This is a genomic window from Streptacidiphilus sp. MAP12-16 (assembly GCF_041262165.1).
Classification (GTDB): Bacteria; Actinomycetota; Actinomycetes; order Streptomycetales; family Streptomycetaceae; genus Streptacidiphilus.
Map to the genome: position 1 here is coordinate 54620 of NZ_JBGCBY010000009.1, position 223590 is coordinate 278209.

The following is a 223590-nucleotide window of genomic DNA, read 5'->3' on the forward strand; positions in this document are numbered from 1 at the left end:
TTGTTCGCCGCCGGTTACGCCGCATGCTTCCACAACGGGCTGCGGCTGATCGCGGGTCAGCAGAAGGTGCGGCTGGGCGAGTCGACGGTCAGGTCCATGGTGAGCCTGATCGCCCTCGACAACGGAGGATTCACGCTGGCGGTCGCGCTGTCGGCGCACCTGCCCGGCCTTGACCAGGCCACGGCCGATCAGCTCGTGGAGACCACGCACCAGGTCTGCCCCTACTCCAATGCCACCCGCGGCAACATCGAAGTGACCCTCGAAGCAACAGTCTGAGTCGGCGTAGCGGTCGCCGGGTCGTAGTCCCGGACCTTCCAGTACGCGAGCTCCCGGACGCCCTTCGCTGCGGCGAGGGTCTCCGGGGGCTCGCGTTCGACGCATATCCGATTGACGGTGCCCGGGCAGCGTGTTGGGATCTCGTGCTATGCCCAACGACATCGAGCAGACCACGGCAGTCCGTACCGAAACCGCTGCGCCGAGCCTGTGGCGGAACCGCCCGTTCTTGCTGCTGTGGAGTGGACAGACGGTCAGTCAGATCGGCACCTCCGTCTCCACGCTGGCGCTGCCTCTGTTGGCGGTCACTACCCTGCGGGCCTCGACGTTCGAGGTGGCGCTGCTGGAGATGCTGGGCTCTCTGCCGTTCGTGCTGCTGTCACTGCCGGCCGGAGTCCTGGTCGACCGGGTGCGCAAGCGCCCGCTAATGCTGTGGTGCGATGTGGCCCGGATGGTGCTGCTCGGCTCCGTTCCCCTGGTCGCCCTGCTCGGACTGGTACCGCTGTGGCAGCTGTTCGCCGTGGCCCTGGGGGTGGGGGCGCTCAGCGTGCTGTTCGACGTCTCCTACCAGAGCTACCTGCCAACACTACTGTCGACACGTCAGCTCGTTGACGGCAACGGCAAGTTGGGGACCACCGACGCTTTCGCCCAGTTCGTCGGGCCCTCGCTCGGCGGGGCCCTGGTCGGCCTGCTCGGCGCCGCCCGGGCGGTGGCTGTCGACGCGGCCTCGTACGCGCTCAGCACCGTGTCGCTCGCCCTGATCCGGGTTCCGGAGCCGGGCGCCGAGCACGCGCCGGGGAAGCCGCGCATCGGCTTCCGTGAGGCGATGGCGGAGGGGCTGCGCTTTGTCGTGCGCCATCCCATCCTGAGCCGCATCGTCGCCTGCACCGCCACGGCGAACCTGTTCTCCGCGGCACTGAGCGCCGTCGAGGTCGTCTTCCTGGTGCGCACGCTGCACGCCACGCCCACGGTGGTGGGCCTGGTCCTCAGCCTCGCCGCCCTCGGCGGCCTGGTCGGCGGGCTGCTGTCGGGGCGGCTGGCCCGCCGGATCGGATCGGCGCGCATCATCTGGGTCTCGATGCTGGCGCCCGCACCGCTGTTCTTTCTGATGCCGCTGGCCAGTCCGGGCTGGGGCGTACTGCTCTACTCGGTCGGCTGGGCGTCCTTCTCGGCGTCCGGAACCGTCTACAACACCGCGCAGGTGTCCTACCGCCAGTCCATCTGTCCACCGGAGCTGCTCGGCCGGATGAACGCGTCGGTGCGCTGGATCGTCTGGGGCACACTGCCGTTGGGCTCACTGCTCGGTGGCGTGCTGGGGACCTGGATCGGGGTGCGCGCCACGCTGTGGCTGTGTGTTCCCGGGGCGTGCGCGGCGGGACTGTGGCTGCTGTCCTCGCCGCTGCGGACGATGCGGGACGTGCCGGCCCCGCAGGAGTAGCACACCGGGGCGCGGAGAAACCGCGCTGCCGGCCGTCAATCGGGGATGAGCGCGATCTTTCCGCGGGTATGGCGCTGCTCGAGTTCCGCGAACGCGTCGCGGACACGCTCAAGCGGGTACGTGGCGGCGATCGGGATCTCGATCCGGCCGGATGCGACAAGCGCAGCCATCTCGGTAAGGACCTCGCGGCTGGAACCCTCCGCACTACCCGCGCTCTTGGTTCCCAACTCCTGTGCCTTCTGGAAGGAGATGATCGTCTCGATCCGGTCCCGCGGGATACCGAGCTCGACGGCGAGTTGAACGTATTCGGGGCCGAAGAGGTCGATGAAGGCATCGATCCCGTCGGGTGCCGCTGCGGCGAGGTTCTCGGCGAGCCGGTCGCCATAGGGAACCGGGGCCGCGCCATGGGCGGCCAGCCAGGGCGCATTGGCGGCCGAGGCGATTCCGAGGACGTGTGCGCCTCGCACCGCGAGGAGTTGGACGACAATGGTGCCTACTCCGCCCGCGGCGGCCGAGACGGCGATGGTCTCGCCGGGCTTTGGGTCAACTGCCTCGACGGCGGCCCAGGCCGTGCAGGCGGCGACGTAGAGCGAACCGGCGACCGGCCAGCTGAGTCCGTCCGGCTTGTGGATCAACTGCGTTGCCGGTACGGCGACGTGGCTGGCATGGCTCGAGCGCCGCCAGGAGTAACCGAGCACCTCGTCACCCACCCGGAAGTCGGTGACGCCTTCGCCCACGGCATTGACGACGCCGGCCAGGTCACTGCCCTGACCGGAGGGGAAGGTCGCGGGAAAGCGCTCGTGCAGCGCGCCGGTCCTGATGGCGCTCTCGCCGGGATTGATGCCCGCCGCCCGGACTTCGACCAGGACCTCTCCCGCGGCCGGGTGAGGAATCGGCACCTCGGCGACGTAGAGGACCTGCTGGTCGCCGTAACGGTCGAAGCGTACTGCTCGCGCCTGCGCGGGGTACATGAGCTCTCCTTCGGGTGGTGCGTCCTGGTCAGGCCTGCTCGTCGGGGCCGGAGGGATGTGGTGTGGCAGCGCGCAGCGCGGCGAGTGCCGCGCCGAGATGGCCGAGGGCCGTGTCCGAGAGCGGCCCGCCCAACCGCGTCTCGAGCTCCTGATCGAAGATCGGACCGGCCGTCTGCACGAGGTCGCGGCCGGCAGCGGTGAGCTCCACGATCGAGGAGCGGCGGTCGGTCGGATGGGGCCGGCGCGCACAGTGCCCACGCTTCTCAAGGCGGTCGACTGCCTGGCTCGCGCCGCCGACCGTGATCGAGAGCGCGGCGACGATGTCGTAGACGCGACACGACGGCGTGGATTCGATGACGAGCAGCGTGTTGAAGCTGCCGAGGGACTCTCCGCAGTCCCGTTGCAGGCGCGCGTCGATCCCGTTCCACAACTCCGTCTCGAAGCGCACCAGATCGTCGTACACCTTCCGCAACTCCATCGTGGCTGCTCCCTCTTCTCGTTCCTTCCACCACACTACATTAGCAACAAGTAGGTTGATGCTAATTAGATTGCTGCTAATGTACATCCAAGCCGGATCCCACGAAGTGCTACTGGACGACGCGACCCGTCTCGCCGTGCGAGCGGCCGCGCACGATGTCGCGGTCACCCTGGACATCACACCGGGCGTGCCCCATGTCGTCCAAGCCTTCTCCGGCCTCCTCGAAGAGGGCGACGCCGCCCTCACCCGCGTCGGCACCTTCCTCCGCGCGCACGTCCGAGCCGGGACCCCTCACTGGCCGGGCAGGCGGTAGCCGTCGAAGTACCACAGGGCGCCTGTGTACCAGAGGGCTCCCACCGAAACGAGAAGGAGCCCTCCGGCGACCGGCAGCGCCCAGCCGGGCAGACGACGGCTGCGCACCAGCAGCACCTTCGCGGCGAAGGCGCCGTAGAAGAAGCAACCAGCGACGGCATGGATGGCCACCCGAGGGGAGCCCAACTGCACGCCATAGGCCAGGATGCAGTGGACCGCGACGGGCACGGTCGCAGCGAACAGGACCAGCCCGACCACGCGGTGCACTCTGCGCACCGGGCGTGGCACCCGGTCCACCCCCGGCAGGCGCCGGTACATCCACAGGGCCAGCGCCAACTGGACTACGGCCAAGGCGAGGACGCCGGTCGCGAGCTGCGACTTGAGGGCGACCGCATCCGTACCGGAGTTGCCGAACAGCGTTCGGGTGTAGTCCGGTGTGTGGTTGCGCCCGAACGCGAACAGGGCCGTGAACACGGCCAGGGCCAGCAGCGCCGCCAGGACGAGCCGGAACCTCACCGGGGTCGCGGGCTGCTTCCCGGCCTGTGCGGGAACCGGGTCTGGAACGCGGTGCGCCATGTTCGCCTTCCTGGAGCGGACGGGAGTCGGTCAGCTGTTGTCGACCTTGTTCCCGTTCGGGGCGACGACGTACCAACCTGCGCCGAACGCCTTCGACCCCTGTCCGTTGGTGTCACCCGGCTTCTGGTCGCCCGTGAAGGTGTAGAGGGGATGGCCGTGGTAGGTGACCTCGGTGGTGTTGTCGGTGCGTGCGGTAGTGCCCAGCAGCGCTGCGGTGACACCGCTGCCCGGCTGCGGGGCGCCGCTGGTGGTGTACGGCGGCCAGGCCGAAGCGCAGGCGCCGTTGCAGGTGGAGGACATGGAGGTGTCCTTCTCGAAGAGGTACAGGGTGCGCCCCTGCCCGTCCACCAGGATCTTGCCCAGCGGCGTGGTCCGCACGGCGACGCTCGCACCCGTGGCGGTGCCGGAGGCGGTGGAGGAACCGGAGGCGTTCGAGGAACCGGGGGCGGACGAGGCCGGCTGCGTTGCAGGCGCCGACGCGGAGGCTCCCCCGTTCGAGGGAGTCGAACTGCTGCAGGCGGTCGCGGTCAAGGCGACGGCAGCCAGTACAACAGCTGCCGAACTCACTATTTTCATGGCGGTTGGTCCTTCCGACAGGCCACCGTCCGGTGGCTAGTGGGTGCGGGCCCGCGTCTTGATGTACGCACCGCTCCACTCGCCGGTTCACGCCGGATCGGGGGTCATCAGACGAGCGACACCGATCTCAGATCGCACAGGTCATCGGAAACGTGACCGACCGAATCCACAACAGAAGGAGTTCCCGTGTCCCGTGGGCGGCTCGCTCGTTGCCGACGGTATGACAACCCGATTCCCCGGCCGCCATGCGGCAGGCACAGTCATCACCGCCCTCGTCGCAGCCGTCCGCGCCGACGACGACGAGCACATCCGCGAGTTGTTGCGCTGCCTGGCGACCTGCGCCGACGTCGAGGCCCTGTACGCCCTGCGCGAGGCGCTGATCCGCGATCTCGGCGACGCCGACGAACGAAGAGTAGGGCCGCAACCAGGCAGGGCCCGCTCTGGAGGCGGGGCGGCCGGGCACGGGGACCCCTCGATGTAACGGGTTCTGGCAGGTCCGAACGGCCCACCGATGAACAGGCGTGGTGGCCGTCAGGGTGCGGAGTCCGGGATCTGCGGGTTGACCGCGTAGGCGCGGACCGGTGACCCGAACGGGGTGGTGTCCAGGGTGCCCACCGCCAGGCAGCCGGGGTCCGCTGCCGCATTGCGCTCACTCACGGTTGTCGCCGGCACCGCCGGCTGGGCCGCGCCGGAGGCGTCGCCGACCCTGGTGAAGTCCGAGGCCTGCGCGGCGTCGGCGGTGATCCCGGCGCCGCCGCCTGCGGCGCTACCGGCTTTGGCAGAGGGTGCTGTGCCCTGCTGCGGAGTGACCGGGGAGGTGGCGCCGTCGGTCACAGCCCGGTCGTCCGCGATGGCCTGGAACACGGCCTTGGCGCCGGGCGCAGGACTGAGCCAGTTGGGGTTGGCCGGATACGGGACGTTGGGCATGGTGACGAAATTGATGCGCTCGGTCGGCACGTCGCTGAGCTGGCGGGCCAAGGACGCCAGCTTCGTGATCCCGGCCAGGCCGTCGTCCACGGTCAGCGCCTTGGTGGCGGCGTCGGCGAGGCCGTACATGGCCACCGGATCGGTCAGCGTTCCCGCACGCCGCAGCTTCTGGGTGAGGGCCGTCAGGAACACCTGCTGGGCCGCCTCCCGGCCCAGGTCGCCGCCGTCGCCGAACCCGTGCCGGGTGCGCAGGAGTTCAAGAGCCGCAAGGCCCTTCAGCGTGTGCACTCCCTTGGCCAGCTTCAGGTGCGAATAGGGGTCGTACACATTGTTGTCGACGCAGACGGGGACCCCTCCGATGGCGTCCGACATGCTGACGACGCCCGCGAAATCGGCCATCACGAAGTGGTCGATGGGAATGGCGGTGAGGGCGTGCACGGCCGCCACCGTGCAGCCGGGGCCGCCGTCCTGCAGGCTGCTGGTGATCTGCGTCTGGCTCAGCGGGGGGTAGACATGCCGCGTCTTGGGGTCGGTGCACTGCGGGATGTCGACGACAGTGTCACGCGGGATGCTCATGACCGTGGCGCTGGTACGGCCTGCCGACAGGTGGACCAGGATCTCGACATCCGCGTTGGCCCCCGGCCCGCAGTCGCCGCCGATCGCGCAGTCGGCCGCAGTCTGCCGGCTGTCCGAGCCGATCACCAGCACGTTCATCGGGCTCTGGCCCGCGCTGTTCCTGCGCTCCGTCCCCGGCGAGGCGTTGCCGAGATAGAGGGCCGAGTGGTGGATGTTGCCGTTGAGGTGGATGAAGACCCACGTACCTGCGGCGACCATCACGGCCAGGAGGAGAGCCACAGAGAGTGCGAGCCACCTGAGCACACGACGACTCCGCCTCCGGGAAGCGGGCACCCCGTCGCGGCCCCGCCGGGACCACGGGGGCCACTTTCCAATCATTCCAACCACCCCTCCATCTCAGTCGGGGATCGGTTCGATGTCAGAACCCGGCGCACACCTCGCGAAGGAACCTCACATGTATCCGGTCAGGCGCATCTGCGCATATGGGCGTTGGTGTGTTGGTGTGTTGGCGCACGGACAGTTGCATATCGACGCAACTGTAAGGCGTTTGCTGACACTGTGCCTGTCCACGTGGCCCGTCACGCCCCGTGCGAGCGTGTCGTTCCCGCCCGGTGACGTCCACGGCACCCCGGCGCGGACGGTGAACCTCCGTCAGCCGGGGTGCCGTGGTTGCCAAGAACCCGAAGTCAGAGACCGCCGACGATCATGAGCAGCACGCCGAAGAGCGTCAGCAGGACGAGCAGGGCCAGGTTGAGTGCGCCGATGACCACCGAGGCGCACATATAGGCCGCCGTGATGGCCCTGCTCCGGGGACGGGAGTCACTACGGGTGATCGCCAGCACGGTGGCGACGTACGGCAGGAACAGTCCGATCAGCGCCGCCGCGGCATGGAAGACCAGCTGGATACCGTGCGCCGTCTCGAAGCCGTAGAAGGCGAGCACCGTGGCGAGGCAGGCGACCGCGATGGCGGCGAGCGGCAGACGCTGTTCGCGCACCGCGGATCGAGCGACGGCCCGGCCGTCGGGCAGCTCAGGTCCCGGAGGTAGGAGGATCTGCTGCACACCCTCGAAGGCGTGGGCCGAGGGAGGTGCACCGTCGGGGGCGGCGATCAGACTGCCGACCTCGGATCGCTCGAGGATCCGTGCCCTGGTGGCCAAGGAGCGAACGCGTCCGCTGATCGACCTGCGGTGGACCGCGACTTGGGTCTGTGCCACGAATGAACTCCTTGATCGCCTGAACCGGTGATGCCGCCTGCGAGCTCTCGGTTTCGGCGGAGTAGGCAGGCGTCGAGGCGCGAGCTGGCAGCACCATCACAAGGGTTCGGCCACGCCCCGGCAATCCGCGAGGCCCGAACGGGGGACCCACCCCCACAGCCGCCGTCTCCCTTTGGAGTGCCGCCGAGCCCGGCCCAGGTCGACCTTGCCGACCACTTTTCGCGAAACTCCGCCTATTTTTGGCGCATGGAGAGCATGCCGAACGAGCGTCCCGCGTCCGCCGAAGCCAACCCGCTGCGCCGGCTCTCACTCGACCAGCTGCGGCTGCGTACGAGCATGAAGTGGCGCACCTACCCGGAGGACGTGCTGCCCCTGTGGGTGGCCGAGATGGACGTTCCTCTGGCCGAGCCGGTCGCGCGGGCGGTCCTGGACGCGATCGCGATCGGAGACACCGGCTATCCCACCGGGACGGCGTATGCCGAGGCGCTGGCCGAGTTCGCCGGCAAGCGGTGGAACTGGGACGGCCTGGCCGTGGAGCGTACGGCGATCGTGCCGGATGTGATGCTGGGCATCGTCGAGATGGTGAAGCTGGTCTCCGGCCCTGGGGACGCCGTGGTCGTGAACTGCCCCGTCTACCCGCCCTTCTACCAGTTCATCAGGAACATGGACCGGCACGTCGTCGAGGCGCCGCTCGGGCAGGAGGGGCGGATCGACTTCGCCGCGCTGGATGTCGCGTTCGAGCGCGTCATGGGGCGTGGGGGTCGGGGCGTGTACCTGCTCTGCAGCCCGCACAACCCGACTGGCACCCTGCATACGGCCGCCGAACTCGCCGACGTGGCCGCGTTGGCGCGTACCTACGGCGTGCGGGTGGTCGCCGACGAGATCCACGCCCCGATCGTGGCCTCCGGCGCGGCCTTCGTGCCGTACCTGAGCGTGCCCGGCGCGCAGGACGGCCTGTCGCTGATGTCGGCATCCAAGGCGTGGAATCTGGCGGGGCTCAAGGCCGCGCTCGCCGTCGCCGGACCCGAGGCCGCCGAGGACCTCGCCCGCCTGCCCGAAGAGGTCAGCCACGGCCCCAGCCATGTGGGCGTCATCGCCCACACCGCTGCGCTCCGGGACGGCGGAGACTGGCTCGACGCGCTGCTGGCCGGCCTGGACGACAATCGTCGCCTGCTGGCGGAACTGCTGGCCGAGCATCTGCCCGCGGTGTCCTACCAGCCGGCGCAAGCCACCTATCTGGCCTGGCTCGACTGCCGAGAGCTCGGTCTCGGCGACGACCCGGCTGCGGTCCTCCTGGAACGCGGCAGGGTCGCCGTGAGCTCCGGAATGCACTTCGGTACCGGCGGCGCCGGGTTCATCCGCGTGAACCTGGCGACCTCACCGGAACTGATCATCGAGGCTGTTCGGCGGATGGCCGATGTGCTGCCCTGACTGAGCCGGCACCCTCGCGTGCGAGCCGCCGCGCGGCGGCTCGCCCAGCCGGGGGCCGTTCGCTGCGGTTCACTCGGCCAGGTGCAGCGCGAACAGGCGGGCGGGGAAGCCCGATCCGCCCAGCGGCTTGGGCCAGCTGGCGACGAGCAGGGCTCCGGCCTCGGGGAGTCGGTCGAGGTTCGCCATGAGTTCGATCTGCCACCTGTCCTGCTCCAGGACGTAGAGCTCCAGGCTGAAGTCGCCTTTGGAGGTCGCACTCCCGGGGTCGGTGTCCGTCTGCTCGTGCCCGATGGCGGTCACCCCGGCGTCCTCGACGAGGTAGCGCAGAACTTCGGCCGACCAGCCAGGTGTGTGGCTGACGCCGCCCGCGTCCCGGTTCGCCATGGCGGCGGCGTCGGGCCAGCGGTGGTGCCAGCCGGTGCGCAGCGCCACGAACGAGCCCGCAGGGATTGCCCCGTTGCGGGACTCCCAGTCCGCCACGTCGTCCAGGGTCGGCGTCGCGTCGGGGTCCTTCTCGACGCGCTGGGTGATGTCGAGTACGACCAGCGGCAGGATCATCTGCTCGACGGGGATCAGGTCGAGGCTCCGCGCCCCGGCGACGAAGTGCACGGGCGGGTCCACGTGCGTGCCCCACTGGCCGACGATCGTGTAGCGGTGGACGTTGAACCCGTCGCCGCGCGACATGTCGAACGGTGTCTCGCGTTGCTCGTCGGGGAACGCCGGGAAGTGCGGCTGGCCCGGGTGGAACGCGTGCGTGAGGTCGGTGTACGTCGCCTGCTCGCGCAGCTCGCGTTGCACCGTCCAGAGGCGGGGCTCGGCTATGCGGGGCTCGGTGCTGCGGGGCTCGGTGCTGCGAGGCTCGGTGCTGCCGTCCATTCCCGGTTCCTTTCCCTTCGGTGGGTTCAACAGGGCTCTGCCCGGATTGCGGCGACCGACATCACGGCGCCCGACTCCGAAGGGGCACCGTATCCCCACAGGCACGTGGGCTGCTCGATCTGCCGCCACGACAGCCGACGCTCCACCCGCATAGGAGTGGTCGACCCCGCCGGATCCTCCAACCTGCCGTCCACGATGATGGAGATCCGTACGACCTTGAGAGGGCCCCCATGAGCGCACTGCCTGCCCCCCTTCGTGTCGCCCTGCTGCAGAGTTCTGGGCACCTTCGTGAGACCGGACGGAACCTGGACGCGATCGAGGCCGCGGCCCGGCGAGCGGCCGAGGCGGGCGCCGGCCTGCTCATCTGTTCGGAGATGTTCCTGACCGGCTACGCGATCGGGGATGACGTCCATCGTCTGGCGGAACCCGCCGACGGGCCCAGCGCTCGGCGGGTCGCGTCGATCGCCGCCGAGTCGGGGGTCGCCATCGCCTACGGGTATCCCGAGCGGGACGCCGGCGGCGCCGTGTTCAACTCGGTGCAGTTGCTCGGCCCCGGCGGGGAACCGCTGGCGAACTACCGCAAGTCCCACCTCTTCGGCGCGTTCGAGCGAAAATACTTCACGCCGGGCGACGAGCCGGTGGTTCAGGCCGATCTTCTCGGCTTCCGGGTCGGTCTGATGATCTGTTACGACGTTGAGTTCCCGGAGAACGTACGGGCCCACGCCCTCGCCGGTACGGACCTGCTCGCGGTTCCCACCGCCCAGATGCACCCGTACGAGTTCGTCGCCGAGGCCGTGGTGCCGACCCGGGCATTCGAGAGCCAGCTCTACCTCGCCTACGTCAATCGCTGCGGCGCGGAGGGCGCATTCGACTTCGTCGGCCTCAGCTGCCTGGTGGGCCCTGACGGCGTGTCCCGCGCCCGCGCGGGGCGGGGCGAGGAACTCATCCTGGCCGACGTGGACTCGGCCCTCCTGCGCGCATCCCGCAAAGCCAACCCCTACCTCCACGACCGGCGACCCGAGCTCTACAGGTCCCTGAGCCCCGCCGAAGACGAGTACCCGCCCAGCTGACGGGTCTTCCGGACAGGGACGCCCATCGCCGGACGGGTGCCGCCGGGTGAACCGCGCTGAGGCACGGCGCCCGGCGACGCCCGGTTCAGGCGGGCTGCGGGGTCAGGCGGTGCAGGCCCTTGCGGTCGTAGTAGCGGGTCATCCCGAATCCGAAGACCAGGGCAGCGGCGAAGCCGATCGCGATCATGGTCCAGGCACGGGCCAGGCCGGCGTCGGCGCGGGCGTCGAAGTAGAGGATGGCGCGCACCCCGCCGCTGAGCTGGCGCATGGGCTCGAAGATGCTCAGGAAGCGGTAGAAGCCGGGGACGGCCTGCAGCGGGATGGTGGCCCCGGAGGAGGGCAGGCCCAGGACGATGAACACGAACATGGACACGAGTTGACCGATACCGCCGAAGGCGGCGTTGATGGCCTGGACGCCCAGGCTGACGGCGAGGCTGGCGCAGTAGGAGTAGACCCACAGCAGCGGCAGGTGGGAGGCGTCCATGCCGAGGACGGCGATGGTGGCGACCATGACCAGCGTGGTGGTGAGGATGGTGATGGCGGCGGTCATGGCCATCTTCAGCAGCAGCGTCTGGGTGCGGTCGATCGGCACGGTCGGGCGACGGGTGTGCCAGGGGCCGATCTCGTTGTCGGCGTAGCCCAGGGCGGTGTCGACGCCGCTGTTGATGATGTTGGCGCCGAGGAAGCCGGCCAGCACGAGCAGCAGCGTGTAGTAGAAGGCGCTCAGGCCCAGGCCGCTGTGCTGGCCGAGGGGGTGACCGACCTGGGTGGTGACGGTGATCGGGTCGGCGAGCAGGAGGCGTGTGGTGGCGGTGGCGCCCGCAGTGGCGGGGGACGCCGCCAACTGCTGGCCGACAGCCAGGGATGCCTGGTGGGCGGCCTTCTGGGTGATCTGGCTGGCCAGCGAGGAGCCCAGGCTGCCCACGCCAGGGTTGGTCAGCACCGTGATCGTCGGCCGGGCTGAGGCGTTCGCGGTGGTGAGCGCGGCGACGGAGGCGGTGAAGTCGGCGGGGATCTCCAGGGCGCCGTAGATCTTGCCGGAGGCCAGCTGGTCGCTCACCTGACTGGGGGTCAGTTGACGCCAGTCGACGGGATTGCCCGGGGCGGCGGCGGTGGTGATGGCCTGGGTGACCTGCGCGCCCAGGTTCTGCTGCTGCCCGGGGAGCGGTTGGCCCCGGTCCGCGTCGACGATGGCGATGGGCAGCCGGTGCAGGTCCTGGTTCGGGTTGAGGATGCCGCCCATGTAGAGCAGGGAAAGCAGCAGCGCGAGCAGCCCGCTCAGGACGGTGGGAATGAGCCACAGCTTGGGGCGGCGCAGCAGCGCGGCGGCGCGTGCCTGCGGGAGGGATTGGCGCTGAGAGCTCGAGGAGGCCATGGTTCTCCGGTGGTTCAAGGGCGGCGCGAAGCTGTGGCGGTTGCTCGCATCTTCTCGTACAGGGCCGGATTGTGGGCGCAGATGACCGCCGGGTCGGGCTCGGCGTTCTGCGAGTGGGTACCGGTGTTTCCTGCGTGATCGGCAGCAGCTTGCCGCAGGCACGGTGGCTCGACCGGGTGGACGGGGCTGTCCAGGGCAGCTCGGCCACGGGGATCACACCGTTGGCTCAGACCGACCGGCACATGGTGGCTGGATGAAGGAGCGGGGCGAGGGTCGAGTCTGGGCGGTGCCGAGGAGGGAGTCGATGCGGAGCATCGGTCGACTGACGAGAAGCCGTCCAGGCGAAGGCCATCGCCCCGCGACGCCAGCCACCACGTGCCGGTCGGTCTCAGTCGGCGCGGGCGGCGGGTGGCCGGGGGCCGAGCCGGAGGCCGTCGTCACCGTCAACTCCTTACGGCCTCCGGCTCCGGGGCGGCCGGTTCCAGCGACGAGGGGTTCGGCCTCGGCGTGCTCATGTGCCGCCCGGGCCGCCCGTTGGCGGTCCCGCGCCGGTGGCGTAGCAGGAGGAACACCGCCACGGCCACCGCGGCCGCCACGGCGGCTCCGGCGATTCCCGCAGCACGCACGAGTCGTTCGGCGGAGGAGCCGAGGAAGTAGCCGGCGAGGACGTTGCCCACTCCCCAGACGAGTGCAGCGGAGGCGCTGTAGGGCAGGAACCGGCGATAGCGCATGCCGACTGCTCCAGCAGTGAAGGGAACGAAGGAGCGTACGAAGCCGATGAACCGCCCGATGAAGACGGCCGCCCCGCCCCGGCGCCGCAGCAGGTCGCGGGCGCGCCCGACCCCGCGACCTGCTCGGGGCCGCGGGCGCGGGCGGTCGGCGCCGGACCGCTGCTCGAACCAGTGGCCGAGGGCGAAGCCGATGGTGTCCCCGGCGATCGCTGCGCCGACCACGGTGCCGGCCAGCAGGACCGGGTCGAGGACGCCCCGGCCGGCCAGGGCAGCGGCGAGGAGGACGAGGGTCTCGCCGGGGAAGATCACTCCGATGAAGGCGCTGGTCTCGCCCGCTATCAGCGCGAAGACCACCAGGTAGGACCAGGGACCGGCGGCCGCGACCAGGCCGGTGGGGATCATGACGGCCGGTCCCGTTCGCGCAGCGGAACGGTCTCACGACCGCGCGTCGTCGGTGCGGGGCGGGGGCGCCTGTCCTGGATGCGCGCCAGAAGGTACCAGCTCAGCGTTGCCAGGCTTGCGCCGAGGACGGCGTCGAGCACCTGGTGGTTGGCTGAGAGGGCGACTGCCGTGATGTCCAGGAACACGGTGATCCCCACGGCCAGGATCCGGACCCATCTGCGGCGCGTCGCGGCGCGGCTGGCGTGCGCCTTTCCGCCCCAGGTGAAGGAATCGCCGATCGTCGCGGGGAACGGTGGATCGATCACGGCTGCTCCTCGTCGTATGCGGGGCATCGGTGAGCGCCGGGGACACTCGTTGCCCGTGTTGATCTAGATCAACTGGATTGAGTGCTCCGCTTATTCCCGGCCTGAGGCACTTCTTCTCGCCGCAGTGGTGGATTGCTCCCCTAACGTGACGGGCATAGGCCCCAGCTAGATGGAGGTCAACTTCCGCTTACCCGGTACGACACGGACGGGTCGCCTCATGCCTGTGGCCTTTGTGCTGCACGGCGGTGCCAGCCTCGCGGCGGTGCAGGTCGGGATGCTGCGCGCGCCGACTCTGATCCGCAGGAGCGAGGTGATTCGGGCAAGAGCGAGGTGATTCGGTGAGTCGGCGCCGGCCGACCGACCGTACCGGAGCGAGCGCGGCCTGAAGCAGGACGTACTCAGTCCCTGGTCCGACCCGCGCAGATTCCCTTGGCGGTGGCGTTGCCGATCATCGCCCGGCGAGCCTGGGCAGCTGTCGGCGCTGCGGGCAGCGGTCCGGTCCGATCGGCCGCGAATGCCTCCAGCAGATAGGCGACCAAACGGCGCCATGCGTGCGGCGCAGCGTCCCGGGTCGCGTGGACCACGCCGGCATTGGCCATCAGGACCAGGAGCAGGTCTTCCGGAACGAAGTCCGCACGCAGCCGTCCGACCTCCTGGGCCCGGCGGATGAGCTCCGTGACAGCCTGATGGGCCTGCTCGCGCAGCCGTTCTGCCTGCTCCGAGGTCGACAGTGCCATGGTGACGACGTCGGTGAAGCCCCGGTCTGCCGCCTGCATGGCGCAGATACGCTCGACGTAGCCGGAGAAGCCCGCCCATGGGTCCGCCGCTTGCAGTGCCTCCTCGGCGACGGCCACGTATTCGGCGAGCTTGGCCTCGAAGGCCGCCATCACCAGTTCCTCGCGGGTGGGGAAGCGGCGGTACAACGTGGCGATGCCCACCCCGGCACGGTCGGCGATCTCCTCCAGCGGCACGTCCAGGCCCTGCTCCGCGAAGACCGCGCGAGCCGCCTCGGCGACCCGCTGGCGGTTCCTCATAGCGTCCGCCCGCAGTGCCCGGCCGGGTGCATGGGTTTCCTGAGCTGCTTCCATGGCCCCAGCCTAACAAATTGGAGGCGGATCTCCGCTTAGATCACCGGCTCGATCTCCGGCCGGATCCGGCTCCCCATTCCCAGAAGGATGAGGTGATCGCACGAACACAGTTGTCGATTCTCAACTATATGTGCGCGCTCACACAGGGCCGTGTCGGCAACCTTGACGACACTTCGGGCCGGAGCCATAGTGATGGCCATTGCGCCGCTCAAGTGCCGCAACCACCCGTATGCCTTCACGGCCACTTGTTCGCCGCAATTGTTAGCGCTCACATTCATTCGCCATCGGACAACGACGCAGCTCGTTGACGCCTCATTGGGACGAAAGAGGTTCACGGTGATCGTTCGGTCAGAACTTCGGCTCTTGAGAAAGGCATTCCTGTCCTTGGGCGCGGTAGTCGCGCTCATCGCAGGCTTGATGGTCGGCATGGGTACGTCTGCGGCCGCAGGGTCGCTCCCGTGCGACATCTACGGCGCAGCCGGCACGCCCTGCGTCGCCGCGCACAGCACCACGCGAGCGCTCTTCGCGGCCTACAACGGCCCGCTCTACCAGGTCAAGCGCGCGTCGGACTCCACCACGACCGACATCGGAGTGCTCGCCGCGGGCGGCTACGCCAACGCCGCCGCCCAGGACGCCTTCTGCGCGGGCACGACCTGCATCATCACCGAGATCTACGACCAGTCCGCGCAGCACAACAACCTCACCATCGAGGGGCCCGGCGGGAACGGCGGACAGGATGTCGGCGCGAACGCGAACGCGCTGCCGGTGACGGTCGGCGGACACTCGGTCTACGGGGTCTACGTGTCGGCCGGGGTCGGTTACCGGAACGACCACACCACCGGCGTCGCCACCGGCGGCCAGCCACAGGGTGAGTACATGGTGGCCAGCGGTACGCATGTGAACAACCAGTGCTGCTTTGACTACGGGAATGTCGAGACGTCCAACAATGACACCGGCAACGGACATATGGACGCGATCAACTTTGGCACGGAGTGCTGGTTCTCCCCCTGTTCGGGATCCGGTCCATGGGTTCAGGCGGACCTCGAGAACGGGCTCTTCGCCGGAGCGAACGGCTCCGACACAAACAACAAGGGCAACTCCAGCGCCTACGTCACGGCCCTGCTCAAGAACAACGGGCAGACGACATATGCGATCAAGGGCGGCAATGCGCAATCGGGCGGCCTGACCACCTCGTACAACGGAGCGCTTCCCAACCTCGGCGGCTATGCCCCCATGCACCAGGAAGGGGCCATCGTCCTGGGAACCGGGGGCGACAACAGCAACGGATCCGTCGGATCCTTCTTCGAAGGGGTCATGACCTCCGGTTATCCGACGGATGCGGCCGACGATGCGGTCCAGGCCAATATCGTCGCGGCCGGCTACGCGAACGGGGCCAGCGGCGGCGGGACCGGCGAGGTGCACGCAGTCGGCGCCGGCAAGTGCCTGGACGTGCCGAACTCGACCACCACCCCGGGAACGCAGCTGCAGATCTACACCTGCAACGGCGGGACCAACCAGATCTGGACGCACACCTCGTCGAACCAGCTGACCGTCTACAGCGGCAGTACTCAGATGTGCCTGGACGCCTACAACAACCAGACCACCGCCGGCGCCAAGGTTGTCGTCTGGACCTGCAACGGCCAGACGAACCAGCAGTGGCTGCTCAACTCCAACGGCACCATCACCGGCGCGCAGTCAGGGCTCTGCCTGGACGTGACCGGAGCCCGCACCGCCAACGGCTCCCTGGTCGAACTCTGGACCTGCAACGGCGGCAGCAACCAGCAATGGACACTCGGATAGCCGGGCCGGCCGCATAAGACCTACCGGTCTGAGGGCCCCGGCACCGACTCGGGCAACCGCCCGTATCGGTGCCGGGGCCCCTGTTTGGCACGCCCCGGTGGTCGGATACTGGCGCAGGCTCAGCCGGTGACAGGCGCCAGGTCGATGCGGTCGATGTTGGGCGCGTAGGCGGAGGAGTTGGCGAAACCGACCGTGTTGGCGCCCGCGTTGAGCGTCACCGGGACGGGCAGTCCCCAGTAGTCCGACCAGCTGTAGGTGTTGCGGAACATGACGGTCTGCCCGGTACCGCCGTTGAGGGAGATCTGGGCCGCCCGGGAGACCACGTTGGTGTTGTAGTTGCCGGTGCCGGAGACCTGGTCGTTGGAGTAGTGGACGACCATGACGTAGCGGCCAGCGCTGGGCGCGGTCACGTGGAAGGTGAGGGTGTTGGCGGCTCCGTTGCCGATGTAGCCGACGTACTTGCCACCGGAGGCGTTGGTGTCGGCGGTGACGACGGCGGTGCCGGCCAGGGTGGCGTTCTCCGCCTCGTAGGCGGTCACGCCGGTGGTGTCGCCCGAGCCGTCGACGCGCAGGTCGCGCAGGGAGGTGACGGCGTTGCCGGTGGGGGCGAGGGTGATCCGGTTGTTGCCGGCGCCGAGGTAGAGCCGGGTGGCGGTGTCGGTGAGCACGCCGCCGGTGGAGCCGAGCGTTGCCGCGGTGACACCGTCCAGGCTGACGGCGGTACTGCCGCCGGCCGAGGAGTAGTCGGTGTGGACGGTGTAGTAGCCGTCCTTGGGGGCGTAGACGTCGAAGGTCGTGGTGCCGCCCGGGGAGAGGACCACGGCTCCCGTGCCGGTGGTGCCGGAGGCGGTGTAGTTGTAGCCGGCGCTGCCGGTGGTGTCCGCGTAGGCGGCCTCGTAGACGGTCTCCGGGGCGGCGCCGGCGGCGGTCAGGTCGATCTTGTCGAGGGTGATCTCGTTGGTGGCCTTGGCCAGGGTCAGGGTGTGCGTGCCGGCGCTCAGGCTGAGGGTGACCGGGACCTTGCTGCGGTAGGTCCAGTTGAGCGTGGACGGGAAGGGGACCGTCTGCGCGGAGCCGCCGTCGACCGTGAGCGACTGGGTGGCCGGGCCACCGGACTGGTTGCCGTAGAAGACGTCGAGGTTGTAGCTGCCGGTGGTCGGGACAGTGACCGTGAAGGCGACCTTGCTGGTGGACTTGTTGAGCGAGCCGACGTCTTTGCCACCGGAGCTGGTGTAGCCGTTGGCGTTGGACTGGGTGGCCTGGGTGTAGACGGTGCCGTCGGTGATGGCGGCGTTCTCCGCCTCGTAGGAGGCGGACCAGGGCACCACGGGCGCGGTCGGGCTGCCGGCGCCCGCCGGGTTGACCGTGATCCGGTAGGCGGCAAGGGAGTTGAGACCGGTCAGCGGGACGGTCACGCTGCCGTCGGCAGCGACGGTGTAGGTGCTGCGGGCCAGGGTGAGGGGCGCGGCGGAGGCGCCCTCGTAACCGCTCCAGGCGGTCTGCTGCACGCTCACGTCGACCTGGCTGCCGAAGGTCGCGGTGGGGATGTGGGCAATGACGGCGTTGACCGATCCGGAGGCGCCGCCGAGCAGGACCTGGGCCTGCTTCTTGGAGGTGTCCAGGGAGGCGGTGCCCTGCAGGGCGTCGACGGTGTCGAGCTGAGGGGGCGTCACCGCGACGTTCTGCCCGCTCAGCCCGGCGTACCAGCGCATCAGCCACCAGTCGCCGTTGGGGATGTTCGTCTGCCCGGCATTGTCGTCCAGGTTTCCGGCGATGTCCCAGTACGCCTGGTCGGCGTAGACCTTGTTCCGTTCGAACATGGAGATCCACTGGATCATCTGGCCGGGCACCGACAGATCGCGCCGGTTGCCGTACTCGTCGATGTCGATGGGCAGCGCCGCGATGCCGTTGGCCCGCTCCAGGGTGCGGTATGCGGCGTAGTGGGCGTCGAAGCCGCTGAGCGATCCGGGGTTGAGCTCGTGCCAGGTGGTCATGTTCGGCAGTACGTTGTTGGCCTTGGCCCAGGGGTAGAAGTCACCCATGAAGCGGGCGTCCCAGTTGGCCTCGTTGGGGCCGGCGATCCGGGCGGTGGGGATGATCGAGCGGATCCTGTTGTAGACCGCGGTCCAGTCGGCGTAGAACGACGCCCGGTTGGTCGCGTAGGTCGTGGCGTCGGCGACGCCCAGGTCGTACCAGATCCAGTCGGGCTCGTTGAAGGGCACGAACACGAACTTCGCCGCGTCCGGGCTGGCTGCGATCTTGCGGACCATGGTGTCGACCTTGGCCAGATAGTCGCTGATGCCCGGCTGCTCGTAGGGCCACTGGGCGTAGATGTCCTGCATGTAGATCAGGACGTCGCCGCCGCCGTCGGTCTTGAAGGCGGGTTCGACGGCGAGGGCGTCGCCGTTGGGGTGCTGCAGGCCGTCGGGGGCCTTCTGCGCCACGGTCGTGATGTGCAGCGGCGCGACCAGGTTGTCGCCGGGCACCCCGGTGTCGCTGAGCCCGTACAGGGAGCCGTTGGCGCCGTGCAGGACCGTGCCGGTGGCGCTGCCGAGGTCGACGGTGAGCTGCGGGGTGGCCGCGCGCGCGGCAGGCCCGGAGAGGGTGGTGGACGCGAGGGCGGCGGTGAGCAGGGTGGTGCCGAGCAGCCTACGAGAGGTTCTGCGCATGGGTGTCCTCCTCCTCCCGCGCCGTCGCGGGAGGTCACGGGTACCACTGGGTGGGTGGGGAGAGCAGTGCTACTTGACTGCGCCGCTGGTGATGCCGGAGACGATGCGGCGCTGGGCGACCAGGAACACGGCGACCATGGGCAGGCTCATCACCACGACGTAGGCGAAGATCAGGTGCCAGTTGTCGAGGTACAGCTGCGCGCTGGCGACCTGGTAGAGGTTCAGCGGCAGGGTGGCCTTGTCGCCGCCTCCGAGCACGAAGAAGGCGTAGAAGATGTCGCTCCAGGCGAAGAGCATCACCATGATGGTGGCGGTGGCGATGACCGGCCGGAGCAGCGGCAGGATGATCTGGAGGAAGATCCTCAGCGGGCCCGCACCGTCGACCCGTGCGGCCTCCTCCAGTTCCTCCGGCAGGGTGCGGATGAAGCCGGTCATGAAGAAGATCGAGGTGGACAGGTACATCCCGGTATAGACCGCGATCATGCCGGGTCGGGTTCCGGCGAGGCCGAGCTGGCGCAGTTCCATCACGATCGTGATCACAGCCGGTGGCAGCAGCAGCCCGCTGATGCAGAGCGCGTACATCGCGTTCACCAGGCGGCCCTTGCGCCGGGCGAAGACCCATGCGGCCGCTGCCCCCAGGACCAGCACCAGGACCACCGAGGGGGTGACGACCAGCAGGCTGTTGAAGAAGCCCTGGAAGACCTTGCCCTCGTCGATGGTCTGCCGGTAGTTCGCCGCCGCCTGGAAGTGGTGCGGCAGAGCGAGGTTGGGCTTGACCGCCTCGGCCTGCGGTTTGGCGGAGGTGACGGCGACCAGCCAGAGCGGGATGCCGATGGTGACGGTGGCCAGCAGCAGGACCACAGCGGGACGGAGCGCGCCCCAGGGGCTGCGGTGCGGGGCGTGGGCCATGGTTGCCGTGCTCACAGTGTCTGCTCCCTTCGGCGCAGCCCGATGATGACCGGGACAGCGAGCACCACGACGATCCCGAAGAGCACCAGACTCATCGCGGACGCCTGCGCGTACAGGCCCTCGCCGAAGATGCGGAACATGTAGATGTTGAAGACCTCCGTCTCGCTTCCTGGTCCGCCGCCGGTGGTGGCCTGCACGATGTCGAAGGTGTTCATCGAGCCGATCAGGGCGGTGGTGACGTTGAAGGTGACGGCGGGGGCCAGCAGCGGGAAGCGGATGGACCAGAAGCTGCGCCAGGCTCCGGCTCCGTCGATGCGGGCTGCCTCCAGGACGTCGCCGGGGACGCTCTTGAGGCCGGCCAGGTAGATCAGCATGGCCAGGCCCATCCACTTCCAGCCGTGGATGAGCGTGGTGACGACCAGGGTCCAGGTGGTGGAACCGAGCCACGGCGTGTTGACGTGGTGTCCGGCCAGGCTGGAGAGGACGTTGTTGAGTGCGCCGTCCTGGGCGAGCAGCGCGCGGAAGACGTAGCCGACCGCGAGCGCCGAGATCAGGACGGGCAGGAAGAACGCGGCCCGGAAGAAGCGGTTGAAGCGGGTGTCGCGCTCCAGCAGCAGGGCGAGTGCCAGGCCGAAACCGTTCTGGAACAGGGCGACCAGGACGGCGTATTCCAGCGTGATCCTGATGTCGCGGAGCATCGAGCCGTCGTGCAGGATGCTCTGGAAGTTGGAGAGTCCGGCGAAGCTGATTCCGGTGTGGAAGGCCGACCAGTTGGTGAACGGGTAGACGAAGTTGAGCAGGTTCGGCAGCAGGAAGAAGGCGCCGAACACCGCGATCGCCGGAACAGCGAACCACCAGGGCTGGTTGGCGCGCCGGGCCGGGTGACGCTGTCGGCTGGGAGCGCGGGACGGCTTCGATCCGTCCGGTGCGGCCGCGGCGTCGGGGACGCCGTCGGCGGTGGCTGTGTGCGCCACGACTGGTACCTCCGCGAGTGGGCTCCCGGGGCCGGGCGGTGCCGAACGGCCCCGGGGGCGGTGGTGCAGATCCGGTCGGTCCTAGAAGCCGGCGACGGCACGGGCCTTGAGGACCTGGGTGAACTGGTCCTCGACCGCCTGGGCGACCTGCAGCGGGGTCTTCTTGCCGAAGATCATGTCGGCGAGTGCCAGGTGCATGTCCGGGGCGGTCAGCGCCTTGACCTGGAACACCCCGACCGCGGTGTCCAGGGCCTTCGCCTGGTCGACGGCGGTCTGCGGCAGGCCGGCCGGGTTGGGCACGGCAGGCTCGACCGAGACGACCTTGTTCGCGGCGATGTAGTCCGCGTAGTCGGGGCCGAGCCAGTACGCCATGAACTGGCGGGCGGCGTTCTCGCGAGCGCTGTCACCGGACTTGAAGGCGACCACTCCGTTGGTCTGGTCCGGGGAGTACTCGGCGGTCGCGGAGCTGTTGGCGAGGGGGAACCAGCCGAGCTTGGCGTCCATCTCGGCGGTGCTGGAGGTGGCCTGGATCTCGGCCTGGAGCGAGGTCACGTTCACGGCCATCCCGGCGGTGCCGTCCAGAATCGCCTTGCCCTGGTCGACGAAGGTGCCGGTCCTGTAGTCGGACTGGGCCAGGCCCGCGTCCAGCACCTTGGTCTTGTACTTGGTGATCGCGCCCACGATCGCCGGGTTGGTCCACTTGTCCTGGTTCTTGTTGAGGCTGTCCCAGAAGGACTGCTGAAGGTCCGTCATCTGCAGCTGGACCTGCCACTGCAGTGGCCACTTGTCGCCGCCGACCTCGAAGAACGGGGCGACTCCCGGCGCCTTGGCCTTGATCTGAGCGGCGTCGGCGAGCAGCTCGTCGTAGCTCTTCGGCATCGTGGTGATGCCGGCCTTGGCGAAGACGGCCTTGTTGTAGTAGACGCCGAGGACGGCGGGGCTGGTGACGATGGCGGCGTAGCGGTGGCCGTCGACCTGGCCCAGGGTCTGCTCGGTCTTGCCGAGCTTGGAGACCCAGGCCTCGTTGTCCAGTGCCAGCAGGTTGGTCTGCGGCTGAATGAACGGCAGTGTGCTGACGGTGGGCTGCCAGAACATCAGGTCGGGCTTGACGCCCGAGGCGAGCTTGGTCGGGACGTTGGACTCGTACGGGTCGGGTATGACCTCGGTGGTGATGACCGCGCCGGTGGCCCTGTCGAAGGCGTCGATGGCCTGCTTGGGTTCGTTGACGCTGTTCTGCGCCACCCACATGGTCAGGTGCACGCCCTTGAGGCTCGCGCTGGGGTTCACCGAGGTGGTCGGCGCGGTGGAGGAACCGGCCGAAGTGCCGTCGCTGCAGGCAGCAGTGGTGAGTGCGAGGGCACAGCCGATGGCCAGGGCGGGGAGAACTCTCTTCATGATGGCTTCCTTGCCGTTGTCTTCGGAGGAGTCGGAGGAGCGGGTGCGGTGGCGCGAACCGTGTGAGCGCTAACATGAACTGCGATCAGATGGTTGGTCAGATGCCGTGCAGCAGTGGCTGGGTGATCGAAAGTCAGTTGCCCGACGGTCGGTCGCCCGGAGGTCCGGAGCTCTCGCGGAGGACAAGTTCCGGTCGGGCGACCGGAGGTGGGGTCTCCCCCGAGCCGGGGTCGACGAGTTGCCGCAGCAGGGCGAAGGCGGCCCGGCCGAGGCCGGTGAAGTCCATACGCACGCTGCTGAGCGAGGGGGTGAGGTAGGCGGAGGGCGGTGCGTCGTCGAAGCCGATGACGCTGACGTCGCCGGGGACGGAGCGGCCTGCCTCGTGCAGGGCCCGCAGCACGCCGAGCGCCAGGTCGTCGTTGCCGCACAGGACGGCGGTCACCGCAGGATCCTTGGCCAGCTTCACTCCGGCCTCGTAGCCCGCCCGCGAGTCCCACCCCTTCCCGCAGGGCTTCGGCCTGGGGACGCCTGCGTCGCGCAGTGCCTCCTGCCACCCCGCCGCTCGCGGGGTCGGCCGGCGCGAGCCGGGCGACGAGGAGGGGATCGCCACGTAGTGGACGGTGGCATGCCCCAGACCGAGCAGATGGGCGGTGGCCTCTCTGGCGGCGATATGATCGTCCGTCCACACCGCGGGGCGGCGCGGCGGGCGGCTGCCGAAGGGGTTCTCGGCCGCCACCGCGCACGGCACGTCCAGGGGGATCCGGTCCAGCGCCGCCGCGCCGATCCGGTCGTAGCCGATCACCAGCAGGCCGCCGCCGCCGTCGACGGCGGCGGCCACGGCGCGGTCGATGCCGCTGTCGGTGTCGTTGTCGAGCACGCCGACCCGCACCGAGAAGCCCGCCGCCCGAGCCTCCTCCTCCACGCCCTGCAGGGTCGCCGCGTAGCCGTAGAGAGTGGTGTTGGAGGTCAGCACGGTCACCGCACGGACCTGGCCGCTGGCCAGCGCCACCGCGGTGGCGCTGCGCCGGAAGCCGAGTTCGGCGATGGCCGCGTGGACGCGGTCCCGGGTCTCCGGACGGACGCTCGGATGATCGTTGATCACCCGAGAGACCGTCTGGTAGGAGACTCCGGCAACGCGCGCCACGTCGCGGATACTGGCGGCCCTGCGCTGCCCTGTGTCGGGTGGGGCGGAGGCGCCGGCTCTTGTGTGACCGGTCACATGCATGCCAGGATTGTGAACGGTCACATGGATCGGCGTCAAGAGACGGTAACCAGAGATTTACCTCCCCGTCGCACGGCCGGGCCCCCAGGGGCAGCCCGCGGCACCGGGATCGCACAGCTCAGGACCAGTCGGTTGATCACGAACCGCCGTACACACGCAAGGGGAACACGCGTTGACAACTGTTGCTCGCACGGGTGAGACGTCCGTGCTCTGGGCGCACCGGGAGCTCGGCATCCAGGTACTACTGGGCCAGGACGGCAGCATCCGGCTCGGCTCGCCGGACCAGCCCTGGGCCTCCCTCGTCCCTCTGGTCGAGGTCACCGCCACCGGGCACGGGCGCGACTGGTCGGGTGAACGGTTCATCGACACCGCCATCGGCGCCCGGATGTGCCACGAGGGCCATCTGACGGACCACCAGGACGGCTGGGACCGCCTCCGGGTGCAGCTTCGCGACCCGCGCAGCGGCCTGTCCGCCGTCGTCGAACTACGCACCCGCGACAAGCTGCCCGTGCTCCGCGCCCAGGTGTGCCTGCGCAACGACGGCCGGTCCCCGCTGCGGGTGGAGTCGGTCAGCACGCTCACCCTCGGCGGGCTGGCCGACGCGGCCGGACAGCTGGACGGACTGGACCTGCACTGGGCCGACAACGACTGGCTCGCCGAGCTCCGCTGGCAGCAGGCCCCGCTACGGCAGCAGGTCGTCGACCTCTCCCGATCCGCGCACGGCCACGAAGGTCGCGGGTGCTTCGAGCGCTCCTCCCAGGGCAGTTGGTCCACCGGGCGCAGCCTGCCGATCGGAGTCCTGGCGGACCGCCGCAGCGGTCGCGCCTGGGCCTGGCAGGTCGAGTCCAGCGCGGGCTGGCGCTACGAGGTCGGCGAGCGCGAACATGCCGCCTACCTCGCGCTGTTCGGTCCCGACGAGGCCCACCACCAGTGGAACCAGACCCTCGCGCCCGGCGAGGAGTTCAGCACCGTCCCGGTCGCCGTCGCTGCCGTGCCCACCGGCGGCCCGGACGCCGCCTTCGGCGCCATGACCGCCTACCGCCGCCTGATCCGCCGCCCGCACCCCGACCAGCGCCGGCTGCCGGTGGTCTACAACGACTACATGAACACCGTGATGGGCGACCCCAGCACCGACAAGCTGCTGCCGCTCATCGAGGCGGCGGCCCGCGTCGGCTCCGAGTACTTCGTCATCGACGCCGGCTGGTACGACGACGACGCGCAGGGCTGGTGGGACTCGGTCGGAGCGTGGGAGGCCGCCACCACCCGCTTCCCCAACGGTCTGCAGCACGTCCTCGACGCGATCCGCGACCACGGCATGGTGCCGGGACTGTGGTTGGAGCCCGAGGTCGTCGGGGTGCGCAGCCCCATCGCCCAAACCCTGCCCGACGAGGCGTTCTTCCAGCGCGGCGGCATCCGCGTCACCGAGCACGGCCGACACCACCTCGACCTGCGCCACCCCGCCGCCCGCGCCCATCTTGACGCCGTGGTCGACCGCATCGTGGGCAAGTGGGGCGTCGGCTACCTCAAACTCGACTACAACATCAACGCCGGCCCCGGCACCGACCTGGGCGGCACCGCCGCCGGCGCAGGACTCCTCGGGCACCACCGCGCCCACCTCGCCTGGCTCGACTCCCTGCTCGAACGCCACCCCGACCTGGTACTGGAGAACTGCGGTTCCGGCGGCCTGCGTATGGACTACGCCCAACTCGCCCACACCCAGATCCAGTCCACCAGCGACCAGCAGGACTTTCTGCGCTACCCGCCGATCGCCGCCGCCGCCCCCACCGCCGTCGCCCCGGAGCAGGGCGCCGTCTGGGCCTACCCCCAGCCCGAGTTCAGCGACGGCGAGGTCGCCTTCGCGCTGGCCGGCGCGATGCTCGGCCGCATTCACCTCTCCGGTTTCCTGGACCGCATGAGCGCCGCACAGTTGGCCCTGGTCGCGGAGGGCATCAACGCATACAAGGGCATCCGGGACGAGCTGCCCGGCCTGCTCCCGTTCTGGCCCCTGGGCCTGCCCGGCTGGGAGGACCCCTGGATCGCCCTCGGGTTGCGCGGCGACACCACGAGCTGCCTGACGGTGTGGCACCGGCCCGCACCGGACAGCGAGCCGATCGTCCCCACGCGGTCCCGTCGGACGATGTCCCTCCCCCACCTGCGTGGACGAGGCGTCCACGCCGAAGTGCTCTACCCCGCCTCCGCGGCAACTGCCGTCCGGTGGCACGACGACCTCGGCGAGCTGACGGTCGAGCTGCCGAGCCTGCCCGGAGCGGTGGTGGTCCGCCTCACCGTGAGCCCGAACTCCTGACATGCAGCCGATCGGTTGCAGCGGCGCGCTGACGGCGACCCGGCAGGCCTCGACCGCTGGAAAACCCAGCTGCCGCTACGCGTCCTGACGGATAGCGCGCAGTGCCCCCGCCCCATAGCCTCGGGTGTATGTCCACTCATGACGTGCAACAGATTGAGAACGCCAACGCGACAGGCAGGACCCCGGTGGTTTTCGTCCACGGTCTCTGGCTGCTGCCGAGCAGCTGGGACCGCTGGGCCGCCCACTTCGAGAAGGCCGGCTACGCACCGGTCTCGCTCTCGTGGCCGGATGACCCCGACACGGTCGAACAGGCCAACACCCACCCCGAGACGTTCGCCGGCAAGACGGTCGGGCAGGTCGCCGACCATCTGGAGGGCCTGATCGGCAAGCTCGACAAGAAGCCCGCCGTGATCGGACACTCCTTCGGCGGACTGCTCGCCCAGATCCTCGCCGGGCGCGGCCTCGCCTCGGCGTCGGTAGCCATCGACCCGGCTCCATTCCGGGGCGTGCTCCCGCTGCCGATCTCCGCGCTGCGCTCCGCGCAGCCGGTGCTGAGCAACCCGGCCAACCGGCACCGTGCCGTACCGCTGACCTACGAGCAGTTCCGGTACGCCTTCGCCAACGCCGTCAGCGAGGACGAGGCGAAGGAGCTGTACGAGACGTTCGCCGTCCCGGCACCGGGCGCACCGATCTTCCAGGCGGCCGCTGCCAACCTCAACCCCTGGACCGAGGCCAAGGTCGACAGCGAGAACCCGGACCGGGGTCCGCTGCTGATCATCTCCGGCGAGAAGGACCACACCGTGCCGTGGGCCATCGCCAACGCCTCCTTCAAAAAGCAGCATCGCAACCCAGGAGTCACCGAGATCACCGAGATCCCGAACCGGGGACACGCCCTCACCATCGACAACGGCTGGCAGGAAGTGGCCGACACCGCCTTGGCCTTCGTCCGCCGCTTCGTCTGACCGACAGCGAATCTGACCGACAGCGAAGCCGCAGCGCCCGCCGGATTCGCTGTCGTCGATCACCTAGCCCGTACCATCCCCGCTGGACTACGATCGGCGAACTGATCTTGGGGGTGCGATGGGGCTTGTGGGCAGCGTACTGAGCGGGCAGTACGTGGCGCTGACCTATCCGCTCACGTCCGTCGCTATCGGCCTCGTCGCGACACGGGCGGCACCGCCGGGCGCGAGCCTGCGAAGCAAGGCCGTCGCCGCGGCGGTGGTCAGTGGAACGCTGATCCTTGTGCCGATTATGGCCTTCGGCCCGGCGTTCCTGCAGTGAGCGCCGGGGCGGCCTGGCAGCGATGCGGTGCGCGGACCTCAGGACTCGCCGGGATGCCTGAGGCGCTCCGTCTCCCCGCCGAAGGGCAGGTGCGTGGACCGGGCAGCGAGGAGCCAGGTGCCCTCGACCTTGCGGAACGTGTCCTCGTAGTGGCCCACGTTCGCAGGGAGTCGCGGTTGCACCATGCCGCCGGTGTAGCCGTCGACCCGGTACGTCGCAAGATAGGAGGTCGCGGTGGCAGCGGAGGCAGAGCTCACGGTGACCAGGATGTTCGTAGAGATGCGGCGTGACAGTCGGTCCTTGGGCCGCGAGCCGAAGTAGCCGCGAAGTGCGTCACGCCCTTCCACTCGGCGGTCGCCATGGGGCCACAGCCACACCCCGTCCGGGGTGAAGAGGTCCGCGACGCTGCTCGGATCTCCCAGGTCAAGTCGGTGGACGAACTCGACGATCAGACGCTCGCACGCTCGCTCGGCCAGGAGGCGTTCCATCGGGTCAAGGTCTTGTGTCGACATCGCCAATTCCTATCAGCAGCGGGCGACGCATCGCGAGCGCTTTTCGACCGCCGCCTGGGCGATCGCCGACTGGGGCCGGCACTGTAGCCCTCAGCGATCAACCGCTCTGCGGTTGCGTGGTCCTGAGCGATGCAGCTGTCCGGGCAGGCGCGGACGACGTCGACGTTCGACATGGCTGTGACTCCCTGACTATGGAACGGGGCACAGGCGCTAGCCGACCTGTGGCAGCAGGCGGTCCAACCAGCGCGGGAGCCACCAGTTCACGCTGCCGAGCAGTTCCATGATCGCGGGGACCAGGACCATACGGACCACGGTGGCGTCGAGGAAGACCGCGACCGCCAGGCCCAGACCGAACTCCTTGACCGCGATGTCGGGCGTGGCGAGCACGGAGAGGAAGACGGTCACCATGATCGCCGCGGCGGCGGTGATGACCCGAGCGGTCCGGCCGAGGCCCTGCGCGACCGCCTCTGGGGTGTCGGCGCCCGCGTCGTACTCCTCGCGGATCCGCGAGACCAGGAAGACCTCGTAGTCGGTCGAAAGCCCGAACAGGATCGGGAAGATGAACAGCGGCACCCAGGCGGTGACCGGCGCGGTGGTCGGGAAGCCGAGCGCGGAGCCGCCCCAACCCCACTGGACGATCGCCGTCAGCACCCCGAACGCTGCGCCGACCGACAGCAGCGTCATCAGGGCCGCTTTCAGCGCGATGGCCACCGACCGCACCAGGACAAGCAGCAGCACCAGCGCCAGCCCGATGACGGTCCCGATCAGCCACGGCAGGCGCGCGGTGACCTCAGCGGCGAAGTCGGCGTCCCCCGCGGTCGGACCGCCGACGTGCACCCGCGCACCGGTGCCCTGGACGGCGACCGGGATCACCTCGTCCCGCAGCCGGCTCAGCAGCCGTGGCGTGGCGGCGTCCTGGTGGGCAGTGGTCGGATAGGCGACGAAGAGGGCGGCCCGGCCGTCCCGGCTGGTCTGCGCGGGTGTGACCCCGGCGACGCCGGGGGTGTGCCCCACCGCGGCGATGAGCGGAGCCAGTTGCGCGCCCGAGCCGCCCGGCGGCAGTTCGGCGACCACGACGAACGGCGCGTCGAAGCCGGGGCCGAAACCCTGGCTGAGGATCTGGTGCGCGGCGTAGCCGCTGGTGTCGCGCGGCTCGGTGCTGTTGTCCTCGAAGCTCAGCCGCATCGAGAAGGCCGGGATGGCGAGCACGATCATGACAGTGGCCCCGGCGACCAGCCCGGTGACCGGGCGCCGCTGGATCACGCGGGCCCACCGCTCGGCCATCGGGCTGCGCGAGCCCGTGCGGCCCAGGTAGGGGAGCTTGAAGCGGTCGATCCCCCGCCCCGCGTAGCCGAGCAGCGCGGGCAGCAGGGTGATGGCGGCGATCATCGTCATCAGCACCGTCACCGAGGCCGCCACGGCGGTGGCGTTGAGCAGCCGCTGCTGCACGACGAACAGGCCGAGCATCGCGATCACCACCGTCGCCCCGGCGAACAGCACCGACCGCCCGGCCCGCGCGATCGAGATCACCACGGCGTTCTCGGGCTCCTCCCCGTCGGCGAGGGCCTCGCGGTAGCGGGTGACGATGAACAGGGCGTAGTCGATGCCGACCCCCAGGCCGAGCAGGGTGGCAACGATCGGGCTGAAGGAGGGCGCCGGAAAGACGTACCCGAGCAGGAAGGTCAGGGCCAGTCCGCTGCCGATGCCGACCAGCGCCGCGAGCATCGTCAGGCCCATCGCCAGCAGCGAGCCGAAGGCGATCAGGATGACGAGCATCGCCGCCAGCGCGCCGATGCCGTCCGAGATGCCCCCGTACGGGGTCTCCGCGCCCACGACATCGGCGCCGCCCAGAGCGAAGGTGACACCTCCCCCGCTGGCGCTGCGGGTCTGCTGGATCAGGTGCTTGACCTCGGACGCGGGGAGCGGGTTCGTGTCGGACTGGATGGCCGCGAACGCGGCTGTGCCGTCCCGGGAGATCTGTCCGGGCACCGTGTACGGCGATCGGACCGCGGTGACGTGCCGGGCAGTGGCCAACTGCGCCATCAGCGCATCCGCCCGATCGTGCACGGCCGGGTCGCCGATCCCGGCGCCCGCCTGGATCGCCAGGATCAGCGAGCTGCCCTTGCGCTCCGGGAAGTGAAGCTTGATCAGGTTCTGGGCCTGCGCTGACTCGGAGCGACCGCCGGTGAAGTCGTTGTCGGCGGGCGCCGCGAACGCGAACCCGACGACCAGCACCGCGACGGTGCCGACCATCCACAGCAGGAGCACCAGCCGGCGCCGGCGGTAGCAGAACCGGCCCAGCCGGCCGAGAGACCCCTGGTATGCCACAGCCGATGTCACCACGCAACGGTAGTCCCGGGCTGCCACTGATTCCAGCGAACGCGCGCGCCAAGCCACCCGATCGGCCGCAGGCCACGTGCACTACGTGGTTGGTCACTCCGTGGCGAGCAGCTGGGTGCGCAATCGGGCGAGGGTTCGGCCGAGCAGTCGGGAGACGTGCATCTGGGACAGTCCCAGACGGGCGCCGATCTGGGACTGGGTGAGCTCCTCACCGAAGCGCAGGGACAGGATCCGCCGCTCGCGCTCCGGCAGCGCCGCGACCAGGGGCTTGAGGGCGTGCAGGTTCTCGACGCCTTCGAAGCCCTTGTCGATGAAGCCGTTCTGAGCGGCGATCGCCCCCTCGCCGTCGTCCGGGTCGCTCTGGGCGTCCGTCGAGGACCACGTGTATCCGTTGGCAGCGATCAGGCCGTCGGTGATCTGCTCCACGGTCAAGTCCAGGTAGGCAGCCAGTTCCCTTGGGCTGGGCGCCCGGCCGAACTCGGCGGACAGCGCGTCAGTTGCCTTGGCGAGATCCAAACGGAGGTCCTTGAGCCTGCGGGGGACGTGCACGGCCCAGCTGGTGTCGCGGAAGAAGCGCTTGATCTCTCCGGTGATGGTGGGCATGGCGAACGTAGTGAATTCCACGCCGTAGGCCAGGTCGAAGCGGTCGATCGCCTTGATCAGCCCGATCGTACCGACCTGGGTGATGTCCTCCATCGGTTCGGAGCGGGCACGAAAGCGGCCGGCTGCGAATTTCACCAGAGTCATGTTCAGCTCGACGAGCGTGTTCCGCACATAGGCGTACTCACGCGTGCCTTCTTCGAGCTCCGCCAATCGACGGAAAAGCGCCTTCGACATCGAGCGGGCGTCCGCCGTGCTGAGTTCCTCCGCATTCAGATCATCCGGCATGCCCGCGTTCGGTGTTTCGCGGCGGAACGACGTCCCGGCCGCCGTGTCGGCGCCGAGAGTCTCGGTGGTGGTCAGCACTGGCATGAAAGGTCCTCTTCATATGTCAGTTGCGGGCGGAGTGACCCCGTGGCCTCAGCACGTCTGCCCCGGTTTCGCCGATCTACACATTGCTAATATTCGCACGTGTCATCGCGGTGAGGCCGGGTAGACGGCGACCGGTTGGCAGCTTGATCGGTGAGCCGTCGACGCGTCGATGTGCGGGAGGTGGTAGCGCGGTGGACGGGGTCGTCACGGCGTCGCCGGACCTTCCTTCCCGGCCCTGCCACCCTGCGGTGTTCTACCGGGGCGAGACGGAGTACGTCGCACAGGTAGGTGGGTTCGTCAGCGGTGCCCTGGAGGCGTCGGCACCCGTGCTGGTCGCCGTGCCGGGCGCCCGGTTGGAGCTGCTCAGGGGCATGATCGGTGACGCGTTCAAGGCCGTGACCGCGGAGGACATGACCGAGATCGGACGCAACCCGGGGCGCATCCTGGCCCGTTTGCGCGCATTCGCCGCCGAGCACGGCGGGCGCGGGGCGCGGATCGTCGGCGAACCGATCTGGCCCGGGCGCAGTCCCGGCGAAGTGGTGGAGGCCACCCGCCACGAGGCGCTGATCAACCTGGCCTTCCGCGATCAGTCGGTGACCGTGCTGTGCCCCTATGACGTGGACGGCCTGCCGGCTCCGGTGGTAGCCGACGCGCGGCGTACCCATCCCGTCGTTGTGGAGGGCGGCCGGACCCGCGCCAGCCAGGACTACCTCGACCCCGTCACCATGTCGGCGCGCTGCGACCTGCCGCTGAGCGAACCGGTCCGCGCCTGGTCGATGGACTACCGGCGAGGAGAGCTCGGCGAGGTCCGCGAGCAGGCGCACCGCTGGGCCACAACGTCGCTGCTGCCACCGTCGCGCATCGCCGACCTGGTGCTGGCGATCGGCGAGGCGGTGGCGAACTCCGTCGCGCACGGGGGTGGCAGGGGCACGCTGCGCCTGTGGCGCGCGGGCGGCGCGGTCGTGGCCGAGATCCACGACGCAGGAAGGCTGGCCGACCCCCTGGCCGGCCGTGGCCGACCGAGCACCGCCTCCGCCAACGGCGGCCGCGGCTTGTGGATCATTCATCAGCTGTGCGACCTGGTCGAAGTCCGCGCCCGGGACTCGGGGCTGACCCTGCGCCTGCACATGGCCGAAGGCCACTGAGGCGGATCCGTCCCTACGGCGTCGGCGGTGGAGGTGGACTGACGCATGGTCGGCTGTGGCCGGGGCCCCGGGCAAGTGCGAACGGCCGCCCGGCGGTCGCCGCGACCTGACGCAAGGTCAGGCCGGAGCCGCCAGGTCGTCGTCGAACTCGACCACTACCTGGCCCCCTACGCGGGGTCTGGCCTCACTGCAGGAGTGAGCGGAAGGTGGATGCCGATCAGGCAGGTGTCGTCATCGGTGTCGGACGTGCTGTGCGTCAGGATGTGGTCGAGCTGGTGAGTGAGTGCCGTCTGCTCACGGAAGGCCCTGGTCCGCAAGGTGGCGTGCAGGTCGTCTTCACCGTCGTGGTCCTTGCGTTCGATCAGCCCGTCGGTGAACAGCAGCAGGGTGTCGCCGTCTTGGAGGCGCAGTTCCTCTTCCTGGTAGCCGGCGTCGGGAATCGCGCCCAAGAGAATGCCATGGGCTCCGTCAAGGGAGCGGGTGCCTCCCCCGCTCACAAGGATGGGCGGCAGGTGTCCGGCCCGGGCCCAGCGCAGTACGCGCTCGCGGGGATCATAGATACCGCAGACTGCGGTCGCGGTCACGTGGTCCGTCAGATGGAAAGCGACGGCGTTGAGCCAGACCAGGAGTTGGGCGGGCCCCGCCCCGGTCGTGGCCAGGCCGCGTAGAGCGTTGCGGAGCACGACCATGCCGGTCGCGGCGTTGATGCCGTGTCCGGCGACGTCTCCGACCGCGAGCAGGACCGTGCCCCCGGGCAGGGGAACGGCGTCGTACCAGTCGCCGCCCACCGCGTGGTCCTGGTGGGCGGGGCGGTAGCGGACGGCGATGCGCAGGCCCCCGGCTTCGATGGCCTGGGGGGTGGGCGGCATGATGGCGTGCTGAAGTCGGCGGGTCAGCTGGGCGTTTTCGGCGGCTTGGGCCTCGGTATGCGCGAGTTGGTCGCGGGTGGCGGTCAGGGCGATTTCGGTCCAGTGGTGGGCGGAGACGTCCTGGCACGCGCCGCGGATGGCGATGAGGGTGCCGATGTGGTCGGTCACCGGTTCCGCGACGATACGTAGGTGGCGAATGACGTGGTCGCTGTGCTGAAGCCGCACCGCGACGCTGGCCGGGCGCTGGTAGCGCACGAGGGTCGCCAGAAAGGAGTCGAAGGAATCCTGGTCGTCGGGGTGCACGGTGTGGCGCAGTTCGCTCAGCGGGCGCGGTGCAGTCGTTGGGGGGAGGCCGTAGAGGTGGAAGAGTTGGGGGTTCCAGGTCGACTGCAGGGTGATGAGGTCGTCCTCGAAACCGCCGATGCGGCCCAGCCGTTGCGCATGCTGCAGCAGGGTGGCGAGCCGCGAGTCCCGGTCCTGCAGTCGCCAGGTGAGCAGGACCGCGTCGTGGACGCGGCTCATGCCGACCGCTGCCATGGCGGTCACCGGGACCTGGTCCACCAAGGTGGTGAGGGCCATGTGCTCGGCGCGGAAGGGTTCGCCGGTGGCATAGGTGTGCTCCACCTTGTCGAACAGGCCGCCAGGCTGGGCTGCCAGTGGGTAGGCCTGCAGCAGGGGTAGTCCTGCGACCACGGTGGTGGGGCGTCCGGCGGGGTCGACGAAATGGTCGTTGGTGTGGGCGATGCGGAAGTCGAGGAGGCCCCCTCGCTGGTCCACCATGGGACTGAGGATGATCGCCGGATCGTGGAGGCTGTCCGCGAGATATGCCAGGGCGAGTTCCGGAGCTGAGCCGTTGGTCGCGCGGGCACCCGGGGCGGGCTCGCCGGGCTCGCTCAGGGTGTAGGCGCTGAGGTCGGCGAGCGCGGACAGCTGCTGTTCGGTACGGGCGGTGCGCGCCGGTCCTTGGCCGGGCCAGCACACCTCCAGGGTGCCAAGGACTTGCCCGGCCTTGACCGCCGCCACAGCCGCCCGGACGTGACCGGCATGGGGACCGCCAGGGAACGGTGTCGCCGTGACGCCGGACTCGTGCCAGACCGGCGTGCGGGTGCGAATCGACCGGCGGGCGAGGGTGGGTACCCCAGGTGGTACGTGATGCCAGCCGTGGGTGTCCGCGGGATGGAAGCCGGCGTGGCCGGAGAGCACCAGGGATCCGTCGCCGACGAGGGTCCACAGGGCTACCGCGTGGGCGCCGAGCGGCGTCAGTGCGTGCTCGAGCAGGGCCTCGGCCGCGCGCTGCGGGTCGCTGCTGTCCCGAACCCCTGCTTCGGTGGTACGCAGTGCTGCGGCGCTGGGCTGGGAGACGGCGCCGGACTGGGAGAGGGTGCCGGTCTGGGAGGCGGTGCCGGCCGAGGGTTGGGCACGGGCGCGTGTCATCTGGGCGATCGGGTCATCGGCGACCTGGGTGACCACGTCTGCAGCGATCTCCAGCAAGTCCTGCCCGCTGGCCGCCGCCATGTGGTCGAGCTGGCGGCGGGCCTGCAGGGAGTCGCAGTGCATGCGCTCCATGAGGATGCCCGTGGCGCACTCCACCACGGCCCGCACGTCGGCTGACCCGCCGGCTGCGGCCAGCGCTTCGCGCAGCCGGTCGACGGTGGCGGCCAGGCGGCCGACCCCGGTGGGCGCGCTCGCGCTGCGGGCCGGTGGTGGACCGGGGCTGGCGGCGGGAGGCTGACGATGGTTCACAGGCCGAGAACGTTCTGCACGCAGGTGAACAGTTCGGCCGCGTCGACCGGTTTGGTGACGTAGGCGTTGGCGCCGGCGGCGATGCTCTTCTCCCGGTCCCCAGGCATCGCCTTCGCGGTCACGGCGATGACCGGCAGGTCGGTGTACTGCGGCATGCCACGGATCACGGCGGTGGCCGCGTATCCGTCCATCTCCGGCATCATCACGTCCATCAGGACCAGGCGGATGTCGGGGTTGGCGGTCAGTGTCTCGATCCCTCGGCGCCCGTTGTCGGCGTGCAGCACCCGCATGCCCTGCAGTTCCAGGATCTGGGTGATGGCGAAGACGTTGCGGACGTCGTCGTCGACCACCAGGGCCACGGTGCCGGACAGGCGGTCGTCGATGTGGATCTGCGCTGCGGGCTTGCGGGCGGAGGGGAGCAGCGGGACCGGTGCCTGGGCGCTGAGGTGGGTCGTGATGCGTTCGCGTAGTTCGTCCAGGCTCGAGGTGACCTCCATCGGCCGGCGCCCGATCTGCTCGCGCAGGACCTGCTGCTCGGCCGACCCCAGGGCCCGGGTGTGCACGAGCAACGGGATCTCACGCAGTGCGTGGTCCTCGTCGAGGGCCTGCAGAAAGCGGCGCATCTCTCCGTCGACCCAGTCCAGTTCCAGGACGACGCAGTGCTGCTGATCCAGCGCCAGGACAGCCGCAGCCTCGGTGACCCCCGAGACACTGCTGAGGCGAACCGCGGCCTGTCCGGCCGGCACGGCGGCGGCCAGTGCCGCTACCGCGCTCTCGGCGACCAGGGTGAGCAGACCACGCTGCTGCTTCTCGAACACGAGCAGGCGCCGCTCCCCCGGCACGACCGGTGCGGCACCGCCAGCCTGCGTCTGGGTCGGGGCGGCGTCCTGATTCTGAAGGAGTTCCGCGCTGTCCGGGTGCTCACCGGGAAGGAACAGGGTGAAGCTGCTGCCCTGTGCCAGCCTGCTGCGCGCGGTGATGGCCCCGCCCAGCAACTGGGCCATCTCCCGGCTGATGGACAGTCCCAGGCCGGTGCCGCCGTACCTGCGACTGGTCGTGCCGTCCGCCTGCTGGAACGCTTCGAAGATGGTCTCCAGTTGCTCGTCGGAGATGCCTATTCCGGTGTCGACCACCTCGAACGCCACCACGGTGCCGCCGTCGCGCAGTACGGGCGGCACGCTCGCCGCAGCCGGGCAGAAGATGCGCAGCTCGACCCGGCCGGTCTCGGTGAACTTCACCGCGTTCGACAGCAGGTTGCGCAACACCTGGCGCAGCCTGGACTCGTCGGTCACCAGGGTCGCGGGAACGCCGGGCGCGACGGTCACCCGGAACTCCAGTGACCTCTGGCCGGTGAGGGGCCTGAACGTGGCATCGACGTAGTCGAGGAGGCCGCGCAGGGCGATGGCCTCCAGACTGAGGTCCATCTTTCCGGCCTCCACCTTGGACAGGTCGAGGATGTCGTTGATGAGCTGGAGCAGGTCGGAGCCGGCCGAGTGGATCACTCCGGCGTATTCGACCTGCTTGGACGTCAGGTTGCGACCCGGATTCTGGGCCAGGAGCTGGGCCAGGATCAGCAGGCTGTTCAGCGGGGTGCGCAGTTCATGGCTCATGTTCGCCAGGAACTCCGACTTGTACTTGGATGCCAGCGACAGCTGTTGGGCACGGATCTCCAGCTCCTGCCGGGCCTTCTCGATCTCCAGGTTCTTCGTCTCGATGTCCCGGTTCTGGGCGGCGAGCAGCGCCGCTTTCTCCTCCAGCTCGGCGTTGGAGCTCTGCAGTTCCTCCTGCTGACTCTGCAGCTCACCCGAGCGCGTCTGCAGCTCGGCGGCCAGCCGCTGCGACTCGCCCAGGAGTTCGTCGGTGCGGGCGTTGGCGACGATCGTGTTGACGTTGACGCCGATCGTCTCCATGAGCTGGTTGAGGAAGTCCCGGTGGACCGCGGTGAACGGCTGGACCGAGCCGAGTTCGATGACTCCCAGAACCTGGTCCTCCACGACGATCGGCAGCACGATCAATGCCACCGGTGCGGTGCTGCCCATCCCGGAGGCGATCGTGGCGTAGCCCTTGGGCAGCCTGTCCACGGCGATGGTGCGCCTGCTGCGCGCGGCCTGGCCGACCAGGGAGTCACCGAGGCCAAAGACCCGGTTGGACTCGCTGGACGTGCGTCCGTAGGAGCCGATCAGCACGAGCCGGGTTCCGGCCTCGGCCTCTTCGGCGAGGTAGAACGCACCGAACTGCGCTGAGACCAGCGGCGTCAACTCGTCCATGATCAGGTCGGCGACCACCGCGAGGTCGCGACGGCCCTGCATCAGCCCGGAGATGCGAGCGAGGTTGGTCTTGAGCCAGTCCTGGTCGTGGTTGGCCCGAGTGGTCTCGCGCAGCGAGTGGACCATGGCGTTGATGTTGTTCTTCAGATCGGCGACCTCGCCCGAGGCGTCGACGGAGATGGAGCGGGTCAGGTCACCCTCGGCCACTGCGCTGGTGACCTCCGCGATCGCACGCACCTGGCGGGTGAGGTTCCCGGCGAGCTCGTTGACGTTCTCGGTGAGCCGCTTCCAGGTGCCGGAGACGCCCTCGACCTCGGCCTGCCCACCCAGTCGGCCCTCGCTGCCGACCTCGCGCGCGACGCGGGTGACCTCGGCTGCGAACGAGGACAGCTGATCGACCATGGTGTTGATGGTGGTCTTCAACTCCAGGATCTCGCCCCGCGCGTCCACGTCGATCTTGCGGGTCAGATCGCCCTGCGCCACGGCCGTGGTGACCTGGGCGATGTTGCGGACCTGGTTGGTCAGGTTGTTCGCCATCGAGTTGACGTTGTCGGTCAGGTCCTTCCAGGTCCCGGCCACGTTCGGGACCCGCGCCTGGCCGCCGAGGATCCCCTCGGTACCCACCTCGCGGGCCACGCGCGTCACTTCGTCGGCGAACGCGGACAGCGTGTCGACCATCAGGTTGATGACGCCGGCGAGCGCGGCGACCTCGCCCTTGGCCTCCACCGTGATCTTCTGCGACAGGTCGCCCTTGGCAACCCCGTTGGCAACCTGGGCGATCGAGCGCACCTGGCCGGTGAGATTGGAGGCCATGACGTTGACGTTGTCGGTCAGGTCCTTCCAGGTCCCCGAGACGCCGCGGACGGTCGCCTGGCCGCCGAGGTTGCCCTCGGTGCCGACCTCACGGGCCACGCGGGTGACCTCGTCGGCGAAGGCGGAGAGCTGGTCGACCATCGTGTTGATGGTCTCCTTCAGCTCCATGATCTCCCCACGGGCGTCGACCCGGATCTTCTGCGACAGGTCGCCACGCGCCACAGCGGTGGTGACCTGCGCGATCGACCGGACCTGGGCGGTGAGATTGTCCGCCATGACGTTGACGGACTCGGTCAGGTCCTTCCACGTCCCGGAGACCCCGACGACGTCGGCCTGGCCCCCGAGCCGCCCCTCGGTACCCACCTCGAGCGCGACCCGGGTGACCTCCGCGGCGAAGGAGGACAGCTGGTCGACCATCGTGTTGATCGTGGTCTTGAGCTCGAGGATCTCGCCGCGCGCATCGACGTCGATCTTGCGAGTGAGGTCGCCCCTGGCGACCGCGGTCGCCACGCCGGCGATGGAGCGAACCTGGTCGGTGAGGTTGCCGGCCATGGAGTTCACAGAGTCGGTCAGGTCACGCCAGGTACCGGCCACACCGGATACCTGGGCCTGACCGCCGAGCCGTCCCTCGGTGCCCACTTCCCGGGCCATGCGGGTGACTTCGTCGGCGAAGGAGGAGAGCTGGTCGACCATCGTGTTGATGGTGTTCTTCAGCTCAAGGATCTCGCCGCGCGCGTCGACCTGGATCTTCTGGGACAGGTCGCCCTTGGCAACCGCGGTGGTGACCTGCGCGATGTTGCGGACCTGGTCGGTCAGGTTGCCGGCCATGAAGTTCACCGAGTCGGTCAGTTCGCGCCACACGCCCGCGACCCCGGTCACCTCCGCCTGGCCACCCAGCCGTCCCTCGGTGCCCACCTCCAGCGCGACCCGGGTGACCTCGTCGGCGAATGACGACAGTTGGTCGACCATCGTGTTGACGGTGTTCTTCAGCTGCAGGATCTCGCCCCTGGCGGCAACGTCGATCTTCTGCGACAGATCGCCCCTGGCCACGGCGGTGGCCACCTGAGCGATGTCGCGCACCTGGGTGGTGAGGTTCCCGGCCATGGCGTTGACCGAGTCGGTGAGGTCCTTCCACGTCCCGGAGACGCCCGGCACCTCGGCCTGGCCGCCGAGTTGACCCTCGGTTCCCACCTCCCGCGCCACCCGGGTGACCTCGGAGGTGAACAGCGACAACTGGTCCACCATCCCGTTGAAGACCGCGGCGATATCGCCGAGCAGCCCCTCCGCACCCTCCGGCAGCCGGGTGCTGAAGTCCCCGTCCCGCACGGCGGTCAACCCAGCCAGCAACCGACCCAGTCCCGGCTCACTCGACGAGCCGTCCCCATCTCTGACCGTCCGTGCTTGCCCGCCCGCAACCGCAGCCATCGACTCTCCTCAGAAACCCGCACCGTGCGTGCCGCCAGGCACCCGGACGAGGCAGACCCCCGCCGCGACACGACGCCGCAATTCTAGAGGTGTAGGCCGGATGGGCGCCGTAGACGGTGATCGGCAGGCGCTACCGGACCTCGCCTTCAGCCGAGCTCTCGCATCGCGGCGCACGTCGAGACGCTAGATGGCGCCGCTGGGGCCGTTACCGCGCGGGTCATTCTCCTCGTACCAACGCTCCTCTTCTTCTCGACCTTCCTCGCTCACGGAGTGCTTGAACATGCCCCCGATCATGGCCAGCGCGAAGGCGCCGATGCCGAGCAGGAGGAGCAGGGAGAGGATCGCGCTGACGATCTCCGTGATAGCGCCCCAGAAGGCATAGGCGAAGGCAGCGACCGTGGCCAGTTTGGCGATGAAGTGCCAGGGCTGCGGAATGCGCCGGTACGGCTTGGGAAGCCGGTTCACGAACGCCATGTGAGCCTTCAGCACCCTCATTTCGGTGCTGCCCAGGTACGGCGGCGGTTGCGGCTGGGTGCGGCCCTGCGTCCGGGCCGCCCTGGGGCCGGACTGTGAGTTACGCGGGCGCGAGGTCATGAATTGCCTTTCCCGGACATCGCCGGAGACGTCGGCAGTGCCGTAGACCTCCGCAGGGTCGGAGACCACGTCACGGGCCGTAATTCACGAGGCGCACCATCCGGCCCTGTACTCATCCCAGCTCCTGTAACCAAGCAGTGACGCGGCACCGCGACCGTAGCGAAGGTACGGCGACAGTGCCTCAGAAAGACCGGGACATCGCACTACTTGCCCGAGAAGGACTGATACGCAGCCGCCGATGCCTTGGACCGACTGAGACTGTCCGGGGTCCGCTGAGGAGTGTGCGGGCTTCGCCCGGATGCGCCATGCGGGTGGCGGTAGCGCATGGAGCCATCACGCTGGGAGGTGGAGCCCGACAATAGCGGCCTCCCGGAGAAGCATTCTGCTTGTTCGAAGTGCCGGGTCCCTGGCAGCCCGTCGCTTGATGTGTGGTCGCCAGCACCAGGAGGCATCCGATGGCTCGCGCCATGTCCACAAGCGACACAATCACTCCGAGGGACCAGGAGACCAAGGCAGGGCCTGTGGACGGGCGTCACCCCGACTGCACCGGGCCCCTGCTGCACGCCGTGGCCGGCAAGCGGCCGACGTCCGAACTGCTCCAGCTGGTGACGATCCTCAACGGAAGAGACCAGTCCTCCTATGCGCAGCAGATCCTGAACACGGCAGCGACCGTGCGACCGGTCGAAGACGTCGCCGCGATGGTCCCCCTGCTTTCGGACGACCAGGCCGCGGATGCCCTCCACGCCGCAGCGACCCAGCGCGGCGTCGAAGAACTCGCCCGGTTGGTGACGATCCTGAACGACCATGACCAGCTCTTCTACGCTCAGGAAGTCCTCAACACGGCAGCGACCATGCGCCCGGTCGAGGACGTCGCCGCAATGGTCCCCCTGCTCGGCGACTCCCCACCCGCGCACGCCCTGCACGCCGCGGCCGCCCAGCGCCCCATCGACGAACTGGTCCAGCTAGTCGAACGATTGAGCGGCTCGCCAGACGCGACGCCCGCCGCGCAACAAGCCCGTCGGCGGCTACGCCTCTGATAACCCGCCCAGTCGTCGCGTGCGACCGGTGTCACTCGCCTGCCGCCTCGGCGCGCGACTGCGGGAGCGGGCGCTTAGCGTCGTCAGGGACGGAGCGTCGTCGGAACGTCCACCGCGGGGCGTCCGCATGACCATTGGTGGGAGATCCGCTGTGTATGAGCTGCTCGCTGAACATGACCCGGCCGCCGACATCCCGGTGCTGCTGTGGCACGTGAAGGCCAAGGACGCGGCCGCCACTCTGTGCGGGCGCGTGTCCCCGCCCCCGTCGCCCGGCGGAAGCGGCGCGGCCAGGGACCGCTACTGCCCACCCTGCATGGCCGCTGTCGGCCAGGCCGTGGCGGCCACACGCGGGGAGCCGTGGGTCGAGCCCACCGGGACCGCGCACGACTGGCAGTGATGACGTAGGCCGGCGGCGGCCCGCGACCACGTGGGCGGTCGATCGGTCGGCTGAGCGCTTCCCCTGCCCCGAGGGCACGTCCTACCCGGGGCCGGGCGCATGCTGGGCATCGGAGCCGAGGGTGGAGCCGCTGGTGGCAGCGGGTCCGAGGTGCGGACTGCAACCTCACGCGCCGGCCAGGTTGCGCTCCAATGCGTCCCTCAGCGCATACAGTGCGGCCATGTCCGCGCAGTCGGCCATGGCCCGCAGCAGGACACCGGCCCTTGCGTCGTCCCCAGCATGGACCGCTTCGACCAGCGCGGCGATGATGTCAGCGGTCCGGGCCTCTGCGGGATCGCCGGCGGTCGAGGCCGCCTCGGCCCGGGCACCCGTCGCTGACGAGGGCACTGGCGCCGGGTTCCTGGCGTCGCTGATCGACATGGGGGCAATTGTGCGACGTCGTCTGACCACGCCCGCGCCTTGCGTCACTCGAACGGGTGATATCTGGGCGTTGCGGCCCCGAACGGGCTTGGACGGCTAGTCGGGCCCTCCGCCACCCGCGACCCCACCCGGCGCGCGCATCCGCAGACCGGGCAGGCGGATGCGGTGGGGGTCCGCCGCATACGCCTGGGCCCAAGGCACCCGTTGGTCAGCGGCGGAACCGCTGGACGAGGTGGTGTGTAACCGCCGTGTGGAGTGTCGGCCCCGTCGTCCGAGCTGCCGAACCGCGCAGGGTGGTGGGCTGGAAGGTGCCGGTGAAGACGTCGGTGGAGTTCAGGGGGTCGGCATTGTTGGTCTCCACCAGAACCGGGCGCACCGCGTGGCCGTCAGTGATCAGGGCCTCGTAGTCGCCGAGGAAATGCCCTCCCGCATCCGGGGCTTGGAGCCAGTCGAAGACCGGGGTGATCTGGCGCTCGACGGGGCTGTCCTGGCCGCCGCGCGGGAAGCTGAGCAGCCAGGCGGCGGTGGGCAGGGTGGTGGTGTTGTCTGCGGTGAGGTAGCGCAGGTCGTAGTAGCTGACGGCGACGGTGCCGTGGGCGTCGACGGTGATCGAGGGTGTGAAGGCGGGGGCTGCGGGTGCCTGGTTGATGCGGGTGGGTCCGCTCCAGGTCCGCCCGCCGTCGGTGGAGTGCACCAGCTGGATGGCGTCGTACCCGCCCGCGGTGAAGTCGGAGCCCTCGTAGGCGAGGTAGAGCTCGCCGGTCTGCGGGTCGACGGCGACGTTGGGCAGGCCGCCGCCGGCTCGCAGGGCCTTGGTCGGGTCGGTGGGAGCATTGGGGTCGACCTCGGCCACGGAGGTGTCGGTGACCACACGGACGGGCTTGCTCCAGGTCCGGCCCTGGTCGGTGGAGCGGACCATGGCGTAGTGCACGTCGCTGACTGTGCTGGTGGTCGCGTCGGTATAGGTAATCGAGTTGAAGAAGTCGTACAGGGTGCCGGTGTGGCGGTCGACGACGATGACGTTGCCGATGGTCTGCGAGTTCGGCACGGTGGTGGTGTCGACGAAGGGGCGGGCAGCGGACCAGGTGCGGCCGCCGTCCCGGGTGACGGAGATGTAGGCGGGGCCGGTGAACGAGGTGCTGGTCTGGTCGAGGCGGTCCCACACCTGGTACGCGACCCCGGCGTGCAGCGGGTCGGCGGTGACGGAGTTCTTGTCGTCCCCGATCGCCGGATCGTTGTCGCTGATCAGCGGGGTGACATGCTGCCAGGTGCGCCCGCCGTCGGTGGAGGTCGCGGCAGCGACCCCGTTGCGCGCGGTGGTGGCGTCGAAGACCAGCGCGCTCACATACGCCTTGCCGTCGGGCCCGAAGCTGACCCAGCCGTCGGAGGCGCGCTGGTAGGCGAGGCCGCCCGGGGCGCAGTGGGTGAACGGCAGCGGGATCTGGGTGAAGTGCTTGCCGTCGGTGCTGTAGCTGGCGCTCAGGCCACGGGCGCCGCCGTTGGACCAGCGGTCCTGCTGGTAGATCCCGATCACGTTCCTCGGGTCGCGCGGATTGGCGGCGGCATACGGCTCGGCCTCGGCTGCGGGGGCATTGGTGCCGGGTCCGTCGGAGCTGAGGTCGCATGCGGCGTAGGGGTCGCCGGGTGAGATCAGCCTCAGCCCGCTGCCGGCTGCGGGGTTGGCGGCGTGTGCGGCGCCCGCCGCGGCGGAGAGAGCGAGCAGGGCAGCCGCGGTGGCGACGGATGCTCTGGTTCGGAGCTGCATGGGAGTCCCCCGTGATCGTCGGCGGTGGTGGTGCCGGTGGTCGTCCTGGGCCGTGCTGTCCGTGGGCCATAACAGAGTTGATGTTCCGACAGCCCGGCGTAGAGCTTATCTGCGCATGACAGATTTGGGGGGTGGATCGTCCTCCCTCACCGTCGCGGGATGCACCGGGTCAGGCGCGGGGTCGAGGGCTTCGGCTGCTGCCGTGGCGATGGACTGGACCAGTGCGATTCCTTGGGACTGGGTGCGGTTGCCTTCGGAGAGCACCACGATCAAGAGGGTGCGTCCGCCGCGCCAGACCTGGCCTTCGCTGTTGATCACCCATTGCTGGTTGCCGGGGCGCGGGAGCCAGCCGTTCTTGAGCGCGAACCGGTTGCGGTCGGCTGCGGAGCTGACTCCCCAGCTCTGGTCGCCTTCCACACGGCTCATGAGCGACTGAAGGTAGTCGCGCGACGCTCTGGAGAGCTCCGACCGGCCGGTGAACACCTGGCGCAGCAACCGCAGTTGGTCGGTGGCGGTGGTCGTGGTGAGCCCCCAGTGCGAATCGTGGGCAGTGGTGCCGGAGAGACCCAGGCGGCGGTTCTCGGCGTTCACGCCGACGGATCCTCCCGCCGCGCGGTAGAGCGCGTCGGCGGCAGCGTTGTCGCTGCTCTCGATCATCTCCGCGGCGAGGGCGCGCTCCGCCGGGCCAGGGCGGGTGCGTCGGTCCTGGTGCTCCAGCAGCAGCGCGGTCAGGATGTCCACCTTCGCCAGGCTGGCAGTGACGAACTTCTGCCGGATACCGCCCCTGACCACGGTCGCGCCGGAGGTCAGGTCCACGGCCGCCAGAGCAACCCTGCCGTGGGCCCGCGCGAGTACCCGGTTCAGATCCCTGACCGCCAGGTCCTGGGAGACGGCCGGCCGGCGGGGCACGGTACCGCGCGGCGGCGGGGCCGCTGCGGAGTCTCCCCCGACGAGGTGCCCGGGCGGGCGAGACGAGGGACGTGCCGTGCCGCCGACGGGGGGCCGCTTGGGGGATCCGCCGTGGGCCCAGAGCGCGACGCACAAGCAGAGCACCGCAAGCGTCGCGGAGGCAGTCAACGCGCTGGCTCTGAGGCCTCTGCTCGGCATGACTCGGGACGCTACGGCTGTGCCCGCGTCACTGTGGGGAGCCCAGGGGCCAACTCTCCGAGTTTCCCTCGATCGGGCGCACCGGGCGGAAGGCGGCCGACCGGTTCCCCTCGGTCTGCGTCGCCGACATCCGCCCCGAATCGCAGGGTCATCCGATCGTGTGAACCGACACCGGCACGCGACGTCCTGGCCTCGGGATGGGAACAACTGACGGCAGCTCACCTGGGGTGCCGTGCTCTTCGCCGCCCCGTCAACGATGGAGGAATACATGAAGTTGCTGCGCAAGGCCCTGGTCGCGGCTGTAGCCGCTACGGCCCTGGCGGGCGTCGTCGCCCCGGCCACCGCCCAGGCGGCCGCCCCGGGCGCCATCGCCATGGTCCACACGGACTACGGCCACCACGGCCACCACGGCTGGTGCGACCGCGACCGCGACCGCGATCGGGACCGCGACCACCGCGACCGCGACCACCGGGACCGCGACCACCGGTGGTGCCACCACCACGGCGTCGACGCGGGCGGTGGCGGCATGGCCGCCGCCGTCGCCGGCTTCACCCGGCACATCGGTGGCTGACAAGCACCTTCGTGGTGGTGGCCGCCTCACCGCGGCCACCACCGCAACCTGCTTCGCGGCCGCCGTGTTGGGCCTCGGCCTGAGCGCCTGCGGGACGAACGCCCCGCACGCCCCCACGACGCAGTCGACTCCCGCTCCGCAAAGCACCACGACCCACCCGGCCCCCACTCCGCTCGGGACGCCGGCACCGATGCCCCCGTCCGCGCCCGTGCGCATCGCCATCGCACGACTGGGCCTGGACGCCCCGTTGATCCCGGTGGGGCGTGCGCAGGACGGAACCGTAGCCACCCCGCCGTTCGCTCTGCCGCACACCGCCGGCTGGTACACCGGTGCGGTCACTCCCGGTCAGAGCGGCACGGCCGTCATCGTCGGCCACGTCGACACCCGCACCGGACCGGCCGTGTTCTACCCGCTCAGCCTCGCCCGGCCCGGCGACCAGGTCGCTGTCCGACGCGCCGACCACAGCACCGCCGACTTCACCATCGACACCGTCCGGGTCATCCCACGTGACGACTTCGACGACACCACCATCTACGCCGCTACCGGACGACCCGAACTGCGCCTGATCACCTGCGGTGGCACCTTCGACCGCACCACCCAGGAGTACTCCAGCAACGTCGTCGTCTTCGCCCATCTCACCGCCCGGCCGACCGCGACGACGACCACGCCGTCGCCGGACCACCACAAGAAGTCAGCCACCGCGTGAGGCATCGGCGCCGTCGCCGTTCGGACTCTCCGCGGTGCGGGCGGGCACGAGGAGTGCGCGGCGGATCCGAGCGAGCAGGTCCTCGGCGTCCACGGGCTTGGTGACATAGTCGTTCGCGCCTGCCGCGAGGCTCTTGGCCTCGTCACCCGGCATGGCCTTGGCAGTGACCGCGATGACCGGAATCCGGGCGAACTGCGGCATCTCACGGATCGCCGCAGTGGCAGCGTAACCGTCCATCTCGGGCATCATCACGTCCATCAGCACGACGTCGACGTCCTCACGGGACTTGAGCAGGTCGATGCCGGACCTGCCGTTGTCCGCGTGCAGCACCAGCATCCCCTGCAGCTCCAGCGCCCCGGTGAGCGCGAAGACGTTGCGAGCGTCGTCGTCGACGACCAGAACGACGCGCCCGGCAAGGGAGTCGTCAACCTGTGTGAAGGACTGCGCGGCGATGGGAGCGCCCTGCCGTGGCAGTGGATCGTGGGCAGGGACTGCGCCGTGCGGCAGATACAGCGTGAAGCAGCTGCCCTCCCCCAGCGTGCTGCGCACCACGATCACGCCGCCGAGCAACTCTGCCAGTTCCCGGCTGATGGGCAGTCCGAGTCCGGTTCCTCCGTAGCGGCGGCTGGTGGTGCCGTCCGCCTGCTGGAAGGCGCCGAAGATGCTCTCCAGATGCTCGGCGGCGATGCCGATGCCGGTGTCCTGGATCCGGAACGCGACGGCTGGCGGACCAAACCGCAAGGAGTCGGGCAGTTCCTCAGTTGCGGCCGGCTCGACCACCAGGTCCACCCGGCCCGATTCGGTGAACTTCACCGCGTTCGAGATCAGGTTGCGCAGCACCTGCCGAAGCCGCGGTTCGTCGGTGACCAGTTCGGTGGGCACTCCGGGACCGGTGCTGACGCGGAACTGCAGTGCCTTCTGCCCGGTCAGCGGGCGGAAGGTGGCCTCGACGTAGTCGAGGAGCTGGCTCATCGGGAAGCGCTCCACGCTGACGTCCATCTTCCCGGCCTCGACCTTAGAGAGGTCGAGAATGTTGTCGATCAACTGCAGCAGGTCGGAGCCGGCCGAGTGGATCACACCGGCGTACTCGACCTGTTTGGCCGTCAGATTGCGTCCCGGGTTCTGCGCCAGCAACTGGGCCAGGATCAGCAGGCTGTTGAGCGGCGTGCGCAGCTCGTGGCTCATGTTGGCGAGGAACTCGGACTTGTACAGCGAGGCCAGGGACAGCTGCTGCGCGCGGGCCTCCAGCTCCTGGCGGGCCTGCTCGATCTCCAGGTTCGCCGCCTCGATGTCCTGGTTACGGTCCGCCAGCAGCGCCGCCTTCTCCTCCAGTTCGGCGTTGGAGTTCTGCAGCTCCTCCTGCCGGACCTGGAGCTCCTGGGAGCGGGCGCGCAGCTCGGCGGTCAGCCGCTGCGACTCCTCCAGCAGCTCGCGGGTGCGGGCGTTGGCGACCAGCGAGCTGACGTTGACGCCGACGGTCTCGACGAACTGGTCGAGGAAGTCTCGATGGACACCGCTGAACGGCCGTAGCGCGGCGAGTTCTATCACGCCGAGAACCTGGTCCTCGACCACGATCGGCAGCACGATCAGTACGGCCGGATCGCTGGAGCCGACCCCGGAGGAGATGGTGGCGTACCCGGGCGGCAGGTCCTCGACCAGGATGGTGCGGCGGCTGCGGGCGGCCTGGCCGACCAGGGACTGGCCGAGCCGGTAGCGCCGGGGTGCCCCGTTCGGCGCGTCCGGGCTGCCGTACGAGCCGATCATGACGAGTTCGGCACCGTCCACGGTTTCCTCGGCCAGGTAGAAGGCGCCGTACTGGGCGGAGACCAGCGGAGTCAGTTCATCCATGATCAGCTCGGCGACAGCGGTGAGGCCGCGCCGGCCCTGCATCAGGCCGGAGATCCGGGCGAGGCTGGTCTTGAGCCAGTCCTGCTCCTGGTTGGCGCGGGTGGTCTCGCGCAGCGACCCGACCATGGAGTTGATGTTGTCCTTGAGGTCGCCGACCTCGCCGGGAGCCTCGACGGTGATCGAGCGGGTCAGGTCCCCCTCCGCGACCGCGCTGGTGACCTCCGCGATGGCGCGCACCTGGCGGGTGAGGTTCCCGGCCAGCTCGTTCACGTTCTCGGTGAGCCGCTTCCAGGTGCCCGACACGCCCTCGACCTCGGCCTGGCCGCCCAGCCGCCCCTCGCTTCCGACCTCGCGGGCGACGCGGGTGACCTCGGCGGCGAACGAGGACAGCTGGTCGACCATGGTGTTGATGGTGGTCTTCAGCTCCAGGATCTCGCCCCGCGCATCCACGTCGATCTTGCGGGTCAGGTCGCCCTTGGCCACGGCCGTGGTGACCTGGGCGATGTTGCGGACCTGGTTGGTCAGGTTGTTCGCCATCGAGTTGACGTTGTCGGTCAGGTCCTTCCAGGTCCCGGCCACGTTCGGGACCCGCGCCTGGCCGCCGAGGGTGCCTTCGGTGCCCACCTCCCGCGCCACCCGGGTCACCTCACCGGCGAACGCGGAGAGCGTGTCGACCATCGTGTTGATCACCCCCGCGAGGGCGGCGACTTCGCCCTTGGCCTCGACGGTGATCTTCTGGGAGAGGTCGCCCTTGGCCACCGCGGTCGCCACCTGGGCGATGGAGCGCACCTGACCGGTGAGGTTGGACGCCATCACATTAACGTTGTCGGTCAGGTCCTTCCAGGTGCCCGACACGCCGCTCACGGTGGCCTGACCACCGAGATTGCCCTCCGTACCCACCTCGCGCGCCACCCGGGTCACCTCACCGGCGAACGCCGACAGCTGGTCGACCATCGTGTTGATGGTCTCCTTCAGCTCCAGGATCTCCCCGCGCGCGTCGACCCGGATCTTCTGCGACAGGTCGCCCTTGGCCACCGCGGTGGTCACCTCGGCGATCGACCTGACCTGGGCGGTGAGATTGTCCGCCATGACATTGACGGACTCGGTCAGGTCCTTCCAGGTGCCCGAGACTCCGCTCACGGTGGCCTGGCCACCGAGATTGCCCTCCGTACCCACCTCGCGCGCCACCCGCGTCACCTCACCGGCGAACGCCGACAGCTGATCGACCATCGTGTTGATCACCTCGGCCAGGGCGGCGACTTCGCCCTTGGCCTCGACGGTGATCTTCTGGGAGAGGTCGCCCTTGGCCACCGCGGTCGCCACCTGGGCGATGGAGCGCACCTGACCGGTGAGGTTGGACGCCATCACATTGACGTTGTCGGTCAGGTCCTTCCAGGTGCCCGACACGCCGCTCACGGTGGCCTGACCACCGAGATTGCCCTCCGTACCCACCTCGCGCGCCACCCGGGTCACCTCACCGGCGAACGCCGACAGCTGGTCGACCATGGTGTTGATGGTCTCCTTCAGCTCCAGGATCTCCCCGCGCGCGTCGACGGTGATCTTCTGCGACAGATCTCCCCCCGCGACTGCCGTGGTGACCTGGGCGATGTTGCGGACCTGGTCGGTCAGATTGCCCGCCATGGTGTCGACACTGGTGGTGAGCTCCTGCCAGACTCCGCCCACCCCGGGTACCCGGGCCTGGCCGCCCAACCGCCCCTGGCCGCCGACCTCCCGGGCCACCCGTGTCACCTCGGCGGTGACCAGCGACAGCTGGTCGACCATGCCGTTGAAGACACCGGCGATCTCGCCGAGCAGACCGTCTGCCTCGGCGGGCACGCGGGTGGAGAGGTCCCCGTCACGCACCGCGGTGAGCCCGGCGAGCAACCGGCGAAGCCCTTCCTCTCCCAACTCGGCGGACTGGCCTTCGGGCGGAAGTGACCGGCGCGTGTCTTCGGACGTCTGAGCCATCGCGGACCTCGCAGGTGGGTGGACACCATGGACGGGACGGTCGGGCGCCCTGCCCAGGACCGTCCAGCGCCCACTGTTGCACGCGGGTCGCGGGCCCGGCGAACGACGTCGCACGATCCGGGCCATGCATAACGATCCGGTAACGAGATCCAGGTATCGGCCCGCCGGACCAGGGAACCGAGTCCGGAGACCGTCGAGGCGCACCAGCCGGATATACCTGTGCCCCTATGGTCTGGATGGCCCAGGACCCCGGGTGTGGCTCTCTCCCGCTCGACGGCGTCATCGACGGCAAGGGCCACCCGTACAACCGCCTTGACCTTGCGGGCCGTCGCATCGACAGGCTGCGAAGATCTCGCCGACGACGTCACCGATGTCGGTCACTGTTCATCTGCCTTGTCCGTCAAGCCGAGTAGGGGCAGACAGGCTGCCAGACCGTCGATGGAGACGTTCGCTTGCCGGCGCTTCTCCCACCGCGCCCGGGAGAGCCGCAGTCGGCGCATGACGGTGACCTGGCCGCGTACGGTGATGCGCTCGATGCCGTCCGGCTCGTAGCCGAGCTTTCTGGACACCCGAAACGACGACGGGTTGTCCACGAAGGCGCCGGAGGTCGCCTCGGCTGCCTCCAACCCTGCGAATGCCAGATGGAGGACGGCCGCGCGCATCTCGGTACCGATTCCCTGTCCCTGGTGCCGAAGGCCGATCCAGGAGCCGGTGTTGACCTCACGCACGGACGCGTAGTCGCGGGCAGCGATCGTCTGCTGACCGACGATTTGGCCGTGCTCGAAGACGGCGAGGTTCAGCGCCCAGTTGTCCGGGGTCCAGTTGCCGAGTCGGAGCCAGTGGTGCTGAACCACCGAGCGTGCCCGTTCCCGGGGAGGCAGATCTGTCCAGGGGACGGAGAAGGGCATGCGGTCCGGCTCATGGACGCCTTCTGCCGCAAGGTCGGCCAGTTCCGAGAGTTCTTCGCCCGATGGCAGGCGGAGCTCCAGACGCGGCGTGATCAGCCGCAGTCCGAGCAGAGGCCAGTGGTCGATGAGCATGAGTCATTGTGCGAGTCCGTTGCGACTCCGATCACCTGGTTTTCGGTGCCGGGGATGAGCGCGGGTGCTCTCCGCTCTGCCCGCACCAGCGGCGAGCAGCGCCGGCGCTACCTCCGCACGCGTCACTGGCTGTCGTACTCGTCGTGGCGGCGCCACCAGAAACCGCTCTCGTTGCGACCGAGTGGCGCGCGGTCGAGCCACGGGTACATGCCCCAGATGCCGTCCACCCCGCGCTCGTACGCCGAGTAGGTGTGGTAGACGACGCCGTCCTCGAGCGCGAACGCGCTCACACCGGGCCCTTCTCGTCGGTACGTCGGCCAGTCCGTTCCCACGCTGGACGCGATTTCGGCGAGCATGGGATTCTCCTCGCCGGCTTCCGGCGGCCGCACGTCCATCGCGCGGAAGTTGTACTCGACGACTCCCGACTGCCACTCCTCCTTGGTGTGCGCCACCCCGAAGTCGTAGTTGAAGTCGCTGTCGAACGAAGACGCCCAGGGGAAGCTCCAGCCCATCCGCCCCTTGTACGCCTGCAGTTTCGCGAGCGGAGCCCGCGACACCGCGCAGAGCGTGACGTCGTGATTCGCGAGGTGGACGACGGAGCCGTTGAAGCCGTCCGCGATCGCCGAGCAGGACGGACATCCTGCCGCGTAGTCGGGACCGAACATGAAGTGGTAAATGAGGAGCTGCGAGCGTCCTCGGAAGAGATCGGCGAGGGACGCTGCGCCGTCATCGGTCTCGAAGCGGTACTCCTTGTCGATGGGAACCCAGGGCAACTCCTGCCGCCTCCGCGTCAGTTCGTCGCCACGCCGGGTCAGCTCCTTCTCGGCGTCGAGCAGTTCCAGCCGGGCCGCAAGCCAATCCTCACGCGTTCCGGTCTTGTGAGCGGTCATTGTCTTCTCCTTTGTGTCGTTGCAACAGTTGGGCGTGGCCGCCCCCACCACTGATGACGTCTCACATCGGTGGCGTGAGTCCAGGAACCGCCGAGGGTGCGATGACGATCAGGAATCCAAGTCCGACGATGGCCAGCGCCAGCGGCATATCGACGGCGGCTTTCGCGGGCAGTAGCTTCTGGGCGAGGACGAGGACGGTGATCACCGACATCCAGGTGACGCTCATGACGCTCAGCGCCACCAGGATCAGCATCAGTCCGATGCTCGAGCCGACGCAGTAGAGCCCGAACTCGAATCCGGAGCGGAGGCTCTCGCGGCAGCGCCGGCGGAAGTGCCGCTTGATCGGCGTCAACTCGTAGACACCAGCCGCGATCGCGACCACGCCGGCGGCGAAGGAGCCGTGCGGCCGGTACAACGCGTACACGGCGACGCCCACGAGGGTCCAGACGGCGAGGTACGACCCCACGAACAGCGGCACGGCGCGCACCCGACCGCTTGCGTGAGCGCGGTTCACGACTGCCGGAGCCGCGCCAGGCAGCATCATCGCGGCCATCATCGACACCCACAGGGCGACGAAGAAGGTGAACGAACCGAGCCGGGTCCCGACGCCCATGTCCATCCCGTTCATCTGCCAGACCGCGACGACCCAGGATGCGGCGCCGAGCCCGAGCGTCGCCGTCAGCGCGGCGTACCGAAGCCGAAGTTGCATCGCGTCCTCCTTCTCCTTACGCGGCGATGGGCTCTGCTTCCAGCTAGGAGGGTGCTGAAGATCTAGGCCGGGCTCGCGACGCCCTGCGACTCCGCTTGCCGCGTTGTCGTCGGTCGCCAACCAACCACGGTTGGCTTCCTCCTCCGCCTTGCAATCAAAGCCGCATGACGCCGCTCCCTGATCCGGCCTAGATCTTCAGCACCCTCCTAGTGCTGGTCCCGCTCCGCCGCCTCGGCGACGCGCTTGATGTTCGCCAGCCGCCGATCCCAGTCGGCCGCGAGCCCTGCCATCCAGCGCGCCGTCGCGTCCAGCGCCGCGGGCCGCACCGCGTACCGCACCTCGCGTCCGACCCGGCTGCCGGAAACCAGCCCGGCGGCGTCCAGCACGGCGAGGTGTTTGACCACCGCCTGCCGCGAAACGGGAAGTCGTTCGGCCAGCGTCGTCGCGGTGGCCCCGTCCTGTGCGGCGAGTAGTTCCAGCAGTTGACGTCGCGTCGGGTCCGCCAGCGCGACCAGGACGCTGTCGACCGCCTCGACGGCGCCGCGGCGTTCGTCCGTCACGCGGATGACTGTTCGGCGCGCGTCTTGAGCGCGTCGAGCTCCTGGGGCCAGCCGCCGGTATTGTCCTTCACCGCCTTGCGGCGCAGCTCTTCGGACCCTGCCAGTGCCGCGAACCCGCTCTCGACGACGCGCAGCCGCGTCTTGTCGCCCTCCGGGGTCAAGGTGAACTCCACCAGGGTGCTGTTGTCCGCGCGCAGCTCTTCTCCGGGGAACGCGCTGGCCCAGCGGTACGCCAGGTACGTGGGCGGCTCGACCTTCTCCACGCGCACCGGGAAGTCGCCGTACTCGGGGTTCTTCGCGAGCAGCAACGCGCCTTCTGTGGCCACCGTGCCGGGCAGGCTCGACTTGTCGGCCACCCAGAAACCGGGTTCGGCCACCAGCGACCAGACCCGCTCCAGGGGTGCCTCGATCAGTGTTTCGCGTTCGATCCGGTCCTCGCTCATGAGGGGACTCCTTCACCGCCGCCATTGGATGCAACTCCAGGGTTGCACGTCGGGCGTTTACGCGCAACCCGAGAGTTGCACCACGATCGGGCGCCGCTCCAACCTGCCGACCGGCGCGTCCTCGTGCCCGCGCCAGCGGGGCTGCTGCGCAGCCCGCTTCCGTCACCGACGAGGAATACAACGCCGGCTGATGGGTGACCGTAGCCGGATCACGGCAACGTGATCCGGCTACCCGACCACACGTCGACGGCGGGGTCGGTGAGTAGAGGACACCGGCTCAGCTCGCGTCCCGGCGGAAGTTCGCGGTCACCGTGATGCGGTTGTCCATGGTGGCCACCTTCAGCGGGCTCCACATCATGCCGAAGCGGGACCGGTCCACGTGCACTTCCCCCTCGATGGTCACCTCGTCGGCGGTCGCCTCGGTGACGGTGGCCGTGAGGGGCAGCGCCTCGCTGTGGCCGCGCGCGGTGAGGGTGCCGAGGACGGTGACCTGGTTCCCGTCGAGCGGGGAGATGCCCTCGACGGTGTAGGTGATCGTGGGGAAGTTCGCGACGTCGAAGAAGTCCTTCGAGCGCAGGTGCTCGTCGCGCTTCTTGTTCTTGGTGTCCACGGACGAGGCGTCGATGGTGACCTCGCCGGCGACGGAACCGTCGGGCGCGACCTGGCCGGAGCCGCGGACGGAGGAGAACTCGCCGTTGACCTTGACCATCCCCCACATGCTCTTCGAGTGCAGGCCGATGCGAGTCCGAGCGGGGTCGAGCACCCAGCCACCGGCGGCGGCGGCGCTGGCAGCGAATGAGGCGGCGGAGAAGGCGTTGCCCGTGCTGGTCATGGTTCTTTCCTCTCCAGGTCGGAGTCGGTGACGGCGCCGGCCATGCCCCGGATCCCGGTCTGTGAGTCAGGGAGCATGATTTCCGCGATGGCCGGCAGGACCTTCAGCTTCCAGTGTGGCGTGTCGCGCGGGATGAAGCCGGTGACGATGGAGTGCTGGCCTCTCCCCTTGGCGTCACCGTCATCGGCGCCCTGCTCCACCTTCGAGTGGATGTGTCCAGTTGTATCACCTGCGTCATCGCGCGGTAGCAGATTGTAGTGACACGCGAGGGCGCAGGTGAACGCCCGTGCGGAGGAATCCAGTTGGCGCACGCAGATCCCGGCTCGCGCACGCCTCGTGCCTACTGGGCTCCGCGGGCCGCCTGATTCCCCACTCCGGGCTGCCGCTCGCACTCGTCGAAGATCACCCAGTGCAGGCACTCCACGCGACCGCGCTCCGATCCGGCCAGGAATACGGTCCAGGAGGGGAGCGACTGGGCCAGAAAAGTGATATCACTATGCTAGAACATGAGATGGGGCCGCGAAGAGGTGCCCAGCTCGTTGCGGGAGGCACCGGGTTCTGGTGTCGCTACTCTGCAGTCGAAGGATGAGCCGGATGAGAAGACCAGGCACGGGTCGGCGGTCGACCGCACAACGGACGAACAACACTGACCAGTCGACGGCGCCGGGTGCAACGCCCGCGCCGCCGTTCAGCGGTAGTGGGGCGGCGCAGCCGGGGCCGGTCGGAGTGGCGGCGATAGAGGTCAGTCACGTGACCAAGCACTTCGGCGGCCGGATCGCCGTTGACGATGTCTCGTTCAGCGTCGCCCGCGGCGAGGTATTCGGGTTCCTGGGCCCCAATGGGGCGGGTAAGACGACGATGGTGCGGATCCTGGGCACGTTGATCGCGCCGACCTCCGGGTCGGCGGTGGTCGCCGGTATCCCGCTGACCGCGGACAACGAGGCGGAGATCCGCCGACGCATCTCGATCATGCCGGAGGCCCCCGGTCTGTACCGGAGGTTGACGGTGAGGGAGAACCTGGAGTTCTTCGCCCGTCTCTACGGTCTTGCAGGCCGTGAGGCCCGGATCGAGGAGGCACTGGAGGCCGTCAACCTCGTCGACCGCGCTCAGGACGCGTGCGGGAGTCTGTCGAAGGGCCTGCGCCAGCGGGTCGCCCTGGCCCGCACGCTGCTGAACGATCCGGAGGTCATGTTCCTGGACGAGCCGACCTCGGGCCTGGACCCGGTGGCGGCGCACGAGGTGCACGGTTTGATTGACTCGCTGCGGCAGCGCGGCGTCACCGTCTTCCTCACCACCCACCGGCTCAACGAGGCAGAGCGCCTGTGTGACCGGATCGCGATCATGAACACCAGCCTGCAGACAATCGGCCGACCCGAGGAACTGCGCCACACGCTGTTCAACAGGTCACTGGACATCACGACGGCCGCACCGCTCACCGACCCGGGCCACGTCTTCACGGACCTGCCCGCCGTCGAGGGCTGGCGGGCCGACGCCCGGCCGGCCGACGGCACGGCCGGCTACGTGCTTGAGGTGTCCGATCCCGCGCAGGCGGCGCCCGAGGTGGTCCGCGCCCTGGTGGCCGCCGGGACCGACGTGCTGTCGATCGGCGAATCGCAGCACTCGCTGGAGGACGTCTATCTCGAACTGGTCGAGGACCAGGAAGGCGGATCGCGATGAGTACCACGACGAATCACATCGCTGCGGTCGTCCGCAAGGAGCTCACCGAGTTCCGGCGCAACCGCTTCATCCTTGCCACGATGGCGGTCCTGCCGGTCTTCTTCCTCGTCTCGCCAACCACCACCATCTTGGCGAGCAAGGCGGCCGCGGACAGCCAGAAGCTTGACCTTCAGGTCGGCCTGGGGCTGATGTTCCTGATGCTGATCCCGGTCCTCATCCCTGCCACCATCGCGGCGAACTCGGTGGTCGGCGAACGAGAGCAGGGAACTCTGGAGCCGGTGCTGACCACGCCGATCCGCCGCGAGGAACTGCTGATCGGCAAGGCGGTGGCGAACCTCATCCCCGCGGTCGGATTGTCCTACCTCATGTTCGGCGTCTTCCTGGCGATCGTGGGCATCGGCGCGAATCCGGTGATCGCCACGGCCGTCTTTCACGCGCCGCAGCTGCTCGCCGAGGTCTTCTACATCCCGCTGCTGGCCGGATGGGCGGTCTGGGTCGGCCTCGCCATCTCCACCAAGGCCAACGACACGCGCGTGGCCCAGCAGCTGAGCACTCTGGCGAGCCTGCCCCCGATTGCCGTGATCGCACTGATGTCGTTCAACGTGATCAAGCCGACGCTCACGACCGCTCTCGCCTTCGCGGGCGTCCTCCTGGTCATCGACTTCGCCGCCTACCGCGTCGTCGCGAAGCTCTTCGACCGTGAACGCCTGATCACCGGCACCAAACCCAGCACCGCCCACTGACCCACAGCTGGCGCGCCATCAGTACGGTCCCGAGCCCGGACCGACACGTCGGATCGTCCTGCCAGAGCATGAAGCAATATCCAGAGCATGAAGCAATACAAAGAGGAGGCAGCCAGATGGTTGCAGAAGAGCCCAGCGGGATCCAGGCCCGGATGCCGGAGTCGCCGGTGAGCGAGCGCCCCGCGCGCGCCTGGTCCGGCGGGCTGGGGCTGGCCGGCGGCCTGGCCCTGGTCGTCGCGGGCGCGGTGCTGGCCACGAACTCCACCGGCGGCGCCGGGAAGTTCGCGGCGGCGTTGATCGTGCTCGGGGTCCTGGTGCTGGCCGGGCTGACCGCCGTCTCCCCGGGCCAGGCCCGAGTGGTCTCCCTGTTCGGCCGATACACCGGCACCGTGCGCGACACGGGGCTGCGCTGGGTCAACCCCTTCACCAAGCGCAGGCGCGTCTCGACCCGGATCCGCAACCACGAGACCGCGGTACTCAAGGTCAACGACGCCGACGGCAACCCGATCGAGATGGCCGCGGTGGTGGTCTGGCAGGTCGCCGACACCGCCCAGGCCGTGTACGCGGTTGACGACTTCGTCCAGTTCGTGGCGATCCAGACCGAGACCGCGGTCCGGCACATCGCCGGCAACTACCCCTACGACGCCCGCCACGACGAACACCTGTCGCTGCGTCAGAACGCCGAGGAGATCACGTCACAGCTCTCCGAGGAGATCACCGCCCGAGTGGCCTCCGCCGGCGTCCACGTGATCGAGTCACGTATCACCCGACTGTCCTACGCAGCCGAGATCGCCCAGGCGATGCTGCGCCGCCAGCAAGCCGACGCGGTGGTCGCCGCCCGCACCCGCCTGGTGGAAGGAGCCGTGGGCATGGTGCGCATGGCCCTGGACAACCTCGCCGACCAAGGGATCGTCGACCTCGACGAGGAACGCAAGGCCGCCATGGTCAGCAACCTGCTGGTAGTGCTGTGCAGCGACCACGCCACCCAGCCGGTAGTGAACACCGGCACCCTCTACCAGTAAGCGCCACAGGTGACCGAACGCAAGAAGATCCTGCTACGCCTGGACCCGGCGGTCCACGACGCACTGGCCCGCTGGGCCGGCGACGAACTGCGCAGCACCACCGCGCAGATCGAGTACGTGCTGCGCCAGGCGCTTGCCCAGGCCGGACGCCTGCCCGGGAATGTGGGCGCCATGCCCAGACGCGGCCGACCACCCAGGGAGACCGCCGCCCCGACAGCCGCCGAAGGCCGGCTCCCGACCGACGCAACCGACGTTCAGGACGCCCAGGAGAAGACGCCCTGAACACCGCCCGCGGGCCCCCCGACAGCGAGACCGGCACACACCGCGCGAACGCACAGTTCGAGGCTCAGCAACCAGCTACTGCGGTCCCATCGGATCAAGCCGTCTCAACCACTCGAAGCGGGTTGCCGGCGAGGAAGGCGGCGATGTCCTCCACCACGTCCGCGTAGTACGTGCGGTAGTTCTGCTCGGTGACGTAGCCGAGGTGCGGCGTGGCGAGCACGTTCGGCAGCGAGCGCAGGGGGTCGTCGGCGGGCAGCGGCTCGGTCTCGAAGACGTCGAGGCCGGCCCCGGCGATCCAGCCCTCCCGCAGGGCGCGGAGCAGCGCCGCCTGGTCGACGATCCCGGCACGCGAGGTGTTGACCAGATAGGCGTGGGGCTTCATGGCGCGCAGCTCCGCCTCCCCGAGCAGACCACGCGTACGCTCGGAGAGCACGAGGTGGATCGACACGAAGTCACTGCGTTGCAGCAAGTCGTGCTTGCTGTCCGCCAGTTGTGCTCCTTCGGCGGCTGCGCGCTCGGCGCTGAGGTGCTGGCTCCAGGCGAGTACCTCCATGCCGAAGGCGGTGGCGATGCGTGCCGTCTGGCTGCCGATCTTGCCGAGCCCGAGCAGCCCCAACGTCCGGCCGTGCAGATCCTGGCCCACCGTGGACTGCCACGGGCCGCCCTCACACAGTGCCCGGTTCTCGACCGTCAGCTGCCGGGCCAGGCCCAGGATCAGTGCCCAGGTCAGCTCCACCGGCGGAGTGGAGCTGCTGGCTGTGCCGCTGACGGTAACCCCCGCAGCGGCCGCTGCCGCCAGATCGATGGAGGCGTTGCGCATGCCCGTCGTCACCAGCAGCCGCAGCCGTGGCAGGCGGCGCAGTAGTTCCGCGTCGAAGGGCGTCCGCTCCCGCATGGCCACGACGATGTCGCAGTCCGCGAGTGCGGCGACCAGCTTCTCCCGGTCCGTCAGGTGTTCGCGCAGCACGTGCACTTCCACTCTCCCTGCGAGCGGTGTCCAGTCCGCGAGAGTCAGGGCGGCGCCCTGGTAGTCGTCGAGAACAGCGCAGTGCAGGGTCACGTCGGCTCACTAACGTCGTTCGAGGAGGCGTGTGCGGCAACAAGTCCGAAAGGTGCATCCCATGTCCGTGGAACGCGCAAACCTCGACGTGCACCCCATCACTGCCCTGGTCACCGGGGCCACGCCCGGCATCGGCCGGGCAGTCGCCAAGCGGCTTGCGGCCGACGGACCAGCGTGATGAAGCGCGCGGCCGAACCCGCCGAGATCGCCGAGGTCGTCGCGTTCCTCGTCTCGTCGAAGGCCGGCTACGGTGCGACCGTCGCCGTCGACGGCGGCCGCACCGCCATCTGAGCCTGCCTGCCCTCAAGGAACTGGACGACGTTCGCCGACGCTGAAGGCAACGACTCTGATCTCATCGCCGACTGAGGCAAGGAGTACTGCCAAACGCAGTACTCAACACGCCCGAGCGAGCGACGCCGGGGACGCATTCGGCCCTCACCGACGGGCGCGGACCACGTCCGCGCCCTAGGGTCGAGCTCGTCGAGGGGCGCTCTCCCGTGTGCTCCGCGCAGCGGCATGCTCCAAAGCCGCCGCTCGACGCCGGGACACAGCTCCGGCACGTGCCTACCTACAAAACGAACGATCCGTCTCGCCCGTGCAGGGCCCGGATCTCACAGAACGGAGACCCCCATGCTCGCGGAATTGCTCGGAGTTGTTTTGCGCCTGCTCACCGCCATCCTCTGATACCAGGGTCGAAGGCTCCCGGCGGGCCGGGAGCCTTCGACCGCTGTGTGCAACGCGCGTCGAGGGTCCGCTGTGCCGCCGACGACCCGCCGCAGAACGCGCCGACCGCCTGCATCCCGTCGGTCGCCCTGATGCACAGCACCTAGTACCCGTCCGAGCCGGTCGTTCAGTGCAATCCCTGGACAGGACCAAAGCGCTGCGCCATGTGGCCACCGATGACTTCGGCGACGAGTTGGAGCGCAGCAAGCGGACGGAAGAAGACTGTCAATTCGCCGACGAGTCCGTCGGGTCGGTACGCGACAACGTTCAGCCCGTGCGCCGGCACTCCGCGCAACGAGGTCTCGAACAGAATGACACTCTTGTCCCCTTCTATGATCTCCTCGACCAGCTCGAAGGGGGCCAACTCCTCGGTCAGGACTCCGAACAGGAAGTCTGCGGTGTCCTTGCCGCTGAGCGGCTCGTCGTGAACGGCGACCCGGATCGTCACGTCGTCGCTGAGCGACGCGAGAATCGCCGCCTGATCGAATGTGGAAAGCGCCTGGCTGTACGCGCTGCGTCCGCGGGCCATGCACGTACGGTACTCCGCCGAGCTCCGGTCATGGTCACCTTTGCATCCCCGCGCTTCGGGCTTGCTGCAACCGACATGTTCGTGCCCAGTTCACGAGACGTCCACCGTAGGGAACGGTTGAAGTTTCACCTGTCACTCCACGGTTCTAACCGTCGTTAGAATCACAACGTGCTGGAGCGAACATGTCTCTTCGAACAGTAGTAACCGCGCAGCGGAAGCGCGCCGCCCTGGCTGCGGTCGTCGCGGCTCTGGTGGGCGGGGCTGCCACCGGCTGCGGCGGGTCGAGCCAAGCGGCGACCCCCTCAGCGAGCTCGGCTCCGGTGCCGTTGGTCGTGTACTCGGCCCAGGGCTATGACAAGACCGTGACCGATGCCTTCCAGAAGGCTACGGGCATCCCGACCAAGCTGGTGGACGACAGCACCGGCCCGCTGCTCGCGCGGGTCCAGGCCGAGCAGGGCAACCCGAGCTGGGGTGTGCTCTGGGTGGACGGGGACGAGGCGTTCGCGGCTCTCGACAAGGCCGGGATGCTGCTCAAGGGCTATCAGCCGAGCGCAACCCTGACCGCCGCCGGACAGGCTGTCGTCCCCGCCGACAAGAGCTATGTGCCCACCGGGCTGACGGTGACCGCCGCCCTGGTCTACGACGTGAGCAGGACGCCCAACCCGCCCACCAGTTGGCAGGAACTGCTGACCCCGGCCTGGAAGGGCGCGATCGGCATGAACGACCCGTCCGTGTCCGGCCCGACCTACCCCTTCGTCGCCGGGATGTTCAACCAACTCGGCGGCGACAGCCAGGGTCAGGCGTTCTACACCGGCTTGAAGAGCAACGGCCTGCACGTCTTCCAGACCAACGACGACACCCTGCACGCCCTGCAGAACGGTCAGATCAAGGCGGCCCTGGTCCAGAGCTCGGCCGGAATCGCCACCGGCATCAAGAACCCCCACCTCAAGACGGTCTATCTGCCCAAGGTGACCTCGCTTCCCAGCGTGCTCGGCATCGACGCCAAGGCACCGGCTCAGGTCCGTGCCGAGGCCGAGCAGTTCGCGACCTTCGTGCTCAGCACTCAGGGCCAGCAGGCCATGCTGACCGGCGACCGCCACGGCGACTCGCTGTTCTGGCCGATCGTTCAGGGCGTCCAGCCGGACCCGGAACTCCCCGCCCTGTCCACGGTGCCCACCCAGGCGATCGACCCGTACACCTGGGGCCCCAAGGAGGGCGGCATCAACTCCTGGTTCACCAACACGATCGTGCGCTGAGTCATGGTCGACACCACCATCGCTCCCCGGCCGCGCGCACTGGGCGCGGCCGGGGCGGCGCTCCGTCGCTCCGCAGGGCACGGGCCGGCAGCGCTCGCCCGCTCACTGCCGTGGTTGCTGTTCGGCGCCGTGCTGCTGCTGCCGGTGGCCGGGTTTCTGCTGGTCGCCGTGACGCCTCGGACGTTCGCGCAGGGCGACTCCTGGTTCAGCCTGGACGCGTTCCGCCAGGTGTTGACCGGGTGGACCGCCCACGCGCTGCTGGACACGTGCCTGGTCGGCGTGGGCGCCGCCGCACTGGCCACTGCCATCGCCACCGCGCTGGCCTGGCTCACCGAGCGCACCACCGTCGCCGGGCGAGGCTTGTGGAGGCTGCTGCTGTGGGCGCTGCTGCTGGCGCCCTCCTACTTGGAATCCTTGGGATGGACCTGGCTGGTCGAGCCCCAGGGCGTGCTCGCCAGGATGCTCGGCCATGATCCGACGGCACTCCAGGGAGTGGTCTTCGGCCCGTTCGGCGTGGTCTGGGTGCTCGCCTCGCGCGGCGTGCCCTTCGCGTATCTCGCCGTGTCCGCGCTGGTGCGCGGCATGGGGCGGGAGTTCGAGGACGCCGCCCGCACCCACGGCGCGAGCCGCGCGGCCACCCTCCGGCTGCTGCTGCCCATCCTTGCTCCCGGACTGTGGGCCGGATTCGCGATCGTCTTCGCCGAGTCGATCAGCGACTACGGAGTGGCCGCCACCCTCGCCGCACAGGCGAACTTCCCACTGGCCACCGGTGCCATGGAACAGTCCATCTCCACCTTCCCGGCGCAGTTCCCGATGGCCTCGGCGATGGGCTGGCTGCTGCTCGGACTGGTCGCCCTCGCCCTGCTCGCCCAGCGCCGCTCGCTTCGCGGACGCAGCTTCGCGGTCCTGTCCGGGCGGACCCGCCCGGCGGTGCGGATCCGCCTGTCACCAGCAGGCCACCTGCTGGCTCTGACCGGTATCGCCGGGTTCTTCGCCATCGCGCTGGGCGTGCCGGCCTTCGGGGCAGGGGCCGCTTCCATGCTGCCCTCCGCGGGCAGGGTGAGTGCAGCCGGGCTCGGCCTGGACAACTTCCGGCACGTGCTGCACTCGAGCGAGATGGTCACAGCACTGGGCTACTCCGCGCGGCTCGCCGCGATCACCGCCTGCGCGGCGGTGGTCTTCGGCGCGGTCGCCGGCCGGGCGCTGGCCCGGCGCGGTTCGGGAGGCGCCGGCCGCGTGCTGGATCTGCTGCTGCTGGCAGCGGTCGCGCTGCCGTCCGTACTGCTGGCCAGCGGCTACATCTTCACCTACAACCTGCCGATCGCCTCCCGGTTGGGCCTGAACCTGTACGGCACGACCACGCTGCTGGTTCTCGGCTACCTCGCCGGGGCCCTGCCTTCCGCCGCCCGCCTGCTGTCCGGATCCCTCGGCCAGGTCAGCGACTCCCTGCTGTGGGCGGCCCGCACCCACGGACGCTCCGCGGTACCGGCATGGACCGGAGCAGTACTCCCGCTGGTTGCCGGTTCCCTGGTGTGGACCTGGCTGATCGCCTTCTGCGGAACCCTGCTGGAACTGCCCGTCTCGCAGTTGCTGGCCCCGCCCGGGAACGAACCGCTGTCCGTTGCGATCACCCGCCAACTTCAGGGCTACGACCTGGGAGCGGGCGCCGCGATGACGGTCCTGGTCGTCGCCGGCGTGCTGGCACTGATCGCCACCGCCCTGGGCGCGCTACGCCTGCTGCTGCCCGCCGCCCACCGCCTGGAGGCCGTGGCATGACATCCCACCTTCGCGTCGAAGGGCTGAGCAAGTCCTTCGGCGGTTCCCGCGTCCTGCGCGAGGTCTCGTTCTGCGTGCAACCGGGACGTTTCCTGGTCCTGCTCGGACCCTCCGGCTCCGGCAAGACCACGCTGCTGCGCTGCCTGGCCGGGATCGAACGGGCCGACACCGGAGGCATCCACCTGGGCGACCGCCTCCTGGCCCACGGACGGACGCATCTCCCTCCGGATCGCCGTGACCTGGCGATGGTCTTTCAGGACTACGCCTTGTGGCCGCACATGAGTGCCGCGGCGAACGTCGGCTACGCGCTGCGCCGGCGTCGGCTGGCCGACCAGGAGGCCCGCAGGCGCGTGGACGCCGCGCTGGACCGGGTCGGACTGCGCGAGCACGCAGCGCAGTACCCGCACCAGCTCTCGGGCGGACAGCAGCAGCGCGTCGCCCTCGCCCGCGCTCTGGTCGCCGAACCCGGACTGCTGCTCTTCGACGAGCCGCTGTCCAACCTCGACGCGGACCTCCGCGAGCGGCTGCGCGTGGAGATCTCCACGCTCACCCGCGAGAGCGGTGCCACAGTTGTCTACATCACCCACGACCAGGCCGAGGCATTCGCCCTGGCCGACGAGATCGGCGTCCTCGAAGGCGGCCGGCTGGTCCAGCTCGGCTCGCCGGAGGACGTCTACCACCGCCCCGCATCACCCTTCGTGGCCCGGTTCACCGGACTGGCGGGTGAGCTCACCGGACAGGCGACAGCTGCCTCGAACGAACGGAGCGTATCCGTGCGCACCGGCGCCGGAGTGGTCCTGGCCGGCTCCCGGGACTCGGTTCCGGCGGGCGCGGCGCTCCGGCTCCTCATCCGCCCGGCCGCGGTCACCCTCGTCGGTACCACCGGGGCCGCCACCGAGGCCGCGACCGGGAACCTGACCGGGACGGTCGTGGACACCGCCTACCGCGGCCGTGGTTACGACCACGTACTGGAACTCCCCGGAGGCACCCGGCTGACCGGCGTCTTCGACCGCCTGGCCCACCCTCGGGGTACGCAGGTCCACCTGCGACTCGACCCCGAAGGCTGCTTTGCGTTCCCCGATCCGCAGCCTTCGCCCACCCCGGCTCCCGTGCACTCGCCGGAGCCCGTATCCACCCGCACATCGCTGGAGGTCTCATGACACCCCGTCACCCCGCAATCACTCCAGGGGGCACCGCATGACCTCCTACGTTCTCTTCCTCACAGTCTTCCTGGCCTGCGCCGTCGAGGCCGTCGAAGCGGTGACCATCGTCCTGGCCGCCGGCACCAGCCGGCACTGGGGCTCAGCCGTCCAGGGCACCGTGTCCGCCCTGCTCGTCCTGGCCGTCACCGTCTCCGCACTCGGACCGGCCATTGGCCTGCTCCCGCTCGGCGCCCTGCGCCTGGTCGTCGGCGCCCTGCTGCTCGTCTTCGGCCTGCAGTGGCTTCGCAAGGCCGTGCTGCGCGGATCCGGCTTCAAGGCCCTGCACGACGAGACCGAGGCCTACGCCAAGGAGGTCGCCGCCGCCCAGGCCGCCGGTGCCGGAGGCCGCGGCATCGTCCGCGACTGGTACGCGTTCACCCTCTCCTTCAAGGGCGTCTTCCTCGAAGGGCTCGAAGTCGCCTTCATCGTCGTCACCTTCGGCAACAACCAGCACGACATCCCGACCGCCGTCCTTGGCGCGGCAGCGGCAGTCGTGCTGGTCACCGCCGCCGGCATCGCGGTCCGCGCGCCTCTGGCCCGCGTCCCGGAGAACACCATGAAGTTCGCGGTCGGCACCATGCTCACCGCCTTCGGCATCTTCTGGTCCGCCGAAGGCGCGGGCGTCACCTGGCCGGGCACCGACGCGGCGCTGCTGGTCCTCATCCCGTCGGTGGCGCTACTCGCGATCGGCTACACCGCACTGCTGCGCCGGACCGGCGCAGCCGCCGGCACCGCCGTCCCGACCGCAGCCGTAAGCGCACCCGTGGAAGGTACCCTGCGATGAACTGGATCCGCTCCTTCGTCATGTTCTGGTACGACTTCATCGTCGGCGACGACTGGAGAGTGGCACTCGGCGTGGTCGTCGGCCTCGGCGCCACGGCCGGCCTGGTCCACGCCGGTGTGAACGCCTGGTGGCTGCTCCCGATCGTGGTCGCCGTGCTGCTCGGGCTCTCCGTGCGCCGGGTCATGCTGGCCGCCCGTCAGAGCTGACCGACAGGAGGGGGAGGAAGCCGCCTCAGCGGCCCTCCCCCTCCTCGGCGTAGACGCGGGTTGCGTACTCGTCGAGGACCTGCTCACACTTCTCCAGCGCCGCGGTGGCCGCTGCCACGCCCGAGGCGCCCAGCACATCGCGGTCCCGCACCTTCGCGAACCAGTTGCGCAGCTTCACCAGGTCCTCGTCGTTCTCCTCCAACTCCGCGTAGGTGAAGTGCTCCGCCTGGTACTCCTTCTCGATCTGCCGGAGGAAATCCTCGCACCGGTCGACGATCTCCTCGTACTCGTCGTCACGGGCCGCCTTGAACGCCTGCTCGATCTCCGCGCCGCCCGCCAGCACCTGCGACACCAGCAGCGAGGCGCTGCCGCCCATCTCGGTGATCTCGTTGCGCAGCACCCGCAGCGAACGTTCGGCACTGGTGCTCTGTGGCAGGGCCGCCACCGAGTTCTGCAGGTAGATGGCCCCCATGCCCTTGATCTTCCGCCACACCCCCGCGCGCAGCCGGGTCGGCTCCGCAGGCACCTTGTACACCAGTACGAGCCACCCCACACCGAGCGGGTCGGGCTTGCCATCCTCACCTGCAGGACCCGTCTGACCCACAGCCCTTGACACGTGCACACCTTCCATAGGCCGGTTGCCACCAGGGCCCGTCCGGCACGGAAGCCCGGAACCCGACTTGTCCAAGCAGCCTACCGGTGACGGCCGACAGCAGTGTGACCAGCAGGGAAACGGCCGTTGCCCGGGAAGACCAGGCGACATACGACGGCTCGCCGTCGAAGCGCCAGGCCGGGCCTCACCGTGGGACGGGTCGCACCGCACACGTCCGATCCGGCCCGGCGCGTCGGCCGGGTCTGCGCGGGCTTGACGCGTCGACGCCCCTAGGGTGGAACAAACCGGCGTACAGGACATACAGAGGACACGGAGTCGATGATGACTGAGTTCCCGGAAGGCGCGCCCTGCTGGGCGGACGCCATGTTCAAGGACGTGGAGGGCGCCAAGGCGTTCTACGGCGAAGTGCTGGGCTGGACCTTCGGCGACGCCGTCAGCGAGTTCGGCAACTACACGCAGGCCTACTCCGGCGGCAAGGCGGTCGCGGCCGTCGTCCCGCCGATGCCGGGGGCCGACGAGCCGGCCTCGCAGTGGACGCTCTACTTCGCCTCCCCCGACGTAGCCGCCACCGCTGAGAAGATCAAGGCCGCGGGCGGCGCGGTGCTGATGGAGCCGATGCAGGTGGGCACCTTCGGCTCGATGGCGATCGCTACGGAGCCCACAGGCGCGGTCTTCGGCGTTTGGCAGCCGGGCGACCACAAGGGCTTCGAGAAGGTCGGCGAGGTGGGCTCGTACTGCTGGGCGGAGCTGGCCACCCGGGAGCCGAGCAAGGCCGACGCGTTCCTGACGAAGGTCTTCCCGTACAGCTCCCAGGAGATGGAGACGGGCGGCGACCCCGCGGCGGCCGAGATGGACTACAAGGCGTTCAGCCTGGCCGGCGCGGAGAATCCGGTCCTCGGCCGGATGAAGACGGGCGCCGACCTGGAGCCGCAGACCCCTTCCCACATCCGGGTCTACTTCAGCGTGGACGACTGCGACGAGGCGGTCGCCAAGGCGAAGAAGCTCGGCGGGGAGGTCCACGGCGGGCCGATGGACAGCCCCTTCGGCCGCTTCGCCGCACTCACCGACCAGCAGGGCGCGGCGTTCATGGTGATCGACACGGCCAGGGCGGTCGGCGAGATGCCGAAGATGAAATGAGTCCGCTCGGGGGCGGGGCACCCGCGAGGTGACCCCGCCCCCGTATGCGCCCGCTGTGGCGTGCACCGCTCGGTACGGGCAGACGCGCGTGCTACGCGGCAGCGTCAACTCCCGCTCAGGCAGTGCGCCCAGACGCGCTGGCGCCTGGGCGGGGCGGATTCGTCTCAGCCGGAATGCGGGTTCGTGGAGACCCATTGATTGAGACCCACAGGGCATCACTCCACGCGGAAGTCCACAGCCCCGGTGTCCAGGGAGTAGTACGCACCGACGATCCGGGCCCGGCCTTCGGCTTCGAGCGGCTCGAGGATGGCGTCGTGGCGTAGCTGCCGCACGGTGAGGCGGATCTGCGCTCGTACGGTGTTGTCCACCTGGTCGCCGGGGATCGGCTTGGCCGCCTCGTAGGCCGGCCGCAGGGCCTCGACGACGTCCTCCAGGTGCGCGGGCGCCTCCCGGCCCGCGTTGAGCGTTTCCACTACGAAGCTGACCGCACCGCAGCGCTGATGTCCCATCACGACAAGCAGGGGCGTCAATGCCTCCTCGATCCCGTACTCCACCGCGCCTTGCACCAGGCCGTCGTTGGTCTGGGCAGCGGTGCGCACCACGAAGAGATCCCCGACGCCCTGGTCAAAGACGATCTCCGGTGGTACCCGCGAATCGATACACGAGAAGACAGTCGCAAGGGGGTGCTGCTCCGCCGCCACGGCCTCGCGCCGCGCCACGGTCTGGTGCGGGTGGACGAGCCGCCCGCTGACCCAACGCCGATTCCCCGCGACCAGATACTTCAGGACGCGCTCGGGAGTGAGGGGACCGCACGCGTCGTCGATGGGCGGGGCAGCCCGGCGGGTGGCCGCGTAGCTGTCCGAAGCCGGCGCTGCGGCGAGAAGCGGCGCGGCAGCGAGAGCCGCAGCCCCGCCGGCCAGCAGGCGCCTGCGTGTCGGCAGACAGGGTGCGGCCTGGGAAACCTGGGGCGGCTCATGCATGTCGGTGGCTCCTCACAAGTGCGCGTACCAGGAAGCGAGATCCCTGAGTATTGACCCCTGAGCACTGCCACCCCGCGAAGAAACGTCTGATTTCGTCGTAGTTTCACTCGATTTGATGCTTCGGTGCCGCCGCCCGCGTGATCGAGTCCCGACCGAGGTGTCGTGGAATTTTTCTAGTGGGTCATAGAATTGCGTAATTATATCGAGGTATTGCACCTAAGTATCCGTCAGGTTACGTTTCCTCTCAGCACACGCCTGCCACCCCCGTGTGCACAGCCAGGGAGGACCCTCGATGAGACGCACACCGAACCTCGCCCCGCGCCGCTGGATGAGTGTGGCCGTCGCGGCGTTACTCACCGGCTACACGCTTGCCTCGTTCAGCGCGGCACCGGCCGCTGCGGCCACCGGCGTCGGGGCGACGGTGCCGTTCACCAGCTTCGAGGGCGAAGCGGGCACGCTCGCCGGCGGCGCCACCGTCGTGTCGTTGACCTCCGCGCCGACCAGCCAATACTCGAGTGCTGCGGTGGAAGCCTCCGGCCACGCGTACGTACAGCTCACCGGCACCGGACAGAGCGTTCAATGGACGAACACCACCGGCGCGCCGATCAGCGCGGTCAACGTCCGCGAGAGCATCCCGGACTCCGCAACGGGCGGTGGCAGCACCGCGACGCTCGACCTCTACGTCGACGGCACGTTCCGGCAGGCGCTGAACCTCAACTCGAAACAGAGCTGGTTCTACGAGAACAGCAGCAACTACAACGGCAGCAGCCAGAACCCGGCCGACGGCAACCCGCGACAGTACTTCGACGAGTCGCACACGTTCATCACCGGCGCGCCGATCGCCCCCGGCAGCACCCTGACGCTGAAGAAGGACGCCGCGAACACGGCCGCGTTCTACTACATCGACGTCGTCGACGTGGAGAACCCGCCCCCGCCGGTGGCCCAACCGGCCAACTCCATCTCCATCACCAGCTGCGGCGCGGTGGCCGACAACACTCCGACGAACGGTTCCGGTGACAGCGGCGCCGTCGACAGCACCGGGGCCATCCAGAACTGCATCAACCAGGCCCAGTCCCAGAACAAGGTTCTGTGGATCCCCGCAGGAACGTTCTACCTGAAGGGCACGACGGGCCTGAGTGCCCAGGGCATCACCATCGCCGGTGCCGGAGTCTGGTACAGCACGATCTACCGTGACGTCCCGCTGCCCAACAGCGTCGGCCTGGCCGCCCTGTTCGACCTGACCTCCTGCAACGTCCAGGACTTCCACCTCGACTCCAATGCCACCAGCCGCGCCACCGTCGACGGCGGCGGCGGCGCCATGGACACCTCCGGCACCAACTGGGTCGCCAACGACATCTGGAGCCAGCACGTCGAGTCCGGCTTCTGGGCGTCCGGCACCGGCGGCACGGTCGAGAACAGCCGCCTCACCGCGATCTGGGCCGACGGCATCAACCTCAACAACGTGTCGCTGAACAACTCCGTCGGCAACAACCTGACCGCGACCAACAACTTCGTGCGGAGCACCGGCGACGACGGAATGGCCATCAACTCGGTCAACTACAACACCGACTCCAGCGGCAACAAGACCTACTACACGCCCATGTCGCACATCACGATGACGCACAACACCGTAATCGCCCCGTGGGGCGGCAAGGGCATCGGCATCTACGGCGGCAGCAACCAGGACGTCGAGTTCAACTACATCGCCGACACCGCCCGCTACATCGGCCTGGGCGCCGGCCGCTTCGGCGTCAACGGCAACGACCTGCTCACCGCCACAGTCAACGGCAACGTCATCGTCCGGTCCGGCGGCAACGGCTACAGCCAGGGCCAGCCGGCCCTGCAAATCGGCAATGGCGGCGACGGCCAGAACGTCGGTGTGGTCGACCACGTCACCGCCACCAACAACACCGTCGTCAATGCCCTGTACGACGGCATCGGCTTCTCCACGTCCACGAACACGCTCCTGCAGAACAACACGGTCACCTCGCCATGGCGCAACGGCATCGTGATCGCACCGCCGTTCTATCCCGCGCCCACGGGATCGGCCACCATCACCGGTAACACCGTCACCGGCCTGGGCTCCGGGATGTCGCCGTTCCTCAACAACTCCAGCGGCTTCACCGCCACGGCGAGCAGCAACAGCTGGCAGGGTGGCAGCCCGGAAGGACCGTACGGCGGCAGCGCCGCCGCTGTCCCCGGCGTCGTCCAGGCGGAGAACTACGACACGGGCGGCCAGAGCATCGCCTACAACGTCACGTCCGTCAACGGCACCGGCAACAGCTACCGCGCCGACGGCGTCGATCTGGAGACGACCACGGATACCGGCGGCGGCTACGACGTCGGCTGGACCACCGGCGGCCAGTGGTTCCGCTACAGCATCAACGTCGCCACGGCCGGAACGTACACGGTCAGCATGAGAGTTGCCGCTCCCGGCGCTGTGACCGACGCCCTGCACCTGTCCAACGCGTCGGGAACCAACCTCAGCGGCAACGTCAACATCCCCGCCACCGGCGGGTGGCAGAACTGGGCCACCGTCACCACCCAGGTGACGCTGCCCGCGGGGCAACAGGTTCTGACCCTCGACGAGGACAACGGCGGCTGGAACGTGAACAGTCTGCAGTTCGCCGCCACCGGCACCGGGGGAACCGCCGCGTTGACGACGAGTCCGTCGTCGCTGACGTTCGCCAGCCAGGCCGTGTCCACGACCAGCGCCTCGCAAGCGGTGACGGTGACCAACACCGGGACCGCAGCGGCGTCGGTCTCCTCGGTCGCAGCGTCTGGTGACTTCAGCCAGACGAACAACTGCGGCAGCTCGATCGCCGTGAACGCCTCCTGCACGGTCAACGTCAGCTTCACGCCCACCGCGTCGGGCACCCGGAACGGGTCCTTGACGGTCACCGGCAATGCGTCGAACAGCCCGACCACGGTGGCGTTGTCCGGCACGGGAACCGGCACCGTCAGCACCAACCTCGCCGCCGGCAGGCCGACCGGCGAGTCGTCGCACACCGACGTATATCCGTCGTCGAACGTGACCGACGGCAATCAGAACTCGTACTGGGAGAGCGCGAACAACGTGTTCCCCCAGTGGGTCCAGGTGGATCTGGGATCGTCCCAGTCCGTGAGCAGGGTGGTGCTGCAGCTGCCCGCCACGTGGGGCGCGCGCGACGAGACGCTCTCCTTGCTCGGCTCGGCGGACGGGTCGACCTTCACCACCGTGAAGGCGTCGGCCGCCTACACGTTCACCCCGTCGGCCAACAACACCGTCACGATCACCTTCCCGGCGACCTCGCAGCGGTACTGGCGGGCCACCATCACTGCCAACACCGGCTGGCCCGCCGGCCAGATCTCCGAGTTCCAGGTCTGGAACCAATAGCCCGGTGGGGAACAGCGCGGCGCCGCCGAGCCTCAGGCCCGGCGGCGCCGTCGTCGTGCTCGCGGCAAGGTCACCCTCATCCACAGGTGGTGCCCTTGCTCAGGCGTCGGTGCGCACCAGGCGGTAGGCGGCGCCGGCCAGTACGAGCACGGTCCAGCCGGCGAAGACGGCGAGGCCGGCTCCGGGGGTGAGCGTGTTCGCGGCGTGGTGCAGGGCGAACATCGACTGGCCCGCGTTGCTGGGCAGGTACTGGCTGACATCGTTCTGCCAGGAACTCGGCAGCAGCGAGACCAGGCCGGGGACGAGCATGAGCGCGCCGACCAGGACGGCGATGCCGCCCGCGACCGAGCGCAGCAGCGCGCCCAGGGCGACGCCGATCACGCCGATGAGTCCGAGGTAGAGTCCCGCGCCGAGCAGGCTGCGCAGCACGCCCGAGCCGGACAGCGAGAGCGCGGCGGGGGTTCCGGAGACGAGGCCGCTGCCGAACAGGAAAACGGCGAACGCGCCGAGGGTCCCGACGATCAGGGCGACCACGCCGTAGACGCCGGCCTTGGACCACAGCACCGGCAGGCGGCGCGGGACGGCGGCGAGCGTCGAGCGGATCATCCCGGTGGAATACTCGCCGGCGGTGACAAGGACGCCCAGGACGCCCAACGCCAGCTGAGCGAAGTTGATCCCGAAGAGGGACAGGCCGACTGCGTTGGCCGTGGCAAGGTCCCCGCTCACCGGGCCGCCGGTGACCATCGACTTGTAGCGGGCCAACCGGATCAGGCCGAAGGCCAGCATGAAGACAAGCGCCAGGCCCAGGGTGATCCAGGTGGAGCGCAGCGACCAGAACTTGGCCCACTCGGCGCGCAGGACCCGGGGCCCGGTCACTTTGTAGGGGGGACGTGCCGCCTGTGCGGGCGTGGTCGTGGGCGCTTGGGTGGTCACGGTACTCATGCTGCGCTCCCGGCGGTCTCAAGGGTCTCCGGCGCCTGCACGGCCCCGGCGACGGTGGTGGCGCCGTGGTACTCCACGGCGTCGCGGGTCAGCTCCATGAACGCCTCCTCCAGCGAGACGGTCCGCGGGGTCAGCTCGAACAACGCGATCCCCGCCGCCGCCGCCTTCATCCCGATCGACCGAGCCGCCATCCCGGCCACCTCAAGCTCCTCCGAGCCCGCCCGGCCGGTGATCTCCACACCCGGACCCGCCAGCACCTCACGCAACCGCGCCGGATCCTCACTGGCCACCTTCACCGTGTCACCACCCGCCTGGTTGACCAGACCGTGCACGGTCGTATCAGCCAGCAGCCGACCGCGCCCCACCACGATCAGATGATCCGCCACCAGCGCCATCTCACTCATCAGATGCGAGGACACAAACACCGTACGGCCCTCGGCGGCCAACCCCGTCAGCAGGTTGCGGATCCACAGCACACCCTCCGGATCCAGACCGTTGACCGGCTCGTCCAACATCACCGTCGCCGGATCCCCCAGCAACGCCGCCGCGATCCCCAAACGCTGACCCATCCCCAGCGAGAAAGCCCCCGCCCGCTTCCGCGCCACCGACTGAAGGCCCGTCAACTCGATGACCTCCTCCACCCGACGACGCGCAATCCCATGCGTCAGCGCCAGGGTGTTGAGATGGTTGAACGCAGAGCGACCCGGATGGATCGACTTCGCCTCCAGCAGCGCACCCACCTCCTGCAACGGCGCACCATGCTCGGCATACCGACGCCCGTTGACCCGCACCGACCCACCCGACGGCGCATCCAACCCCACGATCATCCGCATCGTGGTCGACTTACCCGCACCGTTCGGCCCCAGGAAACCGGTCACCGTACCCGGCTTGACCGTGAAGTCCAGCCGATCCACCGCCGTCTTCTCCCCGTACCGCTTCGTCAGCTGATGCGCCTCGATCATCGAAATCATCCCTCGCGCTCGGGTGCCGGGGCTTCCCGGCCTGGCTCACTCTCAACGCTACGAGCGCCAGGCCCGGCTTCCCGTGGTACCCAGGGGCTGACCTGGGAAGCCGGAGTGGTACCGCGGTACTACCGCGACCCCCACGAAGCCCAGGGCTGAGTCCCGTCGCGCTAGCGCTTTGACCTGGAGGTTTCGCCGGGCTGCCTGGAACGCCACTCGGGTGCGAGCACCGACCAGATCTCCGTGTTCTGCCGTACGCCCCGGTAGGGGTGGTTCTCGCGCTGAACTCCGTCGAGGCTCATGCCGAGCCGCTTGGCCACGTTGATACTCGGCGTGTTCTCGGAGGACACCAGCCACTCCACCCGGTGCATTCCGCGTTCCTGAATCGCCCAGTCGATGATCACGCGTACCGCACGGGTGACCAGACCGCGTCCGACTGCGGCCGGTTCCAGCCAGCAACCGGCCTCGCAGTTGCCCGTACCTGCGTCGAAGACCCTGAAGAGGACGCCGCCGACGAGGAGCCCATCGAGCCAGATGCCGTACAACCGGCCGGTGTCGGCGGCGCTCTTGTCGGCGTACGACTGCAGCCAGCTCCGCGCGGAGTCGAGGTCGGCCGCGACGTCGGGGAGCCCGACGTGTCGGCCGATGTATGCGCGGCCCCGGTCCATGTGGGCGAGGAACTCCTCGGCCTGCCAGGGCTCCAGCGGCCGCAGCTCAGCTCCGTCACCCAGGGAAATCGCGAACACTCTCGTCCTCCTCAGCGGTCGTGCGCGGTCACAGGATCTTCGCACGGCCACCTGTTGGTGACCCCGGTGAACGACGGGCCGTCGAACGCCGGCGTCTGCCGCGCACCGGGCCCCTGTGAGTTCTCTTGGCGCTCCTGGCGAGTCAGGGGACGGTCCACTCCGCGGCGTCGGTGGAATAGCCGCTGTCCGGGATGTACAGGATCCTCGCGAGCTTGGTGCCGTCGGGTACCTCGAAGACCACATAGCCAACCGCGCTCTCGTGTTGGCCGAGGCGCAGTTCCCCGGCGCTGCCGAGCAACGCGCCCTCGGCAAGGTCCGAGATGACGGTGGGGGCGTACTGCTCTGCGGTGCTGCCGAAGACGGAGACACAGTTGACCGGGGCGTCGCTGTAGACAGCGCTGCCGGTGTCGGTGACGCGGAACTGGAGGGCGAGGTAGTGCTTGCCGGGTTGGGGAGCGACCTGGTACTGGCCCTGATGAGCCGGGTTGACGACCTTGATCAGGGTCACGCTCACTGTGGTGCCTTGCTGTGTGGCCCGGACTGTGACGGTGTCGCCGACGGTCGCCGGTGCGGGTGCGGTGGCAGTGGCCGGGGGCGCGGCGGCGCTCGTGGGCGCGGGAGCTGGGACGCTGGCCGAAACGACGGGCTTGGTGGCGATGTGGGCGCTTCCCCCGCATCCCGCGACAACGAGAACGCCCGCAGTAGCGGCAACGGCGATGCCCTTGCGCATGATGGGCTCCCTGAGCTGGAGTGACCCTCTCCCTTCAAGGTTCCGCCTCCGGCCCGGGCGCCGCAGTCGCAGGCGCCTCCTGCCGGGTGGCGGACACGGTCGAGTCGTCGACAATTTTCTCAAAGCTGTAAATAGATTGCTGGAAACTGTCGATCGCCAGTAGCTTCACGACTGTCCGCATGAGCCGCCGACAGCCGGGAGACGATCCATTGACAGGCCATCCGACGAAGCACCTGGTGGAGGCCCGGTCGCTGCGCAAGGTCTACCAGCCCTCCGGCTTCACCGCCGTGGACGGTATCGACTTCACCCTGACCCGGGGCGAGGCCTTCGGCTTCCTCGGACCCAACGGAGCCGGAAAGTCCTCCACGATGCGCATGATCAGCTGCGTCTCCCCGCTCAGCGGCGGCACGCTCCGGGTCCTCGGTCTGGACGCGGCCACCCGGGGCTCGGAGATTCGGGCCAGGATCGGCGTCGTCCCCCAGGACGACACCCTGGACGAGGAACTGACGGTCAGGGAGAACCTGCTGATCTACGGGCGCTACTTCGGGCTGCCCCGCGCCGTGGTCCGCGAGCGCGCCGAGCGGCTGCTGGAGTTCGCCCGGCTCTCCGACAAGGCCGACGACCAGGTCTCGGCACTGTCCGGGGGCATGAAGCGGCGGCTCACCATCGCCCGCGGCCTGGTCAACGAACCCGAGATCCTGCTGCTGGACGAGCCCACCACCGGCCTCGACCCACAGGCCCGCCATCTCCTCTGGGAGCGGCTGTACCAGCTCAAGGCGGAGGGCGTCAGCCTGATCCTGACCACCCACTACATGGACGAGGCCGAGCAGTTGTGCGACCGCCTGGTGGTCATGGACGGCGGGCGCATCGTCGCCGAGGGGACGCCGCGGCAGCTGATCGAGAGCCATGCCAGTCGTGAGGTACTTGAGTTGCGCCTCCCGCCGGGCGAGCAGGCCATGGCGGCGGAGAAGCTGGACGGCCTCGCCGACCGGGTGGAGTCGTTGCCGGACCGTCTGCTGCTCTACGCCGGCGACGGCGAAACCACCCTGGCCGCCGTGCACGCCCGCGGCATCGTCCCGACCACCGCACTGGTCCGCAGGGCGGGCCTCGAGGACGTCTTCCTCACCCTCACCGGCCGAACCCTCGTCGACTAGAAGGGACCCGCCCCCATGGCCTCGGCCGCCTCGCCGCCCTCCGCCGCTGTCCCCTCCCACACCCCGCCCCCGCTGCTGAGGGAGTTCAGTTACTGGCTGCACCGCTACCGCCGCACCTGGCGCGGCACCGTGGTGATCAGCGTGGCCAACCCGCTGCTGTTCCTGGCCGCCATCGGCGCCGGGCTCGGCAAGCTGGTGGACCGGGGTGGCAGCAGCTATCTGCACGGCAGCTCCTACGTCGCCTTCTTCGCTCCGGGACTGCTGGCTGCCATGGCGATGCAGACCGGCTTTATCGAGGCGGCCGGACCGGTGTTCCAGTCGGCCCGGGAGCGCGGCAACTACCGAGCCGCCGCCGCGACCTCGATGAGCCCCGCCGACATCCTCGGCGGCCATCTGCTGTTCATGGCCTTCCGGCTGGCCCTCAGCGCCACCGCGTTCACCGCTGTCGTCGCCGCCTTCGGCATCACCGGTCCGCTACGCGCCCTGCTACTGATCCCCGCAGCCACACTCACCGGCATGGCCTTCTCGGCACCGGTCGCCGCCTGGTCGGTGACGGTGACCCGGCAAGCCCGGATCAACGGCGTGTTCCGCTTCGTGCTGATGCCGCTCTACATGTTCTCCGGGACCTTCTTCTCCACCGACCAGCTCCCGCGCTGGCTGCACGGCATCATCGCCTGCACCCCGCTCTACCAGGGCATAGCTCTGTGCCGCTCGATCGTCGCCGGCACCGCCACGGCCCAGGGCACGGCTCTGCACACCGGCTACCTCGCCGCCCTGGTCCTGCTGGGTTACCTGGCCGCCCGCCGCACCTTCACCCGCCGACTGAACGGATAGGAGCAGCAATGGCCCTCGCAGTCAGCACCTCGGTCCTCGGCACGCCCGCCCGCGCCGGGCTGCTCATCGAACGCAATCTGCTGATCTACCGCCACACCTGGTACTTGCTGCTCGCCGAGGTGCTGGAGCCCATGCTCTACCTGCTGACCATCGGCGTCGGCATCGGCCAACTGGTCGGCCGTGTCCCGGGCCTCGGCCCCGACGGCGCCGACCTCGGCTACTCCGTCTACGTCGCCCCGGCGCTGCTGGCCACCGCGGCGATGAACGGCGCGATGAACGAGACCACCTTCAACATGTTCGCCAAGCTGAAGCTGCAGCGCGTCTACGATTCCATCCTGGCCACCCCGATGACGGTCTACGACGTCGCGGTCGGCGAGGTCTGCTGGGCGCTACTTCGCGGAGTGCTGATCACCCTGGGCTTCCTGGCCGTGGTCGGTGCCTTCGGCCTGATCCACTCCGTCTGGATCCTGCTGGTGATCCCGGGCGCAGCGCTGGTCGGCTTCGCCTTCGCCTCGGTGGGCCTGGCCGTGGTCACCTACCTGCGGAACTGGGCGGACTTCCAGTTCATCCAGCTGGCGATGCTGCCGATGTTCCTGTTCGCGACCACCTTCTACCCACTGGGCGTGTACCCGCGGCCGATCCAGATCGCGGTGGAGTGCCTGCCGCTCTACCAGAGCATCCAGTTGATTCGGTTGCCCGCTCTCGGCGAGGTCGGCCCGGCGCTGCTGGTCCCGGTGGTGTATCTCGTGCTGATGGGCGTGCTCGGGCTGCGGATCGCCCTGCCCCGGATGCAGCGGCTGCTGCTGCACTGATCCGCTCCGGCCCATCCGCCCCTTCGGCGGCGCGCCACGGAGCAGTCACAGTCACATCAAAGGCCGCCTATATGGACCTCTCAGGAACGGCTCGCACTCTGTGGGTACCTGCCTCACTAGGAGGAGCGGCATCATGAACGATTACGACCCCACAAGCCCCCACGAGACGAGCGCGCCGTCAGGGCCGTCGGTTGCGGCAAGTCCAAGCGGCGCCGGCGCTGCGCCGCCTCCCCCGCCGGCGTCTTCGCCGGACGGGTCCGCCTCGGTGGCCATGGCCCACCAGGCACGCCGGCCGAGGGTACGGCGATTGCTGCCGAAGACGAGAAGTGGACGGATCGTGGCCGCCGCGCTGACGAGTGCGGTGATCGGACTCGCCGCCGGTTGCGCAACGTCCCCCTCGGCGACAGCCACGTCCCCGTCAGCAACGGCCACGTCCCCGGCCCCTTCGGCATCAGCAGGGCAGTCCGTGCCCGGCAGCGGCTCCAGCGGAGGTCCCGCATCCGGCGGCGGGGGGTCCAACGCACGGTCTGGACCGGCCGCGGGGGGATCATCCGGCACCGTCGGCAGCGTGTCCACGTCGGGCTTCACCCTCACGACATCAGCGGGTCAGAAGGTGACCGTCAACGAGGCGTCCACCACGACCTATCAGAACGGGACCAGCTCGACCTCGGCGAGTGCGATCACCACAGGCAAGAGCGTCCTCGTACTGGGGACGACCAACGGTACGACCATCACGGCCACGCAGGTCACCGTGCAACCGAATGACGGCGGCGGATCTGCGGCTTCCTCGGCGGCAGGGGTGGTCCCGTTCCAGCGCGGTGCACCGAGCACGGCCAAGCGGGTCGGTCAGATCCCGGCGAACTACACGGAGGGGTCGGGGACGATCGTCAGCGGAACTACAGCGAACAAGGCGACGGAAGCTGCGCTGGCCGCCTACCCAGGGGGCGTCGTGGACCGGGTGGTGCAGCTGAGCAACGGCGAGTACGAGGTCCACTACATCGGCGTCAACTGGCCGCACCACATCTTCGTCAGCCAGGACTTCAAGGTCCTCGGCGCCTTCTAGGAGGGTGCTGCGGACTCCGCATCAGCGGCGCGTGGCGTGCGGTGAAAGTATTGGTGAACAGTGCTGCTGAATCGGGCGCGGCCCTTGTCGAGCCCGCACCGGGTCATCCAGGGTGGCGGCGGTCCCGGCGGTTGCCGGGGCTGCCCTCCACGAGCCCGCTGGAGTGACCCATGTCCCTGCGCACCCTGCGCACCGCCCTCGGCGTGGTCACGGCCGTTGTCGCCGCCACCGCCGTGGCCGCTCCCGCCGCGATCGCCCATCCCCTGGCGAAATCGACCGCTCCGTCCCTGAAGCTGCACGTGTTCGCCGCGGCCCCGGCCGGCTACAGCAACCCGGACGACCTGACACGCCTGGGCGACGTGCTCTACGTCGCCTTCCAGAACAACGCCGCCGCCGACGGCACCCCGGCAGGCAGCACGTCCGACATCGTCGGCTTCGACCTGCGCACCGGCAAGGTGGAGCGCCACTGGGTACTGCCCGGCCGGGTCGACGGTCTGACTGCCGACCCGCGCCACCACCGCCTGCTGGTGACGGTGAACGAGGACCTCAACTCCAGCTTCTACACCATCACACCGACCCAGAAGTCCGCGGTCGTCACACACTTCAGCTACAGCCCGAGCCCGGCGCAGACCGGCTCGGACGGCACCAACGGCGGGACCGACGCCCTGTCCGTGGCCGCCGACGGCACAGTCTTCGTGGCGCACTCCAACCCGGACCCCTCCCTACCGGGCGCCAACAACGCCGCCGCCACCTACACGGTGACGCTGCACGGCACCACCGCCGAACTGGCCCGCGTATACGGCGTCAACGACACCGCCCGCGTCATCAACCCGGCCAAGGGCGCGCCGAAGACGGCCACGCTCGGCCTGACCGACCCCGACTCCAACCGCTGGCTCCCGGGCCCCGACGGCGGCACCCTGATCCAGGACGCGCAGGCCGACAGCAAACTGGTCTTCGTCACCGATCTCAAGGACAAGCACCCCACCCTGAGCGTGTTGAACCTGACCAACGCCAAGCAGCCGAGCAAGGGCGCAGCCACTCCGCAGCTCGACGACATCGAGCGTGTCTCCGGCGACGGCGTGTTCTTCGTGGTCGACCAGAAGGCCGGCACGATCTACAAGGCCGACACCGAGGACGTTCGCCACGGCACCCTCTTCGCCAGCCAGCCCGCGCCCAAGGCCGGCGACCTCCCCAACGACCCCGCGCTCAGCGTCGTCGACCCGCACACCGGTGTGGTCACGCCCGTGAACACCGGCGCGGTCAAGCTGATCAGCCCCAAGGGGCTGCTCTTCGTCCCCCGCGACGCCGACTGACCGACGCACCGTCAGACCCCGTACCCGGCACACGATCAGGGCGGCCAGCCGCCCTGATCGTGTGCCGGACCAGGATGAAGCCCGCCGCCAGTAGCGGGCGGCCTTCAGCGGACCTCGCGGCGCCGGTTCTCGAGGAAATCGCGTTCGGCGGAGTTGGTGGCAAGGGCGAGCGCGGCGGTGTAGGCCTCGGCTGCTTCGCGGCCGCGGCCGAGCCGGTGGAGCAGGTCGGCGCGGGTGGCGTGGAACAGGTGGTACGCGCCCAGGTCCAGGTCGTCGACGAGGGCGAGTGCGGGCCCGGGCCCGTCGACCTCGGCGAGCGCGACCGCACGGTTGAGGGCCACGACTGGCGTCGGGGCGTAGACCATCAACTGGTCGTAGAGCCGCAGGATCTGCTCCCATTTGGTGTTCGAGGCGATGGCGTCGTCGCTGTGGACGGCGTTGATCGCGGCCTGGATCTGGTACGGGCCGGGCATGCCACGCCGCAGGCAAGCGCGGACCAGCGCCTGTCCCTCCCCGATGAGCGCTCGGTCCCACTGCGAGCGGTCCTGGTCGGACAGCAGCACGATCGACCCGTCAGCCGCGGTGCGGGCCGCGCGACGTGAGTGAGTGAGCAGGAGCAGCGCCAGCAGACCGACGGCTTCGGGCTCGTCGGGCATCAGCGCGACGAGGAGCCGGGCCAGTCGGATCGCCTCGGAGCACAGGTCTTCGCGTAGGAGGGCGTCGCCGCTGGACGCGGCGTACCCCTCGTTGAAGACGAGGTAGACCACGTCGAGCACAGCGCGAAGCCGCTCGGGCAGCTCGGCCTCGGTGGGGACCCGGTACGGGATGCCCGCTTCCTTGATCTTCCGCTTCGCCCGGACCAGACGCTGAGCCATCGTCGCTTCGGGGACGAGGAAGGCCCGGGCGATCTCCGGGGTCTGCAGCCCGCCCAGCAGCCGCAGCGTCAGGGCGACCTGGGCGCTGTCGCCCAGCGCCGGATGACAGCAGGTGAAGATCAGCCGGAGCCGGTCGTCGCTCACCGGACCTCCAGGCTCGGGCACCGGGTCGCCGCTGTCGAGCAACTGCAAGGCCTGGGTATGGCGGTCATGACGAGTTGCCTCCCGTCGCAGGCGGTCAATGGCGCGGTTGCGGGCCGTGGTGGTGATCCAGGCACCGGGGTTGGGCGGCAGGCCCGTGCGGGGCCACCGCTCGAGGGCCGCCGCGAAGGCGTCCTGCACCGCTTCCTCGGCGATGTCGATGTCGCCGAGGAAGCGGATCAAGGTCGCCACGCAGCGGCCGTACTCGTCGCGGAAGACGCGCTCGATCTGATCCGACGTCGTCACAGGCGCCCTACTGGGCCGGTTCTTCTTGGAACGGACGGACCTCCACCGGGGCCAGGCAGGCCTCGGTGGCCTTCGCCGCCCAGGCGAGCGCGGCGTCGAGGTCCTCGGCCTTGATCACCCAGAACCCACCCAGGTGCTCCTTGGTCTCAGCGAACGGACCGTCGGTCGTGCGAACCCGTCCGCCGTCCAGGCGCACCACCGTCGCGGAGGTCGGCGGGTACAGCCCGCCGGCGAAGACCCAGGCCCCCTCGGCCTGGATCCGGCTGTTCAGGGCCTCGACGTCGGTGTACATCTGCTTCATGGTCTCGGCCGCAGGCGGCTCCTGGCCCTCGACCATGTGCACCGACAGCAGGTACTGCTTCATGATGTTCTCCTCCTCAGCAGGGGCCGACACCGCGCCGACCCTCTACTGCCACTACGAATGCCCCACAGGCCGATCGACACCCGTCCCGAACTTTTTTCTGAACGCAGCCCAGATTGCCAGGACACCGAGGCCGGAACGCGCGCGACACCAGCACTGGGGGTCTCGTCGTGCCGGTCGTCGGCGTGCTGGCCGGAGTCGGCCTGGTGCTGGGGTCCGCCTGAGCCCCGCCCCGGGCGTCTCGCGCCGTCTCGCGCCGTCTCGCGGTCACGAGTCTCCATGGTTTTTCTCGGCGTCAACTGCTGGGCCGCTGCTCCTGCGGCGACGCCTCCGCAGGTGGCGTAGGAGGAGAAAGGCGATCGCGACGGCCGCTGCAGCGAGCAGATACAGCTGGTAGCGCTGGATGGCCGGGTAGAGGGTGTCCAGGTGCTTGCCGGCGAGGTCGCCCAGGGTGACCCAGGCGCCCACCCACAGCACGGCGCCCAGGGTGTTGAAGGCCACGAAGCGCGGCCAGGGCATCCGGCTGAGCCCGGCGATGATGCCGTTGGCCTGGCGTAGGCCCTCGATGAACCGGGCGACGACGACGATCTTGCCGCCGTGGCGGGCGAAGAACGCCTCGGCCTTGGCTACGCGTTCGGGGGTGAGCATCACGTAGCGGCCGTAGCCCTCGATCAGTCGGTGGCCGCCGAAGCGGCCGATGGCGTAGCCGAGGTTGTCGCCGAGCACCGCCGCCAGTACCGCGATGGCGGCGACGGCGAAGACGTTCAGGCGGCCCGCTCCGGCATAGACGGCGGCGGCGATGAGCACGGTCTCACCAGGTACGGGTACGCCGAAGTCCTCGACGAAGACGAAGCCGGCGACGGCGAGGTAGCCCCAGTGGTCGAGCAGCGGGGCCAGGTTGGCCAGGACGCCGGGCAGTTGGGGCGGCGGGGTCATTGGTCTCGCCTTCGGTCAGCGTGCTGCGTGGGCACCGGGTGCGGCAGTGAGCCCGTGCCCCAGGAAGCCGGTGCGCAAGCGGGCCACCACGCCGCACCGGCCAGGTCGAGATGCAGGTCACGCAGGTCACGCGGGTCACGGAGCAACTGCACCATGTCCTTGTCGCAGGTGGAGACCGGCTCGCCGGACCGCTCCATCGACGGTTGCGACACCTTCGCCTACCTCAACACGGTACCGATTTTGCAGCTCGCCTGGCCCACCCGCGGCCCCGGGGGTTCGAGCTGCGCGGGAGAGGTGGGTCAGGAGGGGGTCGCGGCGTAGGCGGCCTCCTGAAGCTGGTAGAGGTCGGCGTAGGTGCCGCCGAGGGCGAGGAGGGACTGGTGGGTGCCGGATTCGGTGAGTCGTCCGTCGCGGAGGACCAGGATCAGGTCGGCCATCCGGACAGTGGTGAAGCGGTGGGTCACCACCACGGTCACGGCGCCGGTGGCCGCACCGAGGGCGCGGGCGTGCTCGGCGTGGCGAGTGAACACCGCGTGCTCGGTGGGCGGGTCCAGCGAGGCGGTGGGTTCGTCCAGCACGAACAGCAGCGGTTCGCGCCGCATCGCAGCCCTGGCCAGCGCCACCCGCTGCCACTGGCCCTCGGAGAGGTCGGTGCCGGACGGGCCGAGCGGGGTCTCCAGTCCCTCGGGGAGGCCGGCGAGCATCGGCCCGGCCTCGGCCTCCGCAAGGGCGGCCAGCACACGTTCGTCGTCGCCCATGAAGGCGGGTTCGCCGATCCCGACGGCCTCGCCGAGGGTGACCGCGTAGCGACCGAAGTCCTGGAAGGCGCCGGAGCAGAGCGTGCGCCAGGCGGCCGCGTCCAGGCCGGACAGGGGTGCGCCGTCCACGGCGATGTGGCCCGAGGTCGGCTCGTAGAGTTTGCAGAGCAGCTTGACCAGCGTGGTCTTGCCAGAGCCGTGCTCGCCGACGACGGCCACCATCGCGCCGGCCGGGAGGGCGACCGTCACGCCGCGCAGGACCTCGCGATCGGTCCCCGGGTAGGCGAAGGAGACCTCCTCCAGAGCGATGCCCTGCTCGAGGCGGGTCGGCAGCGTGGTGGCGGCGACCGGCGCGCCGTCGAGTGGCGTGTCCGGAGCCGCGTACGCGTGCAGCCACAGGAAGGGCTCGACGGCGACCATGCCCGCCTGGAGCCGGGACAGGCTCCAGGCGACCCGCTCGAACTGGGCGCGGAGGGTGGTCGCCATGGCGACCACCAGCACGACGTCGCCGATGGAGCGGCTGCCGTCGGCGACCATACCGATCACGACTCCGAGGACTGCTGCAAGGCCCAGCACGAACGTTCCCCAACCTGCACCGCCGAGAAGGGCCGAGCGCCAGTAGGCCTCGATCATCCGGCGCGAGGAGCGCTGCCATGCCTCGTCGGCGAGGCGGTCGACACCGTCTCCCGAACCGAGCACGCGCAGTTCCTTGGCAGGCCCCGAACGGGTCGTCAGTTCGAACAGTTCGCGTTCGGCGCGGTCATCCCCTGAGGCCTGTTCCGCGGCCCGGGTGACCACCCGCTGTCCCACGCCGTTCAGCAGCAGGGCCGGCACCGCGAGCACCGCGAGCAGCAGCAGCGCGGGCTGGACGGTTGCCAGTAGCCCCAGGGTGACCAGCACACGGAGGCCGTTGGCCGCCGCATCCAGCACGGCCCACCCGCTCTCGCACATCAACTGGCCTTTGCCGCGTAGCCGGTTGATCCGGTCCAGGTACTCGGAGCGCTCCAGGTGCTCGATCGTGTCCAGTCCGCTGACGAGCCGTTGGATCTCGGCGTCGACCTGGTACATGCCGACCCGGTCGGCGAGGTCCAGGCGTATCTCCATCTGGACCCGGCCGATGAGCAACATCACGGAGTAGGCGGTACCGGTGGCGCAGGCGGACAGCAGAGTGCCCCTGCCGTCAGCGGACAGGGCGGAGTTGACCAGGCTGCGCAGGCCGTAGCCGCTGAGCACCAGGGCAGCGCTGTCCGCCAGCATGAACAGCAGGACGATCAGCGAGTTGCGGCGGTCGAGCCGCCAGGAGCGGAGCAGCAGGTCGGCCCAGACGTGGCGGCTGCGGCGGCCACTGCTGCCGAGCCCTGCGGCAGACGTGCGGATACCAGTGCGGGTGCGGGTACCGTTGCGGGTGCGGGTGCGGGTCATGCGCAGTCTCCTTCGAGCACGTCGGAGAAGCGCTCCGCCTGGATCTGGAACAGGTCGTGGTACCGGCCGCCGAGGGCCAGTAGTTCGTCGTGGGTGCCGTCCTCGGTGATCCGACCGCCCTCGAGCATCACGATGCGGTCGGCATGGCGCACCGTGGAGAGCCGGTGCGACACCAGCACGGTGGTGACGCCCGCGGTGACCGCCAGCAGTTGGTCGAACAGTTCGATCTCGGTCCGGACGTCGAGGTGGGCGGTGGGCTCGTCCAGCACCAGGACGGGGACGCCCGCATGCACCGCGCACAGGGCGCGGGCCAGCGCGACCCGCTGCATCTGGCCGCCGGAGAGGTCCACCCCGCCCGGCGCCGACGGTGACAGCGGGGTATCCCAGCCACTCGGCAGCCGGTCGGCGATCCCGCCCACGCCCACCTCGGTGACCGCCCGGGCGAAGGCGCGCTCGCGCTCCTCCTCGGTGACCGGGAGCGCGGCGGCGCCGATGGCGATGTTGTCGCGCAGTGACATCCGGTAGCGCACGAAGTCCTGGAAGACAACAGCAGCGTGTCGGTGCCGCGCCGGTGTGCCCAGGCCGGCCAGGTCCACACCATTGACGCTGACCCGGCCCGAGTCGGGCAGGTAGAGCCCGGCCAACAACTTGATCAAGGTACTTTTCCCCGCCCCGTTCAGACCCACCACAGCCAGGGTCTCGCCGGGACGAACGGTCAGGTCCAGCCCGCGCAGCACCGGGCGTCCGGTCTGAGCGTAGGAGAAGTGGACGTCCTCGAAGCGGATCTCGGCGGGGGCGGTGGTGATGGCGGGGGCGGCGGGACCAGCAGGGCTCGCGGCGGCCGGAGCGGGCGCGTGTGTCGGCAGGCGGCGCTGCGCCCGGCTCGGGATCTTGCCGCCCTCCAGGTCCAGGATCTCCGGGCCGCTGCCTCCGATGGTGAACAGCATCCAGGATGCTACGGCCGCACCACTGAGCTCGGCGGGCTTGAGCAGGCCGTGCCGCGTCCCGTCCACCAGCGTCGCCAGGGCCCAGGTCATCGTCACGGTGATCAGCACGAACGGGATCGCCTGGCCCTTGAGCAGCCTCGCCTTGGCCTTGCGGAAGGGGACGAGGTGCCCGGTCACGGACTCCTGGTAGCGGTGGAGCACCCAGTCCGTGAAGCCGTGCAGCCGAATCTCCTTGGCGGCGGCGGGGCCTGTCGTCACGTCGATCCAGTACGCCGCCCGCCTCAGGTGCCGGGCGCCGTTCACCCACACCATGACCATGGCGTACCACTGGCGGCGCAGCAGGTAGTTCTGCAGCGAGAGGGCCACCAGCAGTCCGGCGGCCACCGGCAGGCTGTAGTGGGCCACCACGGCGGCCGCGCCCAGCGCGCCGAGCCACTTCGACGTCCGCAGCAGCAGCGCGCCGGCAGCGGACCCGGGGCTGCGCTCGGTCCAGTTGGCCGGGTCGGCAGCCGCGATCAGCAGGTCGTCCTGCACCTCGGGCCGTTCGAGATCGGCCAGTTCGACGGACAGCGCGGTGCGGCTGACGAGCCGTCGGTGCCGGCCGTCGATCTCCCGCCGGATCTGGAACTGCAGTGGAACCACGAGGAGTTCGCTGAGCTGCGAAGTGAGCAGACAGAGCACCATGCCGACGAAAGGCAGCGAAAGACCACCGGCCGAGCCGGGGTGCGCCCCGGTCAACCGGTGCACCACGGAGACGGTGGCCAGGGTGGCGCCCACGGGCGCGAGGGCCCGCAGGAGCAGTACTGCGCTGAGCGCGACCACCCAAGAGCGGCGCACACCGACCAACGGAGTCAGCAGGTGCCAGTCTCTGAGGTGTTGGTCCGACACGTCGGTTTCCCCCCGGATGCGGTGTGTGTGCGACTGATGGGAGAGAGCGCTCTCCCGCGCTGGCATCCTCGCGAGGCGATTGAGGGACCGTCAAGTCAATTAGCGTCGCGCGCAGGGACTTCGGCCGGGCGGGGGTGGCTTCGCGGCGGCGATCGGCGGGGGCACCCGAGCGGGCGCGGGGGCGCCTAGTGTCCGGCCGGGTGCATCACTGCGAGGAGCTGAACTGAAGCCAAAAGCAAGATAGTCCTTGATCCCGCATTGGTCTGTACCTATCGTCTTCGCCAGAAGGCTGTTGGTCCATACCTGCTGGGGGAATCCACGTGCACCGCACAGCCGTCCGCGCCGCCGCCCTGGTCGCGCCTCTGCTGGCTCTCACCGGCTGCGGCAGCAGCCCCACCCCGGCCCACCGTGATCCGGTCACCATCGCCCTGACCAGCAGCGCCTTCACCGACTCCGGCGCCATCCCGGCCAGGTACACCTGCTCGGGCAGCGGCACCATCCCTCCGCTGAGCTGGACCAATGTCCCCAAGGACACAGCCTGGCTGGCCCTCTACATGGAGGACACCACTGCCGGCGACCTGACGCACTGGTACACCGTCGAGATACCGGCGAGCACCACCGGGGTCACCGAGGGGCAGAAGCCGCAGGGCCACGTGGTGACCGGCTATCTGCCGCCCTGCCCCCAGAGCGGCACCGAGGACGACTACGTCTTCACCGTCTACGCCCTGCCGAAGGAGTACTCCCCCGCCAAAATCGGGGGCGTCGTCTCCTTCGACGCGCCGGGGCTGCACGCGCACGCGATTGGCGAGGGCACCCTGACCGGCACCTTCACCCGCAAACTATGACCACTCGCGTTGGACCTCTCCGTGCGCCGCCTCGCCGCCGGCACATCACCTTCCCCCGGGTGGTTCCGGTCCGGCTCTATGCCGGAACCACCCGACCGGCTGCTGCGTCGTGGGTCAGCCGCCGATCGGCCCCCGACGCGGGCACCTGTTCCGGCGCTGCCTGGAGCAGGTCTCCGTGCCCGGCAACAGCCTGTGGCTCACACGGCTGGTGACCAACCTGCTGGACAACGCCCAACGCCATGCGCGGCACGCGATCGGTGTCCGCGTCTACACCGACACCGAACGGAGCGAAGGCGTACTGGAGGTCCACAACGACGGAAACGCGATCGAACCGGCCGACCGGCACCGTATCTTCGAGCGCTTCGCGCGCCTTGACGACGCCCGAAGCCGGGAACACGGCGGCGCGGGACTGGGACTGCCCATCGCCCTGGACATCGCCCACCACCACGGCGGCACGCTCACGGTCGTCGACTCACCGCACGGCGCCACCTTTCAGGCACGCTTCCCCGCCAGATGAGCTGACCTCTGTCCGAGAGGCTGCAGCCGCGTTGCTTCGTCCAGTGCGAGGAAGTGGGCAGCAGGGCCCAACCACCGGGCGATGGTCGGCTCCGGCGGCGGACGGCTCGGTCGCGACCCATCCTGTTCTGCGAACGGCGTATGCAGTATCGTGGGTCACATGAACTGCGAACATGGATCGCAGTAAATGGAGGAGAGTCGACATGCCCCAGATGCAGCCGCAGCCTGAGTGGACGCCGACCCGGTACGCGCACAACGGCGACGTGCAGGTGGCCTTCGACCAACTGAAGGGCTCCGAGGGCGAACCGCTGCTGCTCATCATGGGATTGGCCACCGCCCGCTTCTGGTGGCCGGCCGGACTGTGCCAGGCATTCGCCGAGGCCGGGTTCGCCGTGGCCCGCTACGACCAGCGCGACGCCGGCCAGTCGACCCGGATGCCGGACACCGCCACCACCAACCCCTTCAAGGCCCTGTTCGCCAAGCGCGGGGATGCCTACACGTCCGAGGTCATGACCGACGACGCCATCGCTGTGCTGGACGAACTCGGCTGGGAGCGGGCCCATGTCTTCGGCCACTCCCTGGGCGGCGCGATCGCCCAGCGGATCGCGCTGCGGCACCCCGACCGGGTGCTCAGCGTCACCTCCTCGGCAGCCCTGCCCAGCGACGTCTCCGGACTGGGCGTCCTGCGCTACCTGCGTTTCGGCTTGCTCGCGAAGCTCGCCCGTGCCAAGTTCCCCGACGGCCGCGAAGGCGACATCGAGGCCGCCCTCACCGTCTGGCGCGGCATCGCCTCCCCCGGCTACCCGTTCGACGAGGCAGCAGCTCGTGCCTGGGTCGAGGCCGACGTCGACAGCGGCCCGCGCGACAACAAGGCGCAGAGCCGCCAGATCGGCGCCCAGTGGCGCGGACCCAGACTCAAGGAGCTGCGCCGACCCACCCTCGTCCTACACGGCGAACAGGACCCGATCCTGCGCGTCAGCGCGGGCCGCGCCACCGCCCAGGCAATCGACGGCGCCCGACTGGTGACCTACCCGGGCGTGGGCCACGACCTCCCCGCCGCCCTGTGGCCCGATATCGCCCGACAGGTCAGCGACCTGGCCACCGGGGCACCCACCCACGCGGCCCAGCAGCAGCACTCGGGCGCATAAGGTGCCGAGGCGATCAGTGTTCCGGCCGGTCCGACCGTCCGGGAGAGTTCGCGGACGGCCGCCTTCGGGTGTGATGACTCGCAGACCCCGACATGGGCGTCGTACCACTCGTCCTGATAGTTCGACTCTCCCGGACCGGCTTGACGACGCCATCCGGCGCGCGTGGCAACCATCGTCATGCCCTTGATCGTCACCAGTCCACGGCCCACCAGAACGCACACTGCGGCACGCAGTGATCGCCACGATCCGCCGCCAAGCCCAGGAGGCTCGCATCAGTTCGAGCCCCCGAATGCTCCTACGTATACGCATCATCGGCGGCCTCGTCCACAACTCCAGTACGCCGGCTGCACTGCAGCGATGACTTTCCGAGCCCCACACGATGCGTATGCTGCTGACCATGGGGCGATTCGATGACCTGAAGCGCGACAACCGATGGGCCTCGCGTTTCCCGGGCAGGTCTCGATCGTTTATCTCCCGTGGCAGCGGGGCACGAGCGACGACACCGATCAGCTGGACCAGTTGTTAGGGATGCTGCACCGCATGAATGTGACGAACCTCAACCAAGCGCGACAGCGACTGGCCTCTTCGTTGCAACGGCTGGGCGCGCGCGATCCAGGGCTGCTCGCCCTGCGTCGAGCGGCCCGGACCGCCATCGTCATGCCTGCCATGTTTGCTCTCGGCGACAAGGTCATCGGAAAGCCGGACCTGGCAACGTTCGCCGCGTTCGGCTCTTTTGCCATGCTGATGATCGTCGATTTCGGCGGGCCCATGCTCGATCGGTTGCAGGCACAGGCTTCGCTGGCGGTAGTGGGCGCAGTGTTCGTGGTCGTGGGAACACTGGCCTCGCGCAATCCTTGGCTGGCGGCTGGGGCTATGGGCTTGGTCGGCTTCGGAGTGCTGTTCGTGGGCGTGGTCAGCTCCACGATGGCCGGGGCCACCACAGCCCTGTTGCTGGCCTTCATTCTGCCGGTGTCGCTGGCCGGGGCACCCTCGTCAATCCCGGATCGGCTGGCGGGTTGGGCAATGGCCTCGGTTGCCGGGCTGGCGGCGGTGGCGCTGCTGTGGCCGGCACCCGCCACGGATCGGCTTCGGGTCAAGGCCACGGCCACCTGCAGGGCATTGGCCGCTCGCCTGCTTCTGGAGGTCGCGAGTCTGCTGAATGCTGAGGACGACCGAACAGCCGCGGAACACGAGCGGGTCATTGCCGAGGCTGATTCTGCGGTGGCTGAAATGCATCGACTTTTTCTCGCCACGCCGTATCGTCCGACCGGTCTGAGCACGACCGCCCGGGCGGTAGTCCGCTTGGTCGACGAGCTGAGCTGGATGAACGCCATTCTCACGCAGCCCCGGAAACCCACCAGCGGCGCAGCGAAACGCGCTCCGTGCGCGGTGAAAGCCGCTGCGGCCGCTGTGCTGGAGCGCGGTGCGGATCTGCTGGAAACGCCCCGCGCGAATCCTGACTCGTTGCGTTCTGCGCTGGCGGAGCTCCGTCAGACCCTGGTCGTCCTGGAGCACGACACGACGAATGAGCTTCCGAAGCGGCCGGCCTTGGCCAGAGAAAGCGCGCTGGCGGCCGACGAACGGCTCAGGGAGTTCATCGGCTCCGTGGACCCGAGCTTCCGCGCGCAGGAGTTGAGCTTCGTCGTGTCCTTGATCGGCAACAACATCGACCTCGCGGCCTCCGCGGAACGTCGTGGTTGGATCGACCGGATCCTGGGCCGCCAACCCACGGGACTGCCAGGAACGCTGTCCGCGGCCCAGGAACGCGCGGCTGCCCACGTCGAACGGCATTCGCTGTGGCTGCACAACAGCGTCCGCGGCGCCGTCGGCTTGGGGCTGGCCGTCTTCGTCGCCAACCTGACGGGCGTCCAGCACTCGTTCTGGGTCGTACTCGGCACCCTCTCGGTACTCCGCTCGAACGCCCTGAGCACTGGCCAGAACGCACTACGCGCGGTGGGCGGCACCGCCATCGGCTTCGCGGTCGGGGCGGCGCTACTGGTGCCGATCGGCACCGACGCCAGCCTTCTGTGGTTCCTGCTGCCACTGGCGATCCTGCTGGCCGGCGTGGCACCGTCCGCGGTCTCCTTCACCGAAGGGCAGGCCGCGTTCACCCTCGTCCTGGTGATCCTTTTCAACATCATTCAGCCGGCTGGGTGGCGCGTCGGACTGTTTCGGGTCGAGGACATCGCTCTCGGTTGTGCGGTAAGCCTTCTGGTGGGCGTGCTCTTCTGGCCGCGCGGTGCCGCAGCAGCGCTCAGCAACGCGCTCGCCGAGGCCTATACCGACAGCGCGAGCTATCTGGCCGCCGCGGTCGAATTCGGCATGCTCCGATGCGATTCCAGTGCGTCAAGCACTGGGGCGCCGACCCAAGAGGCGGTGCGCGCGGCCGCGGCTTCGCGCAGACTCGACGACACATTTCGCGGGTACCTGGCCGAGCGAGGCGCCAAGCCCGTTCAACTAGCCGAGGTCACCAGGCTTGTGACCGGTGTGGCCGGGCTGCGGCTGGCGGCCGACGCGGTGCTGGACCTATGGAGCCGGGACGGCGGCCAGGTCGCGGGCGACCGAACTGCGGCCCGCGTCGAGTTGCTCCGGAACACCGAACTGATCACGGGTTGGTACGACGATCTTGCGAACAGTCTGAATGGCTCGCGCCCTATCCCCGCGCCGCTGGCCCGGGACGGGGAGGCAGATGGCCGTCTTCTTCATGCGGTACGGCATGATCTCCGGGGCGAGGACGGACGGGCCACGGCTACCGCGGTGCGGATGCTCTGGACCGGCGACCACCTCGACGCCGTCCGCCGGTTGCAGGCCGGCCTCGTCGAGCCGCCTACGGTCACCGTGTGACCCCGGGCCCAGTCGCGGAGACCTCGCCGGCCAGCTCGAGACCGGGAATGTCCTCAGGGACGCCGGAGCCGGGCGACGGCGGGTAGAGGCCGAGCAGTCGCATCTGGTCGGCGCCGTTCGGCCCGGGGCATGGACGCGGACCAAGACCTGATCGGTACCCGGCTCGGGGTCGGGATGCTCAGCGACAACGATCTTCCCATCACGGATGGTGGCGGCGCGCATGGCGATCTCCTGCGCCGCTCATCGCGCAGCCAGCCAGGTGCTGTAGCGGCGCAGCGCGGACTTGCGCGTCAGGTTGTCGCGCAGGAAGGCGAGCAGCGGGCTGACTCCGGGGGCGGTGGGGCGGCCCTGGGCGAGCAGTCGGAGCTGGTGCTTGATGCGGGACATGCCCGCTGCCGAGGCCAGGGCCTTGTCCTTGATCCGGACCGGGGCCAGGCGCACTTCAGCGTCCGTTCCGGCCTGCCAGAGCTTGGGCAGGTCCGGGTTCACCGCCAGGGCCGAGCCCATGCCGACCAGGTCCACTCCGGCGGCGAGCACCTCCTCGGCGACCGGACGGCGGCCGATGCCGCCGGTGAGCATGATCGGCAGCGGGCTGCTCCGAACCAGTTCGGCGGCGAGGCTGAGGAAGTAGGCCTCGCGGGCCTGGGTGCGTTCGTCCGCAGGGCGTCCGGACATCGCCGGGCTCTCGTAGCTTCCGCCGGAGAGCTCCACCAGGTCCACCCCCAGCGGTGCCAGCATGGCGATCACCCGCTGCGCGTCGGCAGCCTCGAACCCGCCGCGCTGGAAGTCGGCGGAGTTGAGTTTGACTGCCACCGCGAACTGCGGTGCCACTGCGGCGCGCACGGCGCGGACCACGTCGAGCAGCAGCCGAGCGCGGTTGTCCAGGGAGCCGCCCCAGCGATCGGTGCGCTGGTTCGCCAGCGGGGAGAGGAACTGCGAGAGCAGGTAGCCGTGCGCGGCGTGGATCTCGACGCCGTCAAATCCGGCCTTCTCCGCCAGCCGCGCCGTGTCGGCGAAGCGGGCGACCGTGGCGGCGATCTGCTCCTCGGTCATCGCGACGGGCTGAGCCAGGCGCTTGCTCTGCTTGCCGATGTCGACCCTGATCGCGGAGGGCCCCCACGCCACGCCGGGCATCTCCGCGAAGACCTGACGGCCCGGGTGGTTGATCTGCATCCAGACCGCGGCGCCCCCGGACTTCGCGGCCTTCGCCCACCGGGTGAACGGCTCCAGTGGGGAGTCCGCGTCCAGCACCACACCGGCCGGGCCGGTCATCGCCTGCGCGTGCACCATCACGTTCCCGGTGAGCAGCAGCCCGGCGCCGCCCTCGCTCCAGCGGCGGTAGAGCCGCAATAGCCGCTCGTCGGGCAGTTGACCGTCCCCGGCGAGGTTCTCCTCCATGGCCGCCTTGGCGATGCGATTGGGTAGTACGGAGCCGTTGGCCAGTGCCAGCGGCGCGAACAGATCACTCGACATTGCAGCCATCCTCAGGGTGTGATCGCCTTCTCGATGTGTACGATGCTTACATCACCGTACGAGGAGGATGTAATCAGTGTCAACTTCGGTCAAGCCCGCGTACCACCACGGTGATCTGCGCGCGGCCCTGCTGACCGCTGCCATGGACCTGCTGGAGGAGGACGGCGGCAGCCTGTCGCTGCGCGCGGTAGCCCGCCGGGCCGGTGTCTCACCCGCCGCGCCTTACCGGCACTTCGCGGACAAGGAGGCGCTGGAGTCCGAACTCGCGGCGGCGGGCTTCGCCGACCTCAGGCAGCGACTGGCCGCCTCGGTGACGGCGCCGGCCGTGCCGGAGGACTTCGCGCGGCTCGGCGTCAGCTACGTCCGCTTCGCCCTGGACCGGCCGGCGCTGTTCCGGCTGATGTTCGGCAATCCCTGCGCCGACACCGAGGACGTACGGGCCATCGCCGCTGCGGAGGTCCTCGGCTTCGTGCTGGCCTGCGTGAGCCAGGCGTTCCCGCAGGCCGACACCGAGGCCCTGGCCACGGCCGGCTGGTCACTGGTCCACGGCCTCGCGTTCCTGCACCTGGACGGCAAACTCCCCGCCGCGGACCCGGCAGAGGTCGACGGCCGGGTGACGTCGGCGGTCGTCGCGATCCTCACCCTGCAGCCGACAACCCACTGATGAACCCCTCGCCGCCTCGCGGAGCGCCACGCTCGCTGCCGCCGGACCCGCCCCGGCCTCCGCGCTGACCGGCGGCTCCCACCTCGCCTTCGCCACCCATCCCGGCGCGAGTCGGGCGCTTCAGTCATTCCATGAAGAAGACGGAGGGGATCTCCGTCCACTGACTTCCGTCGGGGGTGCCCGGGAGCCGTTCCTGGCACGCGTCGGTCAGCTTCCACCACTCGCGAGTGATCGGATCCTCGGCAATGCGATCCATGTCCGCGGCGTAGTCGGTGCCCCGGTACTCGAAGTAGCTGAACAGCAGGTCGCCGTGCAGGAAGATCGAGTAGTTGCCGATATTGGATGCACGGAGCCGTTCCAGTACAGCGGGCCACGGCTGCGCGTGCAGGCGCTTGTACTCCTCCAACTTCTCCGGCCTGACGCGGATCACGGACGCGATCCGCTGGACACCCTTGGTAGCCTCGTTCACTGTTTCCTTTCTCGAGCCCGTACACCCGGGCCGCCGTGCCGGAGAATACCGCTGTCCGTTCGGTCAGGCCGGGCGGCGACTGTGCGGCTGGTTGCGCGACTTGGCCGGGTCGGCGCCGTGGATGAGGCCGATGACGGCGCGGCTCGCCGTCTCGTAGTCGTGGTCGTTGGCGAGGGTTCCCGTGATGCGGAAGTCCCGCATGACCGCGATGCGGTCGGCCAGGGTCACCATCTCGGGGAGGTCACTCGTGATCAGGAGGATGGCCAGGCCGTCCGCGGCGAGCTGCCAGATGAGCTGGTGGAAGGCCGCCTTGGTGCGAACGTCGATCCCGACCGTGGGTTCGTCGATGATGAGGATCTCGGTCCGGGCGGCGAGCCACTTGGCGAGACTGACCTTCTGCTGGTTCCCGCCGGAGAGGTTGCCTGCGAGCTGGTCGGGCCCGGAGCTGCGAATGCCGAGTCGCTGGGTGTATTCCACGGCGAGTTCGCGCTCGCGCCGACGAGGGACGTAGCCGAGGGCCCGGCGGATGCGCGTCCACACCGTGACAGCGATGTTCGTCGTCAGGGTCTGGTCGAGGAAGACGCCCTCTTCCTTGCGGTTCTCGGGCACGTAGCCGATGCGGTAGGTGTTCAGTGCCTGGCGCACATCCCTGATACGGGCCACGGAACCGTGCACCCGGATCTCACCGGAGAGCACACGGTCCAGGCCGAGGAGCGCTTTGGCCAGCTCGGTGCGCCCGGCGCCCACGAGGCCGTACAGCCCGACGATCTCGCCGCGGCGGACGCTGAGGGAGATGTCGCGGTGGCCGGACGCGGTGCAGACCCGGTCGAGTTCCAGGGCCGGCGGCCCGTCCGCCGGGATGGGTCGGGGTGCGAGGCGGGCCGCGTCGTGCGCGCGGCCGACCATGAGGGCGATGACGTCGTCCCTGGTGTGCTCGGCCAACGGCGCCGCCTCCAGGACCGACGCGCCGTCGCGCAGAACTGTGACGGTGTCGCAGACAGCGAACACCTCTTCCAGCTTGTGGCTGACGAGAAGGACCGCCGTGCCCTGGTCGCGCAGTCGGCGCACGATGTCGAAGAGCCGGTCGGCCTCGGCCAGGGTGAGCGCGGAGGTCGGTTCGTCCAGCAGCAGGACCCTGCTGTCGGTGGACAGCGCCTTGGCGATCTCCACCAGCTGCATCTGCGCGACCGACAGGGACTTCACCGGGGCGTCGAGGTCGAGATCCAAGCCGAGCAGATCCAGGCAGCGCTGTGCGCGGGTGCGCACGGCGTCACGGTCGACGAGCCCGCGGGTCGCGGGCACCTGGCGCAGCGTGATGTTCTCCGCAACGGAGAACTCTGGGATCAGGTTGCGTTCCTGATGGACCACCGCGATGCCGGCCCGGACCGCGTCGGTGGCGGAGTGCAGGGCGACGCCGGCGCCGTCGACGGCGAGGTTTCCGCTGTCCGGCCGATGAAACCCGGTGAGGATCTTGATCAGGGTCGACTTGCCCGCGCCGTTCTCTCCCAGGAGGGCGTGTACGGAGCCGGCTCTGAGGGTCAGGGTGGCGCCGTCGAGTGCCCTCACGCCGGGGAAGGTCTTGACGAGCCGCTCGGCCGAGAGCACTGGAGCGGCCGGGGACGGGCTGGTCTCGGCTGTCATGCCGTGCTCCTGACGGTTGGGGCGTCCGCCTCGGCGTCGGCGTCTGCATCGGCTTCGGTGTCGGTGTCGGCGCCGGGTCTGGGCGAGGCGTTCCGGGTTTGCCTTGTTTCGCGGACCCGGCCGATGACGACTGTTCCGAGGACGACCGCGCCCACGGTGAAGTCGACCCAGCTCGGGTCGAGCGAGTACTGGGCTCGGCCGACGTCGACCAGACGGACGATGAAAGCCGCGAGCACCGCGCCGAGCACCGAGACCGATCCCCCGGCCAGAGCGGCCCCGCCGATGATCGGTGCGGCGAAGCTCGGCAGCAGCCAGTCGCCGCCGATGCTCTTGTTGACCCCCGGCGCCGAGGCGACGGTGACGACCGCGGCGATGCCGATGATCAGCCCGGAGAGGGTGTGGGCCAGGATCAGGGCTCTGCTGTTGGAGATGCCCGAGAGCTGTGCGGCGAGCGGGTTCCCGCCGCTGGCCAGGAGTTGTCGGCCGGCGACGGCGCGGCGGAGGAAGAAGGCCAGCGCGGCGGCCACCGCGAGCGCGAGCATGAAGATGACCGGGATGTTCAGCACCGACAGGGAACCGAACCGTCGCAGGCCCGCCGAGCCGGCGTCGATCGTGCGGGTGCCCGCGACCCGGTACTGCAGGCCCAGCAGGATCGTCATCGTCGCCAGGGTCACGATGAAGCCGTTGATCTGCGTGGCCACCACCAGGGCGCCGTTGGCAGCGCCGATCAGGGTCCCGGCGAGCACCGCGACGAGGATCGCCACGGGCGCAGGGACACCGTGGTCGGCCATGAGGCCGGCGGTGAGGACGGAGAGGAATCCGCCGAGCGCGCCGACGGCCAGGTTCATCTGCCCGGCCGCGAGGACGACCAGCTGAGCCAGACCGATGAGGATCGGCACGGTCAGATAGGTCAGCACGTCGCGGATGGCGTTGCCGTGCAGCAGACTGCCGTGGGAGTCGACCGCCAGGACGGTGAATCCGACCACGCCGACGGCCAGCAGTGTCATCTCGGTGGAGCGGGCGAACCGCCGCGCCCCCGCCTGTGCTCGTGCCCTGCCGGGCGCTCCGAGCCGGACCGGTGTGCTCATCGGGGATTCGCCGCCCTTCGCTGGGAGATCACGGTCCTGATGCGGTCGGTGGACAGCGCCAGGAGCAGGATCGCCCCGAGGTAGATGTTGAGGCTTTCCAGGCCGATGCCGAGCAGGGTGAGGCCTTGGCGGATCACCTGGGTGAGTGTGGTGCCCAGCAGTGTGCCGACGATGGAGACCGCGCCGCCGGTCAGCAGGGTGCCGCCCAGTACCGGGCCGAGGAATGACGGGATCATGAACTCCGAGCCGATGGTGGCGGTGAACGAACCGGCGGTCACCGCGAGCAGGAAGCCGGCCAGCGCGGCGAGCGTCCCGGACAGCGCGTGCGCGCCGATGACCCGCCGGGTGGTCGGGATCCCGGACAGTTCCGCGGCCTTGATGTTCGAGCCGACCAGCAGCAGTTCCCGGCCGAGGCGGGTTCGGGAGTAGAGGTAGCCGACGATCAGCATCGCCAGCACGGCGAAGAGGAGGAGCTGTGGCACCGCGGGTGAGCCGCACAGCGGGCCCGCGCAGACGTCGGCCAGCGAATAGGTCCGCAGTGCGTCCATCCCGGCGGGCTTGGTCGTGAACGCCGCCGACGTGGTGGTCTGCGCATAGACCAGGGACACCAGGCCGAGGAGGACGAAGTCCATGGCGAGGGTGACCACGAAGGAGTTCACGCCGGTCGCGGCGATGATCCATCCGGTGAGAGCGCCGATCGCGGCGCCGGCCAGGAGACCGATCGCCAGACCGGGGTAGAGCGGGAGGTGCCAGTCCTGGTAGGCCAGTCCCATGAACATCGCTGAGAACGCGGCCATCCGGCCGACGGCGAGGTTCATGTGACCGATGGACAGGACGGCCATCTGGGACAAGCCGACCACGGTGAAGACGGCGATGTCACGCAGCAGCGGGAAGACGGTCAACTGCTGGTCGTAGAACGCGGAACGGGCCGAACCGAACGCGAGGACCAGTCCCGCGATGACCACGAGCAGGCCGAACCGCTGGGCGGTGCCCGCGTCCAGCCGACGGCGCCGCGACGGCTGTGGAACCTCGACCTCGCTCGCGGCGTGTTCTGCGGTCGGCGCGCTCATGCCACCCTCCGGTCGGCTATCTCGTCGGGATCCCAGTCGATGCCCAGTCCGACGGTGTCCGGGGCGAGTGCGTGTCCGTCCCGGACTGCCAGCTCGCCGCGGGTGATGGCGCGCAACTGGGGGATGTGCTCGACGTAGCGGCCGTTCGGGATCGCGGCGACCAGGGAGACGTGAAGCTCCATCAGGAAGTGCGGGCAGACGTGGACGTTGAAGGTCTCGGCCAGATGTGCGACCTTCAGCCACGGGGTGATCCCGCCGACCCGGGCGACGTCCACCTGGATGATCGAGGCCGCACCGCGGGTCAGATACTCACGGAACTGCGAGGCCGAGTACAGCGACTCGCCGACGGCGATCGGGATCGACGTCGAGCGGGCGAGCGCCACGTGCCCGTCGATGTCGTCGGCCGGCAGCGGCTCCTCGAACCAGCCCAGGCCGACCGGCTCGAAGGCCGCGGCGCGGCGGCGGGCCTCAGCGCCGGTCATCGACTGGTTGGCGTCGACCATGATGTCCAGCGTCGGGCCGACCGCCTCGCGGACCGCGCGCAGGCGCTCCACGTCCTCCTCGACGCGTGGCTTGCCGACCTTGAGTTTCACCCCCGGCCAGCCCGCGGCCTGCGAGCCGAGCGCCCCCTGGACAAGCTCGTCGGTGGACAGGTGCAGCCAGCCGCCCTCCGTGTCGTACAGCGGCACCTCGGGGCGGAAGCCGCCGGCCACCTGCCACAGCGGTTCGCCGGCCCGCTTGCATCGCAGGTCCCAGAGTGCGATGTCGACGGCGGCCAGCGCCAGCGAGGTGATCGCGCCGACGGTGGTGGCTCGGGTGGAGGCGAACTGGTCGTACCAGAGCTGCTCGATCATCCGCGCATCCTGGCCCAGCAGCCGGGGCAGCAGGTGCTCACGCAGCATCGCCAGCACCGACGTCCCGCCGGTGCCGATCGTATAGGAGTAGCCGGTACCGAGCGCGCCGTCGTCGGTGCGCAGTTCCACGAAGATGGTCTCCTGCTTCAGGAACGCCTGGACCGCGTCGGTGCGCTTGGTCTCGACCTCCAGGTCGACCAGGTAGGCAGTCGCCTCGGTGATCTTTGTCATCTGTCCGTCTCTCGTTGCAGGATGCCCGACCCCTCCGGTGCCCGCTCTCGCCCATCCAGCGGACACCGGAAGCCTTCAGCGCTCGGAACCGGACGCGTTCTAGGAGCAGGACAGGACGTTGGTCTTGAAGTCGGTCATCAGCTGCGTCGTCTTGGCCTGACGCTCGGAGTCGTAGGTGCCGACGTTGGCGGTGGTCACCACGAACGAGCCGGAGTCGACGGAGACGCCCGGTGTGCGCATGGTGCAGGCCTTGCTCTGCAGTTGGGCGAGGGCCCAGGTGCCGACGTAGGCCTGGCCGACCGGGTTCTGGGTCACCGTCGCGGCGACGGAGCCGTCCTTGATGCCGGCCAGGATCTTCGGGTCGTCGTCGATCGCGACGACCTTGATCGGAAGGTTGGCGGCTTTGACCGCCGCCGCCGCGGCCACCGCCGGGTTGTAGGCGGTGGCGACGATCCCGTTGATCTCGCTGCCGTGCGCGGTCAACAGGTCCGACACGGCCTTCTGCGCGGTCTGCAGGTCGGTGTCGATGTCGGTCACCGTGGTGAGCAGCTTGACCTGACCGTTGGTCTCGGCGACCGCCTTCTTCACCCCGGCGATCCGGCGCTGGGTGTTGGAGTCGGCGTTGAGCCCGGTGAGGTGGACCAGCGTGCCGTGGCCGCCCATCGCCGTGATCGTCGCCTTCGCCGCGCTGTATGCGGCCTGCTCGACGTCGGTCGACAGGCAGAAGGCTGCGGCGTCGGTGGCGCCGGCCGGGCAGGAGCCGAGGGAGGCCACCGTGAAGCCCTTGGACTCCAGGTCGGTGAACGTGCTGTTGATGTCGGTGGGCGAGACCCCGAACACCCCGAAGGCGGTGTAGCCCTGGGCGGCGAGCGACGTCAGGAGGTCGTTCTGCTTGGTCTGGTCCCACTCGGCGGTCTCGTTGAACGTGACCCCGGCGAGACCGAAGTCGGCCTGCGCCTTGGCGCCGGCCGTCTTCCACGGCTGGAAGTACGGGTGCGCACCGCCCGGGACGAGCGCGACCTTGATGCTCGACGGCGGCTTCGCTGCGCCCGTCGCCGCCGGACCCGCGGCCGTAGACCCCTTGGTGCTGCATCCGGCCGCCGCCAGGAGCAGGACGGACACACCGGCGACGAGCTTGAGATGCCACACATGGCTGCGCTTCATGCTGCCCACCTAGGCTTGCAGATCGTATATTCTTAAGGGGACTCTGAGGCACGCCGACCAACACGGTCAAGGTTCGTAACCAAGCCGAAACATGGCGCGGCAGCGGGCCGGCATACTCGAATCCGCCTCCCAGGTGCACGTTCAGTGGAATCAGGGCGACGCGGCAGCACTCAAGGCCGGCAAGTGCAGCCTCTTCGCGCCCGCCAGGGCCTCGGTCCGACGTGACACAAATCGTGTAGGATCTACGATCAGCAGGCGGCCTACATGGGACCGTGGAGCGCTCTAGCATGCGCAACGGGATGCCGGGCGCGACGGGATCACTGGGGATGGGGGCAGACATGGCGTCACCGAGGCAGATGCTGACCGACACGGTCTATGACGTGGTGCGGCAGCGACTGGTCGACCACGACATCGAACCCGGGGGCAAGGTCAACATCAACGCGCTTGCCCAGGAGCTCGAAGTCTCCCCGACACCGGTCAGAGAGGCCCTGGCCCGGCTGGAGGCCGACGGACTGCTCGTGCGCCGCTCGCTCGCCGGCTACGCCGCAGCCCCGTTGCTGGGCAGGAAGGAGTTCAGCGAACTGTTCGAGATGCGGATACTCCTGGAACCCGCCGCGGCCGCCAAGGCCGCCGGGCTGATCGAGGAACCCCATCTGGCCGTGCTCGCCGACCACCTCACCCAGATGCGCGACGCGCAGGACCACACCAGCCCACAGACCCGCCGCACCTTCCTGGACCACGACGCACTCTTCCACGACCAGATCGCCCAGGTCTGCGGCAACACCCTGATGCGCGAGATGCTCGACCGTCTGCATGCGCACGCGCACCTCTACCGGCTGCACTTCCGCGAAGGGCTCGCCGCCGAAACCTGCCGCGAACACGCCCGGATCCTGGAAGCGCTGAGCGAGAAGGACGCCGGCCTGGCCGAATCGGCGATGCGCAGCCACATCCAACGGTCCCGTGAGCGTCTGGCCACCGCTTTGGGCGAAGGCGACCTGACCGGCGGGGAACAAGGCTAGCCACCTGTCGGCCTCCCACCTGCGGCGACCCAGCGGGAGTGAGGGCCCGTCAGTCGGCGTTGCTGTCGCGGGCGGAGGCGGGCGCCGACTTCTGTCGAGCGTCTCAGCCGCTGCGGTCAGCCAGTCGGGGCCTGGTCCTCATCCTGCTGGTCGACCAGGAGTTCAAGGACGTCCAGAGCCGACTGCAGGATGCGGCGCTGCTCGCCGGTGAGTTTGGCGATACGGCTGGCAAGCATTTCGGAGCGTTCCTGCCGCAGTCGGGTCAGCAGGGCGCGTCCCCGGTCTGTGCTGGTGACCAGGTAGGAACGCCCGTCGCTGGGGTCGGGCTCCCGTTCGATCAGGCCGGCGAAGCTCAGGGCGGTGAGCGTGCGGGTCATCGAGGGCGCAGCGACGGATTCCTTGGTGGCGAGCTCGCCCAGCCGCAGTGGTCCGTGCTCCTCGATCCTGGCCAGGGCCGAGAGTTGGGCGAAGGTGAGGTCCTGGCTGTGGGATGCCTGGGCCATCTGCCGATACAGGCGGGCGATGGCAAGGCGGAGCCGGGTGACCTCGGCCTGCTGTTCCTGATCGGCGGCGGGAGAAGTCATGGGGTCGCGGTCTCCTCAGCGGGTCGCGGTTGCTCGGGGGGCGCGGTCCGGCTCCGGAGCAGGGAGGCGGCCGCTGCCACCAAGGACATCACGATGGCGAGAGTGAACACCACGACCAGACCGTCGTGGAAGGGGCCGGAGATCAGGTTCGGGAAGAACTGGCGTCCGGTCAGCGTGGCCTGGTTGGCGGCCGGGAGCTGTCCGAGGGTGTGCGGCCCGAGGAGTTGCCTGATGGGGTTGTAGCCGAGGAAGGCGGCGAACAGGGTGCCGACCGGGGGCAGGTTGGCGACCGTGTCGGCGTCGGCGGCGGGGACGCCCTGGGCGGCGAGCCCGCTGCTGAGGGTGTGCGGGAGCGAACCGGCCAGACCTGCGACCATCAGCGAGAAGAAGACGCCGATGGAGAGGACCATGCCGGCGTTCTGGAAGGTGGCGCGCATTCCGGAGGCGGCGCCGCGCGACTGTGCGGGGACGCTGGACATGATGATGGAGGTGTTGGGCGCGGCGAACAGGCCACCGCCGACGCCGTTGAGGAAGACCATGAAGGCGAAGACCCAGTAGCTGAAGTCGGTGGGCAGCAGGAGCAGTCCAGCGAAGGACGCGGCCATGACCACGAACCCGGCAGCGGCGAACAGTCGGGCGCCGAAGCGGTCGGAGAGGTGTCCGGCGATGGGGCCTGCGGCGAGGAATCCGACAGTGAGCGGGATCAGGTAGATGCCCGCCCACAGCGGCGTGTCGGCATAGTCGTAGCCGTGCAGCGGCAGCCAGATGCCCTGCAGCCAGATGATCAGCATGAACTGCAGCCCGCCTCGGGCGATGGAGCCGAGCAGCGCGGCGGCGTTGCCGCCCGCGAAAGCGGTGTTGCGAAAGAGCCGGAGCGGGAACATCGGTTCGGCGACTTTGGACTCGATCACGCAGAAGGCGACCAGCAGCGCGGCGCCGCCGATCAGGCCGGCCAGGACCCAGGGGTTGGTCCAGCCCATGGTGTGGCCGCCGTAGGGCTGGATGCCGTAGGTGATGCCTGCCAGGAGAACGGTCAGGCCGACGCCGAAGGTGAGGTTGCCCCACCAGTCGATCCGTGCGGGCCTGCGGATGCCGGTCTCGTGCAGGGAGCGGTAGGCCCACACCGTGCCCAACAGCCCGATGGGCACGTTGACCCAGAAGATGCTCCGCCAGTCCCACTGCGCCAACAGGCCGCCCAAGACCAGTCCGATGAAGGAGCCGGCGATGCCGGCGACCATGTTGACGCCCAGGGCCATGCCGCGCTGGCTGGTTGGGAAGGCGTCGGTGATGATCGCGGCGGAGTTGGCCATCAGCATGGAGCCGCCCACGGCCTGGATCACGCGCCAGCCGATCAGCCACAGGGCTCCGCCGGCGCCGTGCAGCGGGTCGAGGGAGAGGATCACCGAAGTGACGGTGAATATCAGGAATCCGGCGTTGTAGATGCGTACGCGGCCCCAGATGTCGCCGAGCCGGCCCAGTGCCACCACCAGCACGGCGGTGATGAGCATGTAGCCCATCAGCATCCAGAGCAGGTAACTGACGTTTCCTGGCTGGAGCGGGTCGAGGTGGATGCCGTTGAAGATCGAGGGAAGTGAGATCAGCACGATCGAGGCGTTGATCGTCGCGATCAGCGTGCCCAAGGTGGTGTTGGACAGGGCGATCCACTTGTAGTGGGGGTGGTCGGCTCCGATCCAGGGTGATCGCCTCTGCCTACGCTGACGTGCCCGGCCGGACGTGATTCCCGTCGCCATCAGCGACCGCCTCCCACTTACCCCATGTACTTAGCTGACGTAAACTAAGTATTGCCCGAGTTCCTCGCTGACGTCCAGGGACGGAGGCCGGGCCGGACGCGGGAGGGGTGTGCTGGTGTTCGAGCGCGGGACGGACGGTCCCAAGGTGATCGTCGTCGGGGTGGACGGCTCCGAGTCGTCATGGCGTGCCGCCGCCTACGCGACCGGACTGGCGCGCCGGCAGGGCGCGTTGCTCGCCCTGGTCTACGTGCAGCCGGTCTTCGCACTGGCGGCCGTGGCCGGACTGCCGCTGGTGACGGTCGAGACCGCTACGGCGACGGCCGACGAGATCTGCGGGCGGGTGCGCGCCGGCCTGGCGTCCATGGCGGAGATCCAGCCGCTGCGCTGGGAGTTCCACAGCGTTCCCGGCGGCGACACGGTGGCTGCGCTGTCCCTGGCGGCCGACGAACTGCGAGCGGACGCCGTCGTCATCGGCGCGTCGCGCGGCCTGGGCCACCGCATCCTCGGTTCGGCCGGCGTGCGCCTGGCCAAGTCCGGGCGCTGGCCGGTTACCGTCGTCCCCTGAGCACGCTTGAGGTGTGATCCCCAAGCCTGCTCGCTTGAACTGGCCACCAGGGCAGGGCCGCTACGACCTGCGCGAGATCGTGATGCGTGCTTCCTGTGCCGCGCCCGCAGGCTCTGTTCGAGTCTGCGGCGTCGGAGACGCGGCGCGTCCGCAGCGCAGGGGCGACAGCCGCCTGTGCTCCTCAACGGCTCCGCACCGACGAGCGAGGGAGCGACCGGCGCGCCGGCAACCCGCTGGGTCCGGGATATATGACGGAGCGACCGCACACCGTAGGATCTTGCTGGTCCAGGCCCTGCCGGGTGCGGTGGCGCTCGCGGCGGTGCTGATCGTCGGCTGACGCCGGCCCGACGAGACGGCCCGGCGGCGTTCCGTCGAGCCCACCCACCCGTCCCAACAGCACCCTAGGAACCGATCCCCCATGGACGCTGATGTCATCGTTGTCGGAGCCGGACTCGCTGGACTGGCCGCCGCGCACGAACTGACGAGCAAGGGCAAGCGGGTCGCCGTACTCGACCAGGAGAACGCCGCCAATCTCGGCGGCCAGGCGTTCTGGTCCTTCGGCGGGCTGTTTCTGGTCGACTCGCCCGAGCAGCGCCGCCTCGGCGTCAAGGACTCGTTCGAACTGGCCTGGAACGACTGGCAGGGCAGCGCCCGGTTCGACCGGCTCGACGACGAGGACTCCTGGGCCTCCCGCTGGGCGCGGGCCTACGTCGAGTTCGCCGCCGGGGAGAAGCGCTCCTGGCTGACCGGCCATAGCATCACCTTCCTGCCGACCGTCGGCTGGGCCGAACGCGGCGACCTGCGCGCGGACGGTCACGGCAACTCGGTCCCCCGCTTCCATGTCGCCTGGGGTACCGGCACAGGCGTGGTCGAACCGTTTGTCGCCTCGGCGCAGCGGGCCGCGGCAGACGGCCTGCTCACCTTCCACCACCGGCACAGGGTCGATGAACTCCTCGTCACTGACGGGCAGGCCCACGGCGTGCGCGGCGCGGTACTCGCGCCCGACTACTCCGCCCGCGGGGTCGCGTCCAACCGGGACACGGTCGGCGAGTTCGAGATGAACGCACAGGCGGTTGTCGTCACCACCGGCGGTATCGGCGCCAACCACGACATCGTCCGCCGCTACTGGCCGGCCCGGATGGGCACCCCGCCGACCAGCATGGTCACTGGTGTGCCCGCCCACGTCGACGGCCGCATGCTCGACATCAGCGCCGAGGCCGGCGTCCGGCTCGTCAACCGGGATCGCATGTGGCACTACACCGAAGGGGTGCAGAACTGGGACCCGATCTGGCCCGGCCACGGCATCCGCATCCTGCCGGGTCCGTCGTCGCTGTGGTTCGACGCCCTGGGCCGGCGCCTGCCCGACCCCTGCCTGCCCGGCTACGACACCCTCGGTACGCTGCGCCACCTGCGCACCACCGAGGACATCGCCCGCTTCGACCACTCCTGGTTCATCCTCACCCAGAAGATCATCGAGAAGGAGTTCGCGCTGTCGGGCTCGGAACAGAACCCCGACATCACCAGCAAGAACCGCGCCGCGTTCCTGCGCGCACGGCTGCTCGGCAAGGGCGCCCCCGCCCCGGTCGAGGCGTTCAAGCAGCGCGGCGCGGACTTCGTCGTCGCGGACACCCTTGACGAGCTGGTCGCCAGGATGAACGACCTCACCGACGAGCCGCTGCTGCGGACCGAGGTCATCCGCGCCCAGATCGAGGCGCGAGACCTGCAGATGGACAACCCCTACAGCAAGGACTCGCAGGTCCAGGGCATCCGTAACTCGCGCCGCTATATCGGCGACCGGATCGGGCGCACCGCTGCCCCGCACCGGATCCTCGACCCGTCCGCCGGGCCGCTGATCGGCGTCAAGCTGCACATCCTCACCCGCAAGACGCTCGGCGGCATCCAGACCGACCTGCAGTCCCGGGCCCTGGGCCTGGACGGCCTACCGATCAGCGGCCTGTACGCCGCCGGCGAGGTGGCCGGCTTCGGCGGCGGTGGCGTGCACGGCTACAACGCCCTGGAGGGCACCTTCCTCGGCGGCTGCCTGTTCTCCGGACGCGCTGCAGGACGCCACGCCGCCGACCAGGCCTGAATACAGCAACTCGGGGTGCGCTGGGCCATCCCGTGACGGGCGCATCGAGCGCGCAACGTCGCTGGTGCGTCGTCGCGACCTCGGCCTCGCCGAGCTCTGTTTCGCGGTCGGCTGCTCGCCGCTGGCACCTTCAGGACTCGCTTCACCGAGCTGGCCGACGTGCCGCCCAGCACCTACCGGCGCCAGGCGGCGCGAGCGACAGCGGGGATGCCGTCGTGCGTGCGGTCGTGCCTGCCGGCTGCGTGCCGAAACGGGTGGCCAGACCGATCAGGAATCGAGAAGCGCGGTCACCGAGCCGCACCTAGTGTGACCGCCATGGAAGGCGAACGGCCAACGCGAATTCGCCATCCGGGGCGATCGGGCTGTCGATTCCTGACTTCCCGATCGTCATTGAGCCAGAGAAATCCCGACCAGACCCACGACTTCAGGAGTGACCATGACCGGCTCTTCCACCCAGGGAATCAAGACCGTGCTGCATCCCGTCTCCGACCTGGCGGCGGCCAAGGAGGTGTACGCCGCCCTGCTCGGCGTAGCGCCGCAGGCCGACGAGTCCTACTACGTCGGCTTCGAGGCCGCGGGCCAGCACATCGGGCTGGTGCCGGGCGGTGCATCGCAGGGCATGACCTCACCGGTGGCCTACTGGCACGTGCCGGACATCGAGGCGAAGCTGGCCGAGGTGACCGCCGCAGGTGCCACCGTGAAGGACCCCGCGCACGACGTCGGTGGCGGCCGCCTGGTGGCCACCGTCACCGACCCTGATGGCAACGTCCTCGGGCTGCTTCAGGACCGATGACTGCCGACCCCCCGCTCCCGCGCTCGGCGTGGTCGCGGCACCGAGCATCGGCACGCGGCCACAGCAGCGGGTGACCGGTTCGCCGCGCGCACCGGCTTCGACCCGCGTGCGCCGGCCACCCCGTACCGCTCGTTTCGCATCTCCTCGCGCCGCATCCAGGCCTGGCGCGAGGTGAACGGGCTGCTCGACCGCGAGCTGATGCGCGACTGCCGCTCCGCCGCTCGCCGCGGCGGGAACGCCGTGTGGCCGGGGACCGGAGGCTCCCCGGGCCGAAGCGGAGAAGAGCCGGACGTACTGCTTGAAGCTGGTTAGATCGAGCCAGGCGACGCCGACGGAGACCGCGAGGGCGGCCCCGAGTAAAGATGGAGACACGATGAGCATGGCCACGAGCACGGACTCGCATTCGCCTGCGCTGCACGTTGCCGACAGCCACGATCTGATCCGCGTGCACGGCGCGCGCGAGAACAACCTCAAGGACGTCAGCATCGAGATCCCGAAGCGCCGGCTGACGGTGTTCACCGGCGTCTCCGGCTCGGGCAAGAGCTCGCTGGTGTTCGACACGATCGCCGCGGAGTCGCAGCGGCTGATCAACGAGACCTACAGCGCCTTCGTGCAGGGCTTCATGCCGACGCTGTCGCGACCCGAGGTCGACGTCCTCGAAGGCCTGACGACCGCGATCATCGTCGACCAGCAGCGGATGGGCTCCGACCCCCGCTCCACGGTCGGCACCGCCACCGATGCCAACGCGATGCTGCGCATCCTCTTCAGCCGGCTCGGCAAACCGCACATCGGCTCGCCGAAGGCGTTCTCGTTCAACGTCCCCTCGATCAGCGGAGCGGGCGCGGTCACCGTCGAGCGCGCCGGGAAGACAGTCAAGGAGCGGCGCAGCTTCAGCATCACCGGCGGCATGTGTCCGCGCTGCGAAGGCCGGGGCGCGGTCTCCGACATCGACCTCACCGAGCTCTTCGACGACTCCAAGTCACTCGCCGAGGGCGCGATCACCATCCCCGGCTACACCGCGGGCGGCTGGAACTACCGCCTCTACGCCGCATCGGGCTTCTACGACCCGGACAAGCCGATCCGCAAGTACACCAAGAAGGAGCTGCACGACTTCCTCTACCGCGAGCCGACCAGGATGAAGATCGCGGGCATCAACATGACCTACGAGGGGCTGATCCCGCGGGTCCAGAAGTCGTTCCTGTCCAAGGACACCGAGGCGCTGCAGCCGCACATCCGGGCTTTCGTGGACCGGGCGGTCACCTTCACCACGTGCCCCGAGTGCGGGGGCACCCGGCTCAGCGAGGCGGCCCGGTCGTCGCGCATCGGTAAGATCAACATCGCCGATGCGTGCGCGATGCAGATCAGCGACCTGGCCGAATGGGTCCGCGGCCGCAAGGAGCAGTCGGTGGCGCCGCTGCTCGAGACGCTGCAGCAGACCCTTGACTCGTTCGTCGAGATCGGTCTCGGTTACCTCTCGCTCGACCGTCCGTCGGGCACGCTGTCGGGCGGCGAGGCGCAGCGCGTCAAGATGATCCGCCACCTCGGCTCCTCGCTGACGGACACCACCTACGTCTTCGACGAGCCCACCATCGGCCTGCACCCGCATGACATCCACCGGATGAACGACCTGCTGCTGCAGCTGCGGGACAAGGGCAACACGGTCCTCGTCGTGGAGCACAAGCCGTTGACGATCGCGATCGCCGACCACGTTGTCGACCTCGGCCCCGGCGCGGGCACGGCGGGTGGCACCGTCTGCTTCGAAGGCACCGTCGAGGGGCTGCGGGCCAGCGGCACCATCACCGGCCGCCATCTCGACGACCGGGCCGCCGTCAAGGAGACGGTGCGAAAGCCCACCGGCACGCTGGAGATCCGGGGCGCGACGACGCACAACCTGCGCGACGTCGATGTCGACATCCCGCTCGGGGTGCTTGCCGTCGTCACCGGCGTCGCCGGCTCCGGCAAGAGCTCGCTCGTGCAGGGGTCGCTGGTCAATGGTTCAGGGGGCAGGGACGCGGGCGTGGTGTCGATCGACCAGGCCGCGATCCGCGGCTCGCGACGGAGCAACCCGGCGACGTACACCGGACTGCTCGACCCGATCCGGAAGGCGTTCGCGAAGGCGAACGGCGTGAAGCCGGCGCTGTTCAGCGCGAACTCCGAGGGTGCCTGCCCCACCTGCAACGGCGCCGGCGTCGTCTACACCGACCTGGCGATGATGGCCGGCGTCGCCACCGTCTGCGAGGAGTGCGAGGGGAAGCGGTTCGAGGCATCGGTGCTGGACTACCACCTCGGCGGCCGCGACATCAGCGAGGTGCTCGCGATGTCGGTGACCGAGGCCGCGGAGTTCTTCGGCGCCGGCGAGGCGCGCACCCCGGCCGCGCACGCCATCCTCGACCGGCTCGCCGATGTCGGGCTGGGCTACCTCACCCTCGGCCAGCCGCTCACCACCCTGTCCGGCGGCGAGCGGCAGCGGGTCAAGCTGGCCACCCACCTGGGCGAGAAGGGCGGCGTCTACATCCTCGACGAGCCGACCACCGGCCTCCACCTCGCCGACGTCGAGCAGCTGCTCGGCCTGCTCGACCGGCTCGTCGACTCCGGCAAGTCGGTCATCGTCATCGAGCACCACCAGGCGGTCATGGCGCATGCCGACTGGATCATCGACCTCGGCCCCGGCGCCGGCCACGACGGCGGCCGGATCGTCTTCGAGGGCACACCCGCCGACCTCGTCGCCGCCCGCTCCACCCTCACTGGCGAGCACCTCGCGGCCTACGTCGGCACCTGACTGATCATGAGGGCGGCTGACCTTGCGGTTCTCACTGAGCCTGACAGTGGCATCGCTGATGCGGGCGTCCCAGGCCGAAACTAGACTGGCGAGGGCATGGAAAGTCCTGAAATAGGGAGATGTGCACCATGGCTAAGCGAGGGAACAAGCGACGGGCCCGTAAGAAGAAGAAGGCCAATCACGGCAAGCGGCCCAACGCCTGAGCCAACCGAAGCTCACTGCCGTTCAAGTGGAACGGCAGGTGCGCGGCGCGGCCTGTCAGCGTGACCGCACGGCCAAGGGCCCTCACCGGCCGGGCAGTTGCAGGTAGCCGGTGAGGGCGGCTCGCGCGATGCCGGTTCGGTCCCACGGCGGTGCCCTGGGACCGAACCGGCAGACTGCCCCTCGGCCTACCGTTCCCGGGACTCGGTGCGGACGGGAGCGGTGAGGATGGCCAGACCCAGGGCGAGGACGGCCAGCCCGCACCAGGAGGCGGCCGGCAGGCGCTCGCCCAGGACGGTGACGCCCAGGACCGCGGCGACTGCGGGCTCGGCCAGAGTCAGCGTCGTGGCCACCGACGCGGGGGTGTGGCGCAGGCCGCGTCCAAAGAGGCGGTAGGCCAGGTAGACGGTGAACAGGGCGAGGTGCAGCGCGACCGCCGCTCCGCGGGTGGTGGCGAGCCAGTGCGTGCCGGTGGACAGCACGAGCGGCAGGACGAGCAGCCCTGCCGCGCCGAACAGCACGCCCATCACCGAGTCGGAGGCGTATCCGCGCGTGATGAGCTTGCCGCCGATCAGCGAGTAGCCGGCGTAGGACAGCCCGGCGCATCCGGCGAGCACGATGCCCGTCAGGTCCATGGGCCTGGCATCTCCGGTGAGCTCGGGGCCCAGAACCAGCAGGGTGCAGCCCAGCACGGCTGCTGCAGTGGCGCCGGTCCAGCGTGCGGTCGGCCGACCGTGTCCGGTGAGCCAGGCCAGCAGCCCGGTGAAGACCGGCGCGCTGCCCAGCGCGATCACCGTGGCCACGGCCACGCCGGTCCGGGCCACGGCCGGATAGAAGGTGACCGGATACCCGGCCACCGCCAGCGCGCCGAGGACGAGCAGCCACCGCTCGGGCCGCGTGCACGTCGCCGGCAGCGAGCGAGCACCGCGGGACGTGAGGAACAGCAGGATGCCGCCGAGGGCGAGACCGGCGCAGCCGACGGCCGCCGCCGGTGCGCCGGCGGGGGCCAGGGAGCTTGCGGTCCCGGTGGTGCCCCACAGCACGGCTGCGGTGAGGATGGGCACGGGGCCGCCCATGAGGCTGGTGCGGGAGGGCTGCGGGCCGGCGGCGGCCGGGCGCGCGGGAGCCAGGGGGGAAGTGCGTTTCGGCACAGTCGTGTTCTTCCGTCGTCGAATGCGTCAGGGACTGGATTCGAAACGGGCGCACGACATGAACCCTGGCCGCCCTGCGGGTCGGCCGGGACGGGGATCGAACCGTCAGTGTCTGCGCCCGGTCAGGCGCAGAGCGGCGGCAGAACGACGTGCCAGTAGGTGTTCACCCGGCGATCGTACCTGGCGGGACACGGCTGCCGGGCCTGCTACCCGCCGTACACCCGGACTCACCTGTTCGGACTACTCGGCGGGCCGGTGAGCGCCGGGCGGCCAACGCTGGAGGGGCTGCGAATCGAGGAGGCCTACATGCTGCAAGGGTTCAAAAAATTCATCCTGCGCGGAAACGTGATCGACCTAGCCGTCGCGTTCGTGATGGGCGCCGCGTTCGTCGCGGTGGTGAACGCCCTGGTCAACGACCTGCTCACGCCGCTGATCGCAGCGATCTTCGGCAAGCAGGACTTCTCCGCGCTCACCTTCACCGTGAACCACAGCGTCTTCCGATACGGAGCCTTCATCAACGCACTGATCTCCTTCGTGCTGATCGCGGCGGCCCTGTACTTCTTCGTTGTGTCGCCTCTCAACGCGATGGCCGACCGCAAGCGCCGCAAGGCCGGCCTCCCCCCGGTCGAGGAGCCGCCCACCGAGGTGGACCTGCTCACCGAGATGCGCGACCTGATGCGCAATTCGCCACGTCAATGACAACCACCGGCACCTTCTTCATGGAGGCCCACACCTGCGACCTGACGCCAGGGCAGGAACAGGTCCTCGGTGCCCACATGCGTGAGGTCTGCCCCAGGGTCGCCGTCCGGACGCCCACCGTCGAGATCCACCCGCTCGGCGCAGGCGGCAGGGCATCGGCAATGACGAACAGTTGCTTGCGGGCGTCTCGGCAGGCGGGGGGATGCGAGCGAGACGCCCACTGCACCAGGGGGGATGCCCAACTAGAGTGGCATGTCCACGACTTGGAAGCTATGGTTTTGGCCAATCCATGCCAGACAACTCACGCAAGCGGACCGGGTGCGCTCCACCGAAGCTGAGCCCAACCGCTGACAGACCGCCCGCCCCGACTTGGAACAGGGCCTGCGCCATGCAGCACCTGCTCGCGTGCTGCGGCCCGGTGTTGCGCTTCACAAGGGTCTCGGTGGGTCTCCCGCGGATCGTCAGTAGATCCGGCTAGGAGACCCCGACGGTCACCTGGTAGCCGCCGCCCGCGCAGCCGGTGATCCGCCAACCCCCGTCGACCTGGCGGAGATCGATCCCGCCGACGCCGCTCCCGCCGACCGTCGGCCGGGCCGCCCCCGGGAACCAGACGTCGAGCGCGCAGTCGGCGCCGGCCACCGCCTTCGGCGCGGTCCCACTGAGCGTGAGCCGACCCTTGGAGTCCACCGCGAGACGGGCCAACCTCCCTGGGGCGGCCCGCGGGTAGGGCCGTGCGAGGGCCTTGGCGAAGGAGGCGTGGATCGGCAGGTCCTTGCCGGTCGCGCAGTCGACCTCGACCAGGTTTCCGGCCGTGGCCGCCGACTGGTCGCTCTGCGGGTCCCCGCAGGCCTGCTTCCACACCCAGAAGGCGCCGCCCACCAGTTGCGCGTCCTCCTGGTCCACGAAGGCGGCGGTCCGGGCGTCGTCGACGCCGCTGGTCCCGAACCAGCCCCACTCGCCGATCCACAGCGGCATCCCGTAGGCAGCCGCCTGCTGCTGGGCCAGGACGAAGCCGCGCTGCAGCGACACCAGGGTGATGCCCATGCCCTGGTCCATGGTGATCGACTCGTTGTAGAGGTGCGGGGCGAAGACGAGGTAGGGGTCGTTCGAGAATCCTTGCGGTGGGGCCGCGTCGAAGCCGAGGCCTGACCACAGCACGCTCGGCTCGATGTAGACCAGGTGCGGGAAACCGCCGTTGACGCCTGCCTCCTGCGCGCGGATCACCTGCACGGCCCGGTGGTAGTACGCACCCAGCAGCACCGACGAGGTGACCGGGGTGTCCTCCCCGATCCCGGGCTCGTTGAGCAGCCCGTAGCCGGCGACCGCGGGGTCGCTGCCGAAGGTGCGGGCCAGCAGGGCCCAGGTCTTCACCAGTTCGCTCTGGATGCCGTCGGTGTCGTGGTAGAAGTTGGTGAACGCCCTGGCCACGGCGGGGGAGATGTCCCGCCCGGTGAACTGGCAGCGGGGCACTCCGTCGGTCAGCGTCGCCCACTGGGGCGCGCCGTCGTAGCCCAGCAGCGGATCGGTGCCGCTCGCGCAGGCCGTCCCGGCCGGAGCTGCGACATAGCGGCCCCAGGCGTCCTGATGCATATCGATGTCGGTGTACATCCCGTGCGCGGCGGCCATGGCCACGGCGTCCTGGATCCGCTTCAGGTAGGCCCTGTCCCACTGGCCCCGCTGCGGCTCCAGTAGTGACCAACTGATGTTCAGTCGGACCACGTTGAATCCCAACGCGGCCATCGCGGCGAAATCGGCGTCGCTCAGCGGGCGTACGGTCTGCCGACCGGGAGTCACCGGGTAGTAGTCGTTCAGCTGGTTCACATTGACACCGCGCAGGAGCACCTGGCGTCCGTCCACGTCCTCGATCCGGCCGTCCCGCACGGTCAGGGCCGGGAGGCTCAACCCCGCCGTCGCCCGGGCCGCCGTCGCCCGGGCCGCAGGGGCGCCGGATGCGGCTAGCGCGCTGCCCGGCGTAGCCGATGAGAGCAGCCAGGACGCGAGAGCCAGCACCAGTGCAGAGGCAGCCACCGTGGTGAAGCGCCGCCGGCCGCCGGCGATGGCGTCCAGGGCGCGACTGATCAGCAGCAGGGTCGGAACCACGGCCCAGCCGAAGGCGAGCCCCAGCGAGAGCCCTGCGGCGATCCGCAGTCCGGCGTCCGGCACCAGGAACAGATCCGAGCCGGCGAGGTCGCGTGGCAGCGCCAGCAGGGTCTGCGCCAGGCCGGCGGCCGCGCCGCCGCCGAGCGCGGCCAGCCATCCGGCCAGCAGGAGCCGCCCTGCTCGCCCGCAGTCATAACGCCGTGAGGAGCGCGTGAACAGCCAGGCGCCCACTACAGCGGTGACCGCCAGCTCCACGGCGAAGCGGCCCGGACCCAGGGGCAGCGACCGAACGCTCAGCGGCTCGCCGTAGAACGAGGCCGCCGGCGATCCCTCCCACAGCATCGGCCCCGCCAGCGGTCCGAGCAGGGCCAGCGACAGTCCCAGGGCAGCGAACGACCAGCGCCAGCCGAGTCCGGTCAATTTCTCGCCAACCGCCTTCCGGTACACCAGGATCGCGCCCAGGGCGGGCAGCCAGCCGACCAGTGCGGCCCGTTCCGCGGTGAGTCCGGAAGTCCACAACGCGGTCGAGACGGACATCTGGGCGATCCGGGTCCCGCCCTGGACGGACGCTCCGGCCAGTTCGGCGAGCACGTCGAGCAGCCGGGCGAGGCCCGCTGCGAGGACACTCACACCCCAGACGCGCAGCAGCATCCGCCAACGCCCCAGGCCGTTGGCGGCCGACCGGACCGAGGTGTACGTGCCGCAGAACACCACGACGACGGCCACCGGCAGGAAGACGGCGACTCCGCTGACCGACCACAGCCCGTGCACCGGGGCCGTCCTCAACGCGGCCCCAGGCAGCAGTGTGAACAGACCGGTGGGGTCGTAGAACGGACCGGCGACGCACACTCCCAGCATCAGCAGGGCGGCGACCCCCGCTGTCAGGGTCGAACGGAGAGTCGTGGTGGTACGCAGTTCACGCGGCATCGCATGATCGTAGGGATGACATCCCCCGCCCACCAGGGGCCACTTTTGCCCCAAGGATTCCCATAGCCCATCAGAACTGGACGCCTCTCCTCCGAATTCCCCTGTGGCGGGGAGGATTACAGCTCCGTGGATCGGACGCGCAGCGCCGGCTGACGGGCCACCGAGTTGCAACCGGAGCCGTGGGGCGGCAGCCTTCCGCGTATGGCTGACTCACGAGAGGGCGGACCTTTGGACACACTCGAGCTGGCCCCTGGGACGCCGTGATGGGCTCGCTGGCGGAACTCCGCGGCCACGTAGCCATCGTCACCGGCGCTGGAAGCGAATCAGGCATCGGCTTGGCGTGCGCAGCACGGTTGGGCGCGCTGGGTGCGCGCGTGGTGGTCACCTCTACGACCGGCCGCATCCACCAGCGCGTCAAGGACCTCGCGGCACTGGGCGTCGAGGCCCACGGGGCGGTCGCGGATCTGACGGTCGCCGACGAGGCGAACCGGCTGGTCGAGATCACCCTGGACCGGTTCGGCCGACTCGACATCCTGGTCAACAACGCCGGGATGACCTCGGTTGCCGACCCGCAGCCGACCCCGGCCCAGGAGACGTCGCCCCAGGAGACGCCGGCCCAGGACTGGCAAACGAGGCCGGACTCCGAACCGGACCTAGCCGCAGCGATCACCGCTCTCACCGATACCCAATGGCACGACTCCATCGCCCGCAACCTCGACACCGCCTTCTTCACCACCCGGGCCGCACTGCCCGCCATGCTCCGCACCGGTTACGGACGGATCGTCACCGTGGCCTCAGTGTCGGGGGTTGTGCAGGCCTACCGGGGCGACGCCGCCTACCACGCGGCGAAAGCGGCCTTGACCGGCCTCACCCGCTCCACCGCCCTCCTCGTCGCCGGCAGCGGCATCACCGCCAACGCCGTGGCCCCGGGCTGGATCGCCACCGGCTCCTCCACCCCACACGAGCTCGCCCAGGGCCGCAGCACACCCGTCGGCCGCCCCGGGCGCCCGGAGGAGGTCGCCGCGATGGTCGCCTACCTCGCTTCCCCACTGGCCGGCTTCACCACCGGCCAGGTCCTCGTCATCGACGGCGCGAACTCCCTGGCCGAGGAGCGGCTGATCTGAGCCGTCCCTCCAGGCCCGCGCCCAGTGGGTGTTGAGGCCATGGGAATGGACACAGGTGATTGATGGTTAAACTAGGCGTGCGGGTGTCGTGCCGGTGGGACAGTGTCCCGGGGCCTCACCTTCCGCCCGTGGGGACGATCAGTTCGGCTGAAGCCCCACGGAGCACCTCGCCAACAGGCGACCGCCACCGGGGCGGCATCCGCACCTTTGGACCGGTGCGGTCAGGCATTCCCCCATCCTGGCCGACGCCATCTTCCCCCGGGCCCCGGAGCACCTGCCCTGCTCCGGGGCCCGGGGCACGAGCGCCCGCAGGCTCACAGACCCGCGCTCCAGCTGCGCCTCCCGCCGGGACGTTCTCTCGCGGGCGGATCCTTTTGTCGATGGTGGTCACCAGCTCCTGCCCGGTTCGTCTCGCCCCGGCAACGTCAGACCAGGGCGTCAGAGGGCCTGTGCGCACGGGGACGGTGATGAGACCGTGACAGTTTCGCTACCGGGCTGGGGCCTCGTCAGTCGCCCCGTCGTCGTCGTTGCCGGTGAAGGATCCAGGTGGAGCCTCACTCAGCAGAAGGACAAGAGACGATGACATCATCCGCAGGTATGCCTGGCCGCAGAGGATTCGCCGCAGCATCGCTGATGTGCGTGGCGGCGCTCGCCACGGGATGCGCCGCCTCGAATCCGTCCCCGACGCCGAGGGCGACCGGCGCGGGCGCGTCGGTGAGCGCTGCTGCGTCGGCGCCGGTGTCGATGCCGCCATTGGCCTCGCCCTCGGCGTCGAGTCCTTCCTCCGCCGTGTCGATACCTGCGTCGGCCGCGCCTGCTGGTCCGGCGGCGTGTCCGACCCGCTCGCTCAACGCCAAGATCGGGGTGAGCCAGGGCACGGCCGGCAGTGTCTACACCGTGATCGACTTCACCAACATCTCGCACACCACCTGCACCCTCTACGGTTACCCCGGCGTAGCGCTCGCCGGCGGGACGCCCGTCACGCAGATCGGCCTTGCGGCCAAGCAGAGCGGCACCGCCGCGCGCACGCTCGTCACGCTCGCACCGGGCGAGAGCGGCAACGCGCTCCTCCGGATCGTCGACGCCGGGAACGTCCCCTCATCCAGCTGCGCCCAGGTCACTGCGGATTACCTGCAGATCTACCCGCCGAACCAGACGACTCCGATCTACCTGGCCTATACGTCGCAGACGTGCTCGAAGCCGGTCCAGATCCTGACCGTCGGCGTCGTCCAATCCGGATCAGGCAGCGCATCGTAGCCTGTGGTCTTCCCGGTGCCCGCCATGCGAAGGGCACCTGGCAACCAGGCCTTGAGCAGCGACGATGAGTGTTCGAGCGGCGGCCCGGTTGTGGGCACGGCCTGCCAACGGCTACCGGCAGCTGCACGAATCCGACGGAATAGACATCCCCACTCCTTGGTTGTCATGGGCACATAGTTGCGGGGCCCATGGCAGGCCTCGCACACAAGGAGAGGACGCGCCAATGAAGGTCCGCAAGTCGCTTCGCTCGTTGAAGGCCAAGCCCGGCGCGCAGGTCGTACGGAGGCGCGGCAGGGTGTTCGTCATCAACCGGCGCGACCCCCGCTACAAGGCCCGTCAGGGCTGAACCAGCACCAAGATCACGCGCTCAGACAGAACGGGCCTGCCTCGCCCCCGCCAAGGCGGCGGCAGAGCCCAGCACTCCCCCGCGGCCGTGGCGCGCCGATCCAGCAAAGGCGCCAGCATGGAGAAGCGCCCTGTGGAATGGGCGCGGGAATACCGTAGCTGCCACGGCTGCTGAAGAGGATGCCACCTTAAGGGGAATGAAAACCATTTCACTGAGTGAACCGACTGCTCCGTCAAGGAGGGACACCCATGGCCCGCAGCGAACTGCGCCCGATCGTCAAGCTCCGCTCGACCGCCGGGACCGGCTACACGTACGTCACCCGCAAGAACCGCCGCAACGATCCCGACCGGCTCAGCGCGCGCAAATATGACCCGGTCGCGCGGCAGCACGTGCTCTTCCGCGAAGAGCGCTAACCCCCCGCCACTCCCCCTCACGTCCACTCCCCCACACGTCCAAGGAGTCACCATGAAGCCCGGCATCCACCCCGAGTACCGCCCCGTCGTGTTCCGTGACAAGGTCGGCGGCCTCGCCTTCCTGACCCGCTCCACCGCCACCGACACCCGCACCACCGAGTGGGAGGACGGCAACACCTACCCGGTCATCGACGTCGAGACCTCCTCGGCCAGCCACCCCTTCTACACCGGCAACGCCCGCGTCCTGGACACCGCAGGCCGCGTCGACCGCTTCAACCGCCGCTACGGCCGCACCACGAACAAGGCAGGCGCGGCGAACTGAGATGAGTACACACTTTGACGTCGTGGTCCTGGGAGCGGGACCGGGTGGCTACACAGCCGCAGTCCGCTCGGCCCAGCTCGGACTGCGCACCGCGGTGATCGAAGGGAAGTACTGGGGGGGCGTGTGCCTGAACGTCGGCTGCGTCCCCTCCAAAGCGCTGCTGCGCAACGCCGAACTCGCCCACATCTTCACCCACGAGGCGAAGACCTTCGGGATGCGGGTCGAGGGCAAGGTCAGCTTCGACTACGCGGAGGCGTACCGGCGCAGTCGAAAGGTCGCAGACGGCCGAGTCGCCGGGGTCCACTACCTGATGAAGAAGAACGCCATCACCGAGTACGACGGCCGCGGCACCTTCACCGACGACCACACGCTCCAGGTTGCGCTCAACGCGGGCGGGACCGACACGGTGACTTTCGATCACTGCATCATCGCGGCCGGCGCCACCACCCGACTGCTGCCGGGAACCTCCCTGAGCAAGCGCGTCGTCACCTACGAGGAGCAGATCCTCGCCGACTCGCTGCCGGAGAGCGTCATCATCGCCGGTGCGGGTGCCATCGGTGTCGAGTTCGCCTATGTGCTGCACAACTACGGCGTGAAGGTGACCGTCGTCGAGTTCCTCGACCGGGTCGTCCCGTTGGAGGACGTCGAGATCTCCGCGGAGCTGGCCAAGCGCTATCGCCGACTGGGCATCGAGGTACTGACGTCCACTCGGGTCGAGTCGATCGACGACAGTGATCCTGCCGCCAAGGTCCGGGTCACCGTCACCCGCGACGGGCAGCAGCAGGTGCTGGAGGCCGACAAGGTCCTGCAGGCCATCGGCTTCGCGCCGCGCGTCACTGGCTACGGGCTGGAGAACGCCGGGGTCAAGCTGACGGACCGCGGCGCGATCGACGTCGACGGGCGCGGCCGCACCAACGTGCCCCACATCTTCGCCATCGGCGATGTCACGGCGAAGCTGATGCTGGCTCACGCGGCCGAGTCCATGGGGGTGATCGCGGCGGAGACCATCGCCGACGCGGAGACCATGGAACTCGACTTCGTCATGATCCCGCGAGCCACCTACTGTCAGCCGCAGATCGCCAGCTTCGGCTGGACCGAGGCGCAGGCGCGCGAGCAGGGTTACGACGTCAAGGTGGTCAAGTTCCCGTTCACCGCGAACGCCAAGGCCCACGGCCTGGGCGACCCGGTCGGCTTCGTCAAGGTGATCAGCGACGGCCGCTACGGCGAACTGCTCGGCGCCCACTTGATCGGGCCCGAGGTGACCGAGTTGCTGCCTGAACTGACGCTGGCGCAGCAGTGGGACCTGACGGTCCACGAGGTGGCACGCAACGTCCACGCGCATCCCACGCTCGGCGAGGCCGTCAAGGAGGCCATCCACGGCCTGGCCGGACACATGATCAACTTCTGACGCCTGTGCGTGGCGAGGACCTCATCCGTACGGGTCGACCCGCTCGAAATCGCCCTCGGCGCCAGCGACATGATGGTCGCTCACGCTGCTCCGTTTCGCGTATCGGCTGACCGCGACGGATCGCCAGGGCCCGGCGACCTGACGGTCGCTGGGCCCTGCCGCGCATCAGTCCTCGCCTTCTGGGCCTGCGTCCCGCGCGGACAGCAGATCGAGCTCATGGCCGAGCGCCTCGCGCAACGCGTCGTGCTCCGAGCTGAGCGCGAAGGCCGGATCGCGCCAGTTCTCCAACGGATACAGCCACACCGGGTGACCGACAAGTTCGGAATGCTCCCACTCGAAGCGTGGCCACACATGCGCGTGCAGAAAGCCGTCGGTGTTCCCGAGAATCTCAAGATTCACTCGCCGGAAATCTGGATCCAGCGCGCGACAGGCCCGCTCCACGGCCTCGCCCAGCCGGTCCATGTCAGCCAGAAAGGCCCGGCGCTTGGCTCGCGGAAGCTCCGACAGGCGCTGTACCTGAGGCTCATCCGTGAGAAGGACCGAGTATCCCGGCAGGAACTGAATGTCTCCGATCACTGCGAATCCGGCGTCCAACCTCCTCAGGACCGTTGGGTTCGCGCCCTTCAGAGCACTGCCGATCCTGTCCGCTCGCCAATCGTCGACCATGACTGGGCACCCTACAGGCAAGTGATCAAGCAGAGGTCAACAGACCGTCCCTGACGAACGCACGCTCTTCACCCCCACCTTCCCCGCCCTGTTCCCACCCGGACGATGTGAGGCAAGGAGCAGGGGATCCTGGCAGCTCAGGGCCCGATGCCACTGATCCTGACCACTCCTGTGCGGTCAGCACTGGTCATAGCCCTGAGCGGCGCGGGGACCGCCTTTCAGGCGGTTCTAGCTTCGGCTGCGGATCATCGACATCAGCAGCCCGTGGGTTTCGATGTCGGCGGCCACGACAAGTCCGCGGCCTGCCTGTCCGATCGGGGCGCCGTCGATCCCGGTGACTACGCAGCCGGCTGCCTGGCACAGAGCGATGCCGGCGGCGAAATGCACGCTCCCGGACAGGTCGCCGCCATCGGTGACGTACGCCGCGCGCTTGCCGGCGGCGACCCAGGCCAACGCCAGTGTCGTGGAGACGACTCGGGGCCGGAACCGCTCGACGAACCCGGGGTGGGCCAGCAGGTCCACGGCCCGGAAGCCGGGCGCGCTCGGAAACGGCGGATCCAGGTTGACGTCCACCAACTGACTGGCGGACGTGGGCGCCAGCTGTGCCTCGGCCCCGTCGCGCCGCACCCGGGCGGTCTCGCCGTCGGTGAAGAAGATCTCGGCACTGAACGGGTCGGCCACCGCCGCTGCCCCGTCGCGCAGCGCCACGTTGACTGCCACCAGCATGTTGCCGACGGCGTAGTTCAGCGTGCCGCACAAGGGATCCACCAACCACTGGCGCACAGCCTCGGCGGCTCCCTGCTGCCCGCCCTCCTCGCCGAGCACCGCATCGTCGGATCGCACGGAACGGATGACGCCGAGGATCGCCTTCTCGGCCTCGACATCGGCCGCAGTGGCGAAGTCCCCGGCGCCCTTGTCGATGTGGGTGAGCCGCTGGCCGTACATGGTGCGCACCACATCCGCGCCGGCACGTGCTGCGGCTATGGCAACCCCAGCATCGTCAAGGCTCGCATATGAGTTGATCATGTCGTGCAGAATACCGGCGGCAATCATCCGCACCAGTCAGACCAGCATCGACCCGCTTCTCCTCCTGTCGGTGATGGACTCGTCCCGGGTGTCTGCTTGTCCCATCTGCCCTGCCTGCGGCCCTGCCTGGTGGCTCGGTCACGGGACTGATCGCAGTGGCGGAACCGCGAGCAAGAGCGCGGGCGGCTGCAGTAGCGGCGAGGGTTCAGGGCCCGGGTCTGCGGTGACGACGACTCCGGCTGCCACGGGGTCGAATCCGGCCGGCCAGACAGTCCGCTCGCTGGCAAGTGCGCCGGTCATTCGTGCCTCTTGGAGCTCGACCGAGCTCAGGTCGGCGCCGCGCAGGTCAGCCAGTCGCAGATCGGCGCGGCGCAGGACCGCGCCCCGGGCGTCGGCCTTGCGCAGGTTCGCCTCCCGCATGTCCGCGTCGGTGAAGTCGGCGTCGCGCAGGTCGGTTTCGACCAACCGCGCTCCCCGCAGGTCGGCCAGCACGCAGCGGGCCTGGCGCAGGATCGCGGTCCTGAGCTCAGCGTGCCGGAGGTTGACGGAGACCAGCGACGCCCGGGTCAGGTTGGCGTGGTAAAGGCCTGCCGCCTCCATGCAGGCGCGGTCGAAATTGACCTCGTTCAGCCACAGCCCGTCGCAGTCTGCCCGGCGCAGGTCGGTGACGCTGAGGTTGACCCAGGACTGCTCCCGGTGCTGGCACAGGACGCCGAGCCCGGTCAAGGCCACCTGGGCATCCGCGGCGCGTGTCTCCAGCGGGGCCACGTCGTTGATGGGGGCCTCCGGTGGCGGCGATTGCGACCCGGCGGGCGGCCAGGGCAGGTGCGAACGCAGGAACGCGGCCTGGATCGAAATGATGGCTTCGCGGTCGCGCGCCGAGTGCTCCGCGATCCGCCACAGGGCGTGGAGCCCGCCGATGCGCACATCCTGCTTGTCGCTGCCGAGCTGGTCGACCGCCCGGCTGAAGCGGTCCGTCAGGTAGCCCTCCTGAGTGGCGCGCAGGCCGTCCTGACTGACCCGCAGTTGCCGCCAGGTGGCGTACGCGCCGAAGAGCACGGCCATACCGCCGACTGCCTGAAGGAGCGTTGTTCGGACGCTGTTGACCGCATTGAGCTGGTCCTGCGGGGCAACCCTCGCCCCGGCCAGGTCGTAGCCGACCACCCAGCCCGGCAGGACGACCAACACCGCGCCCAGAGCAGCCAGTCCTACCGCCCCCGTCAGCAGAGTCGCTGCTATACGGTGCCTGACCAGCCAGTCGCGCCACAGCCGCCGCCCGCGGCCCGGTTCCCCCATGCCCATGAACACCAGAGCCTAGGCGGGACTCCGGAAACGATCAACGTGGCAGCCGCTCGGGCTGGTCCTGTGCGTGCGCCGGTTACGTCGCGCCGGTGCCGCCTTTTGCCGCGCGCGGCGATGCGGTGGTGGTCGGTGATGCGTCGGAAATCAGCGAGGAGGCGCCGGTGTCGACCAGCGTCCCCACGCCGCAGATCGAGGTCGCTAGGCCGGGCCACGCCGCGGCCGCAGAGCTCCCAGTTGTGCCCAGCCTGCGGCCCGCAACGGGGCCGGGTGGCGATTGAGGTGCGGCGATCCGCTAGTCTGCGCTGCCACACATGATCGGGGGAGAACATGAGTACGCCACCGCCGGACGCAGCGGACGCACCGCACGCGCCCACCCCGCAGGGCGTGGCCTTGCCGAGGGAGACCTTCTGGGCCGTCCCGGCGCGGATGCCGCAGCCGCCGGCGCAGGGGACGAACGGGCAGGCCGTCACCTCGTTTGTGCTCGGGCTGCTGGCGATCGTCCCGGTGAGCGTGGTCTTCGGCATCGTCGCGTTGGTGCGCATCAGCCGTACCCGGCAGCGCGGCAAGGGGCTGGCGATAGCCGGGCTGGTGCTCTCGGCGCTGTGGGTGCTGGCGGGGGCCGGGGTGGTGATCGCCGACGTGGTGTACCTGTCCAGTCACGCGAAGCCGGGGACCCCGTTCGCGCCGGGCACGCGGCTGATGACGCAGTTGCAGCCGGGGACCTGCTTCATGCGCCCCGACGGGACGTCGCAGTGGGTGGGCGTGGTGGCGTGCGACCAGCCGCATGACGCCCAGTACCTCGCGACGACGAAGGCGCCCTTCACCTCGTACGGCGACGCGGGCGTGACCGAGGCGGAGAGCTACCGCACCTGTCTGGACACGGAGTACGCGACGTTCCCCGACCCGGTGGCACTGCCCGGAAACGTCGTGGTGGACTTCATGTACCCCACCCGGCAGAGCTGGGACGCGGGCTCCCGGCAGGTGCGGTGCTACCTCCGCTTCACGGATGGCCCGTACTCCATGAAGCTGCTGCAGTTCCGCAGGGATTACACCGCCGTGCAACTGGACTTCCTGAAACTCGAGCAGGACAGGGAGGTCCCCGCCCAGGTGTTCCAGAAGGCCGACCGGTGGCAGGTCAGCCAGGCCTACTCCCGTCAAGTCGCCGACGCGGAACGGGCCGAGGCCGCCTGGCTCGGCAGGCACCCCGGGCAGGCCGGCGCGACCGCCTACGAGAAGACGCTTGCCGCCGATGACCTCGGAGACGCCGCACGATGGGACGCCATCACCTCCGCGACGGACCAGGCCACGTGGCAGGCGGCTGTCGACGCGGAGGCGGGGCAGGACAACCACGGTGACGATGTGACCATGGTGCGCGGCGATCTGAAGTTGGTATTCGTCAACCTCAGTCGGCCGTAGGCGGCACCAGGTCCTGGGCAAGGTACTCCAGGGCCATCAAGTCCCCGACCTGGCCCGGCTGCAGGGCCGCGTCCTCCAGCCGCACGTGCTGCGTCTGCACCGGAGCAGCGGCCGTGAACCCGTTTCCCGAGACTGATATGTGCACGACATGAATCGGCAGCACCGAGGTAACAACCGGCGGGCATCGTCGGTGGTGCGAGGCGCTTCCGGGCCTGACCCGAGCATCGCCTCACCCCCACACGCAAGGGGTCGCCGCCGTCCCGACCCGCGCCCCTGACCAGGCGCGGGGTGCGGTTGCCCCTCGCGATCGCTTCGCCGTCCCGGGTGGGGGACGCCGCGAAGCCCCAGTAGGGCCGGCCCCACGCGGGGCCGGCCCCGCTGACGGTCACCAGGCGGTCGTCGAGACGCACGATCAGCCACTCCCGGAAGCCGGAGAGCAAGCCCCCGGAGCTTCCCGGCGCCGCAGCCCAGCACGAACACGTCGCCCGAACCGAGCCGAGCCGCCCCGAGCCGCCCCGAGCCGATGGTCATGACCGCGATGTCAGCCGAAGGGGTTCAGGGCGCGCGAGCGCTGCTGGACGCCCGGTATGCCGTACGGATAGTCGGACACGATCGGCGAGCTGGCCTCGGTGAGCTGCGCTGCCTCCTTCTCCGACAGGTGCAGGTCGGCGGCGGCGAGGTTGTCGTCGAGCTGTTCGACCGTGCGCGCGCCGAGGATCACCGAGGTGACTGCAGGCTGGTCCGCGACCCAGGCCAGCGCCACCTGTGACAGGGACACTCCGCGTCCCTCGGCGACCTGCCGTACCGCGTCGATGACCTGCCAGGTGCGTTCCTGCGCATTGCGCGGGGCATAGGCCTCCATACCTCGGCGCGGGTCCTCGCCGAGCCGGGTCGCGCCGGTCGGGCTCTGGTCGCGCAGGTACTTCCCGGTCAGCCAGCCACCGGCCAGCGGCGACCACGGCAGGATCCCGATGTTCTCGTTGCGGCAAACGTCCACCAGTTCGAACTCGATGTCGCGTATGAGCAGGTTGTACTGGGGCTGCAGCGTCACGATCGGCGCGAGCCCACGGAACTGCGCCAGCAGCGACGCCTTCTGCAACTGCCAGCCGAGGAAGTTGCTGACGCCCGCGTACCGGATCTTGCCGGCGCGCACCGCGTCGTCGAAGAAGCCGAGCGTTTCCTCGATCGGCGTCAGGGGATCCCAGGCGTGTGCCTGGTAGAGGTCGATGGTCTCGACCCCGAGCCGCCGCAGGCTCGCGTCCAGCGCCCGGGACAGGTGAGTGCGCGTCAAGCCGGCGTCGTTGGGCCCGTCGCCCATCGGGAAGCGTCCCTTCGTCGCGATGACGAGCCGGTCCCGCGTCCCCGGCCGAGCCGCCAGCCAGCGGCCGATGATCTCCTCCGACACGCCGCGGGAGTACACGTCGGCGGTGTCGATGAAGTTCCCGCCGCGCTCGACGAACCGGTCGAGCTGCGCGTGAGAGACCTCCTCGCTGCTCTCGTTGCCGAACGTCATCGTGCCCAGACACTGCGTGGACACCACCGTGCCGGTGCTGCCCAAGGTGCGGTACTCCATCGGTCTACCTCCAGAGTCGAGATCTGTTTCAGAGTCTGCTGGTCGGGGATTGAGCCGTCCAACAGCAGGATCTGATGTCTTTGAGCAGCGAGCGTGATGAATCCTCGAGTTCCGCCAGTCCAAGCCCGGCACCCCGGCACTGGCGATGGACCCGCTGAAGGCGATCGCGCGGGCGTGGCGCTGCTGTGCTGCGGCACTGGCCTTCCCGATCCGGGCGCTGTCGCGTCTGGCTCCGGCCGAACTGCTCACAGCGGACGGATAGTTGCGACCTGCCGGGGGCGGGGGCTCTGCTTGCTCAACTGCGTGCGAGAGAAGCCGCCTTGGGCGGTGGTATCCCGGGGCCGGGTCAGTGGGCGAGTGCGGCCGGGAGTTCGTCCAGTGAGCGGATCACGTGGATGCCGTGGCCGATCGCTACGCCCTCGCTGGCGCCTGTGCGGTCGAGCCAGTACGAGTGCAGGCCGGCATCGCGTGCGCCGACGGCGTCGATCGTGTACCTGTCGCCCACGTAGGCCACCTCGTGCGGTGCCAGGCTGAGCAAGGTGCATCCCGCGTGGAAGATGCTCGGTGTGGGCTTGGCCGCCTGGTGTGCGTCCGAGCAGACGATGACATCGCCGAAGTACTCGAGAAGCCCGATCATCTTGAGTTTGCGACGTTGGTGTTCCAGCGATGAGTTCGAGACCACGCCGAGTCGGTAGGCGGGGGCAAGGGTTTCGAGTAGGGGGGCGGCGTCCGGGAACGCCGACCATCTGGTGTTTTGGTGCTCTCCGTAGCCGGCGAACCAGGAGGATGCCTCCAGGTCGGACATCCCGCCGGCCGGCAGGTGTCCGAGATGCGAGAGGAACCGCCTGGTTCGCGCGCGCTGCTGGTCAGCGAACGTGAGTTCGCCCGCCGTGAAGCGGTTGTATTCCTCTTCCATGATGCGCCGCCAGAGGGCAAGTGCTTCCTCGGGTGTTGGGAACCGGTCCAGTAGCCCCTGCGCCGTCAGGTGCGCGAGCAGGCCGAACTTCTCCGAAGCGGAATAGTCGAAGAGGGTGTCGTCGACGTCGAAGAGGACACCGCGAACTGGCATCTGGTAGTTCCATCCTTGCGTGCCGGGGTAGTTGGCGTCGGACCCAGTCGGGATTGCGGAGGCTGTCGGATGCACCCCACCAGCCCTGTTGTCCGACCCGTCTACGGGGGGCTTCCGGACCGGCGCCGCGGCCGCCCGGCCCGCCGGTGCCGCGGTTCCCCCGATCATTGCGCGCAGGCGTCCGCCGAAGTAGAAAGGACCATCCGCGCAGTATGCCGACCGGGGGCGCTCACCGTCACCAGTGGCTCGGACAGCCGACCGGCTCAGCTGCAGGAGACTGACGCGATCTTCATGGTGGCCAGATCGAGGATGACCTTCGGGTGGCCGAGAGCGGACTGCCCGGCGGTGACCGGATGCGGCGAGGGTGCGGAGGTCAAAGCGACGGTGGCGGTGGTTCCGGTGACTTTGACACTGTCGGCGCCGATGCTGCCCGCGGCGGTCTGCGAGCATTCGAGCGGCTGGGGCCCGGTGCTGTCGGCAGCGGCCTTGTACGCGTCCGGCGAGACGAAGTACGTCCTGATGACGGACGCGTCGGCGCCGACTGGTTGCAGCGCACGGAGATAGGCGTAGGTGTTGAACAGGTCGCCGACGTAGCTCTGGATCTGATCGTCCGAATACGCAGCGGGGGCCCATTTCGGGATGAGCTCGCCCAGGCAGAAGACCCATGCCACGCGGTTCGCGGTCGGATTGACGGCCACCGACATGATGACCTGCTGGCCTGCGGGCCAGAAGTACCACTGCGCCCCACCGGTGGGGGCGGCTGTCGGCGCGTAGACCGCGTGCCAGTACGGCATCGTGTCCTCGGCGCAGGTCGCGGCATCGGTTCGCAGCCCGGGCCAGTCCCACTTCGCGAAGGCCGGGGTCAGGAACTGCTGCTTGAGTTGGTTGATCGCCGCTGTGGCCGAGGTGTCGGTGCCGGCCGCGACGGATCCGCCGTAGTAGCCGACGAGTGCCTGCACACCGGGCAGATCGGGGGCGGCGACCGGACCGCAGGAGAAGTCCTTCAGCCTCCCGCTGGCCGCGTCGGCCGTGACGGATACCTGAGCCGCCTGCTTGGTCCCGATGTACAGGCTCACCGGTATCGAGATCGCGTTCTGCGACGCCACCGGCGTGCCGATGACCGCGCCGTCGACGACGTGCTTGCCCGCGGCGACGCCGCAGCCCAGGGGCGCGCCGATCCCGCCGCTGCCCTGGAACCTTCTGGCAGCGTTCTGATCGGCGAAGTACTGGGCGACGCCGCCCGGATCGGCCTTCTTCGCGGTGCCGAGTTCGGCGGCGGAGCCGGCCCTCTCGTAGTCGTCAACGACCATCAGAGTCGCGTTCCTGGCGGCGGCGACCTGGGCCGGTGAAATCTGCGTGGTCCCGCCCGCACGGGGGCTCGACGCGGACGAGTCACATCCCGCCAATGCGGCGACCACCAGCGTTGCCGTCACCAGATATCCGGTCAGTCGTCTCATCGCCATGATCGAGTTCTCTCCCCCGTGCTTTCCGGTCGATGCGCTTGCCCTGAACTCAGGGAAGTCGCACCAAAACCGTCACTGTGGCATGAACGCGACGCCCTGTCACTACAAACGAGGACGGTGACTCAGGTACCGCCGACACACGCCACGCGCCTGAGGACCCAAGAGCCGGCCTGGCCGATTTCGTGCTCTGCCCGCGAGGCCGCGCGGCGGTCGGCGTGCTGGGATGCCTTCAGGGGAGGCGTCCCGCGTCCGCCGCGCGACTGTACCCGCGCACCGGGTGGTTCAACTACGGGTGAGGGTCCGGCTCGCCGCTGCAGCGATGGCGATGCCCAGGGTCCAGCCGAGCACGGTCAGCACGACCGTGACCACAGCGGCCAGGCCGTGGTACTGCCAGACCTCGGGCTGGCCGAAGCGGATGATCGGGACCAGGTGGTCGGCCGCGAAGAGCACCGGATTGAACAGGGAGTGGTCCTCCGTGCTCACATGCTGGGGCGTGACCTCGCTGAAGTACACACTGCCCGCCACCATCAGCCCCACCGCCCAGCCGATCGCCCGCAGCGGCCGGTAACCGTAACCGACGAGCAGGTCCAGGAGATGGCCCGGCAGCCGCTGCCAGAAAGGGAGTCGCGCGCGCTGCGCACGCTGCTTGGCCAGCAGTACCGTCCTGGCGTCGCCGTCATTGCCGAGGCTGCGGTAGTAGGCGGCGAGCTGCTCGTAGGGCTGGGCCCGGTACGCACCCACCGTGACCGCGTCGTCGCGCCTGACCATGCGGTCAAGCAGTTGGAGCCGTTCCCTGGGGCTGAAGTAGGCGTCGAAGGCGCCGTAGGTGAAGCCGTCCAGGTTCAACCTGCCGGGCCATGAGTCAAGGGAGTCGCGGATTCCGCCCAGGGCCGTCGCCGCATACAGCGTCAGCAGCGCTTTGGGGCTGGACATTTCGCGGATGTCGAGGTGCCCGGTGATCCGGGCGCCGGTCAGCCGGATCTCGCCCTCGGTGCTGAAGCCCTTGACGAGGTAGAGGCTGCCCTCGACCACCAGCCCGCTCGCGGCGATGACGGGCTGTTCCTCGGGTGCCTCACCCTCGTTGGCCGCCCCCGCCACCGGTTCGATGCGTTCCAGTTGTGCCCCGGTGAAGTGCAGACCACCGCCGATCCTGGCACCGACCAGACGCACCGTGCCGTGCGCCGAGAAGGGTACATCCCCCTTGGGCTCGTCCAGGCGGAAGTACGCACTGCTGGCCACGGTGAGGGCACCGCCGTTGAAGGCGTCGGCGCCCTCGCAGGTCAGCGTCGCACCGTCGAACAGCAGCGCACTGCCGATGTGCGCGCCCGGCAACCGCACCTCACCGGACGCCACCAGTCGTTTGGCCAGCAGACTGCGGCCGACCCGCATCCCGCCCGCGTTGAGCGCCTTTCCCTCCGGCCCCGCATTGGTGAGCTCCGCCTCGTTGAGGGTCACCTGACCGCCGATCACCGCATTGATCAGGCAGAGCGAACCGGTCACCTTGATCCTGTCGGCGATCAGACTGCCGTCCACGGTGATTCCGTCCGCGTGCACCGCACGTTCGGGGGTGCCGTTGACCACCAGGTCGTGCAGGTCCAAGGTCCCACGCACATGCGCGCCGTACGCGGAGAGGGTGGTCAGCTGCGAGCCGCTCAGGTCTATGGATTCGGTCACCGCCTCGTCCAGGTTGACCGGCCCCTCGAAGAGACACCCCTGCAGCAACAACGGTGCGGCCACCCGCCCGTGGTCCACCGACAGTTCGCCGGTGATCCTGGCCCCGGCGATCCGGACCGCCCCGACGCACCCGGCCGTGCTCGGCCCCGCGCCCAGCAACAGCGCTGCCACCACCTCGCCGCGCACCACCCGGTCCGCACCCCACTGGTCGGCGTTCGCCGGATTGTCGACCTCCGCGTCGCCGACCCGCAGGTCCACCTTCTCTCCGCGGGTAAAGGCCAACCACACCCGCCTCTCGGTCGCGGAGAGCCGTCCGAGTCGGGACGGTATGCCGGAGCCACCCTGATCGAGCGTACGAATCATGGTCCCATCGTGCCGTATTGGAGACAGCGCTCGCTGATCAACCCAGCCCTGAGGCGAGTTGGCGGGCATGCTCCTCCCAGCCGACGCCGAGTCGGTCAACGACGTCCGGCGGGATCTGCCGGGACCGGCCCTCGACCTGGCCCAGGCCGTGCTCCCCCGGCAGGACGACGGCGGCACGAGGCCGACCGGTCAGGACAGGTAGTCCTCCACCTGCGAGGCGGGCCGCACCGCGGCCTCGCCCGGATCCAGCCCTGCTTCGCTCTTGGCCCGGCGCTGACGCAGCAGGTCCCAGCACTGGTTCAGCTCGCGCTCCAGTGCAGCGAGCTGCTCGTGTTCAGAAGCCGCGTCGATCTGCTGTGCTGTGAGCTGCTCCCGCAGGGCCTGCTCGTCAGCGATCATGGCGCTGATGCGGTGCAGGATCCGCTGCTCCTCCTGGCCTCTCTGCGTCGATGCCATGACGGCCTTCTCTCGATCGGAACTCGCACTGCTCTTCCAGTCATCTTTCCGCGGAACGCGCGGCGGCGCGCGAGCACGACAGCTGCCGGGTACCGACCGGCCGGCGGCTGGGGACCGGGCAGACCGCCCCGCGCGTGGGGGGCTCCCGCGCTCTGGATCGACTGGTTCGAGCGGTGGCGCGCTGCGAAGGGGTCCCGATGGTTGAATTGAAGACCGGAGAGCTGGATATCGGGAATGCGGTGCCGCGCACGAAACCGGCGCTCGTCGGCGCGGAGACCGGGCTTGCGGCCACGACGCGAGCCGCGCGGAGGAACGGCAAGAAGGGTCGGACAAGCATGAGCGACGACATGACGGGCGACGGGGTCTACCAGCCCGACGGGTCCGAGGTGCAGGACGACGAGGGCATCCTGGATGCCGAGGACACGCTGGACGACCGCGCGGCCGGGGCGCTGGACGAGGGATACTCCCCACCGGAGAGGGCGTGGGCGGTCGAGGGCCCAGGCGTCACCGGGGCCGAGCAGTACCAGGGCGAGAGCCTCCAAACGCGATTGGATCATGAGCTCCCCGACGTTCGGGCCTTCGCGGGGGACGGCCTGGGCGACACCGTGGACACCGACGGAGAGCTGTGGGACTCAGAGGTGGGAGTGAGACGCACCGGCCGGCTCGCTGCTCACCGGCAGGAGGACTACCCCAGCAGCGAGCAGGACCTCACGGCCGAGGACGTCGGCATCGACGGCGGAGCGGCATCGGCCGAGGAGGCCGCGATGCACCTCATCCCGGAAGGGGAGGACGACGACGCCCTGTGACCTCGACCTGTGACCTCGACCTTTGACCTCGACGGATTCGCCAATCGTGGACCGGTTCTCCTTGCCCAGTGCCGTGCGCTCGGGTCGGCTCGGATGCAGCGCTGCAGAGTGTCGTAGCCGTTCACCCACGAGTCACCACTTCGCGCACACCCTCTCCGGCGCAGCCTCCCGCGCCACTGCGGAAAGCAAGCCGCCGATCACCGCGGGCAGGCCCATCGCGGGGTAGGACACGACATGGATGGTCGACATCAACCCCGACCGCGCCGACATCAGCGGCGCCGTCACCGTGCCACCTCCTCCCCGCGGGCGCCAGCCGCCAGGAGCCTGATGTCGTCCCGCAGCTCCCGCAGGGCATCGGCCGGGGCGCCCAGACCGTTGACGCGCAGGCGGGCGGCCTCGACGCGGCTGTTGTCCAGCTGGAAGCTGAAGGCGAGTCTGAGCGACTCGTGGATCATCCACATGTGGTAGGCCAGCAGCCGCGCGGCCCGCTCCCGCATCTGTGCCAGGTCAGCGTCGACGGTGAGTTCGCGCAGCCGTTGGGCCAGGTGGTTGAAGGTGCTCAGCTGCTGTGCGCCGTCCCTGGCGACCGAGTCGGTCACCGGTCCGGGCTCCCCGCACGCGGCGACCACCTGGTCGGCCAGGCGCTGGGCCGCCACCGCGTCGTCGAGGACCGCCAGGAGGGCCTGCAGTTGTGCGTCGCGGTTGGGACGCGGCGGCACCTGCCGGGCGGGCCACCAGTGCAGCAGAGTGTGTCCGGCACGGCCCAGAACACTGGTCGGGCGCGAGCCCGGGTGGGGCACCACTGGCGCGGGCATGGCTCCTCCTGCTCGCGTCGCTCGATCCGGACCGTCGGCGGCAGATGCCGCGGTCGCGATGAGCGCCACCGGACCGCTCGACGGATGATTCCAGTGTGCTCCGACGGGCACCGATCGTCAGCCACCTGGAACAGGACGGTGAGCGCGTCCGACCCGATCCGGGCCCAGCTCGGCCCGGCCCGGGATTGTCCCGACCGAGCCCGGTGGTCTGGTGCTGCACCTGGTAGCGCGCGCCGGGGTCGGTGTGGCCGCCATGGGGTGGTCCGGAAGGTCGGGGTGGAAGCCGTCGTCGCAACCGGCGGAGCCGAGGGAGGGGCGTGCTCGCTGGTCGACCAGGTGGGCCGCAGGACAGGTGCGCTTGGGAACAGCCGCCCAGCGAACCCGTGAGCGCCCGTCCCCCCTGGTTGACCAGGAGTGGCGTGGCGAAGCCCCGGCCACCATGGGGGTGCGGCCGGGGCTTCTTCACGTCGTGCCGGATCAGCCGGTGAAGGCGCCCAGGCCGTTGGGGGTGCCCAGGCCGGTGGGGCCGTCGTAGCCGATCTCGGCGGTGCACAGGTAGGCGGGGGTGCAGCTGGCGGTGGCGCCGGTGGTGACGTCGTTGAGCGCCGAGGTGTGTGCGTAGGCGTCGGCCGCTGGGTTGCCCGCGTGCGAGCCGGCGTCGGCGTAGACCGCGCCGATCAGGGGGGCGGCGACGCTGGTGCCGCCGTAGACGGTCCAGCCGGAGCCGCCGTAGGTCTGGTAGACCGCGACGCCGGTGGCCGGGTCGGCGACCGCGGAGACGTCAGCGACGGTGCGGTGGCTGCAGCCGCTGTCGGTCTGCCAGGTGGGCTTGGGCTCGTAGGCGGAGCAGCCGGAGCCGGCGCCTTCGGTGCTGCTGGTGTTCCAGACGCTTTCGGACCAGCCGCGGGTGTTGGATGCCTTGGTCAGTGAGGTGCCGCCAACCGCGGTGACGTTGGGGGAGGCGGCCGGGTACTGCACGCCGTAGCCGGAGTCGCCGGAGGAGACGGTGATGGCGATGCCCGGGTGGTTGAAGTAGGTGCTGTCGTAGCCGGTGTCCGCGGAGGACTCGGAGCCGCCGTAGCTGTTGGAGATCTCGGTGGCGCCCAGTGTGGCGGCCTCATTGACCGCGGTACCCAGGTTGGTCATGGACGCGGTGGACGCCTCGACCAGGATGATGTGGGCGTTGGGGGCGATGGCGGAGACCATGTCCAGGTCCAGGGAGATCTCGCCGGACCAGGAGGAGTTGTTGCGCGGAAGGCTGCTGGTGCTGCCCTTCTGGTTGACCTGCTTGAAGCAGCCGCTGGCGACGGTGCAGGCGGGCAGGCCGTACTGGGCGCGGTAGGTGGCCATGTCGGCGGCCGCGTTGGGGTCGTTGTAGGCGTCGACGATGGCGACGGTCTGGCCGGCGCCGCCGCCTGCCGGGAGGTTGTACGCGCTGAGCAGGTCGCTGGGGCCGAAGCCGGAGGGCGTCGCGTTGGGCGTGATGCCGGTGGCACGGATGTGCTCGGTGACGCTGGTGACGTGCAGGGCGTTGCAGTACGCCTGACCGGGGGTGGTCACCACGGCGCAGGCGCGGGCCCAGGTGACGCCGTGTCCGGCGGCGTCGGCGGGGGCCGCGACCGCGAAGAGCGCGCTGGTCGCGAGAGCGGCGGAGCCGATGAGGGGAACGGCGATCCGACGGGCGGACGCGGATATCGAAGTGGTGCGCAACGTACTGCCTCCTGAGGCTGGTTGACCGGGGGGCGTGCAGGTGCGACCGCATGTGGGGATGGCCCAACTGCGGTGGGAACGCAGGCGGAACTGGCTGCCTCCACGTTCCGGGGTGGCAACTGGGCGTGAACGTTAGCGAGGTGACCAGTCCCCGACAAGGGGGTAACGGAAGATGATCCTCAGGTTTAACAAAGCGACCTGCCTACCCAATTGATGCACCGCACACGCACCATGTATCGCCCGGAGCCGAGCCGGAGCGGTGACGAGATGTCAGACGACTGCCGTGGCACGCGCCGTCGGTTCGCTTCGCGCGGCGCCCGGAGGATGATCCGGATTGGTCTGCACCATTGACGTGGGCCTGACGGAGGCTCACGCTGTCGTCCACATCTGGAGGAACCGTTCGCCGGGAGGCGATGCATGCGCATGCACGTAGGCAGAATCAGATCACTCGCAAGCACATTGGTGCTGCTCGCTGCGGCGGCGAGCGGAACCGCCGCCGCCCCGTCCCAGGGCGCCGCGGCTGCCGCGGCCACCAGTCCGATCCAGGTCTACGGGGCCTGGCACTGCGGCAACGATGCCTGTACCTGGGCAACGGTGCGCAACATGACCGATTTCGACACCAACAACCACTGGCTGATCGACCGCGGCGACGGCCACCCTTCGGTCAACCTGGTGGTGCTGAGCTTCGTCAACCCGCTGAAGCTGCTCAACGGCACCACCGACAGCGGCGACACCAACGGAGCCCCCCTGGGCATGAACGCCGCCGTGGTCAACTACTTCACCAGCCACGGGATCCGGGTGATGCTCTCGATCGGCGGAATCACCTACACCGGCGACTGGGACACCGCGCTCAGCCAGAACCCCACCGGGTTGGGGCAGAAGGCGGCCGCCCTGGCGACGCAGCTGGGTGTCGGCGTCGAGATCGACTACGAGAACAGCTCCAGCCCCAACCTGACCGGACTGCAGTCCTTCATCACGGCCTACCGCGCCGCGCACCCTTACGACACCACCGGCGCAGACCCGACCGCACGGCTGACCATCGACGTCGCCGCCGGCGACCGCTATCTGATCGGCCTGGACCAGTACGCCACCGCCAACTGGCTCACCACCGCCAATCCCGTGCTGGACTACGCCAACGCCATGGTGCCCAGCAAGCAGCCCTCCACCAGCGGAGCAGAATCCAACTGGCAGGAGCACATCACCGGCAAGGCGAACTACAGCCCGGCGATCGGGCCGCTGGCCCCTGCCAAATTCACCGGCAGCCTCTACATCGCCCAAGGCTCCACGGTCCGCCCCGAGTGCAACAACTTCTCCGCCTCCTTGCAGAACTCCACCGGCAGCTGGCTGCAGAGCGCCGCCCCGGCCGGAGCCGGAACCACGCCCGGGATGCTCGGCTACATGTTCTGGGCCGCCGAAATGCCCTCCACCCGAGGCGTCACCACCGACCCGCCCAACACCTGCCAGGGCGGCGTCGGAGTGGGCGCGAGCACCTACACAATCCCGATCCCCATGCCCGCACTACGGCAGAACTGACGCCTCATCACTCCCGGCGGACGGGTCCGTGCCGGGGTACTCGGGGCAACTGCGTGATGGTCTGGTAGTAGGTGGGATCCGCCGGTTGACCGTATACCTCGTCCAGCCACGATTGGGCGAGGTCTACGGGACACCGCGTCGTCTTCGTCACCCAGGGCGGCAGCCGGCCGGGTCCGGCCGAGTTCCCTCAGCCAGCGGCCGTGACGGCCCCGACCAGTTCATTGCTCGCCAAGCGACGACCGCGGGCGGGTCATGGGCGCTCGAGGATGCTGGGGAATGTCGGCGACGGGGTGAGGCGTGCCGCATGATGTCCGCGTGCACATTGCGGAGAAGTTCGGCGGGGCCGACGGCGAGACGGGAGGCCCGGGAGTGCCGCGACAGCGGGGTCCGGGAGACATGTCCGACCAGGTCAGAGCGGCGCAACAGGGGGATGAGGCGGCGTTCAGGACCCTGTTCAGGGCAGTACAGCCCGGACTGCTGCGCTACCTGACCGTGCTGGTCGGAGAGGACGCCGAGGATGTGGCATCCGAGGCGTGGCTGCAGATCACCCGTGATCTGGGATCGTTCAGCGGGGACTTTGACGGGTTCCGTGGCTGGGCGGCGACGATCGGCCGCAACCGGGCGATGGACCTGCTGCGCAGCCGACGTCGGCAGCCGAGGAGCAGCGTGCCTGTGGAGTCCCTCCTGGACCGGCCGTCGGCCGAGGACACCGAGGGGGCGGCCCTTGCCACCGTCGGCACCGCTGAGGCGTTGGCGCTGATCGCCGGACTGTCGCGCGATCAGGCTGAGGCCGTGCTGCTGCGGGTGGTCATGGAACTGGACGCGGACGAAGCAGCGCGAGTACTCGGCAAACGGGCCGGGGCCGTGCGGATGGCGGCGCACCGGGGCCTGCGCAAGCTGGCCAGTCTCCTCGAGCAGCAGGAGGCGGGCCGAAGGGGGAACGCTCGCGGTGGGGGCCGGCCGAAGCCGCCGGAAAATAATTTCGCTCCGGGAGTGACACCGACGACGGTTTCGACGCTGAAGGACATGAGATGAGCACCAACCGATCACGTCGGATCGACCACGACACGGCCGAGCAGCTGCTTGGCGGGGCCGGGGTTGGCACGGCGGTCGGCCATGACGCTCTCGCGGGACTACTCGCCGCCGCCGCTGCTCCCGCAGCCGAGGGCGAGCTGTCTGGTGAGCAGTCGGCACTGGCCGCGTTTCGGGCGGCTCGCCTCGCCCCTGTCCCACCGTCCCGAAAGCGATCGATGCGCACGTCCGTGCTGGCGCGGCTCCTCCTGAGCGCGAAGGCGGTGGCCGCTCTCCTGGCCACCGCTGTCGGCGGCGTCGCCGTCGCGGCCGCCACCGGCAACCTTCCCGCCACCCTGGGTGGCAGCCCCGCGCGCAGCGGTCCGGTCCCGGCCGCAACGGCCAGTGCGGGAGCACCGGCCAGTGCGGGAGCACCGGCCAGTGCGGGAGCGCCAGGCAAGCTGCCCCAGGGAACGGTCACCAGCTCGCCCGCCGCGGTACCTACCGCCCTGGCTGAGCTCTGCCGCGCCTTCGACCAGGACCGTGGCCGAAGCTCCAGCGGTGTGCTGGCCGAGCACCGCTTCGCCGAACTGGTCGCAGCCGCCGGAGGCCAGGCCGGTGTGCCGGGCTACTGCGCTCCGGTCCTGGCCGGTCACGGCAAGGGCCAAGGCGGCTCGCCGACCGCGCAGTCAAAGGGGCGTCCCGGCACCGCGCCGACGCATCCGGACACACCTGGCGCGAGCCATCGGCCCGGCAGTCCGGGAGCGAGCCACGCCGCCGACCCGAGCACCCACCCGACCAGCCATCCGAGTGCTGACCCGTCCCCGCCCCGCAAGGGCACTCCGAGCGCGCACCCCACGCGGTAACCCCACAGCTCCGGGCGGGCCGCGGACTCCCCCCGCATCCATGTCCACGGCCCGCCCGGCCCCGCACAACAGCTCCCACGCAGTGCCCACTATCCCCGGATGGGCGGTCGGTCTCCCCCGGACCGCCGCCCATCCGGCCCTCCCCCGCCACCTGTAGAGGCTGCCCACCGATGCAACGACAACTGGGTTACGTGCACCAGGACGCGGTGCCGATTCCCCGCCTCTACCAGGACCCGCCGCGGGAGGCAGAAGGAGACCCTCAGCACGCCTCCGCGCTCAGCCCGGTCTTCGTCGACTCCTCGGGCCGACGCCAGCGCCGGGTACGCCGCCTGGGCCGACTGCTGATCGTCCCCGCCGCAGCCTACGTGGCCCTGCTGGTCAGCACCCTGTTGGGCGGGCCGACCATCCAAAGCCCACTGCTCCCACTGCCCGCGCCCCCCGCCGCCCAGAGCGCCGCCCCCGGAACGCCTGCGGTCGGCGTCGCGCAGCCGTCCGCAGGCGGATCACACAACAGCGTCCAGGGACATACCGCTGGTTCCCAGGCCGGCAACGGAGCGAGCGCGGCGAAGGGCACCGGTCCCACCGCAGGTGCCACGCCCCCGGCAAGCACCTCCAGCGCCTCGGCCAGTGCTCCCGCCTCTGCCCCTGCTTCGGCTTCTGCCACCACCGCGGCGCCGACGCACGGGAACAGCACGCACTCCGCGTCCCCGCCCGGTGCCAGCCATCGTGCGACCCCGAGCAAGAAGGCCTGACCCCCGACACCCCGTTCCTCGCGCGGAAGTGAACCACCCTCGATGAGCAAGTCCCGCAGCCACAGAGGCGGCCGGCGCCGCAGTGTCCGCGACATACCCGTGCGCACCCATTGGCTGCTGCTGGGCACGCTGGTGGTCACCCTCACCCTGGCCCTGCTGATCGAGGGCTACACCCAGCACATGTTCGGCTCGACCCCTGACGGAGCCGCCCTGTCCCAGGGCCCCAGCGACCAGGTCCCCGCCACCGTGGCCCAGGGCGGGCCGGTCATCGAAGCCGGGTCGGCGCAGCCGCGTACCGCCAAACCCGCCGCGAACACCATCGCGCTGACGTTCGACGACGGACCGGATCCGACCTGGACGCCGCAGATCCTGGCGGTGCTGCGGGCCAACCACGTCCATGCCACCTTCTTCGTTGTCGGCACCCAGGTGGCCGCCAATCCCGGCCTGGTGCGCCAGATCGTCGCGGACGGCAACGAGGTCGGCGTGCACACATTCACCCACGCCAACCTCGGCACGATCCCGCCCTGGCAGCGCACCCTGCAACTGCGCGAGGACCAACTCGCCGTCGCCGGAGCCACCGGCCAGACCACGACCCTGCTGCGGCCCCCCTACTCCTCGGCCAACGACGCCCTGGACAACACCGACTGGTCCGCGGTCCAGCAGGCCGGCCGCGAGGGCTACCTCACCGTGCTGACCACCCTGGACAGCGAGGACTGGCAGCGTCCGGGCGTGCCCGCGATCCTCACCAACGCCACCCCTCGCACCAACGCCGGACAGGTCCTGCTGATGCACGACGCCGGCGGCAACCGCTCCCAGACCGTCACCGCGCTCCGCGAGCTGATCCCGCGTCTGCAGGCGCGCGGCTTCCACTTCGCCACTGTCAGCCAGTCCGTGCAGATGGCCTCCCCGATGTCCAAGGCCATGGCGAGGGACCACTGGCTGGGCCTGGCGCTCATCGGTGCGCTCCGGGGCAGCCACGGCCTGCTCACCCTCATCGGCTGGCTGCTGTACGCGTCCGGTGCGATCAGCGTGCTGCGCGCGCTGGTCACGCTGGTTGCCGCACGCCGGCACAAGAAATGGGCGAGGCATCCGTGGGGTGATCCGGTAACCGAGCCGGTCTCGGTCATCGTGCCCGCCTACAACGAGAGCTCGGGCATCGAGGCGGCGGTGCGCTCACTGGTGGCCTCCGACCACCCGGTAGAGATCATCGTGGTCGACGACGGTTCCACCGACGGCACCGCCGACCTGGTCGAATCCCTGAACCTGCCCGGGGTTCGGGTGATCCGCCAGCCCAACGCGGGCAAGCCGACCGCACTCAACACCGGCATCGCCGCCGCCTCCTGCGACCTGCTGGTGATGGTCGACGGCGACACCGTCTTCGAGCCCGACGCGGTGCGCAAGCTGGTCCAGCCCTTCGCCGACGCCAGCATCGGCGCCGTCTCCGGCAACGCCAAGGTCGTCAACCGCGGCGGCCTGCTGGGACGCTGGCAGCACATCGAGTACGTGGTCGGCTTCAACCTGGACCGGCGCCTGTTCGACCTGGCCCAGTGCATGCCCACCGTGCCCGGCGCCGTCGGCGGCTTCCGCCGCCAAGCCCTGGAGCGCGTCGGCGGGGTCTCGGACGTCACCCTGGCCGAGGACACCGACCTGACCATGGCGCTGTGCCGCGACGGCTGGCGGGTGGTCTACGAGGAGAAGGCGATCGCCTGGACCGAGGCCCCCGCCTCACTGAGCGCCCTGTGGCGCCAGCGCTACCGCTGGTGCTACGGCACCCTGCAGGCCATGTGGAAGCACCGCGGCGCACTGCTCCAGCGCGGCCCGGCCGGGAAACTGGGCCGACGCGGCCTGGGCTACCTGCTGACGTTCCAGGTCCTCCTTCCGCTGCTCGCTCCCGTCGTCGACGTCTTCGCCCTGTACGGGCTGGTCTTCCTGAACCCGGTCCACATCATCGGCCTGTGGCTGGGCTTCCTCCTGCTGCAACTACTGATGGGCCTGTACGCCTTCCGGCTGGACGGCGAACGCCCCGGGCCGCTGTGGAGCCTGCCGCTGCAGCAGTTCGTCTACCGCCAGCTGATGTACCTGGTCGTCATCCAGTCCGTGGTCACCGCCGTCGCCGGCACCCGCCTGCGCTGGCAGCGCATGGAGCGCTACGGCTCCCTCCAGGTCCCCGTCAGCGCACCGACCGCATCCGTGGCCAGGCCCACCGTCACCACTCAACAAGTCCAGCAGATCCAGCAGGCCCAGGGTTGCGCGCCGTACCAGTACGTCCACGAGTCATACGCGCCGACACCAGGGCAGCGGCCGGCTCCTCGGACATCAGACCTCGCCCAGACCTGGCTGGACGAGGCCTACGGCCACCCGGCGGACACCCCGTACTACCAGCAGTCACCGCCCTACTTCCCTGCGGAGTACCCCGGCGAGTACGCCGGCCCGCAGTGACCCGCCGCCCCAGTCCTCTCTGGGGCGGCATGCCGGGCTGGTCATGCAAAGGCCGACCACGCACCAGCAGCCCTTGCCGAACTACGCGCGCCAGCTCCGGAGTTGACGAGCCCCAAGGTGGTGAAACCCCGTCAACTCTTCACTGTGCCCTGGCTGTTGGGCCGGGGACAGGGGCGATCTCGCCCGTGGCAGCGCGTCAGGCTGCTTCCGGCGACGCGGGGACGATGACGGCGGTCTGGCGCCAGATGAGGCCGTCGCGCAGCACCCAAGTTCCGACGATGCCGAGGACGTTGCCGGCGATCTCGATCGTCGAGTGGTAGAGGACGCAGTCGTCGGCCTGCAGGATCGCCATGACCTCGATGATCTTCGGGTTCAGCGCCACGTAGTCTTCGAGGAACGCGCGTATCTCGGTCGTGCCCGTGGCGACGGTGTCCGGCAGCCGCATGATCTGGGCGTCGGGGTGGTAGTTGCTCAGCATGCCTTCGATGTCGCCGGAGCGGAGCTGGGCGAGATCCTTTTCGAACATCGCTGGTACCTGGGTTGCGGACATGACTGTTCCCTTCAGGAGTTGGCCTGGAAGTCATAGGAGGCCGTGCCAGGCCCTGTTCGACTCTGGTGTCCGACAATCGGCGGACGGATTCGGACCGTTCAGCAGCGGTAGCAGTGCCTTGCCGTGGCCGGGAGGGCGATCCAGGCCAGGGCGGCGACGACGAGGCCGTAGCCGATCGCCGTGTCGTGCAGGCCGATTCGCGTGGTGAGAATGCCGGCGATCACACCGGGAACCGAGAACGAGAGGTAGGCGACCACATAGATCGCCGTGATGAGCTCGCTGCGCCGCTCCGGCTCGGCGAGGCCGGCGAGCGTGCGGAAGGTTCCGAGGAACCCGGCGCCGAAGCCGCAGCCGGACACCACCGTGCCGACGTACAGCAGTGCGGGCACGCTGAGGGCGACGGACGCCACAGTGATCAGGACCCCGGTGCCGAGGAGTGCGCAGCCGACCAGCATGGCCCGGCGCGGCGCCGAGCCGCGCATGACGATCCCGGTGACGGCGCCGCAACCGCAGAGCAGGAAGATGACGGCGCCGCCGAGCAGCGCGTTGTGGGAATGCTCCATCGTCAGGGCGAGCGAGGGGCCGAGTGACAGGTACAGCCCGCTCAGTGCCCAGACGGAGACGAGCACCGGCACCGTGGCGAGGAACGCGCGTCGCAGTGGGCGCTCGACGCCCACCCGTGAGCCCAGCCTGGCCCTGTGGCGTTGGGTGACCGTCTCCGGGACCATCGTCAGCAGAATCACGATCAGGGCGACGAAGCCGGCCAGCAGCAGCGCGTAGATCAGCCTGGTGGGCGCCGGGGCGTATCGGACCAGAGCGCCGGAGGACAGTGCGCCGACAGCCAGGCCGGCGGCCGGAACCGTCGCGTTGACGAGCGGGGCGAGTCCAGGGCGGTTGGCCGGCTGCAGGTCGACCAGCGCCGCCGAGACCGCTGCGGTGACCAGGCCGGTCGCGCACCCCTGGGTGAGCCGCGCCGCGTAGAGCCATCCCACGTTGTCGGCGAACAGGAACAGCACCATGGTGACGGCCTGCACGACGAGGGCTGCGGCGATGACGGGCCGACGGCCCAGTGCGTCGGAGAGCGAGCCTGCGAGCAGCATCGTGCCGAGCAGGGTCAGCGCGTACACCCCGAACACCGCGGTGAGTGTGGTCGGGGAGAAGTGCCACTGGGCGGCATAGATGCCGTACAGCGGTGACGGGGCGCTCACGGCGAAGAGGTAGAGGAACGAGATCGCCGCTACGATCCAGAACCCCCGACCCATGCGCCGGCTGTCGCGCGCGGCGTCGACCGCTCCGTGCTGTATGGCTGTGGTCACGAGTGCACTCCCCCTTGTCGGTAAGCCCTTCTTTCGGCGCCCTTCCTGACGCGCGGTCGGCGACGGTGTGTGCAGCGAACCGAGGGCCCGCTGCACACACCGGTCAGCACGTCATGCCGTGCCGCCGTTCACGCGGATGTTCTGGGCTGTCACCCAGCCGGCAGTGTCGCCGGCCAGGAATGCCACGACGGCGGCGATCTCGGCGGGCCGGCCGAGCCGGCCGAAGGCGCTCAGCGCCTCCAGGCCCGCCAGGAACTGATCGCTCTTGCCGGTCCGGTAGGTTTCGGTCTCCGTCGCGCCGGGGCTGACCGTGTTGACCGTGATTCTCCGCGGCCCGAACTCCTTGGCCAGGATGTGGGTGAACTGCTCGACCGCACCCTTGGTGGCGTCGTAGACCGCGTACCCCGGGAGCATGAGCGCCGTGGTGGAACTCGAGATCGTGATGATCCGACCGTCGTCGGCCAGGTGCTCCCAGGCGAGCTGCAAGCCGTGGAAGACACCCTTGACGTTCACCGCGAAGCTGAGATCGAACTCGTCCTCGGTGACCTCGGCGAACGGCTTGGTGATCGCGACCGCGGCGTTGTTCACCAGCACGTCCCACCGGCCGTAGTCGCTCAGCAGCCGCTTGACCATGGCCTGGAACTCGGTGCGATTGCTGATGTCGGCGGCGACGGCAATGGCTGTGCCACCGGCCGCCTCGATCTCAGCGACCACCGCTGCTGCCAACTCCGGTGTGTGCGGGTGGTTGATCACCACGCGGGCTCCTGCGGCCGCCAGGGCGCTCGCGATGGCCTTGCCGATCCCGGTGGCCGCTCCGGTCACCAACGCCGTCTTCCCGTCGAGGGATGCGGGCTGGTTCATTCGAACCAGTGGTCGAGGTGAACCTGGGCACCCTCACCCAGGTTCGCGCGGAACCCGCCCTCGCCGCGGAGCCCGGCCAGATCGCCGGTGCCGGACCCGGGCACCACGAACCACTCGCCGCTGACGATGTTGCCCTCCACGGTGCCGGAGTCCTGCAGCAGGAACGTGCCCGCCCGGCCCCCCACCTTCCCGGTGATTCGCTCGATCCCGACGAAGCTGGCCGACCCGTCAGGCCGGGCAGCCTGCAGGAACTCGACCACGCCCTCGCCCTCGATCTCGCCGCTGAAGCTCTCCTCGACGTGGATCCTGGTCAGGGCCGGCCCCTCGGTCGGCTCTTCGTAGGCCGCGGGCTCATACTTGTGAACGGTGATGACCGCGTTCACGCGCTTGGTGGAGACGCTCATTGTGTTCTGCCCTTCGCGTTTATGGTGCCGAAACTGCGCTGATGTGCCGATCCGCGGCTGCCACAGGGACAACGCGGGTCTTCTCTCCGCTCCCGGCGCCAGGTCATGAGGCCGTAATGGACATCGGGTGCTGGAAGAAGTTCGTGGGATCCCACTTCGCCTTGACCTGCTGGAGTCTGGGGAAGTTGGAACCGTAGTACAGGGTCTGCCAGGAGACACCCGACGTGTTGATCGTGGGGTCGGCCGTGTCCGGGTCGGGCAGGTTGATGGTGCAGCCCTGGTAGGCGTCGTTCGGCACCGGGACCCCGCCGGTACTCGCGAATATCTGCCCGTAGAGGTCCCGCAGCCAGCCGATGTTGGCGGCATCGCCCGAGGGGTCCGTCCAGTAGACGTTGAAGAACGCCAGCAGGGCGGAATTGCGATAGGCGATGGGGGTCGCCGACTGGGCCACCGAATTGATCATTCCACCAGCCATCGCGCCTAGCTGCAGCAGGGCCGGAAGGGGGTTCGAGTAGTCCGACCGGGTCATGTTCGTGTAGATGGAGGCGATCTGAGCGGGCGTGAAGCCCTTGATGAGATAAGCGCTCTTCACCGCGTTGCGAAATGTGGCGTTGGTTTCGATCAGGGGCGTAGCGGTGTTGATCGTCTCCTCCGCGGCCATCCACGGAATGGTCCGGTACGGCACGGCAGCCGATATGCCGGTGTTGGCGGTCAGCGCGCTGTGATACGTCGCGATGAGTTGCGCGGCATTCGGGACGGTCGCGTCGACCTGCGTGATCCACGACAGGGAGCCGGAGGACACATGCGGGATGGTGAGCACGCTGGACAGCGCCGCATAGGGTGAGCTGGGAGAGCTGTTGTTCTGGAAGAACGTGCCCAGATTGCCGACCAGGTTGGTGAACTGGGTCTGACTGAGGGAGGACCAGGGGACGACGACATTGGCGATGAACACGTTGCTGGGCGGGTTCGGCAGCAGCTGACCGGGATTCGCCCCCGTCGCCGACGGTGATCGGAACCAGTATTTTGTGATCACTCCGAAGTTGCCGCCACCGCCACCACTGATCGCCCACCAGAGATCGCTGTTGACCCCGTTTCTCTCGGCAATGACGACGCTTGCGTTCTTGTAAGCATCGACCACCACAATCTCAACGGCCGAGATGAAGTCGGTTATCATGCCGAACTTCCGGGACAGAAGGCCGTGGCCACCGCCCGTCACATGTCCGCCGACTCCGACGCTGGGGCAGTGACCGCCGGGCAGGGTGACGCCGTATCCGCGGAACAGGGCTTCGTAGACGTCACCGAGCCGGGCTCCGCCCTCGACGGCGAAGGCGTTCCGAGTGATGTCGAAGTAGACCTTGTTCATCAGCGAGAGATCGATGACGGTCTGCACGGAGCTGTTGTAGACGAAGTTCGCGTAGCAGTGACCGCCGCCGCGAACCGAGATGCGCTGGCCGGCCTGGGCCGCCGCCGCGACCGCAGCCAGGACCTGGCTGGTTGTGCCGACGAGCTGCACGGAGCCGGGACTGCCGACCCACCGCCGGTTGAACGCGGTGACCAGCTGGGGGAAGCGCGGGTCACTGGGACTCACCGTGACTGGCCCGAACGCGGGCGGGACGGAGTCCTGCAGGGTGGCTGTCTGCGCGGCGGCGAGTGGCGCGCCGCTGAGGAGTTGCGCGGCACCGGCGCCGCCCAGGAGCGCCGAGCCCGCGACAAAGCCACGTCTGGATATGGCCATTCCGTATCACCTATTCCCCGGATATGTGAGGCAGGAGCGCCGGATGGGCGCCTGCACGTTACCTGCCGTTCCCCCGAACCCTGCTGGCTTTCGCGGCAACGATTCCTGGCGCGTTTCACCCTGCTCTTGCTTCAGCTGCCCGAATGCCCGACGGCAGGCGAACCCAGGTCTTCGGTGAGGGCCTGGTCAAGACTGCGCGGCTTGGCACCGGTGACGTCGAAGACCGTTGTCTCCACCTGGGCGGCGTATCCGTCCTCACCCGACCGCCGGTAGTCCTGGTAAAGCTCGATCAGGGCCTCGGTGAACCACTTGTTGAGACCGGCCGTCAGCATCGCGGACCGGGCCGTGGGGTCGTCCACCGGTACGTACCGAACCGTACGGCCGAGGCGCTCGCCGAGTTTGTCGCAGGCCTCGGCATGGCTGAGCGATTCCGGCCCGGTCAGGTCGTACGTCATTCCAGCATGTCCGTTCCCGGTCAGTGCCTGGAAGGCGACTGCCGCGACATCGCGGGCATCGGTCATGCTGATCCTGCAATCCCCCGCCGGGGCGTAGTAGTTGCCCTGCGGGTCCACGGTGGGCGGCCAGCCCGTGGTCACGTTGTGCATATAGAAATTCGGCCGGACGATCGTGTGGGGAACGTCGGATTCCCGCAGATGTTCGTCGACCTGACCGTGATGGCGGATGAACCTGGCCCGCGAAGCCGGGTCCGCACCGAGGATCGAGCTCCGGACCAGATGGGAAACTCCGGCCCGGGCCGCGGCGTCGATCGCGTTCTGGTGCCAGGCCCGCTCGTCGTGCGCGGGAGAGGACAGCAGGAAGACCTTGTCCACGCCCGACATGGCGCGATCAAGGGTGGCCGGTTTGGCGATGTCACCGACAACGCTGTCCGGGCCGTCGGCCGTCTCCGACGAGCGGGTCAGCGTACGCATCGGAACCGCGGCTGCGCGCAGCAGCCGAACGAGCTCCTGCCCCGTCCTGCTACGGGCGCCAATGACCAGGATCACGTAAATCCCCCTGTCGTGTGGCTCGAATTGATGGCTGTGCGGATCATGAGCCTGGGGTCCTAAGCGGACAGCTGAAGCCTTGCCATTGGCCTCGGGCCGGTCAAGCGCGACACAGGGACTTCGCCAAGTGCCTGTGGGACTTCGTCAGGTCGCACCACGATTGTGGGTTCATCGGACATGAGTGTTATTACTCCGATGGGTCGGCAGATCGCGCCGAATATCAACGGACTTCACCCATGGCGGTCCACTCGTGGGGGCGACAGGAACCGGTCACCCCCAGCGCCGACCTGGCGGCCTGCTCGGCCACGACCGGGTTGCTCTCGCTCCTGGCGGGCCTGCTGAAAGGGACCACGCCGGCCCGGCCACGCACACCTGCTCAGCTGCTCAGCTGCTCACCCATCGGACCTCGACTCAGCTTGGAGCAACTGGGCTCTGATCTCGTGCTTGAGGACCTTGCCGACCTTCGACCGGGGGAGGTCCGACCACACCTCGACCTGCTTGGGGGCCTTGACGCTCCCGATCCGGGCCTTCACGAAGGCGCGCACGTCGGCGTCAGTCACGCTGTGCCCCGGGTGGAGTTGCACCACCGCGGTCACCCGCTCGCCCCACTTGTCGTCCGGCAGTCCGACGACTGCGCAGTCCTGCACTGCGGGGTGCTGGAGCACGGCCTGCTCGACCTCCGCGGAGTAGACGTTGAAGCCGCCGCTGATGATCATGTCCTTGGCGCGGTCGACGATGAACAGGTAGTCGTCGGCGTCGAGATAGCCGATGTCCCCGGTGTGGTGCCACCCGTACCGGGATGCCTCCTCGGTGGCAGAAGGATTCTTGTAGTAGCCCGCCATGACGAGGGAGCTGCGGACCACGATCTCGCCACGCTCGCCGGCCGGCAGCAGCCGTCCCTCGCTGTCCATGACGGCGACGTTCACCAGTGGGGCGGGCCGTCCGGCGGAGGTGAAGCGCTCGCGGGCGAGGGTGCCGTCGGAGTGGAAGTGCTCCGCAGGTGCCATCGTCGAGATCATCATCGGGGCCTCGGACTGGCCGAACAACTGCCCCAGCACCGGGCCGATCCTGTCGATCGCCTCCTCGAGGCGGGACGCCGACATGGGAGCGGCGCCGTACCACAGGCAGCGCAGGGACGTCAGGTCCGCGGTTGCCAGGGCGGCGTGGCCGAGAAGCATGTAGATCAAGGTCGGGGGCAGGAACGTGTGCGTGACTCGACGGCGTTCGATCAGCGCGAGGAACTCGGTGAGGTCCGGCGCCGGCATGATGACGATCTCGCCGCCGAGTGTGAGTACGGGGAAGCACAGCACACCTGCCGCGTGGGTCAGGGGAGCCAGCGCGAGATAGACGGGTCGGGTGCCGAACGGGTAGCTCATCAGCGTCAGCGCCGACATGGTCTCGATGTTCCGGTCGGTCAGCATCACGCCCTTGGGCCGGCCGGTGGTACCGCCCGTGCCGACGAGCATCACGATGTCGTCGGCAGGTTCGGCCTGCCACGGCTCGGCAGGAACGCCGTCCAGCCAGTTCGGGAGGGACGTGGCCAGGTCCGGGGACCCGTCGAGGCGGACCAGCGTGGTCAGCTTCGGCAGGTCCGGAAGGATCTTGGCCACCAGTGGCGCGAAGGCCTCCTGGAAGATCAGGCAGGTGCAGTCGAAGAGATCCAGCAGGTCGCGGTTTTCCACGGCTTCGTTGCGGGGGTTGACGGGACACCAGACCGCACCCGCCCGGGAGATGCCGAACACACAGGAGAATGCGGTCGGATCGTTCCCGGACAGGACCGCGACCTTGTCCCCGGGCCGCACTCCCGACCGGTGCAGAGCCTTCGCCACGCGCCAGGAGAGTTCCTGGACGTCGCGGTAGGCAAGCGTGCGGTCCCCCATCGTCAGGCAGGGCGAACCTGGGCCCAGGGACGCACCTTTGTCGAGGTAGTCGATCAGACGCACTGGCGCCATCCTCAATGTCGCGGTACGGGGCTCCGAGCGTCTGGGCGCCGGAGCCCCATACCGGTCGGCTCTGGACACTCGGCTCTGGACAGTCTGCTCTCAACCCTCAGCTGTGGAGCCTCAGTTGTCGACCGTCAGCTGTGAACGGTGAGCACCGGGTCGAGCACGAGTCCGAAGCTCTTCAGTACACCGAGCAACTCCCGGTGGCCGAAGGCCTGGCAGGCCGAAGCCAGACCGACGCGCCTCGGTGCCTGCTGCAGCAACGAGTACGCGGCGTACGCCTGCAGCAGTCCGGTCTGCTTGTAGTTGCTGTTGCCGTGGATCACGCAGTGCGCGCGCCCCAGCGGGCCCGAGGCGTGGACGGAGTCGAGCGAGGTGTTGATCCTGGGATTCTCCCGGGGCGGCATGCTGGCCTGCACCGAACTGGCCACTTCGGCCAGGGCGGCATCCTGCTGGTCAGCCGGAAGTGTCTTGATCTGCGACTCGACCAGCTTCACCGCATCGACCACGCCCTGCATGACCGCGCGGTCGAAGACACCGCCGGCGACCTTGCAGTTCGCCACCCGCGGGTCGTTCTTGAACCACACCGGATGGCTGGTACCGCCCCACGGCAGAGCCAAGCCGGTCTCGTGCTGCCCCGGGACCGTGACCTCGAAGGTCGTGAACGGGTCCCACCGCTGGTACTGGTTCTGCTCCAGGTAGTACCAGGAGGCCTTCAGGATGGTGAAGATCGTCTGCGTCGACGCGTAGGTCGGGAACCCCTTCCACAGCACCAGGATGTCGAGCGTATCGAGGCCAGGGGTCTCCAGGCAGATGTTGGCGGCGATCTCACCGGTCGTGTACATCTGCGCGACGCCCGGCGAGAGCAGGAGGCCCTTCTGCGCGAACTGCTCACCCCACCGCGCCTGTGCGTCCAGGAGCCAGTCCTGCTCCCCGGTGGTGTCGAGATAGTGACAGCCGGCCGCGAGGCTCGCCTGCACGACCTCCGGCCCGTGCTGGATGAACGGGCCGACCATGTTGCTCACCACCTTTGCGCCGCGGAAGAGTTCGGTCAGGGGTCCGACCGCGTGCTCGACCTCGACGATCTCGTGGTCCACGGTCTCGATGCCGGGCACCTTGTCGAGAACCTCCTGGATGCGCGCCTTGTCGCGTCCGGCGGCGATGAAGGGGACGTTGTACTCCCGGAGGTATTCGCACACGAGCCGGCCGGTGTAGCCGGATGCCCCGTACACGACGACGGGCTTGGGGTTGCTCATGGTCATGCGGCCTTTCGGAGACAGGGGAGGGAGGCGAGGCAGGGGAGGCGCGCTACGCGGGGCAGGCGGGGGAAGCCCGTCACATGCCCATGCCGCCGTCGACCGGCAGGCCGGCCCCGGTGATGAAGCGGGCGCCGTCCGAGGCGAGGAAGACCACCGCGTCGGCCATGTCGGAGACCTCGCCGAGTCGGCCGAGCGGGGTCAGGTCGATGACGTCGCCGACCGCAGCCTCGGCGCTCGGCCAGAGCCCGAGGGTCGCCATGTCCGCCGCGAGCTGCGCGCCCATCTCGGTCGGCACCAGCCCTGGGTAGATGCAGTTCACGCGCACCCCGTAGCCGAGCTTTCCGGACTCCATCGCGGCCACCCGGGTCAGCCGGTCCACCGCGGACTTCGTCGCGGAGTAGCCCGCGATGCCAGGGAAGGGGATCGTCGCCGCGACCGACGAGATGTTGACGACCGCACCGCCGGCTCCGGCGGCACCGCCAGGCCGCATGGCCCGGAACGCGTGCTTGATGCCGAGCGCCGTCCCGAGGACGTTCACCTCCAGCATCCGGCGGACCTCGGCCGGGTCCAAGTCGACTACGAGGCCGGAGATTTCGACCCCGGCGTTGTTGACGACGATGTCCAGGCCGCCGAGCTCCGCGACCGTCTGCGCGACGGCCGACTCCCAGCTTGCGTCCTCGGTCACGTCGAGGGAGACGAACCCGGCTGTGGCCCCGGACTCCCTGAGCGAATCCGCCGTCGCCTTGCCCGACTCCTCCTGGATGTCTCCGATGACGACTGCCGCGCCGGCCCGGGCGAGTGCCCCGGCCATTCCCGCGCCAAGTCCGCGGGCCCCACCCGTCACCAGCGCCTTGCGCCCGGTCAGGTCGTACACACTCATGGAACATCTCCTCGTTGAGATGACTCGCCGACAGCGTCGCTCCGCACTGCCGCAGGAATCCAGGGGGCGGGGCGTATCGCCAGCGTAGGCTTTTCTTGACAGTCGTCAAGACTTTCCTTGACGACTGTCAAGATTATTGCTGGGTGCTCGTGGATGGCCGCGATAGCCTGGTGGTGGAACCCGCGCGGTGCGGGCAGATGGAAGGGCTGACGGGGAGACGCGCGGTGACCCAGGTTTCGAGCAAGAGCCAGGAGAGGCTCTCCCGGCGGCAGGTCGACAAGTTCAGCGAACGGCGGGCACAGCTGGCCGCGTCCGCTCTGCAGACCCTGTCCGAACTCGGCTACGCCCGCACCAGCCTGCGCGAGATAGCGCAGAACTCCGAGTTCTCCCACGGCGTCCTGCACTACTACTTCCGCGACAAGGTGGAGCTGATCACCCACTGCGTGCGGCAGTACAAGGCGGAGTGCGTCACGCGCTACGACCGGATCGTCGTCGACGCCGGCTCGGCCGAGGAACTCAGGCAGGGTTTCGGCGCGGCGATGGCCGCCACGCTGCGCGAGGACGCGACACTGCACCGGCTCTGGTACGACCTGCGGAACCAGGGCCTGTTCGAGGAGTCCTTCCGAGCGGACGTCCTCGACATCGACCAGAGCCTGGAACGAATGATCTGGCGTGTCGTCAGCCGGTACGCGGAACTCGCAGGCTCGCCCCCTTCGGTCTCACCCGGGGTCGCCTACGCGATCTTCGACGGACTGTTCCAGCAAGCGCTGCTGGGGTACCTGACCGGTCGTGACAGCGCTGCGGCCGACCTGCAGACGAACGTGGAGCAAGTCCTGGACCAGCTCGTCGTCCGCACCTGACTCCCCGCCAGAGAGCAGTCGGCGCCGTAGTGGCGACTCGATCACCTCCGAACCGAAGGTGACGTCAGCGTTCGAAGACGCCGGTCAGTCGGCCGCGGCCGAGGACGGGTGGGGTGACAGCGGACAGGAGGGCGCGGGGTCGTGCCCGGTCCGGGGACGTTGCGTTGGGATCGCTGCCCAGGCGGCTTTCCAGGGCGAACAGTTGAAATATGTAGCGGTGTGGCCCGTGGCCTTTGATCGGTGCGGGACCGTGGTAGCCGCGTCCGATGGTGGACCGCAGCACCCGCACCCCGGGGCCAGGCTGCCGCGTGGCCAGGGCACCGGGCTCCAGATGTCCGGCTGCCGGGTCGATCAGGGCGACGCAGTGCACGGCGGGCTTGGCTATGGGGACGTCGATGTCCTCGACGACCAGGAGGAGCTGTGCGGTGCCGGGTGGGAGCGGGGTCCAGGCCAGGTGGGGGGACAGGTTGTCGCCGCCGATGTTCTTCGCGCCGTGCTCCAGCGGCATGGAGCCACCGTCGCTGAAGTGTCGGCTGGTGAGGGTCAGCAACTCGGGGCCGTGGAGGTTGGGCAGGTTCCACGCCGTGTGGGTCTCGCCTGCTCTGCGGTTGTTCAGGAGTCGGCCGAGCAGGGTCATCGTGTGGCCTCGACCCTGTCGATGACCTCGGCGGTGGTGGCGGTTTCGCCGATCTTGGGGAAGACGCGTTCGATGCTGTGGCGGTGGGAGTCGACGTCGGGGTCGCTCATGGCGTCGGTGGCCACGACGACGTGGTAGCCGTAGTCGGAGGCGGAGCGTGCGGTCGACTCGACGCCTGCACTGGTCGAGATCCCGGCGAGCACGACCTGGGTGACGCCCAGGTCCCGCAGGAGGGTGTCGAGTCCGGTGTCGTGGAAGGCGCTGCGCCGCCGCTTGGTGATCAGGTGGTCGGTCGGCTGCACATCAAGCTCGTCGACAAGGTCGGCCCAGCCGGCCGCCAGTGCGGTGCCGCCGCCGGACCATCCGGCCTCGGTGCGTCCCGGCGCGCGTCCGGTGACGTTGACCAGAACCACGGGCAGGCTGTGCCGACGGAACTCGGCAGCCAGGTGCGCCGCTTGCTTGACGACAACGGTGACCGCAGGGTCGCTGTGGGCGGAGACGATGCCCTTCTGTAGGTCGATCACGACGAGCGCGGACGCGGGGTCGATCGTTGTCAGTGCCATGGTTGCCTCTCCTGTGGGTGACGGACTGTTGCGGCGGCCGCGGGGAAGGGGTGGTCTGGGATGGCGGTGGGTTGAGCCGGTCGCCTGTTGCCGGAGCCAGCGCACCGTCGATGACTGCCGCTTCCGCAGGTAGGCGATGTTGCTTCGTCTCTGCCTTAGACCGACCGGCAAATGGAGGGCGCGTCGCGGGCAAGGGGGCACCTCCCGCCCGAAGGGTGGGGGAGGCTCTCGCCCAGACGGCTTCTCCTCAGTCGCCAGGGCTCCGCCATGGCTCCTTCGTCGGCACCGCCTGGACTCGGCCCTCGACCCTCCCCCAACCTTCGGCCGGGGGGACCCCCTTCTTCTTCCACCCTCCATTTGCCGGTCGGTCTTAGATGTTCTGGGCCAGCCGCTCCAACAGCGGTGCTGCCGCCGTGAGCTGCTCCAGCTCAGTCGGTGTGAACGCGCCGCTGGTCAAGGCCTGGGCGATGAGCTCGGTCCGGTCGTTGCGCTTGTTCTTCAGCGCCTGCAAGCCGGCCTCGGTCACCGTCAGCACCGCGCGCCTGCCGTCATCCGGGTCCGGGCGGCGTTCGATCAGGCCACTGGCCCGCAGTGCACTGAGCGTCGCCCCCATCGCCTGCGCCGTGATCTGCACCTCCCGGGCCAATTCCGAGGAGGTGGTGGGCCCCGAGCGGTCCAGGCACGACAGGGCGGTCCTTTCGGGCATGGTGAGCCCGCCTCCGGTGGGTACTTGGCGCACCCGACGCACCAGAACGCTGATGCTCGCCAGGAGAGCCGCAGCGACACCACTGGGGTCCAGATCGTCGTCCATATACTAAGCCTACCTTATTAATCTGCCTTATGGTCTATTTCAGGGCAACAGCTCTCCGGACCACGGCCACGGGCGGCTGTCAGCGGGAGAGGCACGGCGATGGGCCAGGGTCGGGCACATCCCCCGTTTACCGAGTGCGACTAATCAGTCACCATGGGCACAAGCGGGCGGGTTGAGATCTCAGCCCCCAGTGGCCCTATCTGGCGTGGCCCGGTCCGTCACAGCACCGGCACCGCCATCGCCACCCGCCCACGCCGCCACCCCCGGACGCCCCGCACACGCCGAGCAGCGCAGGCTGGTGCCTGCCGGGCCTGGGCCATGGGGAATCCGCCGCCCACGCCGACCGGGCCGGTCGCGCTCCCCAGCCGGGCGCCTGTGGCGGCTATCCGGCCGCGACTCGCGCCGCCCGCAGATAGACAGGGATGCGGTAGGACGAGGCAGCACACCCGAGAGGTCCCCAGTCGGCCTCTGGGCGCCGACCCCGGCCAGCGAGGCGAGCCGGGACGGCCCCGGCCCTCTACCCCATGAATCGACCTCCACAGAACCAGCAATTCGGACATAAGGCGCGAGCTTCTCGTGACGGTGCTCACAGGAGGAAAGGCACCAACGATCACCGATAGTTGATCGATCCGCCGGGTTTGCCGCACCGCACGGCCCTCTCGGCGACGGCCCTCGCGGCCAACCGGGCCGCAGGACCAACGTCCCCGTATTCCTGCAGCTCAGAGCCACTGTTCAGCGAACCGAAGTTTTCTCGCATCACCTGGTTTGAGAACCGGAGGCCAGGGAAACAAGCGCGATCGGGCGGTGCGCGAACCCAGCTCTCCTACGATCCCGCGTCGTATCAAGGGCTCTTGGAGGAGCGCCGGCAACCCGCTAACAATGGCGATGTCGAACCGACGCCGCGGCACTCCCGCCGCAGCCGACCCCCGGCACCAACCCCTCCGTGGTGGTGCCCGGTGCCCCCCGCCGTTCCGGCCCCTGTCCGGCCGCGCGGCCACCCATGGGGCAGGCACCAGCCAACCCAGCGAGGACCTACTCTCCCATGTCTTTCATCCCTGCCCGTCTCCGCAAGCCCACTGCCCTGCTCGTCGCCGCCGCCGGCATCGTCACCCTCGGCGCGGCCGTCGCCCCCGCCACCGCCTCCGCCGCGACCGGCTCCGCCCAGAGCATGGCCGCGCAGATCGTCCCGGCCAACCAGCTGGCTTCGTTCGACCAGATCATCAGCCACGAGAGCGGCTGGAACACCAGCGCCACCAACGCCTCCTCCGGCGCCTACGGCCTGGGCCAGGCCCTGCCCGGCTCCAAGATGGCCTCCGCCGGCGCCGACTGGCAGACCAACCCCGCCACCCAGATCAAGTGGGCACTGAGCTACATGGACAGCCGGTACGGCAGCCCCAACCAGGCCTGGTCCTTCTGGCAGGCCCACAACTGGTACTGATCCAACCTGCTACCGATCCGGAGACGACTGTCACCGACAGTCCAAACCGAACGCTTTGAAGTAAACGTATGGGCCCGGTGCATCGCACCGGGCCCATACCGCGTCCCGCCTACGCATCCTGGGCCCGAGCACCGCAGTCAGCCCCTGAGACCGGCAATCCTCGACTCATGGACAATCAGCACGATGTCACGCTGCCGAGTCCACGCCGAGACCTGGTCGATTCGACCTGCGATCCAGACCTCCATGACGGTGCTACGTCCTGGGTGCACGAGATCACTGCTTGATCTGCGAGCCGTCGCGCGCGGCAGGAGCATCAGCCCCAGGTCCGCGTCCATCGCGTCAGCCAGGCGGCCGAGCATGTCGACGGTCGGATTGAGGTGGCCCGCCTCAATGCGCGAGACCACAGCCTGACCGGTCCCGGCGGCCCGAGCCAATTGGGCTTGGGACCAGCCCAGCCCTTGGCGGCGCTCGCGGATCAACTCGCTCCATCGCCTGCTCGGGCACGACCACGATGTCGGGGATGCGGAGCTTACCCAGGTGCTCCTCGTCGGTATCGGTGCTCTCGAATGCGGCCAGGGGTGGGGTGAGCTGGGCGTCAAGCTGGCGCACGATGCGCTTCGCGGTGAGCCCGTGCAGGGGAACCGGGCTCATCACCATGACGATTTCGCCATCGATGATCTCAGCGGCGCGGCCCGTCTGGGCCATCAAGTGGTCGCGCAGATCGCGGAGGTGCCGGTAGATCTGCTCCTTCGTCTCCATTCCCCAAAGCTAAATGATCTATAGGTCATAGGCCATGTGGTGTGGAAGGCAGTGATCGTAGCCGCACGACCGCTGGGTGGCTGCGCGACGAAGACACGGGGCTTCCCTGCGGTGATCTGAACAGTCCTGGCCTGGACAACTGAGGGTTCGTCACCCGGTCCCCGCCCGCCGCCGGGCCCGCCGCGCCGGTGCGCGTCACGCGGGTGGGTCACCGGTGTTCCGCTGCCTGCCCTCGTAGGCCAGACTTCTGTTGATCCACAGTTGCGGGGCACCCTGGAGCCGCAGCGGACGGAAGCCGACCGGAACACCACTATCTGAGGAGCAACCGTGGCCGTCCCCGCCGGACCAGGTGCGCGATCGAAGCGGCTGGTCCTCGCAGCCATGATCTTCGCCGTTGCGATGACGTTCATCGACCAGACCATCGTTTCCATCGCCGTGCCGCAGATCCAGAGGGAGTTGGGGCTGAGCAGCACCGGCGTGCAGTGGGCGGTCAACGCCTACCTGTTGGCGCTGGCCGCGCTGTTCGCCTTCGGCGGCAGGCTGGCCGACACGGTCGGGCACCGGAAGATGGTGCTGATCGGCGTGATCGTCTTCGCGGGCGCGTCGGCGCTCTGCGGGCTCACCCCGAAGGGGGCCGCCGCGGAGGCGTGGATCGTCGCGTTCCGGGCACTGCAGGGAGCAGGCGGAGCGATCATGTTCCCGGCCGCGCTGGCGATCGTGGTGCAGACGTACCCGCTGCGCGAGCGCGGACGGGCGCTCGCCCTGTTCTTCGGCATCGCGGGAGGGCTCACCGCCGTGGGCCCGATCCTCGGCGGCTACCTGACCCAGTGGACCTGGAGGGCGATCTTCTGGGTGAACATCCCGATCGCCCTGATCGCCCTGGTGCTGATCGTCGTCTCCAAGCCGGTGACGGAGCACCGGCCCGCCCCGATGGACTACCGCGGTCTGGCCCTGATCGCGAGCGGGGTGGGGTTGAGCGTCTTCGGTTTCCAGCAGGCGCTGCTCTGGGGCTGGAGCAACCCTGGGATCGGGATGTGCATCGGGGCCGGGATACTGCTGCTGGTCGTCTTCTGCTTCGTCGAGCGTGGTACGCCGTCACCGCTGATCCAGGTGAGCATCTTCCGGGTCCGGCCGTTCCTGGTGGAGAACGTGGTCCTCTTTGTGACCATGCTGGTGTTCGTCCCGGTGTTCTTCTTCGCCAGCGAGTACGCGCAGATCGCGCTGGGCAAGACGGCCAGTCAGGCGGGCCTGTACCTCCTCTACTTCTTCCTCGGCTTCGTCGTCGCGGCGCAGATCGGCGGCCGGATGCTGGACCGTGGCGGTGCCAAGCGCCCGGTGGTACTCGGCTGTGTGCTGTCCGCAGTGGGTTTCTTCATGTGGGCCGGACAGGTCACCAAGCTGGAGTTCTCCTCCCAGCAGTGGTACGTCGTTCTGGCCGGGGCGGGGATGGGGTTCATGCTCGGGCCGGCCAGCACGGACGCGATCAACCGGGCGTCGAGGCTCTCCTACGGCGAGGCGACCGGGATCACCCAGACGGTGCGCAACTACGCCGCCAGCCTCGGGCTGGCGATCCTGGGCACCATCCAGGTCGCCCAGTTCCGCTCACGACTCACCACCTCGCTGGTCGCTCAGGGGATGCCGCACGCGCAGGCGGCGGCGCTGGCGGGGAACGCCTCCCAGTCGCAGAGCGGTGGCGGCGGGAGCCTGGCGTCCATCCCGGCATTCGTCAGGCTCGACTTCGCCTACGCCACCCGTACGGTGCTGTTCGCGATGGCTGGAATCATGGCGGTGGGGGCGATCGTGGCGATGCTCGGCCTGACGCGCGGACTGCAGGCCGAGCCGGCCGAGGCAGGCGCGGACGGAGCGGAGGCCCCGGTGGGCGGGGATGAGAGCGCGCAGCACTGAGGGCTGCTCATCGAATACGCGGCGCCCCGGCCACCGCCATGCGCGGGCGGGCAGGCGTGAAGGGGGCGGGGAACCGCGCTGCCGCGCGCTCGTCTACGCCAGGAACGGCGCGGACGCGGCCCTGCCGCAGTTGGAGGCGGAGGGCCGGCTCAGCCTGGACGACAGCGTGGCGACATGGCTGCCCGGAGTGGTCCAGGGCCACGGCAACGACGGATTCCGGATGACAGTGCGTCAACTGCTGAACCAGACCAGCGGGTTGTACGACCCGACCACCGAACCGGCCCTCTTCGGGACCTGCAGAACCTGGCCGCGGTGCCGCCGAGCAGCGCTCTGGGCCCGGCGCAGACGGCCGTCTTCTGCTCCTGACCACCGCGACCGAAGCGGGGCAAGCGAAGGTATTTAACTTGACAGTTAACTAACCACATGGTGAAGTAGCCGTATGGACTCGACCAGCACCCCGGTCGACGTCACGGCGGCGGACGAAGCGCGCCTGGACGTCACCTTCGCCGCCCTCGCGGATCCCACCCGCCGCTCGATCGTTGGCCGCCTGGCGCGAGGGGACGCGACGGTGAACGAGCTGGCGGTGCCCTTCGACATGTCCTTGCCGGCCATCTCCAAGCACCTCAAGGTGCTGGAGCGCGCCGGGCTCATATCGAGGACCCGGCAGGCCCAGTTCCGGCCCTGCCACCTCGAACGCGAGGCGCTCGACGTCGCGCTGCACTGGATCGAGGAGAGCCGACGGATGTGGACCGAGCGCTTCGACAAGCTCGACCAGCACCTGCGCGAGATCCAGGCAGTGACTCCCCCGAACGAGAACGGAGCCGACCGATGAACAACCAAGGACTCGAGGCGGGAGAACTCAGCGTCGCGCGCGTCTTCGACGCTCCCCGCGAACTCGTCTTCCGCTGCATGGTCGAACCCGAGCACCTGACCCACTTCTGGGGCCCGGCCGGCACCAGCGCACCCCGTGAGGACATCGTCGTCGACGCGCGTCCGGGCGGGGTCTTCGAGACCGTCATGGTCAACGACGCCAACGGTGGCCGCTACCCGACGCGGGCCGTCTACGTGGAGGTCAGCGAACCGGAACGGCTGGTGTGGACCGAGAACCACAGCGGGATGACGATGACCGCGACCTTCACCGACCTCGGCGACGGCCGCACCGAAGTGCACATCCACCAGACGAACGTCCCCGCGGCGTTCCGCAGCCCGGAGGCACAGGCGGGCTTCCTGTCCTCGCTCGACCGGTTCGCCGCGCACCTGAAGACCCTTGCGGGCGATTCCGGGCGATAGTCCGACCGAGAAGGCGATGAACCGATGAAGACCGAGACCACCGACATCACCGACATCACCGAGGCGATAGCCGCCCAACGGCGAGAACTGGCGGGCGTGTTGAGCGCCCTACCGGCCGCCTCCTGGGAGGCGCCGACGCTGTGCGCGGGGTGGCGGGTGCGCGAGGTCGTCGCGCACGTGACCATGCCGTTCCGCTACTCGACCACGCGGTTCCTGCGCGAACTCCTGAAATCCCGAGGCGACTTCGACCGGATGGCGGACCGCTGCGCCCGGCGGGACGGCCAGGCGTCGCCTGACGAACTCGTGGCGGGCCTCCGGGACAACGCGACGTTCCACTGGAAGCCGCCGGGTGGCGGTCTGCCGGCCGCACTCACCCACGACGTGATCCACGGCCTGGACATCACCACGCCGCTGGACATCCCCTTCCAGGTCCCCGAGGAGCGCCTGCGGATCGTCCTGGAGACGATCACAGGCCCGAAGAGTCTCAAGCACTTCGGCATCGACCTGACCCGCGTCGAGTTGCGCGCCGACGACATCGACTGGTCCTTCGGTACAGGGGCCCTGCTGTCCGGCCGCGCTCAGGACCTGGCGCTGGCCCTGTGCGGACGGGATCTGCCCAGCGGCAGGCTGCGCGGCGCGAGTCTGATCTCCCAGCCCGCACTCGGGGCCCGGAGGGCGCGCGACGGAGTGCCGCTCGACCACACAGAGGTGGGATGAGATCGCCGGACTCGCGCGAGGGGTTACCGGTGGGGGCTCGGTTCACCGCGCACTCAGGTACTACGGACGGGAGTTGGCCCGGATCCGGCAGCCGGCGGCGCCCGCGATGCTGCGGCGCCGAGGGGCGCGCCCGGGCCGGTGCACACGATTGAGTCCATCGCGGTTTGCTAGCTCGCGGTGGTGAACTGGGGCAGTCGGGCCATGATGGCCTGGAGATCGGCGTCATCGGAGATGCCCTGGAAGTCGTAGCGGGGGGTGTACGGCGCCTCCAGGGCGCGGATTTCCTCGTCGCTCAGCTCGATGTCGAGTGAGGCGACGGCGTCGTCGATCTGTTGGACGGTGCTCGCACCGACGAGCGGGGCAGTCACAACGGGCTTGCTGCGTAGCCAGGCCAGCGCGATCTGGGCGCGCTTGACGTTGCGGGCTTCCGCGACCCGGCCGACGGTGTCGATGATGGCGCGGTCCGACTGCTCGGTCAGCGGCGTGTAGAGCATGTCGGCGAAGCCGTCGTTGCTGCTGCGTGGCGTGCCCTTGGCGTCGTCCCAGGCGCGGGCGAGGCGGCCGCGGCCAAGCGGACTCCAGACGATCGTGCCGATGCCTTCGTCGAGGCAGAGCGGGATCATCTCGCGTTCCTCTTCCCGGGCGAGGAGGTTGTAGTGGTCCTGCATGGACGAGAAGCGCGCCCAACCACGCTCGCGCTGCAGGTGCAGTGCCTTGGCGAACTCCCAGGCGGGCATGGAGGAGGCGCCGAGGTAGCGCACCTTTCCGGCCTTGACGAGGTCGTGCAGCGCCTCGAGTGTCTCCTCCAGCGGGGTCGCGTGGTCGTTGCGGTGGATCTGGTACAGGTCGATGTAGTCGGTGCCGAGGCGGGTGAGCGAGTGGTCGACCTCGGCCATGATCGCCTTGCGGGAAAGGCCCTTGCCGTTGGGGCCGGAGCGCATGGGGTGGCGCAACTTGGTTGCGATCACGACCTCGTCGCGGTTTGCGAAGTCCTTCAGGGCGCGCCCGAGGATCTCCTCACTGGAGCCTTGCGAGTACATGTTGGCGGTGTCGAAGAAGTTGATGCCGACCTCCAGCGCGTGCTGGATGAGCGGGCGGGCGTCGTCCTCGCCGAGCGACCAGACCGGGTGGCCGCGGTCGGGCTCGCCGTAGGTCATCGAGCCGATCGCGACGGGCGAGACGTCCAAGCCCGTGGTGCCAAGCTTGATGTACATCATGAGGGTGCCTCCTGGTAGGGTTCAAAACTAGCGGAGAGTTCTCCGCGTCTTCCCTCGAAACTAGCGGAGAGCTCTCCGCATGACAACTCCTCCACCCTGACCGGAGCGAAGACCAGTCCATGACTGCCGACGAGACCCCTCGCACGTACGGAACCCAGCGCACGGCCGCTGCGCGCAACCGCGTCGCGATCCTTGAGGTCGCGCACGAGCTACTGGCAGAGTCCGCCTCCGCCTCCATGAACGAGATCGCCAAGCGCGCGGGCGTCGGCGCCGGCACCCTGTACCGGCACTTCCCGACCCGCGAGGACCTGATCCTGGCCGTCTACCGGCACGACGTGCAGAAGCTGGTCGACTCCGTCGACGAGACCCTGGCGACCCAGCCGCCACTGGCGGCGTTCACCACCTGGTTCGAGACGCTCGCCTCCTATGTCCGCGTCAAGCACGGCCTCGGGGAAGCCCTGCACAACGCGGCGGTCCAGAACGCCATCGACGAGACCTACGCCCCCGTCGTCGTCGCCGTGACGAAGCTGCTCGACGCCTGCGTGGCCGATGGCACTGTCCGCCCCGGCCTCGACCCCGCTGATGTACTCCTGCTCATGGGCTACCTCTGGCGCGTGGGCCCCGGCGAGGAAGGCGTCGACCAGGGCCGTCGCCTCACGCAGATCGTGCTTGACGGCATCCGCACCGGGCGAGGCGGCAAGGAGAGCACCTGACGGCAGGCGGAGTGCTTCCGCTTCCTGCGCATCACCGCCTTCGCCAAGCGGCCCGTTCCGGGCGTCCGCAGACAGCGGCTGTCCGGATACAACCGCTCGGGCCTCGTTCTCGCACAAACCCTGATTGAGCGGGCCTGTACATCGCAGGGGGACTGTGCTGGCATGTACTGGACAAAACGTGGGCCCTGGCGTACTGGCGTACTCACTCCCACGCGATCCCCCACTCAGGATGGTTCCCATGACGTCACGGTTCGTAGTCGCACGTCTACCCATGGCACTGGCCGCCGGCCTGGCGCTGGTCGGTCTGGCGGTCGGGCCCGCGTCCGCTGCCGACACCCCGGTCACCCTCGCCTGCCAAGCCACGCCACCCGTCGGGTCGGCGCAGACCTTCTCGCTCTCCGCGGGGGTCAACGCCACCGCCCCGGCCTCGGTCGTCACGGGCAGCGAGTTCTCCGTAGCGCTGGCACCGGACGCGCTCACCGTGCCCAGCGCGGTCAGCGGCTACACGGTCAACTCGATCAGCAACCTGCAGCTGACCGTCCCTGTGCCCGCCAACGCCACGCTGAACGGGGAGTCGCTCTCCGGCGGCTCCGGATACGGCTCAGGCACACCGAGCGTCGCGGTGAGCGGCGGGAACATCGTGGTCACGGTGCCCGGACCGATCGCGGGCGGCAGCACCTTCACCCTCCCGCAGCTCAACCTGGACCTGACGGCGGGCGCCTCCGGTACCACGGTGCAGACCCAGCTGACCGGCAGCAGCTACTCCAGCCCGGGCCTCACCTTCACCGCAAGCGTCCCGGTCTTCTTCTTCACGGTCAGCGTGCCGACCGCCTGCTACCCCTCGCCGAGCCCCGTGCTCAGCTCAACGTCCGTCAGCTGAGCAGCTAGGGCGCGGTGCGGTGATGAGTGCTGGCTACAGGACCTCGGCCCGCCGGGGCCGGGACTTCTCCACCTCGGGCAGCGCCTCGATCACACTGCGCAGATGCGCGCGCATCGCGGCCTCGGCGGCCTCGGCGTCGCCTGCGCACAGCGCTTCGACGACGGCGAGATGCTGCGGCAGCGACACGGCGGGTCGGCCTGGGTGCATGGCCAGACGGAACTGGTGGCGGACGTTCTGCCCGCGCAGGCGCTCGAGCACCGTGCAGGCGGTGCTCTGTCCGCTGACAGCCAGGATCCGGGCGTGAAGTTGCCGGTTGAGGTCGGAGTACCCGAGCACGTCACCGGTGGCCACCGCCTCCTGCATCCTCGCCCCGATGTCCCGCATGTCGCGGCGGTCGTCCTCGGTGACGCGTTTGGCCGCCTTGGCAGCGCACAGGCCTTCCAGCGCCATGCGGACCTCGGTGATCTCGATGGCCTCGTCGAGCGACACGGCACGCACCCGCGCGCCGCGGTTCTGGATTCGCTCGACCAGCCCCTCGGTGGCCAACTGCACGAGGGCGTTTCTGACGCCGGCCCGGCTGGCGCCGAACTGCTGGGACAGCTCAGCTTCCACAAGGCGCTGGTTAGGGGCGAACTCCCCACTGGTGATGGCCTCGCGGATGGTCTCGGCGACCGTCGGCAGGACGGGGTCCGTCGTGTCGGCCGCGGCGGCGACTACAGCCATAACGCACTCCCCCATATTGGCGACAATATTGTTCCCTCCATGCTATCGGGTGTCAGGTCTGCGTCGGCGGCTCCACGGGCGGGGTGCCGTGAGTGTGGAAGGACTCGATGGTCTTCAGGCCCCAGGCCTGGCCCTTGGCGCGTTCGGTCTCGGTCCAGGTGATGGTCTTCCAGTCCGGGGCCAGCACCAAGCGAGCGACGGGGTTGCACAGTTCGACGCGGTTGCCGCCGGGTTCGTAGACGTAGAGGAAGAAGGTCTGCTGGATGGCGTGCTTGTGCGGGCCGGTCTCGATGAACACCTCGTTCTCGAGGAAGATGTCCGCCGCGCGCAGGATGTCCTCGCGGGTGTCGGTGGCGAAGGCGATGTGGTGCAAACGCCCGCTGCTCCCGGTCCAGTCCCGGGTGTAGACCAGGTCGTAGGACTTGTTGGTGAAGGTCAGCCAGCGTCCGGCGATGACACCGCTGTCGAGAAGGATCTGCTCGGTGGGGTGGGCGCCCAGCACGTCCTGGACGAACGCGGAGGTCGATTCCACCTCGGCGGCGAGGAAGTTGACGTGGTCCAGACGCCGCACCGCCACGCCGTGCCCGGGGTAGGCCTGGGCCTGGTTCTTCAGCGAGGGTGCCAGTTGTTCGGGGGCCTGGTACCACTCGCTCTCCCAGTAGATCTCCATCTCGTGGCCGTCCGGGTCGCGGAAGACGTAGGTGGGGCCGAGGCCCGGGTCGCCGTCGCGCCAGCCGATGCCCAGGCCGGCCGCGTCGATGGCCTTCACCCGGCGATCGAGGGATTCCTGGCTGCCGGCTCGCAGGCCGGTGCGGCGGATCCCGGAGGTGTGGTGCGCGGTGAGCTTGACGGAATGGTGCTCATAGTCGTCCCAGGTGCGCAGATAGATCGACTCGCCGTCAGCGCCGTTCTCGGTCAGCCCCATGACCCGGGTGAAGAAGTCCAGGCTCTCCTCGGGCGTGGGGGTGAGCAGTTCGACGTGGGCGAGGTGGGCGATCTCGTGCGAGGGTGCCACGGTCGGCGGTCCTTAGGTCAGAGGGGGCGGGGGAAGACGGTGCCGTCGAACAGCTTGCGGGCGGTGCGCACGAGGCTGGACCGAATGACGCGCGGTGGAGTGGTGGTCACGTCGAGGTCGATGTCGACGTCGAGGCGGCCGCTGGGGTGCTCGATGGCCATGGCGGTCCCGGGCGCCGGCAGGTGGGCGAGGTCGTGGCCGACGGCGCCCTCCAGTAGTACCGCGGTCGCTACGGTGACGGCGCCGAGCACGCCGATCGAGGCGTGCGGGCGCAGCGGGATGAACGTGCGGGTGCTGATGGTTCCGCCGTTACGCGGCGGTGAGACCAGGGTTGTCTTGGGGACCGGAGCGTCCGTGACGTCGCCGAGGCCCATGAGCTTCCCGGCTCTGAGGCGCAACGACTGGATCCGGTCCTGTAGTTGAGTGTCGGCGGCGAGGTCGGCGGGCGTCTCGTAGCCGGTGACACCGAGGTCGCGGGCCTCGGCGAGGACCACGGGCATGCCGTTGTCGATGCAGGTCACGGCAATGCCGTCGATCATGTCGCGGACGTTCCCAGTGGGCAGCAGGCGCCCGCAGGCAGCGCCCTCGGTGTTGGCGAAGTCCAGCAGCACGGGCGCCGCCGTTCCGGGGACCCCGCTGATGGCGGCGTCCCCGTTGTAGTCAACGATGCCGCCAGGGGTGGGGAACCTGGCGGTGGCCAGGCTGCCGGAGTTGAGCATGCGGATGCGCACCGAGGTGTTGGGGTCGCCTGCGGCGACCAGGCCGCGTTCCACCGCGAAGGGCCCCACCCCGGCGAGGATGTTGCCGCAGTTCTGCTTGTCCGAGACGGTGGCCGTCTCCACGCCGACCTGGAGGAACAGGTAGTCGATGTCGGTGTTGGGCTCGGTGGAGCGCGAGATGACGGCGACCTTGCTGGTGAGCGGGTGGGCGCCGCCGATGCCGTCGATCTGCCGGGGGTCGGGGGCACCCATGACCCGCAGCAGCAGCTGGTCGCGCTCGTGCGGGTCGCCCGGCAGGTCCTCGGCCAGGAAGTAGGCGCCCTTCGAGGTGCCGCCGCGCATCAGCATGCAGAGCAGTCCCGTTGGGGTGGGAGGCATGTCGCCGCCTTCGCGATCAGGAGTCGCCGCGGCGGGCGTACTCGTCGGCACTGACGTATTCGATGCCCAGGCCGGTGAGCCTGCCGCGGAGCCCGTAGCGGTCCAGGCCGAGCTCACCGCGACGGAAGGCGGCGCGGGACGCCTCTTCCTTGTCGCTGCGGGCCTGCGCTGCTGCAACCGCCCGGACCACGTCTGCGCGCGGGACGCAGAGGACCCCGTCGTCGTCCGCGAGAACGGCGTCGCCCGGCCGGATGATCTGCCCGGCGATGGCGACCGGCACATTGACGGCACCTGGTGTGGCCTTGACCGTGCCCTGGGCGCTGACCGCCGCGGACCACACGGGGAAGTCCATGGCGTGCAGTTCGGCCACGTCCCGCACACCGGCGTTGATGACCAGTCCGCGCACTCCCCGGTACTGCAGAGCGGTGGCGAACAGCTCGCCGAACATCCCGTCACTCGAAGGGGACGTCGTGGTCACGACCAGGATGTCGCCCGGGCGGCACTGCTCGACCGCGACGTGGATCATGAGGTTGTCCCCGGGCCACGACAGCACCGTCACCGCCGTTCCGCCGATACGCGAACCCAGGTGCGCGGGGCGGATGCCGGGCCCGAGGTAGCCCGTGCGGCCCATCGCCTCGTGTACGGTCGCCACACCGTGTCCGGCCAGCGCCTCGACGTGCTCGGCTGCCGCGCGCGGGGGGTCGGTGACGACGATCGTCCTCATGCCAGTACCCCCGTGGTCTGCGGGTACAGCCGCACGAAGGCTTCGGCTCTGCAGGACTTCGGCAGACCGAGGTTGGGGCCGGCGTTGCGCTCGAGCTGCACGCCGCGCCGCTTGGCCAGGTCGGTGTAGTAGTCCCACATGTGCTGTTGGGCGGGCAGGCACTCCATAGCCTTGCGCTTGCGGTCGAAGACCGCGGTGATGTCCAGCAACGTATCCGGCTTGAAGTCGCACTGCTCCGGCTGGTGGGGCTCGAAGAAGAACACGGGCGGAGCGCCCAGCGGCTTCCCGGGCGCGTGGTAGCCGATCGCCTGCGCCAGGATCCGGGCCTGCAGCGCCATACGCGCGGCTGCGGGGTGGTCGCCGTTGTAGGGATCGGTAAGCGTGTGGGTCAGCACCACGGCGGGCTCGAACTCGCGGTAGACGTGCACGAGTCGGTCCACCAGTTCCCGGGTCTCCGACAGCGGGTAGTCGCCCGCGTCCAGGAACTCGATCTCGGCGCCGAGCGCGGACGCGGCCTGCTCGGCCTCCTCACGGCGCACCGCCTTGATCTCGTCCAGTGTCCTGCCCTCACGCCAGGCGCGAGCGGACTCCCCGCGCTCGCCGAAGCTCAGGCACACGACCTTCGCGCGCCGGCCGCCTGCGGCGGTCAGGGCGATGGCCCCACCGGCACGCCAGACGAAGTCGCCCGCGTGCGCGCTGATCACCAGCAGGGGCCCCTCCGCACCACGGGCGGCGGCGGTCGTGCTCGAATCGTTCATGGTGGCTCTCCAAGGCAGCCGCAGGGGGCTTGGGTCGGGGCGGGCGTGGTGGGGTGGCCGGCTGCACCCGCGGGGTCGGCGCGGTGCGCCCGCCCAGGGGGCGAGCGTGTCGATGAGGCTGACCAGGTGGTGACGCACCGCCAGTTCGGCGCGCTGCGGACCGCGGTCGCGGGTCGCCTCGACGGTCTCCGTGTGCGCGGCCGGGGATACCGGGGAGCGCAGCACGTTCGCCACGGGTGACATGTGCCTTCTCCTTTGCGACCGACGGCCACGCTAGGGTGTGGCAACAGGATTGTCAACAATCTTCGTTACAACTCTTGCGCCACTATCTGCGTGGGTCTACAGTCGCCGAACAGATCGCCGCTACGGAGCCGAAGTAGCGGAAAAGGCCAGGTCCCGGCGTCTTTGAGTCCAGCGCCGCCGCGCCGACCGCCAGGCCATCCACCCGCGCGGCCACCGGTGTCGACGGGCACTCACTGCACCACCCCACCTCAGAAAACAACGAAGTTCTCCATGAATGAGGGGCCGCTTTGTCTATCCCGCTGTCACCGCCGGGCAATCCGAGCACCGCACCCAGTCCACCGGCCGCCCGAACCAGTCTGAACAGGGCCACCATCGTCGCAGTCGGGTTCGCGGTCTGCCTGGCCCAGATAGGGCTGGCCGTGCCGGCCACCCTCAACGGGACCTTCCAGACCGTCCTGCACCCCACCGGAGCCTCCCAGCTCGACTGGATCTCCGACTGCACCCTGCTGCCGATCGCCGCCCTGGAGCTGACGTTCGGCGTCCTGGGTGATCTGTTCGGCCGCAAGAGACTGCTCGTCAGCGGTGCCCTGCTGCTGATGATCGGCGAGATCGTCTCCGGCACCTCGACCGGAGTCGGCCAGATGTACGTCGGGCAGTTCATCGCCGGCCTCGGTTCGGCGGCCCTGTTCCCCACCACGCTGGCCATCATCGCCTCGGGCAGCCACACCCACGCCTCCCGCGCACGCATGATCGCGCTGTGGGCCGCACTGCTGTCCACCGGGAACTTCATCGCCCCGATGCTCGGCGGCCTGACCGCGACCTACGGGAGCTGGCGCACGGCGTTCTGGATCATCGTGATCCTGGCCGCCGCCGACGCCGCGTTCAGCTACTTCTTCGCCGCCGACTCGCGCTCCCCCGAGGGACGCTCGCTGGACATACCCGGACAACTCACGGTCGGCCTGGCCCTGTTCGCCCTGCTCTACGCGGTGATCGAGGGACCGACCGCCGGCTGGGGCAGTCCGGTGATCATCGGCTCCTTCGTCGTCGCCGCGGTGCTGCTGGTCGCCTTCGTCGTGATCGAGAGTCGCGTCCCCGCCCCGCTGCTGCGCATGGACCTGTTCCGCAGCCGCGCCTTCGCGCTGGCCTCCGCGGTGACCGTGCTCGGCATGTTCTCCTTCCTCGGCACCGCCTACTCCATCAGCATCCGGATGGAGGTGATCCAGCATCAGAGCGCTGTGCGCACCGCTTTTGCGTTCATCCTGCTCAGCGGCCTCACGATCTTCCTGCTGCCGCTGACCTCATTCATGATGGCCCGTTACCAACCGCGCTGGATCCTCGGCGGAGGCTTCCTGCTCATGGCCGTCGGGCAGCTACTGGCCTCCGATCTGGCCATCACCCAGACCTCGCTCCCCTCGCTGATCCTGCCGATGGGACTGGTCGGCGTCGGCTTCTCCTTCGCGGTGTCCTCGGTCACCGCGACCGTGGTCAACACGGTGCCGAGCAGGCTGGCCGGCATGGCCGCTGCCACCACCAGCATGGTGCGCGACTTCGGCTTCGCGATGGGCCCCGCCCTGATCGGCGCCATCGCACTGAGCAAGGCGGCCACCAAGTTCCACGCCGCACTGGCGAACGACTCCTCGCTCTCGTCGATCAAGGCCGCGGCCGAGGGCGCGGGCCCGATCGTGACGAACTCCGTACCGCCGAGCGTCCCGTTCAGCAAGGCCGCCCCGCTCGCGGTCAAGGCCCTGGACCACGGCTATTCGCTCGGTTTCCTGATCTGCGGAATCGCTGCGCTGGTCTGCTGCGCAGTGACGGTCGCCCTGCTCGGCGGAAAAGAGGAGCAGGAAGCGGAAATCGCGATGATCGAAGCGGAATCCGCGATCGCCTGACTGCTACGGGCTTCATTCGTACAGCAGTGAGTGGCTGAGCTGCACAACCGAAGCTCAGCCACTTAGATCGACCGGCTCCGGGACCACCCCGTCGGCGATCAGGCCGGCGAAGACCGCCTCACCAAGGGCGTGTACGGCGGACTGTGGCCGGACCATCACCGTGAACTCCTTGATCCTGCCGGCGTCGTCGAAGTGCATCAGGTCGATGCCGTGGATCTGCCTGCCGTTTACGGTCGCCCGGAAGAGGAGGATCGCCGACGGGGCCCCGGTGCTGTCCGCGCTCGTCTGGGACCTGCCGTCATGGTCTCCGATGTAGTGGAAGTCCTCGAACGTGCGCAAGAGGACCCCGAAGAGGCCCAGCACCATCGGCTTGCCCTCGAAGGGCGTGAACTTCACGGGGCTGTAGAAGCGGATGTCCTCGGCGAACAGAGTGTCCAGGGCGGCAAGGTCGCGGCTGGCGACGGCGGCGCGGAAGCGGTCTGCGGTGGTCACGGCGTCTCCTCCATAGTCATGAATGTGACTAATCAGTTTCTTTAGTATCATGGGAAGGGCGTCCGTGGACAGTGGCAGGTGGAGGAGATCCGATGGCGTTGCGGCATGCCGTGCTGGCGGCGCTGCTCGACGATGAGTTGAGCGGCTATCAGCTGGCCAAGGCGTTCAATCTGGGCGTGGCGAACTTTTGGCACGCTCTGCCGCAGCAGCTGTACGCCGAGTTGGCCCGGCTGGAGAAGGACGGGTTGATCACGGGCAGAGATGTAGTGCAGGACACCCGGCCGAACAAGCGTCTGTTCACGGTCACCGGCGCTGGCCTGGCCGAGCTGGAGGGGTTCACGGCAAGCTCGGCCAAACCCTTCTTCATCCGCGACGATCTCCTCGTCATGGTCCAGGCAGCCGACCACGTCGATACCGACCACCTGATCGCGCAGCTCACTGAGCGCACTGTCTTCGCCCAGGCCAAGATCGACCTGTTCGGCCAACTGCTGCGAAGGATGCGAGGTGACCGCACCGAGGAGGAATTCCTGCGCGACGGCGAGCACGTCGGCCCCTATCTGACCTGTTTGCGCGGCCTCGCCTTCGAAGAGGGCAACCGCGACTGGTGCGAACGCACCGTCACGGTCCTACGCGACAGGCAGGCGGCCCGGGCCCGGTCCTGACACACCAACTCCGAGGGCACAAGGCGCCTGTAGCTCATCGGCGCACCGCCGGATCCGTGTCCCGCTAGGAATCAGGGCAGGGCTGTGCCGGGTCCGTCTGGCACGGTTCTGGCAGAGCCCGGCTATCGGCTCGTCACTCCGGCACGGGGTTCGGCGGTAGCGAGAGGATCAGGCCCGCCAGCTTGCGCGCGTTCCAGCCAAGCAGTCCGCTGAGGACCACGACGACTCCCGCAGCGACGATGGCGATCTTTGCAACACCATCTGGGGCGATGAACCAACAGCCGAGTGTCTCGGCCACGCCAACAAGCGGCAGTACGTAGGGCGGGAGCTTCCTCCACCACACGCGCCAGTGTTGCGTTCGAGCCCACTCGATCGCGGCGCCCGCAACGGCCGGGTCAGGGTGCCTGCGCTGCCGCCTCGCGAGATTCAGTACCTCAATGCGGGCGCTCCTCGGTAGTCGACGCCACGCTTCAAAGGCAGCCTTCCGCTCCGCGGCAGGCATCTCGATCAGTTCGACCACGCGCGCATCATGCCAACACCCCGGGGCCGCGCACCAGCCCGCCCCGCTCCGTGGGTTTGCTCTGGCAGGCGCATGCTCGTTTGACGCTGATGAGTCGTCATCCGCACGGTCGGCCGCAAGGCGGCATTCACCGTGCGGCCATCAGCGACCGCCAGGGTTCGGTAGTCCGCTGCGCGAATCTGGAGGAACACTATGGACTCAGAACTTGAGACACCCGAGCAGTCCGTGCCGTCCGACCAGCCCGAGCATGCGGAGGGGCTCTCCCGCCGATACGCCCTCGGGCTGCTGGGCACCGCAGGCGCGGGAGCCGTGGCGGTGCCGCTGCTCGGCGCCGGGACCGCGGCCGCGGCCACGCCGCTCGGCGCCCCCGCGTTCAATCCGACGCCCGACACGCTCGGCGCTCCGCCTGTCCAAGGCCTGCACCTGACCTTCGGCGCGGACCCGCGCAGCCAGATGGTCGTCTCCTGGCTGACCGACGGACCGGTCAAGCAGCCGCGGGTGCTCTACGGCACGCTGACGCACGGATTCGGCTCCAGCGCTGACGCGCAGACCCGCAGCTACGTCGACGGCAAGTCCGGACGCACCGTGTATGTGCACCACGCCGCGCTGAACCGACTCCGCCCGGGCACCGACTACCTCTACATGGTGTCGCACCAGGGCGCCACGCCCGACAGCGGCAACTTCCGTACTGCTCCCAGCGGTCGGGCGCCGCTCACCTTCACCAGTTTCGGCGATCAGTCGGCTCCCCAGGTGACCTGGGCCGCCAGCGGCGCCGTCGGTCTCGACGCGAACTCCACCCCCGCGACCAAGGACATCGTGAGCGGGATCGAGCAGGTCGCGCCGCTGTTCCACCTGCTCAACGGCGACCTCTGCTACGCCAACCTCGATGTCGACCGGGTGCGCACCTGGAACAACTTCTTCACCAACAACACCCGCTCTGCGCGCTTCCGCCCGTGGATGCCCGCAGCAGGCAACCATGAGATCGAGAGCGCCAACGGACCGATCGGGCTGGGCGCGTTTCAGACCTACTTCTCCCTGCCCTCGACCGAGTCCGACGCGGAGCTGGCTGGGCTGTGGTACGCCTTCACCGCGGGATCCGTGCGGGTGATCGTGCTGCAGAACGACGACAACTGCCTCCAGGACGGCGGCGACATCTACATCAGCGGCTACTCGGGCGGCCGTCAGCTGGCCTTCCTGGAGAAGGAGCTGCGTGCGGCCAGGTCATCGGGCGACATCGACTGGGTGGTCGTCGCGATGCACCAGGTGATGATCAGCTCATCCGACGCCAACGGGGCCGATCTGGGGCTGCGTCAGAAGTACGGCCCGCTGTTCGACAAGTACGGCGTGGACCTGGTGGTCTGCGGCCACGAGCACAACTACGAGCGGTCGCTGGCCGTCCGCGGCGTGGTCACCAGCAGCGAGACCCTCACTCCCAACCCCGTGTCGTCCGCCACCGACGACATCGACACCTCGCTCGGTACCGTCCACATGGTGCTCGGCGGCGGAGGCGTGTCAGGCACGACGAACCAGAAGTTCTTCAAGGACGGCACCGCGAAGGTGATCACGGCTGTCTCGTCCAGCGCGCCGGCCGGCACCAAGCGAACCTCCACCTACGTCACCGAGGAGGCGATCTGGACCGGGGTGCGCGACCTCGACCACCCCTACGGCTTCGCGTCGTTCACGGTCGATCCCGGCCGGCACGCCGGGGACACCACCCGACTGCACGTCACCTACTACAACGTCAACAAGCCGAACGGCGACCTGTCGGTCTTCGAGAAGTTCACCCTGCACCGCAAGCGTTCCGACGGACACCGCTGAGCCTGCGGCTGCGTCCACGTGCCAGCGGCGGCCGGCGTTCCGGGTGGGCTCCCGGCGATGAGTCAGCGCCGCTGCGCCGAGGGCCGCAACGCTACGACGGCGTCCATGGCTACGACTGATGGGTCCACGGGTGCCGCCAAAGCCCGTGGACCTCGGCGGACGGTGCCAGTAGTCCCGCCGACGATTCAGCGTCGATCGCTGTTGTGTACGTGACAGCCTTGCCATGTGCGGGCGGGATCTGGCTGCGACCCACCGCCCAGGCGTAGTGCCCCGCCCCCGCCAGGCCTGGGGGACGGCGGGGCGCTGCCACGTGCCGGCCATCGGCCTGGACGTCCACTCCGTCGCCGAACTGCGCCGTTCCAGACCACCGGCGGGCATGGCCTCCAGTGACTCGTCCGATACGGGCGAAGGTGCGCCCCGGGGCTCGGAGACATAGCGTGGAAGCAGGGAAACGGCCTTCGCCGAGGCTACGCGCGTCGGCGTCCGATATGGCTCCGCGCCTGCTATGGGCTCTGCGCCAGCTATGGCCCTGCGCCAGCCCCGGTCCGAGTGTGCCCACGGACACCGACACCGCACTCACTCCGCGTCCGCCGTCCGCCCTCCGCACAGCGACGAGTGCCGCGGGAGCACCGAATGCCAAATCTCAAGATCACAATCGCGGTCCTGGTCTGCGCCGGTTCGGCCCTCGCCACCGCTGCCTGCGGCCCCGCTTCCGTATCTGAGGCGCTGGTCGCCTCGGCGCGACCGACGGCCAGCCCGGCGGCAACGACCGTGCCGGTCATACTCGACTGTCTGAGCCACTCCCAGGTACGCCCGACCACGTACGTCCTCGCCTGTGGCGACGGCAACAACTACCTGGTCGCCCTGCACTGGTCGCAGTGGGGGACGAAGTCCGCCCGCGCCTTGGGGACCGACGAGGCGAACGACTGTGTGCCGTACTGTGCCGCAGGCCGCTTCCACGGCTACCCCGTGGACGTCCTGCTCGACCGTGCCCAGCCCTGGAAGGGACACCCCGGCGTCCTGCGCTTCACCCGGATCACGCTCGACTACCCGGCGAACCGGCCAGCGGGAATCCCGAAGCAAACGTCCTTCAACCTGCCGGCCGGACCTGCCTGATCCAGCGCTTCGCGCCGTCGCGCACCGACCACCCATGGGAGGCCCGGTTTCCGGGCCGGGCCTCTGGGCTGCCGTATGAGGATTGCTCAGCTGTGGGAGACGGTGAGCGCGTAGAAGGCGACGCGGGCGCCCTTGGTGGTGCTGTTGGAGGATGACTGGTTGTACGAGCCGGCCTTGAAGTACTGCTTGTAGCTGTTGAAGGACGAGGGGACGGCGTAGTGCGTAGTGCTTCCGTTGACCGTCAGGTCGATCGTGTGGCCGCCTGAGACGCCGATCGTGTAGCTCCACGTCTGCCCGACCGGTACGTGGCCCACCGTGTGCGTTGTCTGGCCGCCCGAGGGCGAGTTCTCGGTGCCGAGGACGATGTCGCCGCTTGCACGGTAGTACAGCTCCACCAGCGGCTTGGTGGATGAACCACCCGTGCCGAGGTGGATCTGCCCGACGCAGACATGGTCTGTCACCGACACCACGCGCAGCGTCGCGTTCAGACGGTGGGTGCCGCTGAGCGACCAGTCTGCGGGGCTGCCGTCGCGGTTCATCTCGCGCAGTTCGGAGCGGGCGTAGTTGGAGTTCGGCGTGGTAACGCCCTTCTCCGGTGCCCAGAAGGTCATCGCACCGTCGCGGCTGTCGGTGTAGAAGTACGAGTCCTGGAACCCGTTGGCCCCCTGGAGCCGGGACGACGGGATCGTGGTCGGTGAGCCCGGGGAACCCACCGGTTCCTGCAGTTCCCACACCGACAGGTCGAAGTTGCCGCCGGGCGCGACGGCCGGGCTCGCCAGGGGCCCGGCGTCGGCGTTGGAGCTGCCCTGGGCGCCCAGTGTGACAGCCCTCTCCGCGGCGGTGGCGGCGGTGACGCCGGGCATGGCCGACGCGGTGGGCACCGCGAGGGCCAGGCCGGCGGCGGTCGCGGTGGCGGTGGTCAGGGAGATGAGCAGCGTGCGCATGCGCATGGGGGTGCCTTCCCGTTCGCTGGGTGGTCTTGGTCGGTGAAAGCGCGGCTCTCCGCACATCGTGGTTCATATACATGAACTACGTGTGTGAATGTGAACGAGTGAACTCTAGGACCCTGCCGTGGGCACGTCAACGCCTCCCGGGCAGTGCGAGGGGCGGGGTGCTCGCGAGCAGTCCACGCTCCGTGTCGGCGCCCGGCCATTCCCTGCGACTCGGAGGCATCCAGCCCGCCTCCGACGACCTGATGGCGCGCGCAGATGAACGGGCGTTCCACTAACGAATTCGACGTCAACGCCCAGACCGAGCCGCGGGTACTGGGCGCGGCCCCTGCGGGGGTGGCCGACCCGGCGGTCACCCGGAAAACGTGGGTCATCCATGTTTGTCGACCCGTAGAAGACTGGTCGTATCAGACCGAGGCGCCACAGCACTGGGAGGTGCCATGTTCGTACGCACGATCTACGCGACCGGCGATCCAGCCAAGATCGACACGACCATCGAAGCACTCAGCACCGAAGGCCGCCGGCTGCTCGCAGAGCAGCCGGGCTACCGCGGCTTCGGGCTGTTCGCGGACCGCCAGCTCGGCAAGCTGACGATGGGCACGATGTGGGACAGCGAGAAGGCCCGCCAGGACAGCGACGACAACCTCGGCGCGCGGCGTGCCGCCATGCTCGAGCCGTTCGCCTCGACCGTCTCCGTCAACAATGCCGAGGTGGCCGTCTTCGACCGCCGCGAACAGCCAGGCCCCGGCGCCTGGCTCCGGCTCAGCAGGATGGATTTCAACCCTTCGGACGCCGACCTGCTCCGCGAGACCTTCACCGCGACGGTGCTGCCCAAGCTCGAGCTGCTCCCCGGCATGTGCAGCGCGACGCTCTTCATCGACCGCACCCACGGCCGCGGCTCGGTGGGCGTGATCTTCAAGGACCGCGCGTCCCTCGATGCGTCCCGCTCCACACAGGCGGCGGCCCGCAGCGAAGGCGCCGCCAAGGCACACGTCACCATCAACGCCCTTGAGGAGTTCGAAGTCGTCTTCGCCGACGCCGCCCCCACAAGCTGAAGAGGCAGCGCCGGCATCTGCATCCGAGCCGCCGCGAACACCGCGACCGGGCGCGGGAAGTCCGTCACGCCCCTCTCACGCTGCTGCCAGGCCAGCAGTCACTTGCGGGTGGCTGCCCGAGCGCCGCGGAGAGCGCACCGGCTGGCCTCGCTGCTGCCCCGAAACGGTGCAGCCAGAAGGTCGACGGGGCGCTGAGCGTCGGCCAGGGCAGCCCGGACGGGCTCGTCCTCGGACTGGACAGGGAGGTCGCGGCATTGGACGGGGACGATCTCTAGGGCTCGGCCGGCCGCTCCTGCTGCTCGCTGAGGTCACGTATCACGACGCGTCCGCTTTCGAGGTCGATCGGCCCGTGATGGGGGTCGCCCACTCCCTCCTCGTCACGGGTCCACTCAAGCCTGTTCCGCTCGTCTTCCGTGTGCCGCCGGCCCGGCGAGAACAGTTCCTGCAAGATGCTCATGCTGTGCCAACGGCAGTACGGCCCGGCGACGTTCCCTCGCCTGAACCCGGACTGCCCGGCGCTGCTGCAGCGGCGCCCGCCGAACGACGAGCCGGCAAGGCTTGCCAGGTCAGCGAGGGCGGCCCGCAGCACAGCGCACGCAGGTGCTCGCCGCCGGGCGCACCTCCAGACGCTCTGCAGGGATCGGCTCGCCGCAGCTCTCGCACCGCCCGTAGTCGCCTCGTTCCAGTCGTTCCAGCGCTCGATCCAGATCGGCCAGATGGTCCTGTGCCTGGACCAGCAAAGAGGCGACGTGGGCCCGCTCGAAGGCGGTGCTGGACCCCTCCGGGTCGTGCTCGTCGTCAATCGCCACCAGGGCATTCGCCTCGACGATCTCAGCGAAATCACGGCTCAACCCCGCGATCTGCGCGATCGTGCCAGTACGTTCGGCAGCAAGCCGCTCGTAGGCGGACTCACGCTCGTTCGGGGAGAAGACGGCGTCACTGGACGAATCGCTCATCGACACGACAACACCGGCACCAGATATCGCATTCCGCGCACCTCGCGCCCTGAGTGCCGAGCAGCCAGTCCATGACCTCTGGCGTGCTGGATACCGCGAGCGGCCACCACCCTCGAGAGCGCCCCGCCGTCACCATCGGCCGCGCCTGCCACGCCAAGCGGGTCAGCCTAGACTGAGACGTGGGGGTGTCACTCTTCGGAGGCCGCCATGAGCCGTCTGCGCCATTTCCACCTCGACCATGCCGGGCACTCGATCACGGTGGACGTCCGCAGGGGGCACGGGCGCGAGGTCGAGCTGCTGATCGACGGCAAGGAGGTCGGCTACCGGCGCGAGCGCGCGTCCGACATGGTCACCATGGGAGGCGAGTTGCCCGAGGACCCGCCGCAGCGCTTCGCGGTTCGGGTCGACCACCTGCGGCACCGCACCCACGCTCCGGCGTGCACGCTGCTGCTGGACGGGCGCGAGATACCGATGCCCGAGCGCGAGGTCAGCGCGCGGTGGCCAGGAGTGCGGCCATAGCCGCCCACCGGCCCGGGGCTCGACCGCGGAACCCGGCCCGGTCGAAGGCCGCGTCAACCCGCACCAAGGTGCCGCAGCGGCAGATGTTCGGCCGCGCGACGTGTCCACGTCGCGCGTGGGGCGTCGTCGAGATCCTTCGGACTGAAGACGTCCAGGCCGGCCGGCGCCGGCCGACCTGGACGCCATGATCAGACGAGGTCGAACCGGTCGAGGTTCATCACCTTGTTCCACGCCGCGACGAAGTCGTTCACGAACTTCTCCTTCGCGTCATCGCTCGCGTAGACCTCCGCGAGCGCGCGGAGCTCGGAGTTCGACCCGAAGACGAGGTCGGCACGGCTGCCGGTCCACTTGACCTCACCCGTGGCCGCGTCGCGACCCTCGAACGTGTTCGCGTCCTCGGACGTCGCCTTCCACGTCGTGCCCAGGTCGAGCAGGTTGACGAAGAAGTCGTTGGTCAGCGACCCGGGGGTCGTGGTGAAGACACCGAGCTGCGACTGCTGGTAGTTCGCGCCCAGGACGCGGAGGCCACCGACGAGGGCCGTCGTCTCGGGGGCGCTCAGGGTCAGCAGGTTCGCCCGGTCGATCAGCACGTACTCGGCCGGCAGCCGGCTGCCCTTCCCGAGGTAGTTGCGGAACCCGTCGGCGGTCGGCTCGAGCGCGGAGAACGACTCCACGTCGGTCTGCTCCTGCGACGCGTCCGCGCGGCCCGGCGTGAAGGGGACCTCGACCTGGAAGCCCGCGTCCTTGGCGGCCTGCTCGACGGCCGCACCACCAGCGAGCACGATCAGGTCGGCGAGCGAGACCCGCTTGCCACCGGTCTGGGCGGCGTTGAAAGCCTCCTGGATCCCCTCCAGGCTGCGCAGCACCGTCGCCAGTTGGTCGGGGTCGTTGGCCTCCCAACCGCTCTGCGGCTGGAGTCGGATGCGCGCACCGTTGGCACCGCCGCGCTTGTCGCTGCCGCGGAAGGACGCGGCCGACGCCCACGCGGTGGACACGAGCTGGGACACCGACAGGCCCGAGGCGAGGATCTGGCCCTTGAGGGAGGCGATGTCCTCGGCGCCGATGAGCTCATGCGTCACCGCGGGGAGGGGGTCCTGCCACAGCAGCGTCTCGGCCGGGACCTCCGGGCCGAGGTAGCGCACGATCGGGCCCATGTCGCGGTGGGTCAGCTTGAACCACGCCCGGGCGAAGGCGTCCGCGAACTCGGCCGGGTTCTCGAAGAAGCGCCGCGAGATCAGCTCGTAGGCCGGGTCGATCCGAAGGGAGAGATCGGTCGTCAGCATCGTCGGGGCGTGGCTCTTCGACGCGTCGTGGGCGTCGGGGACGGTACCCGCCCCGGCGCCGTCCTTCGGCCTCCACTGGTTCGCGCCGGCGGGGCTCTGGTACAGCTCCCACTCATAGCCGAACAGGATCTCGAAGAAGGTGTTGTCCCAGGTCACCGGGGTGTTCGTCCAGATACCCTCGAGGCCGCTGGTGATCGCGTCGCCACCCTTACCGGTGCCGAAGGAGTTCCTCCAGCCGAGCCCCTGCTCCTCGAGCGGGGCGGCCTCGGGGTCGGGGCCGACGCTCTCCCCCGGGCCCGCGCCGTGAGTCTTGCCGAAGGTGTGGCCGCCCGCGATCAGGGCGACCGTCTCCTCGTCGTTCATCGCCATCCGGCGGAACGTCTCACGGATGTCGCGGGCCGCTGCGAGCGGGTCCGGATTGCCGTTCGGGCCCTCCGGGTTGACGTAGATGAGGCCCATCTGGACCGCGCCGAGGGGGTTCTCCAGCTCACGGTCACCGGTGTAGCGCTCGTCGCCGAGCCAGGTGGTCTCGGGACCCCAGTACACGTCCTCGTCGGGCTCCCAGACGTCCGCACGACCGCCGCCGAAGCCGAAGGTCTCGAAGCCCATCGACTCCAGTGCGACGTTGCCGGCGAGGATCATGAGGTCGGCCCAGGAAAGGCTCTGGCCGTACTTCTTCTTGACCGGCCACAGCAGGCGGCGGGCCTTGTCGAGGTTCACGTTGTCCGGCCAGCTGTTGAGGGGTGCGAAGCGCTGCTGGCCGGCCCCGGCGCCGCCGCGGCCGTCGCTGATCCGGTAGGTGCCCGCGCTGTGCCACGCCATCCGGATCATGAACGGGCCGTAGCTGCCGAAGTCGGCCGGCCACCAGTCCTGCGAGGTCGTCAGCACCTCCGCGATGTCCCGCTTCACTGCCGGGAGATCGAGGGTCTTGAACGCCTCGGCGTAGTCGAACTCCTCACCGAGGGGGTTGGCCACGACGGGGTTCTTGGCGAGGATCTTCAGGTTGAGCCGATCCGGCCACCACTGGCGGTTTCCGCCGCCCTGAGTCGGGTGCGGGGCGCGCCCATGCGCGACGGGGCAGCCACCTCCGCCCTCCGTCTTCGCGTCTACGACGATTGCATCATGGTTCTCAGACATGGGAATCCTTCCGGACCAGGCGGATCACGGTGCTCAGGAACTGCGGGCGGTGGAACAGTCGGGGCACAGGCCCCAGGAGATGACCTCGGCCTCGTCGATCGGGAAGCTGTGGTCGTCGAACGCGGTCAGGCAGGGGCCCTCGCCGACCACGCGGTCGACGTCCGCGACGACACCGCACGACCGGCACACGACGTGGTGGTCCCTGACGCGTCTCTCGAACCGGGCCGGACTGCCGGTCGGTTCGATACTGCGTACGACCGCGCCGCGAACGCCGAGGTGGTCACCATCCCGGACGGTCTCGAGCAGCGCGACGCGGGTGGCCGTCATCGGTAGGCCGGCACCGAGAGGCTCCTCGGCGGTGGTCCCGTCACGTCTTCGTCTCCTGCCGTACTGGAGTCTTCCTGTCCCTTGGCTATCGCCTAAACCGATCCTACAATGGACAGAGTCTAAGTCAAGAAGCGCCTCAAACCCATATCTGATCGGAACCCGGACGTCCGCCGGTAAGCTTCGAATGTCCCGCCGAACCTGAATAGGTGAACCGATATGAGTGACCTGCTGGAGCGACTGCGAGGGCGTGGCTGGCGGCTGACCTCCCAGCGGCGTGTCGTTGCGGAGGTCCTCGACGGCGACCACGTGCATCTCACGGCCGACGAGGTGCACGCCCGCGCGGCACAGCGGCTGCCCGAGATCTCCCGGGCGACCGCCTACAACACCCTCCGCGAGCTGGTCTCCCTCGGTGAGGTCATAGAGGTCTCCACCGACGGCCGCGCCAAGCGCTACGACCCCAACGCCCACCACCCGCACCAGCACCTGGTGTGCTCCAACTGCGGCACCATCCGCGACGTCCACCCGACCGGCAATCCGCTGGCCGACCTCCCGGCGGAGGAACGGTTCGGCTTCACGGTCTCCGAAGTCGAGGTCACCTACCGCGGGCTCTGCTCCTCCTGCGCCTAGCCGACGCGTGCCGAGTCCGGGGAGGGTGCCACACCGTGTAGTTGCATTCGCGCAGGCGGGGTCCTGGTGGACGAGCGTTGCCGTGCCGATGAAGGGCGATCGTCGCGGTCTCCACGGCGCGGTTCAGGCCGGAGGTGAAGACCTGCGGCGTGAGCCACGCCCTCTCCAGCCACGCCCTCTCCGCCGATGCGACGGTGACGCGCCCCGACGGCGGCACTCTGACCGTGACCGCCACGCCCGCCCAGCACGGACCCGAAGGCTGCGAACCGATCTCCGGCGAGATCGTCGGCTTCGTCCTGACCGCGACCGACCTGCCCACCCTCTACGTCAGCGGCGACAACGCCTCACTGGCCCTGGTCGAGGAGATCACCGAGCGCTTCGGCCCGGTGGACACCGCCGTCCTGTTGTGCGCGGCAGATTGCTCCGACTCGGGAGCTTTGCCTCCCGCCGCGCTGTGGAGGTCCGTTCGCTCCGCGCGCGTGCCAATCCGGTCGGATATGTCGAGGCTGACGCCCCGACGTTCCAGTCGGCGGTGGAGCGTGCGGCGCTCCGACTCGGAGGTTCCGCCCCACACACCCGTACGCTGCCCGGTGCTCAGCGCCCATTCCAAACACGGCAGGGCCACAGGGCAGCCTCCGCACACCGCCTTGGCCCTGGCCAATTCGCGAGCGCCGGGACCCCGCTCCACTTCCGGGAAGAAGATCTCGGGATCCTCTCCCCGGCAAGCGGCCTGCGACCAGACGTCCAGCCACACGTCCATCTAGTCCTCCCCCGGGACGGGGGGTTCCGGCAGCGCGGGCCGGTCGGGCAGCGTGGCCTGGTTCCGTTCGGACACGGCGGGCTGCGCGGACCTGCGCTGCTCGTCTCGTTTCGGCACGTCCTCGCTGGTGCTACTTCCGATTCGCGGCGGTGCGCCCGGTCTGTCGGTGTCCATCTTCGCCTCCCGCGAATCAGCGAATCGTCTGCACGAGCGCCTGACCCCGATCCGCCCGAGCAAACCCCCACCAGTTCTATGGGGCGCAGGGGCCGGCTCCGAAACACCGATAGGTTCACGCTGGTCGGCATCGCCTGGACGCGCGACCTGTTGTCGCGCTCTGATCCTCGCGGCCTCAGCAGCGGTGGCCCGCGCTGGGGTCGTCGCGGTCGCACAGGTTGTCGCTGCCATGGTGCTGGTGGTCCTCACGGGTCTGGCCCAGCATGGTTACGACCGAAGGCATCCCAAGCCCTCGCCGACCCCCAGCGTCTACTAAACGCCCTGCTACAGCGGAAGCGGCACCTGCTCCTAGCGGTGGTTGACGGCGGGGCAGAGCTGTAGCAGGAGTCAGGCGGGGTCCGAGCGGGCCACGTCCAGCCGCTCGCGTTGGTCCACGGTCAGCTCCAGCTCCACCGCGTCCAGCGCCTCGTCCAGTTGCGAGGTGCGACTGACACCGACCAGCGGGATGACAGCCGGTGACCCGCCCAGCATCCAGGCGTAGACGACCTGGTTGGGCGTGGCTCCGGTTTCCTTCGCCACCTCACGCAGGACCGCCAGGGCCCGGGCGGTTTCCGGGTGGTCGTACTCGGCGGGCAGGGGCTTGAGCGGGTCCGTGTATGCGCCGTTCAGCAGCGAACTGTAAGCCAACACCGTCAGGTCAGACTGGCTACCCGCGTACGCAAGCATCGGTTCGTCCAGGGAGACCTGGTAGTCGAAGTCCGCACTGGGCGCGTGCCGCAGGTAGGTGTGTCGCTGCTGCAGGGCGACGTACCCAGGAACGCCCACCTCCCGGGCCAGTTCGCGGGCGCGGGCAAACCGCTCGACTCCCTGGTTACTCATGCCGATCTGCTGGGTCAGGCCCTCAGCGACCAGTTCGGCGAAGGCAGCGACGGTCTCCTGTACTGGTGTCGACGGATCGTCCACGTGTCCGTACAGCAGGTCGACGTGGTCGGTCCCGAGCCGCCCCAGGCTGTGCCGCGCGCCCTTGTGGAGTACGCCCCGGGAGAGCCCCTCCCGGTTGGCGGGCCACTCACCGGCCCCGGCGGGTAGTGCACCGAGCTTAGTAGCCAGCACTACCTGGTCCCGGTTGCCCCGCGTAGCCAGCCAGCGACCCAACAGGCGCTCGCTGTCGCCGCCGTCGCTGCCTTGGCGCCAAAAGCAGTAGCAGTTGGCGGTGTCGATGAAGGTGCCGCCGCGCTCGACGAATCGGTCCAGCAGGGCGAACGAGGTCTCCTCGTCGACGACCGTGCCGAAGGGCAAGGTGCCCAGGCAGAGTGCGGAGACCTGGCGGGTGCCGATGGTGCGGTAGTGCATAGGTGACCTCTTCTGTCGATCTTCCAGTTCGTTTCACTGCCCGTCGATCCTCACAACTGGAGCGCGCTCCAGGTCAAGCCGGGGCACAATGCTGCCCATGGCCGCCCGCACGACGCACTACCTGACCCCGGCCGAGACCGTTGAGCGGTCCGGCTTCAGCCTGGACACACTGCGCTACTACGAACGCATCGGCCTTCTGACCGACGTGGGCCGGTCCCCCAGCGGGCACCGCCGCTTCACCGCGGAGGACCTGCAGTGGCTGGGTATCCTGCGGTGCCTGCGGGACACCGGCATGCCGATCGCGGAAATGCGCCGGTACGCCGACCTGGCCCGCTGCGGTGATCCAAAGTCGTTGGCAGAGCGCATCGCACTGCTGGAGAAGCACGACACAACGGTCGAAGAACAAGTCGCATTGTTGCGAGCCCAGCAACAGCACCTGCGAGAAAAGATCCGGTACTACCAGTCCGTCCAACCGGCCTGACAGTGAGGCGGATCACGGGTCCGCACCCGTCCCGACAACGCGTCACACGATCTAGCGCCGAGGCCCTGTATGGAAGTTCTCCCGCCCGTCACGCTCGATGAAGTAGTCGCCGTCTGGCTCGCAGCTGAGGTTCACTCCGATCGATTCGGCACCACGGTGCACAGCCTGTTGAGGCGCGACGGCCAGCCGACGACGTTGCTGACAAACCCGGACCTCTCCGACGCTCTTGGGACGAAGCAAGGTGGTCGCAGATCAATGGCTTTACTGACCTAGGCACTTCGGAGCATCAGCCAGTCCGGGCGGCCCCTCGACACAGACCAACAAGACTCACGTAACACCCTCTCGGAGCCCGCGGGCTTGTGGCTCGCCACCACGGAGGGCCGCCGTTCGTACCCGCTGTCTGCGTTTGCTTCGATCTCCGTCATGAGGGACATCATCGGAGCCACTCCGCGTCGGCCGCACGCGGGTTTCACGCCGGCCTCGTCAGCGGGGCCCGGTCGGTGTGGGGAACGGCAGCCACTCGTCGAGCCACTCCTGTGCCGTCACTTCGCGGCGCCACTTCCCGCCTCGGTGATCGGCGACTGCTGCCCACAGGTCCCAACGGAGGAGGTCACGGTTGCGGCGTCCTGAATCTGACACTTGGTCAAGGGGCCGTGTTCTGACCGTTCGCCATTCCCCCCGGTGGGCGGCCGCCGCCCTGTGCGCCGGTGCGAAGGTCAGCTGTCGGGAGAGTGGGGTCCGCGGCGCGAGTTCAACCACTCGGCTTGGTTCCACATCACCGCCGTGGCACCGACGGGCTCGAAGGTGATGTGCGGGTCGTTGCTGTGGACGAGGCAGAGCACCCGCCGGGCGTGGATCGCGGCACTGCGAGCGCGGATGGCGATGATATCCAGGACGATCTGGGCCGCCGAAGGGCATGCTCGGGTGAACTGGTCGTAGTGGGTGAAGGCGAGGACGATGCCAGCCGCACCCTCGGGCGTCCCGTAGTCGCCGGCCACCACGTCCCGCAAGCAGTCGTTCAGCGCGTCCAGGTTCCGGCCGTAGTAGCTCGGGAAGTCCAGCGTCGCGGATATGTCCTGGTGGAAGTCCTCCTCGGTCGTCCACTGGGACGCGTCCAGGACCACCACCGCGTAGTGATGGCTCCGCAACCGGTCAAGTGTCTCCTCCAGAAGGTGCTGCCTCCAGAACAGTGTGACGAAGGTATCCGCCGCAAGCCGGTAGTAGGGGTCGTCCGCGAGCTGGGCATCACGATTGAGATCTGGCACGGCCAGAGAGCCTACCCGCGCCAACGGGCGTCGCCTTCAGCAGCGGTATGCCACCAGAGGGCGGGGTGGGTCCGGTGACGGTCGCAGTCAGCTGGTCGGGATGCAGCCAGGTGCGTGGTCCCGGCCGCGCCGGCGGCGAGAATCGCTTCTCGGCAGCTGTTGATCCCTAGTCAAACCTGCTACCAGGGGCTTCGCTCGCAGGCAACCCCCGCGTCTGAGTGAGCGACCGTGGCCTCCTGGAAAATCTGTTGCCTGACGGCCCGCTCGTTGAACATCATGGCGACCATGGATCTGTAAGTAGCAGCGCACGTACGGAATGAAGACGGGTTGAGTCACTCCCCGTCTCTCTCCGACGTGCCGCTCGAAGCCCGCACCGTGTGACCAGTGCGGGCTTCCTTCACGCGACGTGATGTGCGACGTCGCGCCAGCCAGCGAGCTCCACTTTCAGGCGCTGGCCGTTCGCCACTGGATCCGGGAGGCAGTTCACGGCGCCGCAAAGCGCTGCCTGGCGCCTCCTCCGTAGACCTTGGAATTCGCCGAAGCCATGAACGACATTCGCAGTACCCGTATGCCCGCTGACGGTGGCGGACCTGACATCGACCGGAAAGCGCTGTGGGTGGTCAGAGAGCTCGGACTACCCGCCATCGTCAAATCATGCGTGTCGTGCAGGTCCACGCGACACCATCCGACCGGAAAGTTCCGCGTGAACGCGAACGGGAAGCTCCTCGACGTCTGGATGCTGATCTGCTGTGAGCTGTGCGGCCGCACGTCGAAAATCCCCGTCCACGAGCGCATCCATGTGCAGTCACTCGAGAGCGAGCGGCGGTTGATGTTCGAGAACAACTCTCCGGCCATGGTGCGACATCTGGCCATGGACGGGGCGCTGGCCGGCAAGGCCGCATACCGGCAGGACTGGAGCGGCACATGGGAGCTGAAAACCGACATGCCGTTCTACGACCTCGAGGGTGAGGATCCGCCGCCGCTCGAGGTCGTCGTCAGATTCGAACTCCCGGCGCCCATCCGGGTCGAGAAGCTACTCACGGCCGGATTCGGCCTGAGTCGATCCGCCATGAGAGGCATGGTCGATTCCGGCCGCATCCGCCTGCCCCTGGCCATCGATGCGAAGGCCCGCGAAGACTTCACCCTCTTCGTCGTCACCACCCCGGGGCGCCACTACGCGTAGCCGCCGGGCCGGGGTCGTGCTCAAGGCGGATCAGGATCGGATCGAGTCTGGGAAACCAGACGCGCGAAGCCCCTTGGCAGCGGTGATTTCTAGGCAACACTCACTGCTACCAGGGGCTTCGCGCCAACCTGACGGGTACTCAGGCCATGGGCAGGGCAGCAGGTTCCGCCGTTCCGCTGCCCATCTTCACAGCCCGTTGCACGGAAGGCTCACTTCGGAGACTTCGCTGGATTGATCGTGATGTGGAGCTTCCTGGTCTCGCTCTTGGCCTTGGGCAGGGACCCGTCGCTGAGCTCGACCGTGAAGTGAGCGGCACCCCTGGCCGTCGGAGTCCCGGAGATCGCGCCGGTTGCCGCGTTCAGGGTGAGCCCGGCGGGCAGCGCGCCCTGGACGATGGACCAGGTGTAAGGCGTGATACCGCCGGTACCGGCCAGTTGCGCCGTGTACGGGGTGCCGACGGTGCCGGTGCCGAGCTGCGTTCTGGTGAATGCCAGCGGGGCCGCGGCGGGCGTGGTGAAGGTGAGGGTCTGACCTTGAGTGGTCTCTTCGCTGCTGCTGGTGACGATGCGGAAGTAGTACTGGGTGCTCGGAGTCAGACCGGTCAGGGTCGCCTGGACCAGTTGTGGTTGGGTGCCGGTGCCGAAGTCCCGCGCCGTGGTGCTCGAACCCAGCGCGGTGGTGGTCCCGTATGCGAAGGAGTAGGTGGTGTCGGTGCCTGACGGCACGACAACGCCGGTGAGAGTGGCGCCGCCCGCGGTGACTCCTGACGCCGGTGAGGTGACCCCGTTGGCGCAGGCCGGGGCGTCGACGGAGGCGGTGGCATCCTGGCCGTCCAGGATCCAGTCGACGGACGGGATGATCTTCGGGTCGAAGGCCACCGAGAAGCCCTGCGGGTAGTTGCCCTCGTTGAAGAACGTCGGCTGGCCCTGGAACGGACTGGCAGGATAAATCTGGTTGTCCTGACCAACTCCGAACTCGAGTTGCTTGCCAAGGGTGTTCTCGTAGCCAAAGTACGCCGTGACGATTCCGCTCTGCGCGTCAGTGGTCACGCAGTTGACGTATGGCCTGAGTACACCGCTGCTGGCCGCTGATGCCGGGTCGCCGACCAGCACGGCGCCGCCGACAACGACGGCAGCCAGCGCGGCCGTGCGCAGGTGCCGCCGGTGTCGGCCACGAAACGAGGATGAGGTAGCAGCCATGATGATTTCCCCCCTGGACAGTCCCTGAACCGTCGCCCGGGACGGTGCGAGTCAGCACCGACGGGAAGGTGACGCTCGAACAGAGAAGTTGATTCCGTCAGCGTATGGGCAGATGGGCACATGTCAACTCCGGTGACTGCAGTGGTGGTTACCCACCCAGAGCGTTCAAGTGGCCATGAACGAGGGCGGTCCTCGTCGGGGGACCGGGCCGAGGACGCCGTGTACTGGGCCGCCACCAGCGTGCGCTACCTCCAGGCGCCCGCACTCACCGCTGACGGTGTGCGGATCGCCCCGTCGAGCGTGGCCCCGGTCGACCCGCTGACTTCTTTGACCCAGGAGCAGCCTGGGGCCGGTTCTCGTTTCGGATCGTGTTCCGCGGCCGGCTGGTACGGTGCCCTGCGTCGACGAGTCGGCCAATCCTCTACGTGCCGACCAAGTCCCTTCGTATCGAGTGGTGGTGGGCCGGCTGCTCCAGGATGTCGCGCCTCTCGCCCACGTCCTCAGCCCATCGTCTTCTGGCCGTCAATGGCCTCGCGGAGGATGTCGGCGTGGCCGGCGTGCTGCGCGGTCTCGGCCACGATGTGGATGAAGACCCGCCGCGCGGACCGAACCGCGCCCGGCGGGAACCAGGGCGCCTTCGGCAGCGGCTGGGCTGCGCCGAGGTCGGGCACGGTGCGCACGAGCTCGTCGGTGCGCTGCCCGATCCGCTCGTACTCGGCCACGATGTCGGCCAGCGTCTCATCCTCACGCAGGACGAAGCCGTCGGCGTGCTCGGCGTAGCTGTCCTCGGTCAGCTCCATCGTGGCCGGTCCGTCGAGGATGAAGTCGACCCAGCCCTTCTCGGTCCTCGCGACGTGCTTGATCAGCCCGCCCAGGGTCAGCTCGCTGACAGTGGTGCGCTGTCGCGCCTGGTCGTCAGTCAGCCCTTGCACCGTGCGCAGGAGGAACCCCCGGTGCACGGCCAGGCTCTCCAGCAGGTCATCCCGCTCGTTCGTCATCATGAGAAGAACTCTACGAACTCCAGCGGTCACTTCCTGACCTGAATTGCGCGAGACTGGGGAATATGGCCAACACGAGCTCCCGGACGCTGCGCCTGTTGTCGCTGCTGCAGACCCACCGCCACTGGCCCGGTGAGGAGCTGGCCGACCGGCTGGAGATCTCGGTGCGCACGCTGCGCCGCGACATCGACCGGCTCCGCGAGCTGGGCTACCCGGTGCAGGCCAGCCGCGGTGTCGACGGCGGCTACCGGCTGGCCGCCGGTGCGGTGCTGCCCCCGCTGGTCATGGACGACGACGAGGCCGTCGCGATCGCTGTCGGGATGCAGGCGGCGGCGCAGGGCGCGGTGGCGGGCATAGAGGAGGCCGCTGTGCGCGCGTTGACCAAGGTGGTGCAGGTGATGCCACCCCGGCTGCGCCGCCGGGTGGACGCGCTGCGCGCTGTCACCGAGCCCGTGAGCTGGGGCGCCTCGGCCACACCTGCCATGGACCCAGCGGCGCTCATCGCGGTGGCGCAGGCCTGCCGTGACACCGAGCGGATCGAGTTCGGCTACACCACCCGCGGCGGTGACCCCTCGCAGCGGCACGTGGAGCCGCACCGGCTCGTGCCGGTGCAGCGCCGCTGGTACCTGATGGCCTACGACCTGGGCCGACACGACTGGCGCAGCTTCCGTCTCGACCGGCTCACCGCGCCCCGGAGCACCGGCACCCGGTTCCACACCCGCGAGCTGCCCACCCCCGACGCGGCGGCGTTCGTCCACGCGGGGATCGAGACGCAGCCCTCGACCCACACGGTGGAGGCGCGGATTCACGCACCAGCCGCCGTTGTGGAGGCACGGATCGGCGGATGGGCCACCGCCGAGCCGATCGACGACGAGCACTGCCTGCTCCGGATGACGACCGACACACTCGACTGGCCGGCGATGGCACTGGGCTCGATCGGCGCGGAGTTCACAGTTCTCGCCCCGCCCGAGCTGGTGGATCACCTGCGAGAATGGGGTGCGCGGTTCGGGCGCGCGACGGAGCCTCCTGCTTCATGAGGTGACCTTGGCGATGAACGCGGCGAGGTTCGCTACGGTCCGCTGGATCTTCTCCTCCAAGGTGAGCGACTCGTGCGGCCGTGCACCGACGCCCGCCTCCTTCTTGCCCCTCACATACAGCGGGCAGGCGAGGTCGCTGCAGATGTAGGCGCCCACGGAGTTGCCCTGCTGTCCGGCCTTGCCGGCCTTCGCGGCGACCATGAGCGAGACGCCTCCGGAGTGGGTGGTCACGCATATCGAGCACATGCTGAGCCGCGTCTGCCAGGAGGCGGGGCTCGGGCAGCGCAGGGCGAGCGCTACCGGGCGGCCGTCCAGCTCGGTGGCGAGGTAGGCCCGGTGGGGGGCCTGGGGGTCCCGCCAGCCGAGGAAGTCCAGGTCGTCCCAGGGCCTCTCGGCCAGGTCGCGGGGGACGGACAGACGCTTCGACTCACCCTTGGTGCAGTTCACGAACGCGGTACGGATCTCTTGCTCAGTCAGTGGCCTCATGAACGGCAGGCTAATTTGCCTAAAGCTGTTAGGCAAATTCATAATGGTTGTTGCCAATCAGGAGGAAGGTTATGGTTCGAGCAGGGCTATCCCCGGAGCGTCTGACCCGGGCGGGAGCGGAACTGGCCGACGAGGTCGGCTTTGACGAGGTGACCGTTTCGGCGCTCGCCCGGCGATTCGACGTCAAGGTCGCGAGTCTGTACTCGCACCTGAAGAACTCCCAGGACCTCAAGATCAGGATCGCCCTGTTCGCGCTGGAGGAACTCGCCGACCGGGTCGCCGCCGCCCTGGCCGGACGTGCGGGCAAGGATGCCCTGGCCGCCTTCGCGAATGCCTACCGCGACTACGCCCGAGAGCACCCCGGTCGCTATACCGCCGCCCGGCTCAGGCTCGACCCCGAGACGGCAGCCGCCAGTGCCGGCGTTCGGCACGCACAGATGACGCGGGCAATCCTGCGCGGCTACGACCTGACGGAGCCGGACCAGACGCACGCCGTCCGGATGCTGGGCAGCGTCTTCCACGGCTACGTCAGCCTGGAGATGGCCGGAGGCTTCAGCCACACCGCCGTCGACTCGCAGGAATCCTGGGCCTGGATCTTGGATTCCCTCGACGCTCTTCTGCGGAACTGGACCACACCCACACCCTGACCAGCAGGGGGCCGCACCGCCGGGCCGCCCACCGGCGCACCTGAAGATTCCGGAAATCCTGATCAACCGGCTGGGACAATGAACACTGACAGCGTGCGCGTGTCGCGCGGGGCCCGACGGCCTCGCGCGACACGGACAGGATCGGGACGGGTCAGGCGGCCTGGTCCGGCTTGACGACCGTGTCGACGAAGTCGCCGATGGCGCCCAGGGTGGCTCCCAACTGCTCGATGTGCGGGAAGTGCCCCGCGTCGGCGATGGACGTGAAGTGACCGTTCGGGAAGGACTTGGCGTAGCCGCGGCCGTAGAGCGGCAGCGCGATGCCGTCCTGCTCGCCCCAGGCGACCAGCACCGGCACCGTGACCCGGTGCAGCCGGCCGCGCAGCTTCGGGTCGTGCGTGAACGCCTCCCCCGCGTAGGTCGCCAGGGTCCGCTGGTTGGCGGCCGCCGCGGCTCGCTGCTCGTCGCTGAAGGAGGAGAAGTCGGGGCGGAAGGCCGGGTTGTGGAACGCCAGCTGAGTCATCTCGGCGGGGGCCATCACGCGGGTGTCGCGGACCTCGTTGTCCTTCATGTGGGCATGGATACCCACTGCGTTCAGCAGGACCAGCGCGCCGATCCGGCCGCGGGTGTCACGCAGTGCCATTTCGGCGGCGATCCAGCCGCCGACCGAGTTGCCGATGACCATCACCCCGGTCAGGTCCAGAGCGTCCAGCAGGTCCAGGTAGGCCACCGCCAGGTCCGCGACAGTGTCAAACCCGTCGGGCCGGAGGGTGGCGTCGAAGCCCGGGTGGGTCGGGACGATGCCGTACACGTGCTCCGACAGCGCCGTCGCCAGGCCCACCATCGTGCGCGGGCCGGCACCGCCGTGCAGGTACAGCACCGCACTGCCCTCGGAATTGGTGCCGAACTCGTTGATGGTCAGGGACAGGCCACCGGGCAGGTCGACGGTCCGGGAGGTACTGGTGGAAGCGGGGCTGGTCATGATGCGGAGTCCTTGTCGTCGCGTTCACGAGAGCTGACTCTCATGAATATAGGCGGCCCGCACGCATCGTGCAAGTCGACTCTCGCCAAGAGAGTTGACTCACTTCAACGCCGGCGAGGCGGCCCGCCAACGCGCGCTCGCCCCCACGGCCGTGTGTGACGAACTCGTCGACAATCGCGCGACTGAGGGCCAGGGGGGTTCGGCGAGTTTGGGAGCCACCTGATGTGATGGCGTGTGACATGCCGCTTTCGGAGTAATCGGAGGCGCTGGGCTGTTTGGCCGTCACGCTGTGCTGTGCCTGCGCCTGTTGATCACGGTCGAGGTCGGGAGACGGCCGGTGCACCGGTCGCGTGAGACTGGCGGCCGGGGCCACAACTCACCCTGCAAGCCAACCCGAAGGACCGCCCGTGAACGCCGCTGTCGCCGACCTGATGCGCCGCAACCTCCTCGACGTCTTCAACGAACCAGACCGCGAGCGCCGCAACGCGGCCATCGCGCAGACCTACGCCCAGGACGTCGTGTGGCACGAACCCGACCGCGTCATCCGAGGCCGCGAGGCGCTCGCCCAGCGCGCCACAGAGCTGCGTACGCAGACCCCGGACTGGGTCTTCCGGCCCAACGGCCCGGTCTCCGTCAACGACGACCTCGGCCACCTCGGCTTCCAGTTCGGCCCCGCCGGTCAACCGCCCATCGCGACCGGAATGGACATCGCCCGCTGCAAGGACGGCGTCATCGTCGAGCTCTACACCTTCGTCAGCGGGAGCAGCCAACCGTCCTAGCGCGTGTATTGAGTCGTGATCAATCTGCGGATTCGCCTCCGTGGCGACGCGTGGTCCGGTGGATCGTCTGGCATGGCACGTGTAAATGGCTTATGGAGAACAGGAGTTCATCGATCCGCCCTCGTGAATGGCCCGACTCGTACCGACGATCAGGCATGCAGCTCGCCATCCTTCCGCCGGGACGTGTCCGGTGCCGGCCATGGGCTGTGGCAGGGCCTTCGGGGCAGGGTCGCGTGCGGCCCGATTCTCCGAAACCCGACTGACACAGGTCTCGTCAGTGCGACAGGATGTCCGTTTGTCGTACTGGCGAGTGAAAGGCAGTCCGCATGCCGCACCCTGCACCGCGACCGATTCCCGAGTCGACCGACCTGCTCACCGCGGAACTGGTGGTGGACATGGCCGCCCCCGTGGCGCCGGCCATCTCGCCGGACGGTCGCCTGGTCGCCTACGGCGTGGTCGCGAACAGCGGAAGGGACGGACGTCCGCACAGCTCTGTCTGGGTCGCCGCCGCCGATGGCAGCGCAGCCCCGCGCAGGCTGACCGACGGCACGGCCCGCGACGCCGCCCCGAAGTGGGCGCCGGACTCGGCCTTTCTGTTTTTCACCTCCGACCGCGAGGAGCGGGGCACCGCTCAACTCCAGCGGATCCATCTGGACGGCAGCGAGGACATCGCCAAGGCAGAGTCCCTGACCAGGCGGCGCGGGGGCATCTGCGACTACTACCCGCTCGCCGACGGCCGCACCGTCGCGCTGCTCGCCGAGGACGAGCCCACCGCGGAGGACAAACGCCGGGAGGCCGAGGGTGACGACGCGAAGGTCTGGGGCCGGCACCTCCCGGTCACCCGGCTGCGCCTGCTCGACCTGGCGACCGGCGTGGTCCGCACCGTGGACGGCCTCGGGGACCGCCATGTCGTGGAGGTGACCCAGCGTCCGGACGGCGGCCCGCTGGCCGTGCTGAGCTGGGCCACCCCCGAGCTCGACCCCGGCGTCACGACGATAGGACTGCATCTGGTCGCCCCGGAGACGGCAGCCGTCCAGGACCTGGGCCCAGTCGGAGTCGAGGCCCAGTTCCCGGTCTGGTGGAACCACGACGGTGAATGGCATCTGGCCCACCTGACGGTGACCCCTGGGCACTTGGTAGGCGGGCTCGCTGTGATCGACACCGTCCCGCCCGCTACCGGCCCGACCGTCGAACAGCGCAATCTCACGGTCAGCATGTCCGCCTGCCCCACCGAGCTGGTGCAGGTCGCCGACGGGCCGCCGCTGGCGCTGTTCGCCGACGGGCTGGATACCGCGCTGTACCGGCTCGATCCGCAGTCGCTACGGTTCCACCGATTGTCCTGCGCGCCCGGCACGCTCGCCGGGCTCACTGCGAGTCACTCCGGAGAGGCCCTCGCTGTGCTGATGAGCACCGCGCGCGAGCCCAGGAACGTCCACGCGGGACCCACGGGCGGGCCACTGCTCCGGCTCAGCGACACCAGTCCCGAACTGCGCAGGATCCGCTGGGGTGCCCAGGAACGGCTCAGCTACCAGGCGTCCGACGGACTCCAGCTGGACGGCCTGCTGATCCTGCCTGCCGGCCGGCCTCGGGACGAGGGTCCATTCCCGCTCGTCACCATGGTCCACGGCGGCCCTTACTTCCGCCATGCCGACGAGTTCACGCTCAATGCGGTCGACTGCGGCCAGTGGCTGGCGACCGCCGGATACGCGGTCTTCCTGCCCAATCCCCGGGGCGGGTCGGGCCGCGGCCATGAATTCGCCGCCGTGGTGGCGGGCGCGGTGGGCGGCGACGAGTGGACCGACATCCTCGCCGGGATCGACCTGCTGGTCGCCGAGGGAGTCGCCGATCCCGAACGCCTGGGCATCTCCGGCTGGAGCCACGGCGGTTTCATGGCGGCCTGGGCCATCGGCCAAACCGAGCGGTTCAAGGCCGCCATCATGGGCGCCGGCATCAGCGACTGGGGCATGCAGGCCGGGACCGGCGAGTGGGGAATCGTCGACGCGACGCTCGGCGGCAGCACCGGCTGGAACGGGCCGGGACCGCACATCCACGACCGGAACAGCCCGATCTCCTACGTGTCCCGGATCCGCACCCCGGTCCTGATCCTGCACGGCGAGCAGGACACCAACGTCCCACTCGGCCAGGCGGTCCACTTCCATCGCGCACTGCGCCACTTCGGCGTCGAGCACGAGTTCGTCGTCTACCCCCGAGAGGGCCACGGGCTTCACGAGCGCGCCCACCAACTCGACGCCCTACGGCGTATCCGCGCCTGGTATGACCGCTGGCTGTAGACCCGTACCAGGGTGGGCATTGAGTCGTGATCGGCGCCCTTCTCCAGAGCAGTCAGGAGGTCTTCGCCCAAGTGCATCCCGGCGGCGTCGTGGTGGGCGCGCGTAGTGGTGGAGTCGATGCTGACCAGGGAGAGGTCCACCTTTGACGGTCGACCAGGCGCCGAACTCACGCGGCATCTCCCGCCACTGCCCACCCGTCTTGAAGCGCCGGATCACACCTTCGAACTGCTGCCGCAGCCGCCCGGGATACGGGCCGTACTCGCCGACCGGCAAGTACGGCTCGATGAACTCCCACTCCGCATCCGACAGTTGCACTCGCGTCACGCGAAACGCTTTACCGGATCAAACCCCCGCTATGAGGGTGAATCCGCAGATTGATCACGACTCGATACGCGCCCTGGCACGACGGGTACGAGCGCTCCGCCGCGGCCGCCCGGCACGCGGGTGCACACGCCACGGCCGCGGCGACCGTCCTGGCAAGATAGCGGCATGGAACGTGTACTTGGAATCGGTGGATACTTCATGCGGGCCGCCGACCCGGCGGCCCTGGGCGCGTGGTACCGCGATTGCCTGGGCCTGGACGCCGATGAGAACGGCCTGTGGCCTCAGGGAGCCGGGCTGACGGTGTTCGCGACGTTCGAGTCCGTGACCGACTACTTCGGGTCCCGCGCCCAGCAGACCATGCTCAACTTCCGGGTCCGCGATCTGGATGCGATGCTCGCGCAATTGCGCGCCAAGGGAGCGGACGTGGCTCAAGAGACGCAGGACATGGAGGGTGTCGGTCGATTCGGCTGGGTCACCGATCCTGAGGGCAATCGGGTCGAGCTCTGGCAGCCCGCCTGACCGCGCGTCTTCACGCGGGCGGTGACGTGCTGGTGGCCCCACTAGGTTGTCGAGGTGCGAACCTTGGTCAGGCCCGCACGGCCATGTGCCACTGCGCCTTCTGCGGGCTGTAGCGGGGACACCTCGGCGAGCTCGTCACCGAACTCGCGCCGTGGTGGCAGGCGCGATGCGAGTCCGGGTGCGCAAGCGGCGCCGCGACGACCGGCGGCGCCAGGCCGGCGCCGGCCAAAATCAGCGTTGGCGTTCACCGACCGACTGCTGGTCACCCTGGTGCACATGCACACCGCCGGGCGGCTATGGATGCTGCCCGCCACCAGCTGGAACCCTACACAGTCACGATTCAGGTGTAGTCCCGCTCGCCGCAGTCGCGGCCGATTGCTCGGTCCAGATCGTTTTGCCGGTGGCGTTGTAGCGGCTGCCCCATCGGGTCGCGAGTTGTGCGACGAGGAACAGGCCGCGGCCCCCTTCGTCGGTGGATCGAGCCTGCCGGAGCCGGGGTTGAGTGTTGCTGGGGTCGGATACCTCGCAGACCAGGAGGCCGTCATGGGTGTCACGGATCAGGCGCAGTGTGATCGGGCCGCCTGCGTACCGGATCGCATTGGTGACCAGCTCGCTGACGATGAGCTCGGTGGTGAAGTTGAGGTCGTCCAGGTCCCAGTCGGCGAGCTGGTCGATGGTCAGTTTCCTTCCGGAAGTAACGGCCGCCGGGTCGACCGGGATCTCCCACGACGCCACATCGGTGTCGGCGATGGTCCGTACCCGGGCGAGCAACAGCGTGACGTCGTCCGTCAGTTCGGCGGCCGGGGCGCTGCCATGGGCCAGCTGGGCGGCGGTCGCCCTGAGGTCGCACTCGCCCGGGGCCAGCGCGGAGAGCCTACGGCCCAAAGATTCCATCCCGGCAGCCATGTCGTGGTCGCGACCGTGACCGTAGTTGATCAGCCCGTCGGTGTAGAGGACGAGAATGCTACCGGGCGGAATGTCCAGCTCCGTCACTTCGAACGGCAGGCCGCCGACGCCGAGCGGCGGTCCCGGGTCGAGGTCGACAAAGCCGAATGTGCCATCGGGACGCACGAGCCCCGGTGGCGGATGTCCCGCGCTGGCCATGGCACAGCGGCCGGCCACCGGGTCGTATACCGCGTACAGGCACGTGCACGCCAGCACGTCCTCGTGGCCGGGCTCGGTACTGTGCACGATGCGCAGGACGAGATCGTCGAGGTGCGCCAGCAGGTCGTCCGGGCCGAGGTCGAGGTCAGCCAGTGCTTGGACAGCGGTACGGATCCGTCCCATCGTTGCGGTTGCACGCAGCCCGTGTCCGACGACGTCGCCGACCACCAGGGCGACGCGCGACGAAGACAGCGGGATGACGTCGTACCAGTCGCCGCCGGCTCCATGACCGATCGCCGTGGCAGGCAGGTAGACACCGGCTGTCTGAACCGCCGTCATGTCGGTGTTGGCCAGCGGCAGCAGGCTGCGCTGCAACACGATGCTGGAGTTGCGCTCACGCGTATAACGGCGTGCGTTGTCGATACTCAGCGCGGCACGGGACGCGACCTCGTCCAGCAGATGCAGGTCGTCCTCGGAGAAGGGCAGCGACTGGCCCGTCCGAAACACCGAGACGGAGCCCAGGATCCGCCCCCGGGCGAGCAGCACCGACCTGATCTGCCCCGTCGAATTCGGTGGCATCAACAGACGTAGCAGGGCCGGGTCGTGGCCCAGAGCCGCGCTGATCGCCTGCTGGTCCGGCAGCAAGTAGGTGGTGCCGTGCAGGTGGAGTTGTAGCGTCGGAGTATCCGGTAGCGGCGGTACGTCCATGCCCGGCTTGATGAATTCGTCCGGCCACTCGGCGTCGACCGGTGCCCGCGCCGCGCACCGCAGTCCCAGTTTGCGTGCGGAGCGCTGGGGCGGTTCCTCCCCGGCGAAGACGTTCGTGGCGAGGTAGACCGTCGCCCGGTCACCGAGGGTCGGGACGAGCACGTCGGCGAGTTCGCGTGCCGTCTCGCAGACATCCAGTGAGGCCCCGATCCTCGCGGCTGCATCCAGCAGCAGGTCAAGGCGTCGGTTCTCGGTGTCGGCGCCGATGAACGACACGATGAGGCCACCAGGGCCGCCGGAGCCGACCGCCGCAGGCAGGGGCAGGGGCAGGGCCGACAACATCACGACCAGTTCGCCGGACCGGCCCATCCGCTGCCGATGGGACAGGAGCGGCTCGCCGGTTCCGAGCACCCGCCGCAGCCGGGCCGTGAAGGCTCGCGCCTCGTTTCCTGGTACGAGATCCTCCACAGGGCCTCCGAGCCGGACGGTCAGGCCGCCAAAGTGCCCCGGCCCCAGCTTGCTGTGCGTTACCCGGAGATCCTTGTCGAGAATCGCGATGGCGATGCTCTCCTGCTGCGCCAGCGCGCTCACAAGGGCCAGTTCGAGGTCGTCCGCCCGAAGCCGACGACCCCCCTCGCTGCCCGCGAAATCCCCAGTCATGGCCCGCTTCGCCTCGCTCAATCGGGGAAACACAGCGGATAATTCACATGTTCATGGTAGAAGGTATGACTTACGGACGCCTTCCACGATTCCACGATTCCAGGGTGCTGCGAGCTCGCGGCATCAGGAGAGTTCCCGATGCCGATGTCGAGTGCGCGCCGCCGTGACGTGGCGTAAAGGGACGATCGCGGTCGGTGCCGGGCATTCACCTTCGACGGTAGGAGCAATACAGGCAAAACTGGAATCGCTGACGTTGTCCTGACTGCAGCTCCCCCTGATCTCCTGGAACAGGCACCAGACCGCCGTTCGCGAGGCCGCACGACAACACGTACATCCTGTGGCTGCTGCGCGACCACGCCGGACGGCCGTTTCCTGCGTGGTCGCGGAACTGCTCTCGTACGCCATGAGATCGTCCTTTGGACGGTCTCATCGGTTGCCGCCCGCGGTTGCCGAGGGCGCGACGGCCCCAGGGCCCGGCACCACATGGAGCGAAGGACCTTCCACCAGAAGGTGATCCCAGATCCCGGGACCCTCCGGCTCGGGCCACACCCCGTCGAAAGACACCTTGACGAAGTAGCGCCGCGCTCTGATGTTGTCGCCACACACGAGCAGTTCGAGCTCCCACACGCCGGGGTCGAGCAGGTTCGCCTCGTTCGGCGGCCAGGGTCGGCCGATCTCGACGAAGGCCGGGCGCAGCCGGTTATCTGACGACCCGTAGGTGACCGAGACCAGGTCGACGATCCGGTCCGAGTAGCGGAAGACTTCCACGGTGTTCGCATCGCCGGGCAGCTGATTCGAGGGCCACAGCAGACGGCCGTCCAGTTCCGGCCGCGCGCGGACCCACGCGAGGCGGCGGCGATCCCAGAGGTGGATCTGCAGCACGCGCACCCCGACACGTCGGGCCGTGGAGCGTCCTCGGTTGTCCAGACGCAGCCGCACGAATGCGGCCGTCTCCGCCGTATCGATGCGCTTGGTCACAATGCGGTCGCTGATCTCGTCCGGCCGCGCTGGATGGCGCAGACGCAGGGTGATCCGAGGACGGAACACCCACTCCTTCACTCCCAGCGCCAAAGCCAGCGCAAGCAGCGCTGATGCGGTCGAGGCAGTCGCGATGAACCACTCGGGCCTGACCATCCGTTCGCCTCGCACCTTGCTGTCGCAACTGGGCCATCACAGGGAGGAGCCGCCCCGAACCGATGGAAGAGGGGGAAGGTGCACCGGCTCCATCGGGGATGGTCACGCTGCCTCCGCACTCGCTGGAGGAACGAGGGCCTCCGACCAGAGTCTGCATGCCGAGCGTGATGCGCTCACCGTCGACCGCGCTCGACATCCTTCGAAAGTGCGAACGGACTGAGGCCATTCGGCAGCGGCGGGTCACCCCCACAAGGGTTATTGCTCGCGCCGTGAGCCCCCCGGGGCCGGCACTCCACCGCTACCTGCGCAGGCTCAGCAGCGCGAGGATGCCTCCGACCACGGGTCGTGCCTGGAAGCCGACCTGTCGGTTGGACACCGTGTCGTAGAGGTCGGTGAACGGCACACGCGAGGGCGATGTGTGGGCGAAGTCGTACAGCGCGTCGATCAGGTATTCGCTGACCGGGTGGCCGCGCAGCCAGGCCGCGGTCCACATCTCCCAGTCGCCCTTGGTGTAGGAGTGCCGCAGGTCCAGCGGCACGCCGTACTGGTTGACCTGTGTCAGATACCAGTCGGCCTCCCGCTGGGCCGCAGAGCGGGCGACCAGGTCCAGCCCCAGGAGTGCGTCGGGGTAGCCGTTGTACTTCAGACTCCACGTCCCGGGCTGGTCGTAGGCCAGCTTGAGGTGATCCGGGGTGGTGTCCTGGGCCTTGGCCGCCCACTGCGAGCTGTAGGTGGCGGCGGTTGCCTGATAGCGGGTGGCGTCCCCGGTGTTCCCGGCTGCGTTGGCGATCTGTCCCATCGCGCCGATGGCCAGGATGCCCTTCAGCGCCAGGTTGACGCTGTGTCCGATGAAGCCAGTGAAGTCGTCGGTCTGGTTCTGGAAGCCGGGGTCGAGCGCGTTGGCGACCAGGTACTCGGCCCACTGCTTGAGGATGGTGTAGTGCCTGCCGGCGAAGGACCGCGCGGTCGGGCCGTCGGTGCGGGCCAGGTAGGCGGCGCACATCAGCAGCATGTTGGCGGACTCCTCGACGGGCATGTCCTCCTCGTTGCCGTCGTTGTGTCCGGACGCGTCGGGGTAGTGGGAACCGAGGTCGTGCTCGGCGAACTGCTTGGGCCAGCCCCCGTTCTCCGGGTAGTCGAGCAGTGGCGCGAGCAAGAGCCCCAGATACTCCGGGTCGGCGTACAGGAACGCGGGCATCGCCGGGTAGGTGACGTCGACGGTGGAGACGTTGCCGTCGCTGGAGATCTCCTTCAGGAAGGCCCAGGGCTCCCCGCCCCGGCTGACCAGCTCGGTGCCGCCGTAGGCCTGGCGCAGCGACAGCGCGCACAGGGCGGCGTACTTGGCACCTCCGGCTGCGGTGGCCTCCCGGCGCACCTTGGCGTCGAAGGCTGCGGTCCGCGACGTGGCGGCGGCCGTGTCGGCGTGGAAGAACGCGGTCATCACCTGCCAGGTGGGCCAGTAGGAGCGCCACAGCGGCGGGAGTTGCGCGCCCAGATAGCGGACGGCCGGCTCGCGGACGTGGCCGATCGACAGGACCGCGGACTGGGTCGACCGCACCGCCCCAAGGTCGAAGTTGAAGCCGAACACCGGCCAGTGGTCGTTAATGGCCCGCGGCTGGTTGGTGTCGGCGGTGTTGGCGAGCTTGCCGTCGGCCAGGACAGCGGAGCGGACCACGGTGTCGCCGCCGATCTGCCAGGTCAGTCCGGGGCGGTTGGTCGCAGTCCACACGACGGAGCCCCAGCTGGCCATGTCGCCGTTCTCGCCGAGCACGGCCGGGGCGTCCGGGGTGAAGGAGAGCGAGGTGAGCGAGGTGCCGCTGCCCTGGACCTGCTCCTGGGACCAGCGGATCCTGGTTCCGGAGTCGCCGTGGGCCCATTCCCCGGAGATGTCGAAGTAGAGCGCCACGTTGTGGGGCCTGCCGTCGGTGCTGCGCACGTCCGCGGTCAGATAGGACAGCGGCATCGACTGGCGCCGCAGGTCGCCGGGCTCGATCGGGGACAGGAAAGTCAGCGACAGCTCGACGCCTGCGGCTTCCATGTCGTAGGTCGAACGTGTGGCCGTGATCGTCAGCGAGCGCTGCACCATGCCCCGCAGCACGTGCCCGTCGATGTTCGGCGCGCCCATGAACAGGTAGGCCACGCCGTCGATGTGGGCGATGCCGACCATGGCGGTGGTGCGCCCGGTCCAGAAGGTCGGCCAGGTCCCGGCCAGGTTGTCGGCCGGCAGCCACGTGCTCAGGTACGGGGAGCGCACGGCGAGGGGAACGGCTGGGGGCCGGATCGGGTCGAACGTGGACGCGACCGCTGTCACGTGTCCGGCGGCGGACGCGGAAGAGGTCGGGACAGCAGCGTCTGCGGGCTGTGCCGCGCCAGGCAGAAAGGCCACGCCGGCTGCCCCGAGGCCGGCCGCACCTGACCAGCGGATCAGGCCGCGACGGCTGAAGCCGTGGCCGGTCGCGAAGTGCTCGGCGCCTTCGGACTCGGCGCCTTCGGATCGGTCGGGGGCGTCCATCGAGTGGGACATGAAATTCCTCCAGGAGCCGCGGGCGGGGGCGGCGTTGGTCCAGGGTGAGGGGGCCGAGCCCGGCACTGCCTGGGCAGGCCAAATCGCGTGCCGGGGCGTGCCGGGGCGTGGCGGGGAAGGCCGGGCGGGGCGGGGTGGGGAAGGCCGGGCGGGGCGGGGTGGGGAAGGCCGGTCGGGGCGGCATGCGCACGCGGTCAGTGCGAGCGGGGTTCGGTCCGGGCAGGCCGGAAGTCGCCGGTACGCGGTTGCGGCGACAACAACCGCGCACAGCAGCGGGTCCACGGATGACAACGTTGGAAACCTGGGCATCGGAATGACAGCACGACGCTGACGCGCTGTCCACCCCTCGGGCGCAAACCTTCACATCGACCAGCCCCGAGCGCGGCCCCCGCGCCCGGCGACAGGATCCACCTACCCCTCCTCACCTGTTGTTTCGTCATCATCGAACATTTCCATGGGAGTTGACCCGCACAGCAGGTGCTGGACGCCGGCAGCCCAGCAGACGCGGTACGAGCCTTGACAGGTGCATTCGCGATACCGCAGGGTCGTCTACAACGTTGGAAATCCGGGGCTGTGAGCGGCGACACCGAACTCCCACCACCCACCCCTTGCTTCCGAGGATGTGATCGGCGCATGAACGCCACCCCACGAGTCAGGACCGCGATCGCTGCGGTCATGACGGTCGGCCTGACCCTGGCCGCAAGCGCTTGCACCAACTCCGGCTCGACCTCGTCCGGCTCCAGCTCCAGTTCCTCTGCCGTCGCCAACAACACCGCCGCCGCCCAGCAGGTCGCCTCGCCCTCCGGGACCGCCACCGGCCCCGCGTGCACCTACACGACCTACGCCGGAGGCGTGCCCAAACTGAACGTCGCCGACGGCAAAACGATCGTCGGCTTCTCCCAGTCCGAGTCCACCAGCAACCCCTTCCGCGCGACCGAGACCAAGAGCATCGAGAACCAGGCCAGGACGCTGGGTGTCAAACTCATCGAGCGCAACGCCAACGCCGATGTGAACGCACAGAACTCGCAGATCGAGGACATGATCGCCCAAGGCGCCCAGGTCCTGATCGTGGCCCCGGAGAACTCCGACGGCCTGGGCCCCGCCCTGGCCCAGGCCAAGGCCAAGAAGATCCCGGTGCTGACCATCGACCGCACCGTCACCGGCACCGCCTGCACCGACTTCATCGCCTTCATCGGCTCCAACTTCTACGGCCAGGCGCAGATCGCCGCCGACGACGTGGCCGCCGCGACCGGTGGCAGCGGCAAGGTCGCGATCCTGTCCGGCACCCCGGGGAACAACGTCTCCGCCGACCGCACCAAGGGCTTCACCGACCAGCTCGCGGCCAAGTACCCCAACTTGGCGGTCGTCGCCTCGCAAACCGCCAACTTCGACCAGACCGACGGCCAGAAGGTGATGGAGCAGATGCTCCAGGCCCACCCGGACATCACCGCGGTCTACGCCGAGAACGACGGAATGGCGCTGGGCGCGCTCCAGGCGATCAGGTCGGCCGGCAAGACCCCCGGCAAGGACATCAAGGTCGTCTCGATCGACGGGATCCAGCAAGCGGTGCAGGACGTGGCCTCGGGCCAGGTGGCCGCCGACATCGAGACAAACCCGCGGTTCGGCCCGCTCGCGTTCCAGTCGCTGCAGGACTTCTTCGGCACCACCGGCGTGCAGCCCAAGGTGATCATCAAGGACAACCACTTCACCCCCGCCAACGCGCAGCAGGCCCTGGCCCAGGGGCTGGTGTACTGACCGGCCGGCCGGCCCGGTGCGGAGCGGATCCGAAGCGCCAGGCAACCGCTCCGCACCACCGGCCGCCGGCCGCACCCCGAAGCAGCACCCCGAGCAAGGAGGAAGCAGTGGTCGAGCAGGACCCGGCCCCGCGCGCCGAGCGCGTCCTGGAGGTCACCGGGGTCAGCAAGAGCTTCGCGGGCGTCCACGCCCTGCGCGCCGTGGACTTCGAGCTTCGCCCGGGCGAGGTCCACGCCCTGGTCGGCGAGAACGGCGCCGGAAAGTCCACGCTGATCAAAGTGATGACAGGGGTCTACCGCCCGGACGCGGGACAGGTGTACTTCGCGGGCCAGGAACGGGACTTCCGCAACCCCCTGGACGCGCAGGCGGCCGGCCTCTCGACGATCTACCAGGAAGTCAACCTCGTCCCGTTGATGTCCATTGCGCGCAACCTGTACCTGGGCCGCGAGCCGCGACACTTCGGCCTGGTCGACGTCCGCCGGATGAACCGCGAAGCCGCCCGGACGCTGACGAGTTACGGCGTGACGGTGGACGTGACCCGACCGCTGCGCACCCTGGGACTGGGCGCACAGCAGATGGTGGCGCTGGCTCGGGCGGTCCAGATCGACGCCCGCGTCGTGATCATGGACGAGCCCACCTCGTCGCTGGAGCCCCGCGAGGTCGAGACCCTCTTCTCGGTCATCCGCGACCTGAGGCGCCGCTCCATCGCAGTGGTCTACGTCAGCCACCGCCTGGACGAGCTGTATGCGATCTGCGACCGCGTCACCGTGATGCGCGACGGCCAGGTCGTGCACACCGGCGAGATGGCCGGCCTCGAACGGCTCCAGCTCATCTCCATGATGCTCGGCCGGGAGATGTCCACGGTCCGCGAGCAGGGCAGCACGGCCTTCGACACGGACAGACACCGCACGAGCCACGGCCGACCCGCCCTGCGCGCGACCGATCTGACCGTGCGCCACCGCGTGCACGGCGTCTCCCTCGACGTGCACCCCGGCGAGGTCGTCGGGCTCGGCGGCCTGTTGGGCGCCGGGCGCAGCGAGACAGCGAAGGCGGTCGTGGGGGCGCTGGTCACCGAGTCGGGCTCGGTCGAAGTCGACGGCCGCCCGATACCGCACCGCAGCCCTGCCGCAGCCATCCGCGCGGGCGTGGTCATGCTGCCCGAGGACCGCAAGGTCGAGGGCATCATTCCGAGCCTGTCCGTAAGGGAGAACATCTCGCTCGCCGCCCTGCCACGGCTCTCCCGGGCCGGGCTGGTCTCCAGAGCAAAGCAGGACGAGATCGTCCGCCTGTTCATGGACCGCCTGCGGATCAAGGCGTCGAGCCCCGACCAGAAGGTCCGCGACCTGTCCGGCGGCAACCAGCAAAAGGTGCTGCTCGCCCGTTGGTTGTGCCTGAATCCCAAGGTGCTGCTGCTGGACGAGCCGACGCGCGGCATCGACGTCGGGGCCAAAGCCGAGGTGCAGGCCCTGATCGACGAGCTGGCCGGTGAGGGTCTCGCTGTCCTGCTGATCTCCTCCGACCTGGAGGAGCTCATCGAGGGTTCGAACCGGGTGGTCGTGCTCAAGGACGGCCGCGTGGTCGGGGAACTGGGCGGCGAGAACCTCACCGAGCAGGGTCTGCTCGACGCACTGGCCGCCACGCCCGCCCCTGCCCCTGCCCCTGCCCCTGCCCCTGAGTCCAAACCCGCCGTAGACGGCGCGCTGCACCACACGCACGCCGATGACCGGGAGCACCTGCCGGCTTCGGGGCCGGCCGAGGACAAGGAGGACCAGCGATGAGCGCCGACGCCTGGGCGAGTTCCGTCCGCGACCGGGACCGGCTGCTGCACCTGCTGCAGGAGTACGGGGTCTACGCCGCTCTCACACTGCTGTTCGCGGTGGCCGTGGGCCTGGACACGTCCTTCCTGTCCGTCAGCAACGTGCGTATCCAGCTCTTCCAGGTGGCCCCGACTCTGCTGGTCGCCCTGGGCATGGCGCTGGTGATCGGCACCGAGGGCATCGACCTGTCGGTGGGCGCGGTGATCGCACTGTCCGCCGCGATCGTCCCGCTGTACCTGGGCTACGGACTGCCGCTCGCCATGGCCATCGCCCTGCTGCTGGGGGCGGTCTGCGGGGCGGTGGGCGGAGCGATGGTGGCCCTCACCCGGATCCAGCCGATCGTGGCCACGCTTTCCCTGATGATCGGTGTGCGCGGGCTGGCGGAGCTCTTCAACGGCGACTCGGCCAAGCCGGTGACCGATTCTGCGCTGCTCGCACTCGGCTCCGACAGCTTCGCCGGGGTCCCGTTGATGGCCTGGATCGCGGCCGGCTGCGCGCTGCTGGCCGGGTTGGTCGTCCGGCGAACCACCTTCGGTCGGCAACTGGTGGCCATCGGCGACAACCGGCAGGCCAGCCGGCTGTCCGGACTACCGGTCCGCCGCGTGCTGATCGCCGTCTACGTGCTCTCCGGCGTGCTGGCCGCCCTGGCCGGGGTGATGATCGTGGGTCACGGCGCCGAGGCCGACCCGGCCAACCAGGGGCTCACCATGGAGCTCAGCGCGATCACCGCGGTCGTGGTCGGCGGCACACCGCTGAGCGGCGGCCGGGTACGAGTGCTGGGCACGGTGGCAGGCGCGCATTTCATGCAGCTGATCGCGGCCGTCCTGACCCAGCACAACGTGCCCGCGTCGTACACCCAGATCATCGAGGCCGCGATCATCTGCTTCGCGGTCTACGCCTCCCAGGAGCGTGGTACCCGATGAGCCCCACCGTCCTGCAGCCCACCGCCCTGCCCCCGGACCCCTCCCCCGCGGCCGCGCCCGACCAGGTCCCGCTGCGCGAGCGGGTGGCGTCCCAACTGCAGCGGCGCGGCGCACTGGCAGTGCTGGTGCTGGTGGCCGCCATCGCCTCGGCCACCTCCTCCACCTTCCCGACCTGGTCCAACATCAGCAGCATCCTGGGCAACAACGCCTTCGTGTGGCTGCTCGCCCTCGGCATGACCTTCGTGATCATGACGGGCGGCATCGACCTGTCCGTCGGCTCGATGTACGCCCTCGGCGGCGTCCTGGCCGCCTACGGGGCGCACACCGGCGGCACCTGGCTCGCACTCCTGCTGCCACTCGCGGTCGGAGCCGCCTGGGGGACACTCCAGGGCCTGCTGGTGGCCCGCGCCGGAATGGCACCGTTCATCGTCACCCTGGCCGGACTGCTCGGCGCCCGCGGCCTGCTCCAGGCCCTCACCAACGAAGGCGCCACCACCTACCTGGTGCCGGCGAACTCAGCGTTCCGCAGCTTCGGCGCCGGCACCTGGACCCCGGTCGTCATCGTCGCGGCGCTCTTCGTCGCCGGTTCCCTCCTACTCACCCGCACCCGCTTCGGCGCCACGCTCACCGCGCTCGGCGGCAACGAGAACGCCACACGGCTGATGGGACTGCCCGTCGCCCGCACCAAGACACTGGTCTATCTGCTCTCCGGCACCCTCGCCGCCACCGCCGGCGCTCTCGGCAGCGCCCGACTGGGATCCGGCGTCACCACCATCGGCGTGGGCTACGAACTGACGGCGATCGCCTCAGTCGTCATCGGCGGCACCCTCCTCACCGGAGGAAGCGGCTCGATCGGCGGCACCCTGAACGGCGTCCTGCTGCTCGCGGTCATCCACAACCTGATCGACCACTACTTCTCGCAGTACGGCTCAGCGTTCACCGACACCGTCAACGGAGGGTTCCTGGCGCTCGTCGTCCTACTGCAGACCCTGCTGAGCCGAACCCAGCAACTGTCCTGACCCTCCCCGGCACAGGCCCGTGCCCCGGAGAGCCCATCCGCCGGCGCGAAGCCCGGCCGACACGAGGAAAGCCAGCGCCGTGGGCGTGAGCCTCAAGGATGTCGCGCTCCGCGCGGGCGTCTCTGCAAAAACCGTCTCGAACGTGGTGAACAACTACCCGCACATCAGCTCCAAGACCCGCGACCGCGTACAACGCGCCATCGACGAACTCGGCTACCACCCGAACCTGACAGCACGTCACCTGCGCAGAGGACGCACCGGAATCATCACGCTCGCAGTCCCCGAACTGGGCAATCCCTACTTCGCCGACCTGGCCGGCGCCGTCATCGACGCCGCCGCCCAGCACGACCACACCGTGCTCCTGGACCACACCGCAGGACTGCGTGAGCGCGAAGTCCTGGTCTCCAGAGGATTCCGCTCCCACATGATCGACGGCCTGATCCTCAGTCCGATCCAACTGGAGAACGAGGACCTGCGCACACGCCCCGACGGACCGCCACTGGTCCTGCTGGGCGAGCGCGAGTACGACGCCCCCTACGACCACATCGCCATCGACAACGTCGCCGCGGCACGCACCGCCGTGCGGCACCTGCTCGACCTGGGGCGCCGCCGCATCGCCTTCCTCGGCGCCCGCCGTGAAAGCGCCCGCCAGCCTGCCCACCTGCGGCTGCGCGGCTGGCGCGAAGAGATCAAAGCAGCGGGCGGAACACCCGAGGAGTCCCTGGTCGTCGCCACCGCAGGCTACGACCGCCGCGACGGCGCAGCGGCGATGACCGAACTGCTCGCGCGCACGGACCCGCCCGACGCCGTCTTCGCCTACAACGACCTGGTCGCGCTCGGCGCGATGCGGGTACTCGCGGAGCGCGGGCTGCGGATCCCCGAGGACATCGCCGTGGTGGGCTTCGACGACATAGAGGAGGGACGCTACGCGGCCGTCTCGCTGACCACGGTCGCCCCGGACAAGACCGCCATCGCCAGGCTCGCCGTGGACTGCCTGGTCGAGCGGATCGCCGCCGGCGACTCGCTGCCCCGGCCGATGCCCCGACGCATCCTGCCCGGTCACCGACTCGTCGTGCGCGAGTCCACCAACGGCCGCACGGCCCCCATCCGCTCACCGCCCGCGGCGCCGACCACCCCGCCGAGCGCGCCAAGGGCCTCAGCAGCCCGGACCAATCCCGTCACCCCCAGGACCCCGAGGACCCGCATGCCACGCCCAACCCTGGACCGCACCGCGTTCGCCAAGGCTCCCGACGGCAGTGCCGTCGACCGCTGGACGCTGGACAACGGACGCGGCGTCCTCGCCGAGGTGCTGACCTACGGTGCGACTCTGCACAGCCTTCAGGTGCCCGACCCCAAAGGACCGGTGGACTCCGTCGTGCTGACGCTGCCGACTCTTGCGGACTACGCCCAGCGCAGCCCCTACTTCGGCGCCGTGATCGGCCGCTACGCCAACCGCATCGACCGGGGTCGGTTCAGCCTCGACGGGCACAGCCACCGGCTACCGGTCAACGACCGCGGACACACGCTGCACGGCGGCCCGCAGGGGTTCCACCACCGCGTGTGGCGTGCCCAACCCGAACCCGCCGGCCGGAACGGCGCCGTGTCACTCGGGCTCTCGTTGACCAGCCGCCACGGCGACATGGGCTTCCCCGGCACTCTCGTCGTCTCGGTCACCTACACCCTCGACCGGCACGGAAACCTGCGTCTGCACTACACCGCCCGCACCGACCGGCCCACCGTCGTCAACCTCACCCACCACGCCTACTTCAACCTCGCCGGCGCCGGCGCCGGTGACATCCTCGGCCACACCCTGGCCCTGGACGCGGACGCCTACCTGCCCGTCACCGCGGACGCCATCCCGCACGGCACGGCGACGCCCACTGCCGGAACGCCCTTCGACTTCGCCGAACCGCGCGCGATCGGCACACGGATGACCGAAGACGATCCGCAGGTGCGGGCCGCGGGCGGCTACGACCACTGCTGGGTCCTGACCGAACCGCCGACCGAGTCCCTGCTGCGCCGCGCCGCCCGGCTCGCGGACCCGGGCAGCGGCCGCCGCATGGAGGTGTGGACCACCGAACCGGGCATCCAGGTCTACACCGGCAACGCCCTCGACGGCACACTGCGCAGCCCCGCGGGCAAGCCCTACGAGCGACACGGAGCGATCTGCCTGGAGACCCAGCACTTCCCCGACTCGCCGAACCGGCCCGACTTCCCCAGCACGGTGCTGCGGCCCGGTGCCACGTTCCGCAGCGCCACCGAGTTCCGCTTCCCGCACCTGCCGGGCCCGCGACTCCTTTGACCGGTCGCTTACGGGCTGCCGATGTCACGCCCCGCTGTGACGACCGGCTGTGCTGATCGGCTGTGCTGACCGGCGGTGATGATCGGCCGTTGTGATGTTCAGCCGCGACGGCTGCTCTCGCGCACCACGATGCGGTACCCGGGCGTGATCATCCGGCTGGGTCCGTCGTAGACGTTCTCGACCCGCTCCAGCAGGCAGTTCACCGCGAGCTCAGCGATCCGGCGCTTGTCCGGCGCCACCGTGGTCAGCGAGGGGATCGCGTACTCGGCCTCCTCCACATCGTCGAAGCCGGCCAGCGCGATGTCCTCGGGGATACGCAGACCGGCCTCGTGCGCGGCGCGCATCGCACCCAGCGCCAGCAGGTCGTTGAAGCAGAAGACAGCGTCAGGTCGCTCGGGAAGCTTCAGCAGGCGGCGCATGGCCGCCGCTCCGTCAGGGCGGAAGTAGGCGCGCACCGGAGGGAACAGCGACGCGTCCACCGGCTGTCCGGCCTCCTCCAGCGCCTGGGTGTAGCCGAGCAGACGCTGCTGGGCCGTCGCTCTGGGGTAGGGGTCCTGCCAGCCGATCGCACCGATCCGGCGGTGACCCTGTTCGACCAGGTGCCGGGTGATGTCACGGGCCGCCGAAACGTTGTCGATGTGCACCCGGTCGGCCACCGGCCCCAGATCGGCCTCTCCCAGCAGGACCAGCGGGATCTGCCGCCCTCGGGCGAGCAGTTCGGCCTGGTCCAGGCCCAGCGGGCTGAGGATCACACCGTCGATCATGGGGTCGCCAAGACCGGAGGCGATCCTCAACTCCGCCGCGGGGTCACCACCGGTGTCGTCCATGAGCACGGTGCACCGGTGCCGGCGCGCCGCGGCGATCACCTCCACCGCGAGCTCGGCGAAGTACGGGGACGGCAGTTCGGGGAACGCGAGCGCGATCACGCCACTGCGACCGGTCCGCAACCGGCGCGCCGTCACATTGGGCTGGTAGCCCAGGACGTCGATGGCCCGCTGCACCCGCGCCCGGGTCTCCTCCGCCACCTGGACGGAGCCGTTGACGACGTTCGAGACGGTCTTCACCGAGACCCCGGCAGCCTCGGCTACGTCCTTGAGCCGAGGCGCCACTGGACCGGCGCTCTCTGCGACCATGGAATGGGCCCTCCCGTCGTGCGACGCCGAGGGCGCGCGAGGTGGCCACCGGACATCGTTCCAACGTTAGAATACCGGCTCCCAGCCAAACGATGCCTGCCCGGTCGGCTCACCCTACGGGGCGACCGGGCAGCGACGTGTGGGTTCACACAAAGCGCCACAGATGGTCGGTGGTCCCGTTGTCGCTCCACTGGGTGACCTGGGCACCGTCCTGCAGGGACATGCCGCTCACAGCCAGGACCTTGCCGCTGTGCAGGTTGGCGATCTTCGTCCAGCCACCGCCGGCGTCGACCAGCCGCCACAGGTGGTCCGGGGTGCCGTTGTCCTGGTACTGCTGGACGAAGGCACCGTCAGCGGTGCTCTGGTTGTTGACCGCGAGCACCTTGCCGCTGTTGCGGTTGGCGATCCGTACCGTGCCGTCGCCGTTGTCGACGATCGCCCACAGGTGGTCGACGGTGCCGTTGTCGCTCCACTGGGTGACGTTGGCGCTGTCGGCCAGGGACATGCCCGAGACGGCCAGGAGTTTGCCCGAGTTCTGGTTCTGGATGCGGTGCCAGGTGACGGTGTCGGCGGCCGGGGGAAGCAGCAGGGCGAAGACGCCGCCGACGACCGGGCGGTCGGCGAAGCCCTGCCGGGCGGCGGTGGGCACGTCGTAGAAGTCGGTGAACGGCACCCGCGTCGCGGTGGCGTTGGCGAAGTTGTAGACGCCGTTGATGAGCATGTCGCGGGCGCCGGTCTGCGCGGAGAGCCAGGCGGCTGTCCAGATCTCCCAGTCGGCCTTGGTGTAGATGTTGCGGGGGTCGAGTTGGACGCCGTAGGGCGCGATGGCCTTGGCCTGGTACCAGGCCGCTTCCTGGGCGGCGACGCCGGTGGGGATCAGGTTCAGCCCCAGCAGCCGGTCGGGGAACCCGTTGTACTTCAGGGACCAGGTGCCGTCCTGGTCGTAGGCGAGCTTTTGATGGGTCCCGGAGGAGTCCTGGGACTTGCTCACCCACTGGCTGATGTACCCGAAGGCGAGCGAGCGGTAGTGGCCGGAGTCAGCTGTGTTGCCTGCGGCGGCCGCGATGACGCTCATCGCGCCGATGCCGACCATGCCCTTGAGGGCGAGGTTGGTGCTGTGGGCGATCTCCCCGTTGAAGTCGTCGGTCGTGTTCTGGTAGACGGGGTCCAGGGTGTTGGCGACCAGGTACTCCGCCCATTGCCGCAGGAGAGGGTAGTGGGCCTGGGCGAAGGCGGTGCCGCCCGCCGAGGGCAGCCGCTGGACCAGGGCTGCCACCATGATCAGCATGTTGCCCGTCTCCTCGACGGGCATGGCCTCCGTGTCGGCGCTGGGCGGACCGGACGCGTTGGGGTAGTGCCAGCCCATGTCGTGCTGCGCGAAGGGCTCGCTGGCGGGCCGGTTGGTGTCCGCGGGGTACTGCAGCAACGGCTCCAGCAGCAGTTGCAGGTAGGCGGGCGAGAGGTAGAGGTAGGCCGGGAACGCGGGGTAGGTGACGTCCACCGTGGAGACGTTGCCGTCCGAGGAGATCTCCTTGAGGAACACCCACGGGGCCCCGTTCCGGTTCACCAGTTCGGTGCCGGCGACGGCCTGACGCAGTGCCAGTACGCACAGCGCCGCGTAGTTCGGGCCGGCCGCGCCACCGGCTGCCGTGGCCGCGTTCTGGATCTGCTGGTCCAGCGCGGTCGCCGCACTCAGCGCACCGGGGTAGTCGCTGAAGAACCAGTCCAGCATGCCGGGCCAGGAGCTCCAGTAGTTGGTCCACCAGGCGGGGAGGTTGGTGCCGAGGTAGCTGACCGCAGGGCTCCGTACGTGCCCGACCGCGATCTGGAACTGCGCCGAGGCGGCGCCGGCGGTGACCGTGCCCAGGTTGCGGTTCAGGCCCAGGACGGGCCAGGCGTTGTCGATGGCCCGGGGCGGCCCGCTGTCGGCGGTGTTCGCGAGCGCGCCCTGGCCCACCGTCGCGCCGCGTACCACGGTGTCCTGGCCGATCTGCCAGCTGAGTCCGCTCGCGCTCGGCGTCGCGAACACCACGGTTCCCCAGGATGCCTGGTCCCCGTACTCGGACAGCACGGTGGGGCTGTTCGGGGTGAAGCTCAGCGCGAGGCTCCCCGCAGGGGTCGTCGTCTTCGACCAGGTGACCAGTTGGCTGTCGTCGCCGTGCGCCCACTCGGCGGAGATGTCCAGGTGCAGATCCACCGTGTGGGAGCCGCCGTCGGCGCTGGCGGCCTGCATGGTGACATAGCTGAACGGCAGGCACTGGCGCTGCAGATTTCCCAGGTCCACCGGAGAGAAGAAGGTGACCGTCAGGGTGACCCCGCCCCCGCTGAGGGTGTAAATCGAACGGGTGGCGGTGACCTGCAGCGATACCTGCGTCATGGTGTTGGGCACGACCGCGCTGGACGGTGCTCCGGCGAAGGTGTAGCTCGCGCCGTCGATCCGGGCGATCCCGCAGAACGCCGTGGTCCGCCCGTTCCAGAACGATGCCCACGTGCCGGTCAGCGTGTCCGAAGCCTGCCAGACGCTCAGGTACGGAGAGCGGACCGCCAGCGGCGTGGCTGGAGGGCGAAGCGGGCTGAACGTACTGGCGGCCGGAACGGCGCTGGTCCGGGTGGCCGCCCGGGCGGAAGAGGGCAGGACGCCTGCCGCACCAGCAGTCAGCGCGGTCAGGGCGGTCCAGCGCAACAGGTCGCGACGCGAGGCGGTGCGGCAGGGGTCCGCCGGCTCGGCCGGTGGCCAGTGGGAGGAGTGCGGCTCGTGCGGTAAGGGGGAGGACATGGGTGGCCTTCCTCGCTGGGCAGGGCGGCGGCTGGGTGGGGGGCGTCGATGGAGGTGTGGGGAGCGCGGATCACAGGGTGCAGCGCATGCTGCCTGAGCTGCGCGGCCGCAGCACGGGGCGTGGCGGCTGTGGGCACGGGGCCACTCGGGCTACTCGGGCACTCGGGCTACTCGGGTACTCGGGCTACTCGGGTACTCGGGCTACTACAACGTTGTAATGGCTCGTCCATATTGAGGCACCCGTACCGACGGACCGTCAAGATGCGTGCAGCAAACGGGCTCACCAGGGTGATGTGCGGCGAGGTCGCCCAGGGCCGCCCCGAGCACCCGGTTGCCGCTGCCGAACGCGTCGCTCGACCGGCCCACCGCGCGGCGACACGCGCGGAGCCCACCGGCATCACACACCTGACGGCCCGTCTTGCGCATCCTTGTCACATGCCCCGAGGACGCCGAATCCGCCGCCGCGCCAGGAACCTGACCCCGCAGCCGGCCGCCCCCATCGCTGCGTTCGGAGAGGAGCCGGCCCCCGAGGACCTGGTCCCCGATGTATTCCCCGCACCGGTCGACCCCGCGCCCCTTGCCGCCGCGCCCACCGACTCCCCCTGCTGCCAGCCCCAGCGGGAGCGGCACCTGCAAGGCGACACAGTGGTGATCCTGACTACCCACCAGCCCCGGTGCCCGGTCTGGTCAGCCCGCTGATGTCCATCGTCGGCAACCGGCAACGTGAGACCGTCCTCCACGTCGCCTGTCAGGGGCAGCCTCCCTCGCACCGCCTCGTCTGACGCCGGGCTGCCTGCTGCGGTCGAGCCACCATCGCCCGGATCGAGGACAGACGCAGTGAACCACCGCACGCCACATCCCATGGGCTCCGCCGCGCAGCGGCGCACCGCGCCTGGCAGAGCGGCCGTCGCCACCGACGAGGGCGCTCACCGCCGGATGTCGGGAGGGACGTCGTGACGACCCCGCTTCCCGGTCCACTGGCCACTCTGGCCCCGCTGCTGCAGCACTGGGGCTATGCCGCAGTGGGTCTCCTGGTCTTCCTGGACAACGCCCTGGTGCCCGTGCCGGGCCAGACCATCCTGATCGCCGCCTCCGTGTATGCCGGAGCGGGGCGCCTGAACATTGTCGTCGTGGCCCTGGTCGCACTGGTGGCCGCGACGGCCGGCGGCGTGGCCGGCTACCTGATCGGACGCACCGGCGGCCGCGCCTTCATCCATCGCTTCGGCCGATACGTGTTGCTGCCGCCGGACCGATTCGCCAAGGCCGAGGACTTCTTCACCCGCAACGGCGCAAAGGTCGTCACCTTCGCCCGCTTCCTCGACGTCCTGCGCCAGACCGGCGGCGCGCTGGCCGGCACCACCGACATGCCCTGGCGCCGCTTCGCCGTCTACAACGCCCTGGGCGCCGCCCTGTGGGTCGGCACCTGGTCGGCCCTGGGATACGCCGCAGGCTCGAACATCGGCCCGATCTACGCCCAGGTCACCCGCTACCAGCTGTACGTGCTCGCCGCCCTGGCCGCACTGGCCCTCGCCCTGGCCGTCCGTCACCTGGCACGCCGCCGACGCCGCGCCCAGCACGATGACCTTCCGTCAGCGTCGGGGCCCGGGGTCCCCGAGGACTCCACCGACCAGGCCGATCAGAGCCCGCCCGGCGAACCCAACACACCCACTCCCCCGACGAACGGCGACTGACAACCAACTCGTTCGGCGGGTCCGCCCTGTGCTGGCCCACTGGAGACGCTCGGCCGGCCTGGGCACGGGTGCCTTCGGATCGCCCGGGCGTCCGCGGATCCGGGCGTCCGCGGATTCGGCCGACCTGCCGGTAGCGGCCCTCCCGCCGCACTTTGCCGCTGAGGGAAAATCCCACCTCGCGGAGGGGAGATTCGCGGCAAAGTAGCGGTACATTGGTACCGTAAGTTAGCAGTACATCTGTACCGGATAGATCAAGGAGGGACGATGACCAAGGCGGCTGACGGGCGTCTCGCGCGCGGCGAAGCCCGCAAGACACTGCTGCTGGACGCCGCCGTCCGCATCGTCGGCGAACAAGGGGCGGGCGCGCTCACGCACCGCGCCGTCGCCGCCGGTGCCGCCGTGTCGCTCGCCTCCGTCACCTACCACTACCCCTCGATCGATGACCTGCGCCAGGCGACCTTCGAACACGCCGGGTCAAGGATCGGACTGGAGTTCCTCGCTCTCGTCACCCGTACCGCTTCGCAACCCGACGCCCTGCCGGAGTTGTGCGGGGACTTCACCGCGCATCTGGTCGCCGATCGGCGCACCGACGCGATCGCCGTCTTCGAGATGATCCTCGCGGCCGGCCACGATCCGGAACTCGGTCCGGTCAAGCGACTCCTGGACCAGCGGCTCGCCCGCCTCCTGGAGCCCTATGTCGGCTCGGAAGCCGCGGCGCTGACCGTGACCGCCGCGATGCAGGGCCTCGTGCTCACCGCCCTCGCGCCCGACCCGGCGCGTGATCCGCAATGGCTGCGCGGCGCGGTGAGCGATCTCATCCGCCGCTACCGTGCCACCCCTCGACCCGGAGATTCCTCATGGACCCGTTCTTGACCGCCGTCAGCGGCATAGCCTGGACGATCGTCTACATCAGCGCGATCAGGATCGGGTTCCGCGACCGGACCTATGCGATACCCATGGCCGCGCTGGGCCTCAACTTCGCCTGGGAGTCCACCTACGCGGTACACGACCTGCTGGGCGGCCTGTCGCCGCAGGGCGTGGTCAACCTCGCCTGGGCACTGGCGGACCTCGTCATCGTGTACACCTTCTTCGCCTTCGGCCGCGCCGAGTTCCCGCGCTTCGTGTCGCGGCCCCTCTTCACCGCCTGGGGCGTGCTGCTGTTCGTCACGTCCTATGCGGTGCAGTGGCTGTTCATCGCGCAGTTCGGCACAAACGAGGGCGCCCGTTACTCGGCCTTCCTGCAGAACCTGCTGATGTCGGTCCTGTTCATCGCGATGCTCATCGCGCGGCGGAGCCTGCGCGGGCAGACCCTCACCATCGCCGTCGCGAAATGGCTCGGTACCCTTGCGCCCACCATCTTGATCGGCGTGCTCGACCACTCGGCCTTCGTTCTCGGCATCGGCGTCCTCTGCAGCGTGTTCGACCTCCTCTACATCGGCCTCGTGCTCTGGGCGAAGACCCACCCGGACGCACTCGCCACCGCCGCTACGCCCAGCCCGGAACCCCAGCCCGAGCCGCTGCCGCACTCGTCCGTCACGGCCTGACCCCAGCGGGCAGCCGGCCGAACTCGACGAGTTCGGTATCGAAGTCGGCGCATACGGCGCGCATGATGTCTTCGCGTCGCTTGAGGATCTCGTCGGTGAACGGTCCGCGCCGGTACTTGAGTCACACGCCCCGCGATCGCACGAACCGGATCGATCCCACCCCAAGCAACCCCTGTGCGCTACTGGCTCACCCGCTCGACCAGGAAATCCTCCCAGGTCCGCTTGCCCTCAAGCACCCCATCGAGAGACAGGTTGTCGGCGGCCCGGTAGGCGCGGCCTACCTTTCCGGGCATCCGGACCGGCAGCATCGGGCGGCGCTTGCCGCGCGCGCCCAGGTATCCGCGGGCCAGGTCCGCCATCGTGTAGACCGTCGGCCCCACCAGGTCCGGCACCAGGCCTGCTGGCTGGCCGAGCGTCAGTTCCACGAGCCGGGCCGCCACGTCTCGCGAGTCGACCGGCTGGAACCGCAGGCCGCCCGGGCAGGGCACCACCGGCATCTTCGCCATCTTCCCCACCGTGTCCAGGACCAGGTCGTGGAACTGGGCGGCACGCAACGTCGTCCATGGAATGCCGCACTCTGCTATGGCGCGCTCCGCACCCAACTTGGCCCGGAACCAATCGATCGGCATCGTGTCCGCCCCGATCACCGAGATGTACACGATGTGCTTCACCCCGGCTCGCGCCGCGGCCTCCACCAGGTTCCCGGTGGCCCGGTCGTCACCCTTGGGGCCGCCCGCGAGGTGCAGCACGGTCTCGACTCCGGCCACCGCCGACTCGACCCCCTCGCCGCTGAGCAGGTCAGCGGTCACGTACTCGACGCTCTCTGCGGACTCGCGGCGGTGCCGGCTGAGGACCCGTACGTTGCGCCCGGCCTCGCGCAGCAGCGAGACAACATGCCCTCCCAGGGTGCCCGTACCACCGGTGACCAGGATCGTTGACGTCATGACTTCTCTCCTCATTCGCACGGTACGGGAGCCTGCCCCCCGGTACGTTCAACTCGATCTTGCGTATCTGCTTCTGCTGCTATGACCCCCGGCAACCAAGGAATGTGACAGCGTGACCGATCACGACCGGCTGACAGCGCGTTTCGAGGAACGGCGTCCCCAACTGCGGGCAGTCGCCTATCGGATGCTCGGCTCGCTCAGCGAGGCCGACGACGCCCTGCAGGACGCCTGGCTGCGCATCGATCGCGCCGACACCGGCAACGTTGAGAACTTCGGCGGGTGGCTGACCACAGTGGTCGCGCGCGTGTGCCTCAACATGCTGCGCTCACGCGAGAATCGGCGCGAGGACCCGCTCGACGTGTCTGACCCGGTCCTTGACCACGGGTCCGGGGCCGACCCCGAGCAGGAGGCGTTGATGGCCGACTCGGTGGGCCTTGCGCTCCTTGTCGTGCTCGACAGGCTGGCACCCTCGGAGCGACTCGCCTTCGTGCTGCACGACATGTTCGCCGTGCCCTTCGACGAGATCGCCCCGGTGATCGAGAAGACCCCGGCCGCGACGAGGCAACTCGCGAGCCGCGCCCGCCGCCGGGTAAGAGGAGGCACGCCGGTGCCCGACGCCGATCTGGCCCGCCGGCGTCGAGTCGTCGACGCCTTCCTGGCCGCCACCCGCGGCGGCGACTTCGACGCGCTGGTCACACTGCTCCACCCCGACGTGGTCCTGCGAGCCGACAAGTGGGTCGTCCCCACCCCCGAACCCATCTGCGTCAGCGGCGCCCACCCAGTGGCCAAGGGCGCGATGGCCGCCATGCAACGGGCCCAGTCCACCCAACCGGCACTGATCAACGGAGCGGTCGGGCTCGCGATGGCCCCGCTCGGACGACTGTTCCTGGTCCTGACCTTCACCATCACAGATGGCCTGATCACCGAAATCGACGTGATCGCGGAACCGGGCCGCCTCTGCCAACTCGAACTCGCCGTCCTCGACGACTGATCGCCCAAGCCGGGTACGGCGGTGGACAGCGTCACCTGCTCGATGAGACAGGACAGCTGAGGGCGAAGCCCCGTGGATCGCGGGGCGTGAGTCACGCGTCCCAGCCACCCCGTAGGTGGCTCAGACGGAGGAGGCCACGCAGCGGCCAGCAGCGCCCTACCTCCAAGCCCAGTCGTTTGCGGCTGGGTTCAAGTTGGCAGGCATCCGCAGTTGCTTCCGTAGAGGAGGAACCACAGGCCCAGCAGGAGCAGGACGATCAACAGCGTCACGCCCAGCTGTCGTAGTCGAAGCGGTCCAGGGTGTCTCCAGCGGGTGATCGTAGCGACAGCACCGATCGCCAACAGGACGAGGGCACCGGAAGCGAGCACGCGGCTGCTGCGCTGCCAGCTCCAGAAGACTCCCGCGGCGAGGGCAGCCAGAAGCAGGCAACTCAGCACCTGCACAAGGACTTCGCCAACGGTGTCCAGGACGATCTCCTTGATCACCTCCGAGGCTGCCCGCAGAGCGTGGCGTCCGGGCCGTGGTGGAGTTGGAGGGGCCGGACGTGCGGGCGATTCGTGGTCCGGCGTGGTCGTCATCTCCGCCCTTTCGCGTCTTGTGAATTGTGGACTGGCGGAGTCGAATATTCGAAGTGCCTACTCGGGCTCCTCGGGCGGAGGCCTGCTCGTGGCGTGCCTTTACTTGGTGAGGCCTCGGTAAGCGCGCACACGTCGCGTGAGGTCATGGGCGGCCTGTGGCCACTGGGTGTGGTCGAAGGCGAAGCCCGCCTCCAGCAGGCGCGTGGGGACGACGCGGCGGCTTTTGAGCAGGAGTTCGGCGTCCGAGCGCAGTGCGAACGCGCCGAGTTCGGCCATCCACTTCGTTGCGGGCAGGCCCGCCGGGACGCCCCAGGCGCCGCGCAGCGCGCGCATGAACGTGCGCTGCGGGACAGGACCGGGAGCAGCGAGGTTAACCGGCCCGGTGAGATCGTCCCGGTCGGCGAGGAACTCGATGGCGTTGACGAAGTCGTGGTCGTGGATCCAGGACACATATTGCGCTCCGCCCGCGACTGGGCCACCAAGACCGAGCCGGGCCAGCCGCAGGAGGACGTCGAAGACGCCGCCGCGATCAGGGCTCATCACCATGGCTGAGCGTAGGGCGACCTTGCGGGTGTGCGGCGTTTTGGCTTGCCCCTGCGCGCGTTCCCAGGCTTTGGCGATCTCGACGCTGTAGGCCCAGTAGTCCGGGATTCCGGGTTCAGTGCCGCCGATCACGCCGGTCGCCTCATCGTTGGGTGCGTCGAAGCGGTGTGCGTAGATGGTGGCTGTGCTCATTTGCAGCCAGACCCGGGGAGGCCGGGCGACGGCCGCGATCGCCTCGCCCACCACTTGGGTCGAGTGCACGCGCGAGTCCATCATGGCCTGCAGATTGGCCGCGGTGTAGCGGCAACTGACGCTGCGTCCAGCGAGGTTGATCACCACATCGCTGCCATCGATCACCTCAGCCCAGGGCCCCAGGGTCGCGCCGTCCCAGCGGACTTCACGCTCGCGCACCGGCCGTCTGGTCAGGATCGCGACCTCATGGCCTGCGGCGGTCAGTGCGCGGTTCAAGATCGTGCCCACCTGCCCGGTTCCCCCGGGTATCACTACCTTCATCAAGCTCCCCCTCAGTGCATCGGGATGAGCCTAGCGCAGAGAGTTGAACATGTTCAAAAGCGAGCCCAGGCGATCGGAGGTCACGTGATCAGGGGCAGCAATACTTGGTGGCTAGTGCCGCATTGGCCGACCTTTGCCCCTATGGGATGAGGCCCGTCTTGTCTGGGATGATCTCCGATGCGAAGCCCCGGGAGCTGGGCTAGCAGATATCGGCGCGACAGAGCGCAGCACGCGGTCGTAGTATCCGTCGCCGTGGAGACCGCGACGCATGTCATGCGAGGCGCGGCTGGGGAACTCATCAGAGTCGAGGAGTTCGGCGAACCGGACGGGAAGCCGTTGCTCGTGCACGCTGGGAGTCCGGGGTCGCGGCGGCTGTTCCGGCCGGACGCGGAGCTGGCGGCGCGGGAGTTCGGCCTGAGGTTGCTCAGCTACGACCGCCCGGGGTACGGAGGCCGGCCACGTCGCCTGGACCGGCGGATCGCCGACGCGATCAGCGACGTCCGGTGTGTCGCCGGAGAGTTGGGGATCGAACGGCTCGGGGTGTGGGGCTTCTCCGGCGGCGGCTCCTACGCGCTTGCCTGCGCCGCTCTACTACCTGACCTGGTCACCGGCGCGGCAGTCTTCGCCTGCTTCGCGCCGTACGGATCGCCGGGCCTGGACATCTGCGGGGACTGGCCGCAGGAGTCCCGCCGCGAGGTGGACCTGTTCTTCACCGATCGCCCGACCGCACGGGAGATCTGGCGTCAGGACGCGGCCCGCCAGTTCGCCACCCTTGGCACGCCGGAGGGCTGGATGGCCCGCTGGGGCGACGCGGCCGGCACGGACGACGCCCGGAGCTGGGAGGTGGCGTGTCACCTCGCGGCGGTGCAACGCGATTGCCTGACCCAGGGCGACGACGGCTGGTGGGACGACTGGGCAGCGATCCTCACACCTTGGGGCTGCGACCTGACCTCCGTCGACGTCCCGGTTCAGCTGTGGCACGGAGCCCGCGACCGAGCAGTCCCCGTCGCAAACGGCCACTGGCTCGCCGCCCACGTCCCCGGCATAAAGGCGCACTTCCTGGAGCCGGAAGACCACACGAACATAGAACACAACAACAGAGAGGCGGCCTACGCCTGGCTGAGTGGACTTGCCTGATAGGTCTTCTGCGAGTCTGACTCTTCTTGGCCCATGTCGGCATTCTCGCCCTCGATCGCCTCGGCTCAACTCGCTGCGCCGGCAGCAGGAGGCATGGGCGCCGAGCGTGTCCTGAGCGTCAACTCAGGGTTCGGCAGAAGGCCAGGTGGTGGCGGGCGGCGAGGACGTGGCCCGCTGCCCGGCGAGCAGGGCCGTCCTCGGTGAGGGCGGCGGCGAGGTGCACCTTGCTGTGGTCGGCGAGGTAGCCGCCGAGGGCGGCGTCGGGCAGGACGAGCAGCCCCGCGCTCGGCGCCGGCAGATCCCTGGACCTGGTGTCAGACACCTTCCGGGCACGATGCGGTGGAGTTCCCCGCGTCCGGGCCCCACCCCGCTGCGAGGCACTCCCGCGATTGACGGCTCTACGCCCTTGTCATGGATGGGGCGAGAATGAGAACGTAATCAAGTAAGGAAAGCTTCCTAACAATCGGCGCGGTGCGTCCGTGCGTCTGCCAGTCGACCCTGACGGCACCGGAGTTGGCCCCACCGCCACAGATGGCGCAGCAGGGCTCCGGCCACCAGGACGGCTCGCGTACCCTCTCGAAGGCGGAGACCATATGAAGATCAAATCGACTGGAGCGCGGTCGCAGGTCCGCACAGCACCTCGGCTGGCCCTCGTGGCGCTGCTCGTCGTGCTGCCGGCCTCCACCGCGCTGGCCACCGCCGGCCAGGCCTCCGCCGCGGTGTCCACCGCGCAGACCGGCAGGGCCACGGTGAGCGCCGCCTCCACCGGGCTGGACGACCCGCAGAAGAAGGACATCGCGATGCAGTTGGTGTCCAGTGCGGAGAATTCCTCGCTCGACTGGAGGGCGCAGTACACGTACATAGAGGACATCGGGGACGGGCGCGGCTACACGGCCGGGATCATCGGCTTCTGCTCCGGCACCGGGGACATGCTTGACCTGGTCCAGGCGTACACGGCAGCGGAACCCGACAACGTGCTCGCCAAGTACCTTTCCGCCCTGCGCCAGGTCAACGGCACCGCCTCGCACGATGGTCTGGATCCCAACTTCACCACCGACTGGGCCACTGCCGCCGCCGACCCGGTGTTCCAACAGGCGCAGGACGCCGAGCGCGACCGGGTGTACTTCGACCCGGCCGTCCAGCAGGCCAAGGCGGACGGGCTGAGCACGCTCGGGCAGTTCATCTACTACGACGCTGCCGTCATGCACGGCCCAGACGGCTTGAGCGCGATTCGTGACACCGCTCTCAACCAGGTCCAGACGCCCGCGCAGGGCGGCGACGAGACGGCCTACCTCAACGCATTCCTGGAGGCGCGACGGGTCGAGATGCGGAAGGAGGCGGCGCACAGCGACACCAGCCGCATCGACACCGAGCAACAGGTTTTCCTCGACAACGGCAACTTCGACCTCACCACTCCGCTGAACTGGCAGGTCTACGGCCAGAGCTTCTCGATCAGCGGCTGAGAGACCGCCACGGTCGGCGTTGGTTGTTCTCTACCCGAGGCGACCAACGCACCTACCGTCGTGACTGGGTCCGCTGAGGCCGCCCCTGCGTCACGCGGCGGATGGCTGCTCATACCACCCCACCGCGCACTACCCCGAGGAACCCACGCGGCAGTGATGACGCACCCGCGACGGCGGGGTTGCGGTCGCCGTCCGGTGGGCCTGGGGGTGGGCGCAGGTCGGCGAGGCCCAGCAGTCGCCGGTAGCAGGCGTCGACGGCTGCGCACATGACTTCCGGGGTGAACGTGGTCCGGACCCGGGTCCGACCCTGGCGTCCCATCGCAGCGGCCTCGGCCGGGTGGTCCAGCAGCCAGCCGACCGCGCGGGCCAGCGCCGCCGGATCTGCGGGCTCCACCAGCAGGCCGGTGGCGCCGGGTTCGACGAGATCGGGGATGCCGTTCACGCAGGTGGCCACCACCGGACGGGCGGCGGCCAGGGCCTCGGTGAGGGCCCGGCCCAGCCCCTCGTACAGGGAGGAGACCACAAAGATGTCGAGTCCCGCGACCAGTCGTGCCGCATCAAGGCGGTACCCGGTCAGCCGCAGGTCAACGCCCAACTCGGCCGCCAACCGCCGCACGTCCGGCTCCAGCGGTCCGCCGCCCACCATGACGAATGCGGCATCGGGGTGGTCGACCCGTACGGCCGCTGCCATCCGGACGAAGTCCAGCGGCGCCTTCTGATGGTCGATCCGGCCCACCGTACCGACCAGCGGGACTCCGCGTGGGACACCCAGTTCCCGGCGGGCGTCGCGGTCGAAGCCTGTCGGGATCCCGCTCAGATCCACGGCGGAGGGAACCACCTGGACCGCGCCCGGCGGAGCGAGCCGCTGTTCCACGACCTCCCTGGCCAGCTGCGGTGCCACCGCGAGGAACGCGTCCGTGAAACGGCGGGGCAGTTGCTCTAGACGGCGGTACGCCGCGCGGCGGCCACGCGGCATGTGGTCGTGGAAACTGAGCCCGTGGAAGGTGTGCACCACAACCGGAGTT

General features: G+C 69.2%; 210 protein-coding genes and 5 pseudogenes (2 of these 215 only partly in view). 99 read left to right on the forward strand and 116 right to left on the reverse strand.

Annotated elements, in window-relative coordinates; translation table 11 throughout:
• Together ABIA33_RS13920 and ABIA33_RS13925 are read left to right on the forward strand one after the other, a co-directional pair.
• Nucleotides 1-276: the 3' portion of an organic hydroperoxide resistance protein gene (locus ABIA33_RS13920; protein WP_370081082.1), read on the forward strand. It extends 147 nt beyond the left edge of the window; the window shows 276 of its 423 coding nt (coding positions 148-423); the start codon falls outside the window, past its left edge; it ends in the stop codon at nucleotides 274-276.
• A gap of 148 nt (nucleotides 277-424) precedes the next feature.
• On the forward strand, nucleotides 425-1711 hold the full coding sequence (locus tag ABIA33_RS13925) for an MFS transporter (protein WP_370081085.1): 1287 nt from the start codon (nucleotides 425-427) through the stop codon (nucleotides 1709-1711).
• Nucleotides 1712-1746: 35 nt separating this feature from the next.
• Here the strand turns inward: ABIA33_RS13925 and ABIA33_RS13930 are convergent, their stop codons facing one another.
• The gene (locus ABIA33_RS13930; protein ID WP_370081087.1) at nucleotides 1747-2682 is read right to left on the reverse strand and encodes an NADP-dependent oxidoreductase; all 936 of its coding nucleotides are present in this window, start codon (nucleotides 2680-2682) and stop codon (nucleotides 1747-1749) included.
• Nucleotides 2683-2710: 28 nt separating this feature from the next.
• Nucleotides 2711-3145 carry a MarR family winged helix-turn-helix transcriptional regulator gene (locus tag ABIA33_RS13935; protein ID WP_370081089.1) on the reverse strand — a complete coding sequence of 145 codons (435 nt, stop codon included), beginning with the start codon at nucleotides 3143-3145 and terminating at the stop codon, nucleotides 2711-2713.
• 94 nt (nucleotides 3146-3239) lie between these two features.
• Between ABIA33_RS13935 and ABIA33_RS13940 the strand changes: the two genes are divergently transcribed.
• Nucleotides 3240-3473, forward strand: a complete 234-nt coding sequence (locus tag ABIA33_RS13940; RefSeq protein ID WP_370081091.1) for a hypothetical protein — start codon at nucleotides 3240-3242, stop codon at nucleotides 3471-3473.
• Here the strand turns inward: ABIA33_RS13940 and ABIA33_RS13945 are convergent.
• Together ABIA33_RS13945 and ABIA33_RS13950 are read right to left on the reverse strand one after the other, a co-directional pair.
• On the reverse strand, nucleotides 3452-4048 hold the full coding sequence (locus tag ABIA33_RS13945) for a DUF6529 family protein (protein ID WP_370081093.1): 597 nt from the start codon (nucleotides 4046-4048) through the stop codon (nucleotides 3452-3454). The two genes, ABIA33_RS13940 and ABIA33_RS13945, sit on opposite strands and share 22 nt — an antisense overlap.
• Nucleotides 4049-4078: 30 nt before the next feature.
• Nucleotides 4079-4624, reverse strand: coding sequence for a hypothetical protein (locus ABIA33_RS13950; RefSeq protein WP_370081095.1), 546 nt, complete (start codon nucleotides 4622-4624; stop codon nucleotides 4079-4081).
• A gap of 220 nt (nucleotides 4625-4844) precedes the next feature.
• On the opposite strand from ABIA33_RS13950, the gene ABIA33_RS13955 reads away from it, so the two are divergent.
• A complete protein-coding gene (locus ABIA33_RS13955) occupies nucleotides 4845-5105 on the forward strand; it encodes a hypothetical protein (RefSeq protein ID WP_370081097.1) in 261 nt (86 codons plus the stop codon).
• Nucleotides 5106-5155: 50 nt separating this feature from the next.
• On the opposite strand, the gene ABIA33_RS13960 is transcribed toward ABIA33_RS13955, so the two are convergent.
• A complete protein-coding gene (locus tag ABIA33_RS13960; protein WP_370081099.1) occupies nucleotides 5156-6406 on the reverse strand; it encodes an LCP family protein in 1251 nt (416 codons plus the stop codon).
• Between the two features lie 407 nt (nucleotides 6407-6813).
• Entirely contained in the window at nucleotides 6814-7341 is a 528-nt protein-coding gene (locus ABIA33_RS13965; protein WP_370081101.1) for a hypothetical protein, read from the reverse strand.
• 255 nt (nucleotides 7342-7596) lie between these two features.
• On the opposite strand from ABIA33_RS13965, the gene ABIA33_RS13970 reads away from it, so the two are divergent.
• Entirely contained in the window at nucleotides 7597-8772 is a 1176-nt protein-coding gene (locus tag ABIA33_RS13970; RefSeq protein ID WP_370081596.1) for a MalY/PatB family protein, read from the forward strand.
• A 69-nt stretch (nucleotides 8773-8841) separates the two neighbouring features.
• Here the strand turns inward: ABIA33_RS13970 and ABIA33_RS13975 are convergent, their stop codons facing one another.
• Nucleotides 8842-9648: a cyclase family protein gene (locus tag ABIA33_RS13975; RefSeq protein ID WP_370081103.1), complete on the reverse strand. Its 807-nt coding sequence runs from the start codon at nucleotides 9646-9648 to the stop codon at nucleotides 8842-8844.
• 230 nt (nucleotides 9649-9878) lie between these two features.
• Here ABIA33_RS13975 and ABIA33_RS13980 point away from each other — a divergent pair, with 230 nt between their 5' ends.
• Nucleotides 9879-10718, forward strand: coding sequence for a carbon-nitrogen hydrolase family protein (locus tag ABIA33_RS13980; protein WP_370081105.1), 840 nt, complete (start codon nucleotides 9879-9881; stop codon nucleotides 10716-10718).
• A gap of 85 nt (nucleotides 10719-10803) precedes the next feature.
• Here the strand turns inward: ABIA33_RS13980 and ABIA33_RS13985 are convergent, their stop codons facing one another.
• The 4 genes from ABIA33_RS13985 to ABIA33_RS14000 form a co-directional block, all read right to left on the reverse strand.
• Nucleotides 10804-12093: a YhgE/Pip domain-containing protein gene (locus ABIA33_RS13985; protein WP_370081107.1), complete on the reverse strand. Its 1290-nt coding sequence runs from the start codon at nucleotides 12091-12093 to the stop codon at nucleotides 10804-10806.
• A 443-nt stretch (nucleotides 12094-12536) separates the two neighbouring features.
• Nucleotides 12537-13226 (reverse strand): DedA family protein, encoded by a 690-nt coding sequence (locus ABIA33_RS13990; RefSeq protein ID WP_370081109.1) that lies wholly within the window; start codon nucleotides 13224-13226, stop codon nucleotides 12537-12539.
• A complete protein-coding gene (locus ABIA33_RS13995) occupies nucleotides 13223-13531 on the reverse strand; it encodes a hypothetical protein (RefSeq protein WP_370081111.1) in 309 nt (102 codons plus the stop codon). Before ABIA33_RS13995 ends, ABIA33_RS13990 begins: the two co-directional genes overlap by 4 nt.
• A 398-nt stretch (nucleotides 13532-13929) precedes the next feature.
• Nucleotides 13930-14619 carry a TetR/AcrR family transcriptional regulator gene (locus ABIA33_RS14000; protein WP_370081113.1) on the reverse strand — a complete coding sequence of 230 codons (690 nt, stop codon included), beginning with the start codon at nucleotides 14617-14619 and terminating at the stop codon, nucleotides 13930-13932.
• Nucleotides 14620-14955: 336 nt separating this feature from the next.
• On the opposite strand from ABIA33_RS14000, the gene ABIA33_RS14005 reads away from it, so the two are divergent.
• Nucleotides 14956-16419 carry an arabinofuranosidase catalytic domain-containing protein gene (locus ABIA33_RS14005; RefSeq protein WP_370081115.1) on the forward strand — a complete coding sequence of 488 codons (1464 nt, stop codon included), beginning with the start codon at nucleotides 14956-14958 and terminating at the stop codon, nucleotides 16417-16419.
• Nucleotides 16420-16538: 119 nt separating this feature from the next.
• Here ABIA33_RS14005 and ABIA33_RS14010 read toward each other — a convergent pair whose 3' ends face one another.
• The 5 genes from ABIA33_RS14010 to ABIA33_RS14030 all read right to left on the reverse strand — a co-directional run bounded on the left by ABIA33_RS14010 (nucleotide 16539) and on the right by ABIA33_RS14030 (nucleotide 23612).
• Entirely contained in the window at nucleotides 16539-19088 is a 2550-nt protein-coding gene (locus ABIA33_RS14010) for a CBM35 domain-containing protein (protein ID WP_370081117.1), read from the reverse strand.
• A gap of 69 nt (nucleotides 19089-19157) precedes the next feature.
• Nucleotides 19158-19997 carry a carbohydrate ABC transporter permease gene (locus tag ABIA33_RS14015; protein ID WP_370081598.1) on the reverse strand — a complete coding sequence of 280 codons (840 nt, stop codon included), beginning with the start codon at nucleotides 19995-19997 and terminating at the stop codon, nucleotides 19158-19160.
• Nucleotides 19998-20008: 11 nt separating this feature from the next.
• Nucleotides 20009-20971, reverse strand: a complete 963-nt coding sequence (locus tag ABIA33_RS14020) for a carbohydrate ABC transporter permease (protein WP_370081119.1) — start codon at nucleotides 20969-20971, stop codon at nucleotides 20009-20011.
• 81 nt (nucleotides 20972-21052) lie between these two features.
• The gene (locus ABIA33_RS14025; protein WP_370081121.1) at nucleotides 21053-22366 is read right to left on the reverse strand and encodes an ABC transporter substrate-binding protein; all 1314 of its coding nucleotides are present in this window, start codon (nucleotides 22364-22366) and stop codon (nucleotides 21053-21055) included.
• A gap of 133 nt (nucleotides 22367-22499) precedes the next feature.
• The gene (locus ABIA33_RS14030; protein ID WP_370081123.1) at nucleotides 22500-23612 is read right to left on the reverse strand and encodes a LacI family DNA-binding transcriptional regulator; all 1113 of its coding nucleotides are present in this window, start codon (nucleotides 23610-23612) and stop codon (nucleotides 22500-22502) included.
• Between the two features lie 148 nt (nucleotides 23613-23760).
• Between ABIA33_RS14030 and ABIA33_RS14035 the strand changes: the two genes are divergently transcribed.
• From ABIA33_RS14035 to ABIA33_RS14045, 3 genes are all read left to right on the forward strand, one after another.
• Nucleotides 23761-25893 carry an alpha-galactosidase gene (locus tag ABIA33_RS14035; protein ID WP_370081125.1) on the forward strand — a complete coding sequence of 711 codons (2133 nt, stop codon included), beginning with the start codon at nucleotides 23761-23763 and terminating at the stop codon, nucleotides 25891-25893.
• Nucleotides 25894-26021: 128 nt separating this feature from the next.
• Complete coding sequence (locus ABIA33_RS14040) at nucleotides 26022-26855, forward strand: alpha/beta hydrolase (RefSeq protein ID WP_370081127.1); 834 nt, start codon at nucleotides 26022-26024, stop codon at nucleotides 26853-26855.
• A gap of 127 nt (nucleotides 26856-26982) precedes the next feature.
• Nucleotides 26983-27174, forward strand: a complete 192-nt coding sequence (locus tag ABIA33_RS14045) for a hypothetical protein (RefSeq protein ID WP_370081129.1) — start codon at nucleotides 26983-26985, stop codon at nucleotides 27172-27174.
• Between the two features lie 38 nt (nucleotides 27175-27212).
• Here the strand turns inward: ABIA33_RS14045 and ABIA33_RS14050 are convergent, their stop codons facing one another.
• The 3 genes from ABIA33_RS14050 to ABIA33_RS14060 all read right to left on the reverse strand — a co-directional run bounded on the left by ABIA33_RS14050 (nucleotide 27213) and on the right by ABIA33_RS14060 (nucleotide 30998).
• Nucleotides 27213-27686, reverse strand: a complete 474-nt coding sequence (locus tag ABIA33_RS14050; protein ID WP_370081131.1) for a nuclear transport factor 2 family protein — start codon at nucleotides 27684-27686, stop codon at nucleotides 27213-27215.
• 210 nt (nucleotides 27687-27896) lie between these two features.
• Entirely contained in the window at nucleotides 27897-30026 is a 2130-nt protein-coding gene (locus tag ABIA33_RS14055; RefSeq protein WP_370081133.1) for an MMPL family transporter, read from the reverse strand.
• Nucleotides 30027-30119: 93 nt separating this feature from the next.
• Nucleotides 30120-30998, reverse strand: a complete 879-nt coding sequence (locus ABIA33_RS14060) for an RNA polymerase sigma factor SigF (RefSeq protein WP_370081135.1) — start codon at nucleotides 30996-30998, stop codon at nucleotides 30120-30122.
• Between the two features lie 191 nt (nucleotides 30999-31189).
• On the opposite strand from ABIA33_RS14060, the gene ABIA33_RS14065 reads away from it, so the two are divergent.
• Nucleotides 31190-32143: an anti-sigma factor RsbA family regulatory protein gene (locus tag ABIA33_RS14065; protein WP_370081137.1), complete on the forward strand. Its 954-nt coding sequence runs from the start codon at nucleotides 31190-31192 to the stop codon at nucleotides 32141-32143.
• A gap of 167 nt (nucleotides 32144-32310) precedes the next feature.
• Here ABIA33_RS14065 and ABIA33_RS14070 read toward each other — a convergent pair whose 3' ends face one another.
• The 3 genes from ABIA33_RS14070 to ABIA33_RS14080 form a co-directional block, all read right to left on the reverse strand.
• Entirely contained in the window at nucleotides 32311-34755 is a 2445-nt protein-coding gene (locus ABIA33_RS14070) for a SpoIIE family protein phosphatase (protein ID WP_370081139.1), read from the reverse strand.
• Entirely contained in the window at nucleotides 34752-39260 is a 4509-nt protein-coding gene (locus ABIA33_RS14075; protein ID WP_370081141.1) for a HAMP domain-containing protein, read from the reverse strand. Before ABIA33_RS14075 ends, ABIA33_RS14070 begins: the two co-directional genes overlap by 4 nt.
• Nucleotides 39261-39443: 183 nt before the next feature.
• The gene (locus ABIA33_RS14080) at nucleotides 39444-39923 is read right to left on the reverse strand and encodes a hypothetical protein (protein ID WP_370081143.1); all 480 of its coding nucleotides are present in this window, start codon (nucleotides 39921-39923) and stop codon (nucleotides 39444-39446) included.
• Nucleotides 39924-40309: 386 nt separating this feature from the next.
• On the opposite strand from ABIA33_RS14080, the gene ABIA33_RS14085 reads away from it, so the two are divergent.
• Nucleotides 40310-40891: a hypothetical protein gene (locus ABIA33_RS14085; RefSeq protein WP_370081145.1), complete on the forward strand. Its 582-nt coding sequence runs from the start codon at nucleotides 40310-40312 to the stop codon at nucleotides 40889-40891.
• 151 nt (nucleotides 40892-41042) lie between these two features.
• The gene (locus tag ABIA33_RS14090; RefSeq protein WP_370081147.1) at nucleotides 41043-41288 is read left to right on the forward strand and encodes a hypothetical protein; all 246 of its coding nucleotides are present in this window, start codon (nucleotides 41043-41045) and stop codon (nucleotides 41286-41288) included.
• A gap of 165 nt (nucleotides 41289-41453) precedes the next feature.
• Here ABIA33_RS14090 and ABIA33_RS14095 read toward each other — a convergent pair whose 3' ends face one another.
• The 3 genes from ABIA33_RS14095 to ABIA33_RS14105 all read right to left on the reverse strand — a co-directional run bounded on the left by ABIA33_RS14095 (nucleotide 41454) and on the right by ABIA33_RS14105 (nucleotide 44580).
• Nucleotides 41454-41708 (reverse strand): hypothetical protein, encoded by a 255-nt coding sequence (locus ABIA33_RS14095; RefSeq protein ID WP_370081149.1) that lies wholly within the window; start codon nucleotides 41706-41708, stop codon nucleotides 41454-41456.
• Between the two features lie 208 nt (nucleotides 41709-41916).
• Nucleotides 41917-43473 carry a neuraminidase (sialidase) gene (locus tag ABIA33_RS14100; RefSeq protein ID WP_370081151.1) on the reverse strand — a complete coding sequence of 519 codons (1557 nt, stop codon included), beginning with the start codon at nucleotides 43471-43473 and terminating at the stop codon, nucleotides 41917-41919.
• A gap of 105 nt (nucleotides 43474-43578) precedes the next feature.
• Nucleotides 43579-44580: a serine hydrolase gene (locus tag ABIA33_RS14105; RefSeq protein WP_370081153.1), complete on the reverse strand. Its 1002-nt coding sequence runs from the start codon at nucleotides 44578-44580 to the stop codon at nucleotides 43579-43581.
• 268 nt (nucleotides 44581-44848) lie between these two features.
• On the opposite strand from ABIA33_RS14105, the gene ABIA33_RS14110 reads away from it, so the two are divergent.
• Both ABIA33_RS14110 and ABIA33_RS14115 read left to right on the forward strand, forming a co-directional pair.
• Nucleotides 44849-45151 carry a hypothetical protein gene (locus tag ABIA33_RS14110; protein WP_370081155.1) on the forward strand — a complete coding sequence of 101 codons (303 nt, stop codon included), beginning with the start codon at nucleotides 44849-44851 and terminating at the stop codon, nucleotides 45149-45151.
• Nucleotides 45144-45857, forward strand: a complete 714-nt coding sequence (locus ABIA33_RS14115) for a class F sortase (protein ID WP_370081157.1) — start codon at nucleotides 45144-45146, stop codon at nucleotides 45855-45857. The genes ABIA33_RS14110 and ABIA33_RS14115 overlap by 8 nt, the downstream gene beginning before the upstream one ends.
• On the opposite strand, the gene ABIA33_RS14120 is transcribed toward ABIA33_RS14115, so the two are convergent.
• The 8 genes from ABIA33_RS14120 to ABIA33_RS14155 all read right to left on the reverse strand — a co-directional run bounded on the left by ABIA33_RS14120 (nucleotide 45843) and on the right by ABIA33_RS14155 (nucleotide 54347).
• Nucleotides 45843-49673, reverse strand: a complete 3831-nt coding sequence (locus ABIA33_RS14120) for a HAMP domain-containing protein (protein ID WP_370081159.1) — start codon at nucleotides 49671-49673, stop codon at nucleotides 45843-45845. The genes ABIA33_RS14115 and ABIA33_RS14120 overlap by 15 nt on opposite strands.
• Nucleotides 49674-50050: 377 nt before the next feature.
• On the reverse strand, nucleotides 50051-50713 hold the full coding sequence (locus ABIA33_RS14125) for a GNAT family N-acetyltransferase (RefSeq protein ID WP_370081161.1): 663 nt from the start codon (nucleotides 50711-50713) through the stop codon (nucleotides 50051-50053).
• Nucleotides 50714-50835: 122 nt separating this feature from the next.
• Nucleotides 50836-51603, reverse strand: coding sequence for a DUF899 domain-containing protein (locus ABIA33_RS14130; protein WP_370081163.1), 768 nt, complete (start codon nucleotides 51601-51603; stop codon nucleotides 50836-50838).
• A gap of 61 nt (nucleotides 51604-51664) precedes the next feature.
• A complete protein-coding gene (locus tag ABIA33_RS14135; RefSeq protein ID WP_370081165.1) occupies nucleotides 51665-52312 on the reverse strand; it encodes a DUF2182 domain-containing protein in 648 nt (215 codons plus the stop codon).
• 206 nt (nucleotides 52313-52518) lie between these two features.
• On the reverse strand, nucleotides 52519-52872 hold the full coding sequence (locus ABIA33_RS14140) for an ArsR/SmtB family transcription factor (protein ID WP_370081167.1): 354 nt from the start codon (nucleotides 52870-52872) through the stop codon (nucleotides 52519-52521).
• Nucleotides 52869-53315 (reverse strand): SRPBCC domain-containing protein, encoded by a 447-nt coding sequence (locus ABIA33_RS14145; RefSeq protein WP_370081169.1) that lies wholly within the window; start codon nucleotides 53313-53315, stop codon nucleotides 52869-52871. Before ABIA33_RS14145 ends, ABIA33_RS14140 begins: the two co-directional genes overlap by 4 nt.
• Nucleotides 53316-53592: 277 nt before the next feature.
• Nucleotides 53593-54147 (reverse strand): YceI family protein, encoded by a 555-nt coding sequence (locus ABIA33_RS14150; RefSeq protein ID WP_370081171.1) that lies wholly within the window; start codon nucleotides 54145-54147, stop codon nucleotides 53593-53595.
• The gene (locus ABIA33_RS14155) at nucleotides 54144-54347 is read right to left on the reverse strand and encodes a hypothetical protein (RefSeq protein WP_370081173.1); all 204 of its coding nucleotides are present in this window, start codon (nucleotides 54345-54347) and stop codon (nucleotides 54144-54146) included. The genes ABIA33_RS14150 and ABIA33_RS14155 overlap by 4 nt, the downstream gene beginning before the upstream one ends.
• Before the next feature lie 550 nt (nucleotides 54348-54897).
• Between ABIA33_RS14155 and ABIA33_RS14160 the strand changes: the two genes are divergently transcribed.
• From ABIA33_RS14160 to ABIA33_RS14175, 4 genes are all read left to right on the forward strand, one after another.
• Nucleotides 54898-55824 (forward strand): ABC transporter ATP-binding protein, encoded by a 927-nt coding sequence (locus ABIA33_RS14160; RefSeq protein ID WP_370081175.1) that lies wholly within the window; start codon nucleotides 54898-54900, stop codon nucleotides 55822-55824.
• Complete coding sequence (locus ABIA33_RS14165; RefSeq protein WP_370081177.1) at nucleotides 55821-56567, forward strand: ABC transporter permease subunit; 747 nt, start codon at nucleotides 55821-55823, stop codon at nucleotides 56565-56567. The genes ABIA33_RS14160 and ABIA33_RS14165 overlap by 4 nt, the downstream gene beginning before the upstream one ends.
• 116 nt (nucleotides 56568-56683) lie before the next feature.
• The gene (locus ABIA33_RS14170) at nucleotides 56684-57589 is read left to right on the forward strand and encodes an SPFH domain-containing protein (RefSeq protein ID WP_370081179.1); all 906 of its coding nucleotides are present in this window, start codon (nucleotides 56684-56686) and stop codon (nucleotides 57587-57589) included.
• A 9-nt stretch (nucleotides 57590-57598) separates the two neighbouring features.
• A complete protein-coding gene (locus ABIA33_RS14175; protein WP_370081181.1) occupies nucleotides 57599-57871 on the forward strand; it encodes a hypothetical protein in 273 nt (90 codons plus the stop codon).
• Nucleotides 57872-57965: 94 nt separating this feature from the next.
• On the opposite strand, the gene ABIA33_RS14180 is transcribed toward ABIA33_RS14175, so the two are convergent.
• Together ABIA33_RS14180 and ABIA33_RS14185 are read right to left on the reverse strand one after the other, a co-directional pair.
• Nucleotides 57966-58931, reverse strand: coding sequence for a D-2-hydroxyacid dehydrogenase family protein (locus ABIA33_RS14180; protein ID WP_370081183.1), 966 nt, complete (start codon nucleotides 58929-58931; stop codon nucleotides 57966-57968).
• An 850-nt stretch (nucleotides 58932-59781) separates the two neighbouring features.
• A complete protein-coding gene (locus ABIA33_RS14185; RefSeq protein WP_370081185.1) occupies nucleotides 59782-60183 on the reverse strand; it encodes a hypothetical protein in 402 nt (133 codons plus the stop codon).
• Nucleotides 60184-60365: 182 nt separating this feature from the next.
• On the opposite strand from ABIA33_RS14185, the gene ABIA33_RS14190 reads away from it, so the two are divergent.
• The 5 genes from ABIA33_RS14190 to ABIA33_RS14210 are packed head-to-tail and all read left to right on the forward strand — an operon-like array spanning nucleotide 60366 to nucleotide 65407.
• Nucleotides 60366-61439: an ABC transporter substrate-binding protein gene (locus ABIA33_RS14190; RefSeq protein WP_370081187.1), complete on the forward strand. Its 1074-nt coding sequence runs from the start codon at nucleotides 60366-60368 to the stop codon at nucleotides 61437-61439.
• A 3-nt stretch (nucleotides 61440-61442) separates the two neighbouring features.
• Nucleotides 61443-63215, forward strand: a complete 1773-nt coding sequence (locus tag ABIA33_RS14195; RefSeq protein WP_370081189.1) for an ABC transporter permease — start codon at nucleotides 61443-61445, stop codon at nucleotides 63213-63215.
• A complete protein-coding gene (locus ABIA33_RS14200) occupies nucleotides 63212-64375 on the forward strand; it encodes an ABC transporter ATP-binding protein (protein ID WP_370081191.1) in 1164 nt (387 codons plus the stop codon). Before ABIA33_RS14195 ends, ABIA33_RS14200 begins: the two co-directional genes overlap by 4 nt.
• Before the next feature lie 37 nt (nucleotides 64376-64412).
• Complete coding sequence (locus ABIA33_RS14205) at nucleotides 64413-65201, forward strand: COG4280 domain-containing protein (protein ID WP_370081193.1); 789 nt, start codon at nucleotides 64413-64415, stop codon at nucleotides 65199-65201.
• Nucleotides 65198-65407, forward strand: a complete 210-nt coding sequence (locus ABIA33_RS14210) for a hypothetical protein (protein WP_370081195.1) — start codon at nucleotides 65198-65200, stop codon at nucleotides 65405-65407. Before ABIA33_RS14205 ends, ABIA33_RS14210 begins: the two co-directional genes overlap by 4 nt.
• A gap of 25 nt (nucleotides 65408-65432) precedes the next feature.
• Here ABIA33_RS14210 and ABIA33_RS14215 read toward each other — a convergent pair whose 3' ends face one another.
• Nucleotides 65433-65942, reverse strand: a complete 510-nt coding sequence (locus tag ABIA33_RS14215) for a Chromate resistance protein ChrB (protein WP_370081197.1) — start codon at nucleotides 65940-65942, stop codon at nucleotides 65433-65435.
• Between the two features lie 399 nt (nucleotides 65943-66341).
• On the opposite strand from ABIA33_RS14215, the gene ABIA33_RS14220 reads away from it, so the two are divergent.
• Complete coding sequence (locus ABIA33_RS14220; protein ID WP_370081600.1) at nucleotides 66342-67157, forward strand: VOC family protein; 816 nt, start codon at nucleotides 66342-66344, stop codon at nucleotides 67155-67157.
• Between the two features lie 215 nt (nucleotides 67158-67372).
• On the opposite strand, the gene ABIA33_RS14225 is transcribed toward ABIA33_RS14220, so the two are convergent.
• On the reverse strand, nucleotides 67373-68137 hold the full coding sequence (locus tag ABIA33_RS14225) for a carbonic anhydrase (RefSeq protein WP_370081199.1): 765 nt from the start codon (nucleotides 68135-68137) through the stop codon (nucleotides 67373-67375).
• A gap of 292 nt (nucleotides 68138-68429) precedes the next feature.
• On the opposite strand from ABIA33_RS14225, the gene ABIA33_RS14230 reads away from it, so the two are divergent.
• Nucleotides 68430-71513 (forward strand): carbohydrate-binding protein, encoded by a 3084-nt coding sequence (locus ABIA33_RS14230; RefSeq protein ID WP_370081201.1) that lies wholly within the window; start codon nucleotides 68430-68432, stop codon nucleotides 71511-71513.
• A gap of 99 nt (nucleotides 71514-71612) precedes the next feature.
• On the opposite strand, the gene ABIA33_RS14235 is transcribed toward ABIA33_RS14230, so the two are convergent.
• The 4 genes from ABIA33_RS14235 to ABIA33_RS14250 form a co-directional block, all read right to left on the reverse strand.
• Entirely contained in the window at nucleotides 71613-72455 is an 843-nt protein-coding gene (locus ABIA33_RS14235) for an ABC transporter permease (protein ID WP_370081203.1), read from the reverse strand.
• A complete protein-coding gene (locus ABIA33_RS14240; RefSeq protein WP_370081205.1) occupies nucleotides 72452-73417 on the reverse strand; it encodes an ABC transporter ATP-binding protein in 966 nt (321 codons plus the stop codon). Before ABIA33_RS14240 ends, ABIA33_RS14235 begins: the two co-directional genes overlap by 4 nt.
• 170 nt (nucleotides 73418-73587) lie before the next feature.
• Nucleotides 73588-74163, reverse strand: a complete 576-nt coding sequence (locus ABIA33_RS14245) for a GNAT family N-acetyltransferase (protein WP_370081208.1) — start codon at nucleotides 74161-74163, stop codon at nucleotides 73588-73590.
• A 142-nt stretch (nucleotides 74164-74305) separates the two neighbouring features.
• Nucleotides 74306-74893: a hypothetical protein gene (locus ABIA33_RS14250; protein WP_370081210.1), complete on the reverse strand. Its 588-nt coding sequence runs from the start codon at nucleotides 74891-74893 to the stop codon at nucleotides 74306-74308.
• Between the two features lie 179 nt (nucleotides 74894-75072).
• Between ABIA33_RS14250 and ABIA33_RS14255 the strand changes: the two genes are divergently transcribed.
• From ABIA33_RS14255 to ABIA33_RS14275, 5 genes are all read left to right on the forward strand, one after another.
• Nucleotides 75073-76047 carry an ABC transporter ATP-binding protein gene (locus tag ABIA33_RS14255; RefSeq protein WP_370081212.1) on the forward strand — a complete coding sequence of 325 codons (975 nt, stop codon included), beginning with the start codon at nucleotides 75073-75075 and terminating at the stop codon, nucleotides 76045-76047.
• A 15-nt stretch (nucleotides 76048-76062) separates the two neighbouring features.
• Nucleotides 76063-76881 (forward strand): ABC transporter permease, encoded by an 819-nt coding sequence (locus ABIA33_RS14260; protein WP_370081214.1) that lies wholly within the window; start codon nucleotides 76063-76065, stop codon nucleotides 76879-76881.
• 8 nt (nucleotides 76882-76889) lie between these two features.
• On the forward strand, nucleotides 76890-77693 hold the full coding sequence (locus ABIA33_RS14265; protein WP_370081216.1) for an ABC transporter permease: 804 nt from the start codon (nucleotides 76890-76892) through the stop codon (nucleotides 77691-77693).
• 568 nt (nucleotides 77694-78261) lie between these two features.
• Complete coding sequence (locus ABIA33_RS14270; RefSeq protein WP_370081218.1) at nucleotides 78262-78756, forward strand: hypothetical protein; 495 nt, start codon at nucleotides 78262-78264, stop codon at nucleotides 78754-78756.
• A gap of 170 nt (nucleotides 78757-78926) precedes the next feature.
• A complete protein-coding gene (locus ABIA33_RS14275; RefSeq protein WP_370081220.1) occupies nucleotides 78927-80069 on the forward strand; it encodes a hypothetical protein in 1143 nt (380 codons plus the stop codon).
• Between the two features lie 104 nt (nucleotides 80070-80173).
• Here ABIA33_RS14275 and ABIA33_RS14280 read toward each other — a convergent pair whose 3' ends face one another.
• From ABIA33_RS14280 to ABIA33_RS14290, 3 genes are all read right to left on the reverse strand, one after another.
• On the reverse strand, nucleotides 80174-81391 hold the full coding sequence (locus ABIA33_RS14280; RefSeq protein ID WP_370081222.1) for an RNA polymerase sigma factor: 1218 nt from the start codon (nucleotides 81389-81391) through the stop codon (nucleotides 80174-80176).
• Between the two features lie 7 nt (nucleotides 81392-81398).
• Entirely contained in the window at nucleotides 81399-81755 is a 357-nt protein-coding gene (locus tag ABIA33_RS14285) for a YciI family protein (RefSeq protein ID WP_370081224.1), read from the reverse strand.
• A 264-nt stretch (nucleotides 81756-82019) separates the two neighbouring features.
• A complete protein-coding gene (locus ABIA33_RS14290) occupies nucleotides 82020-82688 on the reverse strand; it encodes a DedA family protein (RefSeq protein ID WP_370081226.1) in 669 nt (222 codons plus the stop codon).
• A 153-nt stretch (nucleotides 82689-82841) separates the two neighbouring features.
• Here ABIA33_RS14290 and ABIA33_RS14295 point away from each other — a divergent pair, with 153 nt between their 5' ends.
• Complete coding sequence (locus ABIA33_RS14295; protein ID WP_370081228.1) at nucleotides 82842-83009, forward strand: hypothetical protein; 168 nt, start codon at nucleotides 82842-82844, stop codon at nucleotides 83007-83009.
• On the opposite strand, the gene ABIA33_RS14300 is transcribed toward ABIA33_RS14295, so the two are convergent.
• Together ABIA33_RS14300 and ABIA33_RS14305 are read right to left on the reverse strand one after the other, a co-directional pair.
• Nucleotides 82988-84868 carry an ABC transporter ATP-binding protein gene (locus tag ABIA33_RS14300; protein ID WP_370081231.1) on the reverse strand — a complete coding sequence of 627 codons (1881 nt, stop codon included), beginning with the start codon at nucleotides 84866-84868 and terminating at the stop codon, nucleotides 82988-82990. The genes ABIA33_RS14295 and ABIA33_RS14300 overlap by 22 nt on opposite strands.
• Nucleotides 84865-86703: an ABC transporter ATP-binding protein gene (locus ABIA33_RS14305; RefSeq protein ID WP_370081233.1), complete on the reverse strand. Its 1839-nt coding sequence runs from the start codon at nucleotides 86701-86703 to the stop codon at nucleotides 84865-84867. Before ABIA33_RS14305 ends, ABIA33_RS14300 begins: the two co-directional genes overlap by 4 nt.
• 320 nt (nucleotides 86704-87023) lie before the next feature.
• Here ABIA33_RS14305 and ABIA33_RS14310 point away from each other — a divergent pair, with 320 nt between their 5' ends.
• The 4 genes from ABIA33_RS14310 to ABIA33_RS14325 all read left to right on the forward strand — a co-directional run bounded on the left by ABIA33_RS14310 (nucleotide 87024) and on the right by ABIA33_RS14325 (nucleotide 92056).
• On the forward strand, nucleotides 87024-87548 hold the full coding sequence (locus tag ABIA33_RS14310) for a YbhB/YbcL family Raf kinase inhibitor-like protein (protein WP_370081235.1): 525 nt from the start codon (nucleotides 87024-87026) through the stop codon (nucleotides 87546-87548).
• Nucleotides 87549-87657: 109 nt separating this feature from the next.
• Nucleotides 87658-88065: an ATP-binding protein gene (locus ABIA33_RS14315; protein ID WP_370081237.1), complete on the forward strand. Its 408-nt coding sequence runs from the start codon at nucleotides 87658-87660 to the stop codon at nucleotides 88063-88065.
• Between the two features lie 202 nt (nucleotides 88066-88267).
• Nucleotides 88268-89212, forward strand: coding sequence for an alpha/beta fold hydrolase (locus ABIA33_RS14320; RefSeq protein WP_370081239.1), 945 nt, complete (start codon nucleotides 88268-88270; stop codon nucleotides 89210-89212).
• Nucleotides 89213-89644: 432 nt separating this feature from the next.
• Nucleotides 89645-92056, forward strand: coding sequence for an FUSC family protein (locus tag ABIA33_RS14325; protein ID WP_370081241.1), 2412 nt, complete (start codon nucleotides 89645-89647; stop codon nucleotides 92054-92056).
• Nucleotides 92057-92296: 240 nt separating this feature from the next.
• Here ABIA33_RS14325 and ABIA33_RS14330 read toward each other — a convergent pair whose 3' ends face one another.
• On the reverse strand, nucleotides 92297-93529 hold the full coding sequence (locus tag ABIA33_RS14330) for an NADH:flavin oxidoreductase/NADH oxidase family protein (RefSeq protein WP_370081243.1): 1233 nt from the start codon (nucleotides 93527-93529) through the stop codon (nucleotides 92297-92299).
• A 76-nt stretch (nucleotides 93530-93605) separates the two neighbouring features.
• On the opposite strand from ABIA33_RS14330, the gene ABIA33_RS14335 reads away from it, so the two are divergent.
• Nucleotides 93606-94193, forward strand: a complete 588-nt coding sequence (locus tag ABIA33_RS14335) for a TetR/AcrR family transcriptional regulator (RefSeq protein WP_370081245.1) — start codon at nucleotides 93606-93608, stop codon at nucleotides 94191-94193.
• Between the two features lie 124 nt (nucleotides 94194-94317).
• Here ABIA33_RS14335 and ABIA33_RS14340 read toward each other — a convergent pair whose 3' ends face one another.
• The 6 genes from ABIA33_RS14340 to ABIA33_RS14365 form a co-directional block, all read right to left on the reverse strand.
• Nucleotides 94318-94662 (reverse strand): L-rhamnose mutarotase, encoded by a 345-nt coding sequence (locus ABIA33_RS14340; protein WP_370081247.1) that lies wholly within the window; start codon nucleotides 94660-94662, stop codon nucleotides 94318-94320.
• Nucleotides 94663-94725: 63 nt separating this feature from the next.
• Nucleotides 94726-96303, reverse strand: coding sequence for a sugar ABC transporter ATP-binding protein (locus ABIA33_RS14345; protein ID WP_370081249.1), 1578 nt, complete (start codon nucleotides 96301-96303; stop codon nucleotides 94726-94728).
• Nucleotides 96300-97391, reverse strand: a complete 1092-nt coding sequence (locus ABIA33_RS14350; RefSeq protein WP_370081252.1) for an ABC transporter permease — start codon at nucleotides 97389-97391, stop codon at nucleotides 96300-96302. The genes ABIA33_RS14345 and ABIA33_RS14350 overlap by 4 nt, the downstream gene beginning before the upstream one ends.
• A complete protein-coding gene (locus ABIA33_RS14355) occupies nucleotides 97388-98461 on the reverse strand; it encodes an ABC transporter permease (protein WP_370081254.1) in 1074 nt (357 codons plus the stop codon). The genes ABIA33_RS14350 and ABIA33_RS14355 overlap by 4 nt, the downstream gene beginning before the upstream one ends.
• Nucleotides 98458-99546, reverse strand: coding sequence for a mandelate racemase/muconate lactonizing enzyme family protein (locus tag ABIA33_RS14360; RefSeq protein ID WP_370081256.1), 1089 nt, complete (start codon nucleotides 99544-99546; stop codon nucleotides 98458-98460). Before ABIA33_RS14360 ends, ABIA33_RS14355 begins: the two co-directional genes overlap by 4 nt.
• 99 nt (nucleotides 99547-99645) lie before the next feature.
• A complete protein-coding gene (locus ABIA33_RS14365) occupies nucleotides 99646-100710 on the reverse strand; it encodes a sugar ABC transporter substrate-binding protein (protein WP_370081258.1) in 1065 nt (354 codons plus the stop codon).
• A 338-nt stretch (nucleotides 100711-101048) separates the two neighbouring features.
• On the opposite strand from ABIA33_RS14365, the gene ABIA33_RS14370 reads away from it, so the two are divergent.
• Complete coding sequence (locus ABIA33_RS14370) at nucleotides 101049-101729, forward strand: GntR family transcriptional regulator (protein WP_370081260.1); 681 nt, start codon at nucleotides 101049-101051, stop codon at nucleotides 101727-101729.
• A 116-nt stretch (nucleotides 101730-101845) separates the two neighbouring features.
• Here the strand turns inward: ABIA33_RS14370 and ABIA33_RS14375 are convergent, their stop codons facing one another.
• Both ABIA33_RS14375 and ABIA33_RS14380 read right to left on the reverse strand, forming a co-directional pair.
• Entirely contained in the window at nucleotides 101846-102313 is a 468-nt protein-coding gene (locus ABIA33_RS14375) for a MarR family transcriptional regulator (RefSeq protein ID WP_370081262.1), read from the reverse strand.
• Entirely contained in the window at nucleotides 102310-104064 is a 1755-nt protein-coding gene (locus tag ABIA33_RS14380; RefSeq protein ID WP_370081264.1) for an MFS transporter, read from the reverse strand. Before ABIA33_RS14380 ends, ABIA33_RS14375 begins: the two co-directional genes overlap by 4 nt.
• A gap of 109 nt (nucleotides 104065-104173) precedes the next feature.
• Between ABIA33_RS14380 and ABIA33_RS14385 the strand changes: the two genes are divergently transcribed.
• The 7 genes and pseudogenes from ABIA33_RS14385 (at nucleotide 104174) to ABIA33_RS14415 (ending at nucleotide 110493) form a co-directional block, all read left to right on the forward strand.
• Nucleotides 104174-104629 (forward strand): universal stress protein, encoded by a 456-nt coding sequence (locus ABIA33_RS14385; protein WP_370081266.1) that lies wholly within the window; start codon nucleotides 104174-104176, stop codon nucleotides 104627-104629.
• A 238-nt stretch (nucleotides 104630-104867) separates the two neighbouring features.
• A pseudogene (locus ABIA33_RS14390) lies at nucleotides 104868-104966 on the forward strand (DUF1304 domain-containing protein); the annotation flags it as partial.
• A gap of 81 nt (nucleotides 104967-105047) precedes the next feature.
• Nucleotides 105048-106718, forward strand: coding sequence for an FAD-binding dehydrogenase (locus tag ABIA33_RS14395; protein ID WP_370081268.1), 1671 nt, complete (start codon nucleotides 105048-105050; stop codon nucleotides 106716-106718).
• Nucleotides 106719-107154: 436 nt separating this feature from the next.
• A complete protein-coding gene (locus ABIA33_RS14400; protein WP_370081270.1) occupies nucleotides 107155-107511 on the forward strand; it encodes a VOC family protein in 357 nt (118 codons plus the stop codon).
• Between the two features lie 69 nt (nucleotides 107512-107580).
• Nucleotides 107581-107724, forward strand: a pseudogene (locus ABIA33_RS14405) (pyridoxamine 5'-phosphate oxidase family protein); the annotation flags it as partial.
• A gap of 160 nt (nucleotides 107725-107884) precedes the next feature.
• Entirely contained in the window at nucleotides 107885-110290 is a 2406-nt protein-coding gene (locus ABIA33_RS14410; protein ID WP_370081272.1) for an ATP-binding cassette domain-containing protein, read from the forward strand.
• A gap of 128 nt (nucleotides 110291-110418) precedes the next feature.
• Complete coding sequence (locus ABIA33_RS14415; RefSeq protein WP_100661309.1) at nucleotides 110419-110493, forward strand: 50S ribosomal protein bL37; 75 nt, start codon at nucleotides 110419-110421, stop codon at nucleotides 110491-110493.
• A gap of 186 nt (nucleotides 110494-110679) precedes the next feature.
• Here the strand turns inward: ABIA33_RS14415 and ABIA33_RS14420 are convergent, their stop codons facing one another.
• Nucleotides 110680-111642, reverse strand: a complete 963-nt coding sequence (locus ABIA33_RS14420) for a DMT family transporter (protein ID WP_370081274.1) — start codon at nucleotides 111640-111642, stop codon at nucleotides 110680-110682.
• Nucleotides 111643-111897: 255 nt separating this feature from the next.
• On the opposite strand from ABIA33_RS14420, the gene mscL reads away from it, so the two are divergent.
• Both mscL and ABIA33_RS14430 read left to right on the forward strand, forming a co-directional pair.
• Nucleotides 111898-112341, forward strand: coding sequence for a large conductance mechanosensitive channel protein MscL (gene mscL / locus ABIA33_RS14425; RefSeq protein ID WP_370081276.1), 444 nt, complete (start codon nucleotides 111898-111900; stop codon nucleotides 112339-112341).
• Nucleotides 112342-112349: 8 nt separating this feature from the next.
• Nucleotides 112350-112493, forward strand: a pseudogene (locus ABIA33_RS14430) (hypothetical protein); the annotation flags it as partial.
• A 322-nt stretch (nucleotides 112494-112815) separates the two neighbouring features.
• Here ABIA33_RS14430 and ABIA33_RS14435 read toward each other — a convergent pair.
• Nucleotides 112816-115368, reverse strand: a complete 2553-nt coding sequence (locus tag ABIA33_RS14435; protein ID WP_370081278.1) for a glycoside hydrolase family 5 protein — start codon at nucleotides 115366-115368, stop codon at nucleotides 112816-112818.
• A 263-nt stretch (nucleotides 115369-115631) separates the two neighbouring features.
• Between ABIA33_RS14435 and ABIA33_RS14440 the strand changes: the two genes are divergently transcribed.
• Entirely contained in the window at nucleotides 115632-116492 is an 861-nt protein-coding gene (locus tag ABIA33_RS14440; protein WP_370081280.1) for an SDR family NAD(P)-dependent oxidoreductase, read from the forward strand.
• A 554-nt stretch (nucleotides 116493-117046) separates the two neighbouring features.
• On the opposite strand, the gene ABIA33_RS14445 is transcribed toward ABIA33_RS14440, so the two are convergent.
• A complete protein-coding gene (locus ABIA33_RS14445) occupies nucleotides 117047-117370 on the reverse strand; it encodes a hypothetical protein (protein WP_370081282.1) in 324 nt (107 codons plus the stop codon).
• Here ABIA33_RS14445 and ABIA33_RS14450 point away from each other — a divergent pair.
• The 5 genes from ABIA33_RS14450 to lpdA all read left to right on the forward strand — a co-directional run bounded on the left by ABIA33_RS14450 (nucleotide 117357) and on the right by lpdA (nucleotide 120238).
• Nucleotides 117357-117749 (forward strand): DUF4232 domain-containing protein, encoded by a 393-nt coding sequence (locus ABIA33_RS14450; RefSeq protein WP_370081284.1) that lies wholly within the window; start codon nucleotides 117357-117359, stop codon nucleotides 117747-117749. The genes ABIA33_RS14445 and ABIA33_RS14450 overlap by 14 nt on opposite strands.
• 223 nt (nucleotides 117750-117972) lie before the next feature.
• The gene (gene ykgO / locus ABIA33_RS14455; RefSeq protein WP_370081286.1) at nucleotides 117973-118095 is read left to right on the forward strand and encodes a type B 50S ribosomal protein L36; all 123 of its coding nucleotides are present in this window, start codon (nucleotides 117973-117975) and stop codon (nucleotides 118093-118095) included.
• Between the two features lie 248 nt (nucleotides 118096-118343).
• On the forward strand, nucleotides 118344-118508 hold the full coding sequence (gene rpmG / locus ABIA33_RS14460; RefSeq protein ID WP_370081288.1) for a 50S ribosomal protein L33: 165 nt from the start codon (nucleotides 118344-118346) through the stop codon (nucleotides 118506-118508).
• A 52-nt stretch (nucleotides 118509-118560) separates the two neighbouring features.
• On the forward strand, nucleotides 118561-118830 hold the full coding sequence (locus ABIA33_RS14465) for a type B 50S ribosomal protein L31 (RefSeq protein WP_370081290.1): 270 nt from the start codon (nucleotides 118561-118563) through the stop codon (nucleotides 118828-118830).
• 1 nt (nucleotide 118831) lies between these two features.
• The gene (lpdA, locus tag ABIA33_RS14470; protein ID WP_370081292.1) at nucleotides 118832-120238 is read left to right on the forward strand and encodes a dihydrolipoyl dehydrogenase; all 1407 of its coding nucleotides are present in this window, start codon (nucleotides 118832-118834) and stop codon (nucleotides 120236-120238) included.
• A gap of 165 nt (nucleotides 120239-120403) precedes the next feature.
• Here the strand turns inward: lpdA and ABIA33_RS14475 are convergent, their stop codons facing one another.
• The 3 genes from ABIA33_RS14475 to ABIA33_RS14485 all read right to left on the reverse strand — a co-directional run bounded on the left by ABIA33_RS14475 (nucleotide 120404) and on the right by ABIA33_RS14485 (nucleotide 123232).
• Entirely contained in the window at nucleotides 120404-120904 is a 501-nt protein-coding gene (locus ABIA33_RS14475; protein WP_370081294.1) for a diadenosine tetraphosphate hydrolase, read from the reverse strand.
• A gap of 228 nt (nucleotides 120905-121132) precedes the next feature.
• Complete coding sequence (locus ABIA33_RS14480) at nucleotides 121133-121930, reverse strand: inositol monophosphatase (protein WP_370081296.1); 798 nt, start codon at nucleotides 121928-121930, stop codon at nucleotides 121133-121135.
• Between the two features lie 138 nt (nucleotides 121931-122068).
• The gene (locus ABIA33_RS14485; protein ID WP_370081298.1) at nucleotides 122069-123232 is read right to left on the reverse strand and encodes a pentapeptide repeat-containing protein; all 1164 of its coding nucleotides are present in this window, start codon (nucleotides 123230-123232) and stop codon (nucleotides 122069-122071) included.
• 327 nt (nucleotides 123233-123559) lie between these two features.
• Here ABIA33_RS14485 and ABIA33_RS14490 point away from each other — a divergent pair, with 327 nt between their 5' ends.
• The gene (locus ABIA33_RS14490) at nucleotides 123560-124648 is read left to right on the forward strand and encodes a septum formation family protein (RefSeq protein ID WP_370081300.1); all 1089 of its coding nucleotides are present in this window, start codon (nucleotides 123560-123562) and stop codon (nucleotides 124646-124648) included.
• Between the two features lie 541 nt (nucleotides 124649-125189).
• On the opposite strand, the gene ABIA33_RS14495 is transcribed toward ABIA33_RS14490, so the two are convergent.
• The 4 genes from ABIA33_RS14495 to ABIA33_RS14510 form a co-directional block, all read right to left on the reverse strand.
• The gene (locus ABIA33_RS14495; RefSeq protein ID WP_370081302.1) at nucleotides 125190-126221 is read right to left on the reverse strand and encodes an aldo/keto reductase; all 1032 of its coding nucleotides are present in this window, start codon (nucleotides 126219-126221) and stop codon (nucleotides 125190-125192) included.
• A 346-nt stretch (nucleotides 126222-126567) separates the two neighbouring features.
• Nucleotides 126568-127290, reverse strand: a complete 723-nt coding sequence (locus ABIA33_RS14500; RefSeq protein ID WP_370081304.1) for an HAD family hydrolase — start codon at nucleotides 127288-127290, stop codon at nucleotides 126568-126570.
• Between the two features lie 263 nt (nucleotides 127291-127553).
• The gene (locus ABIA33_RS14505) at nucleotides 127554-128753 is read right to left on the reverse strand and encodes a hypothetical protein (protein WP_370081306.1); all 1200 of its coding nucleotides are present in this window, start codon (nucleotides 128751-128753) and stop codon (nucleotides 127554-127556) included.
• Nucleotides 128754-129035: 282 nt separating this feature from the next.
• On the reverse strand, nucleotides 129036-130790 hold the full coding sequence (locus ABIA33_RS14510) for a hypothetical protein (RefSeq protein WP_370081308.1): 1755 nt from the start codon (nucleotides 130788-130790) through the stop codon (nucleotides 129036-129038).
• A gap of 67 nt (nucleotides 130791-130857) precedes the next feature.
• Here ABIA33_RS14510 and ABIA33_RS14515 point away from each other — a divergent pair, with 67 nt between their 5' ends.
• Complete coding sequence (locus tag ABIA33_RS14515) at nucleotides 130858-130992, forward strand: hypothetical protein (RefSeq protein WP_370081310.1); 135 nt, start codon at nucleotides 130858-130860, stop codon at nucleotides 130990-130992.
• Here ABIA33_RS14515 and ABIA33_RS14520 read toward each other — a convergent pair.
• Nucleotides 130980-131246, reverse strand: coding sequence for a DUF2630 family protein (locus ABIA33_RS14520; protein ID WP_370081312.1), 267 nt, complete (start codon nucleotides 131244-131246; stop codon nucleotides 130980-130982). The genes ABIA33_RS14515 and ABIA33_RS14520 overlap by 13 nt on opposite strands.
• A 335-nt stretch (nucleotides 131247-131581) precedes the next feature.
• On the opposite strand from ABIA33_RS14520, the gene ABIA33_RS14525 reads away from it, so the two are divergent.
• Complete coding sequence (locus tag ABIA33_RS14525) at nucleotides 131582-132052, forward strand: DUF5709 domain-containing protein (RefSeq protein WP_370081314.1); 471 nt, start codon at nucleotides 131582-131584, stop codon at nucleotides 132050-132052.
• A gap of 132 nt (nucleotides 132053-132184) precedes the next feature.
• On the opposite strand, the gene ABIA33_RS14530 is transcribed toward ABIA33_RS14525, so the two are convergent.
• The 3 genes from ABIA33_RS14530 to ABIA33_RS14540 form a co-directional block, all read right to left on the reverse strand.
• Nucleotides 132185-132337 (reverse strand): hypothetical protein, encoded by a 153-nt coding sequence (locus ABIA33_RS14530; RefSeq protein ID WP_370081316.1) that lies wholly within the window; start codon nucleotides 132335-132337, stop codon nucleotides 132185-132187.
• Nucleotides 132334-132867, reverse strand: coding sequence for a hypothetical protein (locus ABIA33_RS14535; protein WP_370081318.1), 534 nt, complete (start codon nucleotides 132865-132867; stop codon nucleotides 132334-132336). Before ABIA33_RS14535 ends, ABIA33_RS14530 begins: the two co-directional genes overlap by 4 nt.
• Nucleotides 132868-133344: 477 nt before the next feature.
• The gene (locus ABIA33_RS14540; RefSeq protein WP_370081320.1) at nucleotides 133345-134577 is read right to left on the reverse strand and encodes a peptidase S8; all 1233 of its coding nucleotides are present in this window, start codon (nucleotides 134575-134577) and stop codon (nucleotides 133345-133347) included.
• A gap of 417 nt (nucleotides 134578-134994) precedes the next feature.
• Here ABIA33_RS14540 and ABIA33_RS14545 point away from each other — a divergent pair, with 417 nt between their 5' ends.
• The 5 genes from ABIA33_RS14545 (at nucleotide 134995) to ABIA33_RS14565 (ending at nucleotide 141178) form a co-directional block, all read left to right on the forward strand.
• Nucleotides 134995-136110, forward strand: coding sequence for a hypothetical protein (locus tag ABIA33_RS14545; protein ID WP_370081322.1), 1116 nt, complete (start codon nucleotides 134995-134997; stop codon nucleotides 136108-136110).
• A gap of 396 nt (nucleotides 136111-136506) precedes the next feature.
• Nucleotides 136507-137145 (forward strand): RNA polymerase sigma factor, encoded by a 639-nt coding sequence (locus ABIA33_RS14550; protein ID WP_370081324.1) that lies wholly within the window; start codon nucleotides 136507-136509, stop codon nucleotides 137143-137145.
• Entirely contained in the window at nucleotides 137142-137987 is an 846-nt protein-coding gene (locus ABIA33_RS14555; protein WP_370081326.1) for a hypothetical protein, read from the forward strand. The genes ABIA33_RS14550 and ABIA33_RS14555 overlap by 4 nt, the downstream gene beginning before the upstream one ends.
• A gap of 170 nt (nucleotides 137988-138157) precedes the next feature.
• Entirely contained in the window at nucleotides 138158-138739 is a 582-nt protein-coding gene (locus ABIA33_RS14560) for a hypothetical protein (RefSeq protein WP_370081328.1), read from the forward strand.
• Nucleotides 138740-138781: 42 nt separating this feature from the next.
• Nucleotides 138782-141178, forward strand: coding sequence for a bifunctional polysaccharide deacetylase/glycosyltransferase family 2 protein (locus tag ABIA33_RS14565; protein ID WP_370081330.1), 2397 nt, complete (start codon nucleotides 138782-138784; stop codon nucleotides 141176-141178).
• Nucleotides 141179-141374: 196 nt separating this feature from the next.
• Here the strand turns inward: ABIA33_RS14565 and ABIA33_RS14570 are convergent, their stop codons facing one another.
• From ABIA33_RS14570 to ABIA33_RS14610, 9 genes are all read right to left on the reverse strand, one after another.
• Nucleotides 141375-141728 carry a nuclear transport factor 2 family protein gene (locus tag ABIA33_RS14570; RefSeq protein WP_370081332.1) on the reverse strand — a complete coding sequence of 118 codons (354 nt, stop codon included), beginning with the start codon at nucleotides 141726-141728 and terminating at the stop codon, nucleotides 141375-141377.
• A 98-nt stretch (nucleotides 141729-141826) separates the two neighbouring features.
• On the reverse strand, nucleotides 141827-143044 hold the full coding sequence (locus tag ABIA33_RS14575; protein WP_370081334.1) for an MFS transporter: 1218 nt from the start codon (nucleotides 143042-143044) through the stop codon (nucleotides 141827-141829).
• A 111-nt stretch (nucleotides 143045-143155) separates the two neighbouring features.
• Complete coding sequence (locus ABIA33_RS14580) at nucleotides 143156-143905, reverse strand: SDR family oxidoreductase (RefSeq protein WP_370081336.1); 750 nt, start codon at nucleotides 143903-143905, stop codon at nucleotides 143156-143158.
• Nucleotides 143902-144309, reverse strand: a complete 408-nt coding sequence (locus ABIA33_RS14585; RefSeq protein WP_370081338.1) for a DUF3224 domain-containing protein — start codon at nucleotides 144307-144309, stop codon at nucleotides 143902-143904. The genes ABIA33_RS14580 and ABIA33_RS14585 overlap by 4 nt, the downstream gene beginning before the upstream one ends.
• A 103-nt stretch (nucleotides 144310-144412) precedes the next feature.
• Entirely contained in the window at nucleotides 144413-146044 is a 1632-nt protein-coding gene (locus tag ABIA33_RS14590) for an FAD-binding protein (RefSeq protein WP_370081340.1), read from the reverse strand.
• 131 nt (nucleotides 146045-146175) lie between these two features.
• Complete coding sequence (locus ABIA33_RS14595; protein WP_370081342.1) at nucleotides 146176-147048, reverse strand: SDR family oxidoreductase; 873 nt, start codon at nucleotides 147046-147048, stop codon at nucleotides 146176-146178.
• Nucleotides 147049-147440: 392 nt separating this feature from the next.
• Nucleotides 147441-148991: a long-chain fatty acid--CoA ligase gene (locus ABIA33_RS14600; RefSeq protein ID WP_370081344.1), complete on the reverse strand. Its 1551-nt coding sequence runs from the start codon at nucleotides 148989-148991 to the stop codon at nucleotides 147441-147443.
• A gap of 134 nt (nucleotides 148992-149125) precedes the next feature.
• Nucleotides 149126-150253, reverse strand: coding sequence for a DUF5938 domain-containing protein (locus ABIA33_RS14605; protein ID WP_370081346.1), 1128 nt, complete (start codon nucleotides 150251-150253; stop codon nucleotides 149126-149128).
• A 73-nt stretch (nucleotides 150254-150326) separates the two neighbouring features.
• Nucleotides 150327-151130 (reverse strand): SDR family NAD(P)-dependent oxidoreductase, encoded by an 804-nt coding sequence (locus ABIA33_RS14610; RefSeq protein WP_370081348.1) that lies wholly within the window; start codon nucleotides 151128-151130, stop codon nucleotides 150327-150329.
• Between the two features lie 224 nt (nucleotides 151131-151354).
• On the opposite strand from ABIA33_RS14610, the gene ABIA33_RS14615 reads away from it, so the two are divergent.
• The gene (locus ABIA33_RS14615; protein ID WP_370081350.1) at nucleotides 151355-151990 is read left to right on the forward strand and encodes a TetR/AcrR family transcriptional regulator; all 636 of its coding nucleotides are present in this window, start codon (nucleotides 151355-151357) and stop codon (nucleotides 151988-151990) included.
• 64 nt (nucleotides 151991-152054) lie between these two features.
• Here ABIA33_RS14615 and ABIA33_RS14620 read toward each other — a convergent pair whose 3' ends face one another.
• The 3 genes from ABIA33_RS14620 to ABIA33_RS14630 all read right to left on the reverse strand — a co-directional run bounded on the left by ABIA33_RS14620 (nucleotide 152055) and on the right by ABIA33_RS14630 (nucleotide 154001).
• A complete protein-coding gene (locus ABIA33_RS14620; RefSeq protein WP_370081352.1) occupies nucleotides 152055-152627 on the reverse strand; it encodes a YbhB/YbcL family Raf kinase inhibitor-like protein in 573 nt (190 codons plus the stop codon).
• Nucleotides 152624-153190: a cysteine hydrolase family protein gene (locus tag ABIA33_RS14625; protein WP_370081354.1), complete on the reverse strand. Its 567-nt coding sequence runs from the start codon at nucleotides 153188-153190 to the stop codon at nucleotides 152624-152626. The genes ABIA33_RS14620 and ABIA33_RS14625 overlap by 4 nt, the downstream gene beginning before the upstream one ends.
• 370 nt (nucleotides 153191-153560) lie before the next feature.
• Nucleotides 153561-154001: a MarR family winged helix-turn-helix transcriptional regulator gene (locus tag ABIA33_RS14630; protein WP_370081356.1), complete on the reverse strand. Its 441-nt coding sequence runs from the start codon at nucleotides 153999-154001 to the stop codon at nucleotides 153561-153563.
• A gap of 1042 nt (nucleotides 154002-155043) precedes the next feature.
• On the opposite strand from ABIA33_RS14630, the gene ABIA33_RS14635 reads away from it, so the two are divergent.
• Nucleotides 155044-155439, forward strand: a complete 396-nt coding sequence (locus tag ABIA33_RS14635) for a transglycosylase SLT domain-containing protein (protein WP_370081358.1) — start codon at nucleotides 155044-155046, stop codon at nucleotides 155437-155439.
• A 137-nt stretch (nucleotides 155440-155576) separates the two neighbouring features.
• Here ABIA33_RS14635 and ABIA33_RS14640 read toward each other — a convergent pair whose 3' ends face one another.
• On the reverse strand, nucleotides 155577-155918 hold the full coding sequence (locus ABIA33_RS14640; RefSeq protein ID WP_370081360.1) for a multiprotein-bridging factor 1 family protein: 342 nt from the start codon (nucleotides 155916-155918) through the stop codon (nucleotides 155577-155579).
• Nucleotides 155827-156198 (reverse strand): Uma2 family endonuclease, encoded by a 372-nt coding sequence (locus ABIA33_RS14645; protein WP_370081362.1) that lies wholly within the window; start codon nucleotides 156196-156198, stop codon nucleotides 155827-155829. The genes ABIA33_RS14640 and ABIA33_RS14645 overlap by 92 nt, the downstream gene beginning before the upstream one ends.
• A 327-nt stretch (nucleotides 156199-156525) precedes the next feature.
• Here ABIA33_RS14645 and ABIA33_RS14650 point away from each other — a divergent pair, with 327 nt between their 5' ends.
• From ABIA33_RS14650 to ABIA33_RS14670, 5 genes are read left to right on the forward strand one after another with little or no spacing between them, the layout of a single operon-like run.
• Nucleotides 156526-158103 (forward strand): MFS transporter, encoded by a 1578-nt coding sequence (locus tag ABIA33_RS14650; protein ID WP_370081364.1) that lies wholly within the window; start codon nucleotides 156526-156528, stop codon nucleotides 158101-158103.
• On the forward strand, nucleotides 158084-158506 hold the full coding sequence (locus tag ABIA33_RS14655) for a serine hydrolase (RefSeq protein WP_370081366.1): 423 nt from the start codon (nucleotides 158084-158086) through the stop codon (nucleotides 158504-158506). The genes ABIA33_RS14650 and ABIA33_RS14655 overlap by 20 nt, the downstream gene beginning before the upstream one ends.
• A gap of 36 nt (nucleotides 158507-158542) precedes the next feature.
• A complete protein-coding gene (locus ABIA33_RS14660) occupies nucleotides 158543-158935 on the forward strand; it encodes an ArsR/SmtB family transcription factor (protein WP_370081368.1) in 393 nt (130 codons plus the stop codon).
• Entirely contained in the window at nucleotides 158932-159393 is a 462-nt protein-coding gene (locus ABIA33_RS14665) for an SRPBCC domain-containing protein (protein ID WP_370081370.1), read from the forward strand. Before ABIA33_RS14660 ends, ABIA33_RS14665 begins: the two co-directional genes overlap by 4 nt.
• A gap of 24 nt (nucleotides 159394-159417) precedes the next feature.
• Nucleotides 159418-160110 carry a maleylpyruvate isomerase family mycothiol-dependent enzyme gene (locus ABIA33_RS14670; RefSeq protein ID WP_370081372.1) on the forward strand — a complete coding sequence of 231 codons (693 nt, stop codon included), beginning with the start codon at nucleotides 159418-159420 and terminating at the stop codon, nucleotides 160108-160110.
• Nucleotides 160111-160277: 167 nt separating this feature from the next.
• Here ABIA33_RS14670 and ABIA33_RS14675 read toward each other — a convergent pair whose 3' ends face one another.
• A complete protein-coding gene (locus ABIA33_RS14675) occupies nucleotides 160278-161327 on the reverse strand; it encodes an aldo/keto reductase (RefSeq protein ID WP_370081374.1) in 1050 nt (349 codons plus the stop codon).
• Nucleotides 161328-161446: 119 nt separating this feature from the next.
• Here ABIA33_RS14675 and ABIA33_RS14680 point away from each other — a divergent pair, with 119 nt between their 5' ends.
• Both ABIA33_RS14680 and ABIA33_RS14685 read left to right on the forward strand, forming a co-directional pair.
• Complete coding sequence (locus ABIA33_RS14680; RefSeq protein WP_370081376.1) at nucleotides 161447-162040, forward strand: TetR/AcrR family transcriptional regulator; 594 nt, start codon at nucleotides 161447-161449, stop codon at nucleotides 162038-162040.
• Between the two features lie 238 nt (nucleotides 162041-162278).
• A complete protein-coding gene (locus tag ABIA33_RS14685; protein ID WP_370081378.1) occupies nucleotides 162279-162920 on the forward strand; it encodes a cyclase in 642 nt (213 codons plus the stop codon).
• Nucleotides 162921-162953: 33 nt separating this feature from the next.
• Here the strand turns inward: ABIA33_RS14685 and ABIA33_RS14690 are convergent, their stop codons facing one another.
• Genes ABIA33_RS14690 through ABIA33_RS14710 form a run of 5 tightly spaced genes read right to left on the reverse strand, consistent with a single transcriptional unit; the run spans nucleotide 162954 to nucleotide 167237 of the window.
• Nucleotides 162954-163643: a GntR family transcriptional regulator gene (locus tag ABIA33_RS14690; protein WP_370081380.1), complete on the reverse strand. Its 690-nt coding sequence runs from the start codon at nucleotides 163641-163643 to the stop codon at nucleotides 162954-162956.
• A 52-nt stretch (nucleotides 163644-163695) separates the two neighbouring features.
• Nucleotides 163696-164658: a catechol 2,3-dioxygenase gene (locus ABIA33_RS14695; RefSeq protein WP_370081382.1), complete on the reverse strand. Its 963-nt coding sequence runs from the start codon at nucleotides 164656-164658 to the stop codon at nucleotides 163696-163698.
• A gap of 17 nt (nucleotides 164659-164675) precedes the next feature.
• On the reverse strand, nucleotides 164676-165755 hold the full coding sequence (locus ABIA33_RS14700; RefSeq protein ID WP_370081384.1) for a 4-oxalomesaconate tautomerase: 1080 nt from the start codon (nucleotides 165753-165755) through the stop codon (nucleotides 164676-164678).
• Nucleotides 165756-165771: 16 nt separating this feature from the next.
• Nucleotides 165772-166479, reverse strand: a complete 708-nt coding sequence (locus ABIA33_RS14705) for a 4-carboxy-4-hydroxy-2-oxoadipate aldolase/oxaloacetate decarboxylase (RefSeq protein WP_370081386.1) — start codon at nucleotides 166477-166479, stop codon at nucleotides 165772-165774.
• Nucleotides 166476-167237, reverse strand: coding sequence for a PIG-L deacetylase family protein (locus ABIA33_RS14710; RefSeq protein ID WP_370081603.1), 762 nt, complete (start codon nucleotides 167235-167237; stop codon nucleotides 166476-166478). Before ABIA33_RS14710 ends, ABIA33_RS14705 begins: the two co-directional genes overlap by 4 nt.
• Before the next feature lie 530 nt (nucleotides 167238-167767).
• On the opposite strand from ABIA33_RS14710, the gene ABIA33_RS14715 reads away from it, so the two are divergent.
• A complete protein-coding gene (locus tag ABIA33_RS14715; RefSeq protein WP_370081388.1) occupies nucleotides 167768-169369 on the forward strand; it encodes an MFS transporter in 1602 nt (533 codons plus the stop codon).
• A 54-nt stretch (nucleotides 169370-169423) separates the two neighbouring features.
• Here the strand turns inward: ABIA33_RS14715 and ABIA33_RS14720 are convergent, their stop codons facing one another.
• On the reverse strand, nucleotides 169424-169861 hold the full coding sequence (locus ABIA33_RS14720; protein WP_370081390.1) for a nuclear transport factor 2 family protein: 438 nt from the start codon (nucleotides 169859-169861) through the stop codon (nucleotides 169424-169426).
• Nucleotides 169862-169953: 92 nt separating this feature from the next.
• Here ABIA33_RS14720 and ABIA33_RS14725 point away from each other — a divergent pair, with 92 nt between their 5' ends.
• Nucleotides 169954-170523, forward strand: coding sequence for a PadR family transcriptional regulator (locus ABIA33_RS14725; protein ID WP_370081392.1), 570 nt, complete (start codon nucleotides 169954-169956; stop codon nucleotides 170521-170523).
• Nucleotides 170524-170656: 133 nt separating this feature from the next.
• Here ABIA33_RS14725 and ABIA33_RS14730 read toward each other — a convergent pair whose 3' ends face one another.
• Nucleotides 170657-171043, reverse strand: coding sequence for a hypothetical protein (locus ABIA33_RS14730; protein ID WP_370081394.1), 387 nt, complete (start codon nucleotides 171041-171043; stop codon nucleotides 170657-170659).
• A gap of 192 nt (nucleotides 171044-171235) precedes the next feature.
• Here ABIA33_RS14730 and ABIA33_RS14735 point away from each other — a divergent pair, with 192 nt between their 5' ends.
• Together ABIA33_RS14735 and ABIA33_RS14740 are read left to right on the forward strand one after the other, a co-directional pair.
• Entirely contained in the window at nucleotides 171236-172861 is a 1626-nt protein-coding gene (locus tag ABIA33_RS14735) for a purple acid phosphatase family protein (RefSeq protein ID WP_370081396.1), read from the forward strand.
• 633 nt (nucleotides 172862-173494) lie between these two features.
• Entirely contained in the window at nucleotides 173495-173977 is a 483-nt protein-coding gene (locus ABIA33_RS14740) for a hypothetical protein (protein WP_370081398.1), read from the forward strand.
• Nucleotides 173978-174063: 86 nt separating this feature from the next.
• Here the strand turns inward: ABIA33_RS14740 and ABIA33_RS14745 are convergent, their stop codons facing one another.
• Nucleotides 174064-174927, reverse strand: a complete 864-nt coding sequence (locus tag ABIA33_RS14745; protein ID WP_370081400.1) for a polysaccharide lyase family 7 protein — start codon at nucleotides 174925-174927, stop codon at nucleotides 174064-174066.
• 440 nt (nucleotides 174928-175367) lie between these two features.
• Here ABIA33_RS14745 and ABIA33_RS14750 point away from each other — a divergent pair, with 440 nt between their 5' ends.
• Nucleotides 175368-175982, forward strand: a complete 615-nt coding sequence (locus tag ABIA33_RS14750; protein WP_370081402.1) for a hypothetical protein — start codon at nucleotides 175368-175370, stop codon at nucleotides 175980-175982.
• A gap of 271 nt (nucleotides 175983-176253) precedes the next feature.
• On the opposite strand, the gene ABIA33_RS14755 is transcribed toward ABIA33_RS14750, so the two are convergent.
• Nucleotides 176254-176439 (reverse strand): DUF6191 domain-containing protein, encoded by a 186-nt coding sequence (locus tag ABIA33_RS14755; RefSeq protein WP_370081404.1) that lies wholly within the window; start codon nucleotides 176437-176439, stop codon nucleotides 176254-176256.
• A 109-nt stretch (nucleotides 176440-176548) separates the two neighbouring features.
• Nucleotides 176549-176938 carry a TraR/DksA family transcriptional regulator gene (locus tag ABIA33_RS14760; protein ID WP_370081406.1) on the reverse strand — a complete coding sequence of 130 codons (390 nt, stop codon included), beginning with the start codon at nucleotides 176936-176938 and terminating at the stop codon, nucleotides 176549-176551.
• A 207-nt stretch (nucleotides 176939-177145) separates the two neighbouring features.
• Here ABIA33_RS14760 and ABIA33_RS14765 point away from each other — a divergent pair, with 207 nt between their 5' ends.
• Entirely contained in the window at nucleotides 177146-177457 is a 312-nt protein-coding gene (locus ABIA33_RS14765; RefSeq protein ID WP_370081408.1) for a hypothetical protein, read from the forward strand.
• A gap of 188 nt (nucleotides 177458-177645) precedes the next feature.
• On the opposite strand, the gene katG is transcribed toward ABIA33_RS14765, so the two are convergent.
• A complete protein-coding gene (gene katG, locus ABIA33_RS14770) occupies nucleotides 177646-179877 on the reverse strand; it encodes a catalase/peroxidase HPI (protein ID WP_370081410.1) in 2232 nt (743 codons plus the stop codon).
• A gap of 33 nt (nucleotides 179878-179910) precedes the next feature.
• Nucleotides 179911-180204, reverse strand: coding sequence for a transcriptional repressor (locus ABIA33_RS14775; RefSeq protein ID WP_370081412.1), 294 nt, complete (start codon nucleotides 180202-180204; stop codon nucleotides 179911-179913).
• A 216-nt stretch (nucleotides 180205-180420) separates the two neighbouring features.
• Between ABIA33_RS14775 and ABIA33_RS14780 the strand changes: the two genes are divergently transcribed.
• Entirely contained in the window at nucleotides 180421-180831 is a 411-nt protein-coding gene (locus tag ABIA33_RS14780; protein ID WP_370081414.1) for a Fur family transcriptional regulator, read from the forward strand.
• On the opposite strand, the gene ABIA33_RS14785 is transcribed toward ABIA33_RS14780, so the two are convergent.
• The gene (locus ABIA33_RS14785; protein WP_370081416.1) at nucleotides 180797-181066 is read right to left on the reverse strand and encodes a histidine phosphatase family protein; all 270 of its coding nucleotides are present in this window, start codon (nucleotides 181064-181066) and stop codon (nucleotides 180797-180799) included. The two genes, ABIA33_RS14780 and ABIA33_RS14785, sit on opposite strands and share 35 nt — an antisense overlap.
• On the opposite strand from ABIA33_RS14785, the pseudogene ABIA33_RS14790 reads away from it, so the two are divergent.
• Nucleotides 180996-181247 (forward strand): annotated as a pseudogene (locus tag ABIA33_RS14790) (MBL fold metallo-hydrolase); the annotation flags it as partial. The gene ABIA33_RS14785 and the pseudogene ABIA33_RS14790 sit on opposite strands and share 71 nt — an antisense overlap.
• On the opposite strand, the gene ABIA33_RS14795 reads toward ABIA33_RS14790, so the two are convergent.
• Together ABIA33_RS14795 and ABIA33_RS14800 are read right to left on the reverse strand one after the other, a co-directional pair.
• A complete protein-coding gene (locus ABIA33_RS14795; protein ID WP_370081418.1) occupies nucleotides 181154-181591 on the reverse strand; it encodes a WhiB family transcriptional regulator in 438 nt (145 codons plus the stop codon). The pseudogene ABIA33_RS14790 and the gene ABIA33_RS14795 overlap by 94 nt on opposite strands.
• Entirely contained in the window at nucleotides 181592-181765 is a 174-nt protein-coding gene (locus tag ABIA33_RS14800; RefSeq protein WP_370081420.1) for a hypothetical protein, read from the reverse strand.
• A gap of 184 nt (nucleotides 181766-181949) precedes the next feature.
• On the opposite strand from ABIA33_RS14800, the gene ABIA33_RS14805 reads away from it, so the two are divergent.
• Nucleotides 181950-182081: a DUF6234 family protein gene (locus ABIA33_RS14805; protein WP_370081422.1), complete on the forward strand. Its 132-nt coding sequence runs from the start codon at nucleotides 181950-181952 to the stop codon at nucleotides 182079-182081.
• Nucleotides 182082-182152: 71 nt separating this feature from the next.
• Here the strand turns inward: ABIA33_RS14805 and ABIA33_RS14810 are convergent, their stop codons facing one another.
• Entirely contained in the window at nucleotides 182153-183118 is a 966-nt protein-coding gene (locus ABIA33_RS14810; RefSeq protein WP_370081424.1) for an aldo/keto reductase, read from the reverse strand.
• 97 nt (nucleotides 183119-183215) lie between these two features.
• Here ABIA33_RS14810 and ABIA33_RS14815 point away from each other — a divergent pair, with 97 nt between their 5' ends.
• Nucleotides 183216-183599 (forward strand): MerR family transcriptional regulator, encoded by a 384-nt coding sequence (locus ABIA33_RS14815; RefSeq protein WP_370081426.1) that lies wholly within the window; start codon nucleotides 183216-183218, stop codon nucleotides 183597-183599.
• Between the two features lie 716 nt (nucleotides 183600-184315).
• Here the strand turns inward: ABIA33_RS14815 and ABIA33_RS14820 are convergent.
• Nucleotides 184316-184864: a barstar family protein gene (locus tag ABIA33_RS14820; protein ID WP_370081428.1), complete on the reverse strand. Its 549-nt coding sequence runs from the start codon at nucleotides 184862-184864 to the stop codon at nucleotides 184316-184318.
• Between the two features lie 526 nt (nucleotides 184865-185390).
• Between ABIA33_RS14820 and ABIA33_RS14825 the strand changes: the two genes are divergently transcribed.
• The gene (locus tag ABIA33_RS14825; RefSeq protein ID WP_370081430.1) at nucleotides 185391-186047 is read left to right on the forward strand and encodes a DUF1062 domain-containing protein; all 657 of its coding nucleotides are present in this window, start codon (nucleotides 185391-185393) and stop codon (nucleotides 186045-186047) included.
• A 209-nt stretch (nucleotides 186048-186256) separates the two neighbouring features.
• Here the strand turns inward: ABIA33_RS14825 and ABIA33_RS14830 are convergent, their stop codons facing one another.
• Both ABIA33_RS14830 and ABIA33_RS14835 read right to left on the reverse strand, forming a co-directional pair.
• Nucleotides 186257-187246: a putative Ig domain-containing protein gene (locus tag ABIA33_RS14830; RefSeq protein ID WP_370081432.1), complete on the reverse strand. Its 990-nt coding sequence runs from the start codon at nucleotides 187244-187246 to the stop codon at nucleotides 186257-186259.
• A 500-nt stretch (nucleotides 187247-187746) separates the two neighbouring features.
• A complete protein-coding gene (locus ABIA33_RS14835) occupies nucleotides 187747-188247 on the reverse strand; it encodes a DinB family protein (protein WP_370081434.1) in 501 nt (166 codons plus the stop codon).
• 62 nt (nucleotides 188248-188309) lie between these two features.
• Here ABIA33_RS14835 and ABIA33_RS14840 point away from each other — a divergent pair, with 62 nt between their 5' ends.
• Nucleotides 188310-189281 carry a helix-turn-helix transcriptional regulator gene (locus ABIA33_RS14840; protein WP_370081436.1) on the forward strand — a complete coding sequence of 324 codons (972 nt, stop codon included), beginning with the start codon at nucleotides 188310-188312 and terminating at the stop codon, nucleotides 189279-189281.
• Here the strand turns inward: ABIA33_RS14840 and ABIA33_RS14845 are convergent.
• Nucleotides 189276-189767: an FBP domain-containing protein gene (locus tag ABIA33_RS14845; protein WP_370081438.1), complete on the reverse strand. Its 492-nt coding sequence runs from the start codon at nucleotides 189765-189767 to the stop codon at nucleotides 189276-189278. The two genes, ABIA33_RS14840 and ABIA33_RS14845, sit on opposite strands and share 6 nt — an antisense overlap.
• A gap of 71 nt (nucleotides 189768-189838) precedes the next feature.
• Here ABIA33_RS14845 and ABIA33_RS14850 point away from each other — a divergent pair, with 71 nt between their 5' ends.
• Complete coding sequence (locus tag ABIA33_RS14850) at nucleotides 189839-190414, forward strand: TetR/AcrR family transcriptional regulator (RefSeq protein WP_370081440.1); 576 nt, start codon at nucleotides 189839-189841, stop codon at nucleotides 190412-190414.
• Nucleotides 190415-190565: 151 nt separating this feature from the next.
• On the opposite strand, the gene ABIA33_RS14855 is transcribed toward ABIA33_RS14850, so the two are convergent.
• A complete protein-coding gene (locus ABIA33_RS14855) occupies nucleotides 190566-191393 on the reverse strand; it encodes an alpha/beta fold hydrolase (protein ID WP_370081442.1) in 828 nt (275 codons plus the stop codon).
• A gap of 407 nt (nucleotides 191394-191800) precedes the next feature.
• Between ABIA33_RS14855 and ABIA33_RS14860 the strand changes: the two genes are divergently transcribed.
• Complete coding sequence (locus ABIA33_RS14860; protein WP_370081444.1) at nucleotides 191801-192172, forward strand: nuclear transport factor 2 family protein; 372 nt, start codon at nucleotides 191801-191803, stop codon at nucleotides 192170-192172.
• A gap of 326 nt (nucleotides 192173-192498) precedes the next feature.
• A complete protein-coding gene (locus tag ABIA33_RS14865) occupies nucleotides 192499-194463 on the forward strand; it encodes a prolyl oligopeptidase family serine peptidase (protein WP_370081446.1) in 1965 nt (654 codons plus the stop codon).
• Here the strand turns inward: ABIA33_RS14865 and ABIA33_RS14870 are convergent.
• Entirely contained in the window at nucleotides 194425-194787 is a 363-nt protein-coding gene (locus ABIA33_RS14870; RefSeq protein ID WP_370081448.1) for a transposase, read from the reverse strand. The two genes, ABIA33_RS14865 and ABIA33_RS14870, sit on opposite strands and share 39 nt — an antisense overlap.
• Before the next feature lie 165 nt (nucleotides 194788-194952).
• Here ABIA33_RS14870 and ABIA33_RS14875 point away from each other — a divergent pair, with 165 nt between their 5' ends.
• On the forward strand, nucleotides 194953-195306 hold the full coding sequence (locus ABIA33_RS14875; protein ID WP_370081450.1) for a VOC family protein: 354 nt from the start codon (nucleotides 194953-194955) through the stop codon (nucleotides 195304-195306).
• Nucleotides 195307-195639: 333 nt separating this feature from the next.
• Here the strand turns inward: ABIA33_RS14875 and ABIA33_RS14880 are convergent, their stop codons facing one another.
• The 3 genes from ABIA33_RS14880 to ABIA33_RS14890 form a co-directional block, all read right to left on the reverse strand.
• Complete coding sequence (locus ABIA33_RS14880; RefSeq protein WP_370081452.1) at nucleotides 195640-197778, reverse strand: SpoIIE family protein phosphatase; 2139 nt, start codon at nucleotides 197776-197778, stop codon at nucleotides 195640-195642.
• A gap of 426 nt (nucleotides 197779-198204) precedes the next feature.
• Nucleotides 198205-198912 carry a hypothetical protein gene (locus tag ABIA33_RS14885; RefSeq protein WP_370081454.1) on the reverse strand — a complete coding sequence of 236 codons (708 nt, stop codon included), beginning with the start codon at nucleotides 198910-198912 and terminating at the stop codon, nucleotides 198205-198207.
• 298 nt (nucleotides 198913-199210) lie between these two features.
• Nucleotides 199211-201436: a DUF5127 domain-containing protein gene (locus ABIA33_RS14890; protein WP_370081456.1), complete on the reverse strand. Its 2226-nt coding sequence runs from the start codon at nucleotides 201434-201436 to the stop codon at nucleotides 199211-199213.
• A gap of 633 nt (nucleotides 201437-202069) precedes the next feature.
• On the opposite strand from ABIA33_RS14890, the gene ABIA33_RS14895 reads away from it, so the two are divergent.
• The 6 genes and pseudogenes from ABIA33_RS14895 (at nucleotide 202070) to ABIA33_RS14920 (ending at nucleotide 209252) form a co-directional block, all read left to right on the forward strand.
• Nucleotides 202070-203191 (forward strand): ABC transporter substrate-binding protein, encoded by a 1122-nt coding sequence (locus ABIA33_RS14895; protein WP_370081458.1) that lies wholly within the window; start codon nucleotides 202070-202072, stop codon nucleotides 203189-203191.
• A 107-nt stretch (nucleotides 203192-203298) separates the two neighbouring features.
• Nucleotides 203299-204969 carry a sugar ABC transporter ATP-binding protein gene (locus ABIA33_RS14900; RefSeq protein WP_370081460.1) on the forward strand — a complete coding sequence of 557 codons (1671 nt, stop codon included), beginning with the start codon at nucleotides 203299-203301 and terminating at the stop codon, nucleotides 204967-204969.
• Nucleotides 204966-205931, forward strand: coding sequence for an ABC transporter permease (locus tag ABIA33_RS14905; RefSeq protein WP_370081462.1), 966 nt, complete (start codon nucleotides 204966-204968; stop codon nucleotides 205929-205931). Before ABIA33_RS14900 ends, ABIA33_RS14905 begins: the two co-directional genes overlap by 4 nt.
• Complete coding sequence (locus ABIA33_RS14910) at nucleotides 205928-206950, forward strand: ABC transporter permease (RefSeq protein WP_370081464.1); 1023 nt, start codon at nucleotides 205928-205930, stop codon at nucleotides 206948-206950. The genes ABIA33_RS14905 and ABIA33_RS14910 overlap by 4 nt, the downstream gene beginning before the upstream one ends.
• A gap of 79 nt (nucleotides 206951-207029) precedes the next feature.
• Nucleotides 207030-208049: pseudogene (locus ABIA33_RS14915) on the forward strand (LacI family DNA-binding transcriptional regulator); the annotation flags it as partial.
• Between the two features lie 105 nt (nucleotides 208050-208154).
• Nucleotides 208155-209252, forward strand: a complete 1098-nt coding sequence (locus ABIA33_RS14920) for an aldose epimerase family protein (protein ID WP_370081605.1) — start codon at nucleotides 208155-208157, stop codon at nucleotides 209250-209252.
• A 98-nt stretch (nucleotides 209253-209350) separates the two neighbouring features.
• On the opposite strand, the gene ABIA33_RS14925 is transcribed toward ABIA33_RS14920, so the two are convergent.
• Both ABIA33_RS14925 and ABIA33_RS14930 read right to left on the reverse strand, forming a co-directional pair.
• The gene (locus tag ABIA33_RS14925; protein ID WP_370081466.1) at nucleotides 209351-210385 is read right to left on the reverse strand and encodes a LacI family DNA-binding transcriptional regulator; all 1035 of its coding nucleotides are present in this window, start codon (nucleotides 210383-210385) and stop codon (nucleotides 209351-209353) included.
• 145 nt (nucleotides 210386-210530) lie between these two features.
• Nucleotides 210531-213161 carry a DUF5127 domain-containing protein gene (locus tag ABIA33_RS14930; protein ID WP_370081468.1) on the reverse strand — a complete coding sequence of 877 codons (2631 nt, stop codon included), beginning with the start codon at nucleotides 213159-213161 and terminating at the stop codon, nucleotides 210531-210533.
• A gap of 435 nt (nucleotides 213162-213596) precedes the next feature.
• On the opposite strand from ABIA33_RS14930, the gene ABIA33_RS14935 reads away from it, so the two are divergent.
• The 4 genes from ABIA33_RS14935 to ABIA33_RS14950 all read left to right on the forward strand — a co-directional run bounded on the left by ABIA33_RS14935 (nucleotide 213597) and on the right by ABIA33_RS14950 (nucleotide 216396).
• Nucleotides 213597-213860, forward strand: coding sequence for a hypothetical protein (locus ABIA33_RS14935; RefSeq protein WP_370081470.1), 264 nt, complete (start codon nucleotides 213597-213599; stop codon nucleotides 213858-213860).
• A gap of 254 nt (nucleotides 213861-214114) precedes the next feature.
• Nucleotides 214115-214852 (forward strand): DedA family protein, encoded by a 738-nt coding sequence (locus ABIA33_RS14940; RefSeq protein WP_370081472.1) that lies wholly within the window; start codon nucleotides 214115-214117, stop codon nucleotides 214850-214852.
• A gap of 264 nt (nucleotides 214853-215116) precedes the next feature.
• The gene (locus tag ABIA33_RS14945) at nucleotides 215117-215725 is read left to right on the forward strand and encodes a TetR/AcrR family transcriptional regulator (protein WP_370081474.1); all 609 of its coding nucleotides are present in this window, start codon (nucleotides 215117-215119) and stop codon (nucleotides 215723-215725) included.
• Entirely contained in the window at nucleotides 215710-216396 is a 687-nt protein-coding gene (locus tag ABIA33_RS14950) for a hypothetical protein (protein WP_370081476.1), read from the forward strand. The genes ABIA33_RS14945 and ABIA33_RS14950 overlap by 16 nt, the downstream gene beginning before the upstream one ends.
• Nucleotides 216397-216575: 179 nt before the next feature.
• Here ABIA33_RS14950 and ABIA33_RS14955 read toward each other — a convergent pair whose 3' ends face one another.
• On the reverse strand, nucleotides 216576-217340 hold the full coding sequence (locus ABIA33_RS14955) for an SDR family oxidoreductase (protein WP_370081478.1): 765 nt from the start codon (nucleotides 217338-217340) through the stop codon (nucleotides 216576-216578).
• Between the two features lie 112 nt (nucleotides 217341-217452).
• Between ABIA33_RS14955 and ABIA33_RS14960 the strand changes: the two genes are divergently transcribed.
• A complete protein-coding gene (locus tag ABIA33_RS14960; RefSeq protein ID WP_370081480.1) occupies nucleotides 217453-218331 on the forward strand; it encodes a sigma-70 family RNA polymerase sigma factor in 879 nt (292 codons plus the stop codon).
• 188 nt (nucleotides 218332-218519) lie between these two features.
• Here ABIA33_RS14960 and ABIA33_RS14965 read toward each other — a convergent pair whose 3' ends face one another.
• Entirely contained in the window at nucleotides 218520-218816 is a 297-nt protein-coding gene (locus ABIA33_RS14965) for a hypothetical protein (RefSeq protein ID WP_370081482.1), read from the reverse strand.
• Nucleotides 218817-219008: 192 nt separating this feature from the next.
• On the reverse strand, nucleotides 219009-219965 hold the full coding sequence (locus ABIA33_RS14970; RefSeq protein WP_370081484.1) for a TIGR01777 family oxidoreductase: 957 nt from the start codon (nucleotides 219963-219965) through the stop codon (nucleotides 219009-219011).
• A 252-nt stretch (nucleotides 219966-220217) separates the two neighbouring features.
• Between ABIA33_RS14970 and ABIA33_RS14975 the strand changes: the two genes are divergently transcribed.
• Nucleotides 220218-221102 (forward strand): alpha/beta fold hydrolase, encoded by an 885-nt coding sequence (locus tag ABIA33_RS14975; RefSeq protein WP_370081486.1) that lies wholly within the window; start codon nucleotides 220218-220220, stop codon nucleotides 221100-221102.
• Nucleotides 221103-221220: 118 nt separating this feature from the next.
• Here the strand turns inward: ABIA33_RS14975 and ABIA33_RS14980 are convergent, their stop codons facing one another.
• Nucleotides 221221-221424, reverse strand: coding sequence for a hypothetical protein (locus ABIA33_RS14980; RefSeq protein WP_370081488.1), 204 nt, complete (start codon nucleotides 221422-221424; stop codon nucleotides 221221-221223).
• Between the two features lie 271 nt (nucleotides 221425-221695).
• Between ABIA33_RS14980 and ABIA33_RS14985 the strand changes: the two genes are divergently transcribed.
• On the forward strand, nucleotides 221696-222565 hold the full coding sequence (locus ABIA33_RS14985; protein ID WP_370081490.1) for a chitosanase: 870 nt from the start codon (nucleotides 221696-221698) through the stop codon (nucleotides 222563-222565).
• Nucleotides 222566-222674: 109 nt separating this feature from the next.
• Here ABIA33_RS14985 and ABIA33_RS14990 read toward each other — a convergent pair whose 3' ends face one another.
• Nucleotides 222675-223590: the 3' portion of a glycosyltransferase gene (locus ABIA33_RS14990; RefSeq protein WP_370081492.1), read on the reverse strand. 389 nt of this gene lie beyond the right edge of the window; 916 of the gene's 1305 nt are visible here — the last part of the coding sequence; its start codon lies beyond the right edge, outside the window — the gene reads right to left on this strand; the stop codon is at nucleotides 222675-222677.

Excerpts from the sequence above, each read along its gene's own strand:
- ABIA33_RS14610 (WP_370081348.1), bottom strand. The coding sequence starts at position 151,130 with ATGAGTGTGTACGACCTGACCGGGCGCAAGGCGCTGGTGACGGGTGGG.
- ykgO (WP_370081286.1), top strand. The coding sequence starts at position 117,973 with ATGAAGGTCCGCAAGTCGCTTCGCTCGTTGAAGGCCAAGCCCGGCGCG.
- ABIA33_RS14255 (WP_370081212.1), top strand. The coding sequence starts at position 75,073 with ATGAGCCGCCGACAGCCGGGAGACGATCCATTGACAGGCCATCCGACG.
- ABIA33_RS14815 (WP_370081426.1), top strand. The coding sequence starts at position 183,216 with ATGGCCGCCCGCACGACGCACTACCTGACCCCGGCCGAGACCGTTGAG.
- ABIA33_RS14985 (WP_370081490.1), top strand. The coding sequence starts at position 221,696 with ATGAAGATCAAATCGACTGGAGCGCGGTCGCAGGTCCGCACAGCACCT.
- ABIA33_RS14865 (WP_370081446.1), top strand. The coding sequence starts at position 192,499 with ATGCCGCACCCTGCACCGCGACCGATTCCCGAGTCGACCGACCTGCTC.
- ABIA33_RS14205 (WP_370081193.1), top strand. The coding sequence starts at position 64,413 with ATGACCTCCTACGTTCTCTTCCTCACAGTCTTCCTGGCCTGCGCCGTC.
- ABIA33_RS13980 (WP_370081105.1), top strand. The coding sequence starts at position 9,879 with ATGAGCGCACTGCCTGCCCCCCTTCGTGTCGCCCTGCTGCAGAGTTCT.
- ABIA33_RS14525 (WP_370081314.1), top strand. The coding sequence starts at position 131,582 with ATGAGCGACGACATGACGGGCGACGGGGTCTACCAGCCCGACGGGTCC.
- ABIA33_RS14580 (WP_370081336.1), bottom strand. The coding sequence starts at position 143,905 with ATGAACCAGCCCGCATCCCTCGACGGGAAGACGGCGTTGGTGACCGGA.
- ABIA33_RS14905 (WP_370081462.1), top strand. The coding sequence starts at position 204,966 with ATGAGCGCCGACGCCTGGGCGAGTTCCGTCCGCGACCGGGACCGGCTG.
- ABIA33_RS14120 (WP_370081159.1), bottom strand. The coding sequence starts at position 49,673 with ATGGCTCAGACGTCCGAAGACACGCGCCGGTCACTTCCGCCCGAAGGC.
- ABIA33_RS14365 (WP_370081258.1), bottom strand. The coding sequence starts at position 100,710 with ATGAAGCGCAGCCATGTGTGGCATCTCAAGCTCGTCGCCGGTGTGTCC.
- ABIA33_RS14275 (WP_370081220.1), top strand. The coding sequence starts at position 78,927 with ATGTCCCTGCGCACCCTGCGCACCGCCCTCGGCGTGGTCACGGCCGTT.
- ABIA33_RS14515 (WP_370081310.1), top strand. The coding sequence starts at position 130,858 with ATGCTCCTCCCAGCCGACGCCGAGTCGGTCAACGACGTCCGGCGGGAT.
- ABIA33_RS14910 (WP_370081464.1), top strand. The coding sequence starts at position 205,928 with ATGAGCCCCACCGTCCTGCAGCCCACCGCCCTGCCCCCGGACCCCTCC.
- ABIA33_RS14285 (WP_370081224.1), bottom strand. The coding sequence starts at position 81,755 with ATGAAGCAGTACCTGCTGTCGGTGCACATGGTCGAGGGCCAGGAGCCG.
- ABIA33_RS14170 (WP_370081179.1), top strand. The coding sequence starts at position 56,684 with ATGGTTGCAGAAGAGCCCAGCGGGATCCAGGCCCGGATGCCGGAGTCG.
- ABIA33_RS14290 (WP_370081226.1), bottom strand. The coding sequence starts at position 82,688 with ATGACCCCGCCGCCCCAACTGCCCGGCGTCCTGGCCAACCTGGCCCCG.
- ABIA33_RS14165 (WP_370081177.1), top strand. The coding sequence starts at position 55,821 with ATGAGTACCACGACGAATCACATCGCTGCGGTCGTCCGCAAGGAGCTC.
- lpdA (WP_370081292.1), top strand. The coding sequence starts at position 118,832 with ATGAGTACACACTTTGACGTCGTGGTCCTGGGAGCGGGACCGGGTGGC.
- ABIA33_RS14795 (WP_370081418.1), bottom strand. The coding sequence starts at position 181,591 with ATGGACGTGTGGCTGGACGTCTGGTCGCAGGCCGCTTGCCGGGGAGAG.
- ABIA33_RS14535 (WP_370081318.1), bottom strand. The coding sequence starts at position 132,867 with ATGCCCGCGCCAGTGGTGCCCCACCCGGGCTCGCGCCCGACCAGTGTT.
- ABIA33_RS13955 (WP_370081097.1), top strand. The coding sequence starts at position 4,845 with ATGACAACCCGATTCCCCGGCCGCCATGCGGCAGGCACAGTCATCACC.
- ABIA33_RS14705 (WP_370081386.1), bottom strand. The coding sequence starts at position 166,479 with ATGAGGACGATCGTCGTCACCGACCCCCCGCGCGCGGCAGCCGAGCAC.
- ABIA33_RS14060 (WP_370081135.1), bottom strand. The coding sequence starts at position 30,998 with ATGCCAGTGCTGACCACCACCGAGACTCTCGGCGCCGACACGGCGGCC.
- ABIA33_RS14260 (WP_370081214.1), top strand. The coding sequence starts at position 76,063 with ATGGCCTCGGCCGCCTCGCCGCCCTCCGCCGCTGTCCCCTCCCACACC.
- ABIA33_RS14800 (WP_370081420.1), bottom strand. The coding sequence starts at position 181,765 with ATGGACACCGACAGACCGGGCGCACCGCCGCGAATCGGAAGTAGCACC.
- ABIA33_RS14920 (WP_370081605.1), top strand. The coding sequence starts at position 208,155 with ATGCCACGCCCAACCCTGGACCGCACCGCGTTCGCCAAGGCTCCCGAC.
- ABIA33_RS14465 (WP_370081290.1), top strand. The coding sequence starts at position 118,561 with ATGAAGCCCGGCATCCACCCCGAGTACCGCCCCGTCGTGTTCCGTGAC.
- ABIA33_RS14075 (WP_370081141.1), bottom strand. The coding sequence starts at position 39,260 with ATGGCTGCGGTTGCGGGCGGGCAAGCACGGACGGTCAGAGATGGGGAC.
- ABIA33_RS14145 (WP_370081169.1), bottom strand. The coding sequence starts at position 53,315 with ATGAGCGAGGACCGGATCGAACGCGAAACACTGATCGAGGCACCCCTG.
- ABIA33_RS14375 (WP_370081262.1), bottom strand. The coding sequence starts at position 102,313 with ATGACTTCTCCCGCCGCCGATCAGGAACAGCAGGCCGAGGTCACCCGG.
- ABIA33_RS14360 (WP_370081256.1), bottom strand. The coding sequence starts at position 99,546 with ATGACAAAGATCACCGAGGCGACTGCCTACCTGGTCGACCTGGAGGTC.
- ABIA33_RS14930 (WP_370081468.1), bottom strand. The coding sequence starts at position 213,161 with ATGTCCTCCCCCTTACCGCACGAGCCGCACTCCTCCCACTGGCCACCG.
- ABIA33_RS14010 (WP_370081117.1), bottom strand. The coding sequence starts at position 19,088 with ATGCGCAGAACCTCTCGTAGGCTGCTCGGCACCACCCTGCTCACCGCC.
- ABIA33_RS14835 (WP_370081434.1), bottom strand. The coding sequence starts at position 188,247 with ATGATGACGAACGAGCGGGATGACCTGCTGGAGAGCCTGGCCGTGCAC.
- ABIA33_RS14755 (WP_370081404.1), bottom strand. The coding sequence starts at position 176,439 with ATGAGCATCTTGCAGGAACTGTTCTCGCCGGGCCGGCGGCACACGGAA.
- ABIA33_RS14935 (WP_370081470.1), top strand. The coding sequence starts at position 213,597 with ATGCCCCGAGGACGCCGAATCCGCCGCCGCGCCAGGAACCTGACCCCG.
- ABIA33_RS14300 (WP_370081231.1), bottom strand. The coding sequence starts at position 84,868 with ATGACCCGCACCCGCACCCGCAACGGTACCCGCACCCGCACTGGTATC.
- ABIA33_RS14225 (WP_370081199.1), bottom strand. The coding sequence starts at position 68,137 with ATGCATGAGCCGCCCCAGGTTTCCCAGGCCGCACCCTGTCTGCCGACA.
- ABIA33_RS14000 (WP_370081113.1), bottom strand. The coding sequence starts at position 14,619 with ATGGAAGCAGCTCAGGAAACCCATGCACCCGGCCGGGCACTGCGGGCG.
- ABIA33_RS14560 (WP_370081328.1), top strand. The coding sequence starts at position 138,158 with ATGCAACGACAACTGGGTTACGTGCACCAGGACGCGGTGCCGATTCCC.
- ABIA33_RS14590 (WP_370081340.1), bottom strand. The coding sequence starts at position 146,044 with ATGGCCATATCCAGACGTGGCTTTGTCGCGGGCTCGGCGCTCCTGGGC.
- ABIA33_RS14095 (WP_370081149.1), bottom strand. The coding sequence starts at position 41,708 with ATGTCGATCAGCGACGCCAGGAACCCGGCGCCAGTGCCCTCGTCAGCG.
- ABIA33_RS14085 (WP_370081145.1), top strand. The coding sequence starts at position 40,310 with ATGGCTCGCGCCATGTCCACAAGCGACACAATCACTCCGAGGGACCAG.
- ABIA33_RS14410 (WP_370081272.1), top strand. The coding sequence starts at position 107,885 with ATGAGCATGGCCACGAGCACGGACTCGCATTCGCCTGCGCTGCACGTT.
- ABIA33_RS14605 (WP_370081346.1), bottom strand. The coding sequence starts at position 150,253 with ATGACCATGAGCAACCCCAAGCCCGTCGTCGTGTACGGGGCATCCGGC.
- ABIA33_RS14220 (WP_370081600.1), top strand. The coding sequence starts at position 66,342 with ATGACTGAGTTCCCGGAAGGCGCGCCCTGCTGGGCGGACGCCATGTTC.
- ABIA33_RS14025 (WP_370081121.1), bottom strand. The coding sequence starts at position 22,366 with ATGAAGAGAGTTCTCCCCGCCCTGGCCATCGGCTGTGCCCTCGCACTC.
- ABIA33_RS14710 (WP_370081603.1), bottom strand. The coding sequence starts at position 167,237 with ATGAACGATTCGAGCACGACCGCCGCCGCCCGTGGTGCGGAGGGGCCC.
- ABIA33_RS13975 (WP_370081103.1), bottom strand. The coding sequence starts at position 9,648 with ATGGACGGCAGCACCGAGCCTCGCAGCACCGAGCCCCGCAGCACCGAG.
- ABIA33_RS14685 (WP_370081378.1), top strand. The coding sequence starts at position 162,279 with ATGACGTCACGGTTCGTAGTCGCACGTCTACCCATGGCACTGGCCGCC.
- ABIA33_RS14235 (WP_370081203.1), bottom strand. The coding sequence starts at position 72,455 with ATGAGTACCGTGACCACCCAAGCGCCCACGACCACGCCCGCACAGGCG.
- ABIA33_RS14200 (WP_370081191.1), top strand. The coding sequence starts at position 63,212 with ATGACATCCCACCTTCGCGTCGAAGGGCTGAGCAAGTCCTTCGGCGGT.
- ABIA33_RS14545 (WP_370081322.1), top strand. The coding sequence starts at position 134,995 with ATGCGCATGCACGTAGGCAGAATCAGATCACTCGCAAGCACATTGGTG.
- ABIA33_RS13930 (WP_370081087.1), bottom strand. The coding sequence starts at position 2,682 with ATGTACCCCGCGCAGGCGCGAGCAGTACGCTTCGACCGTTACGGCGAC.
- ABIA33_RS14655 (WP_370081366.1), top strand. The coding sequence starts at position 158,084 with ATGAGAGCGCGCAGCACTGAGGGCTGCTCATCGAATACGCGGCGCCCC.
- ABIA33_RS14050 (WP_370081131.1), bottom strand. The coding sequence starts at position 27,686 with ATGTCGACACAAGACCTTGACCCGATGGAACGCCTCCTGGCCGAGCGA.
- ABIA33_RS14240 (WP_370081205.1), bottom strand. The coding sequence starts at position 73,417 with ATGATCGAGGCGCATCAGCTGACGAAGCGGTACGGGGAGAAGACGGCG.
- ABIA33_RS14380 (WP_370081264.1), bottom strand. The coding sequence starts at position 104,064 with ATGGCGACGGGAATCACGTCCGGCCGGGCACGTCAGCGTAGGCAGAGG.
- ABIA33_RS14660 (WP_370081368.1), top strand. The coding sequence starts at position 158,543 with ATGGACTCGACCAGCACCCCGGTCGACGTCACGGCGGCGGACGAAGCG.
- ABIA33_RS14880 (WP_370081452.1), bottom strand. The coding sequence starts at position 197,778 with ATGACTGGGGATTTCGCGGGCAGCGAGGGGGGTCGTCGGCTTCGGGCG.
- ABIA33_RS14480 (WP_370081296.1), bottom strand. The coding sequence starts at position 121,930 with ATGATCAACTCATATGCGAGCCTTGACGATGCTGGGGTTGCCATAGCC.
- ABIA33_RS14435 (WP_370081278.1), bottom strand. The coding sequence starts at position 115,368 with ATGCCGCGTGAACTGCGTACCACCACGACTCTCCGTTCGACCCTGACA.
- ABIA33_RS14350 (WP_370081252.1), bottom strand. The coding sequence starts at position 97,391 with ATGAGCACACCGGTCCGGCTCGGAGCGCCCGGCAGGGCACGAGCACAG.
- ABIA33_RS14830 (WP_370081432.1), bottom strand. The coding sequence starts at position 187,246 with ATGGCTGCTACCTCATCCTCGTTTCGTGGCCGACACCGGCGGCACCTG.
- ABIA33_RS14855 (WP_370081442.1), bottom strand. The coding sequence starts at position 191,393 with ATGACCAGCCCCGCTTCCACCAGTACCTCCCGGACCGTCGACCTGCCC.
- rpmG (WP_370081288.1), top strand. The coding sequence starts at position 118,344 with ATGGCCCGCAGCGAACTGCGCCCGATCGTCAAGCTCCGCTCGACCGCC.
- ABIA33_RS14325 (WP_370081241.1), top strand. The coding sequence starts at position 89,645 with ATGGGCCTCGCGTTTCCCGGGCAGGTCTCGATCGTTTATCTCCCGTGG.
- ABIA33_RS13970 (WP_370081596.1), top strand. The coding sequence starts at position 7,597 with ATGCCGAACGAGCGTCCCGCGTCCGCCGAAGCCAACCCGCTGCGCCGG.
- ABIA33_RS14645 (WP_370081362.1), bottom strand. The coding sequence starts at position 156,198 with ATGGAGACGAAGGAGCAGATCTACCGGCACCTCCGCGATCTGCGCGAC.
- ABIA33_RS14745 (WP_370081400.1), bottom strand. The coding sequence starts at position 174,927 with ATGCGCATGCGCACGCTGCTCATCTCCCTGACCACCGCCACCGCGACC.
- ABIA33_RS14495 (WP_370081302.1), bottom strand. The coding sequence starts at position 126,221 with ATGGAGTACCGCACCTTGGGCAGCACCGGCACGGTGGTGTCCACGCAG.
- ABIA33_RS14135 (WP_370081165.1), bottom strand. The coding sequence starts at position 52,312 with ATGCAACTTCGGCTTCGGTACGCCGCGCTGACGGCGACGCTCGGGCTC.
- ABIA33_RS14345 (WP_370081249.1), bottom strand. The coding sequence starts at position 96,303 with ATGACAGCCGAGACCAGCCCGTCCCCGGCCGCTCCAGTGCTCTCGGCC.
- ABIA33_RS14750 (WP_370081402.1), top strand. The coding sequence starts at position 175,368 with ATGTTCGTACGCACGATCTACGCGACCGGCGATCCAGCCAAGATCGAC.
- ABIA33_RS14675 (WP_370081374.1), bottom strand. The coding sequence starts at position 161,327 with ATGATGTACATCAAGCTTGGCACCACGGGCTTGGACGTCTCGCCCGTC.
- ABIA33_RS14630 (WP_370081356.1), bottom strand. The coding sequence starts at position 154,001 with ATGGACGACGATCTGGACCCCAGTGGTGTCGCTGCGGCTCTCCTGGCG.
- ABIA33_RS14510 (WP_370081308.1), bottom strand. The coding sequence starts at position 130,790 with ATGATTCGTACGCTCGATCAGGGTGGCTCCGGCATACCGTCCCGACTC.
- ABIA33_RS14130 (WP_370081163.1), bottom strand. The coding sequence starts at position 51,603 with ATGACCGCTCACAAGACCGGAACGCGTGAGGATTGGCTTGCGGCCCGG.
- ABIA33_RS14250 (WP_370081210.1), bottom strand. The coding sequence starts at position 74,893 with ATGCGCAAGGGCATCGCCGTTGCCGCTACTGCGGGCGTTCTCGTTGTC.
- ABIA33_RS14810 (WP_370081424.1), bottom strand. The coding sequence starts at position 183,118 with ATGCACTACCGCACCATCGGCACCCGCCAGGTCTCCGCACTCTGCCTG.
- ABIA33_RS14680 (WP_370081376.1), top strand. The coding sequence starts at position 161,447 with ATGACTGCCGACGAGACCCCTCGCACGTACGGAACCCAGCGCACGGCC.
- ABIA33_RS14040 (WP_370081127.1), top strand. The coding sequence starts at position 26,022 with ATGTCCACTCATGACGTGCAACAGATTGAGAACGCCAACGCGACAGGC.
- ABIA33_RS14330 (WP_370081243.1), bottom strand. The coding sequence starts at position 93,529 with ATGTCGAGTGATCTGTTCGCGCCGCTGGCACTGGCCAACGGCTCCGTA.
- ABIA33_RS14780 (WP_370081414.1), top strand. The coding sequence starts at position 180,421 with ATGAGTGACCTGCTGGAGCGACTGCGAGGGCGTGGCTGGCGGCTGACC.
- ABIA33_RS14565 (WP_370081330.1), top strand. The coding sequence starts at position 138,782 with ATGAGCAAGTCCCGCAGCCACAGAGGCGGCCGGCGCCGCAGTGTCCGC.
- ABIA33_RS14895 (WP_370081458.1), top strand. The coding sequence starts at position 202,070 with ATGAACGCCACCCCACGAGTCAGGACCGCGATCGCTGCGGTCATGACG.
- ABIA33_RS14400 (WP_370081270.1), top strand. The coding sequence starts at position 107,155 with ATGACCGGCTCTTCCACCCAGGGAATCAAGACCGTGCTGCATCCCGTC.
- ABIA33_RS14570 (WP_370081332.1), bottom strand. The coding sequence starts at position 141,728 with ATGTCCGCAACCCAGGTACCAGCGATGTTCGAAAAGGATCTCGCCCAG.
- ABIA33_RS14370 (WP_370081260.1), top strand. The coding sequence starts at position 101,049 with ATGGCGTCACCGAGGCAGATGCTGACCGACACGGTCTATGACGTGGTG.
- ABIA33_RS14110 (WP_370081155.1), top strand. The coding sequence starts at position 44,849 with ATGAAGTTGCTGCGCAAGGCCCTGGTCGCGGCTGTAGCCGCTACGGCC.
- ABIA33_RS14775 (WP_370081412.1), bottom strand. The coding sequence starts at position 180,204 with ATGACGGCCACCCGCGTCGCGCTGCTCGAGACCGTCCGGGATGGTGAC.
- ABIA33_RS13945 (WP_370081093.1), bottom strand. The coding sequence starts at position 4,048 with ATGGCGCACCGCGTTCCAGACCCGGTTCCCGCACAGGCCGGGAAGCAG.
- ABIA33_RS14355 (WP_370081254.1), bottom strand. The coding sequence starts at position 98,461 with ATGAGCGCGCCGACCGCAGAACACGCCGCGAGCGAGGTCGAGGTTCCA.
- ABIA33_RS13940 (WP_370081091.1), top strand. The coding sequence starts at position 3,240 with ATGTACATCCAAGCCGGATCCCACGAAGTGCTACTGGACGACGCGACC.
- ABIA33_RS14150 (WP_370081171.1), bottom strand. The coding sequence starts at position 54,147 with ATGACCAGCACGGGCAACGCCTTCTCCGCCGCCTCATTCGCTGCCAGC.
- ABIA33_RS13925 (WP_370081085.1), top strand. The coding sequence starts at position 425 with ATGCCCAACGACATCGAGCAGACCACGGCAGTCCGTACCGAAACCGCT.
- ABIA33_RS13990 (WP_370081109.1), bottom strand. The coding sequence starts at position 13,226 with ATGATCCCCACCGGCCTGGTCGCGGCCGCCGGTCCCTGGTCCTACCTG.
- ABIA33_RS14840 (WP_370081436.1), top strand. The coding sequence starts at position 188,310 with ATGGCCAACACGAGCTCCCGGACGCTGCGCCTGTTGTCGCTGCTGCAG.
- ABIA33_RS14700 (WP_370081384.1), bottom strand. The coding sequence starts at position 165,755 with ATGCCTCCCACCCCAACGGGACTGCTCTGCATGCTGATGCGCGGCGGC.
- ABIA33_RS14670 (WP_370081372.1), top strand. The coding sequence starts at position 159,418 with ATGAAGACCGAGACCACCGACATCACCGACATCACCGAGGCGATAGCC.
- ABIA33_RS14740 (WP_370081398.1), top strand. The coding sequence starts at position 173,495 with ATGCCAAATCTCAAGATCACAATCGCGGTCCTGGTCTGCGCCGGTTCG.
- ABIA33_RS14485 (WP_370081298.1), bottom strand. The coding sequence starts at position 123,232 with ATGGGCATGGGGGAACCGGGCCGCGGGCGGCGGCTGTGGCGCGACTGG.
- ABIA33_RS14585 (WP_370081338.1), bottom strand. The coding sequence starts at position 144,309 with ATGAGCGTCTCCACCAAGCGCGTGAACGCGGTCATCACCGTTCACAAG.
- ABIA33_RS14265 (WP_370081216.1), top strand. The coding sequence starts at position 76,890 with ATGGCCCTCGCAGTCAGCACCTCGGTCCTCGGCACGCCCGCCCGCGCC.
- ABIA33_RS14620 (WP_370081352.1), bottom strand. The coding sequence starts at position 152,627 with ATGACCCTGCTCGGCCGACTCCTGAACAACCGCAGAGCAGGCGAGACC.
- ABIA33_RS14550 (WP_370081324.1), top strand. The coding sequence starts at position 136,507 with ATGTCCGACCAGGTCAGAGCGGCGCAACAGGGGGATGAGGCGGCGTTC.
- ABIA33_RS14395 (WP_370081268.1), top strand. The coding sequence starts at position 105,048 with ATGGACGCTGATGTCATCGTTGTCGGAGCCGGACTCGCTGGACTGGCC.
- ABIA33_RS14665 (WP_370081370.1), top strand. The coding sequence starts at position 158,932 with ATGAACAACCAAGGACTCGAGGCGGGAGAACTCAGCGTCGCGCGCGTC.
- ABIA33_RS14320 (WP_370081239.1), top strand. The coding sequence starts at position 88,268 with ATGCCCCAGATGCAGCCGCAGCCTGAGTGGACGCCGACCCGGTACGCG.
- ABIA33_RS14230 (WP_370081201.1), top strand. The coding sequence starts at position 68,430 with ATGAGACGCACACCGAACCTCGCCCCGCGCCGCTGGATGAGTGTGGCC.
- ABIA33_RS14295 (WP_370081228.1), top strand. The coding sequence starts at position 82,842 with ATGTCCTTGTCGCAGGTGGAGACCGGCTCGCCGGACCGCTCCATCGAC.
- ABIA33_RS14955 (WP_370081478.1), bottom strand. The coding sequence starts at position 217,340 with ATGACGTCAACGATCCTGGTCACCGGTGGTACGGGCACCCTGGGAGGG.
- ABIA33_RS13950 (WP_370081095.1), bottom strand. The coding sequence starts at position 4,624 with ATGAAAATAGTGAGTTCGGCAGCTGTTGTACTGGCTGCCGTCGCCTTG.
- ABIA33_RS14190 (WP_370081187.1), top strand. The coding sequence starts at position 60,366 with ATGTCTCTTCGAACAGTAGTAACCGCGCAGCGGAAGCGCGCCGCCCTG.
- ABIA33_RS14625 (WP_370081354.1), bottom strand. The coding sequence starts at position 153,190 with ATGGCACTGACAACGATCGACCCCGCGTCCGCGCTCGTCGTGATCGAC.
- ABIA33_RS14105 (WP_370081153.1), bottom strand. The coding sequence starts at position 44,580 with ATGCCGAGCAGAGGCCTCAGAGCCAGCGCGTTGACTGCCTCCGCGACG.
- ABIA33_RS14555 (WP_370081326.1), top strand. The coding sequence starts at position 137,142 with ATGAGCACCAACCGATCACGTCGGATCGACCACGACACGGCCGAGCAG.
- ABIA33_RS14945 (WP_370081474.1), top strand. The coding sequence starts at position 215,117 with ATGACCAAGGCGGCTGACGGGCGTCTCGCGCGCGGCGAAGCCCGCAAG.
- ABIA33_RS14850 (WP_370081440.1), top strand. The coding sequence starts at position 189,839 with ATGGTTCGAGCAGGGCTATCCCCGGAGCGTCTGACCCGGGCGGGAGCG.
- ABIA33_RS14440 (WP_370081280.1), top strand. The coding sequence starts at position 115,632 with ATGGGCTCGCTGGCGGAACTCCGCGGCCACGTAGCCATCGTCACCGGC.
- ABIA33_RS14185 (WP_370081185.1), bottom strand. The coding sequence starts at position 60,183 with ATGGCCCGCGGACGCAGCGCGTACAGCCAGGCGCTTTCCACATTCGAT.
- ABIA33_RS14015 (WP_370081598.1), bottom strand. The coding sequence starts at position 19,997 with ATGGCCCACGCCCCGCACCGCAGCCCCTGGGGCGCGCTCCGTCCCGCT.
- ABIA33_RS14500 (WP_370081304.1), bottom strand. The coding sequence starts at position 127,290 with ATGCCAGTTCGCGGTGTCCTCTTCGACGTCGACGACACCCTCTTCGAC.
- ABIA33_RS14760 (WP_370081406.1), bottom strand. The coding sequence starts at position 176,938 with ATGAGCGATTCGTCCAGTGACGCCGTCTTCTCCCCGAACGAGCGTGAG.
- ABIA33_RS13985 (WP_370081107.1), bottom strand. The coding sequence starts at position 12,093 with ATGGCCTCCTCGAGCTCTCAGCGCCAATCCCTCCCGCAGGCACGCGCC.
- ABIA33_RS14875 (WP_370081450.1), top strand. The coding sequence starts at position 194,953 with ATGGAACGTGTACTTGGAATCGGTGGATACTTCATGCGGGCCGCCGAC.
- ABIA33_RS14635 (WP_370081358.1), top strand. The coding sequence starts at position 155,044 with ATGTCTTTCATCCCTGCCCGTCTCCGCAAGCCCACTGCCCTGCTCGTC.
- ABIA33_RS14950 (WP_370081476.1), top strand. The coding sequence starts at position 215,710 with ATGGACCCGTTCTTGACCGCCGTCAGCGGCATAGCCTGGACGATCGTC.
- ABIA33_RS14690 (WP_370081380.1), bottom strand. The coding sequence starts at position 163,643 with ATGGCTGTAGTCGCCGCCGCGGCCGACACGACGGACCCCGTCCTGCCG.
- ABIA33_RS14195 (WP_370081189.1), top strand. The coding sequence starts at position 61,443 with ATGGTCGACACCACCATCGCTCCCCGGCCGCGCGCACTGGGCGCGGCC.
- ABIA33_RS14490 (WP_370081300.1), top strand. The coding sequence starts at position 123,560 with ATGAGTACGCCACCGCCGGACGCAGCGGACGCACCGCACGCGCCCACC.
- ABIA33_RS14725 (WP_370081392.1), top strand. The coding sequence starts at position 169,954 with ATGGCGTTGCGGCATGCCGTGCTGGCGGCGCTGCTCGACGATGAGTTG.
- ABIA33_RS14925 (WP_370081466.1), bottom strand. The coding sequence starts at position 210,385 with ATGGTCGCAGAGAGCGCCGGTCCAGTGGCGCCTCGGCTCAAGGACGTA.
- ABIA33_RS14210 (WP_370081195.1), top strand. The coding sequence starts at position 65,198 with ATGAACTGGATCCGCTCCTTCGTCATGTTCTGGTACGACTTCATCGTC.
- ABIA33_RS14735 (WP_370081396.1), top strand. The coding sequence starts at position 171,236 with ATGGACTCAGAACTTGAGACACCCGAGCAGTCCGTGCCGTCCGACCAG.
- ABIA33_RS14765 (WP_370081408.1), top strand. The coding sequence starts at position 177,146 with ATGAGCCGTCTGCGCCATTTCCACCTCGACCATGCCGGGCACTCGATC.
- ABIA33_RS14475 (WP_370081294.1), bottom strand. The coding sequence starts at position 120,904 with ATGGTCGACGATTGGCGAGCGGACAGGATCGGCAGTGCTCTGAAGGGC.
- katG (WP_370081410.1), bottom strand. The coding sequence starts at position 179,877 with ATGTCTGAGAACCATGATGCAATCGTCGTAGACGCGAAGACGGAGGGC.
- ABIA33_RS14890 (WP_370081456.1), bottom strand. The coding sequence starts at position 201,436 with ATGTCCCACTCGATGGACGCCCCCGACCGATCCGAAGGCGCCGAGTCC.
- ABIA33_RS14125 (WP_370081161.1), bottom strand. The coding sequence starts at position 50,713 with ATGCTCATCGACCACTGGCCTCTGCTCGGACTGCGGCTGATCACGCCG.
- ABIA33_RS14520 (WP_370081312.1), bottom strand. The coding sequence starts at position 131,246 with ATGGCATCGACGCAGAGAGGCCAGGAGGAGCAGCGGATCCTGCACCGC.
- ABIA33_RS14505 (WP_370081306.1), bottom strand. The coding sequence starts at position 128,753 with ATGGCGATGAGACGACTGACCGGATATCTGGTGACGGCAACGCTGGTG.
- ABIA33_RS14970 (WP_370081484.1), bottom strand. The coding sequence starts at position 219,965 with ATGAAGGTAGTGATACCCGGGGGAACCGGGCAGGTGGGCACGATCTTG.
- ABIA33_RS14845 (WP_370081438.1), bottom strand. The coding sequence starts at position 189,767 with ATGAGGCCACTGACTGAGCAAGAGATCCGTACCGCGTTCGTGAACTGC.
- ABIA33_RS14100 (WP_370081151.1), bottom strand. The coding sequence starts at position 43,473 with ATGCAGCTCCGAACCAGAGCATCCGTCGCCACCGCGGCTGCCCTGCTC.
- ABIA33_RS14885 (WP_370081454.1), bottom strand. The coding sequence starts at position 198,912 with ATGGTCAGGCCCGAGTGGTTCATCGCGACTGCCTCGACCGCATCAGCG.